Origin of the sequence: Pseudoxanthomonas winnipegensis (assembly GCF_004283755.1) — a bacterium.
In the GTDB taxonomy this organism is placed as follows: domain Bacteria; phylum Pseudomonadota; class Gammaproteobacteria; order Xanthomonadales; family Xanthomonadaceae; genus Pseudoxanthomonas_A; species Pseudoxanthomonas_A winnipegensis.
Genome location: NZ_SHMH01000001.1, coordinates 223,887 through 454,572 on the forward strand (window position 1 = coordinate 223,887; position 230,686 = coordinate 454,572).

General features: G+C 70.1%; 192 protein-coding genes, 2 tRNA genes and 1 riboswitch. Of the genes, 92 read left to right on the forward strand and 102 right to left on the reverse strand.

Features of this window, described 5'->3' with window-relative positions; all coding sequences use genetic code 11:
- Positions 1 to 418: 418 nt before the first annotated feature.
- The 19 genes from EAT51_RS01090 to aspS form a co-directional block, all read right to left on the reverse strand.
- Positions 419 to 494, reverse strand: a tRNA-Lys gene (locus EAT51_RS01090).
- Between the two features lie 70 nt (positions 495 to 564).
- Positions 565 to 1,230 (reverse strand): 7-cyano-7-deazaguanine synthase QueC, encoded by a 666-nt coding sequence (queC, locus tag EAT51_RS01095; protein ID WP_130515848.1) that lies wholly within the window; start codon positions 1,228 to 1,230, stop codon positions 565 to 567.
- 85 nt (positions 1,231 to 1,315) lie between these two features.
- The gene (gene queE, locus EAT51_RS01100) at positions 1,316 to 2,005 is read right to left on the reverse strand and encodes a 7-carboxy-7-deazaguanine synthase QueE (RefSeq protein ID WP_130515846.1); all 690 of its coding nucleotides are present in this window, start codon (positions 2,003 to 2,005) and stop codon (positions 1,316 to 1,318) included.
- 104 nt (positions 2,006 to 2,109) lie between these two features.
- Entirely contained in the window at positions 2,110 to 2,940 is an 831-nt protein-coding gene (gene ybgF, locus EAT51_RS01105; RefSeq protein WP_205953494.1) for a tol-pal system protein YbgF, read from the reverse strand.
- Positions 2,941 to 3,118: 178 nt separating this feature from the next.
- Positions 3,119 to 3,634 (reverse strand): peptidoglycan-associated lipoprotein Pal, encoded by a 516-nt coding sequence (gene pal, locus EAT51_RS01110; RefSeq protein ID WP_130561155.1) that lies wholly within the window; start codon positions 3,632 to 3,634, stop codon positions 3,119 to 3,121.
- Positions 3,635 to 3,723: 89 nt separating this feature from the next.
- A complete protein-coding gene (gene tolB, locus EAT51_RS01115) occupies positions 3,724 to 5,052 on the reverse strand; it encodes a Tol-Pal system beta propeller repeat protein TolB (RefSeq protein WP_130515839.1) in 1,329 nt (442 codons plus the stop codon).
- Positions 5,053 to 5,161: 109 nt separating this feature from the next.
- Positions 5,162 to 6,193: a cell envelope integrity protein TolA gene (gene tolA / locus EAT51_RS01120; RefSeq protein ID WP_130515837.1), complete on the reverse strand. Its 1,032-nt coding sequence runs from the start codon at positions 6,191 to 6,193 to the stop codon at positions 5,162 to 5,164.
- Positions 6,183 to 6,641: a protein TolR gene (tolR, locus tag EAT51_RS01125; RefSeq protein WP_130515836.1), complete on the reverse strand. Its 459-nt coding sequence runs from the start codon at positions 6,639 to 6,641 to the stop codon at positions 6,183 to 6,185. The genes tolA and tolR overlap by 11 nt, the downstream gene beginning before the upstream one ends.
- Before the next feature lie 11 nt (positions 6,642 to 6,652).
- Complete coding sequence (tolQ, locus tag EAT51_RS01130) at positions 6,653 to 7,426, reverse strand: protein TolQ (RefSeq protein ID WP_130515834.1); 774 nt, start codon at positions 7,424 to 7,426, stop codon at positions 6,653 to 6,655.
- Positions 7,427 to 7,478: 52 nt separating this feature from the next.
- Positions 7,479 to 7,928 (reverse strand): tol-pal system-associated acyl-CoA thioesterase, encoded by a 450-nt coding sequence (gene ybgC, locus EAT51_RS01135; protein ID WP_130515832.1) that lies wholly within the window; start codon positions 7,926 to 7,928, stop codon positions 7,479 to 7,481.
- Positions 7,929 to 7,980: 52 nt separating this feature from the next.
- A complete protein-coding gene (gene ruvB, locus EAT51_RS01140; protein WP_130561156.1) occupies positions 7,981 to 9,018 on the reverse strand; it encodes a Holliday junction branch migration DNA helicase RuvB in 1,038 nt (345 codons plus the stop codon).
- Positions 9,019 to 9,189: 171 nt separating this feature from the next.
- Positions 9,190 to 11,112 carry a potassium transporter Kup gene (locus EAT51_RS01145; RefSeq protein ID WP_130561157.1) on the reverse strand — a complete coding sequence of 641 codons (1,923 nt, stop codon included), beginning with the start codon at positions 11,110 to 11,112 and terminating at the stop codon, positions 9,190 to 9,192.
- A 45-nt stretch (positions 11,113 to 11,157) separates the two neighbouring features.
- Positions 11,158 to 11,748 carry a Holliday junction branch migration protein RuvA gene (gene ruvA, locus EAT51_RS01150; protein ID WP_130515826.1) on the reverse strand — a complete coding sequence of 197 codons (591 nt, stop codon included), beginning with the start codon at positions 11,746 to 11,748 and terminating at the stop codon, positions 11,158 to 11,160.
- Complete coding sequence (gene ruvC, locus EAT51_RS01155; protein ID WP_130561300.1) at positions 11,745 to 12,287, reverse strand: crossover junction endodeoxyribonuclease RuvC; 543 nt, start codon at positions 12,285 to 12,287, stop codon at positions 11,745 to 11,747. Before ruvC ends, ruvA begins: the two co-directional genes overlap by 4 nt.
- Before the next feature lie 145 nt (positions 12,288 to 12,432).
- Positions 12,433 to 13,170 carry a YebC/PmpR family DNA-binding transcriptional regulator gene (locus tag EAT51_RS01160; protein WP_130515824.1) on the reverse strand — a complete coding sequence of 246 codons (738 nt, stop codon included), beginning with the start codon at positions 13,168 to 13,170 and terminating at the stop codon, positions 12,433 to 12,435.
- A 76-nt stretch (positions 13,171 to 13,246) separates the two neighbouring features.
- On the reverse strand, positions 13,247 to 13,807 hold the full coding sequence (locus EAT51_RS01165) for an esterase/lipase family protein (protein WP_130516237.1): 561 nt from the start codon (positions 13,805 to 13,807) through the stop codon (positions 13,247 to 13,249).
- An 83-nt stretch (positions 13,808 to 13,890) separates the two neighbouring features.
- Positions 13,891 to 14,145, reverse strand: a complete 255-nt coding sequence (locus EAT51_RS01170) for a hypothetical protein (RefSeq protein WP_130515822.1) — start codon at positions 14,143 to 14,145, stop codon at positions 13,891 to 13,893.
- A gap of 86 nt (positions 14,146 to 14,231) precedes the next feature.
- A complete protein-coding gene (locus EAT51_RS01175) occupies positions 14,232 to 14,741 on the reverse strand; it encodes a GNAT family N-acetyltransferase (protein ID WP_130515820.1) in 510 nt (169 codons plus the stop codon).
- Positions 14,742 to 14,823: 82 nt separating this feature from the next.
- Positions 14,824 to 16,575, reverse strand: coding sequence for an aspartate--tRNA ligase (gene aspS, locus EAT51_RS01180; protein ID WP_130561158.1), 1,752 nt, complete (start codon positions 16,573 to 16,575; stop codon positions 14,824 to 14,826).
- Between the two features lie 165 nt (positions 16,576 to 16,740).
- On the opposite strand from aspS, the gene EAT51_RS01185 reads away from it, so the two are divergent.
- On the forward strand, positions 16,741 to 17,454 hold the full coding sequence (locus tag EAT51_RS01185; protein ID WP_130561159.1) for a DUF3011 domain-containing protein: 714 nt from the start codon (positions 16,741 to 16,743) through the stop codon (positions 17,452 to 17,454).
- 692 nt (positions 17,455 to 18,146) lie between these two features.
- On the opposite strand, the gene EAT51_RS01190 is transcribed toward EAT51_RS01185, so the two are convergent.
- Both EAT51_RS01190 and EAT51_RS01195 read right to left on the reverse strand, forming a co-directional pair.
- On the reverse strand, positions 18,147 to 18,443 hold the full coding sequence (locus EAT51_RS01190) for an FmdB family zinc ribbon protein (RefSeq protein WP_130523365.1): 297 nt from the start codon (positions 18,441 to 18,443) through the stop codon (positions 18,147 to 18,149).
- A 65-nt stretch (positions 18,444 to 18,508) separates the two neighbouring features.
- Positions 18,509 to 19,810: a cation:proton antiporter gene (locus EAT51_RS01195; RefSeq protein WP_130561160.1), complete on the reverse strand. Its 1,302-nt coding sequence runs from the start codon at positions 19,808 to 19,810 to the stop codon at positions 18,509 to 18,511.
- 224 nt (positions 19,811 to 20,034) lie between these two features.
- Between EAT51_RS01195 and EAT51_RS01200 the strand changes: the two genes are divergently transcribed.
- Both EAT51_RS01200 and ggpS read left to right on the forward strand, forming a co-directional pair.
- Complete coding sequence (locus EAT51_RS01200) at positions 20,035 to 21,276, forward strand: MFS transporter (RefSeq protein ID WP_130515810.1); 1,242 nt, start codon at positions 20,035 to 20,037, stop codon at positions 21,274 to 21,276.
- A 61-nt stretch (positions 21,277 to 21,337) separates the two neighbouring features.
- Positions 21,338 to 23,629, forward strand: a complete 2,292-nt coding sequence (ggpS, locus tag EAT51_RS01205) for a glucosylglycerol-phosphate synthase (protein ID WP_130561301.1) — start codon at positions 21,338 to 21,340, stop codon at positions 23,627 to 23,629.
- A gap of 207 nt (positions 23,630 to 23,836) precedes the next feature.
- Here the strand turns inward: ggpS and EAT51_RS01215 are convergent, their stop codons facing one another.
- Both EAT51_RS01215 and EAT51_RS01220 read right to left on the reverse strand, forming a co-directional pair.
- Positions 23,837 to 25,165, reverse strand: coding sequence for a DUF6056 family protein (locus EAT51_RS01215; protein ID WP_130515808.1), 1,329 nt, complete (start codon positions 25,163 to 25,165; stop codon positions 23,837 to 23,839).
- Positions 25,162 to 25,674, reverse strand: a complete 513-nt coding sequence (locus EAT51_RS01220) for a hypothetical protein (protein ID WP_130515806.1) — start codon at positions 25,672 to 25,674, stop codon at positions 25,162 to 25,164. Before EAT51_RS01220 ends, EAT51_RS01215 begins: the two co-directional genes overlap by 4 nt.
- Before the next feature lie 47 nt (positions 25,675 to 25,721).
- On the opposite strand from EAT51_RS01220, the gene EAT51_RS01225 reads away from it, so the two are divergent.
- Entirely contained in the window at positions 25,722 to 27,623 is a 1,902-nt protein-coding gene (locus tag EAT51_RS01225; RefSeq protein WP_130515804.1) for an ATP-binding cassette domain-containing protein, read from the forward strand.
- A gap of 210 nt (positions 27,624 to 27,833) precedes the next feature.
- Here the strand turns inward: EAT51_RS01225 and EAT51_RS01230 are convergent, their stop codons facing one another.
- The gene (locus EAT51_RS01230) at positions 27,834 to 28,862 is read right to left on the reverse strand and encodes an Lnb N-terminal periplasmic domain-containing protein (protein WP_130515803.1); all 1,029 of its coding nucleotides are present in this window, start codon (positions 28,860 to 28,862) and stop codon (positions 27,834 to 27,836) included.
- Positions 28,863 to 28,972: 110 nt separating this feature from the next.
- On the opposite strand from EAT51_RS01230, the gene EAT51_RS01235 reads away from it, so the two are divergent.
- Positions 28,973 to 29,800 carry an aldo/keto reductase gene (locus tag EAT51_RS01235; protein ID WP_130515801.1) on the forward strand — a complete coding sequence of 276 codons (828 nt, stop codon included), beginning with the start codon at positions 28,973 to 28,975 and terminating at the stop codon, positions 29,798 to 29,800.
- A 398-nt stretch (positions 29,801 to 30,198) separates the two neighbouring features.
- Here the strand turns inward: EAT51_RS01235 and ppc are convergent, their stop codons facing one another.
- Positions 30,199 to 32,928 (reverse strand): phosphoenolpyruvate carboxylase, encoded by a 2,730-nt coding sequence (gene ppc / locus EAT51_RS01240; RefSeq protein WP_425599561.1) that lies wholly within the window; start codon positions 32,926 to 32,928, stop codon positions 30,199 to 30,201.
- Between the two features lie 98 nt (positions 32,929 to 33,026).
- Positions 33,027 to 33,116, forward strand: a riboswitch (S-adenosyl-L-homocysteine riboswitch).
- Positions 33,117 to 33,154: 38 nt separating this feature from the next.
- Here ppc and ahcY point away from each other — a divergent pair.
- From ahcY to ybaK, 4 genes are all read left to right on the forward strand, one after another.
- Positions 33,155 to 34,597, forward strand: a complete 1,443-nt coding sequence (gene ahcY, locus EAT51_RS01245) for an adenosylhomocysteinase (protein WP_130561162.1) — start codon at positions 33,155 to 33,157, stop codon at positions 34,595 to 34,597.
- A 147-nt stretch (positions 34,598 to 34,744) separates the two neighbouring features.
- Positions 34,745 to 35,029, forward strand: a complete 285-nt coding sequence (locus tag EAT51_RS01250) for a type II toxin -antitoxin system TacA 1-like antitoxin (protein ID WP_130533591.1) — start codon at positions 34,745 to 34,747, stop codon at positions 35,027 to 35,029.
- 1 nt (position 35,030) lies between these two features.
- The gene (locus EAT51_RS01255) at positions 35,031 to 35,330 is read left to right on the forward strand and encodes a type II toxin-antitoxin system RelE/ParE family toxin (RefSeq protein ID WP_130561163.1); all 300 of its coding nucleotides are present in this window, start codon (positions 35,031 to 35,033) and stop codon (positions 35,328 to 35,330) included.
- A gap of 364 nt (positions 35,331 to 35,694) precedes the next feature.
- The gene (gene ybaK / locus EAT51_RS01260) at positions 35,695 to 36,168 is read left to right on the forward strand and encodes a Cys-tRNA(Pro) deacylase (RefSeq protein ID WP_130561164.1); all 474 of its coding nucleotides are present in this window, start codon (positions 35,695 to 35,697) and stop codon (positions 36,166 to 36,168) included.
- A 34-nt stretch (positions 36,169 to 36,202) separates the two neighbouring features.
- Here the strand turns inward: ybaK and EAT51_RS01265 are convergent, their stop codons facing one another.
- The 5 genes from EAT51_RS01265 to EAT51_RS01285 all read right to left on the reverse strand — a co-directional run bounded on the left by EAT51_RS01265 (position 36,203) and on the right by EAT51_RS01285 (position 41,597).
- Entirely contained in the window at positions 36,203 to 37,627 is a 1,425-nt protein-coding gene (locus EAT51_RS01265; protein WP_228257777.1) for an OprO/OprP family phosphate-selective porin, read from the reverse strand.
- Positions 37,628 to 37,743: 116 nt separating this feature from the next.
- Positions 37,744 to 38,520: an ABC transporter permease gene (locus EAT51_RS01270; RefSeq protein WP_130515792.1), complete on the reverse strand. Its 777-nt coding sequence runs from the start codon at positions 38,518 to 38,520 to the stop codon at positions 37,744 to 37,746.
- Positions 38,504 to 39,337, reverse strand: coding sequence for an ABC transporter ATP-binding protein (locus tag EAT51_RS01275; protein WP_130515790.1), 834 nt, complete (start codon positions 39,335 to 39,337; stop codon positions 38,504 to 38,506). The genes EAT51_RS01270 and EAT51_RS01275 overlap by 17 nt, the downstream gene beginning before the upstream one ends.
- A gap of 15 nt (positions 39,338 to 39,352) precedes the next feature.
- Positions 39,353 to 40,429: an ABC transporter substrate-binding protein gene (locus EAT51_RS01280; RefSeq protein WP_130561165.1), complete on the reverse strand. Its 1,077-nt coding sequence runs from the start codon at positions 40,427 to 40,429 to the stop codon at positions 39,353 to 39,355.
- A 61-nt stretch (positions 40,430 to 40,490) separates the two neighbouring features.
- The gene (locus EAT51_RS01285; protein WP_130561166.1) at positions 40,491 to 41,597 is read right to left on the reverse strand and encodes a 4-oxalomesaconate tautomerase; all 1,107 of its coding nucleotides are present in this window, start codon (positions 41,595 to 41,597) and stop codon (positions 40,491 to 40,493) included.
- A 108-nt stretch (positions 41,598 to 41,705) separates the two neighbouring features.
- On the opposite strand from EAT51_RS01285, the gene EAT51_RS01290 reads away from it, so the two are divergent.
- The gene (locus tag EAT51_RS01290) at positions 41,706 to 42,626 is read left to right on the forward strand and encodes a LysR family transcriptional regulator (RefSeq protein WP_130523353.1); all 921 of its coding nucleotides are present in this window, start codon (positions 41,706 to 41,708) and stop codon (positions 42,624 to 42,626) included.
- A gap of 362 nt (positions 42,627 to 42,988) precedes the next feature.
- On the opposite strand, the gene EAT51_RS01295 is transcribed toward EAT51_RS01290, so the two are convergent.
- On the reverse strand, positions 42,989 to 45,862 hold the full coding sequence (locus tag EAT51_RS01295; protein WP_130523352.1) for a TonB-dependent receptor: 2,874 nt from the start codon (positions 45,860 to 45,862) through the stop codon (positions 42,989 to 42,991).
- Between the two features lie 142 nt (positions 45,863 to 46,004).
- On the opposite strand from EAT51_RS01295, the gene agaR reads away from it, so the two are divergent.
- Positions 46,005 to 46,787, forward strand: coding sequence for a transcriptional repressor AgaR (gene agaR, locus EAT51_RS01300; RefSeq protein WP_130561167.1), 783 nt, complete (start codon positions 46,005 to 46,007; stop codon positions 46,785 to 46,787).
- 215 nt (positions 46,788 to 47,002) lie between these two features.
- Here agaR and EAT51_RS01305 read toward each other — a convergent pair whose 3' ends face one another.
- Entirely contained in the window at positions 47,003 to 48,145 is a 1,143-nt protein-coding gene (locus EAT51_RS01305) for an amidohydrolase family protein (RefSeq protein ID WP_130561168.1), read from the reverse strand.
- Positions 48,146 to 48,262: 117 nt separating this feature from the next.
- Between EAT51_RS01305 and EAT51_RS01310 the strand changes: the two genes are divergently transcribed.
- Genes EAT51_RS01310 through EAT51_RS01335 form a run of 6 tightly spaced genes read left to right on the forward strand, consistent with a single transcriptional unit; the run spans position 48,263 to position 56,561 of the window.
- A complete protein-coding gene (locus EAT51_RS01310; RefSeq protein ID WP_130561169.1) occupies positions 48,263 to 50,353 on the forward strand; it encodes a glycoside hydrolase family 36 protein in 2,091 nt (696 codons plus the stop codon).
- Positions 50,350 to 51,270, forward strand: a complete 921-nt coding sequence (locus EAT51_RS01315; RefSeq protein WP_130561170.1) for a DMT family transporter — start codon at positions 50,350 to 50,352, stop codon at positions 51,268 to 51,270. The genes EAT51_RS01310 and EAT51_RS01315 overlap by 4 nt, the downstream gene beginning before the upstream one ends.
- 16 nt (positions 51,271 to 51,286) lie before the next feature.
- A complete protein-coding gene (locus tag EAT51_RS01320; protein WP_130561171.1) occupies positions 51,287 to 52,576 on the forward strand; it encodes a D-tagatose-bisphosphate aldolase, class II, non-catalytic subunit in 1,290 nt (429 codons plus the stop codon).
- On the forward strand, positions 52,557 to 53,720 hold the full coding sequence (locus EAT51_RS01325) for an SIS domain-containing protein (protein WP_228257779.1): 1,164 nt from the start codon (positions 52,557 to 52,559) through the stop codon (positions 53,718 to 53,720). Before EAT51_RS01320 ends, EAT51_RS01325 begins: the two co-directional genes overlap by 20 nt.
- Positions 53,721 to 53,725: 5 nt before the next feature.
- The gene (locus EAT51_RS01330) at positions 53,726 to 54,673 is read left to right on the forward strand and encodes an N-acetylglucosamine kinase (RefSeq protein WP_130561173.1); all 948 of its coding nucleotides are present in this window, start codon (positions 53,726 to 53,728) and stop codon (positions 54,671 to 54,673) included.
- Positions 54,674 to 54,716: 43 nt separating this feature from the next.
- Positions 54,717 to 56,561 carry an NPCBM/NEW2 domain-containing protein gene (locus EAT51_RS01335; RefSeq protein ID WP_130561174.1) on the forward strand — a complete coding sequence of 615 codons (1,845 nt, stop codon included), beginning with the start codon at positions 54,717 to 54,719 and terminating at the stop codon, positions 56,559 to 56,561.
- Positions 56,562 to 56,633: 72 nt separating this feature from the next.
- Here EAT51_RS01335 and EAT51_RS01340 read toward each other — a convergent pair whose 3' ends face one another.
- Together EAT51_RS01340 and EAT51_RS01345 are read right to left on the reverse strand one after the other, a co-directional pair.
- Entirely contained in the window at positions 56,634 to 57,191 is a 558-nt protein-coding gene (locus EAT51_RS01340; RefSeq protein ID WP_130561175.1) for a DUF3228 family protein, read from the reverse strand.
- 6 nt (positions 57,192 to 57,197) lie between these two features.
- Entirely contained in the window at positions 57,198 to 58,121 is a 924-nt protein-coding gene (locus tag EAT51_RS01345) for a M14 family metallopeptidase (RefSeq protein ID WP_130561176.1), read from the reverse strand.
- A gap of 137 nt (positions 58,122 to 58,258) precedes the next feature.
- Between EAT51_RS01345 and metF the strand changes: the two genes are divergently transcribed.
- Complete coding sequence (gene metF / locus EAT51_RS01350) at positions 58,259 to 59,089, forward strand: methylenetetrahydrofolate reductase [NAD(P)H] (protein WP_130561177.1); 831 nt, start codon at positions 58,259 to 58,261, stop codon at positions 59,087 to 59,089.
- Between the two features lie 471 nt (positions 59,090 to 59,560).
- Positions 59,561 to 60,163, forward strand: a complete 603-nt coding sequence (locus tag EAT51_RS01355) for a DUF4124 domain-containing protein (protein WP_130515761.1) — start codon at positions 59,561 to 59,563, stop codon at positions 60,161 to 60,163.
- A 76-nt stretch (positions 60,164 to 60,239) separates the two neighbouring features.
- On the opposite strand, the gene EAT51_RS01360 is transcribed toward EAT51_RS01355, so the two are convergent.
- The 7 genes from EAT51_RS01360 to EAT51_RS01390 all read right to left on the reverse strand — a co-directional run bounded on the left by EAT51_RS01360 (position 60,240) and on the right by EAT51_RS01390 (position 74,861).
- Positions 60,240 to 61,607, reverse strand: coding sequence for a sensor histidine kinase (locus tag EAT51_RS01360; RefSeq protein WP_130515759.1), 1,368 nt, complete (start codon positions 61,605 to 61,607; stop codon positions 60,240 to 60,242).
- On the reverse strand, positions 61,570 to 62,247 hold the full coding sequence (locus EAT51_RS01365; RefSeq protein WP_130515758.1) for a response regulator transcription factor: 678 nt from the start codon (positions 62,245 to 62,247) through the stop codon (positions 61,570 to 61,572). Before EAT51_RS01365 ends, EAT51_RS01360 begins: the two co-directional genes overlap by 38 nt.
- A 186-nt stretch (positions 62,248 to 62,433) precedes the next feature.
- Positions 62,434 to 63,351, reverse strand: coding sequence for a 30S ribosomal protein S6--L-glutamate ligase (gene rimK, locus EAT51_RS01370; protein ID WP_130515755.1), 918 nt, complete (start codon positions 63,349 to 63,351; stop codon positions 62,434 to 62,436).
- A 79-nt stretch (positions 63,352 to 63,430) separates the two neighbouring features.
- Positions 63,431 to 64,720 carry a DUF11 domain-containing protein gene (locus EAT51_RS20725; RefSeq protein ID WP_130515752.1) on the reverse strand — a complete coding sequence of 430 codons (1,290 nt, stop codon included), beginning with the start codon at positions 64,718 to 64,720 and terminating at the stop codon, positions 63,431 to 63,433.
- A 312-nt stretch (positions 64,721 to 65,032) separates the two neighbouring features.
- On the reverse strand, positions 65,033 to 66,718 hold the full coding sequence (locus EAT51_RS01380) for a CshA/CshB family fibrillar adhesin-related protein (RefSeq protein WP_130515750.1): 1,686 nt from the start codon (positions 66,716 to 66,718) through the stop codon (positions 65,033 to 65,035).
- Positions 66,718 to 70,437 (reverse strand): RHS repeat domain-containing protein, encoded by a 3,720-nt coding sequence (locus tag EAT51_RS01385; protein WP_205953482.1) that lies wholly within the window; start codon positions 70,435 to 70,437, stop codon positions 66,718 to 66,720. The genes EAT51_RS01380 and EAT51_RS01385 overlap by 1 nt, the downstream gene beginning before the upstream one ends.
- 11 nt (positions 70,438 to 70,448) lie before the next feature.
- Entirely contained in the window at positions 70,449 to 74,861 is a 4,413-nt protein-coding gene (locus EAT51_RS01390; RefSeq protein ID WP_165422673.1) for an OmpA family protein, read from the reverse strand.
- A gap of 630 nt (positions 74,862 to 75,491) precedes the next feature.
- On the opposite strand from EAT51_RS01390, the gene EAT51_RS01395 reads away from it, so the two are divergent.
- Entirely contained in the window at positions 75,492 to 75,734 is a 243-nt protein-coding gene (locus tag EAT51_RS01395) for an ADP-ribosyltransferase family protein (RefSeq protein WP_130515745.1), read from the forward strand.
- Between the two features lie 27 nt (positions 75,735 to 75,761).
- On the opposite strand, the gene EAT51_RS01400 is transcribed toward EAT51_RS01395, so the two are convergent.
- From EAT51_RS01400 to EAT51_RS01410, 3 genes are all read right to left on the reverse strand, one after another.
- Positions 75,762 to 75,944, reverse strand: coding sequence for a hypothetical protein (locus EAT51_RS01400; protein ID WP_130561179.1), 183 nt, complete (start codon positions 75,942 to 75,944; stop codon positions 75,762 to 75,764).
- Between the two features lie 369 nt (positions 75,945 to 76,313).
- Positions 76,314 to 76,387, reverse strand: a tRNA-Gly gene (locus tag EAT51_RS01405).
- Between the two features lie 109 nt (positions 76,388 to 76,496).
- Complete coding sequence (locus EAT51_RS01410; RefSeq protein WP_205953492.1) at positions 76,497 to 78,293, reverse strand: autotransporter domain-containing protein; 1,797 nt, start codon at positions 78,291 to 78,293, stop codon at positions 76,497 to 76,499.
- Positions 78,294 to 78,697: 404 nt separating this feature from the next.
- On the opposite strand from EAT51_RS01410, the gene trmB reads away from it, so the two are divergent.
- The 3 genes from trmB to EAT51_RS01425 are packed head-to-tail and all read left to right on the forward strand — an operon-like array spanning position 78,698 to position 81,730.
- Entirely contained in the window at positions 78,698 to 79,432 is a 735-nt protein-coding gene (trmB, locus tag EAT51_RS01415; RefSeq protein ID WP_130515741.1) for a tRNA (guanosine(46)-N7)-methyltransferase TrmB, read from the forward strand.
- A gap of 36 nt (positions 79,433 to 79,468) precedes the next feature.
- Positions 79,469 to 81,331, forward strand: coding sequence for an SLC13 family permease (locus EAT51_RS01420; protein WP_130515739.1), 1,863 nt, complete (start codon positions 79,469 to 79,471; stop codon positions 81,329 to 81,331).
- An 18-nt stretch (positions 81,332 to 81,349) separates the two neighbouring features.
- Positions 81,350 to 81,730 (forward strand): ACT domain-containing protein, encoded by a 381-nt coding sequence (locus EAT51_RS01425; protein ID WP_130515737.1) that lies wholly within the window; start codon positions 81,350 to 81,352, stop codon positions 81,728 to 81,730.
- Here the strand turns inward: EAT51_RS01425 and EAT51_RS01430 are convergent.
- On the reverse strand, positions 81,727 to 82,050 hold the full coding sequence (locus EAT51_RS01430) for a Rieske (2Fe-2S) protein (RefSeq protein WP_130515735.1): 324 nt from the start codon (positions 82,048 to 82,050) through the stop codon (positions 81,727 to 81,729). The genes EAT51_RS01425 and EAT51_RS01430 overlap by 4 nt on opposite strands.
- 83 nt (positions 82,051 to 82,133) lie before the next feature.
- Here EAT51_RS01430 and EAT51_RS01435 point away from each other — a divergent pair, with 83 nt between their 5' ends.
- From EAT51_RS01435 to EAT51_RS01450, 4 genes are all read left to right on the forward strand, one after another.
- The gene (locus tag EAT51_RS01435; protein WP_130515732.1) at positions 82,134 to 82,409 is read left to right on the forward strand and encodes a hypothetical protein; all 276 of its coding nucleotides are present in this window, start codon (positions 82,134 to 82,136) and stop codon (positions 82,407 to 82,409) included.
- 58 nt (positions 82,410 to 82,467) lie between these two features.
- The gene (locus tag EAT51_RS01440; protein WP_130515730.1) at positions 82,468 to 83,175 is read left to right on the forward strand and encodes a fumarylacetoacetate hydrolase family protein; all 708 of its coding nucleotides are present in this window, start codon (positions 82,468 to 82,470) and stop codon (positions 83,173 to 83,175) included.
- A gap of 67 nt (positions 83,176 to 83,242) precedes the next feature.
- Positions 83,243 to 83,647: a large-conductance mechanosensitive channel protein MscL gene (gene mscL, locus EAT51_RS01445; RefSeq protein ID WP_130515728.1), complete on the forward strand. Its 405-nt coding sequence runs from the start codon at positions 83,243 to 83,245 to the stop codon at positions 83,645 to 83,647.
- 73 nt (positions 83,648 to 83,720) lie between these two features.
- On the forward strand, positions 83,721 to 85,130 hold the full coding sequence (locus tag EAT51_RS01450; protein WP_130515727.1) for a M28 family peptidase: 1,410 nt from the start codon (positions 83,721 to 83,723) through the stop codon (positions 85,128 to 85,130).
- A gap of 334 nt (positions 85,131 to 85,464) precedes the next feature.
- Here EAT51_RS01450 and EAT51_RS01455 read toward each other — a convergent pair whose 3' ends face one another.
- The 3 genes from EAT51_RS01455 to cysD form a co-directional block, all read right to left on the reverse strand.
- Complete coding sequence (locus tag EAT51_RS01455) at positions 85,465 to 86,319, reverse strand: TrmH family RNA methyltransferase (protein WP_130515725.1); 855 nt, start codon at positions 86,317 to 86,319, stop codon at positions 85,465 to 85,467.
- A gap of 358 nt (positions 86,320 to 86,677) precedes the next feature.
- Positions 86,678 to 88,663, reverse strand: a complete 1,986-nt coding sequence (gene cysN / locus EAT51_RS01460; protein ID WP_130515723.1) for a sulfate adenylyltransferase subunit CysN — start codon at positions 88,661 to 88,663, stop codon at positions 86,678 to 86,680.
- Entirely contained in the window at positions 88,663 to 89,574 is a 912-nt protein-coding gene (gene cysD / locus EAT51_RS01465) for a sulfate adenylyltransferase subunit CysD (protein ID WP_130515721.1), read from the reverse strand. Before cysD ends, cysN begins: the two co-directional genes overlap by 1 nt.
- Positions 89,575 to 89,765: 191 nt before the next feature.
- On the opposite strand from cysD, the gene EAT51_RS01470 reads away from it, so the two are divergent.
- The 5 genes from EAT51_RS01470 (at position 89,766) to EAT51_RS01490 (ending at position 97,685) form a co-directional block, all read left to right on the forward strand.
- On the forward strand, positions 89,766 to 91,628 hold the full coding sequence (locus EAT51_RS01470; RefSeq protein ID WP_130515719.1) for an assimilatory sulfite reductase (NADPH) flavoprotein subunit: 1,863 nt from the start codon (positions 89,766 to 89,768) through the stop codon (positions 91,626 to 91,628).
- A gap of 93 nt (positions 91,629 to 91,721) precedes the next feature.
- Entirely contained in the window at positions 91,722 to 93,434 is a 1,713-nt protein-coding gene (cysI, locus tag EAT51_RS01475) for an assimilatory sulfite reductase (NADPH) hemoprotein subunit (protein ID WP_130515717.1), read from the forward strand.
- Positions 93,431 to 94,168, forward strand: a complete 738-nt coding sequence (locus tag EAT51_RS01480; protein WP_130515715.1) for a phosphoadenylyl-sulfate reductase — start codon at positions 93,431 to 93,433, stop codon at positions 94,166 to 94,168. The genes cysI and EAT51_RS01480 overlap by 4 nt, the downstream gene beginning before the upstream one ends.
- 431 nt (positions 94,169 to 94,599) lie before the next feature.
- Positions 94,600 to 95,991 (forward strand): APC family permease, encoded by a 1,392-nt coding sequence (locus EAT51_RS01485; RefSeq protein ID WP_130561180.1) that lies wholly within the window; start codon positions 94,600 to 94,602, stop codon positions 95,989 to 95,991.
- A gap of 62 nt (positions 95,992 to 96,053) precedes the next feature.
- The gene (locus tag EAT51_RS01490) at positions 96,054 to 97,685 is read left to right on the forward strand and encodes an AMP-binding protein (protein WP_228257780.1); all 1,632 of its coding nucleotides are present in this window, start codon (positions 96,054 to 96,056) and stop codon (positions 97,683 to 97,685) included.
- A gap of 164 nt (positions 97,686 to 97,849) precedes the next feature.
- Here the strand turns inward: EAT51_RS01490 and EAT51_RS01495 are convergent, their stop codons facing one another.
- The 6 genes from EAT51_RS01495 to EAT51_RS01520 all read right to left on the reverse strand — a co-directional run bounded on the left by EAT51_RS01495 (position 97,850) and on the right by EAT51_RS01520 (position 105,045).
- A complete protein-coding gene (locus EAT51_RS01495) occupies positions 97,850 to 98,200 on the reverse strand; it encodes a hypothetical protein (protein WP_130515709.1) in 351 nt (116 codons plus the stop codon).
- Positions 98,201 to 98,253: 53 nt separating this feature from the next.
- Positions 98,254 to 98,730, reverse strand: a complete 477-nt coding sequence (locus tag EAT51_RS01500) for a copper chaperone PCu(A)C (protein WP_130561181.1) — start codon at positions 98,728 to 98,730, stop codon at positions 98,254 to 98,256.
- Positions 98,731 to 98,805: 75 nt separating this feature from the next.
- Complete coding sequence (locus EAT51_RS01505) at positions 98,806 to 100,278, reverse strand: PepSY-associated TM helix domain-containing protein (protein WP_130561182.1); 1,473 nt, start codon at positions 100,276 to 100,278, stop codon at positions 98,806 to 98,808.
- Positions 100,278 to 102,317 (reverse strand): TonB-dependent receptor, encoded by a 2,040-nt coding sequence (locus EAT51_RS01510; RefSeq protein WP_130561183.1) that lies wholly within the window; start codon positions 102,315 to 102,317, stop codon positions 100,278 to 100,280. The genes EAT51_RS01505 and EAT51_RS01510 overlap by 1 nt, the downstream gene beginning before the upstream one ends.
- Positions 102,318 to 102,398: 81 nt before the next feature.
- Entirely contained in the window at positions 102,399 to 104,507 is a 2,109-nt protein-coding gene (locus EAT51_RS01515) for a TonB-dependent copper receptor (protein WP_130561184.1), read from the reverse strand.
- A gap of 67 nt (positions 104,508 to 104,574) precedes the next feature.
- On the reverse strand, positions 104,575 to 105,045 hold the full coding sequence (locus tag EAT51_RS01520; protein WP_130561185.1) for a DUF2946 family protein: 471 nt from the start codon (positions 105,043 to 105,045) through the stop codon (positions 104,575 to 104,577).
- Positions 105,046 to 105,213: 168 nt separating this feature from the next.
- Here EAT51_RS01520 and EAT51_RS01525 point away from each other — a divergent pair, with 168 nt between their 5' ends.
- Positions 105,214 to 106,434 carry a GAF domain-containing sensor histidine kinase gene (locus tag EAT51_RS01525; protein WP_130561186.1) on the forward strand — a complete coding sequence of 407 codons (1,221 nt, stop codon included), beginning with the start codon at positions 105,214 to 105,216 and terminating at the stop codon, positions 106,432 to 106,434.
- Positions 106,435 to 106,498: 64 nt separating this feature from the next.
- Here EAT51_RS01525 and EAT51_RS01530 read toward each other — a convergent pair whose 3' ends face one another.
- On the reverse strand, positions 106,499 to 106,774 hold the full coding sequence (locus EAT51_RS01530; protein ID WP_130523275.1) for a DUF4242 domain-containing protein: 276 nt from the start codon (positions 106,772 to 106,774) through the stop codon (positions 106,499 to 106,501).
- Positions 106,775 to 106,967: 193 nt separating this feature from the next.
- Positions 106,968 to 107,951, reverse strand: a complete 984-nt coding sequence (locus tag EAT51_RS01535; protein ID WP_130523274.1) for a LysR family transcriptional regulator — start codon at positions 107,949 to 107,951, stop codon at positions 106,968 to 106,970.
- Between the two features lie 171 nt (positions 107,952 to 108,122).
- Here EAT51_RS01535 and cysG point away from each other — a divergent pair, with 171 nt between their 5' ends.
- The gene (gene cysG, locus EAT51_RS01540; protein WP_130515695.1) at positions 108,123 to 109,577 is read left to right on the forward strand and encodes a siroheme synthase CysG; all 1,455 of its coding nucleotides are present in this window, start codon (positions 108,123 to 108,125) and stop codon (positions 109,575 to 109,577) included.
- A gap of 33 nt (positions 109,578 to 109,610) precedes the next feature.
- The gene (gene cysK, locus EAT51_RS01545) at positions 109,611 to 110,570 is read left to right on the forward strand and encodes a cysteine synthase A (RefSeq protein ID WP_130515693.1); all 960 of its coding nucleotides are present in this window, start codon (positions 109,611 to 109,613) and stop codon (positions 110,568 to 110,570) included.
- A gap of 38 nt (positions 110,571 to 110,608) precedes the next feature.
- On the opposite strand, the gene EAT51_RS01550 is transcribed toward cysK, so the two are convergent.
- From EAT51_RS01550 to EAT51_RS01580, 7 genes are all read right to left on the reverse strand, one after another.
- On the reverse strand, positions 110,609 to 111,538 hold the full coding sequence (locus EAT51_RS01550) for a glycerophosphodiester phosphodiesterase family protein (RefSeq protein ID WP_130515691.1): 930 nt from the start codon (positions 111,536 to 111,538) through the stop codon (positions 110,609 to 110,611).
- A gap of 4 nt (positions 111,539 to 111,542) precedes the next feature.
- Positions 111,543 to 112,562, reverse strand: coding sequence for a purine-nucleoside phosphorylase (locus tag EAT51_RS01555; RefSeq protein ID WP_130515689.1), 1,020 nt, complete (start codon positions 112,560 to 112,562; stop codon positions 111,543 to 111,545).
- Positions 112,563 to 112,823: 261 nt separating this feature from the next.
- Complete coding sequence (locus EAT51_RS01560) at positions 112,824 to 115,190, reverse strand: TonB-dependent receptor (protein WP_130515687.1); 2,367 nt, start codon at positions 115,188 to 115,190, stop codon at positions 112,824 to 112,826.
- 116 nt (positions 115,191 to 115,306) lie between these two features.
- A complete protein-coding gene (locus EAT51_RS01565) occupies positions 115,307 to 116,446 on the reverse strand; it encodes a nucleoside hydrolase (RefSeq protein WP_130515685.1) in 1,140 nt (379 codons plus the stop codon).
- A complete protein-coding gene (locus EAT51_RS01570) occupies positions 116,443 to 117,963 on the reverse strand; it encodes an adenosine deaminase family protein (RefSeq protein ID WP_425478160.1) in 1,521 nt (506 codons plus the stop codon). Before EAT51_RS01570 ends, EAT51_RS01565 begins: the two co-directional genes overlap by 4 nt.
- A gap of 82 nt (positions 117,964 to 118,045) precedes the next feature.
- Positions 118,046 to 119,347 carry an NCS2 family permease gene (locus EAT51_RS01575; protein ID WP_130515683.1) on the reverse strand — a complete coding sequence of 434 codons (1,302 nt, stop codon included), beginning with the start codon at positions 119,345 to 119,347 and terminating at the stop codon, positions 118,046 to 118,048.
- Positions 119,348 to 119,870: 523 nt separating this feature from the next.
- The gene (locus EAT51_RS01580; protein WP_130515681.1) at positions 119,871 to 120,890 is read right to left on the reverse strand and encodes an MBL fold metallo-hydrolase; all 1,020 of its coding nucleotides are present in this window, start codon (positions 120,888 to 120,890) and stop codon (positions 119,871 to 119,873) included.
- A gap of 159 nt (positions 120,891 to 121,049) precedes the next feature.
- Here EAT51_RS01580 and EAT51_RS01585 point away from each other — a divergent pair, with 159 nt between their 5' ends.
- Both EAT51_RS01585 and coaE read left to right on the forward strand, forming a co-directional pair.
- Positions 121,050 to 121,493: a methyltransferase family protein gene (locus tag EAT51_RS01585; RefSeq protein WP_228257798.1), complete on the forward strand. Its 444-nt coding sequence runs from the start codon at positions 121,050 to 121,052 to the stop codon at positions 121,491 to 121,493.
- 147 nt (positions 121,494 to 121,640) lie between these two features.
- Positions 121,641 to 122,252 (forward strand): dephospho-CoA kinase, encoded by a 612-nt coding sequence (gene coaE, locus EAT51_RS01590; RefSeq protein ID WP_130515677.1) that lies wholly within the window; start codon positions 121,641 to 121,643, stop codon positions 122,250 to 122,252.
- A 16-nt stretch (positions 122,253 to 122,268) separates the two neighbouring features.
- Here coaE and EAT51_RS01595 read toward each other — a convergent pair whose 3' ends face one another.
- Entirely contained in the window at positions 122,269 to 123,228 is a 960-nt protein-coding gene (locus EAT51_RS01595; protein ID WP_228257781.1) for a Nudix family hydrolase, read from the reverse strand.
- 271 nt (positions 123,229 to 123,499) lie between these two features.
- Positions 123,500 to 124,483: a helix-turn-helix transcriptional regulator gene (locus EAT51_RS01600; protein WP_130515673.1), complete on the reverse strand. Its 984-nt coding sequence runs from the start codon at positions 124,481 to 124,483 to the stop codon at positions 123,500 to 123,502.
- 121 nt (positions 124,484 to 124,604) lie between these two features.
- Between EAT51_RS01600 and EAT51_RS01605 the strand changes: the two genes are divergently transcribed.
- Together EAT51_RS01605 and EAT51_RS01610 are read left to right on the forward strand one after the other, a co-directional pair.
- Complete coding sequence (locus tag EAT51_RS01605) at positions 124,605 to 125,219, forward strand: hypothetical protein (protein WP_130515671.1); 615 nt, start codon at positions 124,605 to 124,607, stop codon at positions 125,217 to 125,219.
- A 161-nt stretch (positions 125,220 to 125,380) separates the two neighbouring features.
- Complete coding sequence (locus tag EAT51_RS01610) at positions 125,381 to 126,133, forward strand: DUF481 domain-containing protein (protein WP_130561187.1); 753 nt, start codon at positions 125,381 to 125,383, stop codon at positions 126,131 to 126,133.
- Between the two features lie 365 nt (positions 126,134 to 126,498).
- On the opposite strand, the gene hemC is transcribed toward EAT51_RS01610, so the two are convergent.
- The 5 genes from hemC to EAT51_RS01635 all read right to left on the reverse strand — a co-directional run bounded on the left by hemC (position 126,499) and on the right by EAT51_RS01635 (position 130,313).
- On the reverse strand, positions 126,499 to 127,419 hold the full coding sequence (hemC, locus tag EAT51_RS01615; RefSeq protein ID WP_130515667.1) for a hydroxymethylbilane synthase: 921 nt from the start codon (positions 127,417 to 127,419) through the stop codon (positions 126,499 to 126,501).
- 187 nt (positions 127,420 to 127,606) lie between these two features.
- Positions 127,607 to 128,347: a LytR/AlgR family response regulator transcription factor gene (locus EAT51_RS01620; RefSeq protein WP_205953480.1), complete on the reverse strand. Its 741-nt coding sequence runs from the start codon at positions 128,345 to 128,347 to the stop codon at positions 127,607 to 127,609.
- A gap of 7 nt (positions 128,348 to 128,354) precedes the next feature.
- A complete protein-coding gene (locus EAT51_RS01625) occupies positions 128,355 to 129,407 on the reverse strand; it encodes a sensor histidine kinase (protein WP_205953479.1) in 1,053 nt (350 codons plus the stop codon).
- Between the two features lie 3 nt (positions 129,408 to 129,410).
- On the reverse strand, positions 129,411 to 130,079 hold the full coding sequence (locus tag EAT51_RS01630) for an alpha/beta hydrolase (protein ID WP_130515665.1): 669 nt from the start codon (positions 130,077 to 130,079) through the stop codon (positions 129,411 to 129,413).
- Positions 130,080 to 130,121: 42 nt separating this feature from the next.
- Positions 130,122 to 130,313, reverse strand: coding sequence for a rubredoxin (locus tag EAT51_RS01635; protein WP_130515663.1), 192 nt, complete (start codon positions 130,311 to 130,313; stop codon positions 130,122 to 130,124).
- A 64-nt stretch (positions 130,314 to 130,377) separates the two neighbouring features.
- On the opposite strand from EAT51_RS01635, the gene thiE reads away from it, so the two are divergent.
- Positions 130,378 to 131,001, forward strand: coding sequence for a thiamine phosphate synthase (gene thiE, locus EAT51_RS01640; protein WP_130515661.1), 624 nt, complete (start codon positions 130,378 to 130,380; stop codon positions 130,999 to 131,001).
- A 12-nt stretch (positions 131,002 to 131,013) separates the two neighbouring features.
- On the opposite strand, the gene EAT51_RS01645 is transcribed toward thiE, so the two are convergent.
- Complete coding sequence (locus EAT51_RS01645; RefSeq protein WP_130561303.1) at positions 131,014 to 132,270, reverse strand: dipeptidase; 1,257 nt, start codon at positions 132,268 to 132,270, stop codon at positions 131,014 to 131,016.
- 126 nt (positions 132,271 to 132,396) lie between these two features.
- The gene (locus EAT51_RS01650; protein WP_130515659.1) at positions 132,397 to 135,573 is read right to left on the reverse strand and encodes a TonB-dependent receptor; all 3,177 of its coding nucleotides are present in this window, start codon (positions 135,571 to 135,573) and stop codon (positions 132,397 to 132,399) included.
- A gap of 312 nt (positions 135,574 to 135,885) precedes the next feature.
- On the opposite strand from EAT51_RS01650, the gene hemL reads away from it, so the two are divergent.
- Both hemL and EAT51_RS01660 read left to right on the forward strand, forming a co-directional pair.
- Entirely contained in the window at positions 135,886 to 137,178 is a 1,293-nt protein-coding gene (hemL, locus tag EAT51_RS01655; RefSeq protein ID WP_130515657.1) for a glutamate-1-semialdehyde 2,1-aminomutase, read from the forward strand.
- 181 nt (positions 137,179 to 137,359) lie between these two features.
- Entirely contained in the window at positions 137,360 to 140,113 is a 2,754-nt protein-coding gene (locus tag EAT51_RS01660) for a winged helix-turn-helix domain-containing protein (protein WP_130516215.1), read from the forward strand.
- 48 nt (positions 140,114 to 140,161) lie between these two features.
- Here EAT51_RS01660 and EAT51_RS01665 read toward each other — a convergent pair whose 3' ends face one another.
- From EAT51_RS01665 to EAT51_RS01685, 5 genes are all read right to left on the reverse strand, one after another.
- Positions 140,162 to 141,385: a pyridoxal phosphate-dependent aminotransferase gene (locus EAT51_RS01665; protein WP_130515655.1), complete on the reverse strand. Its 1,224-nt coding sequence runs from the start codon at positions 141,383 to 141,385 to the stop codon at positions 140,162 to 140,164.
- A gap of 22 nt (positions 141,386 to 141,407) precedes the next feature.
- Complete coding sequence (locus tag EAT51_RS01670) at positions 141,408 to 141,902, reverse strand: RidA family protein (RefSeq protein WP_205953491.1); 495 nt, start codon at positions 141,900 to 141,902, stop codon at positions 141,408 to 141,410.
- 37 nt (positions 141,903 to 141,939) lie between these two features.
- Positions 141,940 to 142,407, reverse strand: coding sequence for a c-type cytochrome (locus tag EAT51_RS01675; protein ID WP_130515651.1), 468 nt, complete (start codon positions 142,405 to 142,407; stop codon positions 141,940 to 141,942).
- Entirely contained in the window at positions 142,404 to 143,990 is a 1,587-nt protein-coding gene (locus EAT51_RS01680) for a flavin monoamine oxidase family protein (protein WP_130516213.1), read from the reverse strand. Before EAT51_RS01680 ends, EAT51_RS01675 begins: the two co-directional genes overlap by 4 nt.
- A 135-nt stretch (positions 143,991 to 144,125) precedes the next feature.
- On the reverse strand, positions 144,126 to 146,906 hold the full coding sequence (locus tag EAT51_RS01685; protein WP_130515649.1) for a TonB-dependent receptor plug domain-containing protein: 2,781 nt from the start codon (positions 146,904 to 146,906) through the stop codon (positions 144,126 to 144,128).
- A 263-nt stretch (positions 146,907 to 147,169) separates the two neighbouring features.
- Between EAT51_RS01685 and EAT51_RS01690 the strand changes: the two genes are divergently transcribed.
- The gene (locus EAT51_RS01690; protein ID WP_130561188.1) at positions 147,170 to 147,829 is read left to right on the forward strand and encodes an HAD-IA family hydrolase; all 660 of its coding nucleotides are present in this window, start codon (positions 147,170 to 147,172) and stop codon (positions 147,827 to 147,829) included.
- Between the two features lie 726 nt (positions 147,830 to 148,555).
- Here the strand turns inward: EAT51_RS01690 and EAT51_RS01695 are convergent.
- Both EAT51_RS01695 and EAT51_RS01700 read right to left on the reverse strand, forming a co-directional pair.
- Complete coding sequence (locus tag EAT51_RS01695; protein ID WP_130515646.1) at positions 148,556 to 149,134, reverse strand: YceI family protein; 579 nt, start codon at positions 149,132 to 149,134, stop codon at positions 148,556 to 148,558.
- Between the two features lie 80 nt (positions 149,135 to 149,214).
- Complete coding sequence (locus EAT51_RS01700) at positions 149,215 to 149,805, reverse strand: malonic semialdehyde reductase (protein WP_130515644.1); 591 nt, start codon at positions 149,803 to 149,805, stop codon at positions 149,215 to 149,217.
- 171 nt (positions 149,806 to 149,976) lie between these two features.
- Here EAT51_RS01700 and EAT51_RS01705 point away from each other — a divergent pair, with 171 nt between their 5' ends.
- Positions 149,977 to 150,945 (forward strand): mitochondrial fission ELM1 family protein, encoded by a 969-nt coding sequence (locus EAT51_RS01705; protein ID WP_130515642.1) that lies wholly within the window; start codon positions 149,977 to 149,979, stop codon positions 150,943 to 150,945.
- 443 nt (positions 150,946 to 151,388) lie between these two features.
- Here EAT51_RS01705 and glnE read toward each other — a convergent pair whose 3' ends face one another.
- The 11 genes from glnE to EAT51_RS01760 all read right to left on the reverse strand — a co-directional run bounded on the left by glnE (position 151,389) and on the right by EAT51_RS01760 (position 165,564).
- Complete coding sequence (gene glnE, locus EAT51_RS01710; RefSeq protein WP_130561189.1) at positions 151,389 to 154,226, reverse strand: bifunctional [glutamate--ammonia ligase]-adenylyl-L-tyrosine phosphorylase/[glutamate--ammonia-ligase] adenylyltransferase; 2,838 nt, start codon at positions 154,224 to 154,226, stop codon at positions 151,389 to 151,391.
- Between the two features lie 210 nt (positions 154,227 to 154,436).
- Positions 154,437 to 155,165, reverse strand: a complete 729-nt coding sequence (gene lipB, locus EAT51_RS01715) for a lipoyl(octanoyl) transferase LipB (protein WP_130515638.1) — start codon at positions 155,163 to 155,165, stop codon at positions 154,437 to 154,439.
- Complete coding sequence (locus tag EAT51_RS01720; protein ID WP_130515636.1) at positions 155,153 to 155,431, reverse strand: DUF493 family protein; 279 nt, start codon at positions 155,429 to 155,431, stop codon at positions 155,153 to 155,155. The genes lipB and EAT51_RS01720 overlap by 13 nt, the downstream gene beginning before the upstream one ends.
- A 176-nt stretch (positions 155,432 to 155,607) precedes the next feature.
- Positions 155,608 to 156,807: a D-alanyl-D-alanine carboxypeptidase family protein gene (locus EAT51_RS01725; protein WP_130515634.1), complete on the reverse strand. Its 1,200-nt coding sequence runs from the start codon at positions 156,805 to 156,807 to the stop codon at positions 155,608 to 155,610.
- A 71-nt stretch (positions 156,808 to 156,878) separates the two neighbouring features.
- On the reverse strand, positions 156,879 to 158,300 hold the full coding sequence (locus tag EAT51_RS01730; protein ID WP_205965148.1) for a septal ring lytic transglycosylase RlpA family protein: 1,422 nt from the start codon (positions 158,298 to 158,300) through the stop codon (positions 156,879 to 156,881).
- Entirely contained in the window at positions 158,297 to 159,460 is a 1,164-nt protein-coding gene (gene mltB / locus EAT51_RS01735) for a lytic murein transglycosylase B (protein WP_130515630.1), read from the reverse strand. Before mltB ends, EAT51_RS01730 begins: the two co-directional genes overlap by 4 nt.
- Positions 159,461 to 159,590: 130 nt before the next feature.
- Positions 159,591 to 160,706, reverse strand: a complete 1,116-nt coding sequence (gene rodA, locus EAT51_RS01740) for a rod shape-determining protein RodA (protein ID WP_130515627.1) — start codon at positions 160,704 to 160,706, stop codon at positions 159,591 to 159,593.
- Positions 160,703 to 162,712: a penicillin-binding protein 2 gene (mrdA, locus tag EAT51_RS01745; RefSeq protein WP_165403054.1), complete on the reverse strand. Its 2,010-nt coding sequence runs from the start codon at positions 162,710 to 162,712 to the stop codon at positions 160,703 to 160,705. Before mrdA ends, rodA begins: the two co-directional genes overlap by 4 nt.
- Positions 162,713 to 162,728: 16 nt before the next feature.
- Entirely contained in the window at positions 162,729 to 163,208 is a 480-nt protein-coding gene (gene mreD, locus EAT51_RS01750) for a rod shape-determining protein MreD (RefSeq protein WP_130515623.1), read from the reverse strand.
- Complete coding sequence (mreC, locus tag EAT51_RS01755; protein WP_130515621.1) at positions 163,205 to 164,326, reverse strand: rod shape-determining protein MreC; 1,122 nt, start codon at positions 164,324 to 164,326, stop codon at positions 163,205 to 163,207. The genes mreD and mreC overlap by 4 nt, the downstream gene beginning before the upstream one ends.
- Positions 164,327 to 164,517: 191 nt before the next feature.
- Positions 164,518 to 165,564: a rod shape-determining protein gene (locus EAT51_RS01760; protein ID WP_130515619.1), complete on the reverse strand. Its 1,047-nt coding sequence runs from the start codon at positions 165,562 to 165,564 to the stop codon at positions 164,518 to 164,520.
- Positions 165,565 to 165,866: 302 nt separating this feature from the next.
- Here EAT51_RS01760 and EAT51_RS01765 point away from each other — a divergent pair, with 302 nt between their 5' ends.
- The 3 genes from EAT51_RS01765 to EAT51_RS01775 all read left to right on the forward strand — a co-directional run bounded on the left by EAT51_RS01765 (position 165,867) and on the right by EAT51_RS01775 (position 169,920).
- Positions 165,867 to 166,799 (forward strand): carbohydrate kinase family protein, encoded by a 933-nt coding sequence (locus EAT51_RS01765; RefSeq protein WP_130515616.1) that lies wholly within the window; start codon positions 165,867 to 165,869, stop codon positions 166,797 to 166,799.
- A gap of 594 nt (positions 166,800 to 167,393) precedes the next feature.
- Positions 167,394 to 168,917 (forward strand): lipopolysaccharide biosynthesis protein, encoded by a 1,524-nt coding sequence (locus EAT51_RS01770; RefSeq protein ID WP_130515614.1) that lies wholly within the window; start codon positions 167,394 to 167,396, stop codon positions 168,915 to 168,917.
- Between the two features lie 13 nt (positions 168,918 to 168,930).
- Positions 168,931 to 169,920 (forward strand): glycosyltransferase family 2 protein, encoded by a 990-nt coding sequence (locus EAT51_RS01775; protein ID WP_130515612.1) that lies wholly within the window; start codon positions 168,931 to 168,933, stop codon positions 169,918 to 169,920.
- Between the two features lie 634 nt (positions 169,921 to 170,554).
- On the opposite strand, the gene EAT51_RS01780 is transcribed toward EAT51_RS01775, so the two are convergent.
- From EAT51_RS01780 to flgA, 5 genes are all read right to left on the reverse strand, one after another.
- Positions 170,555 to 171,676 carry an OprO/OprP family phosphate-selective porin gene (locus tag EAT51_RS01780; protein WP_165403053.1) on the reverse strand — a complete coding sequence of 374 codons (1,122 nt, stop codon included), beginning with the start codon at positions 171,674 to 171,676 and terminating at the stop codon, positions 170,555 to 170,557.
- A gap of 496 nt (positions 171,677 to 172,172) precedes the next feature.
- Entirely contained in the window at positions 172,173 to 172,901 is a 729-nt protein-coding gene (locus tag EAT51_RS01785; RefSeq protein ID WP_130561191.1) for a hypothetical protein, read from the reverse strand.
- A gap of 196 nt (positions 172,902 to 173,097) precedes the next feature.
- Positions 173,098 to 173,445 (reverse strand): flagellar protein FlgN, encoded by a 348-nt coding sequence (locus EAT51_RS01790; RefSeq protein ID WP_130515608.1) that lies wholly within the window; start codon positions 173,443 to 173,445, stop codon positions 173,098 to 173,100.
- Between the two features lies 1 nt (position 173,446).
- Positions 173,447 to 173,758, reverse strand: a complete 312-nt coding sequence (gene flgM, locus EAT51_RS01795; RefSeq protein WP_130515606.1) for a flagellar biosynthesis anti-sigma factor FlgM — start codon at positions 173,756 to 173,758, stop codon at positions 173,447 to 173,449.
- A gap of 97 nt (positions 173,759 to 173,855) precedes the next feature.
- Positions 173,856 to 174,521 (reverse strand): flagellar basal body P-ring formation chaperone FlgA, encoded by a 666-nt coding sequence (gene flgA / locus EAT51_RS01800; protein ID WP_130561192.1) that lies wholly within the window; start codon positions 174,519 to 174,521, stop codon positions 173,856 to 173,858.
- A 544-nt stretch (positions 174,522 to 175,065) separates the two neighbouring features.
- On the opposite strand from flgA, the gene flgB reads away from it, so the two are divergent.
- From flgB to fliP, 31 genes are all read left to right on the forward strand, one after another.
- Complete coding sequence (flgB, locus tag EAT51_RS01805; protein ID WP_130561193.1) at positions 175,066 to 175,440, forward strand: flagellar basal body rod protein FlgB; 375 nt, start codon at positions 175,066 to 175,068, stop codon at positions 175,438 to 175,440.
- A 13-nt stretch (positions 175,441 to 175,453) separates the two neighbouring features.
- Complete coding sequence (gene flgC, locus EAT51_RS01810) at positions 175,454 to 175,861, forward strand: flagellar basal body rod protein FlgC (protein ID WP_130523233.1); 408 nt, start codon at positions 175,454 to 175,456, stop codon at positions 175,859 to 175,861.
- Between the two features lie 29 nt (positions 175,862 to 175,890).
- Positions 175,891 to 176,586 (forward strand): flagellar hook assembly protein FlgD, encoded by a 696-nt coding sequence (locus tag EAT51_RS01815; protein ID WP_130523232.1) that lies wholly within the window; start codon positions 175,891 to 175,893, stop codon positions 176,584 to 176,586.
- A gap of 36 nt (positions 176,587 to 176,622) precedes the next feature.
- On the forward strand, positions 176,623 to 177,843 hold the full coding sequence (gene flgE / locus EAT51_RS01820; protein WP_130561194.1) for a flagellar hook protein FlgE: 1,221 nt from the start codon (positions 176,623 to 176,625) through the stop codon (positions 177,841 to 177,843).
- A 350-nt stretch (positions 177,844 to 178,193) separates the two neighbouring features.
- Entirely contained in the window at positions 178,194 to 178,940 is a 747-nt protein-coding gene (locus tag EAT51_RS01825) for a flagellar basal body rod protein FlgF (RefSeq protein ID WP_130523230.1), read from the forward strand.
- 33 nt (positions 178,941 to 178,973) lie between these two features.
- Complete coding sequence (gene flgG, locus EAT51_RS01830) at positions 178,974 to 179,759, forward strand: flagellar basal-body rod protein FlgG (RefSeq protein WP_130515592.1); 786 nt, start codon at positions 178,974 to 178,976, stop codon at positions 179,757 to 179,759.
- 8 nt (positions 179,760 to 179,767) lie between these two features.
- Entirely contained in the window at positions 179,768 to 180,541 is a 774-nt protein-coding gene (locus EAT51_RS01835; RefSeq protein WP_130533510.1) for a flagellar basal body L-ring protein FlgH, read from the forward strand.
- An 11-nt stretch (positions 180,542 to 180,552) separates the two neighbouring features.
- A complete protein-coding gene (locus tag EAT51_RS01840) occupies positions 180,553 to 181,665 on the forward strand; it encodes a flagellar basal body P-ring protein FlgI (protein WP_130515588.1) in 1,113 nt (370 codons plus the stop codon).
- Positions 181,666 to 182,176: 511 nt separating this feature from the next.
- Positions 182,177 to 183,343 (forward strand): flagellar assembly peptidoglycan hydrolase FlgJ, encoded by a 1,167-nt coding sequence (flgJ, locus tag EAT51_RS01850; RefSeq protein WP_130561196.1) that lies wholly within the window; start codon positions 182,177 to 182,179, stop codon positions 183,341 to 183,343.
- 19 nt (positions 183,344 to 183,362) lie between these two features.
- Positions 183,363 to 185,255, forward strand: a complete 1,893-nt coding sequence (flgK, locus tag EAT51_RS01855) for a flagellar hook-associated protein FlgK (protein ID WP_130561197.1) — start codon at positions 183,363 to 183,365, stop codon at positions 185,253 to 185,255.
- A gap of 15 nt (positions 185,256 to 185,270) precedes the next feature.
- Positions 185,271 to 186,473, forward strand: coding sequence for a flagellar hook-associated protein FlgL (gene flgL, locus EAT51_RS01860; RefSeq protein ID WP_130561198.1), 1,203 nt, complete (start codon positions 185,271 to 185,273; stop codon positions 186,471 to 186,473).
- A gap of 464 nt (positions 186,474 to 186,937) precedes the next feature.
- The gene (locus tag EAT51_RS01865; RefSeq protein ID WP_130561199.1) at positions 186,938 to 188,092 is read left to right on the forward strand and encodes a flagellin N-terminal helical domain-containing protein; all 1,155 of its coding nucleotides are present in this window, start codon (positions 186,938 to 186,940) and stop codon (positions 188,090 to 188,092) included.
- A gap of 214 nt (positions 188,093 to 188,306) precedes the next feature.
- The gene (gene fliD, locus EAT51_RS01870) at positions 188,307 to 189,665 is read left to right on the forward strand and encodes a flagellar filament capping protein FliD (protein ID WP_130561200.1); all 1,359 of its coding nucleotides are present in this window, start codon (positions 188,307 to 188,309) and stop codon (positions 189,663 to 189,665) included.
- Between the two features lie 15 nt (positions 189,666 to 189,680).
- On the forward strand, positions 189,681 to 190,070 hold the full coding sequence (gene fliS / locus EAT51_RS01875) for a flagellar export chaperone FliS (RefSeq protein ID WP_130523223.1): 390 nt from the start codon (positions 189,681 to 189,683) through the stop codon (positions 190,068 to 190,070).
- Positions 190,070 to 190,387 (forward strand): hypothetical protein, encoded by a 318-nt coding sequence (locus EAT51_RS01880; protein WP_130515577.1) that lies wholly within the window; start codon positions 190,070 to 190,072, stop codon positions 190,385 to 190,387. Before fliS ends, EAT51_RS01880 begins: the two co-directional genes overlap by 1 nt.
- A 98-nt stretch (positions 190,388 to 190,485) precedes the next feature.
- Entirely contained in the window at positions 190,486 to 191,067 is a 582-nt protein-coding gene (locus tag EAT51_RS01885; protein WP_130561201.1) for a PilZ domain-containing protein, read from the forward strand.
- Positions 191,068 to 191,170: 103 nt separating this feature from the next.
- Positions 191,171 to 191,800, forward strand: coding sequence for a response regulator (locus EAT51_RS01890; protein ID WP_130516209.1), 630 nt, complete (start codon positions 191,171 to 191,173; stop codon positions 191,798 to 191,800).
- A gap of 363 nt (positions 191,801 to 192,163) precedes the next feature.
- Complete coding sequence (gene rpoN / locus EAT51_RS01895; protein ID WP_130523221.1) at positions 192,164 to 193,558, forward strand: RNA polymerase factor sigma-54; 1,395 nt, start codon at positions 192,164 to 192,166, stop codon at positions 193,556 to 193,558.
- A gap of 1 nt (position 193,559) precedes the next feature.
- On the forward strand, positions 193,560 to 195,080 hold the full coding sequence (locus EAT51_RS01900) for a sigma-54 dependent transcriptional regulator (RefSeq protein ID WP_130561202.1): 1,521 nt from the start codon (positions 193,560 to 193,562) through the stop codon (positions 195,078 to 195,080).
- Between the two features lie 58 nt (positions 195,081 to 195,138).
- The gene (fliE, locus tag EAT51_RS01905) at positions 195,139 to 195,507 is read left to right on the forward strand and encodes a flagellar hook-basal body complex protein FliE (RefSeq protein WP_130523219.1); all 369 of its coding nucleotides are present in this window, start codon (positions 195,139 to 195,141) and stop codon (positions 195,505 to 195,507) included.
- A gap of 118 nt (positions 195,508 to 195,625) precedes the next feature.
- Positions 195,626 to 197,341, forward strand: a complete 1,716-nt coding sequence (gene fliF, locus EAT51_RS01910; RefSeq protein WP_130561203.1) for a flagellar basal-body MS-ring/collar protein FliF — start codon at positions 195,626 to 195,628, stop codon at positions 197,339 to 197,341.
- 13 nt (positions 197,342 to 197,354) lie between these two features.
- The gene (gene fliG, locus EAT51_RS01915) at positions 197,355 to 198,338 is read left to right on the forward strand and encodes a flagellar motor switch protein FliG (protein ID WP_165422682.1); all 984 of its coding nucleotides are present in this window, start codon (positions 197,355 to 197,357) and stop codon (positions 198,336 to 198,338) included.
- Positions 198,338 to 198,949 carry a FliH/SctL family protein gene (locus EAT51_RS01920; RefSeq protein WP_379655776.1) on the forward strand — a complete coding sequence of 204 codons (612 nt, stop codon included), beginning with the start codon at positions 198,338 to 198,340 and terminating at the stop codon, positions 198,947 to 198,949. The genes fliG and EAT51_RS01920 overlap by 1 nt, the downstream gene beginning before the upstream one ends.
- Entirely contained in the window at positions 198,946 to 200,349 is a 1,404-nt protein-coding gene (gene fliI, locus EAT51_RS01925) for a flagellar protein export ATPase FliI (protein ID WP_130561205.1), read from the forward strand. Before EAT51_RS01920 ends, fliI begins: the two co-directional genes overlap by 4 nt.
- A gap of 41 nt (positions 200,350 to 200,390) precedes the next feature.
- Positions 200,391 to 200,849, forward strand: a complete 459-nt coding sequence (gene fliJ, locus EAT51_RS01930) for a flagellar export protein FliJ (RefSeq protein WP_130515559.1) — start codon at positions 200,391 to 200,393, stop codon at positions 200,847 to 200,849.
- Positions 200,846 to 202,432 carry a flagellar hook-length control protein FliK gene (locus EAT51_RS01940; protein WP_165422674.1) on the forward strand — a complete coding sequence of 529 codons (1,587 nt, stop codon included), beginning with the start codon at positions 200,846 to 200,848 and terminating at the stop codon, positions 202,430 to 202,432. The genes fliJ and EAT51_RS01940 overlap by 4 nt, the downstream gene beginning before the upstream one ends.
- A gap of 724 nt (positions 202,433 to 203,156) precedes the next feature.
- A complete protein-coding gene (locus tag EAT51_RS01945; RefSeq protein ID WP_130523213.1) occupies positions 203,157 to 203,669 on the forward strand; it encodes a flagellar basal body-associated FliL family protein in 513 nt (170 codons plus the stop codon).
- A complete protein-coding gene (fliM, locus tag EAT51_RS01950) occupies positions 203,666 to 204,676 on the forward strand; it encodes a flagellar motor switch protein FliM (RefSeq protein ID WP_425478161.1) in 1,011 nt (336 codons plus the stop codon). The genes EAT51_RS01945 and fliM overlap by 4 nt, the downstream gene beginning before the upstream one ends.
- On the forward strand, positions 204,673 to 205,002 hold the full coding sequence (gene fliN, locus EAT51_RS01955) for a flagellar motor switch protein FliN (RefSeq protein ID WP_130515551.1): 330 nt from the start codon (positions 204,673 to 204,675) through the stop codon (positions 205,000 to 205,002). Before fliM ends, fliN begins: the two co-directional genes overlap by 4 nt.
- Positions 205,003 to 205,262: 260 nt before the next feature.
- Entirely contained in the window at positions 205,263 to 205,658 is a 396-nt protein-coding gene (gene fliO, locus EAT51_RS20890; protein ID WP_130516207.1) for a flagellar biosynthetic protein FliO, read from the forward strand.
- Positions 205,655 to 206,488 (forward strand): flagellar type III secretion system pore protein FliP, encoded by an 834-nt coding sequence (fliP, locus tag EAT51_RS01965; RefSeq protein ID WP_130515549.1) that lies wholly within the window; start codon positions 205,655 to 205,657, stop codon positions 206,486 to 206,488. Before fliO ends, fliP begins: the two co-directional genes overlap by 4 nt.
- Before the next feature lie 337 nt (positions 206,489 to 206,825).
- On the opposite strand, the gene EAT51_RS01970 is transcribed toward fliP, so the two are convergent.
- Positions 206,826 to 207,167, reverse strand: a complete 342-nt coding sequence (locus tag EAT51_RS01970; protein WP_130515547.1) for an endonuclease domain-containing protein — start codon at positions 207,165 to 207,167, stop codon at positions 206,826 to 206,828.
- Positions 207,168 to 207,477: 310 nt separating this feature from the next.
- Here EAT51_RS01970 and EAT51_RS01975 point away from each other — a divergent pair, with 310 nt between their 5' ends.
- From EAT51_RS01975 to EAT51_RS02035, 13 genes are all read left to right on the forward strand, one after another.
- Positions 207,478 to 207,747, forward strand: coding sequence for a flagellar biosynthetic protein FliQ (locus EAT51_RS01975; protein ID WP_130515545.1), 270 nt, complete (start codon positions 207,478 to 207,480; stop codon positions 207,745 to 207,747).
- Positions 207,748 to 207,766: 19 nt separating this feature from the next.
- The gene (fliR, locus tag EAT51_RS01980; protein WP_130515543.1) at positions 207,767 to 208,555 is read left to right on the forward strand and encodes a flagellar biosynthetic protein FliR; all 789 of its coding nucleotides are present in this window, start codon (positions 207,767 to 207,769) and stop codon (positions 208,553 to 208,555) included.
- 16 nt (positions 208,556 to 208,571) lie between these two features.
- Complete coding sequence (gene flhB, locus EAT51_RS01985; RefSeq protein ID WP_130515541.1) at positions 208,572 to 209,744, forward strand: flagellar biosynthesis protein FlhB; 1,173 nt, start codon at positions 208,572 to 208,574, stop codon at positions 209,742 to 209,744.
- Positions 209,745 to 209,779: 35 nt separating this feature from the next.
- Positions 209,780 to 211,825 (forward strand): flagellar biosynthesis protein FlhA, encoded by a 2,046-nt coding sequence (gene flhA, locus EAT51_RS01990; RefSeq protein WP_130516205.1) that lies wholly within the window; start codon positions 209,780 to 209,782, stop codon positions 211,823 to 211,825.
- A 480-nt stretch (positions 211,826 to 212,305) separates the two neighbouring features.
- A complete protein-coding gene (gene flhF / locus EAT51_RS01995; RefSeq protein ID WP_130515539.1) occupies positions 212,306 to 213,922 on the forward strand; it encodes a flagellar biosynthesis GTPase FlhF in 1,617 nt (538 codons plus the stop codon).
- Positions 213,909 to 214,757, forward strand: coding sequence for a MinD/ParA family protein (locus EAT51_RS02000; protein WP_130515537.1), 849 nt, complete (start codon positions 213,909 to 213,911; stop codon positions 214,755 to 214,757). The genes flhF and EAT51_RS02000 overlap by 14 nt, the downstream gene beginning before the upstream one ends.
- A complete protein-coding gene (locus EAT51_RS02005) occupies positions 214,754 to 215,503 on the forward strand; it encodes an RNA polymerase sigma factor FliA (protein ID WP_130515535.1) in 750 nt (249 codons plus the stop codon). The genes EAT51_RS02000 and EAT51_RS02005 overlap by 4 nt, the downstream gene beginning before the upstream one ends.
- A 730-nt stretch (positions 215,504 to 216,233) precedes the next feature.
- The gene (locus tag EAT51_RS02010; protein ID WP_130515533.1) at positions 216,234 to 216,977 is read left to right on the forward strand and encodes a flagellar motor protein; all 744 of its coding nucleotides are present in this window, start codon (positions 216,234 to 216,236) and stop codon (positions 216,975 to 216,977) included.
- Between the two features lie 22 nt (positions 216,978 to 216,999).
- The gene (motD, locus tag EAT51_RS02015; RefSeq protein ID WP_130515531.1) at positions 217,000 to 217,968 is read left to right on the forward strand and encodes a flagellar motor protein MotD; all 969 of its coding nucleotides are present in this window, start codon (positions 217,000 to 217,002) and stop codon (positions 217,966 to 217,968) included.
- Entirely contained in the window at positions 217,968 to 218,747 is a 780-nt protein-coding gene (locus EAT51_RS02020; protein ID WP_130515529.1) for a ParA family protein, read from the forward strand. Before motD ends, EAT51_RS02020 begins: the two co-directional genes overlap by 1 nt.
- On the forward strand, positions 218,744 to 220,183 hold the full coding sequence (locus EAT51_RS02025; protein ID WP_165421882.1) for a putative bifunctional diguanylate cyclase/phosphodiesterase: 1,440 nt from the start codon (positions 218,744 to 218,746) through the stop codon (positions 220,181 to 220,183). Before EAT51_RS02020 ends, EAT51_RS02025 begins: the two co-directional genes overlap by 4 nt.
- Positions 220,184 to 220,342: 159 nt before the next feature.
- Positions 220,343 to 221,005, forward strand: coding sequence for a sensor histidine kinase (locus tag EAT51_RS02030; RefSeq protein WP_130515525.1), 663 nt, complete (start codon positions 220,343 to 220,345; stop codon positions 221,003 to 221,005).
- A gap of 105 nt (positions 221,006 to 221,110) precedes the next feature.
- The gene (locus EAT51_RS02035; protein WP_130515523.1) at positions 221,111 to 222,190 is read left to right on the forward strand and encodes an HDOD domain-containing protein; all 1,080 of its coding nucleotides are present in this window, start codon (positions 221,111 to 221,113) and stop codon (positions 222,188 to 222,190) included.
- A gap of 478 nt (positions 222,191 to 222,668) precedes the next feature.
- On the opposite strand, the gene EAT51_RS02040 is transcribed toward EAT51_RS02035, so the two are convergent.
- The 3 genes from EAT51_RS02040 to fucP form a co-directional block, all read right to left on the reverse strand.
- On the reverse strand, positions 222,669 to 224,705 hold the full coding sequence (locus EAT51_RS02040) for a M1 family metallopeptidase (protein WP_130515521.1): 2,037 nt from the start codon (positions 224,703 to 224,705) through the stop codon (positions 222,669 to 222,671).
- Between the two features lie 149 nt (positions 224,706 to 224,854).
- Positions 224,855 to 225,616: a bifunctional demethylmenaquinone methyltransferase/2-methoxy-6-polyprenyl-1,4-benzoquinol methylase UbiE gene (ubiE, locus tag EAT51_RS02045; RefSeq protein WP_130515519.1), complete on the reverse strand. Its 762-nt coding sequence runs from the start codon at positions 225,614 to 225,616 to the stop codon at positions 224,855 to 224,857.
- 239 nt (positions 225,617 to 225,855) lie between these two features.
- A complete protein-coding gene (gene fucP, locus EAT51_RS02050) occupies positions 225,856 to 227,163 on the reverse strand; it encodes an L-fucose:H+ symporter permease (RefSeq protein WP_165421908.1) in 1,308 nt (435 codons plus the stop codon).
- A 128-nt stretch (positions 227,164 to 227,291) separates the two neighbouring features.
- Between fucP and EAT51_RS02055 the strand changes: the two genes are divergently transcribed.
- Positions 227,292 to 227,747, forward strand: coding sequence for a nucleoside deaminase (locus EAT51_RS02055; RefSeq protein ID WP_130515515.1), 456 nt, complete (start codon positions 227,292 to 227,294; stop codon positions 227,745 to 227,747).
- 135 nt (positions 227,748 to 227,882) lie between these two features.
- Here the strand turns inward: EAT51_RS02055 and EAT51_RS02060 are convergent, their stop codons facing one another.
- The 3 genes from EAT51_RS02060 to hslV form a co-directional block, all read right to left on the reverse strand.
- Positions 227,883 to 228,308, reverse strand: coding sequence for a hypothetical protein (locus EAT51_RS02060; RefSeq protein WP_130515513.1), 426 nt, complete (start codon positions 228,306 to 228,308; stop codon positions 227,883 to 227,885).
- A 343-nt stretch (positions 228,309 to 228,651) separates the two neighbouring features.
- On the reverse strand, positions 228,652 to 230,019 hold the full coding sequence (gene hslU, locus EAT51_RS02065) for an ATP-dependent protease ATPase subunit HslU (RefSeq protein WP_205953477.1): 1,368 nt from the start codon (positions 230,017 to 230,019) through the stop codon (positions 228,652 to 228,654).
- 96 nt (positions 230,020 to 230,115) lie between these two features.
- Entirely contained in the window at positions 230,116 to 230,667 is a 552-nt protein-coding gene (gene hslV / locus EAT51_RS02070) for an ATP-dependent protease subunit HslV (RefSeq protein WP_130515511.1), read from the reverse strand.
- Between the last annotated feature and the right edge of the window lie 19 nt (positions 230,668 to 230,686).

Below are 230,686 nucleotides of genomic sequence, written 5' to 3' on the forward strand. Positions count from 1 at the left end.
ACGCATCCACCTCGCGGATAGAGGTGCGCGGACTCGCAGGACAGTGACTGGACCTCTCAAAGCGTCGGCACTCCCGAGGGACTGCAGATCTGCATAACCAAGTGAGACTGGCGCGCTGCTGTACAGCGCTGAGAAGTGGACAAGGCTCGGCGGAACCAATTGTTCAAGCCACCTGTTGTTCTGGCGGTACGCATCGCTGCGGCGCGGGTCATTATTCCTGCGGAGTCCGCAATCTGCGGCAGCGTTAATGCGCTCATTCTGAGCGCTCGTCTTTTTGCAACGCGGGCAGTCGCTTACTCGACCGGAAGACCGCCGACTCATGGAGGGCGGTCCGAGACTCACTGAGACCTAAACCATGTACTTTTTAAGGCCTTTCCGGCATTGCTGAAAACTTACCGGACACCCTGAAATCCTGCGATGGTGGGCCGTGAAGGATTCGAACCTTCGACCAAAAGATTAAAAGTCTTCTGCTCTACCGACTGAGCTAACGGCCCGGACACGCGGCCCGGCGTTGCGCCGGGGCCGGCCATTCTACCGGAAAGGGCTGGCGATGCGACCCGCGCCTCAGGCGTAGCGCGTGGGATCGGGCACGCCCGCGTCGGCGAAGCCCGCCGCGCGCAGGCGGCAGGCGTCGCAGCGCCCGCAGGCCGCGCCGCTGGCATCGGCGTTATAGCAGGACACGGTGGCGCCGAAGTCCACGCCCAGGCGCACGCCCTCGCGCACGATGTCGGCCTTGCTCATGAACTGCAGCGGCGCGTGCACGCGCAGGCCGGCGCCTTCCACGCCCGCCTTGGTCGCCAGGTTGGCCAGGGTCTGGAAGGCGGAGATGAATTCGGGCCGGCAGTCCGGATAACCGGAGTAGTCCACGGCGTTGACGCCGCAGAAGATGTCCGCCGCGCCGAGCACCTCGGCCCAGCCCAGCGCGATGGACAGCATGATGGTGTTGCGCGCCGGCACGTAGGTGACCGGGATGCCTTCGCCGCCGGCCTGCGGCACCTCGATGTCGTCGGTCAGCGCCGAGCCGCCGATGCTGCGCAGGTCGACGTGGACGGTCTTGTGCGCGGCGGCGCCGAGCTGCTGCGACACGCGCGCGGCGGCGTCGAGTTCGGACGTGTGGCGTTGGCCGTATTGCACGCTCAGCGCGTACGTGCGGAAACCGTGTTCGCGGGCGATGGCCAGGACGACGGCCGAATCCAGGCCCCCGGAGACGAGGACGACTGCATTGTTCATGTGGGGTGTTCTTCTTGCCGGCGAGACAGGCCGGGGAGCGCATAGCCTACCGCCCGGGCGCCGGGCAGGCACTTCCCGCGCGGGTTCAGCGGCCGGGTTCGTCGTTCCACAGCAGCTTGTGCAGCTGCATCTGGAAGCGCACCGGCAGGCGGTCCTCGACGATCCAGTCGGCCAGCGCGCGCGGACTCACCTGATCCTTGGACGGCGAGAACAGCACGGCGCAGCGCTGGTCCAGCGCGTGCTCGCGCACGACCTCGCGCGCCCATTCGTAGTCGGCGCGGCTGCACAGCACGAACTTGACCTGGTCGCGCGCGGTCAGCAGCGGCAGGTTGTCCCAGCGGTTGCGGTGCTCCTCGGCCGAGCCGGGGGTCTTGATGTCGACCACGCGCGAGACGCGCGGATCGACCTGCGAGACGTCCAGCGCGCCGGAAGTCTCCAGCGAGACGTCGTACCCGGCATCGCACAGCCGCGCCAGCAGCCCGATACAGCGCTTCTGCGCCAGCGGCTCGCCGCCGGTCACGCAGACATGGCGCACGCCCGCGCGCGCGACCTCGGCCAGGATGTCCTCGATCTCCCACCAGGTGCCGCCGTGGAAGGCGTAGGCGGTGTCGCAGTACTGGCAGCGCAGCGGGCAGCCGGTCAGGCGCACGAACACGGTCGGCCAGCCGGCGGCGTCGGCCTCGCCCTGCAGCGAGACGAAGATCTCGGTGATCTTCAGCCGGTCCTGCGGCGATTGTTCGATCTGGCTGGGGACGGCGGCGGCGGCGGCGTTCATTGCGGAGGCTCTCTCAAAACGGCGGCGCCACCGCAGACCTCGCGGTGGCGTTCGAGTGGTGCGTGTTGCGGTACTGCGAAAGGTCCTGGCGGACCTCGTTGGGCTCAGCGGATCTGCCCGACCTGGATCGAATGCAGGCGATCGTCGGCGGTGCGGGCCACGTCGCTGCCGGGGTACTGCTGGATCACCTGCTGCAGCGTGGTCTGGGCGTCGTTGACCTTGCCCAGTCCGTACTGCGCCAGCCCCAGCTTGAGCAGGGCGCCGGGCGCCTTGTCATGGGTGGGATAACGCGAGAGCAGCGCGCGGAACTGGTCGGCGGCCATCTGGTAGTTCTGGGTGACGTAATAACTCTCGCCCAGCCAGTACAGCGCGTTGGGCGCATAGACGCCGCTGGGATACAGCTGCAGGAAGCTGGTGAACAGATTGGCCGCGTCGGCGTAGTCGCCCTTCTTCAGCGCGTCGAAGGCCACACCGTAGGCGGTGCGCTCGTCGCCGGCCTGGGCCATCGCGCCGGCATCGCCGTGAACCGCGGGCGGGGCCTCTGCGGTCGCGGCGGGCGCACCGGCCGTCGGCGGCGCAGCCTTGGCGCCGGCCGCGGGCGCCACGGACACGGAAGGCTGAGCACCGGCAGCCGCGCCACCGCCACCGCCGCTCTCCAGGCGGCCGATGCGGCCGTCCAGGTCGAGGTACTGGTCGCGCGCGCGCTGCTTGAGCTGCTCGTTCTCGTTCTGCAGCTGCTCGACGGTGCCGCGCAGGCTGGCCAGGTCCTGGCGCAGCTGGGTGATCTGGTTGAGCAGGTCGGTATTGGCCTGCGTGTTGTTGGCACGCACTTCCAGCGCGGCGACGCGGTCGGCCAGGCTGGCCTTCTGCGCGAAGGCGGCGGGCGCGACGCCCAGCGACAGCAGCAGGGCCGGCAGGAGAAGACGGAATCGGATGGGACGCATGGCGCTCACGTAACGAGGGTTGCGGATCGGACGGCCGGAGCATTGAACCATGGCCATCCAACGAAAAGGGCCGGTGCCGACCGGGGCAGACAGGTTGTGTCCTGTTGCCCCGCCCCGGTCACCGGCCCCGTTGGGCCACCGCGAACGGTGGCCCGAGGTCTAACGTCGATTACTTCGCGGTGTACACGATCTCGACGCGACGGTTCTTGGCCCAGCACTCCTCGGTCGACTCGGTGCAGACCGGGCGCTCTTCGCCGTAGCTCACCACCGACAGCTGGCTGGCCGAACCACCGGCGGCCTGCAGGGCGGAGGAGACCGCGTCGCCGCGACGCTCGCCCAGGCCCATGTTGTACTCACGCGAACCGCGCTCGTCGGTGTTGCCTTCCAGGTTGATGCGGGCCGACGGACGATCGTTGAGGTACTTGGCGTGGCAGGCCATGATCGCCTGGAACTCCGGCTTGACGGCGTCCTGGTCCAGATCGAAGTACACCACGCGCTGGCGCAGGCACGCGTCGGTATCCAGATCGCTCGGGCCGTAGGCACCGGCGTTGGTGGTCGGCTGGGTCATGGCCGGCGGCGGCTCGACGGCCGGCGGCGGCGGCTGGGTCTTGGTGTTCTTCTTACAACCGGCCAGAACGGCCACGGACATCAGGGACAAAGCAACGACGCGGAGAGTGGTGTTCATTTGGGTTCCTTACGCGGATCCGGGGTGGTGGATGCAAAAACGCGGGTTAGTTTAACGCAATGTTAAACCGGCGGAATGACCCTTTCGCATTATTTTTGCGGGGTCTGGTTCCGATACGGCGACCATGCCGGCTCACGCACATCGCCCTGGGCCAGCACCAAGCGCTGGCGGACACGGCCATCGGCGGACACGGCGTACAGCACCCCCCGACCGCCCTCGCGTGCGGCATACAGAATCATCGAGGCGTTGGGGGCAAAGCTCGGCGACTCATCGAGCGAACCGGGCGAAAGCGTGGTCCAGCGCGGCGAACCGGTGCTGGAATCCATCATGGCGATGCGATAGGTGTTGCCCGAACCCTGGGCCACGGCGATCTTCTTGTCGTCGTAGGAGACGGTCGGGGTGGCGTTGTAGTTGCCCTCGAAGGTCACGCGCGTGGCGCCGCCGCCGCTGGCCGAGGCCTTGTAGATCTGCGGACGGCCGCCGCGGTCGGAGGTGAAGTAGATCGAGCTGCCGTCGGCGCTCCAGGTCGGTTCGGTGTCGATGCCGTACTGGTTGGTGATCTGGGTCAACGCCTTGCTACCCAGGTCCATCACGTAGATCTCCGGGTTGCCGCTGCGCGAAAGCGTCAGGGCCAGCTTGCGGCCGTCCGGCGAGAACGCCGGCGCGCCGTTGATGCCGCGGAAGCTGGCGACCAGCTCGCGCGCGCCGGTGGTGATGTCCTGGATGTAGATCGAGGAGTTGCCACGCTCGAAGCTCACATAGGCCAGCTTGCGGCCATCCGGGCTCCAGGCCGGCGACAGCAGCGGCTCGGCCGAGCGCACGATGGTCTGCGGGTTGAAGCCGTCCGAGTCGGCGACCATCAGCGCATAGCGCGCATTGGCGCCCAGGCCGGTCTGGGTGACGTAGGCGATGCGGGTCCAGAAGGCGCCGCGGATACCGGTGATCTTCTCGTAGATGGCGTCGGCCATCTGGTGGGCGACATCGCGCATGGCGTTGGCGCGGCCGGTCATGGCCAGGCCGAGCAGGCGCTCCTGCTTGGCCACGTCGAACAGTTCGTACTCGACGCGGTAGGCGCCGTTGCCGCCGTCCAGCACGCGACCGACAACAATGTAATCCTGCTTGAGCGCGCGCCAGGTCGGGTACTGGATCTCCGAGCCGCGGGTCGGCTTCTCGACGATGCTGGCCACCGGCAGGGTACGGAACGCGCCGGAGCGATCCAGGTCGGCGCTGACGACCTGCGAGACGTCGGTGGTCGGTGCGGCGCCCGAGCCCTGGTAGGGCATCGGCACGATGGTGATCGGCAGCGCGGAAGGGTTGCCACCGACGATGTTGATCTCAAGGCCCTGGCTCTGGGCGAAGGCCGCTGCAGGCAGGAACAGGGCCACGACAAGGGCGAAGTACCGCGTGAGTTTCTTCATGAAGGCTGGGCTTGTGCGAAAAGATCGGCTAGGGATAGCAGCCGACGGGTGAACATTTTCGCAATCATGAACGCCAAGGCGGTGTGAACCACCGCCCGGCGTGCCGCGCTCAGCGATCCTGCGCCTCGAAATTGAAGATCAGGCGGCGGTTGAACACCGGTTCGAAGCCGCGGTACGGCAGCGGCTGGGCCTTGAGCACGGCCGCCTCGATCGAACGCTGGCCGGCCGCGTCCATCGGACAGCCCGGCTGTACCTCGGCCGAGATCACCTCGCCGCCGGGCAGCTGGGTCACCAGCACCTTGCAGCGCGTGCCCACCGCCACCGAGTCCGGACGCGTCCACTGGTTCATGACCGCGCTCTGGATGGCCGCCTGGTACTTGGCCAGCAGGCCCGGATCGGTGCCGTTCTGCCCCGGCGAGGGGTTGGACGCGGCGGCCTGCGACGAGGACGCCTGCGTGGCCTGCTGCTGCGAGGCCTGACGGGCGCGCGCGTCGGCCAGCTGGCGCAGCTTCTGCTCGGCCAGCTGGGCCTGCTTGTCGGCCTGGGCGCGCTGGGCGCGGATGGCGGCCAGCTTCTTCTGCCGGTCGTCCTCTTCCTGCTGCGCGGCCAGGCGCTGGAGGCGCTCGGCTTCTTCCTGCTTCTTGCGCTCGGTCAGGTCGATCTGCTCCTGGCGGCGCTTGGCTTCCTGCTCCTTCTCGGCCTTCTCCTGGGCGATGGCCAGGCGGCTGGCCTCTTCCTGGTTGACCTGCTGCGGATCGGGCACGCGCTCCTGGGCCTGCTGCTGGCGCGGCACCGGCGAATCCTGCGGCTTGGGCTCCGGCACCGGCTGCGGCGGCGGCACGGTGTCCTCGTCGGCCACCGGCTGCGGCATGGGCGTGGGCGGGGTCGGCTTGGGCTCGACCTTGGCCGACTCGCGCACGGCCTGCTGCGCGGCGCGCATGTCGGCGGCCGACAGGTCCAGCGAGGCCTCGATCGCGGGCGAGCCGGCGGCGGCCTCGGCCTGGTCCTGGTTCCAGTGGAAATAGGAGGAGGCGATGATCAGGGCCAGCAGCAACACGTGCACGCCCACGGCCAGGGCGACCGCCGTGCCGGGGCGGTCGCGCGGGTCGCGGCGATCCAGATGCGTGGCCTCAGCGTGCATTGCCGCCCGTGCCGCCGGGTTGCGAGACCAGCCCCACCTTCTTGACGCCGGACTCGGACAGCAGCGCGGTGGCGGTGATCACCTTCTGGTAGTCCGCATCGCCGGGCGCGGCCAGCATCACGCTGATCTTGTCCTCGCCCTGCTCGGCCACCATCGCCTTCAGGCGCGCGGAGATCTCCTCGGGCGAATAGGCCTGCAGCTTGTCGTCCTTGGTGACCTTGAGGAAGTAGTTGCCGTCCTTGTCCACGGTCATGATGATCGGGTCGCTCTTGCTCTCCACCGACTTGGCGTGCGACTTGGGCAGCTCCACGTTGACCGCCAGGGTCAGCATCGGCGCGGTCACCATGAAGATGATCAGCAGCACCAGCATCACGTCGATGTAGGGCACGACGTTGATCTCGGATTTCAGCTTGCGCCGCTTGCGGCTGCGCGAAATGGCCGACTGCATGGACGCCTCCCTCAGGCTTCGCCGGTCTGGCGCTGCAGGATCGAGCTGAACTCGTCGGCGAAGGTTTCATAGCGCACCGAGATGCGCTCGACGCGGGTGGTGAAGCGGTTGTAGGCCCACACCGCCGGGATGGCCACGAACAGGCCGATGGCCGTGGCGAACAGCGCCTCGGAAATGCCCGGCGCGACCGCGGCGATGCCGGCCTGCTCGCCGCTGTTGAGCATGTCGTGCATGGTCACCATGATGCCGAACACGGTGCCGACCAGGCCCACGTAGGGCGCGGTCGAGCCGATGTTGGCCAGCAGCTCCAGGTTGCGCTCCAGCGCGTCGATCTCGCGCACATAGGCGGTGCGCATGGCGCGCTGGGCGCCCTCCAGCTGCACGCGCCCATCTGTGTGGCGCTTGTCGCGCAGGCGGGCGAACTCGCGGAAGCCCGACTCGAAGATCGCCTCCAGGCCGGTGACCACGCGGCCGCGATCGGTGGCCGCCGCATACAGCTTGCCCAGATCGGCGCCGGACCAGAACCGGCCTTCGAACTCGTCGGCATCGCGGTTGGCGCGCTTGAACACGCCGGCCTTGCGGAAAATGATGATCCAGCTCACCAGCGAGCCGGTCAGCAGCAGCAGCACGATCACCTTGACCGGCAGGCTGGCCTTGAGCAGCAGCTCGAAGTAGTTGATGGAGCTGTGGGCGGCCTGCGCGGTGGCCTGGGCAGCCGCGGCGGCAGCCTCCGGCGGCAGGGTCTCGGTCACGGCGTCCTGCAGCGCCAGGAGCAATCCAATCATCCGTTGTTTCCTCGGGGGTTCTACGCTTTAAAGAAGGGGGAGCGGCAAAGGGTCAGGCGGGGACTTCCAACAGCTTGAATTCCTGGTACAGCGTCTCGTCCAGCCCGACCGGGCGGAACGCGGACGCGGACACCGCGGCGATCTTCACCTGCGCGGCCAGCAGCCGGTCCTCCCCGCGCCAGATCGCCTGGTCGAACACGATGCTGGCGCGCCGCACCTGGCGCACCTGCACGGTCACGGTGAGCAGGTCGTCCAGGCGCGCGGGCCTGAGGAAGTCCAGCTGCATGCCGCGCACCACGAACACCAGATCGTGTTCGCGGCGCAGCTGTTCCTGCATCTGGCCGCGCGATCGCATCCATTCGCTGCGCGCGCGCTCGAGGAAGGCCACGTACTGCGCGTGGTAGACCACCCCGCCCGCGTCGGTATCTTCCCAGTAGACCCTTGTCGGAATACTGAACGGTTGCCCATCGGCGACGGCCTGGGCGGGCGATTCAACAGTCATCGGATGCTCCGGAGCGCTGCGGGGCGCGGGATTCGGCGGGCCTTACGGTGCATCAGAACAAGGCCTCGGAGTCCGGGAACGGCAGCCCGGCGTTACGCTTGGGCTGCAGCCCCAGGTGCGAATAGGCCTTGGCCGTGGCCATGCGCCCGCGTGCGGTGCGCACCAGGAAGCCCTGCTGGATCAGATAGGGCTCGATCACGTCTTCCAGCGTGCCGCGCTCCTCGGACAGGGCCGCGGCCAGCGACTCGACGCCGACCGGGCCGCCATCGAAGCTCTCCACGATGGTGTGCAGCAGGCGGCGATCGAGCTCGTCGAAGCCTTCCGGATCGACCTTGAGCATGGCCATGGCGGCATCGGCGGTGTCGCGGCTGATCTGGCCGCCGGCCTTGACCTGCGCGTAATCGCGCACGCGCCGCAGCAGGCGGTTGGCGATGCGCGGCGTCCCGCGCGAGCGGCGCGCGATCTCGGCCGCGCCCTCCGGCTCGCAGGGAATGCCCATGATCTGCGCCGAGCGGCGCACGATCCGGGTCAGCTCGGCGGTGTCGTAGAACTGCAGGCGCTGGACGATGCCGAAGCGGTCGCGCAGCGGCGCGGTCAGCAGGCCAGCGCGGGTGGTCGCGCCGATCAGGGTGAACGGCGGCAGGTCGATCTTGATCGAACGCGCGGCCGGGCCCTCGCCGATCATGATGTCCAGCTGGAAATCCTCCATCGCCGGATACAGCACTTCCTCCACCACCGGCGAGAGACGATGGATCTCGTCGATGAACAGCACATCGTGCGGCTGCAGGTTGGTCAGCAGCGCGGCCAGGTCGCCGGCCTTCTCGATCACCGGGCCGGAAGTCGTGCGCAGGCTGACGCCCAGCTCGTTGGCGATCACGTGGCTCAGTGTGGTCTTGCCCAAACCTGGCGGCCCGAAGATCAGCACATGGTCCAGCGCCTCGCCGCGACCCTTGGCGGCCTGGATGTAGATGTCCAGCTGCTCGCGCACCGGCTGCTGGCCCAGGTAGTCGGCCAGGCGCTTGGGCCGGATCGAGGCCTCCAGGGCATCGTCCTCACGGGTGGCGTCGGCGGCGATGATGCGGTCGCTCATGCGAGAGGCCGGAGACCAGGGGCCGGGGGCCAGGGAAGTGCAAACGACATGCGGGCACGGCTGGATGGAGTCACGGAATCACATTGTAGGCGCTAAAGCCGCACAACCCGCTTGCGCTTGGCCTGCGCATTTGGCGCTGGCCCCTGATCCCCGACCTCTGGCCCCTGCCCCTCAGATCTCCACCTGCGCCCCCAGCTCCACCAGGCGGTTGCCGGGGATGCGGAAGAAGTTGGTGGCCGGGGCGGCGTTGCGGTGCATGGCGGCGAACAGCTTGTCGCGCCAGACCGGCATGCCGCGGTGGGCGCTGGCCACGATGTTCTCGCGGCTGGCGAAGAAGGTGGTGTCCATCGGGTCGAAGTACGGCCCGCCCTGATCGCAGCTGCGCATCAGCGCCAGCGGCACGTCCGGGGTCTCCATGAAGCCGAACTTGACGATGACGCGGTAGAACTCGTCGCCGATCTCCTCGACCTTCATGCGCTTGTCGGCCGGCGCGTACGGCAGCGGCAGCGTATACACGGTCAGGAAGACGTTGCGCTCGTGCAGCACCTTGTTGTGCTTGAGGTTGTGCAGCAGCGCGTGCGGCACCATGCCGGTCTGCGCGGTCAGGAACACCGCCGTGCCCGGCACGCGCGCCGGCGGGGCCAGCATCAGCCCGGGCAGGAAGCTGTCCAGCGCGATGCCGTCCTTGCGGATCTCCGCGCCCAGCAGCTCGCGCCCGCGCCGCCAGGTGCGCAGCAGGGTGAACACCACCAGGCCCAGCGCCAGCGGGAACCACGCGCCGTCGAAGAACTTGGCGCCGTTGGCGATGACGAAGCCCACATCGACGATGAAGAACACCACGCACAGCGGCAGCACCCAGGTGCGCCACTTCGGCCACAGCGCGCGCGCCACCAGCGCCAGCAGCAGGGTGTCGATCATCATCGTGGCCGACACCGAGATGCCGTAGGCGGTGGCCAGCGCGGTGGAACTGCCGAAGGCCAGGACCACGGCCAGCACCGCCAGCATCATCATCCAGTTCACGCCCGGCACGTAGATCTGGCCGATGGTGTCGTGCGAGGTGTGCTTGACCGTCATGCGCGGGATGTAGCCCAGCTGCATGGCCTGGCGCGCCACCGAGAAGGCGCCGCTGATGACCGCCTGCGAGGCGATGATGGCCGCCATGGTGGCCAGCACGATCATCGGGTAGAGCGCCCAGTCCGGCACGGCCTCGTAGAACGGGTTGTTGACCGCGGCCGGGTCCTGCAGCACCAGCGCGCCCTGGCCCAGGTAGTTGAGCATCAGGCACGGCAGCACCAGGATGTACCAGGCGTAGCGGATCGGCTGGGCGCCGAAGTGGCCCATGTCCGCGTACAGCGCCTCGCCGCCGGTCACCGCCAGCACCACAGCGCCCAGGATCAGCACCGAGTGCCAGCCGTGGGTCATGAAGAAGTTCACCGCCCAGAACGGGCTGAAGGCCTTGAGCACCTCGGGCGCATCGACGATGTTGTAGATGCCGATCGCCGCCAGGGACAGGAACCACACCGTGGTGATCGGCCCGAAGATCTTGCCCACCTTCTCGGTGCCGAAGCGCTGGGCCATGAACACCAGGATCAGGATCACCACCGTGATCGGCACGATCCAGTGGTCCAACGCCGGCGCGGCTACCTCCAGGCCCTCGACCGCGCCCAGCACCGAGATGGCCGGGGTGATCACGCCGTCGCCGAAGAACAGCGAGGCGCCGAAGATGCCGAGGATGCCGACCACATAGGCCGAGCGCGAGCCCTTGGGCAGGGTGCGCTGGGCCAGGGTCATCAGCGCCATGATCCCGCCCTCGCCGTCGTTGTCGGCGCGCATGATGATGGTGACGTACTTGACCGTCACGGTGATCACCAGCGCCCAGAACACCAGCGACAGGATCCCCAGGATGGTGTCGTGGTTGCCGACCAGGCCGAAGTGCGGCGAGAAGGCTTCCTTGAGCGTGTACAGCGGGCTGGTGCCGATGTCGCCGAACACCACGCCGATGGCGCCCAGCACCAGGCCGGGCATGCCCTGGTTGCCGTGGCCGTGGTGGGCGGGCGCGTTGCTGGTCGAGGTCGTGGCGGAGGGCGAAGACATGCGGCGCTAGCCTACTGCTGAAAAAGTGAGGATGTCCTGCACGCTTCAGCGCAGGGCCGAACGCAGCGCCTTGCGGATGATCTGCGCCGCGTCGTCGCCGGCGGCGGCCGCGTCGCGGGCCATGCGCTGGGCCTCGGCCGGCTTGTAGCCGAGCTGCTGCAGGGCGATGACCGCCTCGGACTGCGGGTCGGCCGGCGCGCTCATCGGCGTGACCACATCGCCGCCGGTCAGCGCCGCGGCGCGGTCGCGCAGCTCCACCACCATGCGCTCGGCGGTCTTCTTGCCGATGCCGGGGATGCGGGTGAGCGCGGTGACGTCGCCGGCCTGCACCAGCCGGGCGAACTCGTCCACGCTGACGCCGGACAGGATGGCCAGGGCGATCTTGGCGCCGATACCGGTGACCTTCTGCACGTCGCGGAACAGCCGGCGCTCGCCCTCGCGCAGGAAGCCGTACAGCGAGACGCTGTCCTCCTTCTGCGCGTAATGGGTGAACAGGGTGACCTCGCGGCCGAGCTCGGGCAGGTCGTAGATGGTGCTCATCGGCGCCTCCAGCTCGTAGCCGACGCCGCCGCCGACCTCGATCAGGAGCCAGGGCGGGGACTTGGCGATGAGGATGCCGCGCAGGCGCCCGATCATTTCCGGCTCCAAGCCACGCGCGCATCCACGCCCATGCGGGCGGCGGTGGCGCGCACGTGGGCATGGGTGATGGCCACCGCCAGCGCATCGGCGGCGTCGGCCTGCAGCTTGCCTTTCAGGTTGAGCATGATCGCGACCATGTGCTGGATCTGTTCCTTCTCGGCGCTGCCCCGACCGACCAGCGCCAGCTTGATTTCCTTCGGCGCGTACTCGTGCACCGGCAGGTCGCGCAGGACCACGGCGCTGATCGCCGCGCCACGCGCCTGGCCCAGCTTGAGCGCCGAGTCGGCGCTCTTGCCGACAAACACCTGCTCGATCGCCACCTCGTGCGGGTGCCAGGCGTCCAACAGCTCGGCCAGCCCCAGCAGCAGGCGCTTGAGCCGCAGCGGGAACCCGCCCTCGCCCAGCAGCACCAGCGGCCCGTTGTACACGTGCACCGCGCGCCCGGCGGCATCCACATCGATGATGCCGATGCCGGTGCGCTGCGAGCCCGGGTCGATGCCGAGGATACGGACGCAACCCGGGCTCGGGCTGCGCAGCTGCGGCACCGCGGCCGAGGCCGCGTCCGTCACGCCCTGGGCCTGCCCTGCAGGCGTCCGGACGGACGGCGACGATGCGCCGTGGCGAGCTCCCCGTCCCGATCCCCGAGTCCCGCTGCCCGTGCGCGTCCCCGGCGGCACGGGCTCAGCTTCCCTCGCCCAGCGCCGCCTGATCGGCGTTGGAATAGACGTTCTGCACGTCGTCCAGGTCCTCGAGCATGGCCAGCAGCTTGGACACCTGCTGGGCAGTCTCGCCGTCCACCGCCACGTCGTTGTCGGCGCGGAAGGTGACCTCGGCATAGCCGGGGGTGAAGCCGGCGGCGGCGAGCGCCTGCCGGACTTCCTCGAACCCCTCCGGCGTGGTCAGCACATCGATCGCCCCGTCCTCCGGGTACACCACCACGTCTTCGGCGCCGGCCTCGATGGCCGCCTCGGTCAGCGCGTCCTCGTCCAGGCCGCCGTCGAAACTCAGCACGCCGAGCTTCTTGAACATGAAGGCCACCGAGCCCTCGGTGCCCATGTTGCCGCCGCACTTGGCGAAGGCATGACGCACGTCGGCCACGGTGCGCACGCGGTTGTCGGTCAGGCAGTCCACGATCACGGCCACGCCGCCGGGCGCGTAGCCCTCGTAGCGGATGGTCTCGTACTCGACGCCTTCCAGCTCGCCGGTGGCCTTCTTGATCGCGCGCTCCATGACGTCCTTGGTCATGTTGGCCGCCAGGCCCTTGTCCATGGCCGTGCGCAGGGCGGGATTGTTGGCCGGATCGCCGCCGCCGGGGCCGCGCGCGGCCACACTGATCTCGCGGATGATCTTGGTGAACACCTTGCCGCGCTTGGCGTCCATGGCGTTCTTGCGGGCTTCGATCGAAGGGCCTCGACCCATGACACACTTCCGTTGGCTGAACTTGAGACGAAGCGGCAATTTTACCCCATGCCGCGCGCCCTGCCGCTGGGGCCCCTCAGCGCCGGAACCGCCCGTGCCGCAGGAAGGCCACCACCTGACGCGCGGCCTGCGGCGAGAACGGCAGGCCGGTATGGCTGGCGTGCACGCAGCAGTGATCGACCAGGCCGGACAGGCGGGTCTCGGCCAGGGCCACGGTGCCGTCGGAGGTCTCGTCCACGCCCGCCAGCAGGCGGCCCACGCCCCGCGGCACATCGCCGGCGATCATGCCGACCTCGGTCGGGCCACTCCAGGGCGGACAGCCCCGGTCCAGCAGCAGCGCGCTGCGGCCGAGCACGCTGCCCCAGCCGCGCTGCGCGAGCACCTGCGCGGTCGCACTGCCGGACAGCGGCGAGCCCAGACAGACCAGGCGCGGCACGGGCAGGCCCGGATGCCGGCGCAAGGTCTCCAGCGCGATCAGCCCGCCGAGGCTATGCCCGACCAGATGGGTCGGGCGCGCCTGGCGCAGATGCGCGGCCAGGCGCGCGATGGCCACCTGCGGACCGCCGGTGACGCCGGGATAGCCGAAGGGCTCGGCGGCGAAGCCCGCCCGCCGCAGCCGCCAGGCCAGCGGCTGCATCCACAGCGGCGCGTTCCAGATGCCATGCAGCACCAGCACCGATGGCAACGGCGCCCGCAGCGCATCGCGGGCGTCGGGTCGGCTCAGTCGCAGGTCACCGCGGTGATCCGGTCCTGCGCGTCGACGTGGACGGTGACCCGGTCCATGCCGATGTCGGAGGAGGTCTCGCCGGCGCCGAGGGTGCGCAGGCGCTTGGCCCGGCTCTCGGCCTGGATGCGGTCCAGCACGCCCTGCTCGGCCACCCGGCCGATGGCCCAGCTGCCCGAGGCCGACGTGCAGCGCATCATCTTGTCTCCCCCGCAGCCGGCCAACAGCCCGCAGGCCAGGGACAGTGCCAACAGCGCGCGCCTTCCGTGCATTTCGGATTCCTCCTTGGACATGGGGCGCAGCATGACCCAAGCGCGGGCCGCGCTCAACCGCGCGCTCAGGCCGGGCGCCGCAGGATGAACTCGTCGTCCAGCACGTTGCCCACGGCGAACTGGTACTCGCCCACCTTGTGAAACCCGTGCCGGGCATAGAAGCGCTGCGCGCCGAAGTTCTGCGACCACACCCCGACCCACAGCGTGCGCGGCCCCTCGCGCAGCAGCCAGTCGAGGGTGGCCTGGAACAGGTGGGTGCCGACGCCGGCGTTCTGCTGCCCCTGCAGCAGATAGAGGCGCTTGAGCTCGCCATCGCCGGGCTGCACGCCCGGATGCGGCAGCCCGCAGGGACCGGCGGCCGAATGCCCGATCGCCTGGCCATCGCGCTCGGCCAGGAAGATCGCGTAGTCCGGATGCGCCAGCACGATCCGCATGCGCTCCAGCGCATAGGCCTCATCCAGGAAATCGCGCAGGTCGCCCGGCGGATACAGGTGGCCGAAGGTCTGCACGAAGGTGCGCTCGGCCAGCGCCGAGAGCGTGTGGGCGTCGTCGAGGGTGGCGCGGCGGATCAGCATCGGGCCAGAAGTGAGCGTTGAGGAGTGAGAAGTGAGTGAAAGCGGATCGCGCCGCCCGCCCTTGCTCACTCCTCAGCGCTGGTCACTCGCTCTTCGGCCGCACCTGCACGTGCACCTCGGCCAGCTGCGCATCCGGGATCGGCGAGGGCGCGTCGGTCATCAGGTCCTGGGCGCCAGTGGTCTTGGGGAACGGAATCACGTCGCGGATCGACTCGGTGCCGGCCATCAGCGCGGCGATACGGTCGATGCCGAAGGCGATGCCGCCGTGCGGCGGGGCGCCATAGTTGAGCGCGTCGAGCAGGAAGCCGAACTTGGCGCGCGCCTCCTCGGCGCCGATGCCGAGCAGTTCGAACACCGCGCTCTGCATCTCCGGGCGATGGATGCGGATCGAACCGCCGCCGATCTCGTTGCCGTTGAGCACCATGTCGTAGCCGCGCGAGACCGCGGTCCTGGCGTGGGCGCGCAGGTCCTCGATCGAATCCACCGCCGGCGCGGTGAAGGGATGGTGCAGGGCCACATAGCGCTGCGCCTCCTCGTCCCACTCGAACATCGGGAAGTCGGTGACCCACAGCGGGCGCCAACCGTCCTGGACCAGGCCGAAGTCCTTGCCGGCCTTCAGGCGCACGGCGCCCATGAAGTCCGAGACCTTGCCGTAGGCACCGGCGCCGAAGAACACCAGGTCGCCCTTGCCCGCGCCGACATGCGCGATGAGCGCGGCGAACTTGTCCTCGGCGAAGAACTTGGCGATCGGCGAGGTGATCTCGCCGCTCTCGCCGATCTTGATGTAGGCCAGGCCCTTGCTGCCGTACTTGGCCGCGTGCGCGGCGTACTCGTCGATCTGCTTGCGCGACAGCGTCGCGCCGCCCGGGATGCGCAGCGCGGCCACGCGGCCGTCGGCATCGTTGGCCGGGCCGGTGAACACGGCGAAGTCGCTGTCCTTGACCAGCTCGGCCACGTCGACCAGTTCCAGGTCGATGCGCAGGTCCGGCTTGTCCGAGCCGTAGCGGCGCATCGCCTCGGCCCAGGTCATGCGCGGGAACTGCGCATCCAGCTCCACGTCCACGACTTCCTTGAAGATCGCGCGGATCATCTCCTCGACGAAGTCCTGCACATCGCGCTCGCGCACGAAGGCGAACTCCATGTCCAGCTGGGTGAACTCCAGCTGGCGGTCGGCGCGCAGGGCCTCGTCGCGGAAGCAGCGCGCGATCTGGTAGTAGCGGTCGAAGCCGGCCACCATCAGGATCTGCTTGAACAGCTGCGGGCTCTGCGGAAGGGCGTAGAACTCGCCCGGGTGCATGCGCGCCGGCACCAGGAAGTCGCGCGCGCCCTCCGGCGTGGCCTTGGTCAGGATCGGCGTCTCGATGTCCTGGAAGCCGCGCGCGTCCAGATGACGGCGCAGGGCCTGCACCAGCCTGATGCGGGTGCGCTGCATGCGCTGCATCTCCGGACGGCGCAGATCGAGATACCGGTACTTCAGGCGGGTGTCCTCGCCGGGGTTCTCGTGCGCGTGGAACGGCAGCGGCGCGGCCTTGTTGAGCACGGTGATCTTCGAGGCGATCACCTCGACCTTACCGGTCTTGAGCTTGTCGTTGACCGCGTGGCGCGCGCGGACCACGCCCTCGACCTGCAGCACGTCCTCGTAGCCGAGCGAGGCGGCCACGGCGAACACCTCGGCGTTGTCCAGCTCGACGGTGACCTGAACGATGCCCTCGTGGTCGCGCAGGTCGATGAAGCACACCCCGCCCTGATTGCGGGCCACGTCGGTCCAGCCGGCCAGAGTGACGGTTTGGCCGATCAGGGTCTCATCGACCAGGCCGCAGAAGTGGGTACGCATGTGAGCAAACTCCGGGCAGGCCGCACGCCGCGGCCGGGAAAGCCGGCTATTTTGCGGCCCGCGCCGGGGCGCGGCAAATGCGGGCCCAGCGGCCCGCGCCGGCTGACGGGACGGCGGCGGGGCCGCGTGTATAGTCCGGCCCACTCGACCACCCGGAGCCGTGCCATGTTGCGACTGTTTGCGGTGCTGCTGTTTGCCTTGGGCGTGTATGCGGCCGCGCCGGCCCACGCCCAGGATTCAGTCACCTGCGAGAGCCAGAACAACCGCTACCGCGAATGCCGCGGCTTTGGCGGCCGCGTGCGGCTGGACCGCGCGCTGTCCGACTCGCCCTGTATCGAGGGCCGCACCTGGGGCACGCGCGGCGACGTGATCTGGGTCGACCGCGGCTGCCGGGGGCGCTTCGTGTCCGTGCGCGGCGGCGGCTGGGGCGACCGCCCCGGCGCGGGCCGGACGGTGCGCTGCGAAAGCACCGACAACCGCACCCGCGAGTGCGCCGCCGGCTTCCGCGGCCGCGCCGTGCTGGTGCGCCAGCTGTCCGACAGCCGCTGCGTGGAGGGCCGCAGCTGGGGCCAGCGCGGCGGCAACATCTGGGTCAGCCAGGGCTGCCGCGGCGAGTTCACCGAAGGCCGCGGCGGCGGCGGCTGGGGCGGCGGCCCGCCGGGCGACCCGGGCTGGGGCAACGCCAATCCCAATTACACCGTGACCTGCTCGAGCAGCGACAACCGTCGCACCAGCTGCGGCTGGGACCGCCGCAATGGCCGCCCGGTGATCGTCAAGCAGCTCTCCAGCAGCCCCTGCATCGAGGGCAGCACCTGGGCCTGGCGCGGCGACCAGATCTGGGTCGACGAAGGCTGCCGCGCCCGCTTCGGCGCCCGCTGATCGGTTTCACGGTCGATGGCTGCCACACGGACACGCGTGGCACGCATCGCAAGAGAGGCCGGGCTGACGCCCGGCCTCTCTTTTGTGTTCTTCGCCGTTCGCCGAATGCCTGGTCAGTAAGGCGGACTTCGCCAAGCAGGCTCGACCTGGCCGGCCGCGGCTCCTCGGCTTGGCCCGCCGCCCCTGGCGGATTTTCCGGTTAACCGCGCCTCATCGTTCGATCGGAGTCGACCTTGTGACCGTTTTCGCCAACGGCGGCTCCCACCTGTAGAGCGGAGCTTGCTCCGCTGGGACCTTCCCCACGAACCGAACGAAGAGCAGCGGAGTCCCCCAAGAGGGGTTGCCACAAGCTCCGCTCTACAAGGAGGGCGGCGTGAACGGAAGAGACAGTGGCGCACACGGCGATTGGGTTCGCGCCCGAGAGAGTCGAGGCTGCGCGGCAATCGATCAGGGCTTCTTTCGACTTTCGGCCCGAGGCCATCTGAGCAACGCGCGCGGCAGCGGGCCGGCGGGCGGCGGCCGCGCCCAGCGAGGCAGGACGCCGAGCGCCTGAATCAGGGCAGGATGCCCTGATTGAGGGATAAGCGGCCCCCGCCCGCCGGACCGCTGCCCTTCCGGAGCCAGAGCGCGCTGGCCGGGCTCCGGAAGATCGAGGGACGAACCTCTTGCAGCCCAGCGAAGCAGGCGATCGATCAATCGCCGCTGGATGGCGTAGCTGGCTTGGCCTCGCTGGCCGCCGGCTTGGACTCGCTGCTGCCGGAAGCGCTGCTGCCCGCCCCCTCGACCAAATTGCGCTTCTTGTCGCCATCCTTCTTGAAGTCGGTCTCGTACCAGCCACCACCGGCCAGGCGGAACGCCGGCGCCGTCACCTGGCGCCTGACGGTCTGCGCGCCGCATTGCGGGCAGGTGTCCGGGTCGGGGTCGGAGAGCTTCTGCAGCTTGTCGAAGCTGTGGCCACAGGTGGTGCACTGGTAGGCGTAGATCGGCATGGCGATGACAGGGGTTGGCGTTAGCGGATTGCGGGCGCCAACGGTGGGGGCTGGAGGGCGCCGAATCAAGCGGTCCGGTCGGTGCGTTCGGCATCCTCGGGCAGCGGACCCGAGTCCTGCGCCGGTGGCGCGGCCGCGCGCACCCGCTCCTGGTGGAACTCCGAGGCCCCCGGCGCCAGCAGCGTGGCCGCCGCCCCGCCGGCCGCCGGGGCGTAGCGCTCCGGCGCCGTCTCCACCGGATCCACGTCGAACGGCGTGCGGAACACCAGCGAAGGCAGCAGCGTGGTCAGCGTCGCATACAGCAGCAGCCCGCCGAACAGCGCATCGGGGATGGCGAAGCGCTCGCGCAGCACCCCGGCCAGCACCAGCGTGAAGATCAGCGTCGGCGCCAGCGCCGTGCCGATGCGCAGGCCGGTGCGGAAGGACTCGCCGAAGGTCAGCTTGCGCTGCAGCGCAAGCAGGCCCACCCGCAGCGGCAGCACCACCGCGGTCAGCGCCAGGCCCACGCCCAGCGCCCCCAGGCTCAAGGCGCCGGCCGGCACCTTGGTGCCCGAATAGAAGAAATAGAATGGCACGAAGAAGCTGGCGAACAGCCGCACCGCGTGCAGGTTGTCGTGCGAGGCCAGCGTCGGCATGCGCTGGCGCAGCAGGCGCGCCACCAGACCAGTGACGAAGGCGCCGACCAGATCGTGCACGCCGATCAGGTGGGTCACGTAGGCCGCGATCACGCCGACCATCACCAGCAGCGAGAACTCCGCGCCCGGCGAATGCGGCAGCACCCAGCGCCCCAGCGCGATGAACAGCAGCGGCAGGCCGACCAGCATGGCCAGCAGCGCCAGCGTCGAGCCCAGCATCTCCAGCGGCGGGCTGGCCGACTGCAGCACCACGAACAGCGCCGCCAGCGCCAGCAGCTCGCCGGCGATGGCCTTGTTGGTCACCCAGAACTGCTCCTTGGTGTCCAGCCCCAGCCGGCCCAGCGTGTCGATGATGAAGCCGGTGGAAGGCGTCAGCAGGGCCAGCGCCAGCAGCGCGGCCGCCTGCCAGGACAGCCCTGCATAGCGCCAGGCCAGCCACGCCACCACGGCCAGGCTGGCCGAGCGCGCCACCAGATGGATGACCAGCTGCTTCCAGCCCTTGCGCAGCGCCTTGGGATCCACCTCCAGGCCGGCGAACAGGAACAACGAGGAGATGCCCAGCGAGGCCATCAGCGCCACCACCCCGTCCTCGACCGGCTTGCCGATGATCAGCGCGGCGACCACGCCGAAGGCCAGGCAGGTCAGCGGCGCCGGCAGCTTGAACTGCTGCAGGAACCGCGGAATGACCAGCAGCCCGAAGATCAGCAGCAGGTAGATCAGTTCTTGGCTCACGACGGTCCTTTCATGCGGGGTGGGCGAGGATGCAAGGCATGCTGCAATGCAGCATGCCCATCCCGGAGGATGCGGCCAAGGGATGGCTTCGGGCCCCCCGGCGCGCGGCCGCAGGACGCCGCTGCGCTCGGGGGGGCGCGCACCTTACGCAACTTTCCCCAAATTAATCAATATGTTATGATGATGAAGGTGACAAACTCCCCTTCCCCCAGAAGGTCGCGTTGATGCTGCGGCTGTTCACCTTGCTGCTGGGCGTGGCCCTGCTGCTGACCGGCAGCGGCCTGCTCGGCACGCTGCTCGCGGTCCGCGGCGCGCAGGCCGGCTTCGACGATCGCACGCTGGGCCTGGTGATGTCGTGCTACTTCGCCGGGTATTTCTTCGGCACTTTCATCGGCCCGCCGCTGATCGGCCGCATCGGGCATATCCGCGCCTTCGCCTTCTTCGCCGCGCTGGCGGCCATCGCCGTGCTGCTGCACCCGATCTGGCTCGATCCCTGGGCCTGGGGCCTGCTGCGCCTGGTCACCGGCGTGGCGCTGGTCGGGCTGTACACCGTCATCGAGAGCTGGCTCAACGCCGAGCCCAATGCGAGCACCCGCGCGCGGGTGTTCTCGGTCTACATGATGGTCAACCTGTCGGCGCTGGCGCTGGGCCAGGTGCTGCTGGGCTGGGGCGGGATGGCGATGGCCACCCTGTTCTCGCTGACCGCCATCCTGCTGTGCGCCTCGGTGATGCCGGTGGCGGCCACGCGCCTGCAGCAGCCCGAGGTGCCGCCGATCCAGCGCTTCAGCCTGCGCCGGCTGTATGCGCTGGCGCCGGCGGCCACGGTCGGCGCGGCGCTGTCGGGCCTGGCGATGGGCGGCTTCTGGGGCCTGTCGCCGGTGTACGCCAGCCGCATCGGCCTGGACACGCGCGGCGTGGCGTTGTTCATGCTGGCGGCGATCGCCGGCGGCGCGCTGCTGCAGGTGCCGATCGGCCGGATCAGCGATGGCCGCGACCGCCGCCTGGCGCTGGCGCTGGCCGCGCTGGCCGCCGCGGGCGTGGCCCTGGCGATGCTGCTGCCGGCGGTCCAGGCCGACCGGCGGGCGCTGTTCGGGCTGTTCTTCCTGTTCGGCGGGCTGAGCTTCTCGCTGTATCCGTTCGCGGTGGCGCACATGCTCGACTACCTGCCGCGCGAGCACCTGCTGTCGGGCTGTTCGAGCCTGCTGCTGGTCAACGGCGTCGGCTCGGCCATCGGCCCGGCGCTGGCCGGCGGGGCGATGCAGCGTCTGGGCCCCTCCGCGCTGCCGATCTATTTCGCGGTGATGCTGATCGCGCTGGCGGCCTATCTGTTCGCCCGGCTGCGCTTCCACCGCGACCGCACCTTCGCCGCGCCCTTCCGCCCGATGCTGCGCACCACGCCCACCGCGCTGGAGCTGATGCCGGAAACCGAACCCCCATCGCAACCTCAAGAGGAACGTTTTGACTGATCTGACCCCGCCCATCCGCAATACCTCACCCCGCTCCACCCAGGCCCGGCCCGATCCGCGCCTGATCCTGGCGACCGACCTGGACGGCACCTTCCTGGCCGGCGACGCCGAGCAGCGCCACCGCCTGTACCGCCTGGTCGACCAGCACCCCGAGATCTGCCTGATCTTCATCACCGGGCGCGGCCTGGAAGCGGTGATGCCGCTGCTGACCGACCCCGCGATTCCCCGCCCCGACTATGTGGTGTGCGACGTCGGCGCCACCGTGGTCGATGGCCATACGCTGCAGCCGCTGCAGCCGCTGCAATCCAAGATCGACAGCCGCTGGCCCGGCGACTACACCGTGGCCGCCGCGATGCGCGCCTTCCCCGACCTGGTCCGCCAGGACGTGCCGCAGGAACGCCGCTGCTCCTACTACTGCGACCCGGGCACGCTGGCGCCGATCCGCGCCGACCTGGAGGAGGCCGCGCATGCGCTGGGCTGCTCGGTGCTGTATTCGGCCGACCGCTACCTGGACATCCTGCCGCCGGACACCGACAAGGGCCGTACGCTGAAGGCGCTGGCCCGGCAGCTCAAGCTGCCCAGCGAACGCGTGCTGGTCGCCGGCGACACGCTCAACGACCTGTCGATGTACCTGGCCGGCTTCCGCGGCGTGTGCGTTGGCGATTCGGAGACCGCGCTGATCGAGGCCACCGGCGCGCTGTCCGATGTGCTGCACGCCAAGGCGCCCGGCTGCGGCGGCATCCTGGAGGCCATCGCCCACTTCAAGCTGCTCGACAAGGACGACCCGTGGCTGCCGGTGGCGCGCACCGCGCCGACCGGCAAGGCGCAGCTGCTGATGGTCTACCACCGCCTGCCCTACGAGGAGGTCGTGGAGGACGGCGAGCTGGTGCGCCGCCAGCCCAGGTCGCCCAACGGCATCATTCCCTCGCTGCTGGGGTTCTTTCAGGGCGGACAGACCGGCTCCTGGGTGGCCTGGAGCATCGACGATCCCAAGCACGGGCCGTTCCAGACCCATACCTCGGTCGATGAGCGCTATCCCAACCTCACCGCCGCGCGCGTGCCGCTGAGCAAGACCGAGGTGGACATCTTCTACAAGCGCTTCAGCAAGGAAGCCTTCTGGCCGATGCTGCACGTGTTCTGGGAGCGCGCGCGCTTCCGCGAGGACGACTGGAAGGTGTTCCTCAAGGTCAACCGCAAGTTCGCCGAGGCCACCGCGGCCGAGGCGGCCGAAGGGGCGACGGTGTGGATCCACGACTACAACCTGTGGATGGTGCCGGCCTACCTGCGCGAGATGCGCCCGGACCTGAAGATCGCCTTCTTCCACCACACCTACTTCCCCTCGGCCGACGTGTTCAATGTGGTGCCGTGGCGGCGCGAGATCATCGGCAGCCTGCTGTCCTGCGATTACGTGGGCTTCCACATCCCGCGCCAGGTGGAGAACTTCGTCGACGTGGTGCGCGGGGTGGCACCGGTGGAACGCCTGCGCACCGAGAGCTGCGCGCCGCGCTTTCTCACCTACGGCTGCGCGGTGGGCCTGGACACGATGACCACGCGCCTGCGGGTTGCCGGGCGTGAGGTGGCGCTGGGGGCCCATCCGGTCGGCACCGACCTGCGCCGCATCAACCAGGTGCTGGCCAACCCGGAGGTGCGCAACAACATCTTCAAGCTGCGCCGCGAGATCGGCGCGCGCAAGCTGGTGCTCTCGGTCGAACGCCTGGACTACACCAAGGGCACGCTGGCCAAGCTGGAGGCGTTCGAGCGCCTGCTCGAATCGCATCCCCAGCTGCACAACAAGGTCACCCTGCTGATGATCTGCGTGCCGGCGGCCAAGGAGATGACGGTCTACCGCCAGCTGCAGAACGCCATCGAACAGGCGGTCGGCCGCATCAACGGCCGCTTCGCGCGGATGGACTGGACGCCGGTGCGCTTCTTCGCCCAGGCCTTCCCGTTCGAGGAGGTGGTGGCGCATTACGCCGCCGCGCAGGTGATGTGGATCACCCCGCTGCGCGACGGGCTGAACCTGGTAGCCAAGGAGTTCGTCGCCACCCAGGGCATCGAGGGCGGCAACGGCGTGCTGGTGTTGAGCGAGTTCGCCGGCGCGGCGGCCGAGCTGAAGGGCGCGGTGCTGACCAATCCGCACGACCAGGCCGACCTGACGGCAGCCCTGTCCCAGGCCCTGCGCATGCCCGAGGACGAGGCCGCCGGCCGCCTGCGCCAGCTCAACGACATCGTCGAGTACTACGACGTGGACCGCTGGGGCCGCGACTTCCTGGCGGCGGTGCGCGACTTCACCCCGGCCTCGGCCGAGGTGCACGCGCTGGCCGCCGCGCCGAAGCGGGCCGCCCACGCTTGACCGGCCACGGCCGGCGCCCTGCCCGGGCGCCGGCCGCTACCGCGCAGGCTGGCGCTGTCGGCGACTGGGCCCGGCCTGGGCGCCAAGGACTGGGGCACGATGATCGAGGGCCACGGCGGCGCGCTGACTGGCTGAATCCGGTGGTGTTCGCCGCGCCGGTGTTCTTCCCCGGGGTGCGCTACGCGTTCAACCCCGGCTGACGGGCCTTCAGACGAAGGCGGCCATCGTCACACGCCAACTGGCCAGCACCACGATCAGCGCCAGCAGGCCGCCGCGCACGCGCGGCCCGTAGTCCAGCCCGATGCGGTCGAGCTGACGCAGGCCGACCACCACCAGCGCCAGCAGGCACAGGAAGGCGATGCGCTGGCCGGACAGATAGGCCGTGGGCGAGAAGCCCATCATCCCCAGCGAGGCCAGGCCCAGCAGCAGCAGGCCCAGCATCCGTGCAACCTCGCGGCCATCGCGCCAGAAGCCGCAGGCCGCGGCGATCACCACGCAGCCCACGGTGAAGGCCGACCACGCGCTGAGCGCATACAGCCACGGGTTCCACACCGCATCGCCATCCAGGCGCAGTGGCAGCGACAGCTGCAGGGGATCGCCCGGCACGTGCGGCACGAACAGCAGCATCTGCAGCAGCGACACCGCCAGCACCACGCCCAGCAGCGCTTTAAGCCAGCGCGCCAGCGGCGCGCGCCACAGCAGCACCAGGGCCAGCGCGGTGACGGTGCCGAACAGATAGTTGCGGGGATCGGTCATCGCCCGCTCGATCAACCCTAAGCCAATGCGCAGCCTCTCCAGCACGTCCAGGTCGGCGAAGTTGGGAAAGCGCATGCCGGTCTCCTCGCGGAACCGCTCGACATTGCCCGGCGCACTGAGGGCGAAGGCCGCGTTGGCGAACAGCAGCGCCAGCTGCGCCCAGTCCCAGCCGCTGGCCCGGCGCTGCCGGGCGCGCCACAGGCACAGCCCGAGGGTCAGCGGCACCAGCACCAGCGCCAGCTGGTCGCAGTACGCCGCCAGCGCCGCGGCCACGCAGGCGGCCAGCCGCGCGGGCCAGCGATGGGGGGTTTCCTCGACCATCGGCACCAAGCTCCACACGCCCAGCGTCACCGGCCACAGATAGTTGAGCGAGCCGGTCAGCCACCAGCACGCCTCGTAGATGGCCTGCGGCGTCATCAGCATCACCAGCGCGAACACCACCCCCGTCGCGCCAGGCCACGACCAGCGCGTGCCCGGCCGCGCCAGCCGCGCCAGGCCCACGCACAGCAGCGCCATCACCACCGCGTTGCAGGCGCGCCACAGGCCGGGCGCATGGACGATGGTCACCAGCAGCGCCTCGATCGGCAGCCGCCCGGTCCAGGTGTGGTAGCGGTGGACCAGGTAGTCGCGCAGCGTGTAGGTGTCGAGCATGCTGGCGAAGTAGCTGTCGTCGGCCACCGGCGCCGAGCTGATGCCGAAGGCGTGGATCGAGGCGATCGAGGCCAGCATCCAGGCCAGGCCCAGCAACGGCCAGTGCCAGCGCAGGCGCGACGCACTCACGGCGACAGCCCCGCGCAGTCCAGCGGCAGCAGCGCAGGCGTGTCGCCGGCGCGCCAGTCGAGGAACAGCCGCGCGCCCTGCAGCGAGACACCGGCCACGGCCAGGTTCAGCGATGCGGCGAAGCCGGGCGCGTAATAGGTGCGCTTCTCGCCGGTGCGCGCCTTCAGCAGCGGCGCCAGCTGCGGCCGCGCCTGCCAGGCGGTGTCCAGCGCGCGCAGGCGGCCGTCGGCCAGGCGCAGCAGCACGCGGTTGCCGCCGATCGGCCAGCCCTGGCCCTTGCGGAGGGCCCAGCCCTGCACGCGCAGGCGCTCGCCGTCGACCTCGCAGCGCTCGGTCGTGTACAGGAACATCCCCGGCGCCGGCGCCGCGGCCGCCGCGTCGCTCGCCACCGGCGCGGCGTTGTCGCGCCAGAACAGCAGTGCGTAGAACGCGGCGAATCCCAGCGCGCAGGCCGCCACGCCGATTCCCGCCCAGCGCGACAGCGCGCGCCCTTCTCTCACCGCCGCCATGCCGTCGTGCCCGCTGCCCGTGCCAGATGCCCGGCTACAATGGTCGCATGTCCCTCCTGCAACTTTCCCGCGTCGACTACAGCGTCGGCGGCCCGCTGCTGCTCGAACAGGTCGAGCTGTCCATCGAATCCCACGAGCGCGTGTGCATCGTCGGCCGCAACGGCGCCGGCAAGTCCACGCTGATGAAGCTGATCGCCGGCGAGCTGCAGGCCGACGACGGCGAGGTGCGCCTGCAGTCGGGCACGGTGGTCGCGCGCATGGCCCAGGAAGTGCCGCCGGACACCGCCGGCAGCATCTTCGACGTGGTCGCCCAGGGCCTGGGCGCGCTGGGCCGAATGCTGGCCGACTACCACCACGCCGTGCACGAGGGCGACATGGACGCCATGGGCCGCGCTCAGGCGCAGATCGAGGCCCACAACGCCTGGGACCTGGACCGCCGCGTGCAGGCCACGCTGGACCGGCTGGAGCTGGACGGCGAATCGGACTTCGCCGGCCTGTCCGGCGGCATGAAGCGCCGCGTGCTGCTGGCCCAGGCGCTGGTGCGCCAGCCGGACATCCTGCTGCTGGACGAGCCGACCAACCACCTGGACATCGAGGCCATCGACTGGCTGGAAGGCTTCCTCAAGTCCTTCGAAGGCAGCCTGATCTTCATCACCCACGACCGCAGCTTCCTGCGCAACCTGGCCACGCGCATCGTCGAGATCGACCGCGGCCAGGTCACCAGTTGGCCCGGCGACTACGACAACTACCTGCGCCGCCGCGAGGAGCGCCTGCACGCGCAGGCGCAGGAGAACGCGCGCTTCGACAAGCTGCTGGCCCAGGAGGAAGTCTGGATCCGCCAGGGCATCAAGGCCCGCCGCACCCGCAACGAGGGCCGCGTGACCGCGCTCAAGGCCATGCGCCGCGAACGCGCCGCACGCCGCGACCTGCAGGGCAACGTGCGCATGGAGACCTCCAACGCGCAGGCCTCGGGCAAGAAGGTCATCAGCGCCGAACACATCACCCAGGCCTACGCCGGGCGCACGCTGCTGGACGATGTCGCGGTGACGATCATGCGCGGCGACCGCGTCGGCATCATCGGCCCCAACGGCTCGGGCAAGTCGACGCTGCTGAAGATCCTGCTGGGCGAACTGGCGCCGCAGCAGGGCACGGTCGAGCTGGGCACCAACCTGCAGATCGCCTACTTCGACCAGCATCGCAGCCAGCTGGACGAATCGCGCAACGCGCTGGAGAACGTCGCCCAGGGCACCGACTTCGTCGAGATCAACGGCAGCCGCAAGCACATCATAGGCTACCTGCAGGATTTCCTGTTCTCGCCCGAACGCGCCCGCGCGCCGATCACCCGCCTGTCCGGCGGCGAGCGCAACCGCCTGCTGCTGGCCAAGCTGTTCGCCCAGCCCTCCAACCTGCTGGTCATGGACGAACCGACCAACGACCTGGACGTGGAGACGCTGGAGCTGCTGGAAGAGCTGCTGGCCGAGTACAAGGGCACGCTGCTGCTGGTCAGCCACGACCGCGACTTCATCGACAACGTGGTCACCAGCACGCTGGTGCTGGAGGGCGAGGGCCGCGTCGGCGACTACGTCGGCGGCTACAACGACTGGCTGCGCCAGCGCCCGCGCGGCCGCGCCGGCTTCGACAGCCAGGCCCGGCAGACCGACCGCAGCGTGACCGAGCAGGTGGTCGCGGCCAACGCCGCCGCGGCAGCGGCCACGCCCGCCGCCGCGCCGAAGAAGAAGCTCAGCTTCAAGGAACAGCGCGAACTGGAGCAGCTGCCCGCCCGCATCGAGCAGCTGGAAGCCGACATCGAGGCGCGCACCGCGGCGATGTCCGGCCCGGCCTTCTTCCAGCAAGACAGCGCCACCATCGTCGCCGAGAACGAGGCCCTGGCCGGCCTGCAGGCCGAACTGGAACGCGCCTACGCCCGCTGGAGCGAGCTGGACGGCTGAAGCGGCTGAGCGGCTGAGGCGACAGGCGGCAGGCCTAGGCTGAGGCTTGCCAGCAAGCTCTCCCCACAAGCCGCCGCAAACCCCCTACCGTCGTTTCCGCGAAAGCGGGAACCCATGGACTTTCGCGTCGAAGCCTCAAGCCGCTGGCTTCCCGCGTTCGCGGAAACGACGAGTCCTGAGCTCTTCCGCATCGATCAGCGCGCGGCGCCCCTACGGCCCCACCTCTCCCGGCACCCCCACCCGAATCGCCCGCGAAAAATCCTCCCCCTCCCCCACCGCCCGCGCCTTGGCCGTGATATGCCCCCGCGCCCGCAGCGTCGCGAAGTCCATGCCCGGCATCAACCCGCCGTGGTCGGCCACGTAGCGGTCGAAATACCCCGACAGCAGCAGCCGCCAGTCCAGCGGCAGGCGGGCATCGATGCGTCTGGCCAGCTGGAAGATCACCGTGGTGCAGTTGCTCATCACCGTGTTGTAGAACGCCGGCCGCGCGCGCAGCGCGTCGGCCTTGTCTAGATAGGCCAAAAACAGCTGGCGCAGCGCGGCCGGCGGCAGGTTGAGCCGGTACAGCCACATGTCCTCGCCACGCACATTGGTGCGCACGCGCAGGATGTCGTCCTCCTCGGCGGCGACCAGCGTTTCCTCGTACTGGCGGAAGAAGCCGCCCAGCGCGGAGAACGCCTCGCCGCGCTCCTTGCGGATCTCCAGCGAGAACACCAGATGCCGGCCATCGGCGAAGCCGAAGGACACCAGCGTGTGGGCGATGGCCGGCCCCATCCAGTACGACAGCGCCAGATCGGCCGAACGCAGCTGGGACAGGTCGTAGCGGCGCGTCTCCCAGCGCACGTCGTAGTCGGTGTCGCTGCGCCAGCGGAAGTCGCGCACGTTCTCCAGCACCACTGTATCGCCCTGCACCTGCGCCTGCAGCAGGCGCGCGACATCGTCGGCCCACAGACGGTCCTGCCGCGGTGCCTGCAGCGACCAGCCGGCCAGAAACCCCAGCCAGACCAGCAGCGCAGCGCCCGCCCAGCGCGCGCCGCCGGCGCGATGACGCGCACGCAGCACCCTCCACCCCAGCCAGAGCCATGCCAGTGCCAGCACGCCGCGCAACACGTGCGGCCAGTGGTCCAGATAGATGCTGGCCAGCACCGCCCAGGCCAGCAGCGGCGGCAGCAGGCACCAGGTCAGCGCGCGGCGCCAACGGCCGGACGCCGGCGTGGGACCGTATGAGTCAGAGCGCATCAGCGCGAGTCCGTGAAGGCGTGCATCGTGGCCATCATCGTGCCGGCCTTGGCATGGAGGCAACGTCGTGCCGCCTACACTGCTTAGGTCTATCGCGACAGGAGGCTTCCATGCACACGATCCCCGCCCTTGAAATGCTCGACGGCCGCACGATTCCCCAGTTCGGCCTGGGCGTGTGGCAGACCCCGGCCGACGAGACCGCCAACGTGGTCGGTGAGGCCTTCCGGCTGGGCTATCGCCACATCGACACGGCGGCCATCTACAAGAACGAGGAAGGCGTCGGCCAGGCCATCGCCACCTCCGGCCTGCCGCGCGACGAGCTCTTCATCACCACCAAGCTGTGGAACGAGGACCAGGGCTACGACAGCGCGCTCAAGGCCCTGGACACCAGCCTGGGCAAGCTGCAACTGGACTATGTCGACCTGTACCTGATCCACTGGCCCTGCCCGGCCAAGGGCAAGTTCGTCGACAGCTGGAAGGCGCTGATCGCGGCGCGCGACGCGGGCAAGGTCAAGTCCATCGGCGTGTCCAACTTCCGCGTCGAGGACATCGAGCACATCGCCGCCGAGACCGGCGTGCTGCCGGTGGTCAACCAGATCGAGCTGCATCCGCTGCTGCAGCAGGCATCGCTGCGCGACTATGGCCAGACCCACGGCATCCTGACCGAGGCCTGGAGCCCGCTGGCCCAGGGCGGCGAGCTGCTCGAGAACGCGATCCTCAAGGACATCGCCGCGCGCCACGGCAAGACCGCCGCGCAGGTGATCCTGCGCTGGCACATCCAGCTGGGCAACATCGTGTTCCCCAAGTCGGCCAACCCGGCGCGGCTCAAGGAGAACATCGACGTGTTCGACTTCAAGCTCAGCCTGGACGACATGGCCGCCATCGCCAGCCTGGATGCCGGCAAGCGGCGCGGGCCGGATCCTGCCGAGCTGAATTGAGGCGAAGGGGCGGCGGGAGCCTTCCCGCCGATTCTCTAACAGCCTCATAACTTCATTCCCCCGAGTGACCAATAGCGCTGCGGAAGCCGCGATAGCGGCGACGGGCTCCGCCGGTAAGGCCCCATCGCCGCCACGGCGGCTCCCACCTGTAGAGCGGAGCTTGCTCCGCTGGGGCCTTCCCCGCGAACCGAACCAAGAGCAGCGGGGCTGCTCCGCTGGGACGTTTCCCGCTAACCGAAGGAAGAGCAGCGGAGCAAGCTCCGCTCTACAGGGAGGGCGCGACGTGATCGGAGGAGAAAGTTGCTCTCACCAAGCATGTCCGCGACCTGCGCGGGCGTCCATGGAGTCCCGCGTTCGCGGGAATGACGGCCCTATCGCGGCGAGTGGTGCCTTCGGCCTCAGCCGGTGTTCTGCAAGCCTTGCGAGACGCCGTTGACGCTGGCGACCAGGGCGCGCAGCAGGGCGTCGTCCGCGCGGTCGGCGGCGCGCCAGCGCTTGAGCAGGTCCACCTGCAGCAGGCTCATCGGATCGACGTAGGGGTTGCGCAGGCGGATGGACAGGTCCAGGCGCTGGTCGTGCTGGAGCAGGCTGTCGTTGCCGGATAGCCTGAGCACCCAGTGGCGGGTACGCTCGTGCTCGGCCTGGATGCGCGGGAAGAACTGCCCGTGCAGGTCGCCGGAGAGCTGGGAGAACAGCGCCGCGATATCCAGATCGCCCTTGGCCAGCACCATGGCGATGTCGTCCAGGAAGGTGCGCACGAACGGCCAGTCGCGGCCCATCTCGCGCACCGCCTCCTCGCCGAACTGCTCCACCGCCGCGGCCAGGCCGCTGCCCACGCCGTACCAGCCGGGGATGGTGGCGCGCGCCTGGCTCCAGGCGAACACCCACGGGATCGCGCGCAGATTGCTCAGCGCCGCGTCCTGGCCCAGCCGCCGCGAGGGACGCGAGCCCAGGGTCATGCGCTCGATCACATCGATCGGCGTGGCATTGCGGAAATAATCCATGAAGCCCTGGGCGCCGACGAAGTCGCGATAGGCCTCGGTGCTGGCGCGCGCGACGGTGTCCATGAGCGTGCGCCAGTGCGCCTCGCGCGGCTCGGGCGGGCGCGGGCGGATGCTCGACACCAGCACCGCGCCCAGCGACTGCTCAAGCGAGCGCAGCGCCAGCGCGCGGATGCCGTACTTGCGATGGATCACCTCGCCCTGTTCGGTCACGCGCAGGCGGCCGTCGACGCTGCCGCGTGGCGAGGCGTCGACCGCGCGCGTGGTCTTGCCGCCGCCGCGGCTGATCGAGCCGCCGCGGCCGTGGAAGAAGGTCAGCTTGATGCCGAGCTCGTGCGCGGCCTCGAGCAGTTCGACCTGGCCGCGCTGCAGACCCCAGCGCGAGGCCGCGGTGCCGCCGTCCTTGCCGCTGTCCGAATAGCCCAGCATCACCATCTGCGTGTCGCCGCGTGCGGCCAGATGCTGGCGGTAGACCGGGTCGGCGGCCAGGTCGCGCAGCACCTCCGGCCCGTGGCGCAGATCGTCCACCGTCTCGAACAGCGGCGCGATGTCCAGCGGCACCTGGCCGCCCTCGTCCACCAGCCCGCCGCGCCGGGCCAGGGCCAGCACGGTGAGCACGTCGGCGCGGCTGTGCGCCATGGAGATGATGTAGGCGCCCAGCGCGTCGGCGCCGTGCAGCCGGCGCGCTTCGCCCAGGGCGGCGAACACCGCGTCCAGGCGCGGATTGCCCTCGTCCTGGCTGGCCGGCAGCGTTTCGGTGCCGGCCGCGTACGGGCGCAGCAGCGTGGCGCGCGCGGCCGCGTCCAGCGTGTCCCAGTCGCCCTGGCCCAGCGCGGCGGCGACCGCGCGGCCGTGCACGCTGGATTCCTGTCGCACGTCCAGCCGCGCCAGGTGGAAGCCGAAGGTGCGCACGCGCCAGAGCAGGCGGCGCACCGCGAACCAGCCCGCATGCAGGCCCTTGTGCGCCTCCAGGCTGTCCAGGATCAGCTGGATGTCGGCCTCGAATTCCTCCGGCGAGGCGTACGCGCCCGGCGCGTCGTCCAGGGTCGCGCGCAGCCTGGCGCGCATCAGGTCGTTGAGCAGGCGGTACGGCATGTCGCCGTGGCGCGGGCGCGAGCGCGCGGCGGCCTGCGGCAGCTGCGCCTGGTACTGCGCCAGGCGCGCGCGCAGGGCCTCGCTCACCGGCACCAGCGTGGTCGACTGGCTCAGCAGGCTGGCCAGCTGCCACAGTTCCTTCAGATAGCGCTCCAGCACCACCGCGCGCTGGGCGCGCAGCGTGTCGGCGATGGTGGTGGCATCGACATTGGGGTTGCCGTCCATGTCCCCGCCCACCCAGGTGCCGAAGCGCAGCACGCGCGGCAGCGGCGGCGCGCTGCCGTAGACCTCGGTGAAGGCGTGCTCCAGCGATTCGTAGAACACCGGCACCACGCGGTACAGCACCTGGGTCAGATAGAAGCCCACGTGCTCGCGCTCGTCGGCCACCGTCGGCCGCACCGGCGATGAGTCGGCGGTCTGCCAGGCCGCGGTCAGCGCCATGCGGAAGCGCGCCGCATCGCTGGCCGCCTCGCCCGGCGTCTGCGCGCCGTCCAGCCCGGCCACCAGCGCGGCGACCATCAGCTGCTCCTTCTCCAGCAGCGCGCGGCGCACCGCCTCGGTCGGGTGGGCGGTGAACACCGGCTCCAGGTCCAGCCGCTCCAGCCAGGCGGTGGCCTCTTCCAGGCCGACGCCCTGCTCCTTGAGCCTGAGCAGGCTGGCGTGCAGCCCTTCCGGCTGCGGCGCATCGCCCTGGCGCTGGTAGTCGCGGCGGCGGCGGATGCGGTGCACGCGTTCGGCGATGTTGACCACCTGGAAGTAGGCGCTGAAGGCGCGGATCAGCGCCTCGGCGTCCTCGGCGGACATGCCGGCCAGGATCGCGGCCAGGCCCTGCGTGCCCTCGCCCTTCTGCCGGCGGGCGATGGCGCGGGTGCGGATGCGCTCGACCTGGGCGAGGAATTCGTCGGACACCTGCTCGGCCAGCATGTCGCCGACCAGCGCGCCGAGCCGGCGCACGTCGTCGCGCAGCGGCAGGTCCGGCGCGGCGAATTCCAAGATCGCAGACGATGCCGACAAAGTTGCAGGTGAATTCATCGCGGTCGCGCCAGATGCCGATCGTGGAGGGACGCCAAGCCTACTGCAAAGGCGGCCGTGTTCATCGCCGCCGCGGCGCACGGCGATATACTGCCGGCTTCGCCGAGGGGCGCTGCGACCCAAGCCGTGCCATGCACGCGCCACGGGCCAGGCTCGGCGATCCACCTGTGCAACGGCGCCCGGCAACCGCGAGCTTTCCACGCCCGCCCTTGACCGGAGCAACACCATGAATGCGCAACTGAAGACCTTCTCGACCGAAGGCGACTACAAGGTCGCCGACATCTCCCTGGCCGACTGGGGCCGCAAGGAACTGGACATCGCCGAGCACGAGATGCCGGGCCTGATGTCGATCCGCCGCAAATACCAGGCCACCGCGCCGCTCAAGGGCGTGCGCGTGACCGGTTCGCTGCACATGACCATCCAGACCGCGGTGCTGATCGAGACGCTCAAGGACATCGGCGCCGACGTGCGCTGGGCCTCGTGCAACATCTTCTCGACCCAGGACCACGCCGCCGCCGCGATCGCCGCGACCGGTACGCCGGTGTTCGCCTGGAAGGGCGAGACGCTGGAGGAATACTGGGACTGCACGCTGGACGCGCTGACCTTCACCCTGCCCGACGGCACCCTGACCGGCCCGGAGCTGGTGGTGGACGACGGCGGCGACGTGACCCTGCTGATCCACAAGGGCTACGAGCTGGAGAACGGCGGCAAGTGGGTCGACGAGCCGGCCTCCTCGCACGAGGAGCAGGTGATCAAGAACCTGCTCAAGCGCGTGGCCAGCGAGCGCCCGGGCTACTGGACGCGCGTGGTTGCCGACTGGAAGGGCGTGTCCGAGGAGACCACCACCGGCGTGCACCGCCTCTACCAGATCGCCGAGGCCGGCAAGCTGCTGGTGCCGGCGATCAACGTCAACGACTCGGTCACCAAGTCCAAGTTCGACAATCTCTACGGCTGCCGCGAGTCGCTGGCCGATGGCCTGAAGCGCGCGATGGACGTGATGCTGGCCGGCAAGGTCGCCGTGGTCTGCGGCTACGGCGATGTGGGCAAGGGCTCGGCGCATTCGCTGCGCGCCTACGGCGCCCGCGTGATCGTCACCGAGATCGACCCGATCTGCGCACTGCAGGCGGCGATGGAGGGCTTCGAGGTCAACACCGTCGAAGACACCCTGGGCCAGGCCGACATCTACGTCACCACCACCGGCAACAAGGACATCATCACCCTGGAACACATGAAGGCGATGAAGGACCAGGCCATCGTGTGCAACATCGGCCACTTCGACAACGAGATCCAGGTCGATGCGCTGTACGCCTCGGGCGCGGTGAAGACCAACATCAAGCCGCAGGTGGACAAGTTCACCTTCGCCAACGGCAACAGCATCTTCCTGCTGGCCGAAGGCCGCCTGGTCAACCTGGGCTGCGCCACCGGCCATCCGAGCTTCGTGATGTCCAACAGCTTCGCCAACCAGACCCTGGCCCAGATCGACCTGTGGGCCAACAAGGACGTGTACGAGAAGACCGTCTACCGCCTGCCCAAGCAGCTGGACGAGGAAGTCGCGCGCCTGCACCTGGACAAGATCGGCGTGAAGCTGACCAAGCTCACCGCGCAGCAGGCCGATTACCTCGACGTGCCGGTGGAAGGCCCGTACAAGCCGGACCACTACCGCTACTGATCGACACTGCGATCATCGCGTGATCACGAACGGGCGCCGCGAGGCGCCCGTTCGCATTTGGCGGCTGGGCAGCGTGATCGCCCGGCCTGGGTCGCCTGTAGCACGTCTGTGCTACATTGCTGCAAGGTCACCGCCGGAAGCCCTCTCATGAGCACCACGACCATCCGCCTGCCGGACGCACTCAAGGCCCGCATCGCGAAAGCGGCCGAAGCCGCGGGCACCACGTCGCACAACTTCATCCTGGAAGCCATCGCCGAGAAGACCGACCAGGCGGAACGGCGCGCGGACTTCCTGGCGGAGGCCGATCAGCGCTGGGCCGAGTTCCTGGAGACCGGCGAAACCATCCCTTGGGAAGAGGCGCGCGCGTACTTCAGGGCCCGGGTCGCAGGAAAGCCCGCGAAGCGGCCGGTGGCGCGCAAGCTGGAAGACTGAGGTGACGCGTATTCGCCTCGGCCCCGGCGTGATCGAGGATCTGGAGCGTATTGCCGCTTACTTGCGCGACCATGAGAGCGAGCACGCTGGAGACAGGGCCGAGGACATCGTCAGCGCGTTGGACGTGCTGACAGGCAATCCCCTGATCGGCCGCCCGGCCCATGGAGACAGCCGCGAACTGGTGATCGGCCGCGGTTCGCGTGGGTACTTGGCGTTGTATCGCTATGTGGACGTGACCGACACCGTGGTCGTGTTGGCGCTCCGCGCACAGCGGGAAGCAGGCTATGCCCGCGGCACATGAGGCAGAGGCCGACACGCGCGACGCGGGAGCGACGATAGAGGATTCGTTGGCGGCTCTAAGTTATGTGCCCCTGGCCGCATCCGCATCCACGCTCGACCCGTCACGGCCAAGTTCCGCGAACCAGCCAGAACGCTTATCGACCCGAAGTCGTCTGCGTGACGCGCGAGGGAGCGGTCCGGCGGGCGGTGGCGCGACGAGCAAGGCAGAAGGCCGAGCGCCTTAAGTCAGGGCAGGATGCCGTGATTGAGGGATAAGCGGCCACCGCCCGCCGGACCGCTGCCCTTCCGGAGCCGGGACGCTCGAGCGCGATCTCCAGCAGAGAGAAGAGTTCCCTTCAAAACAGCACCATCATCGACATTCCCCCATGACCCCCGCCATCGCCATGCTCAAGCGCGAGAAGATTCCCCACACCGTGCACAGCTACGCGCACGATCCCAAGGCCGATTCCTACGGTGGCGAGGCGGTGGAGAAGCTGGGCCTGGACCCCGCGCAGGTGTTCAAGACCCTGCTGGCGAGCAGCGAAACGCATGAACTGCTGGTGGCGATCGTGCCCGTGGCCGGGCAGCTCGACCTCAAGGCCCTGGCGGAGGCCGCCGGCTGCAAGCGCTGCGAGATGGCCGGCGTCGACGAGGCGCAGCGCGCCACCGGCTACCTGGTCGGCGGCATCAGCCCGCTGGCGCAGAAGAAGCGCCTGCGCAGCTTCCTCGACGCCAGCGCACGGGCCCTACCCCGCCTGCACGTCAGCGCGGGACGGCGCGGCCTGGAAGTCGAACTGACCCCCGCCGACCTGCTGCGCCTGACCGGCGGCCGCTACGCCCCGATCGGCAAGCCGCGCTGAGCGACCCGCGCCGCCGAAGCAAGCGCGCGCCGCCTCAGAACGCCACCTGGAAGCGCGTGTTGAACGTATAGCCCTCGTCCTGCCCGCGATAGGCACCGCTGCGGTTGTCGGTCTGCCAGAAGACCGCATCGAGCATGACGCGCGCATAGTCGTTGAGGTACCAGTTGGTGCCCACCGTCCAGGCATGCCCGGTGCCGCCCGTGGGCAGCTCGTCGTAGTCCACATCCTCGTAGCGCGCGCGCAGCTCCCAGGCCCCGCGCCCGCCCGACGTCACCGGATCCTGCACCTTGACCTTGCCCCAGGTGCCGCTCTTGGCCGTATAGGCCGGGCTGGCCCCGAACAGGAACACGCCGCCGGACACCGTCCAGGCCGAATGATCCACGTCATAGCGGCCCGCACTGCCCACCCCGCCGATGCGGCGCGTGCCCCACTCGCCGCTCACCCAGCCCGGCCCGAAGAAACCGGCCGCTTCCACGCCATAGGCCGTGCCACGCTCGGCACCGGCCAGCGCGCCCGGCGCGATCTTGACCAGATCGTTGAAGTGTCCCGAGATCGCCGAGCTGCGCAGCACACCGGTGGCCCCGGCCGGAATGTCCTCGTGGAAGGCCCACGCCCCCAGATGCACCGTGGCGGTCTCGCTCAGCAGCGGGTTCCAGTGCGCGCGCGCGGCCACGGTCAGGCTGTCGTTGTCCTCGCCGGCGTTGTTGAGGTCGTTGCCCGCCACCGACAGGCTGGCGTGCCAGCCCTGCCCGAACACCCGCTCGGTCAGCCCCACGCCGAACAGACCGCGCTGGGGCAGGATCAGCGTGCCGACCACGTTGCGATCGGCGAACGGCGTGTTGGTCGTGCTGCTGGAACCATCCAGGCCGCGGTCGTTGAGCCGGTTGCCGATGCTCAGCTCGGCCTGGGTGCCGAACAGGCGGTGATCGACGCTGGCATAGACCGATTTCCAGGCCACCTCGTTATCGGCGAAATCGCCTTCCACCACATAGCCCAGCCGCCCGTAGCTGCCCTCGGCGCCCAGGCGCACCGAGCGGATCTCGGTGCCGGAGATGTTGCGGTCGGCGAAGTCCGAGCCGCCCGTGCTGGAGGCGTCCACGAACAACCGACCGCGCGGCCGGAAGGTGAAGCTGCCGTCGGCATTGGAAAACTGCGGCGCGCCCTTGGACCAGCTGACCTTGGGCGCCTTGGCCTGGGCGGCCTCGACCTTGGCCACGCGCGCCTCCAGCGCCGGGTCCGCCGCGGCCGGCGCGGGCGTTGCCGCCGCGGTGCTCGCGCTGCTACTGCCTTCGACCGCCTTCAGGCGCGCCTCCAGCTGCTCGATCTTTAAGGCCTGCGCCTGCACCAGGCGGGTCAGTTCTGCCTGGCTCAGCGCCTGCGCGCCGGCCTGGCCGGTGGTCAGCAACAGGCCGATCGCCACCGTCAGCGCTGCCTTGGGCAGCACGTGGATTCGCATCATGGGGAAGCTCTCTCTCGGGCACGGCGACGCAGGCGCGTCGGCGGCCACACGGGGATGGTGCGGGGGATGAGTCCAGCGCGGTGCCGGCTAGAGCGCCGGCACCGTGACACGTGCGATCAGCTGGTCGCGCCCTGCTGGGCGTTGGGACGCCAGGTGATCACGCGGTTCTCGACGATGTCGAGCAAGGCATCGATGATCAGCACGAAGGCGGCCAGGATGATGATGCCGGCGAACACGCCGACCGCGTTGAAGTTGCCTTCGGCCTGCGCGATCAGATAGCCCAGGCCCGCCGAGGCGCCCAGATACTCGCCGATGATCGCGCCGACCACCGCAAAGCCCACCGAGGTGCGCAGCGAGGACAGGATCCAGCTGGCCGCCGCCGGGAAGTACACATGCCGCAACAGATCGCCGCGCCCCGCGCCGAGGATGCGCGCATTGGCCAGCACGGTGGGATTGACCTCGCGCACGCCCTGCATCGCGTTGAAGAAGGTGGTGAAGAACACGAGCGTCACCGCCAGCGCCACCTTCGACCACAGCCCCAGGCCCAGCCACAGCACGAAGATCGGCGCCAGCACCACCCGCGGAATCGCGTTGAAGCCCTTGATGAACGGATCCAGGATCCGCGCCGACCGCCGGCTCAGCCCCAGCCACACGCCACCGGCCACGCCCAGCGCAGTGCCGATCAGATAGCCCAGCGCGGTCTCGGTCAGGGTGATGTAGACGTGCTGGTAGAACGAGGTATCCGACAGCCAGGTCCACATCTGCCGCGCGATGCCCGACGGCGCCGGGAAGAAGAACGGATCGATCAGCCCGCTGGCCACGCCGGCTTCCCAGCCGCCGAACAGCACGACGATCAGGACGATCTGGATCAGTTTGTCAGTCTTGGCGTGCATAGCTCTTCTCCACTTCGCCGCGCAGGCAGGCCCAGATGTCGCGGTACAGGTCGGTGAATCGTTGATCCAGCTTGATCTCGGCCACGTTGCGCGGGCGCTCCAGGTCGACATCGAAGCTGCGCACCACGCGGCTGGCCGGCCCCGCCGAGAGCACCACCACGCGATCGCCCAGCGCGATGGCCTCTTCCAGGTCGTGGGTGATCAGCACGACCGAGCGGCGGTCTTCCTGCCACAGCCGCAGCAGCTCGTTCTGCATCAAGTGGCGGGTATGGATGTCGAGCGCGGAGAACGGCTCGTCCATCAGGATCACCTTGGGCTCGACGATCAGCGCCTGCGCCATCTGCACGCGCTTGCGCTGGCCACCGGAGAGCTGGTGCGGATACCGATGCTCGAAGCCGGACAGGCCCACCTTGGCCAGCCAGGCGCGCGCGCGTTCCTCGCGCTCCTTGGCCGCCATGCCGCGGAAGCGCAGGCCGAGCTCGACGTTCTGCAGCGCGGTCTTCCACGGCAGCAGCGCGTCCTGCTGGAACAGGTAGCCCACCGACTTCTGCACGCCCTTGACCGGCACGCCATCGATCGTGATGCCGCCGCTGGCCGGCGTCAGCAGGCCGGCCACCGCGTTGAGCACGGTGCTCTTGCCGCAACCGGTCGGCCCGACGATGGCGACGAACTCGCCGTTGCCCACCTGCAGGTCGACCTCGCGCACCGCGGTGAAGTCGCCGAAGGACATGGTCACCTTGTCGATGGCGACCATGGTCTCGGCGGGATGGAACTGGGGTGCGCCATTGAGGCTGCGCACACTGGCGTTGAGCGCCATCAGGGAATCCTCCGGTTATTGCCTGGCCGCGGCGGTGGCCGATGCGCCACCTCCGGCGGCCAGGGCACGATCGACGAACGCGTTGGTATAGGTCTTGGACAGGTCCACCTTGGCCTGGGCCACGCCGTCGTTGAACTCGCTCAGCACGGCCAGCGGCGTGGTCAGGTCCTCGGGCACGAAGCGCCCGTCGCGGGTGAAGATGGCGCGCGCATTCTCCACCGCCTTGGCGTAGGTGGCGCGGTCGCCGGAGACGTAGCTGTCCGGCAGCGCGGCCACGATCTGCTCGCCGCTGTGATCGGCGATGAAGGCCAGCGCACGCTGCTCGGCCCGCACGATCTTCTCCACCGCCTGCGGCCGCTGCTGCAGAAACGCCGACTGCGCGTACAGCACCGAGGTCGGATACAGCCCGCCGTAGACCTGGCGCGCGCCGGTGTCGCTGCGCGCATCGATCAGGATCTTGCCGACCTTGCGTTCGGCGATCAGCGTGGCGGCCGGATCGTAGTTGACCAGCAGGTCGACCTTGCCCTGTTCCAGCGCGGCCACCGCGGCGGCGCCGGAGCCCACGCCGATCAGCGACACGGCCGTCTCGGGAATCTTGTTGCGCGCCAGGTAGTGGCGGACGAAGAAGTCCGACGAGGAGCCCGGCGCGGTGATGCCGACCTTCATGCCCTGGATCGTCTGCGGCCTGGCCGGATCGAAGGTGCCGTCGTTGCGCCCGGCCAGCACCAGGCCCGAATTGCGCGAGAGCAGGATGAAGGCGGTGACGTCCTTGCGCTTGGCCTGCATCTGGATGGTGTGGTCGTAGAAGCCCACCGCCACATCGGTCGAACCGGCGACCAGCGCCTGCAGCACCTTCGAGCCGCCCTGGGCAAAGTTCTCGGTCTTGACCTGGAGGCCTTCGTCCTTGAAGTAGCCCTGGGCATCGGCCACGAAGAACGGCAGGTTGTTGAGATTGTAGGAGCCGACGCTGATGCGCACCGGCGCATCGTCGGCGCCCGGCGCGGCGCCGGAGGCGTGGCTGGCGTCCTTGCCGCAGGCGGACAGGACGAGGGCGGCGGCGACCAGGGTGGCCGCCATGAGTGGCTTGTACATCGATCCCTCCCAGGATGTATGCGATGCGAAACGTGGACCGGGTCGGACCCGGCGAATCAGGTCATGCCGCTGAGGTCCATTCGGCAGCGACGGAAGTGCGTGGCGAGGGGGCGAACACCCGGCCTTCGAACAGGCGCCGCGCGGTCCGCACGACGCTGGCGACGACCGCGTCGCTGCCCGCGGCGCGGCTGAGCCCGACGGCCAGGCTGCCACTGGGATGCTCAAGGGTAATCGTGGTCGGCAGCGGCAGATATCCCACCATGGTGTGGGCCAGCGTGCCTTCGGTGACCACTGCCGTGGCCAGCCCCACCGCACCGGTGATGGCCAGCGCGGTGTGGCACTGATGCGGCATGAAGTAGCGGACCTGCAGGTGGCCGCCGTGCTGCGGCGCAGCAAGCACCACCGGCTTGGGAATCACGCGGTCGGCGGCGTCGGCGATGCCCATGCGTCGCCCTGCCTCGACGCGGATGGACTCGATCCGCGCCAGCAGCGCGGCATCGGCGTTGAGGCGGGCCGGCGTCTCGTCGCCGCGCAGGCCCAGCGCCTCGGCGCGAATCAGCACCAGCGGCATGGCGCAGTCGACCAGACTCACCTCGACCTCGTCGATCCATTCGCTGGCGCGCCCGCTCGGCAGCAGCTTGCCGGTACGCGCGCCGGCGGCATCCAGGAAAGCCAGCGAGATCGGCGCGGCGGTGCCGGGCGCGCCGGCGATGCGGGTATCGCCCAGGTAGGCCACCTGGCCATTGGGCGTCTCCACCGTGGCCACGATCACCTTGCCGGTGTTGACGTTGTGGATGCGCACCTGGGTGCGCGGATGCCGCGCCGGCACCAGGCCGCGCTCGATCGCATACGGCCCCACCGCCGCCAGCATGTTGCCGCAGTTGGGCGCGGTATCGACCACGCGCTGGTCCACGCGCACCTGGGCGAACAGGTAATCGACATCGGCGTCGGCGCGGCTGGCGCGATCGATGATCGCGACCTTGCTGGTCAGCGCGTTGCCGCCGCCGATGCCGTCGATCTGCAGCGGATGGCCCGAGCCCATCACCTCCAGCAGCAGGCGGTCGCGCTCGGCCGCATCGGCAGGCAGGTCCGAGGCGAGGAAGAACGGCCCCTTGGAGGTGCCGCCGCGCATCAGAACACAGGGAACGCTGAGCAGGTCGTTGGACATGGGCGTGGTAGATTCATACCAGTTCCGGATTAATGATCCGGTGTGATGCGATCCTGGCATGGCCACGATTGATCTGTGAATTGCTATTTTTCGTTGGATTGATCCGATATGAGCATGAATTGCGAGATCCTGGACCTGCGTGCCTTCCTGCTGGTGGCCGAGTCGCGCAGCTTCCACCGCGCGGCCGAGACCCTGCACGTCTCACAGCCCGCGCTGAGCCGGCGCATCCAGAAACTCGAGCAGGCGATCGGCTCGCCGCTGCTCGAGCGCACCACGCGCAGCGTCTCCACCACGGCCGTAGGCGAGAACCTGCTGCCGCTGGTGCGGCGCATGCTGGAGGAGTTCGACGGCTCGCTGTTCGCCCAGCGCGGCGATCACGTCGGCCGCCAGATCACCATCGCCTGCCTGCCCACCGCGGCGTTCTACTTCCTGCCCAGCGTGATGGCGCGCTTCCATGCCGAGCATCCCAACGTGCGCTTCCGCATCCTGGACGTGCCGGCCACCGAGGGCCTGCAGGCGGTGGAGCGCGGCGAGGTCGAGTTCGGCATCAACTTCATGGGCGCCTCCGATCCCAATCTGAGCTTCGAGGTGCTGGTGGAGGATCCCTTCGTGCTCGCCTGCCGGCGCGATCACCCGCTGGCGAAGAAGCGCAAGATCGCCTGGAGCGACCTGGAGAAGCACCAGCTGATCACCGTGCACCGCACCAGCGGCAACCGCACCCTGCTCGACGGCGCGCTCGCACGCGAGAACCTGAAACTGCGCTGGTTCTACGAGGTCACCCACCTGTCGACCTCGCTGGGCATGGTCGAGGCCGGCATCGGCGTGTCGGTGCTGCCGCGCATGGCCACCCCGCAGGGCGACCACCCGACCCTGGTCACGCGCCCGATCGACAGCCCGGTGGTCTCGCGCACCATCGGCATCGTGCGCCGGAACAACGCGGCGCTCTCGCCGATGGCCGAGCGCTTCCTGCAGATGCTGCAGAAGCAGTGGAAGCCCGGCGCCCGCACGACCGAGCGCACGCGCGGCTAGCGCGGCACGCACGACGCAATTAGAGAGATGCCTCGCCGACGTGCGAGGCGCGAACCGATCGATGCAGTGAGCGGGTGCGAAAAGCCCGTTTCGCCGCCCAGCCTCGACCGGGCCGGGCGCTGCGCCTCGGTTCGTCAGCCCCAACTGGTGGACGCTTGGCTGGGACAGCGCGTCACGCCTCCGTGGGAGCAACTACTTCTTACGATCACGACGCGCCCCCCCCTTGTAGAGCGGAGCTTGCTCCGCTGCTCTCCATTCGGTTCGTGCGGAAAGCCCCAGCGGAGCGAGCTCCGCTCTACAGGGAGGAACCAATAGAAAAGGCCTCTCGCGAGGCCTTTTCCGTCAGCCAGAGCGCGCGACGATCAGAACCGCATCGTCAGGCCCAGGGTCAGGCTGCGGCCGTAGCGGTAGTAGCTGTTGAGCAGCAGCGGGTTGCCGTTGATGCTGGTGGTCTGCTCCTCGTCGAGCAGGTTGTTGCCTTCCAGCGATACGGTGAACATGTCGTTGATGTTGTAGGTGATGTGCGCGGTCATCCAGGTGATCGGATCGGCCTTCTCGTTGTAGCCGGCGCCCAGCACGTTGACCGCGCTGACGAAACCGTCGGTGTGGTCGGCGGTCACGCCCAGGTCCCACGGGCCCTTCTCGTACATCAGGCTGACCGAGTAGACCGACGGCGCGATGCCCTCCAGCGGACGCTTCTCGCCGTCGACCCAGCTCTCGGACCAGTTGCGCGTGTACTGCGCGCGGAAGCCCAAGCCGTTGTCCCAGAAGTGCTGCAGGCCCGCCTCGATGCCATGCACCTTGGCGTAATCGCCGTTGATCGGGCGCATGACGTTGAACAGCGTCGGGCCCGGCGAGACCACGTTGCCGTTGGCATCGGTGATGCCGCCCACGCCGATGTCCTGGCCGGTCTCCCAGCTGGTGGTGATCTGGTTGTCGATGCGCTTGTAGAACACCGCCAGGTTGGCGATGGAGTGCTCGGAGAAGTACCACTCCAGCGAGGCATCGCCCTGCTTGGCGCTGTAGGGCTTCAGGTCGACGTTGCCGCCGTAGACCTGGGTGAACTCGCCCCAGGACACGCTCTGCGTGGTGCTGGTCGGCGCCAGCTGCTCCACCGAAGGCCGCGCCATGGTCTTGGCCGCGCCCAGGCGCAGCTGCAGGTCGTCGCTGAAGTGCCAGACGAAGTTGGCGGCCGGCAACACGTAGGTATAGCTGCCCTTCTGGCTGATGCTGGTGGGATCGGCGTAGGTCGCGGTGTAGTTGAACGCCCCGTTCTCGGTGATGCTGGTGATCTTGGCGTCCCAGGCCTGCGAGGTGGTGTTGGTCGAGACCACGCGCACGCCCACGTTGCCGTCCCAGCGATCGCCGGACAGGTCGGCCTGCACATAGAACGACGCGGTCTTCTCGCTGACGCGGTAGCTCTCCAGCGGGTTCCACGCCGGCGCGGCATTGCTGTAGTCGTAGGCGCTGCCGTCTGCGCGCGTGCCCTTGTAAGCAGCCAGCGCGGCCTCGTAGGCCGGCACGTCGAAGGCGATGAAGCTGCGCGGGAAGCGCGACTTCACGCCGCTCATGAAGTTGGGCAGCGAGTACACCGAGAGCAGATCGCCGCCCAGCGCGCCGACGTTGATCGCGTTGTCGCCGGAATAGTAGTCGGCGCCGCCGGTGAGCGTGTTGGTGATCAGGTCGCGCGACTTGCGGCGATCGGTCAGGCTCACGCCGAACTTCAGATGGTCCACATGCCCGGCGCCGACGAACAGGTCGCCGCCGACCGTGCCGCCGGTGATGCGGTCCTCGATGTTGTCGCCGGCCAGTTCGTTGTAATGGGTGATGAAGTCGTTAGGGCCGAACTCGCCCTTGGCCAGCCCGCTGGCCCAGTCGCGACCGTCGGTCAGCGAGGTGGTGACATTGGGGATGCCGGAGGGATTGAGCGAGATGGTGGTGGTATTGGGCTGGTTGAGGCGCAGCACCACATAGCTGTCCTGGCCGCCGGAATGACGACGCGAGGTGGAGCGGTAGACATCGCCGGTCACGGTGAAGTCGTCGGTGACCTTCCACTGCGCGTTGGCGCCGTAGAGCGCGGTATCGACCACGCGGTACTCGGTCTTGTTGAGCAGCTCCGGGTTGAGGCGCAGCTCCGGATCGGGGTTGTCCAGGGTCAGGCCGGTGACGATACCGTTCTGCACGGTCACATTCGACCAGCGGCCCGGCGAGAACAGCGGGTAATAGGACTGCTGGTAGCCGACCTGCGGCGAGTCGAGCTTGGTCTTCAGCCCGTCGACGGTCAGCCTGAAGCTGTCGCTGGGCCGCCATTCGAACTTGCCGGAGAAGGCGGTGCGCTTCTTGTTCTCCAGGATCGAGCCGACGCGGAACTGGCCCGGCGCGATCAGGCCGTACTCGTCCGGATCCAGCTCGCCGTTGTTGTTGAGATCGATGTTGCCGCCCCAGGCGTTGCCGCCCCAGGAGGGATCGTTCGGATCGGGGTTGCGGGTCCAGCCGCCGTCGTTGCCGGCGGTGTCGGTGCGGTCCTTGCGGCGCGCCGAGACCACGCCCAGGATCACGCCCATGGTGTCGTCGGCGAAGGTGTTGCTGTAGACGCCGGAGAACTTGTGCCCGTTGAGGTCGGACATCTGGTTGCGGTCGCCCTCGATGCGCACCACGCCGTGCTGGCCCGGCTGGTCGAACGGGCTGGCCGAGCGCAGATTGACCAGGCCGCCGATCGCGCCCTCGGTGTTGGCGGCCTCGGCGCCCTTGATCACGTCGGCGCCGCTGATCACGTCGGCCGGCAGCACGTCGTAGGCGAAGTCGCGGCCTTCGCCGTCGGTGGCCAGGATGCGGCCGTTGAACGTGGTCAGGGTGTACTCCGGCCCCAGGCCGCGCACGCTGACCTTCTGGCCCTCGCCGCCGGCGGTGCGGCTGATCGACACGCCGGTGATGTGGCTGAGCGAATCGGCGACGTTGTTGTCCGGGAACTTGCCCAGCTCCAGCGCGGTGATCGAGTCCTGCACCGTGGACGCGTCGCGCTTGAGATCGTTGGAGCGGGTCAGCGCGGCGCGCACGCCCTTGACCTGGACGGTCTGCAGATCGGTGGCGTCCTGCGCATCGGCCGGCGCGGCCTCCTGCTGGACCTGCGGTCCAGGCGCCGGGGTGGTCTCCTGGGACCAGGCGGTAGCCGGCACCAACAGGGCGAGGGCGATTCCATGACACAGACGGCGGCGCTGCAGAGGGACGGCGTTCACGGCGATCTCCTGGAGAGGAAGGCTGGTGGGGGCCTGGCTGATGAAGCAACGAAACCGAGCCTAAATGATGTTTCGTTTTGTATCAATAGCGAAATTTAACGAAATGCCCGTATACTCTGGAGTGTTTGCCCCAGGAGTCTCCATGCCGCCCGTCACCCGCGACACCAGCCAGCGCCGCCTGCAGATCAGCGAGCTCGTGCGCCAGCACGGCAGCGTCCAGGTCACCGCACTGGCGAAGCGGTTCGGCGTGAGCATGCAGACCGTGCGCAAGGACCTGCGCTACCTGGAGGAACGCGGCGTCATGGCGCGCGCCTACGGCGGCGCGATCGACAGCAACGTGGTCGGCCACACCGCCACCGAACCGCCTTACGAAACGAAACGCACCGCCCACCTGGACGAAAAGCGCCGCATCGGCGCGCGCGCCGCCGCGCTGGTGCAGGCCGGCGACACCATCGCCATCGACTCGGGCACCACTGCGATCCAGCTGGCCGAGGCGCTGCCGGACATCGAGATCACCGTGGTCACCAACGACTTCGGCGTGCTGTCCTCGCTGGCGCCCAAGTCCAACATCAACATCGTGATGCTGGGCGGCGAGCTGCGCCGCAAGAACATGGCCTTCTACGGCGGCCTGACCGTCGAGGCGCTGGACGCCCTGCACGTGGACAAGCTGTTCCTGGGCGTCGACGGGCTCGACCTGGAACGCGGCATCACCACCCACTACGAGCCCGAGGCCATGCTCAACCGCAAAATGGTCGAGGCCGCGCGCATGGTGGTGGCGATCACCGACAGCTCCAAGTTCGGCAAGGTCTGCCTGCACCGGATCATCCCGGTGTCCGGGCTCAACGCGCTGATCACCGACACCGGCGCGCCGGACGACATCACCGGCGCCTGCCAGGCCCTCGGCGTCGAGGTCGTGCGCGCCTGACCACGGATCAGGGGGGAGCCACTGGCTCCTCGAAAGCCCACCTGTAGAGCGGAGCTCGCTCCGCTGCTCTGCGTTCGGTGCGTGGGAAAGCTTCAGGCGGACGGTTGTGGGGAAAGCCCCAGCGGAGCGAGCTCCGCTCTACAGGCGGGGCCATGGCGGCGATGAAGGTCTCACGGTGAACCCGCCACCCTAGCCAGCGCCACGCGGTCTTCGGACTACCTGGCGGCCACCTGCCGCTTCAAACCGAACTCACGCAGCGCATTGGCGTAGTAGATCCTGTCGATCACCGCGCGCGGCAGCGCCAGGCCCGGCACGTCGGCCTTGAGCATGTCGATGCGCTGGGTTTCGCCCGTCGCCAGGTACTTCCAGTCCGAGATCCACATCGCGTGCGCCTCGGCGCGGAAGGCGGCCGGGTCGGCATCGGGTGCCTGGGTCAGGTCGGTGCCGTACAACAACCGGTCCTGGTAGCGGACGAAGAAGTCGCGCACCTTGGCCGGGTCGCGCAGCGACTGGTACTGCACCTGGCTCATGCGCGCCGCCAGATCGACCGTGGCGTTGGGGTGGGTATCGAGGAACTTGGCCAGCACGTCCACGTCGTATTCCAGGCTGGCCATGTGCGCGCCCACGAAGCGCAGCCGCGGGTGCGCGGCGACGAAGCGGTCGCGCGCGGCCATCAGCGCCTCGTGCGAGGGCATCTCCGGATGCAGATACATGTAGTAGTCCGGATGGTGCGCGAAGTACTCGCGGTCGTTGTCGGTGGTCATCTGGTCCAGCGGCAGCCAGCAGTTGTACGGCTCGGCCTGGTGCGCGATCAGCGGCACGCCGAGCGACTGGACGTGATCGGCCACCGGCGACAGGCCCGGGTCGTCGAGCGTGATCAGCTCGCCCCTGGCGTTGCGCTCGACCATGCCGATGTTCTTCCACACCTTCACCGCGCGCGCGCCTTCGGCGACCGCCGCGTCCAGGCCCTGGTTGGTGCGCGCCAGCCAGCCCGGCGTGCCGAAGCCCTTCATCGTGAAGGACGCCGCCCAATGGAAGCGCTGCGGCGCTTCCCGGGCCAGCGCCAGGGCGAGGCGATGCTGCGCCTCGAGCGTGGGGAAGTCCGGGTAGTCGACGTTGATCGACAGCAGTTCGAAGTTGTCCGACCGCGCCAGCTGCAGGAACACCGGATCGGTCCCGTTGGCATGCACATGCGCATCGAACTTGCGCACCCTGGCGTAGTCGTCCATGGCGTAGGTCGCCGGCGGCGTCGCGTCGGCCTCGGCGAGGGCAGGCACCGCGGGCTGCGTCGAGGGCGAGCAGGCCGCCAACCCCAGCACCGCCACACCGATGAAGAGCCCCTGCTGCTTCCAACGCATCGCACGCCCTCTTCCGGTAACCAAACGAAACTTATTGGAACCATATCGCAACAAAACGCTTGCATCAACGCGCCCTGCGCACGCAGAATGCCCGGCATCGCCACCGGATCAGCCCACATGCCCCCGATTGGACGCCGCACCGCCCTGAAGTTCATTGCTGGCAGCGTGGCCGGCGGCATGACCTGGAGCACCCTGCCCTGGGCGCGCGCCGCGGCTGCCGCACCGGCCACCGGTTCGCAGGCGGGCGATGCGGTGCTGGGCATCGCCTTCGACCAGCGCATGCATACGCGGCTGTCGGCCTGGGGCAAGCCGTTGACCGATTGGCAGCCCAGCGAGGTCCTGCTGGTGGACGGCGATCAGATCGGCGATTTCAGCCTGAGCGGCCAGCAGGCCCACGACCTGGAAGATCCGCGTCATGGCCGTGGCCGGCAGGTGGTGTTCACCGGCCGCGCCGCGCAGGGCGTGGAGAAGCAGGTCGCCGTGAACTGGTTCGAGGCCCTGCCCGGCTTGGCCCTGCTGCAGGTGCGCTACCGCAACCTGGGCGATACGCCGCTGAGCGTGACCGGCTGGCGCAGCAGCGCCCATGCGCTGCGCGAGGCGCCGGGCGGCTTCTGGAGCTTCTCCGGGTCCACCCATACCGATCGCCGCGACTGGGTGCAGCCGCTGGGCGAGGACTTCGACCAGCGCAACAGCCTGGCGATGGATTCCTCCGACTACGGCGGCGGCACGCCGGTGGCCAACCTGTGGCGCCGCGATGTCGGCCTGGCGGTCGGCCATGTCGAACCGGTGCCGCGGCCGCTGGCCATGCCGGTGAAGCGCACCGCGACCGGAGCCTCGATCGCCATCGAGGGCCAGCAGCCGGTCACCCTGGCGCCCGGCGCCGAGCTGGTCACCGAACGCACCTTCCTGGCCGTGCATCGCGGCGACTTCTACGCACCGCTTCAGCAGTACCGCCAGTTCATGGCGGCCGAGGGCATCGAAGGCCCGCGTCCGCCGGACTCGGCCTTCGCGCCGATCTGGTGCGCCTGGGGCTACGAGCGCGACTTCACCGTCAAGCAGATCGTCGACACGCTGCCCAAGGCGCAGGCGCTGGGTTTCGAGTGGGCGGTGCTGGACGATGGCTGGCAGACCAACGAGGGCGACTGGAAGATCGACCTGAAGAAGTTCCCGCGCGGCGATGCGGACATGCGCGCCTTCACCGCGCAGGTGCGCCAGCACGGCATGCGTCCGCGCCTGTGGCTGGCGCCGCTGGCCGCCGATCCGGGCAGCGAGGTGCTGCACGATCACGTCGACATGCTGCTGCTGGACAAGACCGGCGCCTTCCAGACCGTGACCTGGTGGAATGCGCTGACCCAGTGCCCGGCCTATCAGCCGGTGATCGACTTCTACGTGGCGCTGGTGAAGAAGATCATCGGCGACTGGGGCTTCGAGGGCATCAAGCTGGACGGTCAGCACCTCAATGCGGTGGCGCCCTGCTACAACCCGGCGCACCGCCACGCCCGGCCGGAGGACTCGGTCGAAGGCCTGGCCAGGTTCTGGCAGGCGATCTACCACGCCGCGCACGAGGCCAATCCCGAGGCGGTGGTCGAACTGTGCCCGTGCGGGACCGCGTTCGCCTTCCACAACCTGCCGGCGACCGACCAGTACCCGGCCTCCGATCCGCTGTCCTCCTGGCAGGTGCGCAGCAAGGGCAAGTCGATCAAGGCGCTGATGGGCCATCGCAGCAGCTATGCCGGCGACCATGTGGAGCTGTCGGACCAGCGCGACGACTTCGCCTCCACCGTCGGCATCGGCGCGGTGATCTCGACCAAGTTCACCTGGCCCAGGGACACCGAGCATCCGGCCGAGCCGCTGCCGCCGGGCGGCTTCGTCCTGACGCCCGAGCGCGAGGCGCTGTGGCGCAAGTGGGTCGACCTGTACAAGGCGCACATGCTGCCCAAGGGCGAGTACCGGGGCACGCTCTACGATATCGGCTTCGACCGGCCCGAGACCCACGTCATCGCCAAGGACGGGGCGCAGTACTACACCTTCTACGCGCCGCGCTTCGATGGGCAGGTGGAACTGCGCGGGCTGGCCGCGGGGCGCTGGAAGGTGCGCGACCTGTTCAATGCACGCGACCTGGGCGTGGTCCAGGGGCCGACGGCGACGCTGCCGGCGTCGTTCGAGCGCTTTCTGTTCCTGCAGGCCACGCCGGAGGCCGCCGCATGAGCGCCACGCTTGCCGCGAGCGCGCCGCGTCGGCGCCCCTGGCTGGCCTATGCGCTGGTCACCGTCGTGCTGTGGGGCGTATGGGGCGCGCTGTCGCCGCTGTCGGCCGCGCACGGGTTCCCCGACACGCTGGTCTATGTGGTGTGGGCGCTGACCATGCTGCCGCCGGCGCTCTACATCCTGTGGCGCGGCGGCTGGCAGCTGGAGCGCTCGCCCAGGGCCGTGGTCTACGGCCTGACCATCGGCCTGCTCGGCGCGGGCGGGCAGATGCTGCTGTTCCATACGCTGACCATCGGGCCGGCGTACTTCGTGTTCCCGATCATCTCGCTCTCGCCGGTGGTGACCATCGCGCTGTCCTTCGTGCTGCTGCGCGAGCGCACCGGCTGGCAGGGCACGCTGGGCATCGTGCTGGCGCTGGTCGCGCTGCCGATGCTGGACCTGTCCTTCGGCCGCGGCGCGGGCGGAGGGCTGGGCTGGTTCGTGCAGTCGCTGCTGATCATGCTGGCCTGGGGCGTGCAGGCGTTCTTCATGAAGCTGGCCAACGACAGCGTGCGCGCCGACAGCATCTTCGCCTACATGACCCTCGGCGCGCTGCTGCTGGCCCCGGTCGCACTGTGGATGACCGACTTCGACCAGCCGATCAACACCGGCCTGACCGGCCCGTGGCTGGCCGCCGGCATCCAGGTGCTCAACGCCATCGGCGCGCTGACCCTGGTGTTCGCCTTCCGCTACGGCAAGGCGATGGTGGTCGCGCCCTTGAGCAATGCCGGCGCGCCCCTGGTCACCGCCGCGCTGGCGCTGCTGTTCGCCGGCGTGGTGCCCGGCCCGCTCAAGGCTGCCGGCCTGGTGCTGGCCCTGATCGCCTCGCTGCTGCTGGTGCTCGAACCCGAGCGCCCGGCCGACGCTCCTCTTTCCTGATCCGGATCATTCCCCCGTGCAAGTTCTGCTCGACCTCATCGCACGCCACACCTCGGGCCACGCCGTCGGCGTGACCTCGATCTGCTCGGCGCATCCTCTCGTCATCGAAGCCGCGCTGCATCACGCCCAGCGCACCGGACAGGATCTGGTGCTGTTCGAGGCCACCTGCAACCAGGTCAACCAGGACGGTGGCTATACCGGCATGACGCCGGCCGACTTCGTCGCCTTCGTGCACGGCATCGCCCGGCGCGTGGGCTTCGATGTCTCGCGCATCGCGCTGGGCGGCGATCACCTGGGGCCGAACCCGTGGACAACGCTGGAAGCGTCGGCCGCGATGGACAAGGCCGAGGTGATGGTCGCCGCCTACGTCGCGGCGGGCTTCCGCAAGGTCCACCTGGACTGCTCGATGGCCTGCGCGGGCGATCCCGAGCCGCTGCCGGAGGCGCAGATCGTGCAGCGCGCCGTGCGCCTGGCGCGTGCGGCCGAGGCCGCCTGGCAGCAGGCCGGCGGCGAGGCCCCGGTCTACGTGATCGGCACCGAGGTCCCGGTTCCCGGCGGCGCTACCGAAGCCATCGAGGGCCTGGCCGTGACCACGCCGGAAGCGGCGCTGGCCACCATCGAGGCCCATCGCGTCGCCTTCGTCGAGGCCGGACTGGAGGCCGCCTGGCAGCGCGTGGTCGCCTCGGTCGTGCAGCCCGGCGTGGAGTTCGACCACCACAGCGTCGTCGACTACGGGCCCGACAAGGCCGTGGCGCTGAGCCGGTCGATCACCACCGTGCCCAACATGGTCTTCGAGGCGCACTCCACCGACTACCAGACCCGCGATGCGCTGGCCGCGCTGGTGCGCGATCACTTCGCCATCCTCAAGGTGGGCCCGGGCCTGACCTTCGCCCTGCGTGAGGCGCTGTGGGCGCTGGATGCGATCGAGCGCGAGTGGATCGAGCCGGCCCGTCAGGCGCGCCTGCGCGAGGTCGTGCTGCAACGCCTGCACGCCGAGCCCGGCCACTGGCGCCGCTACTACCACGGCCAGGGCCACGCGCTGGACATCGACCTGCAGTACAGCCTGTCCGACCGCATCCGCTACTACTGGCCGGATGCGCGCATCGAACAGGCGCGCCTGCAGCTGTTCGACAACCTGCGGCGCGACCCGCCGCCGATCTCGCTGGTCAGCCAGTTCCTTCCCCACGCATTGCACGCCCTCCGCACCGGAACCGCGACGCTCGACCCGCAGTCCCTGGCCATGGCCCACGTCAGTGCCGTTCTCGATGAGTATCACCATGCATGCCATGACCAAGACCGTTCCTGAGCTCCTCGGCGTGCCCGAGGCCGAGCTGGAGGCCAGCCACGCCATCTGGACCGCGCGCGAGATCGCCCAGCAGCCGCGGCTGCTGCGCCGCACCCATGCGCTGATCGCCGACCTGCACGCGCAGCTGCAGGCCTTCGCCGGGCCGATCGCCAACGATCCGACCGCGCGCGTGATCCTCACCGGCGCGGGCACATCGGCCTATATCGGCCAGTGCCTGGCGCCGCTGCTGGACCGTGCGCTGGCCGCGCGGGTGGACGCGGTGCCGACCACCGATCTGGTGTGCGCGCCGCAGCTGTATCTGGACCCGGCGCAACCGCTGCTGCTGATCTCCTTCGGCCGCTCGGGCAACAGCCCGGAGAGCATCGCCGCGGTCGAGCTGACCGAGTCGCTGGTGCGCGACGTGCGCCATCTGGTGGTGACCTGCAACGCGCAGGGCAAGCTGGCCACCGCGCCGGTCAGGCAGGCGATGACCGTGACGCTGCCGGAAGAGACGCACGACACCAGCTTCGCGATGACCTCCTCCTTCAGCTGCATGATGTACGCCGCCCTGGCTGCGCTGCTGCCGGCCGGCGCGCTGGATGCGCGCATCGCGCCGATCGCGCAGGCGATCGAGGCGGTGATCCAGGACGCGCTGCCGCTGCTGCAGGCCCTGGCCAACGCCCGCCACGACCGCGTCGTGTATCTGGGCAGTGGGCTGTTCCAGGGCCTGGCGCGCGAGGCCACCCTCAAGCTGGGCGAGCTGACCAATGGCGCGGTGGCGACCTGCTACGACTCGCCGCTGGGCTTCCGCCATGGGCCCAAGACCTTCGTCACCGCCAAGACCCTGGTGGTGGTGTTCGTGTCGAACGATCCCTACACCCGCCGCTACGACCACGACCTGATCGACGAACTGCGCCGCGACGGCGTGGCCGCGCGCGTGATCGAGATCTCCGCCCGGCCGCGCAGCGACGATGCCGACACGCTGGCCGTGCCCGGCCTGGCCCAGGCCGCGGACGTGGACCTGCTGTGGCCCTACGTGGCCGCCGCGCAGATCTACGCCTTCGCGCATGCGCGCGTGCGCGGCGTCACGCCGGACAATCCCAACCCGGCCGGCATCGTCAACCGCGTCGTGCAGGGCGTGCAGCTGTACGCGCTGGAATCCTGAGCCCGATGCCTGGGCACGCGCTGTATCTGGGCGTCGATGGCGGCGGCACCAAGACGCGCTTCGCGCTGATCGATGCCGCCGGCACGCTGCTGGCACAGACCCAGCTGGGCACCGCCTACCACCCGCAGGTCGGGCTGGACGGCGTGCGCCGCATCCTGGAGGAAGGCATCGCCACCGTGCTGGCGCCGCTGCAGCGCGGCCGCGAGGACATCGCGCAGGCGTTCTTCGGCCTGCCGGCCTATGGCGAGGACCGCCGCGCCACGGCCGCGCTGGACCTCATCCCCGGCCAGGTGCTGGGGCACCAGCGCTACGCCTGCGACAACGACATGGTGTGCGGCTGGGCCGGCTCGCTGGCCTGCGCCGACGGCATCAACATCATCGCGGGCACCGGCTCGATGGGCTATGGGCGGCGTGGCGCGGCCGCGGCGCGCGCCGGCGGCTGGGGCGAGGCGTTCGGCGACGAAGGGTCGGCCCACTGGATCGCCACGCAGGGGCTCAACGCCTTCTCGCGCATGAGCGATGGCCGCCTGCCGCGCGGGCCCCTGCACGCGATCCTGCGCGCGCACTTCGACCTGGACGACGACCTGGACCTGTGCGCGCATGTCTATGGCGAGGGCGTCGGCACGCGCGGCGACATCGCCCGCCTGTCCGTGCAGGTGGCGCAGGCCGCCGACGCGGGCGATGCGGTGGCGATCGGGATCTTCCAGCAGGCCGGCGAGGAACTGGCGCGGATCGCGCAGGCGCTGCGCGCGCTGCTCGGCTTCGAACCGGGCGAGCCGGTGCCGCTGTCCTACTCCGGCGGCGCCTTCAGTGCCGGCGCGCTGCTGATGCAGCCGTTCCAGGCGGCGCTGGCCCGATCGAGCGCGGACTTCGTCCTGCGCACGCCGATCCACCCCCCGCACTACGGCGCCGCGCTCTACGCGCTGCAGCTGGCCGGCACGGGCCCGCGCTGACCGCCCCGCCGCAGTCCGCCGGCCCCGCAGAAGGAACGAAGCGATGAATCGATGGCTGCTGGCCTCCCTGCTCGCGCTGTGCGCCTTGCCCGCCGCGGCCGGCCAGCCCAGCGATGCGCTGCAGCCGAGCGCGCGCTTCAGCGTCTACGGGCACGGCGCGGCGGCCACGCCGCCGATGGGCTTCAACCCCTGGAACGCGTTCCGCACCGAGGTCGATCAGGCGCGGATCCTGTCGGTGGTCGACGCTCTGCAGCAGCGCGGCCTGCAGCAGGCCGGCTATCGCTACGTCAACCTCGACGATGGCTGGTGGCTGCGGCGCGACGCGCAAGGACGCATCGAGATCCGCACGAGCAGGTTCCCCATCGCCAGGCAGGCCGACGGCGGCACCGACTTCCGCGCCTGGACCGACCTGCTGCACGCGCGCGGCTTCAAGGCCGGGCTGTATACCGATGCCGGCCGCAACGCGTGCTCGCAGGCCTTCGACCGGCATAGCCCCAACCTGCCGGTCGGCAGCGTGGCGCAGCGCGAGATCGGGCTGCAGGGCTTCGAGGCCTCGGACCTGAAGACGATGTTCCAGGACTGGGGCTTCGACTATCTGAAGGTCGATGCCTGCGGGCTGGCGGACTTCGGCGCCGACAGCGAGCCGGTGCGGCAGAGCGGCCATCGCCCGCTGCGGCCGCTGATCGTGCGTGGCGACGCGCAGCGCACCGATGCCGACGCGGTGGAGACGCGCTACGCCCGCATCGGGCGGCTGCTGGCCGACCTCAATGCGGACGACGATTTCGTGCTGTCGATCTGCCCTTGGGGCGAGGCCGGCGTGCGCGACTGGGGCGGCGCGCACGGCAACCTGTGGCGCACGAGTCCGGATATCGAGCCCACCTGGGCCAGCATGCTGCACAACTTCGATTCGGCCTCGCGTCGCGAGCTCTACGCCGGCCCGGGGCGCTGGAACGACCCGGACATGCTGGCGATCGGGCTGGGCGAGTTCGACGCGCAGCATCTGGCGCAGGCGCGCACGCATTTCTCGCTGTGGGCGATGCTGTCGGCGCCGTTGCTGCTGGGCTTCGATCTGCGCAGCGCGCCGCAGCCGCTGATCGATCTGCTGTCCAATCCCGAGGTGATCGCGATCGACCAGGACCCGGCCGGGAACCAGGCGGTGCTGGTCTCCGATTCCGGCGGGCTGCAGCTGCTGGTCAAGCCGCTGGCGGCGCGCGGCGAGCGTGCGGTGCTGCTGTTCAATCGCGGCGAGGCGCCAGCCACGGCGCAGGTCACGCCGGCGCAGATGAAGCTGGCCGAGGCCGGCTTCAGCGCGCGCGACCTGTGGCAGCGCAAGGATCTGACGCAGACGCGCGGCAGCCTGCGGTTCGCGCTCGCCCCGCGCGAGGTCGTGCTGCTCAAGGTCAGCGGCACGCCGGTGCAGGCCGGCGGCGCCCTGCTCAGCGAGCTGACCGCGCGCGTCCATGTGGCCGCCGATGGCCTGCCGCTCTACAGCACGCGGTTCGACCAGCCGGCCGGCACGCCCCGCGCCGACCTCACCCCCGACGGCGCGACGCTGCGCGTGGCGGGCAAGGCCTCTCCATACGGCATCGGCGCCCACGCCGACTCGCGCCTGGAAGTCGCCACGCGCGGAGATTTCGTGCGCTTCCGCGCGCGGGTCGGACCGCAGGACGACGCGGCGCCGGTGCGAGACCGTGTCGTGTTCCGCGTCTACGGCGACGGCCGGCTGCTGCACGCCACCGCGCCGCTGGGCGCGCATCAGGCGGCCACGCTCGACCTGCCGATCGACGGCGTGCGCACGCTGGAGCTGGTGGCCGAGGCACAGGACACCTCCGCAGGCGCCCTGCCGCCGGTGATCGCCTGGGCCGACGCGCGGCTGCTCGAACGCTAGCGCGCGTCGCTGATCATGCCCAGGCGCTTCCCGCTTGGTCTGTGGCCTGGGAACGCATGGCCTTGAGGCGCCTCAAGGTCGCCAGTTCGCGTTGCGCTCCCAGAACGCCACCGCGCGCCGATACGCCTCGCGGTCCAGCGGCACGCCGGAGCCGCCCTCCTCCACGCCCAGCGCGTTGCGCAGCATGGTGATCGGAGCCATCGGGATCTCCTCCGGCTCGGCGGTGTACAGGCAGCCGACCACGCCCCAGTCCGCGTCGATGGCCTCGCCCTCCCTGGCCAGCTGCGCGCGGCTGTAGAGGATCGGCAGCAGGTACTCGGCGCGCGGGGCCTGCACGCCCTCGAACCAGCGCACCAGCACCGGCAGTTCGGCCGAGGTGCGCGCCTCGTAGGCCGAACGCAGCAGATGCCGGTTGTCGGCGGTGATCGGCACGGTCAGGCAGCGGGTCGAGGTCCAGTTGCGGTGCACGTGCAGCTTGCAGAACGGCGCGTAGCCGTCGAGCACGCGCAGCGGCGTATGGGCGTTGAGATAGGCCTCGAAGCCTTCCGCGGTGCAGTCCTGGATGGTGTTGCCGCGCGGCGTGCGCGGGAACAGCCGCGCACGCGCGAACGGGGTCAGCACGATCGACATCGCGCCTCAGCCCCGCTGCGCCAGCGCGTAGTCGATCGCCGCGCGGATCGCCGCCACCTGCGCGTCGTTGCACTGCTGCGGCGTGGCGCGCGGGCTGTCGGGATAGACCTCGGTGGTGGTGCGATAGGGCGCGTCGGTGATGCCGGCGCACAGGCCCAGGGCCTTGCAGTCGTATTCGATCACGCCCGGGGCGACCGCCGGCGAGCCGATCAGCGTACCGTCCGGGTCGGCCGGGGCGATGTGGGTCACCTTGGCCACCGCGGCGTTGACCGCCTGCTGGAAGGCTGGCGCCGGCGCGGCGCTGTCGGCGCACAGATAGAAGCCGTCGGGGATCGTGCCCGGCACATAGGGCTTGCCGTCGCGCGCGGCCAGCGCCGGGCGGAACTCGGTCTCGTCGCTGTCGGTGGTCTCGTGCAGGTCGATGTGCATCACGATGCCGGCGCGCAGCGGCGCGATCAGCGCCAGCAGGGCGGCCGATTCGGCGGCCGGGCTGTGCGCGCGGAAGTTGCGGTTGGGGTCGAGCGCGTCGGGGTTCCAGCGGTGGATGCGCTCGTAGCCCCACGGGCTCACGCACGGCACCACCAGCAGGTTGGCGCGGCCGGCGTAAGCGGCGGCGTGGTGTTCGAGGAACTGCAGCGCGCCCTGCACGCCGCTGGTCTCGTAGCCGTGCACGCCGCCGGTGACCAGCATGGTCGGCAGCGCCGGGTCCCAGGAGCGGCTGCGCACGGCGAACAGGTCGTACTGGTCCGCGTCGTAGTCCAGATGGCCATACGGCGCGACGTCGAAGCGCGCACGCAGCGCTTCGATCCGGGCCAGCACCTCGTCGGCATAGCCGCGTTTGCGGGTCTGGGCGGCGCGCCACTGCGCCTTCTCGGCCGCGCCCCAGGGGCGGCCCGGCGTGCCGATGGAAAGGGACGTGGACACGGTCATGCAGCGACACCCTGGCAGCGGAAGGAGGCGCGGGACTTTAGCACCCGCCCGCCGCCCGGCCGGCCGCACCGGACGCTCTCCATGCATCCATCGCGATGAAGCGATAAGATGCCGCACCCGCCGCCCAACGCCCCGCCATGACGCCGATCAGCCTCGAGTTCTACCCGCCCAAGACCGACGAGCAGCGGGCCCAGCTGAATCGCACCGCCGAGCGGCTGGCGCGTTACGCGCCGGAGTACGTCTCGTGCACCTTCGGCGCCGGCGGCTCGACCCTGAGCTACACCGCCGAAACGGTGCGCCACCTCAAGCAGCACCACGGCTTCGACGCCGCCCCGCACCTGTCCTGCGTGGGCGGCAGCCGCGAGGAGATCCGCGAGCTGCTCAAGCTCTACCGCGCCATCGGCTGCAAGCGCATCGTCGCGCTGCGCGGCGACCTGCCCTCGGGCATGGGCCATGCGGGCGACCTGCGCTATGCCTCCGAGCTGATCGCCTTCATCCGCGCCGAGCACGGCGATGCGTTCCAGCTGGAAGTCGGCGCCTATCCGGAAACCCATCCGCAGGCCAGCGACGCGCTGTCGGACCTGAAGCACTTCAAGGCCAAGGTCGACGCTGGCGCCGATGCGGCCATCACCCAGTACTTCTACAACGCCGATGCCTATTTCGGCTTCGTGGAAGCGGTGCGCAGGCTGGGCGTGGAGATCCCGATCATTCCCGGGATCATGCCGATCGCCAACTTCGCCCAGCTGCGGCGCTTCTCCGAACAGTGCGGCGCGGAGATCCCGCGCTGGATCGCCAAGCGCATGGCGGCCTACGGCGACGACGCGGCGGCGGTGAAGGACTTCGGCGCCGACGTGGTCGCCCAGCTGTGCCAGCGCCTGATCGACGGCGGCGCGCCGTCGCTGCACTTCTACACGCTCAATCTGGCCAAGCCCACGCAGACGGTGCTGCAGCGGCTGGGGATTCGCTAGGGACGCGCGGTTGGGCATCCCCTTGGAGCGCAGTGCTCCCGCGGAAACGGGGAGCTGGGGTCTTTGGCCCTCGTGGGGGGAGTCACAGGGTTCCCGCGTTCGCGGGAACGACGAGGTGAGGTCTCGCCGCTGCGTGCGGTGCGCGCCGTAAACCTGGCCGCTCGCCGGAACCCACGCGCTCGCCGGAAAGCGCCACCGGATGCGCGCGCCAACCCCAAAGCTCGTCATCCCCGCGAATGCGGGGATCCAGGGACGTTCGGACAGGCCGCGCAACGTCCATGGGCTCCCGCGTTCGCGGGAACGACGGCGGGTTTTGCAGCGGCTTCCGGTCTTTCGTTCTTCTCAGCCGTGGTAGCCCTCCGGCCACGGCGGCGATGGGCTGCACAGGTCAGGCCACATCGCCGGCATGCCGGCTCCCACCCTCGTCATGGACTTCAGCTTGGCTGGGGTAGGCTGCGCCCCTTCATGCGCATGCCCGTCACGCTCCTGCTGCTGCCCCTGGCCCTCGCGCTGACCGCGCTGGCGTGGTCGGCTTCGGCGCGGGCCCAGGCGATCCATCGCTGCACCGACGCCAGCGGCGTGAGCGTGTTCACCGATCGCCGCTGCGAGGACCTGGGCGCGGCCAGCCGCGTGCCGCGCCCGCTGCCGACCATCGCCGGCGAGGCCGGCGACGCGCCGGCGCGCACCCACCTGGGCTGCCCGCGCAAGCTGTCCGACCTGGTCCAGCGCATCGGCGCGGCCATCGCCGCCAAGGACGCCAACGACCTGGCCGCGCTGTACCAGTGGAACGGCATCTCCGACGCGTCGGCCAATCGCCTGCTCGACCGCATGGAGGGCATCGTGCGCCGGCCCCTGCTGGACGTCACCCCGGTGCTGCCGGCGCCCGACCCGGTGGTCGAGGCCGACGGCACCATCACCGATGCCAACACCGATGGCTTCTATCCGCAGGCCACCCCGCCGCAGCGCCGGCGCCCGGTCGGACTGCGCCTGCAGCAGACGCTGTCCAACGGCACGCCCACCTCCACGGTACTGGGCATCCGCCGCAGCTACGACTGCTTCTGGATCTCGCTCTGACCCACCATGCCCGCGGGTGCGGGCCTCCATGGTCGGAGGTGCCGCGAACGGCTCAGGAACGTCTTGGTCGCGGCCCTCAGGCCGGATGGAACCGCAGCGTGGCCACCACGCCGCGCTCGGCACCAGGCCGCACGCTGACCTGCCAGCCGTAGAGATCGCACAGCCGGCTGACGATGGACAGGCCGATGCCGCCGCCCTGGGAGTGCCCGGCGTGCGTGCCGCGATAGCCGCGGTCGAACAGCCGCGCGGCGTCCTCCTCGCTCAGGCCGGGGCCGGAGTCGATGACCTCGACCGCATCGCCCCGCACGCGCACCCGCACCGTGCCCTCCTGGGTGTACTTGACCGCATTGCCGACCAGGTTGCCCAGCGCCACCGACAGCGCCGCCTCGGGCGCATCGATGACCAGGTCCTGGTTGCCTTCCAGCATCAGCTCCAGCGGCTTGCCGCCGATCTGCGCACGGTGCGAGTCCAGCAGCTGCTCGGCGACCTTGGCCACATTGCTGGTGCCCTGCCCACGCTCGTTGCGCGAGAGCAGCAGCAGCGAGCCGATCAGGTCCGAGCACGCCTGCTCGGCGCGCTGGATGCGCAGCAGGCGCGCCTGGATCTTGGGCTCCAGGTCGGGCTTGCCCAGCAGCAGCTCGGTCGCGCCGCGGATCACCGCCAGCGGCGTGCGCAACTCGTGGCTGACGTCGGCGTTGAACTCGCGATCGCGCTGCACGACCTCGGTCAGGCGGTTGGAATAGTCGTCCAGCGCGCGCGCCAGTTCGCCTACCTCGTCTTCGGGGAACAGCGGCCCCAGCTGGGTGGGGTTGCTGCTGCCGCGGTAGGCGCGCAGGCGATTGGCCAGCTCGGACACCGGGCTCATCACCCGCGAGGCCGCCCACCAGCCGATCAGCAGCGAGACCAGCGTGAACAGCAGCACCGTGGCATACAGGGTGCGCTTGAACTGCACCTCGCCCAGCGCGACCTGGCCCATGTCGTAGGCGATGAAGAACCAGGCATTGGGCGTCTTGCGCACGCCGACCTTGTAGGCGAAGGGCTTGCCATCCGGATCGGTGCCCGACATGGGGTGGATGCCGTCGTCGAGTTTTTCCCACTCGGGGAAATCGCGCCGCAGGCTGTCCAGCTTGTCCGGGCGATAGACGAAGCCCTTCATCTGCTGGACCGGGATGTCCAGGTTGCGCCCGCCGCTGGCCACATAGCTGCGCCAGGACGCTTCCATGTTGCGGTTCATCACGTCCTCGACCAGCTGGTTCTCCACGCGCTGGCGGGCCAGGATCGAGGCATAGGCGAACAGCACCGTCAGGCACAGACCCAGCAGGGCGAAGGACCAGACGATGCGGGTGCGCAGCCGCCGGCGGAACTTACGCGCCCGCGTCGCGGCCGGCCGCGCGGACGCGTGGCCCTCAGGCTTCGGGAGCGGCGATGCGGTAACCGATGCCATGGCGGGTCTGGATGAGCGGGACTTCGAACGGCTTGTCGACCACCGCACGCAGACCATGGATGTGCACGCGCAGCGAGTCCGAGTCCGGCAGCTCCTCGCCCCACACGCGCGTCTCCAGCTCCTGGCGGGTGACCACCGCCGGCGAGGCCTCCATCAGCGCCTGCAGGATCTTCAGCGCGGTCGGGTTGAGCTGCAGCAGCTTGCCCTGGCGGCGCACTTCCAGCGTGTCCAGGTTGTATTCCAGGTCGCCCACGTCCAGCACGCGGGTCTGCACGCCCTTGCCGCGGCGCGAGAGCGCGTTGAGACGCACCTCCACTTCCTGCAGGGCGAAGGGCTTGATCAGGTAGTCGTCGGCGCCGGAGTCGAAGCCGGCCAGCTTGTTGTCCAGGCTGTCGCGGGCGGTGAGCATCAGCACCGGGGTCTGCTTGCGCGCTTCGTTGCGCAGCTTGCGGCAGACCTCCAGGCCATCCATGCCGGGCAGGTTGAGGTCGAGCACGATGGCGTCGAAGTCGTGGACCACGGCCAGGTGCAGGCCGGTGACGCCGTCGGCGGCGAAATCCACGGTGTGGCCGCGATCTTCGAGGTAATCCCCCAGATTGGCGGCGATATCGCTGTTGTCTTCGATGACGAGGATGCGCATGTCAGCAGGTCTCCTGCGGCCGGGCGGCCGGGACGGCGCCAGCACGGCGCATCGGGAATGGGAAAGTCATGGGGATCCTTGGGTTGTTCCTGTGCGGGCCAAGCCGCGGCGGGCCGGCCTGTTCAGCCTTCCGCGCGGGACGGGGCGATTCTGTCACACCGTCGGTGAGCCTCCCTGCATGGCCGTTCACGTTCGGCTGGCGGGGCGGCGTGCGAGGGGGGCTGGGCGTTGGACCGCGGCGGCGGCCACCAGTTCCACCACCGCCCCGGCGATGTCCACCCCGGAGACCTGCTCGATACCTTCCAGCCCCGGCGTGGAATTAACCTCCAGCACCAGCGGGCCGCGCGCCGAGCGGATCAGGTCCACGCCGGCCACGCCCAGGCCCAGCACCTGGGCCGCGCGCACGGCCACGGCCGCCTCTTCGTCGCTGGCGATCGCCGGAAACGCCTCGCCGCCACGATGCAGGTTGGAACGGAAGTCGCCCTCCGGCGCCTGCCGGCGCATCGCCGCCACCACCCGGTCGCCGACCACGAAGCAGCGCAGGTCCGCGCCCTTGGCCTCCTCGACGAACTCCTGCACCACGAAGCTGGCGTACAGCCCGCGCAGCGCCTCGATTACCGAACGCGAGGCCGAGGGCTTCTCGGTCAGCATCACCCCGGCGCCCTGCGCGCCCTCGTTGAGCTTGATCACGTGCGGCGGCGGGCCCAGCAGCGCCAGCAGGTCGGCGGTGTCGTCCGGGTTGTCGCCGAACACGGTGGCCGGCAGGTCGATGCCGTGGGCGGCCAGCAGCTGGTGCGCACGCAGCTTGTCGCGCGCGCGCAGGATCGCATCGGAGCTGTTGGGCGTGTGGCAGCCCATCAGCTCGAACTGGCGCAGCACCGCGGTGGCGTAGCGGGTGACCGAGGCGCCGATGCGCGGAATGACCGCGTCGAAACCGGACAGGGTGGCGCCCTTGTAGCGCAGGTCGAAGCGGCCGCGGTCGATGCGCATGTAGCAGCGCAGCGGATCGAGCACGCGCACGGTGTGGCCGCGCTGGCGTCCGGCCTCGACCAGGCGCTTGGTCGAATACAGCCGCGTGTTGCGGGAGAGGATCGCCAGTTTCATGCGGCTGCGGGCCGGGGTCGAAAACGGCGCACAGCATGACACGGCGCCGTGACCGCTCATGCGCGCGCCGCCGCGGCCCTCAGTCGACGGTGCAGTCGACCGAGAAGGTCAGCGCGCCGCCCACCGGCAAGGTCTGCAGCTGCAGGCCGGTGTTGGACTGCAGTGCGGCCAGCAGCGCGGCATCGCTGCCGGTCGGGCAGATCGCGCCGCCGCTGGCGTTGCCGCAGCGGGCCGCGGTGCAGGTCAGGCCCGCCGCGGCCGGATCGCGGAGTACCGCGCCATCGGCGGCGACCGGCCCCGCATTGCCGACCACGATCCGGTAGCTGGTCGCCTCGCCACGGGTCAGCGTGTCGCCGGCCTGATCGTTGGGACCGGACGACGGTGTATTGGTCTTGGTCACGCTCAGCTCGGCGCGCAGCGAATAGCACACCCGCACCGATCCGTTGCGCCCGCTGCCGCCGCCGTCGGCGCCGGCCACGCGTGTGGGCGAGGTCGCACTGGCCGCGACATAGGAACCGCCACCGCCCGGATAGGCCGACTCGGGCGCACCGCCGCCGCCGGAGTATCCACCGCCGCCGCCACTCTCACGATCGTCCGCGCCACCGCCGCCGCACACGCCCCAGCCGCCGGCCGCGCCGATGCGATCGCCGGCCATCGGTTCGCCCGTGCCACCGGCGCCCCCGGAAGCCCCGTTGATCGAACACTGGCCGCCGCCCCGCGCGCCCTGGTGCGCGCCCGCATAGGTCACGCCCTGGCCGGGACTGTTGAAGCCACCGCCACCGGCACCACCGTCGCCGGTCTGGCAGGTGGTGCTGCCATCGGCGGCGACTTCACCGAACTGGCCCCCTGCCCCGTTGACGCCACCCAGCCCGCCGGCCGCGCAGTCGCCGCCGGTCGGCGAACCGCCGTTACCGCCATCCAGGCCCGCGCGCCCGCCGCCGCCGTTGCCGGTGTTGTCGTCGCCACCGCCCGCGCCGGCGATCAGTGCCAGCGTGCCGTTGAGATACGCGCCCGAGGCGCCGCCGCCACCGGACTCCTGGTCGTTGGCGCCGGGCGGTGCCTGGCCCGCCAGCAGCGTGATCACATCGCCCGGCGCGACGGCGAACGTGCCTTCGACCCGCGCGCCGGCGCCGCCCTGATACGGGTTGGGCGTGCGCTCGCCGCCGTCGGCGCCGACGGCGATCAGACGCACCGAGGTCACCCGCGCCGGCACGGTGAACGTGGCGGGCGCATTGCCCGTGTAGGCATACAGGCGGGTCTGCTCGAGACCGGCCGGGCAGCTGGTGACTTCCTGGGCCTGGGCCGAGGCCAGGGCCGCAAGCAGCGCCAGGCCGAGCCCCACACGGACGAACACGAACGAAGACTTCATCGAACCTGGGGACCTTGCTCAATCACGGGAAATGCCCGATCGCGGTTGAAACCGCGAAGCTGAGGCCTTTGGTAGAAGCCCCCGCCTTGGGGAGCAACTTTCTCATCAAATCTTGCGGCCTGCCTGTAGAGCGGAGCTTGTGGCAATCCCCTCTTGGGGACTCCGCTGCTCTTCGTTCGGTTAGTGGGGGAGGGCCCCAGCGGAGCAAGCTCCGCTCTACAGGGGGGAGCCGCGATGGCGGCGATAGGGCTTTGCCGGGAAAGCCTCACCGCCGCCATGCCGCCCCCCCACGATGGGGAGTGCGGCAGGATCTTAGTCGACCGTGCAGGTGACGGTCAGCGTGACCGTGCCGGCGTTGGGCAGCGTGGGAATCGCAGCCCCGCCGGAGCTTTGCAGGGCACCCAACAGCGTGCTGCCGCTGGCCTGGGTCGGACAGGCCGCGCCGTTGGTGGTGCCGGTGCAGCTGGCGCTGGTGCAGGTCAGGCCGCTGCTGGCCGGATCGCGCACGATCGCGCCATTGGCGGCCTGCGGACCGTTGTTGGTGACCACGATGGTGTAGGTCTGGCTCGAGCCCTTGACCACCGTGTCGTTGGCCTGATCGCTGGCGCCCGCCGCGGGCGTGTTGGTCTTGGTGACCACCAGGTTGGCGCTGGCCTGGGCGATGGTGATCTGCGCGTCCTCGACCTCGCCGCTGGTCGCCGTGCCGGCGGGGCTGGCGACCTCGCTGGCGTTCTGCGCGTAACGCAGGCGGACCCAGGTCGTGCCGGCCTGGATGTCGTTGGGCACCGTCCAGCTCAGGCTGGCCGTGCCATTGGCACCCGAGCATGTGCCGGCGGCGCGCTCGTCGCTGTCGAAGGTGCCGTTGCCGTCGAAGTCGATCCAGCCGGCCACCGTGCCGGTGCCGCTGCAGGCGATGCTGCGCGTCAGCACGGTGCTCCCGCTGCCGGCATTGATCGCCGGCGAGGTGGGCCAGCCGTTCTCCTCATTGGCGCCGGCGATGCCGTAGGCGTTGTCGGACGACGACGTACCGGGCTCGCCATCCGGGCCGACCGTGCCCACGTGATCGGTGGTCAGCGGCGACAGGCCACCAGGGCTAAATAACCTGTCGTTGATGTTCGTGCCGCTGGCCGACACGCCGCTGTCGTCGCCGTGCACCCAGTCGTAGAACAGGTGCGCGGCGGTGCCATAGCTGCTGGGCGCATCGCCGTAGTCCGCGCGCGGCACGAGCAGGCCGATGGACATGGCGGTGATACCGCCGCCGCGCATGGCGAAGGACATGCTGGGCGTGGCGGTCGGCGTGGTGAAGGTCAGGTAGCTGAGCGCCACGGGACTGGTGCCGCCGCCCTGCCCGCCCGGACCGAACTCCATGGTCTGGCTGCCGCCGTTGGTGGTCTTGGTGGCGGTATAGGGATTGCCGTTGCCGGCGAACATCTCCAGGATGTTCCAGTTGCCCGCGGCCGTGCCGCGGATGTATTCGCTGGGGACGCCGTTGCCGTCCAAGGTGGATTCGAGCGACTCGGCATCGGCGATGACCAGGCCGGGAATCGGATACGACGCCCCGTTGCGGGTCGCCGAGCAGTCGATATCGAAGCTGGCCGTCGAGGTCATCGCCGTGGCCAGACCCGCCACCAGATTGTTGGCGCCGCCGGTGCCATCGATGTTGTACATGTCCTCCAGGCCATCGCCGCTGTAATCGCCGGAGCGATAGCTGCTCAGCGCGCCATTGAGGTTGGACAGGGTGCAGGTCACCTGGATCTGCTGGCCGTTGGCCACCTGCAGGGTGGCCGTGGTCTGCGCGCCGTTGGCCAGCGCCACGCCATCGGTGCCGTTGACACCGCCGCCCCAGGTCAGCCAGAGGATCTCGTTGCGGTACTTGCCCGTGCCGCCGGTGGCGTAGGCCGCGGCCTGCGCCTGCTGCATCGGCGCCAGCGCCGCGCCGGCGGCCAGCGCCAGCCCCAGGCCGCGCGCGGCCCAGCCATGGATGAAGTGCTTGCGCATCAGTAGCTCCCCACCAGGTTGATGAACCAGCCCTTGTGGTCGTAGTCGAAGTCGGTCAGGTCGTCGCTGAACTGGGTGAAGTTGTAGCCCAGCCCGATCCGCAGGTTCTTGCCGATGTCGCGGTCCACGCCGGCCAGCCAGCCCTGGCGGTTGCCGCCGTCCTCGACCTTGAGCAGGCGGTACTCGCCCATCGCATGCCATTGCTGGCCCAGGTCGTAGCGCACGGTGGTGCCGTAGAAGGTCGTGGTCGAATCGAACCACTGGCCCGTGCCGCGGCCGTAGCGCGCCTTGCCCACACGCTGGGCGACCTTGGCCGCGAACTCCCAGCGCTGGTCGGGCTTGTACACACCTTCCAGCGAGAGCACCTGGGTCTTCTGGTCGTAGTCGTGCCCGCCGATCTGCGCCAGCGTGGCCAGGTCGTACAGATAGGTGTAGCGGCCGAACACGGCCCAGCGCACCGAGTCCCAAGGACGCCAGGCGAAGCCCAGGTTGCCCTGGATGAACCTGGCGCCGGCGAGCGGATCGAGCTTGTCGTCGGTGTCGGAGTAGTTCAGGCGACCGGCGATGCGCCAGCTGTCGTTGAAGCGATGCGTCAGGCGATTGGTGGACACCCACTGCTCGCGCTCCTCCGCACCGGTGTCGCGCCGCCATTCCACCTTGGAGGCCCAATCCGTATCGGGCGAGGTGCGGCCCAGGCTGACGCTGATCGCGCGCCGCTCGACTTGCCCGCCGGCGCTGTTGACCAGATCGCCGCGCTGCAGGGTGAAGCCGCTGGTCCAGCCCTGCGCCGGGTAGAAATCCAGGCCGAAGGTATGCGCCAGGCCGGACTCGCCGGCGGTGTCGTCCTTGAGGAACTGGCTCTCGTTGAACACGTTGATCTGGTTGGACAGGCGCCAGCGCTGGCCCAGCGTCCAGCCGTCGCGCGCGCTGTTGTTGAACAGCGGGTCGTAGGCCTGGGTGTCGTCGTGGGTGGCGGTGTAGGCGCCGTACAGGCTGTGATCGGGCGTGAGGCGGTACTCGGCATTGACCGTGGCCGCATCGCCCCGATCGCCGCTGGTGACTTCCGCGCCGACCGAGGACAGGTTGCCGAACAGGTACTTGCCGCCGACGGTGTAGGCGTCGTTGTCGGCGTACTTGCCGTGGTCGTCGTCCAGGGTCAGCTGCGCCTGCCCATACAGGTCGAAGGTGTCGCCGAAGCGGTGCGTGTACTTCAACGCGCCCAGCAGGCCGGCGGCGTCGCCGACGGTGCGCTGCTCCTCGACGCGGCGGATCTCGGCGGCCAGCGTGTCGAAGTCGCCGATGCGCCACTCGCTGGTGACCTGGGCCTGGATCAGCGACTGCGCACCGCTCTGCGTCTTGCTGTAGCGCGCGTACACGCTCAGGTCCTGGGTGAACTGGCCGGTGACTTCCGCGCCGTACTCGGTGAGGTCCTCGCCGGTGTCGTAGCGGCTGATCGAATAGCCAGCGCCGACCTCGCGCCACCACGCGCCGGCCGCCCAGTCCTGCTGGGTCCAGCCGAGCTCCTTCAGATTGGCGCGCGCCTCCACGGCCTTGGCCTCGCCCTGGCGCGGGCCGGTGGCGTTGATCTGGGTGAAGGTGAAGCCGCCGTTGTCGGAAAAGAACACCGGCGTGGCGTAGGACTCGGTCTGGCTGTACTCGGCCTTCAGATAGGTGCCGCGACCGGCCTGCAGGGTGACATCGCCGCCCTTGAGCGTGTAGTCCTCGCCGCTGCGGTTCTCGTCGACATAGGTCGCACCGACGGCCACGTGGTCGCCCAGCCACTGCTTGCCGCGGAAGCCTGCGGTGAACTCGTCGTCGTCGAACCCGGTCGGGACGAATTCGTAGTCCACTAGCAGGCGCTGCGTATAGCCGTCCAGCGGCGTGTCGCGGGTGAGCGTGGTGACGTTGTCGCGCGTGATCTGCGCCAGCGGACGGGTCAGCAGGATGCGACCCTGGATCTGGTCGATCTCGTAGTCCACCCCACGCACCAGCGTCGCCCGGTCGACCACGCGGCCGGTGGTCGGGTCGCTGACTTCCAGCACCACCTGGTCGGAACCGGCCAGGATCTCGGTGTGCTTGAGGTAGTACAGGCTGCCGCCGGTGCCGAGGAACTCGCTATGCCCCGGCGCGCTCTGCGCCTGCGAGCCGAACGCGCGCACCTGGGTCTTGGCCTCGCCCCAGGGATTGATCGCGTGCGAGCGCCAGTCGATCGCCGCGCCGTACAGCGAGCGCACGTACTGGGCGTACTCGGTGTCGGTGAAGCCGGTGGCGTAGTTGCCCCACAGCGCCTGGTTCTTGTCCCAGTCCACGCGCACGTAGAACCGGCCCTGCGTGTCCACGTCGCGACGCACGGACGAGTCGTCGCCGTAGGTCGGGTAGTACAGGTCCGGGTCCAGGCTGCGGAACACGTCCGTGGCATAGGCCTGGGTGAAGTGGTCGAACAGGTGCTCCAGATCCTGCTCGGTGGTGTCCGCCTGCGCGGTCACCAGGTACTTGCCGTTGAACTTGGCCTTGCCGTAGAAGGCCAGGCGGCCGTCGCTGATGATGTCGTCGGCGTAGCGCGGATCGGTGGCCGACAGCGTCGCGGTCGAACCGGACACCTTGTTCTGCGCCACGGTCACATCGGCCAGGCCGACGCCGAAGAAATAGCGCCCGGTGACATCCACATCCAGCGTGCGGTGCGCGGCCGGCACGCCGGTGCCCGCGGCCGCGCCGCCCAGCCCGTCGGCGTCGTCCTGCAGCGCCACGTCGAAGCTGTGATGGCCCACCGGCACCAGGTACTCGGCGGCGAACTTGCGCTCCAGGTCGACCGGATAGGTCTCGCCGTTGATCGCCAGCTGGTAACCCTCGGGCAGGTTGCGGCCCTGGATGCGTACGCGCGAGCCGTACAGCGGGATGTTCTGCAGGCGCAGCCCGTTGCCGGCGAACACGTCCTCCACCAGGCGCTGGGTCTGGGCCTGGTCGTCGGTCAACGCCGTGCCGAGGCTGCGTTCGGTCGACGTGCGCAGCAGGTCGCTGCCGCGCTGGGCCTCGTCGGGCCGGACCAGCTGCAGCGTGCGCGGCGTGGTCTCGTCGAAGCGGCCCTGCGCGTCGTAGGCGCGCAGCACATAGGCCAGCGAATCGCCGGCGCGATAGTGGTAGTCGGCCGGCAGCTGCCCATCCCAGTCGACATGGCTGACGTTGCCCACCTGCATCGGCACGGTGGCCAGCGGCGCGACCAGGTCGGTGTCGGTGGCGCGATAGATCGCCAGCTCGTAGCGCGCGACGAAGGCCGAGTAGTTGCTGCGCACATAGAACTGCACCGGCTTGGTGATGCGCGCACCGTCGAAGGCAACCAGCCCCGGCGCCGACACCGACAGCTCGGCCGTGCCGATCTGGGGATCCTCGGTCGCCCAGATCACCCCGCCGTTGGCCAGGTTGATCGAGAACTTGCCCGTGGCCGTGGCCTGGCCCGGCTGCACCTGCAGGATGTCCACGCGGCGGTCCGCCGCAAGCGCGGCGGCGTCGGACGCCTGCGGCGCGGTGACCGGCTGCGTATCGCCGCGGGTGCGCACCTTGAACAACAGGCCTTCGCTCGCCTGGCAGCCCTCCGGGCCGCACTGCGGCTCGGGGGTCTCGGGCTGAGCGGGGGACGCCTCCTGCGCGGCCGCCAGCGGCGCGGTGCCGGCCAGCAGGCTGATCAGGGTGTAGTCCAGCAACTTCATCGTGATGGTCTTCATGCTCAGCCCCCTTACTGCCCGGCCACGCCGGCAGGAGCCGTCGGATCGTCACTGGATTGCACCGTCACCTTCGCGCGCACCTCGGGGCGCAGTCGTTGGGCCAGCGCCTGGTACACCGCCTTGGCGCGGCGCAGGCCGAGTTCGACGTTGCGCGCCGCGTCGCCGCGACGGTCGGCATGGCCGACCAGCGCCACCACGCCACCGCCGCGCTGTTCCAGATAGCGCGCCACGCCATCCAGCAGCGCATCGGCCTGCGGCTTGATCGTGGCCTTGCCGATGTCGAACAGGACCGAGCCCAGCAGCGGGCCGCGCCCGTCCAGGCCGGCGATCATCGTGTCCGGATCGGACGCCTCGCTGCGCAGGCTCATGCGCGTGGCCGCCGCGGTGGCGGCCGTCAGACGCGGCACCAGCGCGGCCTTGACCGCGTTGGCGCGGTCGAACGCCAGCGCGGCGCTTTCGCCGTCGGCGGCGATCACCACCTCACCGCCGTGATAGGCCTCGATGCGGCCGGCCATCTTCTCCACCACCGGCAGGTACTGCGGCTTGAGCTGGGCGCTGTCGGCCTCGAACAGCACCTGACCCAGCTCCAGTTCGACCGTGCGCGCACCGCCTTCGATCAGGCCCTGCGGCAGCTTGATGCCGAAGTCGAAGCGCACCGGCATGCCGGGCGTGATGCGACGGACCAGCGGATTGGCGGTGGTGAACTGCGCGCCGCTCGGCAGCGTGGTCGGATCGACCTTGAGGATGAAGTTGCGGCCGCGCGACCACTGCCCACCGTCGACGCCTTCCAGGTGATAACGGCCGAACTGGTCGGTCTCCATCACCAGGCCTTCGACCGAGGCGATGCGTACGCCGGGAATGCCGCGCTCGTCGATGCCGCTGTTGCGGATCACGTAGTCCACCACGTAGCCCTGCTCGCCCTGCGACAGGCGGCGCTCGACCGTCGGCGCGGCCGCGGTGAGGCCCTTGGCGGCCTGGCCGCTGGTGTCCACGCGCGTCCTGCCTGCCGCATCCATGCGCACGGTCACGCCCTGGTCGGTGGTCAGCACGAAGTCGTCGCTGAAGCGCGGCGCGCTGAGCACCTGGCGGATCACCACCTGATGCGCCTCGGCCGGATCGGCCTCGGACTGGCGTGCGCTGAGCTTGCCGACGGCGATGCCGTGCAGCAACGGCGCGCTCGCGTCGGCCTGCGGCTGCCAGCCCTGGCCGGCATCCATCAGCGTCGAGTTGGGCACGTAGGCCGACGGATCGAACCCGCCCTGCACGCGCAGGCCGGTGATGGCCGCGCTGTCCTGCCAGCCATCGCCGTCGCGGTCGTCGAACACCGTGCCCACCAGCAGACTCTCATCGACCAGCGGATCGGAGGAGATGGTCAGCGAGGCGGTGGCGACGTTGGACACCGGCGCACCGGCGGCGGTGACCGCCTGGGCCTGGTTGACCTGGGTGCCCTGGCGCACGCCGGCGCCCACCCGCATCAGGTAGACGAAGGTCGCGCTCTGCCCGGCGGCCACGTCCACGCCGGCGATGCGGATCGGCGACTGGCCGCTGACCGTGGCGCTGCGGTCGTCATCGCCGGCGACCAGCGAGCCGGCCACATAGGTGAAGCCCGGCGGCGGCGTATCGGTGATCGCGCCGCCGACGAAGTTGCCGTCGCCGACGTTGCGCACGGTCAGCGTGTAGCGCACCAGGTCGCCGACCACCGCGGTGTTGACGGCCACGGTCTTGGTCAGGCGGATGTCGTAGCTGGAAGCCACGATGACCGTGGCGATGGCGCTGCCGCAGTTGCTGGGGTTGGCGGCCTCGCAGATCGTGTACGGATAGGCGTAGGTCGCGGCCGGCGTGCCCGCCGCCACGGTGATCGTGCCATCGGCGCGCATGACCAGGCCAGGCTGCGGCGAGGTGCCCGGGGTCAGCACCACATTGGTCATGGTGGCGCCGCTGCCGCCGACGGTGTCGTTGCCGAGCACGCTGGGCAGAGTCGCGCCGGCGCTGCTGTCCACCGTCGGCGGATGGTCGTCCACCGGCACGATCGGGGTCACGGTCACCACCACGGTGGCCACCGCCGGATCGCAGTTGGTCGGATGGGCGCGTTCGCAGATGGTGTACGGATAGCCGTAGCTGCCGGCCGGCGTGCCGCGGCTGACGGTGATGGTGCCGTCGGCGTTCATCGCGAGGCCGGCATTGGGCGAGGTCCCCGGCGTGAGCGACACGGTCGAGGTGCTGACCGGCTGGCCGCCGAGGGTGTCGTTGCTCAGCACCGTGGTGGTCGTGCCGGCTTCGTTGATGGCCGGGAAGCGGTCGTCGTTGGCCACGATCGGCGGGGCCACGACCACGGTGGCGACGGCGCTGTCGCAGTTGTTCGCGTTGTTCTTGGCGCAGATGGTGTACGGATAGGCGTAGGTCGCGGCCGGCGTGCCGGGCGCTACGGTGATGGTGCCGTCGGCGTTCATCGTCAGCCCCGCCTGCGGCGAGGCGCCCGGCGTCAGCGTGACCGTGTTGAGCGACACCGGCTGGCCAGCCAGAGTGTCGTTGACCAAGACCGAGGGCGTGGTCCCGCCCGAGCCGCTGCCGATGGCCGGCATGGTGTCGTCGACCGCATCCACGGCCGCCTGGACGACGATGACCTTGGTGGCCGTGTCGCAGGTCGCCGGCGTGGTCGGCGGGTTGATGCACAGCGTGTAGGTCAGCGTGTAGCTGCCCGACGTGGTGCCCTGGGCCACGGTGACGCGGCCGGTGGCCGGGTCCAGCGTGATGCCGCCCGCGGCCGGCGTGCTCGACAGCGTCGAGCCGGTGATCGTGGCGTTGCCGCCGGTGCCCAGCACGGCCGGCGCGTTGTTGACGGTGTCGTTGCTGGTCACCGGCGTGGCGGTCGTGCCCCCGGCGCTGGTCAGCGTCTCGGCCGCATCGTCGACCGCGTCGATGCCGGCCTGGACCACGATCACCTTGACCGCCGTGTCGCAGGTCGCCGGATTGGTCGCCGGATTGGTGCACAGCGTGTAGGTCAGCGTATAGCGGCCCGGCGTGGTGCCCGGCGCCACGGTGACGCGGCCGGTGGCCGGATTCAGCGTGATGCCGCCCGCGGCCGGCGTGCTCGACAGCGTCGAGCCGGTGATCGTGGCATTGCCGCCCGTGCCCAGCACGGCGGGCACCGCGTTGACCGTATCGTTGCTGGTCACCGCCGTGGCGGTGGTGCCGCCGGCGCTGGTCAGCGTCTCGGTCGCATCGTCGACCGCGTCGATCGCGCTGCCCACGTTGACCGTGACCGTGGCGATGTCGCACACCGCCTGGTTCGGGCTGGCCAGGCACACCTGGTACTGGTAGGTGGTGGTGCCGCTGAAGCCGGCGTTCGGGGTGAAGGTGATGGCGCCGGTCGTCGCGTTGACGGTGGTGCTGCCGTTGGGCGAAGGCGTGGTGACCGTGACCGAGCCCGGGTTGATCGTGCCGCCCACGTGGGTGTCGTTGGTCAGCACGGCGGTGGTCACCGGCGTGGTGGCCGGCGTGCTGGCCGTGTCGTTGACCGCATCGATGCTCGGCGCCGCCACGGTCAGGGTCGCGGTGGCCGTATCGCAGTTGTTCGACTGGCCGGTCTGGCAGATCGTGTAGGGATAGCTGTAGCTGCCCGGCGTGGTGCCCGGCGCGACGGTGATGGTGCCGTCGGCGTTCATGGTGATGCTGCCGGCCGCGGGCGACGGCGCCGTGCCCGGCGCCAGCGCGACCGTCGCGGTGGTGGCCGCCGCGCCGTTGAAGGTGTCGTTGCCCAGCACCGAGCCGGTGCTGGTGCCGCTGACCACGGTGCCGAACGGGTCGTTGACCGCATCGATCGGCGGATCGATGGCGGTCGCGTCGGACGGGGTGCAGCGCGACTGGGTCGCACCGGACGCCGGGCAGGTCGCATCGCCGCCGCCGCTGACGCGCGCGGTGTTGGTCACGCTGCCCGTGGTGCCGCTCGTGACCGCGACCGTCAGCGTGATCGGGTTGCCGGACGCGCCGTTGGCGATGGCGTCCGTGCTGGTGCAGGTCACGGTCGGGGCGGTGCTGCTGCAGGCCCAGCCGGCGCCGGTGGCCGAGACATAGGTCAGGCCGCTCGGCAGCGTGTCGACCACGCTGATCGCGCCACTGGTGGGCGCGGTACCGGTGTTGCTGGGGGTCAAGGTGTAGACCCCGTTCTGGCCCTGGCGGAAGTTGCCGCTGTGGCGCTTGGCCAGGCTGAGCTGGGGCGCCACCACCGTGTCCGAGTCGGTGGCCGAGACCTCGCAGCTGCCGCCGGCGGTGCAGGTCACCCCGGACGGGTTGGTGACGGTGACCGTATTGGTGACCGAGCTCTGAGCGGCGGCGGGAAGCGCGGCGGCCAGGCCGATCAGCAGCGCGAACGAGGAGAGCGCGCGCAAGACCTTCTGCGCGCCACGGATTGACGTCACTGCCACGGAACTGCCCCCTGTTTCAAAGACACAAGGCAGCGCCGGTCCACCCACGGCCAACGCAGCCTTGCGAGCCTCCCCAATCACGGCCAAGGACCGCGATGTACGACGCGCGCCGCAAAAACTGCTAGGCAAGTCGCATTGAAATGATAACTAGCGCACGCTTTTCTGACCACCCCTGAAATAAACGTGACTTGAGTCACGAATTTCACATGCGTGACTCAAAGCGTTCAGCTAAGACGTAAACACTTTGTAAAACAAGCGACTAGCTCCTCCTCCGTGCAAAATGAACAGGGGAGCTGATCAGCCGGCTCGATGCGGGGAGGCGACGACTGGCGGGCACCGACAGACAAACGGCAGCGGCGAGCGGCGTTTGCCGGCGACCGGGTGCGCCGCTTGGTTTCGGATCAGAACAGGAACAACAGGCGGCCGGAGACGACCCCGGCCTGATGCAGGCAGGGAGCGTCTCCTGCTCTGATCAGTGCGCCAGGGCTGTCAGCGGCCTATTCCCTGGACAGGCCGCTCATGCCGCTGACGCGCGTAACACGCCGCGCCTGGCGGCGATTGCGCCAGCACGGGGTTGCGAGCCGGCATGGCAGGTCCGAGGATTGGCTTCGCCCTCGCTCGTCCCGCCCCATGCCCCCCAAGCCTCCGACGCCGTTGCTGTCCCGCAAGCCCGCAGCCGAACAGGCGGATCAGGCATTGATCCAGGCCGCGATCGCCGAGGCACATCGGCGCATCAAACGCATGCTGTCCGCGCACTTCCACGATTTCACGGACAAGCAGCAGCGTCAGGTTCGGGCCTTGCTGAGCGCAAAGCAGCCCAAGGCTGCTACGCCGGTCGTCAAGGCAAGACCGAGGCGCAAAGCGCCGCTCTAGTTCCGTCCGCCGGGCGCAACTCCGAGGCTATTGATGCGCAGTTCTGTGCGGGGCGTGCGCCTGCGACTGGACCGGGGCAGACATGGCATCGGCGGCGGCCGTGCTGAATGCCATCGGCGTCAGGGCGCCTTCGGTCACCGAGACCTGGGCCCGCCCCAGCACCGCGCCCTGCTTCTCGGCGGCAAACAGCTGGGTGCCTTCGGGGCACATAGGCAGATCGAACTTGATCCGCCAAGGCGGGAGAGGCAATCAGAAGTAATAAAAGCCACTTTCTTTTGGGGCTGTCGCTCCGACCCTTATTGGCGTGCTATCTCTTCCGCAAACCCTTCTGAGTTTCACCTGACAGACACTCAGCATCGCCAGCTTACAGACAGAGAGAAGAGCAATGAGGTAGCGCATACCCATCACCCGTTGAAAGGAGAGGGACGGGGGAGCGTGCGTAGAGGCCCGAGCGGCGCGGCAGCATGAACGGTTTGGGGACCCACATCCTGATCTCCTCCGCGCGGAGGAGATCGTTCAAGGAACGCCTGTCGCCATTCCCCTGCAATCTCAACCATCTACGGACTTCGAGAAGCAGGATGGAGCGGGTGAAGGGAATCGAACCCTCGTCAGTAGCTTGGGAAGCTACAGCTCTACCATTGAGCTACACCCGCGTCGGGTGGGCAGTCTATGCGCTGGCCGGCGGCCGGCGCAACGCCGTCGGGCGATGCACCGCCCGGCGCGGGGCCGGGCGGTGCGGTCCGGCGGGCCGGACCGGATGGATCAGAAGCTGCCGCCCAGGCTGACGAACACACCCGAGTCGTTGGCGCTGCTCTGGCCGATGGTGCTGCGCGCGCCGAAGTCGGCGTTCAGGCCGGCGACGTGGCCGCGGGCGCCGACCACGACCACGCCGTAGTCCTGGTCGAAGTCCACGCCCGGCACCGCGTAGCGCATCGCGCCTGGGATGGACTTCAGCGAGGCCCAGGCCTGGGCCGGGCTGTCCTCGAACTCGCGGTTGTAGGTGGCCTGCACGTACGGCGTCCAGGTCGGCGAGATGTCGAAGCTGGCGCGCCAGCCGGCGCTGCCGATCAGCGAATCGAACTTCTGGTTGGGAAAGGACAGCGCCGTGGAGGACAGGTTGTTCTCGTCGTAGCCGTCGACCTTGATCGTCTGCGAGACCAGGCCCAGCACCGGGCCGGTATGCCAGGGGCCGCCCTGATTGAAGTCGAAGCCGGCGTTGATCGCCGCGGTGAAGTTGCTGCCGTCCGGCGAGCCTTCCTGCTTGCGCGTGGCCGTGCCCAGCTGGATCTGGCGGGTCACATCGAAGCTCAGCCAGGTGTAGCTCAGCTGCGCATTGACCCAGGCGCCGCGCCCGGCCCACTGCGCGAACACGCCGGCGGTGGTGTCTTCCTGGTCGAACTTGCCGCTGGAGTGGCCGAAGTCCTGCTTGCCCTTGCCGTAGCCGGCGAAGGCGCCCAGGGTCCAGCCGTTCTGCGCCCAATCGACGCCGAACAGCCCGGCCGGCGTGGTGCCGTCGTACAGGTCGCCGTCCTGCTGGCGCTGGCGGTCGGCACGCAGGTCGCCCCACCAGCTCCAGCCCTGCGCCTGGCCGGTGGTGTCGGCGTGCATGGACACGCGCTCGGCGCGCGAATAGCCCACCACCGAGGCCGAATGCGGCAGCACGGCGATCTGGCGCGGGCCTTCCAGCACCGACAGCGCGTACTGACCCAGCAGCTGGTGCGCGGCGGTGCTCGGATGCACGCCGTCGGCGAACACGTAGTCGGTGTTGGCGGTCGGGGTGACGTAGTTGAGCGGGCTGCAGGTCACCGAGGACATCGCGCCGCAGGCCGTGCCGGTGGCATTGGTGAAGCCATACGCGGCCGGGTTGCTGGTGACCTCGTCGATCAGGGTGAAGGTGTCCAGCGGGATCACGCGCAGGCCCGAGGCGGCCAGGCCGTTGAACAGCGCGGTGTTGTAGCCCGTGGCCAGCTGGGTGCCGGCGGCCGAGGTCGCCGCGCCGCCTGCGAGGAACTGCGGGGTCTTGCCCAGGTCCGGGATGGTCGGCACCAGCACGTACTGCGCGCCGGCCGCCTGCAGCCGGCCGATCACGCCCACCTGCGCGGTCACCGCCGAGCCGATGATGGTCTGGGCCTGCGCCGGCGCCTGGGCGGCGGCGAACAGGTCGTTGGCGCCGCCCCACACGGTGTACAGCGCCTTGGCGTCGGCGACGCCGCCGGTCTTGGTCAGGTAGCTGTTCACCTGCGACACGATCGACGGGGACGGGCCCAGCGCGGTGTTGACCGTCGCGTTCACGCGCGCGCCGCCCACCGCGTAGTTGGTGCCGCCCTGGTTGTCGCTGGTCGCGTTGGTGCCGTAGAAGTCGGCCACGTACTCGCCCCACACCAGACCCGGGTTGGTAGTGAAGCGACCGACGATGGCCGCCGACGGGCCGGCGACCTGGATCAGGGCCGGGCGAAAGTGACCCGAGTCGGTCAGGCTGTCGCCGAAGAACACGGTCTGCGAATAGGCCGGCTGCTCGGCCTGCGCCGGCACGGTGAACGCGGCCAGGGCGACGACCACCGCTGCGGACAGGGTGGACAGGGAACGGGGTGCGGACATGCGATCCTCCAACGGATCAGAAGAAGAACAAGGATGCGGTGGCCGCCATACGGCGGCGCACTGGCGGCAATGGTTCATCTTGCGCTGCGGCAACTCACGCTGCACTGCGGCATGGCGCCCGCCATCGCCAGGCAGGCAAGGGACACGCGGCGACAAGGGGCGCCACAGGCCCGATGCTCGACTCGAGCGAAGCCTTGGCCCGGCGGACAGATCTGGCTGCAACCGCCTCCCGGCGACGACCACGCGATCCTGGCGGCGAGTTGGGCGATAATTCGTCTCATGTCGTCCCTGCCCCCGCCCTTCACGCCGGTCGTCTGCACGATCACCGGTCACCGTCGCCACGCCGCCCCAGGACCGATCGGCCGATGACCGATCCGTTCTCCAGCCCCGGCGCCAAGGCCCCGGCCAAGCCGTTCACCGTCACCGAAGGCCGTCGCGAGATCCGCAGCTTCGTGCTGCGCCAGGGGCGCTTCACCGAGGCCCAGCAGCGCGCGTTCGACGTGCAGTGGCCGCGCTTCGGCCTGGATTACACCGGCCAGCTGCGCGACTTCGATGCGGTGTTCGGCCGCGCCGCGCCACGGGTGGTGGAGATCGGCACCGGCAACGGCGATGCGCTGCGCTTCGCGGCAAAGCAGGACCCTTCGCGCGACTACCTCGGCATCGAGGTGCACGCCCCGGGCGTGGGCCGGCTGCTCAACGCGCTGGAAGCCGACGGCAGCGACCATGTGCGCGTCTACCACCACGATGCGGTGGAAGTGCTGCGCAACGAGGTGGCCGACGGCAGCCTGGACGAGGTGCGCATCTATTTCCCGGACCCCTGGCACAAGAAGCGCCACAACAAGCGCCGGCTGGTCCAGCCCGAGTTCGCCGCGCTGCTGGTGCGCAAGCTGGCCCCGACCGGCCGCCTGCACTGCGCCACCGACTGGGAGGCCTATGCCGAGCACATGTGGGACGTGCTCGACGCCACGCCGGGCCTGCGCAACCGCGCCGGCGCGCGCGGCAGCGTGCCGCGCCCGGACTGGCGCCCGCAGACCCATTTCGAGACCCGCGGGCAGAAGCTCGGCCACGGCGTCTGGGACCTGCTCTATGACCGCTGCTGACGAACCGCCCTCGCCCACCGGGGCATCCGCCGCGTAATGGACACCGGCCTGACGCTGACCAACGACATGCGCCTGGTGCTGGGGCTGGTCGGCTTCGTCATGGTGATGTTCCTGTTCGAGCGCATCCGCGCCGACGTGGTCGCGCTGGTCGTGCTGGTGGTGCTGGGCCTGACCGGGCTGGTCGCGCCGGAGGAGATCTTCGGCGGCTTCTCCGGCAACGCGGTGATGAGCATCATCGCCACCACCATCCTGGGCGCGGGCCTGGAGCGCACCGGCGCGCTGAACCGGCTGGCGTCCTGGCTGCTGCGGCGCGGACATGGGGTGGAACAGCGGCTGCTGCTGCTGACCACGGCCATCGCCGGGCTCAACTCCTCATTCATGCAGAACCCCTCGGTGATGGCGCTGTACCTGCCGGTGGCCGCTCGCCTGTCCTCGCGCACCACGCTCAACCTGCAGCGCCTGCTGCTGCCGATCGCCTCGGCCATCGTCATGGGCGGCGCGCTGACCATGGTCGGCAATTCGCCGCTGATCCTGCTCAACGACCTGATGATCTCGGCCAACAACAACCTGCCCTCGGGCATGGCCACGCTGGAGCCGCTGCGCATGTTCGCGCCGCTGCCGATCGGCGTGGCGCTGGTGCTGGCCTCGCTGGCGTACTTCCGCTTCTACGGCGATGCCAAGCTGCAGCGCGAGACCACCACGTCCACGAGCTCGACGCCGGCCCGCACCGAAAGCTACTTCGCCAGCACGTACGGCATCGAGGGCGAGGTGTTCGAGCTGACCGTCAGCGCCGACAGCCCGCTGGTCGGCATGACCCTGGGCGAGGCCGAGACGCTGCACGGCGCGCCGCTGATGCTGGCCCTGCAGACCGGCAACGACACGCGCCTGGCGCCGCCGGCGGACATGCGCATCTGGGTCGGCAGCGTGCTGGGCGTGATGGGCAGGCGCGCCGAGGTGGCCGACTTCGCGCAGAACCAGTTCCTGCGCATGTCCTCGCGCCTGCGCCACTTCGGCGACCTGTTCAATCCCAGCCGCGCCGGCATCTCCGAGGCGGTGATCCCGCCGACCTCGCGCTTCATCGGCAAGACCGCCGCCGAACTGGCGCTGCGCAAGCAGGCCGGCATCAGCCTGCTGGCGATCAACCGCGACAAGAAGGTGCTGCGCGAGGACGTCCGCAAGGTGCCGCTGCGCGCCGGCGACATGCTGGTGTTCCACAGCATCTGGCAGGATCTGGCCGCCGCGGCCAAGGGCGGCGACTTCGTGGTGGTCACCGACTACCCCAAGGGCGAGCAGCGTCCGCACAAGTTCAAGATCGCCATGGCGATCTTCGCCCTGACCATCATCATCGCGCTGACCTCGCACATCCCGGTGGCGCTGATCCTGATGACCGGCGTGGCCGGCATGCTGCTGACCGGCGTGCTGCGCATGGACGAGGCCTACGCGGCGATCAACTGGAAGACCGTGTTCCTGATGGCCGGGCTGATCCCGCTGGGCTGGGCGATGGATTCCAGCGGCGCGGCCGCCTGGGTCGCCGGCCACACCATCGAGCGCCTGCCCGACGGGCTGCCGGTGTGGGTGCTGGAGATCGCCATCGCCCTGCTGACCACGGCCTTCTCGCTGGTGATCAGCCATGTCGGCGCGACCATCGTGATGGTGCCCATCGCGATCAGCCTGGCGCTGGCCGCCGGCGGCAATCCGACCTCGTTCGCGCTGATCACCGCGCTGTCGGCGTCCAACAACCTGATGACCGCCTCCAACCCGGTGATCTCCATGGTCACCGGCCCGGCCAACTACACCGCGCGCCAGATGTGGCGCGTGGGCGGGCCGATGTCGCTGATCTATACCTGCGTGGTAGTGGCGATGGTCAACCTGATGTCGTGGTGGGCGACCCGTGCCTGAGTGCGAGGCGCGCGCGGCATGGCGCTGACGCTGCGCCTGCTGGGGCTGACCTCCGCGGTGTGCCGCCTGCCGCCCGGCGGGCCCCTGCCGGACTGGTGCGCGCCGGCCGCGCAGACGCACATCAGCTGGACCGACGAGGAGCTGTCGATCGTCTGCGACGAGGGGCGCGTGCCGGAAGACTTGCAGTGCGAGCGCGGCTGGCGCACGCTGATGCTGCACGGCCCGTTCGCCTTCGAACTCACCGGCATCCTGGCCCAGGTGCTGCAGCCGCTGGCGCAGGCCGGGGTCGGCATCTTCGCCGTCTCGACCTTCGACACCGATTACGTGCTGGTCAAGCAGTCGCAGCTGGAGGCGGCCATCGCGGCCCTGCGCGCGGCCGGGCACACCGTGCTGGACTAGCCCAGCACCACCTGCCCGTCGCGCACGTGTACCGGCACCTGGCTGAGCGCCTCGCCGCGGCACGGCCCGGACAGACATTGACCGCCTTGTAATTCGAACGTGGCCCCGTGCGCGGCGCACACCAGATGGCCCTGCTTGGTCAGCAGGAACTTGCCCGGGGCCCAGTCCAGGCGCCGGCCCGCGTGCGGGCAGACATTGCGCCAGGCGCGCACCTGCGCCCCCTGGCGGACCAGGAGCAGCGATTCGGCGCCGTCGTCCAGCGTGGCTTCCACCTCGGTGGGCTGGCCGTCAGCGAGACTGTCGAAAGGGATCGGATCCATGCAGGGCTTAACGAAGGTTTCACACGTCCGGCGGGCGGCTCGCCATACTGGCATCCGTTCGCCACACATTCTGTCACGAGCCCATGATCCGCACCTTCTCCTTCGACTCTCAGCGCCTGCGCAACGCGTTTGCGCCGCGCAAGCCCCGGCATCCGCTGCTGCGCGTGGTCGTCGGCCTGCTGGGGCTGGCGGTGCTGGCGGTGCTGGTGTTCTTCGGTTTGTTCGTCGGCGCGGCCATGCTCGCTGCCGGCATGGCCTATCGCCTGCTGCGCCCCCGGGCGCGCGCCAACGCGCAGCAGCGCGTGGTGGAAGGCGAATACCAGGTCGTACGCAAGCAGGCCCTGCCCCTCTCGCACTGAAGGCGCGTCAAGCGCCTTACACTCGCGTTCCTCTTTAGCGTGATCGAGGAACGCCCAGATGTCCGATGTGATTCCCGCGCCCGAGCAGGCGCGCGTGCCGGTACGCGGCGGCGGCACCTTCCCGGTGCACCGCATCTACTGCGTCGGCCGCAACTTCGCCGACCATGCGCGCGAGATGGGCGCCACCGCGCCGGCCTCGAAGGCCGAACGCGGCCAGCCGGTCTTCTTCTCCAAGCCGGCCGATGCCATCGTCACCGGCGATCGCACCATCCCCTACCCGCCCGGCACGGCCGACCTGCACCATGAGGTCGAGCTGGTCGTCGCGCTGGGCCAGGACGCGCCGGCCGGCGTGCTCGAAGGCGAGGCCGGCAACGCGCTGATCTACGGCTATGCCGTGGGCCTGGATCTGACCCGCCGCGATCTGCAGGCCGCGGCCAAGAAGGCCGGCCTGCCCTGGGACACCGGCAAGGCCTTCGATCATTCCGCGCCGATCAGCCAGATCGTGCCCGCTGCGCAGGTCGGGGCGCTGCAGGACGCCGTGATCGCGCTGACCATCAACGATCAGGTGCGCCAGCGCGGCACGCTGCACGACATGATCTGGAACGTGCCGGAGATCCTGCACGAGCTGTCCAAGCTCTATGCGCTCAAGGCGGGCGACCTGGTTTTCATGGGCACCCCCTCCGGCGTCGGCGCGCTGCAGCGTGGGGACACGTTCGTGGCCACGCTGGAGGGCGTGGGCGAACTGCGCGGCGCGATCGGCGTTTGACTTCGCGCGCACGTGGGGTCCGGTAACGTTGCCGGACCTTCCCCCGAGCCTTCAGGAGAGACGAGAGATGGGCATGCTCAGCGAATTCAAGACCTTCGCCATGCGCGGCAACGTGGTGGATCTGGCGGTCGGTGTGGTGATCGGTGCGGCCTTCGGCAAGATCGTCACCTCGCTGGTGGACAAGATCATCATGCCGCCCATCGGCCTGCTGATCGGCGGCATCGATTTCTCCAGGCTCGCCTGGGTGCTCAAGCCGGCCACCATCGGCGCCGATGGCAAGGAGATCCCCGCGGTGGTGATCGGCTACGGCGATTTCCTCAATACGCTGGTGCAGTTCATCATCGTGGCGTTCGCGATCTTCCTGGTGGTCAAGGCGATCAACCGTCTGGCGCCGAAGAAGGAGGCCGGGCCGGCCGCCACGCCGGAAGACGTGCTGCTGCTGCGCGAGATCCGCGACTCGCTCAAGAAGTAAGCCTCGGGCGGCGGCGAGCAAGGCAAGCGGCGGCTGTTAAGCTCGCCGCTTCCCCACTCGCGAGCCTGCCTGCATGCGTCGTTCGATCCTGTCCTGCGCCCTGTTGCTGTGCGCCTCGTTTCCGCTGCAGGCCGCCGGCCCGACCACGATCCCCGATGCGGCACTCAAGCGCGCCGACGCGCTGCGCCAGCAGGCGCTGGCCGACGACACAGGCTGGAAGGTCGTCGAATCGCTGACCACCGAGGTCGGCCCGCGTCTTGCGGGCAGCGAGGCCGATGCGCGTGCGGTGGCCTGGGCGCAGGCCAAGTTCAAGCAGCTCGGCTTCGACAAGGTGTGGACCGAGCCGGTGACCTTCCCCAAATGGGAGCGCCGCGGTGAGCATGCCCAGGTGCTGGGCGCCAACGCGCAGCCGCTGGCGGTGACCGCGCTGGGCGGCAGCGCCGGCGGCACGGTGGAAGGCGAGATCGTGCGCTTCGCCGACCTGGACGCGCTGCAGGCCGCGCCGGCCGGATCGTTGAAAGGCAAGATCGCCTTCGTCGATTTCCAGATGCACAAGAAGCAGGACGGTGGCGATTACCGCTATGGCGGCGGGATCCGCGGGCGGGGCCCATCCGAGGCGATCAAGAAGGGCGCGATCGGCTTTCTGATGCGCTCGGCCGGCACCACGCCGCATCGTGTGGTCAACACCGGCATCACCCGCTACGAGGAAGGGCTGACACCGATCCCGGCGGCGGCGGTGTCGATTCCCGACGCCGACCAGTTGGCGCGCCTGGTCGCGCGCGGCCCGGTCAAAGTCCGCCTGGCGCTGGACTGCGGCTGGGACGGCCAGGCCACCAGCTACAACGTGATCGGCCAGATCACCGGGCGCAGCAAGCCCGGCGAGATCGTGCTGACCGGCGGGCATCTGGATTCGTGGGACCTGGGCACGGGCGCCATCGACGACGCGGCCGGCATCGGCATTTCCATGGCGGCCGCCAGACTCGCCGGCCAGCTGCGCCCGGCGCGCACGCTCCGCGTGGTCGCCTTCGCCAACGAGGAGCAGGGCCTGTACGGCGGCCGCGCCTACGCGCAGGCGCACGCCAAGGAGATCGCCCAGCACGTCATCGCCGCCGAAAGCGACTTCGGCGCCGGGCATATCTATGGCTTCAGCGGCAATGCCGACGCCCACGCCAAGGGCGCGATCGAGACGATCGCCGCCGCGCTCAAGCCGCTGGACGTGGCCTACCTGCCCGGCCAGGGCGATCCGGAGTCGGACATCGGCCCCATGGCCCAGCTCGGCATGCGCTGGGCCTGGCTGGGCCACGACGGCACCGACTACTTCGACCTGCACCACAACGCGGACGACACACTGGACAAGATCGACCCGAAGGTCCTGGCGCAGAACGTCGCGGCCTATGCGGTGTTCCTGTACCTGGCGGCGGAAGCGAAGGGCGATTTCGGCAGCGCGCCGGTGCCGGCGGGGGCGAACAAGGAGACGCACTGAGCAGCGCGTCGGCTGTTCGCCGTCGCGTTCAACTACGCAGACCCAAAGCCGCCGATAGTCCCCTTACCGTTGTTCCCACGCACGCGGGAACCCAGGGACTTTCGCTTTTCGCGACAAGCAGCGCTCGTCCCCGCGAACGCGAGGACGAGCGATAGATCCTGTGGGAGCCGCCATGGCGGCGATGAAGCCTTCCCGGCAAGGCCACTCGCCGCCATGGCGGCTCCCACCAGGCATCACCTCGGCGGGCTTGCTGACCCGCCTCGTCAAGCGCGCCGAAGTCGATCCACACCAAGCAAGACTGACGGCATGCGTCCTATGGCCGCCCGCCCGCGTCTCAACCGCCTCGCGCGCGCCCGCTCGCCCATTGCGCCAGCAGCACCGCGGTGGCGGCGGCGACGTTGAGGCTCTCCACGCGGCCGGTGCCGGGGATGGACAGGGCCAGGTCGCAGACCTTGGCCAGGCCGCGGTCCATGCCCTCGCCTTCGGCGCCCATTACATAGACCAGCCGCTGCGGCAGCCGCGCGGCGAACAGGTCGTCACCGCCGTGCACCAGCGTGGCGGCCAGGCCGAAGCCGGCGGCGCGCAGCGGGGCGAACGCGTCCGCGGGGGCGCCGGCCTGCACCAGGGTCACCGCTTCGGCGCCGCCTTCGGCCACGCGCGCGGCGGCGCCGGACAGCGCCAGCGGCGAATCCTGCGGGAGCAGCACGCCGGCCACGCCGAAGTGCGCGGCCGACCGCAGGATCGCGCCGAAGTTGTGCGGATTACCCACCCCGTCCAGCCACAGCGCCAGCGCCGGGCCAGCCGGCAGCGCCTCGAGCCAGGCGTCAAGCGACAGCGGCGCGCGGCGAAGCACATCGGCCACGACGCCTTCGTGGTGGCTGCTGGCGGCGAGCCGGTCCAGGTCGCCCTCCTCCACCACGCGATAGCCCACGCGGTTGGCCACGCACCAGGCCAGGATCGGCTTGAGCGCCGGCACGCGCGTCTGGGTGAGGTAGAGCTTGCGCAGCGCCTCGGGCCGCGCGTCGAACAGCGCGCGCACCGCGTTGAGGCCGTACAGGCGCACTTCCTCGCCGCGGCGGACGGGGCGTGCGGGCGCCTGCGGCCCCTCGGGCGACGCGCGTTCGCCGTCGGGCGCCTTGCGGGCGACCGGCGGACGGCGCGGTGGGAACTTCTGCCAGGGGCCGGTCATGCGTGCACCAGCGGGAAAGCGGAGAGGAAAGACTTCATGGGACGTCCGCCGGCGCGCGGCGGTGAGGGCAACTGGATGCGTACCTTACCCGAAGCGTCGGCAGAGGCCGCTTCGCACAGCGGAGCGGCGGCCGATGGGAGGGGCGTTCGATGCGCGTGCACGGGTCGGCGTGGCACCACCTGTAGAGCGGAGCTTGCTCCGCTGGGGCCTTCCCTAGGAGACAAACGAAGATCAGCAGAGCTTGCTCCGCTTGGCCTTCCCCACGAACCGAACGGAGAGCAGCGGAGCAAGCTCCGCTCTACAGGGAGGCCGCGACTTGATATGGGGCAGTGGCTCCCACGCCCACGGGGCAGTCCAGTCAGGCGAGGCCGAGGTGGGCCAGGACGCGCTCGGCCATCTGGTCGGTGGATTCCTCGGCGGCGTGCAGGTGCAGTTCCGGTGCCTCGGGGGCCTCGTAGGGCGAGTCGATGCCGGTGAAGTTGGGGATCTTGCCGGCGCGCGCCTTGGCGTACAGGCCCTTGACGTCGCGCGCCTCGGCCACGGCCAGCGGCACATCGACGAAGACCTCGACGAACTCGCCCGGCGCGAAGCGTTCGCGCGCCATGCGCCGCTCGGCGCGGAACGGCGAGATGAAGCTCACCAGCACGATCAGCCCGGCGTCGGCCATCAGCCGCGCGACCTCGGCCACGCGCCGGATGTTCTCCACGCGGTCCTCGTCGGTGAAGCCCAGGTCGCGATTCAGGCCATGGCGCACGTTGTCGCCGTCGAGCAGGAAGGTGTGGTGGCCCGAGGCGTGCAGCCGCTTCTCCACGCGGTTGGCGATGGTGGACTTGCCGGCGCCGGACAGGCCGGTGAACCACAGCACGCGCGGGGTCTGGCCCTTGATGCGGGCGCGTGCGGCCTTGTCCACGTCCAGATGCTGCCAGTGCACGTTGCCGGCACGACGCAGGGCGAAGTCCAGCGTGCCCGCGCCGACGGTGGCATTGGTCTGGCGATCGATCAGGATGAAGCCGCCCAGCGCGCGGTTGCGCGCATAGGGCTCGAAGGCGATCGGCGCGTCCAGCGACAGGTTGCACACGCCCACTTCGTTGAGTTCCAGACGCTTGGCGGCCAGCGCCTCCTGGGTGTTCACGTCGATGCGGTGCTTGATCTCGCTGACACTGGCGGGCACGGTGCGCGCGCCGATCTGCAGCCAGTAGGGGCGGCCCGGCAGCAGCGGCGCATCGTCCATCCACAGCAGGTGCGCGGCGAACTGGTCGGACACCTCCGGCGGGTCGCCGGCGGCGGCGATCACATCGCCGCGGCTGATGTCGATCTCGTCGGCCAGGGTCAGGGTCACCGCCTGGCCGGCGCGGGCGAACGCCACATCGCCGTTGGCATCCAGCACCCTGGCCACGGTCGAACGGCGCGCCGAGGGCAGCACCACCACCGCATCGCCCGGGCGCACCTCACCGGCCGCGACGGTGCCGGCGAAGCCGCGGAAGTTCGCGTTCGGGCGGTTGACGTACTGCACCGGCAGGCGCAGGCCGAGCGTCTCCGTCGCGTCGTCCAGCGTCAGCGTGTCCAGGTGTTCGAGCAGGCTGGGACCGGCGTACCACGGCGTGCGCGAGGAACGGCTGGACAGGTTGTCGCCCTCCAGCGCCGAAAGCGGAATCGCCTGCACCTGCGCGATGCCGAGCTGCTCGGCCAGCGCGCGGTAGTCGCGCACGATGGCGTCGAACACGGCCTGGTCGAAGTCGACCAGATCCATCTTGTTCACCGCCAGCACCACGTGCCGCAGGCCCAGCAGCGAGACGATGTAGCTGTGCCGGCGCGTCTGGGTCTGCAGGCCCTTGCGCGCATCGACCAGCACCACGGCCACGTCGGCGGTGGAGGCGCCGGTGGCCATGTTGCGCGTGTACTGCGCGTGGCCCGGGCAGTCGGCCACGATGTACTTGCGCCGCTCGGTGTCGAAGTAGCGGTAGGCCACGTCGATGGTGATGCCCTGCTCGCGCTCGGCGGCCAGGCCGTCGAGCAGCAGGGCGTAGTCGATGCGCGCGCCCTGCGTGCCGTGGCGGCGGCTGTCGCTTTCCAGCGCGGCCAGTTGGTCGTCGAACAGCCGCTTGCTGTCGTGCAGCAGCCGCCCGATCAGCGTGCTCTTGCCATCGTCCACGCTGCCGCAGGTGATGAAGCGCAGCAGCGGCTTGGATTCGTGCTGCCGCAGGTAGGCTTTGACGGCTTCACCGTCGGGATTGGGGATTGGGGATTCGGGATTGGCGACAGCGGCGCCTCCCGCTGCCGCATCCGCCAGCAGGCCGCGCTTTTGCGAATCCCCAATCCCCAATCCCGAATCCCTGCCTTCCATCAGAAATACCCCTCCAGCTTCTTCTGCTCCATCGACGCGCCCGGATCCTGGTCGATCACGCGGCCCTGGCGCTCGGAGCTGGTGGCCACCAGCATCTCGGCGATGATCTTCTCCAGGGTGTCGGCCTGCGACTCGATCGCGCCGGTCAGCGGGTAGCAGCCCAGCGTGCGGAAGCGCACCGACTTCAGCTGCGGCACCTCGCCCTCACGCAGCGGCAGGCGTTCGTCGTCGACCATGATCAGTGCGCCGTCGCGTTCGACCACCGGGCGCCTGGCGGCGAAGTACAGCGGCACCACCGGAATGCGCTCCCGGTAGATGTAGAGCCAGATGTCCAGCTCGGTCCAGTTGCTCAAGGGAAAGGCGCGCACGCTCTCGCCTGGATGGATGCGGGCGTTGTAGAGGTTCCACAGCTCGGGGCGCTGGTGCTTGGGATCCCAGCGGTGCTTGTCGTTGCGGAAGGAGAACACGCGCTCCTTGGCCCGCGATTTCTCCTCGTCGCGGCGCGCGCCGCCGATGGCCGCGTCGAACTTGTATTGATCCAGCGCCTGCTTCAGGCCCTGGGTCTTCATGATGTCGGTGTGGACCGTGGCGCCGTGGCTGAAGGGACCGACGTTCTGCGCCACGCCGTCGGGGTTGATGTGCACGCGCAGCTCGACGCCGGTCTCGGCGGCGCGACGGTCGCGGAAGGCGATCATCTCGCGGAACTTCCAGCGCGTGTCCACGTGCAGCAGCGGGATCGGCGGCACCGCCGGGGCGAAGGCCTTGAGCAGCAGGTGCAGCAGCACCGAGGAATCCTTGCCGACCGAATACAGCATCACCGGGTTGCGGAACGCGGCGGCCACCTCGCGCAGGATGTGGATGCTCTCGGCCTCCAGGCGGTCGAGATGGGACAGGGTCGGCACAGCGCTCATCGGCTCGGGTGGAGAGGAACGGGGCCCGGACGCAGCGGGGACCGGGCTCGGACGGTGGGCCGGCAGTATTGGCACCGCTTATTCCCGGACGAAATAAGCAGGGAGCATAAGCCCATAACCCTGCATCCTTTCAGCCCTGTGACAGCGGCGCCTAGCATCGACGCTCCCACACGCCGCTCTACGGAATCGCGATGTCCGCTGTACCCCCCGCGCTGGCTGCCGGCCCCTTGCCCGACGACCGCAAGGCGCTGCTGGCACGGGTGGTCGATGGCCTGGACAGCGCCTCGCTGTGGTGGCTGTCCGGCTTCACCGCCGGCCTGGCCCAGGCCGCGCACCCGGCGCCGCACCTGGCCCTGCTGCAGGGCACAGCCGCCGGCGCGGCGGCGCCCGCCACGGGCAGCGGCGAGCGGGCCACCGTGCTGTACGGCAGCCAGACCGGCAATGCCAAGCGCGCGGCCGAGGCCCTGGCCGCCACGCTGGAGGGCGCCGGCCTGGCCGTGCGTCTGGTGCGCACCGACGCCTATGCCACGCGCGAACTGGCCGCCGAGCGCTTGCTCTACCTGGTGATCAGCACCCAGGGCGAGGGCGACCCGCCGGACGATGCGATCGGGTTCAGCGAATTCCTGCTCGGCCGTCGCGCGCCCAAGCTGCCGGAGCTGAAGTTCGCCGTGCTCGGCCTGGGCGACTCGAGCTATGCCGACTTCTGCGGCATCTCCCGGCGCCTGGACGCGCGCCTGGCCGAGCTGGGCGCTACCCGCCTGCTGCCGGCCGGCGAGGCCGACTTGGACATCGACACCGTCGCCCAGCCCTGGCGCGAGCAGGCCCTGGAGCAGGCCCGCAAGGTCCTCAAGACCGCCCCGGCCGCACCCAGCGCCAAGGTCACCCCGCTGCGCCCGGCGCCGGCGACGCAGGCGGTCTCGCACAGCGCGCCGTTCCAGGCCGAGGTCCTGGCCAACCAGCCCATCGCCGGCCGCGACTTCAAGGGCCCGGCCTTCGGCCGCCACGGTGCGCCGGACAAGCAAGTGCGCCACATCGAGCTGTCGCTGGAAGGCAGCGGCCTGAGCTACGAGCCCGGCGATGCGCTGGGCATCGTGCACCGCAATCCCGACGCGCTGGTCGAGCCCCTGCTGGCGGCGCTCAAGCTGGACGGCGACGCTGCCCACCATGTCGATGGCACCCAGCGCAGCGTGCGCGAGTGGCTGGCGGGGCATCGTGAGCTGAGCAAGCTCTCGCGCCCGTTCCTGGCCGCGCATGCGCGCCTGGCCGGCGCGCGCGAGCTGGAAGACCTGCTCGCCCCCGGCAACGCCGACCTCTCCGCCCTGCTCTCCAGCCACCAGGTGATCGACGTGCTGCGCCGCTGGCCGGTGGACTGGAACGTGGGCGAGCTGCTGGCCGCGCTGCGGCCGCTGGCGCCGCGCCTGTATTCCATCGCCTCCAGCCGCAAGCGCGTGGGCGAGGAGGTCCACCTGACCGTGGACGTGCTGGGCTACCACGCGCACGGCCACGCGCACAGCGGCTCGGCCAGCGGCTTCCTGGCCGGGCTGGCCGAGGGCGACCGCGCGCCGGTCTACATCGAAGCCAACGACCGCTTCCGCGTGCCGGCCGACGGTGCGCGCGACATCCTCATGGTCGGCCCCGCCACCGGCGTGGCGCCGTTCCGCGCCTTCGTCCAGGAGCGGGCCGAGACCGGTGCGAGCGGGCGCAACTGGCTGTTCTTCGGCGCGCAGCACTTCAACAGCGGTTTCCTCTACCAGAGCGAATGGCAGGACGCGCTCAAGCGCGGTGAGCTGGACCGGCTGGACCTGGCGTTCTCGCGCGACCAGGCCGACAAGCTGTACGTGCAGCACCGGCTGCGCGAGCGCGGCCGCGAGGTCTTCGACTGGCTGCAGTCCGGCGCGCACTTCTACGTGTGCGGTTCGATCGCCATGGGCAAGGACGTGCACGCCGCCCTGACCGACATCGTCGCCGAACACGGCGCCCTGGACGCCGATGCCGCGCACGACTACCTCACCACGCTGCAGACGGAGGGGCGGTATGCGCGCGATGTCTATTGAGACGGGGATTGGGGATTCGGGATTGGGGATGCGATGTCCGCAGCCCGCACGTCTTCGCCCTTGCCAATCCCCAATCCCGGATCCCGAATCCCCATGCATTCAGTAGAAGACATCAAGGCCGAGAGCCGCCGCCTGCGCGGCAGCCTGCTCGAGAGCCTGGCCGACCCGGTCACCGGTGCGCTGCGCGAGGACGACCAGACGCTGATCAAGTACCACGGCAGCTACCAGCAGGACGACCGCGACCTGCGCGACGAGCGCCGGCGGCAGAAGCTCGAGCCGGCCTACCAGTTCATGATCCGCACGCGCACGCCCGGCGGCGTGGTCACGCCCGCGCAGTGGCTGCAGCTGGACGCCATCGCCACCCGCTACGGCAACCACTCGCTGCGCGTGACCACGCGCCAGGCCTTCCAGTTCCATGGCGTCATCAAGCGCGAGCTGAAGGCCACGATGCAGGCCATCAACGCCGCGCTGATCGACACGCTGGCCGCCTGCGGCGACGTCAACCGCAACGTGCAGGTCGCGGCCAACCCGCTGCTGTCCGAGGCGCACGCCACGCTCTACGCCGATGCCGCGGCGACCTCCGAGCATTTGCTGCCCAACACCCGCGCCTATTACGAGATCTGGCTGGATGAGGAGAAGGTGGCCGGCGCCGGCGAGGAAGAAGAGCCTATCTACGGCGACAAGTATCTGCCGCGCAAGTTCAAGATCGGGTTCGCGCTGCCGCCGATCAACGATGTGGACGTGTTCGCCAACGATCTGGGCTTCATCGGTGTGACCGATGAAGCCGGCCGGATCGTCGGCTACAACGTCAGCCTGGGCGGCGGCATGGGCGCGACCCATGGTGATGCGCAGACCTGGCCGCGCGTGGCCGATGTGGCCGGCTACATCCCGCGCGAGCGGCTGCTGGAGGTGGCCACCGCCGTGGTCACCACCCAGCGTGACTACGGCAACCGCGCGGTGCGCAAGCGCGCGCGCTTCAAGTACACCATCGACGACCATGGCCTGGACTTCATCAAGGCGCAGATCGAGCAGCGCGCCGGGATCGTCTTCGCGCCGGCGCGGCCGTTCGCGTTCGAGCACAACGGCGACCGCTACGGCTGGACGCAGGGCAGCGACGGCCGCTGGCATCTGACCCTGTCGCTGGGCGCCGGGCGCATCGCCGATGTCGGCACCGCCACCCAGCTCACCGGGCTGCGCGAGATCGCGCTGCGGCTGCAGGAAGCGGGTGTCGGCGAGTTCCGCATGACCTCCAACCAGAACCTGGTCATCTCCAACCTCGACGATGCGCTGAAGGCCACCGTCGATGCGCTGGTGTCGGCCCATGGCCTGGATGCCGGCAACGCGCTGCCGACCGCGCTGGCGCGCAAGGCCATGGCCTGCGTCGCCCTGCCCACCTGCGGCCTGGCCATGGCCGAGGCCGAGCGCTATCTGCCCGACTTCACCGGCAAGCTGCAGCCGTTGCTCGAGAAGCACGGCCTGGCGCAGGCGCCGATCGTGCTGCGCATCTCCGGCTGCCCCAACGGCTGCTCGCGGCCGTACCTGGCCGAGATCGCCCTGGTCGGCAAGGCGCCCGGCCGCTACAACCTGATGCTGGGCGGCGACCACCGCGGCCAGCGGCTCAACACGCTGTACCGCGAGAACATCACCGAGGAGGAGATCCTCGGTGCGCTCGACCCCTTGTTCGGCCGCTATGCCGCCGAACGCGACGACGCCGAAGGCTTCGGCGACTTCCTGCACCGCGCCGGCGAGATCGACCTGCCGCCCTATCCCACCCATCGTGCCATTCCCGTGGAGCTGCACGCATGACCGCCCTGCCCGCCAACGACGATCCGCATCTGGACGCCCGTCCTTCCACCATCGACCTGGACGCGGCCAACGCCGCGCTCGAGGCGATGGACGCGCCGGCGCGCGTGGCCTGGGCGCTGGCGCATGGCCCGGCGCAGGCGGCCCTGTCCTCCAGCTTCGGCGCGCAGTCGGCCGTGGCCCTGCACCTGCTGACCCAGCAGCAGCCGGACATCCCGGTGATCCTGGTTGACACCGGCTATCTGTTCCCAGAGACGTATCGCTTCGCCGATGCGCTGATCGAGCGGCTCAAGCTCAACATCCAGATCTTCCGTCCACTGGTCAGCCGTGCCTGGATGGAGGCGCGCCACGGCCGCCTGTGGGAACAGGGCGTGGTCGGCATCGAGCAATACAACAACCTGCGCAAGGTCGAGCCGATGCGCCGGGCGCTGGACGAGCTGGACGTGGGCACCTGGTTCACCGGCCTACGCCGCCAGCAGTCGACCAGCCGCGCCGCCACGCCGATCGTGCAGCTGCGCGGTGAGCGTTGGAAGGTCAGCCCGATCGCCGACTGGACCGACCGCGACGTGTGGCAGTACATGAAGCAGCACGACCTGCCCTATCACCCGCTGTGGGAAGAGGGCTACGTGTCCATCGGCGACTTCCACACCACCCGCCGCTGTGAGCCGGGCATGCGCGAGGAAGACACCCGCTTCTTCGGACTCAAGCGCGAGTGCGGGATCCACGAGGACATCTGAGCGCTGTGCGCTTCTTCCCCCTCCCTTTGGCCGCAAGCCAAGGGGGAGTTCGAAGTCGCGGCTAGCGACTGAGGGGCGGGGTCGTTCTTCGCGGGAAGGTCAAAAGCAAAAGCACCCCCTCCCAACCTCCCCCTTCGCTGCGCGAAAGGAGAGGGGAGGAGCGCGCGGGGCGCAACCGTCTCCTCAAATCTCAGCGGCCTGCCTGTAGAGCGGAGCTTGTGGCAATCCCCTCTTGGGGACTCCGCTGCTCTTCGTTCGGTTCTTGGGGAAGGCCCCAGCGGAGCAAGCTCCGCTCTACAGGTGGAGGCCGCATCCTGCGGGCGCTGCTTTGCCACTGGCCTTGGACCGGGGCGATGCGCTAGAACTGTCGCACCGGCCCCGGAGGGAGGCTGGCCCCGCCACGCGCCCGCGCCCAACGCCTCCCGCCCGCCATGACCGACGCTGCCTCCGATTCCCCCGACCAGGAACTGGCCCGCCTGGGCTACCGGCCCGAGCTGCGCCGCAGGCTCGGCCTGGGCGATCTGCTGGTCTACGGCCTGGTCTGCATGGTGCCGACCGCGCCGTTCGCCATCTTCGGCGGGGTGTTCGACGTCAGCCATGGCATGGTGCCGCTGGTGTACCTGGTGGGCTTCGGCGCGATGCTGTTCACCGCGCTGAGCTACCAGCAGATGGCGCAGGCCTTCCCAGTCGCTGGCTCGGTCTACGCCTATGTGGGCCGCGGCCTGCACGAGAGCGTCGGCTTCCTGGCCGGCTGGGCGATCCTGCTCGACTATCTGCTCATCCCCACCCTGCTCTACGTGATCGGCGCCAACGCCATGGCCACCGTGTGGCCGGGCATCCCGCAGCATGCCTGGATCGTGTTCTTCGTCGTGCTCAACACGGCGGTGAACCTGCGCGGCGTGGAGACCACCGCGCGCGCCAACCTTGTGTTCCTGGGCGTGCAGCTGGTGGTGCTGGCGGTGTTCGCCGTGCTGGCGGCGCTGGCGATCCAGCGTGGCGCCTACGGGGCGCACTGGAGCCTGCGCCCGCTGTACGACCCGGCGGCCTTCTCGCTGCCGATGCTGTTCGGCGCGCTGTCGATGGCGGTGCTGTGCTTCCTCGGCTTCGATGCGATCTCCACGCTGACCGAGGAGAGCCGCGGCGGCGCACGCGCGGTTGGCCGCGCGACCGTGGTGTCGCTGGCCCTGGTGGCGGCGCTGTTCGTGCTGCAGACCTGGCTGGCGGCGCTGCTGCTGCCCGAGCTGCGCCACTTTCCCGACGAGGCGGCCTCCAACAACGCCTTCTTCGAAGTCGGCCGGCGCGTGGCCGGGCCGTGGATGCAGATCGTGATCGCACTGACCGTGGCGGTCGGCGCGGCACTGGCCAACGCGCTGGTCTCGCAGGCGGCGACCTCGCGGCTGCTGTTCGCGATGGCGCGCGACGGCCAGCTGCCGCGCTTCCTGCGCAAGGTGCATGCAGGCAGCGGCGTGCCGCGCCGGGCGATCCTGCTGGTGGCAGGCCTGAGCCTGGTGCTGGGGCTGCTGTTCCTGGGCAAGATCGCGCTGCTGGCCACCGTGTGCAACTTCGGTGCGCTAACGGCCTTCGCGCTCCTGCACGTGGCGGTGGCCTGGCATTTCCGCCGCTCCGGGCGCTGGCTGATGCATGGGGTGGTGCCGCTGGTCGGCGGGCTGATCCTGCTGTACGTGCTCTACAACGCCGATCGCCTGGCGCAGATCGGCGGCCTGGCCTGGCTGGCGGCCGGCGCGGTGGTGGTGCTGGTGCTGCGCCGGCGCGGGCGTTCGCTGCAACTGGCCCTGGACCAGGCCTCGCCGCCGGGGCCTTGAAGCGCTGCGCCGCACCGTCGTGACCGGGACCGACGCGCTAGAGTGAGTCCCCAACGCATCACATGACGTACCGCATGGACCGCCCGATCCGCGATTACTTCGAACACGTCCGCACGCTCGACTTCGTGCCGGCGCCCGGGCCGCGCAACGCCTGGCAGACCTGCATCGGCGCGCACCTGGGCGCGCAGCGCGAGGCGCTGTGCTGGATCGACACCCAGCGCGTGGTGCGGCGCTACACCTTCGAACAGCTCGATACCTGGTCGGCCCAGTTCGCCCAGTTGCTGCGCGCACGCGGAATCGGGCCGGGCGCGGTGGTGGCCGGGCTGCTGCCGCGGCGGCTGGAGCTGCTGATCGTGGTGCTGGGCACCTGGCGCGCCGGCGCGGTGTACCAGCCGCTGTTCACCGCCTTCGGCCCCAAGGCGCTGGAGCACCGGCTGGCGGCCAGCGGCGCGGCGCTGGTGGTGTGCTCGGCCGAGCAGCGCCCCAAGCTGGACGAGGTCGCCGCCGCGCCGCCGATCCTGACCCTGGGCAGCGGCGATGGCGAGGACTTCTGGGCCGCGCTGGAAGGCCAGCCTCAGGCCTTCGATCCCGTGCCGCGGCGGCGCGAGGACCCGTGCATGATCATGTTCACCTCCGGCACCACCGGGGCGGCCAAAGCGCTGCGCGTGCCGCTGCACGCGCTCGATGCCATCGCCACCTACATGCGCGACGCGGTGGACCTGCGGCCTGATGACGTGCTGTGGAACATCGCCGACCCGGGCTGGGCCTACGGGCTGTACTACGGCATCGCCGGGCCGCTGGCGCTCGGCCATGCGGTGACCTTCCACGAAGGCCCGTTCACCGTGGACAGCTGCTACAGCACCATCGCCGAGCTGGGCGTGACCAATCTGATGGGGGCGCCCACCGCCTACCGCATGCTGATGGCCGCCGGCGACGCCGCGGCCGCGCCGATCAAGGGCCAGCTGCGCGTGGTCAGCAGCGCCGGCGAGCCGCTCAACCCCGAGGTGATCCGCTGGTTCGACCAGGCGCTGGGCACGGTCATCCACGACCATTACGGCCAGACCGAGACCGGCATGACCCTGTGCAACCACCACGCGCTGGCCCATCCGGTGCAGCCGGGCAGCGCCGGCTTTCCCCTGCCGGGATATCGGCTGGACGTGCTGAGCGACGACGGCCAGCCGCAGCCGGTCGGCGTGCCGGGGATGCTGGCCGTGCATGTCGACGATTCGCCCGCGCTGTTCTTCCGCGGCTACGAGAACACGGAAACGCAGCCGTTCAAGGACGGCTGGTACCTCACCGGCGATACGGTCGAGCGCAACGCCGATGGCTCCATCGCCTTCGTCGGCCGCAGCGACGATGTGATCACCTCCAGCGGCTACCGCATCGGTCCGTTCGACGTGGAGAGCTGCCTGCTCGAACATCCCGACGTGGTCGAGGCCGCCGCGGTCGGCAAGCCGGATCCGGAGCGGTTCGAACGGGTCAAGGCCTATGTGGTGCTGCGCCCCGGCGTGGCCGGCGACGAGGCGCTGGCAGCCGCGCTGGCCCAGCACGTCAAGACCCGGCTGTCGGCCCACGCCTACCCGCGCGAGATCGCCTTCGTCGACGAGCTGCCCAAGACCCCCAGCGGCAAGATCCAGCGCTTCCTGCTGCGCAACCAGGCCCGCGCCGAAGCCGAAACGGCACCAGCGGCCTAAGCCGCCCTCAAACGCCCGACGCCCCCTCTACCGTCGTTCCCGCGCACGCGGGAACCCATGGACGTCAACGCGCACAACCAAATGCAGACGTGGCCCTACACCCCCGCGACAACACAGCGCCCCATCCGTCCGCAAATCTCGCAACAACCCCGAATCCCGAATCCCTAATCCCCCACCACCGGCACCGGCGTCAACAGCACCTTCTCGCCGCAGGCCAGGCACTTACGATAGTGCTGACCATGCTTGTGGCGCGGCCGCGAGAGCAGCCCGCCGCAGGGGCAGCGCCCCTGCTCCATCCCGCGCAGCCACAGGTACAGGCGCCAGCTGGCCAGCGACGCCCACGCCAGCCCGAGGGCGACACCGGTCAGGGCCAGCAGCGAGCCGAGCCGTCGCGCCGCGGCGGCGCCGATCAGCGCCTCCTGGTGTTCGACCACGAACGACAGCACCCAGCCGGCGGCCACCAGCACCGGCGCCGGTGCGTACAGCCGCGCCACCATCCGCGAAAACCGCCTCATCCCAGCCCCCTGTCCGTGCGCCGCCGGCGGCGCTGCCGCCGCAATCTATCCGCTCACATGTGCATGCCGTGCATGATGTCGTCCGCAGGCCCCGCCGCGTCGATCGGGCGCACCTGCAACCTGACCGTCTGCGCGGGCCCGTGGGCGAAGCGCAGGACCAGCTCGATCGTCTGGCCGGCGACCAGCGGCTGCCTCGGCCCGATCAGCATCAGGTGCGCGCCCGAGGGCGCCAGCGCCACCGTCGCACCGGCCGGCAGGTCCAGCCCGTCGAGGCGGCGCATGCGCATCACGCCGCCGTCCATGCGGCTCTCGTGGAGCTCCACCCGCGTCGCCGCCGGCGAGCTCACCGACACCAGCCGGTCGGCCTGCGCCCCGCTGTTGACCAGGGTCAGATAGCCCGCCGCGCTGGGCGCCTGCGGCGGGGTGGCGCGCGTCCAGGCCGCGCGCACCTGGATGCCTGAGCCCGGCGTGGCCGCCTGCGCCAGCGCGGACAGCAGCAGCATCGCCGCGGTGATGATGGTCTTGCCCATAAGCCTTGCCCTCTCCTTCAAGGTTGAACGACGTCTTGCCCGTTGCCAACGCGCCGGCCGCCGCCGGCTGTTATCTCATGCGCGCCGCGCCCGTTGGCGAGGCTGCACCCATCCCAGGTCCACCGCGAGCATCACCAGCCACGAGGCGCCCACCAGCGGGAACAGCACCCCGCCCACCGCCAGCATGCCCGCCACGACCTTCAGCGTCCGCGGTTGCGCCGGCAGCGGCGGCACGCCCAGCCCGCCGCGCGGACGCCGCTTCCACCACATCACCGCGGCACTGATGCACAGCACCAGCGTGCAGGCGCAGGCCAGCACCAGCAGCACCCGGTTGGTGCTGCCGAACTCGTCGCCCATGTGCACGTTGATGCCCAACTCCAGCGCCTTGGCCGCCGGGCCGTAGTCGGCATAGCGCATGTCGAGCAGGGTTCGCCCGCTGTATTGGTCCAGGTGGATCACGCGCTGCTGGTCCAGCACGCCGTTGTAGAGCGAGGCGGTATAGACCCCGCGCGCGCCCTGCGGCATCGACACGCTGTAGCCGGCGCCGATGCCACGCGCGTCGAAGGCCGCCACGGCGCGATCCAGCCCGATCGCGCCTGGCTGCGCCGCACTCGCATGGCCCGCCCCATGCCCGGCGTGCTCCATGCCGGGCATGTCGGCCATGGCCGCGTGCGCGGCCGACTGCGGCAGGCGCGCCTGCTGCAGCGACCAGGCCTGGTCGGCGCTGTCGGCCACGCGCGCCTGCGACATCGGCAGCTGCACGCGCAGGCCGGCGGGATAGCCGAAGTTGTGGCCGTTGACCAACTTGTTGACCTGCGCCCCCCACAGCCACGACCAGGGCATGCCGGACATGGCCAGAAACAGCACCGCCGCGCCCGCGCCGATGCCGACCACCGCATGCAGATCGCGCCAGAACAGGCGCTGAGACGGCCTGCCGCGCACCGTGACCACGCCGCCCAGCGTGCGCCCCCGCTCAGGCGTGGGCGCGCGCTTGCTGGGGATGCGCACGGTGCCGCGCGGCCACCACAGGTAGACGCCGGTCAGCACCAGCACGATGGCCCAGCCCGCGGCCAGCTCCACCAGCGCACGCGCCCCGTCGCCGAGCAGGTCCAGGCTGTGCAGGCGGCGCAGCGTCCAGCCGAAGGTGCCGCGATCGGCCAGGCTGCCCAGCACGCGCGCGTGCACCGGATCCACATACACCACCCGGCGCGCGCCGTCCGGGGCCACGATGCCGACCTCCGCCGAGGCATCAGCGGCCGCCGGCGTGGTGTAGCGGAACACCTGCCCCGGCTGCGCGGCCAGGGCCGCCTGCACGATGCGCTGCGGCGTGGCCGGGCGCTCGCCGGGCGCGGCGGGCGCCACCACCAGCAGTTGGTGATGCACCAGCCGATCCAGCGAACGGTGATAGACGAAGCCGGCCCCGGTCACGGCCAGCCAGGCCAGCAGCGGCAGCACCAGCAGCCCGGCATAGAAGTGCCATCGCCAGATCGCGCGATACAGCGCGCCGGCATGCGTCGCGGGTGCCTGCGCGGCGGCGGTGCTGGCCATCAGAAGCTCCAGTTCCAGCTGGCGTACAGCCCGCGCCCGTCGCCGGGCGAGAACCCGTACAGGCCGCTGTCGTACCAGGCGTAGACGTAGAAGCGATCGGTGAGGTTCTTCAGCTGCAGCGAGACCTCGTTGCGCGCATCCAGCGTCCAGCTGGCGCCGAGGTTGGCCAGGACGTAGCCGCCATAGCGACCGAGCGTGTTGGTGCGCTCGAGGTGATAGTCGCCCTGGCCGTTGCCCCAGGCGCTGAGCCTGAACCGGTCGCTGACCTGCCAATCGACGCCGGCCGAGGCCAGCCAGTGCGGCACGTTCTCGATGTCGCGCCCCTCGGTCTGCAGCGCGCCGGGCGCGGCGCGCGCCACCGTCGCGCGTTGCCGCGAATAGGCCAGCCACGCGTTCCAGCGCGCGTCCGGCTGCAGATTGACCTGCGCATCCCAGCCGCGGCGGAAGGTGCGCCCGACATTGACCACGTCGCTGCCGGTCCCGGTCGCGCCCAGCACCGTGGCGACCTCGCCGTCGGCGCGCTGCTCCCAATAGGCCACCCGGCCGCTCAGCCACGTGGCCGGCACGAACTTCAGGCCCGCCTCCCAGCCGGTGTTGATGGACGGCCCCAGGTCGTGGACCGTGGTGCGATAGGCGCCATCGCCGGCGCCGATCTGGAAGCTGCGCCCCCAGTTGGCATAGGCGGTCCAGGCCGCGCCCAGCGCGTAGGAGGCGCTGAGCTTGGGCTGGCGGATCGTGCCGTAGCCATAGGCGTCGTAGCGTCGCCCGGTGAGGCGGTCGTCCAGGTGTCCGTCGACCCGGTCGATGCGATAGGCCGGCACCAGCTGCAGGCCCTCCAGCGGCTGCAGCACGGCCTGTACGTAGGCGCCGTGGGTCTGCAGCGTGCAGTCCCAGTCGCGCGTGCGCGCCAGGCGCTGGCGCGCGGCGGTGCGCCAGCGCCGCGCGGTGTTGTCCTGCCACTGCACGTCCACGCCGGTCTCCACGGCCAGCACGCGGCTCGGCGTCCAGGTGGCGGTGGCGATGGCGCCGCGCTGGGTCTCGTCGTTGTCGCGCTCCTGCTGGCTGCCGGCCTGCGAGAAGCGCACGTAGCGCGCATTGGTGTAGCGGTTGACGTAGGCCTTGCCGCTCCAGGTCCAGTCGCTGCCGATCAGGCCATCCAGATGCAGCGCGGTCTGCACGGTCTGCCGCTCGCCGGCGTCGGCCGCCGCATAGGCCACCGCATCGCGCGGCGCGGCGCGCGCCTGCGGATAGGTGGGGAAGTAGCCGGGCTCCTGCGCCTGGTTGTGGTAGTAGCGCGTGCTCAGCAGCGCGCTCCAGTCGCCCTCGGGCGCGTTGAAGCCCCACTTGCCGGCGAAGTTGCGCTTGATCGCCTCGGCATGGTCGCGATACCCCTCCGAGTCGCGCCAGCCCAGGAAGTAGTTCTGCGTCCACGGCCCGGTCTCGAAGCCCTTGGACAGCTGCACCTCGCGCGTGCCGAAGCTGCCGGCGGTGACGCTCAGATGCCCTTCGTCGCCGCCTACGCGCGTGACCATGTTCACTTCGCCGGCGATGGCGTTGAGCCCGTAGCGCGCATCGTTGGTGCCGCGCACGACTTCGATGGCGGCGATGTCGCCGGACATCACCGAGTCCAGGTAAGGCATGGCGCCGGCGTTGTCGTTGCTGGGAATGCCGTCGATCAGCAGCTTGACCGCGTTGATACGCCCTTCGCCGTTGAACCCGCGGAAGGAGAACCGGCCCGCCTCGGTGCCCATGCGGAACGGCGTCAGCTGCATGCCCGGCACCTTGGCGAACAGCTCCCAGCTGTTGTCCACGTGCTGGTCCTGGACCTGATCGGCGCCGATCACATCGACCGAACTCAGTACCTTGCGCGCGGGCAAGGCGCCGCGCTTGGCGCCCTGGGCGTGGACCTTGCCCAGGGTCAGCACGGCATCGCGCTCATCGGCGCCGGAGGTCTGTGCGACGGAAACCGGCACGTACAATGCACAGGCCGTCAGCGCCCAGCCGACGGTCCTGATCAGAGGTGGAGAACAACACGTCATCTTCGATCCCTTTCGATTCATGCGGTGCGGGCGCGATGCCCGGCACCGGTGACGCGCGCCGCGCGGGCGGCCGCGCGTTGCTCAGTACTTGAAGCTCAGCCGCACCCAGGCGGTGCGACCGGGCTCGTGGATGCGCACCGGATCGGCGGGGAAGCCGAAGTCCGCGCTGCCGGACAGGTTCAGGTGCTCGGCGTAGTCGCGGTCGAACACGTTGTCCACGCCGGCGGTGAGCTGCCAGGCATCGCTGAGCCGGTAGCCGGCGTTGAGCGCGAAGGTGGCGAAGCCCGCGCTCGGCCCCAGGTCGCGGCCGACGACACTGCCCTGGCCCACGCTGACCCGGTCCTGGCGGGCGACCGCGCGCAGCAGCGCGCCGGCCGACCAGCGACGGCCTTCCCAGGATGCGGTCACGCGCGCTTCCAGTGGCGGCATCTGCGGTAGCGCGCGGCCGTCGCTGCGGTTCGCGCCCCAGGCCCAGGCCAGGCTGCCGCCGAGCTTCCAGCCGTCGGCCGGGCGCAGTTCGAGGCCGGCCTCGGCGCCATGGATATCGGCGTCGACGTTGCCCACCTGCGAGCTGGGACCCATCATCCCGCCCGCGCTGTAGGTGAACAGCAGATAGTCGTCGATGCGGCCCACATAGGCCGAGACCCAGGCATCCACGCGCGCGCTCCTGTACTGCGCGCCGATGTCCAGTTGGGTGGTCTTCTCGGGGCGCAGCGCGGCGAAGGCGTTGACGGCGCCCACCGGCCCGCGGTCGGCGGAGAACAGTTCCCAGTAGTCGGGCATGCGCTCGACATGGCCCAGCCCGGCATACCAGGTCAGCGGCAGATCGCCCGCATCGGCCTCGAAGCGGGCGAAGCCCGAGGTCAGCGTCTGCCGACGGATCTGGCCGAAGGTCGGGTTGGGCATCGCGGCGCCCATGCCCATCCCGGACCCCATGCCGTCGTCCATCGCCATGCCGCTGGCCTGCGCGCGCAGATCCTTGACCGACGCCCGGTCCAGGCGCGCGCCGACGATCACCCGCTGCGTCTTGGCCAGATGCAGGGTCAGTTCGGAGAACACGCCCTGGTTGCCCAGATTGGCATCGCGCTGCCAGGGCTCATACGGCATGCGGTCCATCGCATTGCGGCTGCGGTGGCGGCTGGCCTGCCAGTCCACGCCGGCCGTCAGTCCTGCATGGTCCCAGGCCCATTCCGAGGCGATCCGACCGCCGCTGGTGCGGCGGTCGACGTTGGCCGCCATCGGCATCGGCATGGCCGAGTCGGGGTTGGGCGTGCGCAGGCTGTAGTTGTCCATGATGTGGTCGGCATCGTTGGCGTAGACGCTGGCCTTGATCGACTCCCAGGCGCCGGGCAGGCCGGTCTGCTCGAAGCGTGCGCCAACGCTGGTGCGGCGGAACTGGCGCCCGTCCATGCCGCGCCCGGCATACCGCGCCAGGCCATCGCCGACGCCGGCGTTGACCTCCAGCACCGTGTCGGGATCGGGCGTCCAGCCGATGGCCGCGTCGGTGTTCCACTTGCGCCACTTCGAGGGCACCACGTCGCCGGCGCCGTCCTTGTAGTCGTCCGACTCCGAACGGCTGGCGGTCACCCGCGCATAGCCGTGCGCGTCGCCGCCGGTCACGGCCAGGTTCTGGTCGTTGCGGCTGCGCGAGCCGCCCAGCGCGCTGCCCTGCGCCTGCAGCGTGGGCCGTTCGAAATGCGGCGTGTCGCGCTCGAAGCGCACCGTGCCGGCCGAGGCGCCCGGCCCCCACAGCACGGTCTGCGGGCCCTTGACGATGGTCAGGCGGTCGTAGGTCTCCGGCGAGACATAGCTCAGCGGGTTGTCCATGCGCGCCGGGCATGCACCCGGCATGGCGCCGTCGTTGGTCAGCACGTTCAGGCGCGAACCGAACATCCCGCGCAGCACCGGGTCGCCATTGGTGCCGCCGTTGCGGATGGCGGTGAAGCCGGGAATGGTCTTGAGGTAATCGGCGCCATCGCTGGCCGGCACCGGCTGGCGCGGCAGCCGCGGATCGGTGGTCCAGGTCAGCGGCGTGGACGGCCGCACGGCGGTGACCACCAGCGGCGCGAAGGTGTGCGCGTCGTCGACCGGATCGACATCGGCGGCGGACACGCAAGGGGACGACAGGACGCACGCGAGCGCGCACGCCAGGCGCGACGGCACGGCCGTCGCGGGGCAGAAAACGGACATCGGGACACTCCAGCACAGCACACGGGTCGACGCCCGCGCAGGCGAGCGCCCGCGCGGATCGGTGGGATCAGGCGACCAGGGTGTGCGGAGGTCCGCGTGCGGCGTGGGCCGGCCAGGGCAGCGCCTGGCGCGGCGTGGCCCGGTGTTCGGGCAACAGCGAGGGCGCCGCCTGCAGCAGCGGCAGCAAGAGCAGGATCAGGACGAAGGGCAGCAGCCGCGCGGCCAGCAGGCAGTAGTCGCAGGCCATGCCCTCGTGGTGATCGGCGGGCATGCCGTCGGGCGCGCCGTGGCCCATGCCAGCCATGTCCATCGCCAGGTTTGGCGCGTGGTCGCCGTGGCCCGCGGCCTGCGACGCGGCGCCGGCCAGATCGACCAGGCGCATGCCGCCGCTGGTGCACAGCGCGGTCAGCGTGCGCAGCGGCTCGGCCGGGCCGTGCCACTGCAGCCAGCGGCTGACCACCGGCGCCACGACCATCAGCAGCGCGCCCAGCAGGGCGAGCCGATGCATCAGTCCCAGGAAGCGGCGGTGGCGCAGCATGGCGCGCAGTCTAGAGCCTCCGGCCCGCAAGTGCGAAGCCGGCGGCGACGCGCCAACGCGGCCGTGTAAGAACCTTCACGGCCCAGGCCGAGGCGCGCCCTACTCTGTCCGCCCCTCGTTGCGGCGGTCCGCCGCGGCGCAGCGCCTCCGCCAGGAAGCCCCTTTCGCATGTCAGCCGTCAGCCCGCCCCCGCGCGCCACGCCGCCCCTGGAGTGCGCCGCGTCCACCGCGCCGCGCGCCGTCAACGAGACGCTGCGGCTGGAGACGCTGCACGCCTACGCGATCCTCGATACACCGCGCGAGGCCGCCTTCGACGACATCACGAACCTGGCTGCGCTGATCTGCAATGCGCCGATGGCGCTGATCAGCCTGGTCGATGCCGACCGCCAGTGGTTCAAGAGCGAAGTCGGCATGGGCGCGCAGCAGACCCCGCTGCACTCGTCCATCTGCGCCCACGCGATCCTGGAGGACGAGGTGCTGGTGGTCGAGGACACGCTGGCCGAGCCGCGCTTCGCCTGCAACCCGCTGGTCAGCGGCGAGCCGTACCTGCGCTTCTACGCCGGCGCGGTGCTGCGCAGCCCCGACGGCCTGCCGCTGGGCTCGCTGTGCGTACTCGACACCTTGCCGCGCAGCATCAGCCCGCAACAGCTCGACGCCCTGCAGGCCCTGGCGCGCCAGACCATGGCCCTGATGGAATTGCGCCGCACCCTGGCCATGGCGCAGGAAGCCAACCATTACCGCGCGCGGCTGATGGCCATCGCCGGCCACGACCTCAAGACGCCGCTGCGCAGCGCCGGCTATGCGCTGGAGAAGCTGCGCCGCACCCTGCCCAGCGACGCCCCCACCCTGCCGGCGCTGGACGACGCGCGCGTCTCGCTGGGGCAGATCAGCCGCGGGTTCGACCAGTTGGCCAGCCTGGCGATCGCCGGCGGCGACGAGGTGCGCCCCGACCTGATCGAACTGCCCCTGCAGGACGTGCTCGACGACATCCTGGCCACCTGGCGTCGTCCGGCGCAGCAGCGCGGTCTGCGCCTGCGCAATGTCCCCACCACCCTGCGCGTGCGCAGCCATCGCACGCTGCTGTCCACGCTGCTGGGCAACCTGCTCGGCAACGCGGTCAAGTACACCGAGAACGGCTCGGTGCTGATCGGCTGCCGCCGCCACGGCGACCAGGTGGCGATCGAGGTGCTCGACACCGGCGTGGGCATGGACGCGCAGGACGCGCGCGAGATCTTCAGCGCCTTCCGCCAGGCCAATCCGCACGGGGAAGGCCTGGGCCTGGGCCTGTGGATCGTCAGTCGCACCGCGCAGACGCTGGGCTATCCGGTGGAAGTGCACACGCGCAAGGGGCGTGGGAGTCGCTTTCGGGTGGTGGTGCCGCTGGCCTGAGCCGGCCTGGCGGACAGCAACGCGCCGGATCAGCGGCGCGTTGGGGTCGATCCCTGAAGGGGCATCAGGCTTCGGCGGTGGTCGGATCGATCACCGTGCGCACCTGGGCGACCGAATTGGCCGGGAATCCTCCCTTGGCCGCGTGCTCCCGCACGCTGGCCTCGTCCGGCGCGATATAGACGCAATAGATCTTGTCGTCGGTGACATAGCTGTGCAGCCACTGGATCTGCGGCCCCATCCCGTGCAGCACGCTGCAGGATTGCTGGGAAATTCCGTTGAGCTCGGCGGGCGTCAGCTTCCCCGCGCCGGGGATGTCACGTTCGATCACGTACTTGGGCACGATGGCCTCCTCGAAAGACGTTGCATGGACGCGGGGGAGGCGGATCGTAGCGCGCACGGTTTTACAGGGCGTAACGCGGTGCAACAGCAAGGGGACTTTCGCCTGGATTCCCGCAGGCGCGGGAATGACGACTTCAAGATCCGTCTGGTCGCTCGCGCCCTGCGTTCATCCTGGCGCTCGCTGACACGGACCCTCAACTCGTGATGGTCTGGGTCAACGCTTCCCACGTCGGCGGCACCGGCCAGTCCGGTTCGCGGTTCCCGTCCATCACCTGCCGCAGGTCGCGCTTGTCGATCTGCGGCGCCAGCACGTGCACCAGATCCAGCGCGTAGTCGCGCAGCACCCGCTCGCGCGGCAGCACCGCCCAGGCGATGCACTCGCTGATCTCCGCCGGCGCCGGCCAGGCGCGCAGGTCGGCGTCGCCGGCATTGACCGCCATCTCGGCCAGCAGGCCCACGCCCATGCCGGTGCGCACGTAGGTCTTGATCAGGTCCGCATCCAGTGCGGTGAGCGCGATGTTGGGCTCCAGGCCGGCATGCACGAAGGCGCGCTGCAGGGAGGAGCCGGGCCGGGTCGAGGACTCGTAGCTGATCAGCGGCTGGCCCGCCAGGGCGGTCAGGTCGGGCGCCGCGCCCTTGCGGTCCAGCGCGTGCCCGCGCGGCACCACCACCAGGCGGCGCCAGCGGTACAGCGGCACGGCCAGGCCGGCCGCGGGCGTGTCGCCGGAGGTGCTGATCACCGCCATGTCGGCATCGCCCTGGCCCAACAGGTCCAGCGCGTCGGCCTCGGCGGCCTGCTGCAGATGCACGCTGACCTGCGGATAGGCGCGCTTGATCTGCGCCACCGCGTGCGGCAGCACGAAGCGCGACTGGGTGTGGGTGGTGGCCAGCACCAGCTGGCCCTGGCTCTCGCGGCGCTGGTTGGCCGCGTAGGTGCGGATGTTGTTGGCCTCGGACAGCACGGCGCGGGCGCGCTGGATGACTTCCACCCCGGCCGGGGTCACCGATTCAAGACTGCGGCCCTTGCGCACGAACAGCAGGAAGCCCAGCTCGTCTTCCAGCTGTTTGAGCTGCTTGGACAGGCCGGGCTGGGTGGCGTGCACGCGCGCGGCCGCCAGGGTGATGTTGAAGTCGGCGTCGGCGATGGCGACCAGATAGCGGAGCTGGGTCAGGGTCATCTGCGGAAGGATCGCTGGCGAGGTGCGGCGCGGCCGCTTATGGGGAAAACGAATGTACGTGTTCCGGCCACCACTGCTTATAACGTAGGGTTATCTGAACGCAGCGGCAAGTCATTTCCGACCGTCATAAGCCGGGCGTAGCGTCGTGGCCCTCTCGACCCGGACCCACCCGTGAGCGCTGCCCTGTTTCCCCTGTTCGCCGACCTGCGTGGCCGTGCCGTCCGCGTGGTCGGAGGTGGCGCGGTGGCCGAGCGCAAGGTCGAGGCCCTGCTCCACGCCGGCGCCCTCCCCCACGTGGGCGCACCGACCCTGACCCCGCGCCTGGCGCAGTGGGCCGAGCAGGGCCGCATCGCCTGGCAGCCGGGCAGCTTCACGCCCGACTGGCTGGACGGGGTGTGGCTGGTGATCGCCGCCACCGACGAGGGCGAGGTCAATCGCGCGGTGGCCGATGCGGCCGCCGCGCGACGCCTGCTGGCCAACGTGGTCGACGACGCCGAGCTGTCCAGCTTCCAGGTGCCGGCCCTGGTCGAGCGCGGCGCTCTGCAGATCGCCATCTCCAGCGGCGGCCATGCGCCGATGGTGGCGCGCCACATCCGCCGGCAGCTGGAGACGCTGCTGGACGAGTCCTGGGGGTCGCTGGTCGCCCTGCTCGGCCGGCAGCGCGCCCGCATCCGCGCGCGCTTCCCCGAGATGGGCGCGCGCCGCCGCTTCTTCGAACAACTGCTCGCCGGCGCCGTCCCGCGCCTGCTGCGCCAGCGCCAGGACGCGGCCGCCGAGACCGAGCTGCAGCGCGCGCTGTCCAGCACCGCCCAGGCCCACGCCGGCACCGTCACGCTCGTCGGCGCCGGCCCGGGCGATGCCGGCCTGCTCACGCTCAACGCGCTGCGCGCGATGAACGAGGCCGACGTGATCCTGCACGACCGCCTGGTCAGCGCCGAGGTGCTGGCCATGGCCCGACGCGACGCCACCCGTATCGAGGTCGGCAAGTCGGCCCAAGGCCACAGCACGCGCCAGGACGACATCCACGCGCTGATGCTCGAACACGCCCGCGCCGGCCGGCGCGTGGTGCGGCTCAAGGGCGGCGATCCGTTCGTGTTCGGCCGCGGCGGCGAGGAGCTGGAATTCCTCAAGGCCCACGGCATCGCCTTCGAAGTGGTGCCCGGCATCACCGCCGCGCTGGCCTGCGCGGCGTATTCGGGCATCCCGCTGACCCATCGCGACCACGCGCAAGGCCTGCGCCTGGTGACCGCGCACTGCCGCGACTCCCTGGACACGCTGGACTGGCAGGCGCTGGCGCAGGAACGCCAGACCCTGGCCGTCTACATGGGCGTGGCCGGGCTGGAGACCTTCCGCGAGCGCCTCATCGCCCACGGCCGCGCCGCCGCTACGCCCTTCGCGCTGGTCGAGAACGGCTCGCGCCGCACCCAGCGCGTGGTCACCGGCACCCTGGCCGACCTGACCGAGACCGCGCGCCACCACCAGGTGCGCTCGCCGGCCCTGCTGATCCTGGGCGAGGTCGCCGCGCTGGCGCACACGCTGCACTGGCACGGCGATGCGCCCCTGGCCGCGCCGGCATCACAACATCCCGACAACATCGACGCGCCCACGCTGTCGCGCGCCGCCTGATCCCACCCTTCTAATCGGAAGAGACGTCTTCGCATGGCCATCTACGACAACATCCTGGACACCATCGGCCGCACCCCGGTGGTCAAGCTCCATCGCCTCGCGCCGGCGCACACCACGGTGTATGCCAAGGTCGAGTCGTTCAATCCCGGCGGCTCGGTCAAGGACCGCCTGGCGCTGGCGATCATCCTCGACGCCGAGGCCCGCGGCCTGCTCAAGCCGGGCGATACGGTGGTCGAGGCCACCTCGGGCAATACCGGCGTGGCGCTGGCGATGGTGTGCGCGGCGCGCGGCTACAAGTTCGTGGCCACGATGGTGGAGACCTTCTCCATCGAGCGCCGCAAGCTGATGCGCGCCTACGGCGCCAAGGTCATCCTCACCCCGGCCGCCGAGCGCGGCAGCGGCATGGTGCGCAAGGCCAAGGAGCTGGCCGAACAGCACGGCTGGTTCCTGGCCAGCCAGTTCGCCAACCCGGCCAATCCGGCCTATCACCGCAACACCACCGGGCCTGAGATCCTGCGCGACTTCGCCGGTCAGCGCCTGGACTTCTTCGTCACCGGCTGGGGCACAGGCGGCACGCTGACCGGCGTGGGCGAAGTGCTTAAAGTCGCGCGCCCGGAGACCAGGATCATCGCCACCGAGCCGGCCGGCGCGGCGCTGCTGAAGGGCGATGAGTGGAAGCCGCACAAGATCCAGGGCTGGACCCCGGACTTCGTGCCCGAGGTGCTCAACCGCGAGGTCTACGACGAGCTCTATACCGTCACCGACGAGCGCGCGATCGAGACCTCGCGCCGGCTGGCGGCCGAGGAAGGCATCTTCGTCGGCATCTCCGCCGGCGCCACCCTGGCCACCGCGCTGGAAGTGGCCGAGAAGGCCGTGCCGGGCTCGGTGATCCTGGCGATGCTGCCCGATACGGGCGAGCGCTACTTCTCCACGCCGCTGTTCGCCGACATCAACGAAGGCAGCGACGACGACTGGCTGGCCGGGCTGCCCTAAGCCCCGCGCGCAGCGTCAGGAAGTCAGCAACGGGCCGCTCAATGCGGCCCATTGTCCGTTGTCGCCGTGGTCGGCACGTAGGCCTTGAGCGTCTGCGCCGCGCACTTGGGGTGGTTGGTCACCAGCACATCGGTGTAGTGCGCATCGATGTAGTCCAGATAGGCCTTGCAGCCCTGCTTGGCGACCTTGGCGTTCAGCGCCGCGCTGTCCTCGCCCTCGCCGTCGATCACGTCGGTCACCAGCACCGCCCCGGCGGTCTTGGCATAGCCGAAGACCTTGTTCTTGGAGTCCTGCGGCACGTACATCGCCAGCGGCCGGCCGGCGGCGATGCGCTTGTAGTAGTTGGCGTCGGACTGGGTCTTGATCAGCACCGAGACCATGGCGCCATCGGCACTGGCCAGCGCCTCGGCCGCCGCGCCGCGCTCGAAGGTCAGCAGGATCACGCGGTCCTGCAGCTTGCGCTCGCGCAGCAGCGGCGCCAGCGTCGCCGCCTTGATGCCCTTCAGGTCGATCATCAGGATCACGTCGGGCACGCCGGCGGCCCAGTCCAGGACCTTGGTCAGGCGCGGCAGGGCCTCGTCGGTCGGCTTGCCGTGGCCGTCCTTGAGCTTGACCGCGTCCAGCGCCTGGCTGGTCTGCGCCTTGATCGGGCCGGTGCCGGTGGTGGTGCGGTCGAGGGTGGCGTCGTGCAGCAGGTAGAGCACGCCGTCCTGGCTGGCGGCCAGGTCCATTTCCACGCCGATCTGGTGGCTGGCTACCTGCTGCATCTGCACCAGGCTGTTCTCGGCGCCGTCGGGGGTGGCGCGGCCGCGGTGGGCCACGATCAGCGGCCGCTGGGACAGTCGCATCTGCGGCAGCTCGGCGCCCTGGCGGCGACTCTGCGCCAGCGCGGGCGCGGCCATCAGCAGGGCCAGGGCCGCCAGCGACAGCGCGCGCAGTGGACGGGAGGAAGCGAGGTTGGCAGGCATGGGGTCATTCCTTCGGCACGCCGTGCGACCACGCCTCCCAGTGCGCCAGGATGGCCTCGGTCAACGCATGCCCGACTCGGTAGGCGTTGTGGGTGGATGGCAGGAAGCCACCGGACTTGGCCGACAGCGAGGCGCCCACGTCCTGTCCTGGCGCCTCGCGATCGAAGTTGGAGGCCGTGCGCAGCAGGGCGACGCGGGCGAACTGCAGCCTGCCCGCCTCGGCTCCCCGCTGGAGCGCGGTCAGGGTGGCATTGTCCTCCATCTGCGTGATGCAGTAGTGGCCGCGCCCGTCGGTGGTCAGCTGCACGTAAGCCTCCATCGCCGTGGCGATCAGACTGCCGTGCCAGTAGGTGTCGCTGGTCAGGCTGTCGCAGATGCTCACCGCCGGCGCGGCGCGCGCGGCCGGCTGCGGATACTGCAGGCGATAGGCCGCGGCCGCGTCGCTGTCCTCCAGGGGCACGCCCGCGCTCAGGGCGTAGGCCTTCTGCAGCAGGGCCTCGTCGAGCTGGAACACCTCGGTCCCCGTGCGGTGCTCGACCTTCTGCCCCGGCGCGGTGGCGCCGAGCATCAGCAGGTTGGACGACCAGCCGGCCGGCTGCTGGCGCGGATCGACCGCGCGCATAAGGCCGCCATCGATGGCGTAGCGTGCCCAGTGTGCCGAGCCCAGCGTGCCCTGCTCCGGCGCGACGCCGCCGATGCCGGCGATCAGGAAGTAGGTGCGGCGCAGGTCGAAGCGCGGCGAGGCCACCAGCGCGGCGACCGAACTGGCCGCATTGGCCAGGCCCATGTCGGTGGTCATCAGGCACAGCCCGGCGCGCGTGCAGTCCACGGTCGGGTACTTGGGCGACAGGCCCGGCACGGGCACCTGCGTGTCGAAGCGCTCGGCCTCGCGCCAGGGCGCGGCCTCCGGCGCGAACATGGTGATCACCAGCACCTTGGGTGCCAGCGGCCTCTGCGCGAGCGCCGGCATGGCGCACAGGCCGAGCAACGCCGGTAGCAGGAGCTTGATCAGAGGACGGAACATAGGACCTCCGGTGTGGAATAGAAGAAGGAGACGCAGGGACCGGACAAGCGGCGCCGATCGTCGGGAAGCGCGGACGCAACGAGGTCACGATCTCCGCGCATCACGCGCTGGGAGCGGACCATCGAGCGCGTGGAAAGATCTCGCATCGCCTCTGCCGCACTGCGGGCAGGGCGACAGACGCAGGGTCCGCGGGGACGAAGCCCCGCGGACGATGAAACGCGCAGCGCGGACCGTGGCCCGCGGCTGCGCGGCACCCCGGCGTTACAGGTCGAACGAACCGCCCACCGTCACCATGAAGGTGCGGTCCTGCAGCAGCTGGTAGGTATCGGTACCGACCGAGCGATAGGTCGTCACGCTGGAGGCCCAGGTGAAGGCCTTGCGGTTGGCCACGTTCCACAGGTTGACCTTGATGTAGGGCTTCTTCAGCCAGCCCGCATCGGCGAAGTTCCAGCCGCCATTGAGGTTGATCGTGGTGTAGCCGCCGGCATGGGCGCGGTTCTCCCAGTCGGCGTAGATGCCGCCCAGGACATTGGCGTTGGCGCTGGCCCAGAACGGACCCTGGTCGTAGTTCACCGCGACGTAGCCCACGTTCTTGGGCGCGTTGATCATGGTCTTGCCGTCGGTGTCGTAGGTGACGCCGGCCACGGTCAGATCGCTCTTCATCTCCGACTTGTTGTAGGCGTAGGAGGCGTAGGTGGACCAGTTGTCGTTGAACTTGTAGCTGACCTCGCCGTTGATGCCGGTCACATCGACCTTGTCCAGCGTGGTGTAGACCGAGGCCTTGCTGACCGGGTCGGTGCCGCTGACCTGCTTGTCCTTGAACTTGCTGCTGTAGATGTCGACCATCGCGCTGATCTGATCGCCGTAGAAGCGCCAGCCCAGGTCGGCGGTCCAGGAGGACTCGGGCTTGGGCTTGATCGTGCCGCTGGGCTGGGCCAGCGCCGCCGCCGCGGCCTTGCTGTAGAAGTAGTTCAGCGCCGCGGTGTTGATCGGGGCGCGGTAGGCCTGGCCGATGCCGAAGTAGAACTGGTTGCGCTCGTCGAGCTGGAACTTGACGCCGCCGGTCGGGGTGAACTTGTTGTACTTGGCCTCACCCTCGCCGGTCACCTCGCCCAGGCTGGTGCCGCGCGTCGCGATACCCGAATCCGGCAGGTTGGTGTACCAGCCCTTGCGGTTGACCCAGGTGTAGGCGCCGCCCAGCGTCACGGTCCACTGGTCGTTGGGCGTCCAGGTGTTGGTCGCGAACAGACGCTTGGTGTCGGTGATGGAGTAGGAGCGGTAGGCCTGCAGGGCGCTGCCGTTGGGATAGGTCAGCATGTCCTCGTTGTCCTGGCCCCACAGGTTGGACGGATCGCCGTCGATGCTGGTGGGCATCAGGTTGCGGCTCTGCTGGTTGCGGGGACGCTCGTAGAGCGCGCCGAATTCCAGGCTGTCGTTGAGGCCGAAGTCCTTCTTGAACTTGACGTGGATGCCGGGACGGTAGGTATCGGAGGTGTACATCTGATAGATCGGCACGTTCGCATCGCGCGTGTCGCCATCCTTGTTGGCGTCGATGCCGCCATAGGCCGACTCGTTCTGGGTGGTGCCGCTGCCGCCACCGCCGTAGCCGTAGACCATGTACGGCAACACGGACAGGTGCAGCGAGTCGGTCAGGGTGAACTCGCCGTCCAGGCTGGCGATCCAGCTGCGGAACGGGTTGGTCTGCATCCAGGCATAGGCGCTGGGCACGGCCGGGTTGTAGTTGCCGTCGTAGCCGAAGTGGTAGTTCTGGTGGGCCTGGGCCTTGGTGACGTTGCGGTAGTTGTTTTTGAACTCGCGGTTGTACTGCAGCGAGCCGGTGATCGAGTTGTCCTCGTCAATGGTCCACACCGACTTGGCGTCGACCTTGGTCACCAGCGACTTGCCGGTGCCGCGCCACAGGCTGGTCTCATTGTTGGAGTAGGAGATCCACGAACGCAGCGGGCCGGTATCGCCGGTGTTGTAGCGCAGGAAGGTGCGGTGGTAGCCGTTGCTGCCCGCGCTCTGGCTGAAGTCCAGGCCCGCCTCGGCCGTCGGATCGACGGTGACCCAGGCGATGTTGCCGCCGGCCGCGCCGATCACCGGCGAGGTCACGCTGGGATAGCCCTGCTCGACGGTGATGTCGCCCATGTTCTCGGTGTCGCCGTACTCGGTGGCGTACATCTTGTAGTTGCCCGAGTCGTTGATCGGCACGCCGTTGACGGTCACGCCCACCTCATCGGGCGGGTAGCCACGCACGGAGAACTGGCCGTCGTTGAGGCCGGTCACGTCGTTGGTGGCCGAGGTCGCGCCGGGGATGCTGGACAGCATCTGGGTGAAGTTGGCGCCGGGCGCGGCCTTGAGGATGGCTTCGCGGCCGATGGTGGACACGGCCTTGGGCGCGTCCTGGACCTGCATGTTGCCGCCGCCCAGCGACAGCGAGGTGCCGGTGACCTTGACCGCGTCGAGCTGGCGCGCGCGCTGGGTGGCGTTGGAGTTGGTGGTGTTGGAGGTGGTGGTGACGCTGCTGCGCTGCCCGGCGTCGGTGCCGGTGGCGTCCTGGGCGAAGGCGGCGCCGGCGGTCGCGTACAACGCGGCCGTGACGGCAAGGGAAAGGAGCGCTTTGTTCATGTGGGGATTGCCTGTGTGGGTAAGGGTTCTAGCCAAGACACCGCCGCGTCGGCGCGCGCGGGCGCCGATCAGCGTCCGGGCCGCGTCCTTGGCCCTGCCGCTTTCAACTCCGGGATTCAGGGCACCGCCGCGCCGACCGCGCGCGGCTGGGGCCGGGTCAGCAGGCGCGCCATCAGCGCCTCGAAACGCGGCACATCGACGCTGCGCACCACGGTCTGACGCCGCTCGCCCAGGCCCGGCGCGTACGGCGGGCTCCAGGACAGGATGTCGCCGTAGCCGGCGCCGCGGTCGAGGTTGGTATCGACCATCAGCTCGTCGGACTGGGTGATCAGCGAGGGATCCAGCCACACCGCCACGGCCAGCTCGTCCCACAGCGGGAAGCCGGTCTGGCGCGAGGCCAGCGCGCGGGCGATCGGCGTGTCGGCCGCGCGCATGCGCGCCAGCAGCGCCGGGGTGACCTCGGTGGCGGTGGACGGATCGACCGGCACCATCACGATCTTCTTCCACGGCGCGCGCATGACGATGCTGGCGGCCTCGGGGTCGAAACGGATGTTGAACTCGCGCCGCGGCGTGTTGACGAACTCGCGCGCGAACTGCCGCGCCGCCTCGCTGTCGCGCGTCTGCCTGGGCTCCAGGCTGCCGCCCATGTAGACCAGTTCCTTGGCCAGGCTGGCGAACTGCGGATCCAGGCGCTGGGCCAGCGCCAGGTTGGTCAGCGGGCCGGTGGCGATGATGGTCACTTGGCCCGGATACGCGCGGACCATGCGCAGCAGGAACAGCGCCGCCGGCTCGTCGCTGGCCTTGACCACGCTGGGATTGCCCAGCTTCAGATCGCGCACCACCTCCGGGCCGTGGTAATCGGGATCGGCCTGGAAGTTGTCCTCGACCCAGTGCCTCATCCACACGCCCTTCCACACCAGCTTGCCGTACAGCGCTTCCCAGCGCTCGGTCTGCGCTTCGGTGTTGACCAGCGGATCGATCGCGCCCTGCACCACCGGCACCTCGGGATGGCCGGCGATCTCCAGCATGCGCCGCGCATGCGCGGTGGCCTGGGTCGCCCAGGCGTTGCCGCTGACGGTGGTCAGGCCCAGCACGTGCACATCGGGCGCCTGCAGCGCCATCACCTGGGCCGGCGCGAAGCCGTCCAGGTCGTCGTCCAGGATCACCAGCTGCTTCTGCCCCGCCCACGCCGAGGCGCTCGCGGCCAGCGACAGCAGCAGCGCGCCATGCGCCAGGGCCCGTGCGAGGCGGCTCATCGGCGCGCCTCGGCCAGTTGCTGCATTTCGAAGGCGACAAAATCGCGCTCCAGCTGCCACTGCAGGCGCGCCTTCTCGCTGCCTTCGATCAGCGCCTTGCAGCGCGCATCGGCGCTGCCGGAAACCAGCGAGGCGGCGCAGGCGGCCACGGGCGTGCGGCCGTCCGCGTCCCACAGGCTCTGGCCCGGCGCGAAGGAATAGGTCAGCCCGTTGCGCGCGACCTGCTTGAGCGTGGCGTAGTCCAGGCCCTGCTCGGTCACCGCGCGCTGGTACTCGTGGGTCATGTCGCTGCGCGAGACGCCCTCGTCATCGGTGGACAGCACCACCGGCACGCCGGCGGCCAGGTACATCGGCAGCGGATGGTCGCTGCCCTTGACCCCGAGAATCACGTCGTTGCTGGTCAGGTTGATCTCCACCGCCACGTGCTGGGCCTTCATCTGTCGCAGCAGTCCGGCGGCATCGTCCTCGTAGCCGATGTCCACGCCGTGACCGATGCGCCGGGCGCCGATGGCCACCGCATCGCGGATGTGGAAGCGCAGGTCCGCCGGCGGCACCAGGCCCAGGCTGAGTTCGCCCGCGTGCAGGGTCAGCGGCACCTGCGGGTAGCGCGCGGACAGCAGCTTGAACATCGCCATGTGCAGGTGGTAGTCGCGCAGCGCAACCGGGTTGTCCTCCGGCGCGACGATGTTGACCCCGGCGTAGCGCTGCGGATCGGCCTGCACCACCGCATAGCCCATCAGCATCTGCCCGAACACCACCGGCGCCGGCAGCGTGCGCAGTGCGTACGGCACATAGCGATAGCGCACGCCGCAGCCGATGCTGGCATCGGCCTGGCCGCAGCGCAGCAGCTGGGCCACGCGCGCATCGAGCGCGGCGGTATTGGCCTTGGCCGCCTCGACCAAGGCCGGCAGCTGGGCCTGCAGCGGCGCCAGGTTGGCGGCCAGGTCGGTGGCGTTCCAGTCCAGCGCGCCGGCGCGCTTGCCGAGCTCGGCCGACTGGGCGGGGTTGGCGATCAGCTCGACGTAGCTGACGCGGTCGCGCGCGGCCTGCTCCAGCGTCGCGGCGATCGCGTCGGGGCGACGCGCCTGCGAACTGCCGAAACGGGCGAAGGTGCTGAAGAACTGGTCGTGCCCCGAGGCGGCCGCATTGCCCTGCACGAAGTTGCGCATCGACAGCGCGTCGACCGTGGCGGAGAAGAACGCCGAATCGCGCGCGGCCAGGCCGCGCGCAGGCACCGTGCCCTCGCCGCACGGCGGCGGCAGCAACTGGTGAGTGTCGCGGGCGATGCAGCCCTGGTCCTCGTCGGCCCAGCGCAGGAAATCCTCGGCGTAATTGCTGCCACCCACATGGTTGTGCAGGTCCGCGCCCTTGGGCATGGCCTGCAGGAAGGCGCGCAGCTGCGGGCCGTTGCCCGCCACGCGCTGCATCAGCGCGGCCACCTTCGCCTCGCGCGCGCCGGCCGCGCCGCCGCCATCGGCCGCCCAGGCCTGGCCGGCCAGCGCCACACAGGCGATCACGCCCCAGATTGTTCTACTTCCCACCACGTGCACGACTCCCCTTGCCAAAACGTCTTGCGAAACCCTCACCGCCCGCGTCGCGCTACAGCGCGTAACGCAGCACGAACAGCGCCGCCACCACCCAGGTCGCCACGTGCACGCCGCGCCAGCGGCCGGTGCCGAGCTTGAGCAGCGCATAGCTGACGAAGCCCAGCGCCAGGCCGTTGGCGATGGAATAGGTGAACGGCATGCCCAGCGCCGCCAGGCTGGCCGGCATGGCCTCGGTGACATCGCTCCAGTCCAGATGGACCAGCTCGCGCAGCATCAGCCCGGCCACGTAGATCAGCGCCGGCGCGGTCGCATAGGCCGGCACCATCGCGGCCAGCGGCGAGAACAGCAGCGCCAGCAGGAACAGCGCGGCCACCGTCAGCGCGGTCAGGCCGGTGCGGCCGCCGGCCTGCACGCCGGCCGCGCTTTCCACGTAGGCGGTGGTGCTGGAGGTGCCCAGCAGCGAGCCGGCCAGGATCGCGGTGCTGTCGGCCACCAGCGCGCGATCGAAGCGCTGGCGCTGGTCCGGGCGATCCAGCAGCCCGGCGCGCTGGGCCACGCCGGCCAGCGTGCCGGTGGCGTCGAACATCTCCACCAGCAGGAACACCAGCAGCACATGCAGCAGCGCGGCCACGCCGCCGTGCTGGGTCAGCGCGCCGGCGATATCGAGTTTGAGGAAGGTCGGCGCCAGGCTCGGCGGCCAGGCCAGCAGCCCGGCGTAGTGCACCTTGCCCAGCGCCAGGCCGGCGGCGGTCACCGCCAGGATGCCGATCAGGATCGCCCCGCGCACTCGCAGCGCGTCCAGGATGCCGATCAGCACCAGCCCGGCCAGAGCCAGCAGCGGCTCGGCCTTGTGCAGATCGCCCAGGGTCACCAGCGTGGCCGGGCTGTCCACCACCAGGCCCGCGCCCTGCAGGCCGATGAAGGCCAAAAACAGGCCGATGCCCGCGGCGATGCCGCTGCGCAGCGACAGCGGGATGCCGTCGACTAGCCAGCGCCGCGCGCCGGTCAGGGTCAGCAGCACGAACAGGCAGCCGGACAGGAACACCAGCCCCAGCGCCTGTGGCCAGGGATAGCCCATCGTGCCGACCACGGTGAAGGCGAAGAAGGCGTTGAGCCCCATGCCCGGCGCCAGGCCGATTGGCCAGTTGGCCAGCAGCCCCATCAGCGCCGACCCCAGCGCCGCGGCCAGACAGGTGGCGACGAACACCGCGCCCTTGTCCATGCCGGCCGCGCCCAGGATGTCCGGGTTGACGAAGACGATGTAGGCCATCGTCAGGAAGGTCGTCGCCCCTGCCAGCAGCTCGGTGCGCACCGAGCTGCCGTTGCCGGCCAGATCGAAGCCGCGGCCCCTCACCGGCGGGCGCTCCGTGCGGGCGCGGGCGACGAGGCAATGGCGGCGGGCTGCAATCGGGGCATGAGCGGTCCGGTGGCGAAGGGGTGCGGCTTGGGCGGCATCGCGGCGCGGGCGCTGCACGGCGCGGATCACGGCACGGGCGGATTCCCGCGCCGGACCCGGCGCGCGGACGGCCAGGCGATGCTGCAGAGCAACACGATCTTTTCACACGGAACTTACGGATTTGCAAGCCGTCGAAAGTCACGGTGTGTGACCGATAGGCGACATTTCCGCCTTATTTCGAGCGGCGCGCGGGGTCGCCTTGCCGCGAGGGGCGGAGGTCGGCCCTCTCGCCCCTCCAGCGAAAGTCCCTGGATTCCCGCGTTCGCGGGAATGACGGTAGAACGTTTTTTGCGCCTTCCCCTTCTGCTTCCACGCCGCAGGATCGGCCCCCTCCCTTTCGCGCAGCGATGGGGAGGGCTGGGGAGGGGTCGCTTTTGGGGCTCGCCCCCGTATCGCTCGGCGGCCGCTCCCCCTGCCCCCCTCAAGGCAGCCGCAGCACCTGCCCCTGGACCGGCAGCACGAACGCGACCCCCTGGCGGTTGCCCGCCTCCAGCTCGATCTTCACCAGCGCGCGCGGATCGCGCCCCTGCACCAGGCTCGGCTTGATGTGGCCCACCAGCACCGGCAGGCCCTTCAGCGGCGCGGTGCCGCCGGTCGCGGCGGCCAGCGCGTCCAGCTCGCGCAGCAGCCAGGCGGGGGTGAGATGGCCGAACAGCTGCGCATCGGGCACATCGTCCGGGAACGAGGCCTCGATCAGCAGCCCCTTGAGCGCGTGCCGGCGCACCAGCGGCGCCAGCACCTGCCAGATGTCCGCCAGCCGATGCTGGCCGCCGGACAGCGCGTCGGGCCCGGTATCGCCGAAGTAGGCGAAGTACGCATCGCCGCTGCGCACCAGCAGCATCGTCGAGGTCAGCCGGTCGTGCCACAGCGGATAGGCGCAGGCCGACAGCGAGGTCCCGGGCACGTCGAACCACTGCCCCGGCACGACTTCGGTCAGCACATAGCGGCCCAGCGCCGGCGCCGGCCCGCGGTCGGCGAAGTTGGGCCAGGCCTGCCAGTTGAAGTAGTCGGCGCTGAGCGTCTCCAGCGTCGGCGCCAGCCCGTAGATCGGCTTGCGGCCGGCATCGTCGGTGGCCGCGATCAGCAACCCGCCGACATGGTCCAGATGCGCATGGCTGATGAAGGTGCCGGCGATCAGGTTGCGCAGCACCTGCCCCTGCGGGGTGAGCCCGTCGGCCGGCCGCACATCGGCGAACGCGCCCTGCCGCAGCGCCTGCGCGATGCCCGGCAGCACGGTGCCGGCATCCAGCGCCAGATAGCGCGTGTCGGCCTGGGCGCGGATCAGGTAGGACGACAGGTTGCCCTCGTCCAGCCCGCCCTCGACCCCAAGCGCCACCAGCTCGAATCCCGCGTCCTTCGGCGCGGCCAGCGCGAGGCTGGCCGGCAGTACCAGCGCCAGCAGGCCAATGCGGAAGAGCGTACGAAGACGGGCGATGGACATCGGCGAACCCTGGCAGGTGGGGCGGCCAGTCTACGGGCGCTTTCCCGCAGGCCGCGGGCTAAGATGTCGCCCCGGACCCAAGGACGATCACGCGGCGTGCTGGAAGAACACACCCTGGAAGGCGCTGCGCGCCTGTCGAACACCCCGCTGCTGGTCCGCCTGACCGCGCCGGTGCATTTCCTGCTCGCCTTCGGCCTCGCCGCGCTGGCCCAGCGCATGCTGGCCCTGCCGCTGCCGCAGGGCGGCGCGCTGCTGGCGATGCAATGGGCCGGCTCGCTGCTGGCCCTGGCCGCGCTGGGCCTGGCGCTGTGGTGCTTCGCGCTGTTCGCCACGCGCCGCACCACCATCCTGCCCTCCAGCCAGCCCTCGTCCCTGGTGGAGCGCGGCCCGTACCGCCTGACCCGCAACCCGATGTACGTCAGCCTGCTGGCCAGCTACATCGGCCTGGCCGGTTATCTGGTCGTGCCCTGGGCGCTGGTCCTGCTGCCGCTGCCGTGGCTGGCGCTGCGGCAGGTGGTGATCCCGTTCGAGGAAGCCCGCCTGCGCGCCGAGTTCGGCCCCGCCTACGCGCGCTACTGCGCCCGCGTACGCCGCTGGCTGTAGAGCGGAGCTTGCTCCGCTGGGGCCTTGCTCACGAACCGGACGAAGCGCAGCGGAGCAAGCTCGGCTGGAGCCTTTCCCACGAACCGAGCGAAGCGCAGCGGAGCAAGCTCCGCTCTACCGTGGCAGGGACGCGTGGATAATGCGGTCATGAGCCAGACCTGCATCGGCCTCACCGGCGGCATTGCCTCGGGCAAGAGCGCGCTGGAGCGCGCCTTCCTGGCGCGCGGCATCGTCGTGGCCGACGCCGACCGCATCGCGCGCGAGGTGGTCGAGCCCGGCACACCGGCGCTGGCCGCCATCGTGGCGCACTTCGGCGCGGACGTGCTCGATGCGCAGGCCGGGCTGGACCGCGCGGCGATGCGCCGGCGCGTGTTCGAGGACGAAAACGCGCGCCAGGCGCTGGAGGCCATCGTCCATCCGGCCGTGCGCGCGGCGCTGGAGGCGCAGTGCCGCGCCGCCGCCAGCCCGTATGCGGTGGCGATGATCCCGCTGCTGGCCGAAGGCGGCGGGCGCGAGCGCTATCCGTGGCTGCAGCGCATCTGCGTGGTCACCGCGCCGCTGGAAGTGCGCATGGCGCGGCTGCTGGCGCGCGATGGCATCGACCAGGCGCTGGCCCAGCGCATGATCCAGGCGCAGGCCAGCGACGCCCAGCGCCTGGCCATCGCCGACGACATCGTGCGCAACGACGGCAGCCTGGAAGAGATCGACCAGGCCGTGGCCGAGCTGGACGCGCGTTACCGCCTGCTCGCCGGCGCCTGAGCGCCGCACAAGGACCTCAGCCCGAAGGCCACAGCCCGCGGAGCGCGGCGATACCCTGCGCGCCATGCTGGCGCGCCTGGGCCATGTCATCCACCCCCAGCCCACCGGTGGCGTAGATCGGCAGCGACACGATCTCGCGCAGGGCGGCGAAGGCGTCCCAGCCCAGCGCGGGCTGGGTGTCGGTGCCGCGCACCGGGCCCAGGGTGACGAAGTCGCAGCCCAGCGCCTCGGCGCGGCGCAGGTGCTCGGCCGACCGGCACGAGGCGGCCAGGCCCACGCCGGCCGCGACCGGGCGCGCCTCGATGCGCATCAGCTGCTCGGTGCGCAGGTGCAGGCCTACGCCCAGATCGCGCGCCAGCTTGGCCGCGCCCTCCAGCAGCACCTCGGCGCCGGCATCGCGGCACAGCGCCACCGCGGTGGCGGCCAGCGGCGGCCAGCCCGCGTCGCCCTCCAGGCTGCGCGCGCGCAGCCGCACGCGGCGCACGCCGCCGGCCAGCGCGGCCTCCAGGCCCGCCAGCCAGGCCGCGGAGTCCGCGCCCGGTTCGGGCGTGATCAGGTACCGGTCGGGCTGCTGCAGCACCGCCACCACGGGCTTGTCGGCCGCCGGCATCGGATAGCGCTGCAGCTTGTCCTGCGCCACCCAGGCCAGCGCCTGGCCCTCCATGCCGCGCGGCACGCCCTTCCAGGTGGTCACCCGGCGCACGTCCAGCAGCAGGCGCTTGTCCGGATACAGGTGCGGCACCCGCATGATCGGCGCGCCGACCTGCACGGTGATGCCCAGCTCCTCCTGCAGCTCGCGCACCAGCGTCTCCTCGGTGGATTCGCCCGGCTCGCGCTTGCCGCCGGGGAACTCCCACAGCCCGGCCAGATCGCGGCCGTCGCCGCGCCGGGCCAGCAGCAGGCGGCCGCGCGCATCGGTGATGGCGGCGGCCACGACATGGATGAAGCGCAGCGGTGCGGGCTCGGTGGTGGACACGGGCAGTGCGGGATCGTCAGAGGGGAAGGTGCGCACTCGGACCCGGCAGCCGCCAACCGCGCGGCCACCGCACCGATCATGCGGGAACGCCACCATGGTACCGGACGAGCGCCCGTGGGAGCCGCCATGGAGGCGATGGGGTTCTCCCGGTAAAGCCCTCGCCGCCGTTGCCCAAGGGCCACAAAGGCGGCCCCACCTGTAGAGCGGAGCTTGCTCCGCTCTACAGGGAGTCCGCGACTGGATTGGAGGAGACAGCTGTTCCCACAACCGCTCAGTGCTTGTCAGGCACGCGCTCGTAGTTGGACAGGGCCAGTTCGAGCAGGGCCTTGGCCTGCTCGCGCAGCACCGGCGGGGCGACGATCTCCGCGTCCGAGCCGTAGTGCAGCACGTCCATCAGCAGCTCGCGCGAGGCGCTGTAGGGCACCTTCAACTCGTAGCGGCCATCGGGCAGGAAGCGCCCCTCCTGGCGCGCATGCCACTGCTCGTCCGCGACCCAGCGCGCCGCCTTGGGGCTGAACACGATCGTCGCCCAGCCCTTGGGCTCGCCGGAGAAGATGCCGTAGCTGGAGGCCAGGTGCTGGCTAAGTTCGTCCTTGCCCATCTCCATCGCGGCCTCGTCCAGCGCGCGGGCGTTGCTGATACGGTCCACCGCGAAACTGCGCAGCGCCTCGCGGCCGTGGTCCCAGGCGTCCAGGTACCAGTTGTCGCGGTAGTGGGTGATGCGCTGGGGCGAGACCACGCGGCGGGTGCGCTCGTCGGTGGAGCGGGCGCGGTATTCGAAGCTCAGCTGGCGCCGCTCCAGCACGGTGCTGGCCACGCAGCGGAACGCGGCCTCGTCCAGGCGCCGGCCGCGATGCGGGATCACCCGCACGCGTTCGACCGGCCAGCGCTGGGCGCCGGCGTGGTCGGCCAGCAGGCCCTCCAGGCGCTTCTGCAGCGGCGCCAGCGCGCCGGCCAGCACGCCGCCGCCGGTGCGCAGCAGCAGCTGCTGCGAGGCGACCAGCGCGTAGAGCTCGTCCGAGCTGAGCCACAGGCCCGGCAGCTCGAAGCGGTCGCTCTGCCCGGCCGCATAGCGGAAGCCGGCCTCGCCGTCGCCCTCCACCGGCGCCATCAGCGCATCGCGCAGATAGGCCAGGTCGCGGTAGACGGTGGCGCGCGAGCACCCCAGCTCGTCCTGCAGGCGCTTGACGGTGACCGGGTAGCGCGCGCCCTTGAGGATGCGATGCAGCGCGGTGATGCGTTCGATCTTGTCCATGCGCCCGATTATGGCCGAGCATGGCATCAAGAAGACGCAGGTGCGCTTCAGCCGCCCGCGCGCAGTCTTGCGCCCGCGGGACGGGTTCCCGCCCTGCCCGCCGCCGGAGTCCGTTCGCCCCATGCACCGCCCCGCCGTCCCCGCCCTGGCCTGCCTGCTGCTGGCCGCCTGCAGCCCCTCCTCGCCACCGGCCAGCCCCCCGCCCGCCACGGCGGCCGGCACGCCGCTCGAACGGGTCACCGCGTCGATGCAGGCCTTCCAGGACGCGCGCAGCTTCCATGCCGAGATGCACCTGCAGGGCGCGCGCGAGACCCGCGACACGCTGGACTTCGTCGCCCCCGACCGCTACCGCCTGCAGATGCCCATCGGCACCCAGGTGATCGTCGGCAACGTGCTCTATCTGCAGTCGCAGGGCCGCACCGAGAAGCTGCAGCTGCCGGAAGGCATGGTGGCGCAGTGGCGCGATCCGATGCGCGTGCACGAGAGCCGCGGCCAGCTGCGCGTGCGCGAGGCCGGCATCAGCCAGATCGACGGCGTGCAGGCGCGGCAGTACGAGGTGACCAATGGCCCGGCGCAGGCGCCGGTGCAGTTCACCTACTGGATCGGACCGGAGGGCCTGCCGCTGCAGCTGCGCCACAGCGGCCTGTCCCAGCAGCAGCCCTATACCATGACCGTGCGCTACAGCCGCTTCAACGACCCGACCATCGTCATCGACACGCCCGTCTCCACGCCCTGAGGGCGTCGCCATATCGAACTCGCCTAGCGTCTGGAGACGACGACGGCAAGCGGGCGCATTACGTTGACATTCAACGTTGCGAAAAGACACTTTCGCGCCGAAGGCCGGGGATCACCGGCCTTTTTGCTATCCCCGCGTCCCCCACCCCACGGAGATTCCTCATGTTCCGACGCCTTCCCTGCGCCCTGTTGCTCGCCGTGGCAGCGCCGCTGCCCGCCCTGGCCGGTAATCTGGTCGACACGCCCAGCCTGGCCAAGATCGACAACAACACCGGCTGGACCGGCAACGGCGAACTGGGCCTGGCCATCTCGAAGGGCAACACCGACAACGAGACCTTCGTCGGCAAGGCCAACCTCGCCTACAGCGACGACACCTGGAAGCACGCCTTCGGCGTGGCCGGCCAGTACGCCAAGGACGAAGGCGAGGAGACCGCGCGCCGCTACGAACTGTTCGGCACCAGCGGCCGCCGCCTGAGCGAGCGCAGCTATATCTGGGGCTCGGTGCGCAACGAGCGCGACCACTACACCAGCTACGAGTACCAGTGGACCACCGCCGTCGGTTACGGCTACGAGGCGATCAAGAACGACACCCAGCACCTGACCTTCGAGATCGGTCCGGGTTACCGCTGGTCCAAGGACCAGGGCGTGCAGGTGCACCACAACGAGACCATCGGCCGCGGCATGATCGACTACGGCTACAAGCTGACCTCGACCACCTCGCTGGTGGACACCCTGCTGGTCGAGTCGGGCAGCGACAACACCTTCATCAAGAACCTGTTCGGCCTGCAGGTGGCCATGTCCGAACGCCTGGCGCTCAAGGCCGGGCTGGAGACGCGCCACAACACCGAGGTCGATCCGGACACCAAGAAGACCGACAACCTGACCACGGTCAACATCGTCTACAACTTCAAGTAAGCCGCGCGCCTGCGCGATCAAAGCCCTCGCCGTGGCGACACGGCGGGGGCTTTTTGCGTTGAAGCCCGAGTGCATCGAAGACGCGGGACACCCCTCCCGTCATTCCCGCGAACGCGGGACCGACACTTAGACGTTTGCTCGCGGACTAGCACTGCCAACTCAAAGCCCGCCATCCCGGCGAACGCGGGGATCGATGGACTCCCATGCAGGTCCCGCAACGTCCTTGGGTTCCCGCTTTCGCGGGAACGACGATGTCTGCTGGGCGTGCTGAAGGGACGACGCAGTCCGTCGTTCTCGAACAATGATGCTGCCGGTCGTCGACGCCGCGCAGGGTTCGACCTGCCACCGGCAAGCGATCTGGTGCCTCAGACTTCCAGCTCGGCCAGCAGCGCATCGGCGCCGTTGGCCAGCAGCGCCTGGGCGACCTGATGGCCCAGGTTCTCGGGCGTCAGATCGGGCGAGGAAGCCTCCGCGTGCACCAGCGTGCCGGCCTGCGCCGAGCCCACCAGGCCACGCAGGCGCATGCCGCTGGCGGTTTCCTCGGCGAACGCGCCGACCGGCACGTGGCAGCTGCCGTGCAGGGCGCGGTTCATGGCGCGCTCGGCTTCCACGCAGCGGCGCGTGGGCAGGTGGTCCAGGGCGGCGAACAGCGCCAGCACCTGCGGCGCATCGCTGCGGCATTCCACCGCGATGGCGCCCTGCGCCGGTGCCGGCAGCCACTGCGGTGCGGCCAGGCGCGTGGCGATGCGCGCATCGAAACCCAACCGCTGCAGGCCGGCGCAGGCCAGGATGATGGCGTCGTAGCTGCCGGCGTCCAGCCGGGCCAGGCGGGTGTTGACGTTGCCGCGCAGGTCGACCAGCTCCAGATCCGGCCGCAGCGCGCGCAGCTGCGCCTGACGCCGCAGCGAGGAGGTGCCCACACGCGCGCCATGCGGCAGCGCATCCAGCCGCCGATAGGCATTGGAGACGAAGGCATCGGCCGGATCGGCGCGCTCCAGGATGGCCGGCAGCACGAACGGTCCCTCCAGCTCCATCGGCACGTCCTTGAGCGAATGCACCGCGCAGTCGGCGCGGCCATCGAGCATGGCCAGCTCCAGTTCCTTGAGGAATAGGCCCTTGCCGCCGATCGCCGCCAGCGAGCGGTCCAGCACCTCGTCGCCGCGCGTGCTCATCGGCACCAGCTCGACCTCCAGGCCCGGATGGGCCAGGCGCAGCTGGTGGGCGACATACTCGCTCTGCCATAGGGCGAGCGCGCTCTTGCGGGTGGCGATGCGCAGCGATCTCATGCGGGCATTATCGCCGCAAGTGGGGATTGGGGATTGGGGATTGGGGATTGGGGATTGGGGATTGGGGATTGGGGATTGGGGATTGGGGATTGGGGAGCTTAGGGTGACTTTCGTACCGTCATTTCCGCGACCCTTGGAATGACGAGCACAAGCGGATTACTTTTCCCTGCCCCGCCGATCCCAGCCCCTAGAGTGTCTTGACCGTCTCGCGCAGGGCGGGCACGCAGCGGCGGCTGACTTCCAGCGGCGCGGGCGCATGGCGCAGCACGGCCTGCACCTTGCCGTCGTCGACCCGGCGCAGTTCCATCAGCTCGTGGCGGGCGACCAGGCAGTTGCGGTGGATGCGCACGAAACGGCTGGCGAACTCCTCCTCCAGCGACTTGAGCGACTCCTCGATCAGGTCCTCGCCGCGCGCGTGGTGCACCACCACGTACTTCTCCTCGGCCTGCAGGTAGTGGATGTCGTCCAGCGGGATCAGCCGCAGGCTGCCGCGCAGGCGCGCGCACAGGTGCGTGCGCGCCTGGCGCTGGGCCGCGCTGGGCGCCGGCGCGGTGCTGCGGCCGGCGGCGAAGGTTCGCGCGCGTTCCAGCGCCGAGGCCAGGCGTTCGGCGCGCACCGGCTTCATCAGATAATCGATCGCCGCGGCCTCGAACGCCGACAGCGCATGCGCGTCGTAGGCGGTGCAGAACACCACGGCCGGCCGCGGATCGAACGCTGCCAGATGACGCGCCGCTTCCAGCCCATCGACCCCGGGCATGGAGATGTCCAGCAGCACCAGATCGGGGCGCAGTTCGGCCACCGCCTGCAGCGCGGCCAGCCCATCGCCGACCTCGGCCACCACTTCGGTGCCGGGCTGCTCGGCCAACAGCGTGCGCAGGCGCTCGCGGGCCAGCGGTTCGTCGTCTGCGATCACCACCGTCAGGGGCATGCGCACCTCAGGCCAGGGGAAGGGCGAGTTCGCAGGCATAGTAGCCTTGCGCCCAGAAGCCCGTCACCCGCGCCCCGGCGCCGAAGCGATACGCCAGCCGGTGGGCGATATTCCACTGGGCGTGGCCGGCGCCGCGCCCCACCGCCGGTACCGGCACGCTGCCCGGCTCGGGCGCCGGGTTGCGCACGACGATGCGCAGCGTCTTGTGCTCCACCGCCAGGGCGATGTCGATGGTGCCGCCCTGCGGCAGGCGCGAGATGCCGTGCAGCACCGCGTTCTCCACCATCGGCTGCAGCACCAGGCGAGGCAGCACCAGGTCCCAGGGCAGCGGCTCGGCACGCTCCCAGCGCACCGTCAGGCGCTCGCCGAGGCGCAGCGATTCGATCGACAGATACTGCTCGGCCAGCTCCACTTCCTGGGCCAGGGTGGAGTTGTCCTCGCCCGCGCCCAAGGCCGCGCGGAACAGGTCGGACAGATCCAGCACCGCGCGCTCGGCCACCTGCGGCGCGCTGTGCAGCAGGCCGGCGATGAGATTCATGCTGTTGAAGAGGAAGTGCGGGCGGATCCGCGCCTGCAGCGCGTCGGCCTCGGCACGCGCGCTGGCCTGCACCTGCGCCGCCCAGCGATCGCTGACATAGAAGTAGCGCAGCGCCAGCGCGCCGATCAGCATCACCATCGCCGCGCTGCTCAGGCTGAAGCGCCAGAAGCCCACCGCCGGCGCGCCCTCGGGCAGGCCGATGGTGGAATACAGCACGAACAACGCGCTGGCCGACAGCAGTCCCACCGCGCCGGCCAGCGCCAGCGCCGCCACGGCGCCCAGGCGCGGCGGCAGGCGGCTCAGCTGCGGGCGCAGCAGGCACAGCAGGGCGGTCGCCGCGATCGCCTGCCACAGCGCGAAGGCGCTGATCGAGGCGAAGTGCTCCACGCTCCACTTGCCCGTGCGATCCGGCGCCAGCGCCAGCACCACGACCACCAGCTCGGCCAAGCCCAGGATGATCGTCAGCCGCGGCAGCGTGCACAGTTCGGGCAACCAGCCCTGCGCGGCGGGCGTGGTGGTCATGTGTCAGGCGAAGCGCCGCGACATCCAGTCGCCGAGGTCGCGCACTTCCTCGGCACTGACCGAATGCGCCATCGGATAGTCGTGCCAGTCCACCTGGAAGCCGGCGGCCTTCAGCGCCTGCGCGCTGCGCTGGCCGAAGGCCGGCAGCACCACCGGGTCGGAGGTGCCATGGCCCATGAAGATCGGCTGGGCCTTGGCGGCCTCGCTGGCGAAGTCGGCCAGCTGGTCCGCGCCGGGCAGATAGGTGGACAGCGCGATCAGGCCCGCCAGCGGCACGCGGCGGCGCACGCCGGCGGCCAGGGTGATCGCCCCGCCCTGCGAGAACCCGGCCAGCAGCACGTTGGACGGCGCGATGCCACGTTCGCCCTCGCGCGCCAGCAGCGCCTCGACCTGGCCGATGGACTGTTCCACGCCGGCGGCATCGGCCCGCGTGGCGAAATCCACGCCGGCGATGTCGTACCAGGCGCGCATGCGGAGGCCGTTGTTGATCGTGACCGGCCGCACCGGCGCATGCGGGAACACGAAGCGCAGCGCCGGCCAGCCCGGACGCACCAGCTCGGGCACGATCGGCGCGAAATCGTTGCCGTCGGCGCCCAGGCCATGCAGCCACAGCACGCTCCAGGTCGGCTGGGGGCCGGTCTGCAGTTCGACGGCGTCGAGGAGTTCGGTCATGGGGATTCTCGTGTCAGGGGCGACGACGCGGGCGCCGGAGGCTCAGTCCAGCTCGACCATTTCGAAGTCGTCCTTGGTCACCCCGCAGTCGGGGCAGGTCCAGGTGTCCGGCACGTCCTCCCAGCGCGTGCCCGGCGCGATGCCTTCCTCGGGCAGGCCGTCGGCTTCGCGGTAGATGAATCCACAGACCACGCACATCCAGTTGCGGTAGGTGGTGGCATCGGGCTCGGGCATCGGATAATCGCAGGTCCTAGGGGTGCCCCATTGTCACACAGGCCCCCTGCACACCGGAGTCGCCATGCCTGCTTCCCTGCCCCGTGGCCTGTACCTGCTCACGCCCGATCTCAACGATGACGCGCAGCTGCTGGCGCGCGTGCGACCGCTGCTGGACAGCGGCGCGGTCACCTGGCTGCAGTACCGCAACAAGTCGGTGGGCGATGCCCAGCGCGCGCGCCAGGCCGCCGCCCTGCTGCCGCTGTGTCAGGCCGCAGGCGTGCCGCTGATCATCAACGACGATGCCGCGCTGGCGCTCGAGCTCGGCGCGGCCGGCCTGCATCGCGAGGACGCCACCACGCCGCTGGCCGAGCTGCGCGCCACCCTCGGCCCCGACGCGCTGCTTGGCGCCTCGTGCTACGACCAACCGGCGCTGGCCTACGAGGCCGTGGAAGAAGGCGCCAGCTACGTCAGCTTCGGCGCCTTCTTCGCCAGCCGCAGCAAGCCCGGCCCGCACCGGGCGACCACCGCGGTGTTCGACGCCACCGCCGGCCTGGGCGTGCCGCGCGTGGCGATCGGCGGGCTGACGCCCGCCAACGCCGGGCCGATCATCGCCGCCGGCGCCGACCTGGTGGCGGCGATCGGCGGCGTGTTCGATGCGCCCGATCCGGTGGCCACCGCCCGCGCGCTGCGGGCCTTGTTCGACTAGGGGCCGGCTCGCTTAATCCAGCGCGGCCTTGACCGCGGCCGGGTCGGCCAGCGACTGCACCGTCTCGATCAGGCGCACGGTATTGCCGCCGAGGATGGCGCGGACCTGGTCGTCCTTGTAGCCGGCGTCCAGCAGCGCCTGCACCACCTTGGGCAGGGCGGTGATGTCCTCGTAGCCGGCCACGCCACCGCCGCCATCCCAGTCCGCGCCCAGGCCGACGTGCTGCCAGCCGGCCACCTCGATGATGTGCAGCAGGTGGCGCGTGTAATCGTCGAAGTTGGCCTTCTTGATGTTGTACTTGGCGTCCAGCGCGGCGATCTGCGCCATCGCCTGCTTGCGCGCGTCCGCATCGAGCCCGCGCCGACCGCCGAAGGACTGGTAGATCTTGCCGAGCTCGGCGCGATATTCCGGCGTGGCGCCGGTGTCGATGAGGTAGCCGCCCAGCGAATTCACCTGGATCACGCCGCCATGCGCGGCCAGCACCTTCAGGCGCTTGTCGTCCAGGTTGCGCGGATGCGGGTAGACGTCCCACGCGCCGCTGTGGGACAGGATGATCGGCGCCTTGGACAGGGCGATCATCTGGTCGAACACCTCCGGCGAGGCGTGCGAGTGGTCCAGGATGATGCCGAGCTTGTTGGCCTCGACGATCATCTGCCGGCCCTTGTCGGTCAGGCCCTCGCGCGCGGTCACCGCGCCCGGCGCGGTGCCGGCCGAGTCGGCGAAGTCGTTGTGGCTGCCGTGCACCAGCGAGAGCATGCGCAGGCCGGCCTTGTAGTAGTAGCTCAGCAGCGTGGGATCGTGCGAGAGCGGATAGGCGTTCTCCATGCTGATGTAGACCGACTTCTTGCCCTCGGCCTTGATCCGCGCCGCGTCGCCGGCCACGGTGGCCAGCGCGAACTTGTCGGGGTTGGCCGCGACCATCTCGCGGATCTCGCCCAGCCGCTTGAGGCCGAAATCGCGCGCCTTGAGCTTGCTCATCTCATCCAGCGGACCCTGGCCGGTGTAGACCACCCAGAAGCCGCCGTCCAGCCCGCCTTCGACCATGCGCGGATAGTCGATCTGGCTGCCGTCGCCCTGGAAGGAATGCCGGTCGGTGATCTTCCAGCCCGGCTGGCCGAACAGCGCCGGCGTGTCCAGATGCGTATCCAGATTGATCGCGCTGGCCTGCAGCGCGCGCGCCTTCTCCGACACCACCACATCCTTGGCCAGCGCCTGGCCGGACAGACCCGTGCACGCCAGCAGCGCGGCGACCAGCAACTTCTTCTTCATGACACCCATGACCCACTCCTCATTGTGCTTTCGAACAAGACGACGCCGCGGACGTGCCGCGGCGCCGTGATCCACTCGATGTCCCCATGCGTCCGCCCCGAAGACCGGGGCGGACGCGACAGCGGCTTACCAATCGTAGCTGGCGGTCAGACGGGCGTAGCGCGGAGTCTGGTAGACCACGTTCTGGCCGTACAGCGGGTTGACCGAACCATCGGGCAGCTGCGAGAACGGATAGACCGTGATCGCCTTCTGCGCGTTGAGCAGGTTGAACACGTTCAGGCTCACGGCCAGCTTGCCGTCGGCGAACACCGGCTTCCAGGTCAGGCCCAGGTCGAACTGGTTGACCCACGGCAGGCGCCCGTGCGAGCCGGGAGGCGAAGGCTCGCCCTTGCCGGTCGCGGGGTTGTAGCAGTAGTGGTAGGGACCACCGGTGACCGAGCTGCCGCCGTAACCGGCCGGGTCGGTGCCGGTATAGGCCGTGCCGTAATAGTTGCCCAGGCAGTGCTTCGGCGCGCCGGAGATCATGCTCAGGTTACCCGAGACGCCCCACTCCTCGGTCATCTGGTAATAGCCGTACATCTTGATCTGGTGACGGTGATCGTTGGACTGATCGCCGTTGACGTGCTCCATCAGCGCCGCGTGATCCCAGCTCTGCGTCGTGGACACCGAAGCCTGGCCCTGATAGCTGCCCAGCGCGCCGCCGGAGCGGAACAGATCCGAACGCAGCTGACCCTCGGTGGTGCCATAGCTGTGGGACCAGACGTAGTTCATCTTGGTGTACCACTTGCCGTCGAACGGACGCTCCAGGTTGAACTCCAGCGCACCGTAGTCGCGCTTGAGCTCGGGGAAGCCGGCCGCCTGACGCGTCACCGTCACCTGGCGCAGGTTGCCGCTGGTGTCGTAGACGTTCCAGACATTGGTCTTGCCCGGGTTGATCAGCTCGGCACCGGCGGTGCGGGTCCAGTCGACCGCGACGCCCTGGGCGGCGGCGGACTGCACCAGGCCGCGGTTGTCGGTGTCGAAGTTCTGGTCGTCGATGGCGTCGTTGAGGCGGCGGTAGATGGCGCGCACGCCATAGGTCCAGCCGATGCTCAGATCCTGGCTGAAGCCCAGGATGGCCTCGTCCTGGTTCTCGCCCTTGATGTCCTTGACCACCGCGGCACTCGGGTCCGAGGCGCGACCGAAGCGCGAGTTGGCCGACACGGCCGGACCCAGCGACTTGGAAATGATCGGCGTGCCGTCGGGGTTGATGCCGCTGTAGGTGAAGTACTCGTTCTTGGACACATTGGCGGTGAACAGGCCCACGGCCGACAGCGGCAGACCCAGGTAATAGCGGCCGACGTTACCGAAGACCTTCAGGCTCGAATCGCCGTGCACGTCCCAGCTGAAGCCCACGCGCGGCGACCAGGCGTCGACGCTGATGTAGGGCACGTGGCTGATCGGCACGTAGTTGGTGAACTCGTCCTTGCGCAGGCCCAGGCTCAGCAGCACGTTGTCAGTGACCTGCCACTTGTCTTCCAGGTAGTAGGCCTTCTGGTCGGCGTCGTAGGAGTTCAGGCCGGTGGTGGTGTCCTTGGTCACGTAGTAACCCGACGCGCCATAGGTCGGATCGACCAGGCCCGGGCTCGGCGCACCCTTGCCACCCGCCTCGTTGGCGGACTGGCTGATCAGGCCGCCGGTCTGCAGGCCATAGGGATCGTTGGTCCGGCCGTAGGTCCAGGCATAGCCGGGGCCGGAGGCGTAGGTACCGATGTTGGTGGCCTGCAGCTTCTGGTTGTCGACGCCGGCGGTGATCGCGTGATCGCCGATGCGCCATTCCACGCTCAGGCGCAGGTTGCGCTTCTCGTACTCACGGTCCGGCGCGGTGATCGAGGTCTGCTTCTGCGCGCCGACGATCGGGGTGCCGCCGTTGTAGGCCGGATTCTGCAGCGCGACGCTGTTGATCACCGGACCCTTGCCCGGATCGTAGTTGTAGTAGCTGATCTCGTCGGGCGTGTTCATCTGACCGTACAGCGCGCTGACGGTGACGTTGTCGCCGAAATAGCCCGTGTACTTGGCCAGGTACAGGCGCGGACCGGCCTCGTTGGTGTTTTCCTTGTTGTAGAACGCGCCCTTGGTGCGGGTGATGTAGTTGTAGCGATAGATGTCGCCGTTGGTCTTGTACTTGTCGCTGGCGCCGGTCAGTTCCAGCAGGTGGTTGTCGGTGATGTACCAGTTCACCTTGCCGTACAGGCGGTTCTGCTGGTACTCGTACTCGGTCAGGCCGCCGACATTGCCGTTGTCGGCGTCGCGGTTGCTGAGGATGCGGGTGCCGTGCGAGTTGACGCGCTCGCCGGCGAGGAAGAAGAACAGCTTGTCCTGGATGATCGGGCCGCCGACGTAGGCGCTGTAGGTCTCCGAGGTCGCCTTGGTCTCGCTCAGCGGCTGGTACAGGCCGTTGGCCGCACGCGCATAGCGGTAGGCGGTGTTGTTGACCGTGGAGCTCTGGCTGTCAGGACGCCAGTAGATGTCCTTCTGGCTGGCCTTGAAGGCCTCGGGCTCGAACACCGCCGAGGCGCCGAACTTCCATTCGTTGGTGCCACTCTTGCCGATCTGGCTGATCACGCCGCCGTTGGAGCGGCCGTACTGGGCGCCGTAGCCACCGACGATGACTTCCTGCTGGTCGATCGCGCCGTACGGCAGCGTCAGGCCGCCCAGATTGTTGGCGGTCGAGGTGGTGTTGAAGCCGTTGAGGTAGTACGCGTTCTCCGACGCGGCCGAACCGCCGAAGCTCGGCAGCGAGCCGCCCAGCGGGCCGTTGTCGAAGCCGCCGCTGTTGACCACCACGCCCGGCGCCAGCAGCGCGATGGCCTCGGCGTTGCGGCCCAGCGGCAGCTGCTGCAGCTGCTCGGCGGTGACCACCGTGCGCGTGTCGACGCTGGACACGTCGATCGGCGACAGGCTCATCGCCGAGACCTTGACCGAGCCCAGTGTGGTGGCCGCACCGCCGCCACCGGCCGACAGGCCGACTTCGGTGCCCGCGCCGACCAGGATGCTGACGTTCTCGCGCGTGTCGACCGTCTGGCCGGCGTGCTTGAGGGTGACGGTGTAGCTGCCCAGCGGCAGGCTGCCCAGCGCGTAGCGGCCGCCTTCGACCGGCACTTCGCGCGAGAAGCCGCTGCCGCTCTGGACCAGAACCGTGTCGCCGGTCTCTGCGCCCTGGACGGTACCGAAGATGCGGCCGGTGGTGGACTGGGCATAGGTGCTGCCTGCAGCCAGCGTCAATGCGAGCGCCAGGGCGCTGCGGCGGAGGATGCGCTTCATATGTTGGTGTTTTCCCCGAGTGGAACTGTGGTCGATACACAGCGCCACCCCCATGTGGCGCTGCGTCTTACACAGTGGGAGCTGCATGCCGCAGATGGCGAATGATGCTTCGCCATGACCTTATGCAGGCCACTGTGTGTCGGCCGATGCTATGCGCCGACACGACCTGGCGCCCCATCAGCGGCGGGTAGGGCCCACCCGCCCGGGTAGTTCAGGTCGGGTTGGCCCCGGCAGGGCGCTGCCACGACAATAGGGCGCTGCGTTGCATCGCTTTCAGATGAAACGACCCCCGCCCTGCCAGGACTTGCCTCGATGAACCACGACCGCTCCCACGCCCTCTTCGCCCGCGCCCGGCAGCTGATCCCCGGGGGCGTGAACTCGCCGGTGCGGGCGTTCAAGTCGGTCGGCGGCGAGCCGTTCTTCGTCCAGCGCGCCGACGGCGCCTACCTGTACGACGTCGACGGCAACCGCTACATCGATTACGTCGGCTCGTGGGGTCCGATGATCGTCGGCCACAACCATCCGCACGTGCGCGAGGCGGTGGCCCGGGCGATCGCCGACGGCCTGTCCTTCGGCGCGCCCTGCCCGGCCGAGGTGACCATGGCCGAGACGATCACCCGCCTGGTGCCGGCCTGCGAGATGGTGCGCATGGTCAATTCCGGGACCGAGGCCACCCTGTCGGCGATCCGCCTGGCACGCGGCGCCACCGGGCGCAGCCGCATCGTCAAGTTCGAGGGCAACTACCACGGCCACGGCGACTCGTTCCTGGTCAAGGCCGGAAGCGGCATGCTGACCCTGGGCGTACCGACCTCGCCGGGCGTGCCGGCCGCGCTGAGCGAGCTCACCAGCACGCTGAGCTACAACGACTTCGACGAGGCCAGCGCGCTGTTCGATGCCTGCGGGGGGGAGATCGCTGCGGTGATCATCGAGCCGGTGGTGGGCAACGCCAACTGCATCCCGCCGCGCCCGGGCTATCTGCAGCACCTGCGCGCGCTGTGCACCCGCCACGGCGCGCTGCTGATCTTCGACGAGGTGATGACCGGCTTCCGCGTCGCCCTGGGCGGCGCGCAGGCGCTGTACGGCATCACCCCGGACCTGACCACCTTCGGCAAGATCATCGGCGGCGGCATGCCGGTGGGCGCCTACGGCGGCCGCGCCGACCTGATGCAGCAGATCGCGCCGGCCGGGCCGATCTACCAGGCCGGCACGCTCTCCGGCAATCCGGTGGCCATGGCCGCCGGCCTGGCGATGCTGGAGCTGATCCAGGCGCCCGGCTTCCACGAGCGGCTGAGCGCCGCCACCGCGCGCCTGTGCGAAGGCCTGCGCGCGGCCGCGCACGAGGCCGGCGTGGCGGTGACCACCAACCAGGTCGGGGCGATGTTCGGCCTGTTCTTCACCGATGCCCAGGTGGACACCTATGCCCAGGCCACGGCCTGCGACATCGGCGCGTTCAACCGCTTCTTCCAGGCGATGCTCGAGCGCGGGGTATTCCTGGCGCCCTCGGCCTACGAGGCCGGCTTCGTCTCCAGCGCGCATGACGATTCTGTCATCCAGGCCACACTGGAGGCGGCGCGCGGCGCCTTCAGGGCGATCTCCGCACACTGAACCGGCGCAGCCGACGCCCGGCGCTTGGCAAGCGCCTCACGAAACTTTAATGTCTGGAACAGGATGTCCAGTGGATGGGCATGGGCGGGGGCCCACGCGCAGCCGGGTCTGAACCGCCGGGCTGCCACACCACGCGGGATGGCCTTGGACGAGGCCGCCGCTGCGGAGACTCGTCGTGCCCATCGCCAAACCCGTTGCTCTGGTCGGACGCCGTCCACCCGCTGCCCGTGAGCCCGGCTCCACCGGGGACTGGGTGCTGCCGGACAAGCTCGAGCCGCCTCGCCTGCATCTGGACGCCGTGCGCCGTGACCGTCTGCTGACGCACCTGGACGCCGGTATCGGCGTGCCGCTGACCCTGCTGCTGGCGCCGCCGGGGTTCGGCAAGACCACGCTGCTGGCGCAGTGGCATGCGCATCTGCTCGAGCGCGGCACCGTCGATGCGGCCTGGCTGTCCCTGGACGAGGACGATGCCGAGCCCGGCCGCCTGCTGGCCTATTTGGGTCTGGCGCTGGGCGTCACCGCTGGCGAGGCCGGCGCCACGCCGCTGGGCGGGCTGCACTGGCGCGAACTGGACCTGGCCGCGCTGCGCACCGCGCTGCTGCGCGCCATCCGCTGCACGCAGCGCCCGCTGGTGCTGGTGCTGGACGATTACGACCGCGCCGCCTGCCCGCGCAACGACGAACTGATCACCCTGCTGGTCGAACACGGCGGCCCGCATCTGCATGTGCTGCTGGCGACCCGGCGCGCGCCCGCGCTGCCGCTGGCGCGGCTGTCGGTGCGCGGCGCCCTGCAGCGGATCGATGCCGCGCAGCTGGCCATGAACGGCGGCGAGACCCGCGCCCTGCTCGGCACGCAGGCCAGCGACGAGGATGCCAAGCGTCTGCGCGGCAAGACCGAAGGCTGGCCGGTGGCCGTGCGCCTGGCTGCCGCCTGGCTCGCCTGCGGCCAGACCCGCGGCGATGACATCGCGCGTTTCAGCGGCCGCTCGGCCGGACTGGCGGCCTATCTGGCCGAACAGGTGGTCAGCGATCTGGACGAGGAGCTGCGGGACTTCCTGCTGGAGACCTCGGGCCTGGCGCGCTTCAACGCGCCCCTGGCCGATGCGGTGCGCCAGCGCCAGGACAGCGGCCGGCTGCTGGACCGGCTGGGCCACTTCCACGGCCTGCTGGTCCCGCTGGACGACGACCACGCGTGGTTCCGTTATCACCCGCTGTTCGCCGAGTTCCTGCATCTGCAGCTGGAGCGGCGATCGCCGGCGCTGGGCCAGACCTTGCACCGCCGCGCCGCGCTGTGGTGCGCCGCGCACGGGCAGCTGGCCGAAGCGGTGCGCCATGCGCTGGGCGCCCACGATGTAGCCCTGGCCGCCGACTGCATCGCGCGCGCCGGCACTTGGCAGCTGCTGCTCTCCCAGGGCATCGCCGCCACGCGCGCACTGCTGCGCCAGTTCGATCCGCGCACGGTGCGCGATACGCCGGCGCTCAATCTCACCCAGGCCTATCTGCACCTGCGCGTGGGCGAATTCGGCCATGCCCAGACCCTGCTCGAGCGGTTCCGTAGCTTCCCCGACGAGGTGCGTGCGCCGCTGGAGCGCGACTACACCGTGGTCGTGGCGCTGCTGCGCGACCTGATGGATCAGATCTGCTCGCAGCCGCGCGGCGTGGCGCAGCTGGCCGCGCAGGCGCAGGCGCTGGACCAGGAAGACCACCTTGGCCGCGGCACCCTGCTGTGCATCTGCGCGACCACCGCGCTGGGACGCGGCCAGTTCGCCCAGGCCGAGCAGTTGGCGCGCGAGGGCGCGCTGGCCTTCGAACAGGACCGCACCCAGATCGCGGTGGGCTACGCGCTGACGCACTTGGGCCAGAGCTACTTCTACCGCGGCGCGCTGGATCAGGCCGAAGCCGTGTACGCGCGCGCCATGCAGCTGGCGCAATCGCACCAGGGCAGCGATGCGGTGCTGGTGGCGGCCTGCCGCTGCCTGATCGCCCAGCTGCTGCTCGAACGCGGGCGCCACGACGAGGCCGCCGACCAGCTTGACGGCGCGCTCGAGGTGCTGGAAGCGGGCGACGGCTGGGTCGATGTCTACGTCGCCGGTTTCGGCACCGCACTGGCACTGGCGCGCCAGCGCGACCGCAGCGGCCGTACCGCCTGCGCGCTGCTCGATCGCCTCGATGCACTGGCGGCGCGTCGTCACCTGACGCGTCTGGCCGACCTCTCCGCCGCCTGGCGGGTGGACGTGCAGCTGGACCTGCCCGCCGACCACGCACTGGATGCCGCCCTGGCCCGCAGCGGCGGCGAAATGGCCCTGCAGCACGCGCTGGCCAATGCCCACACCTGGCGCCAGTCGCAGGCGCTGGGCCTGGCGCTGGCGCGCTGGCATGCCGAAGCCGGCCGCAGCGGCCGCGCCCTGGCGCTGCTGCAGGCGCTGGAGAACGATGCCCGCGAACGCGACGACGCCCACCACCTGGACCGCGTGCGCGTGCGCATGGCCTTGGTGCGCCAGCAGCGCGGCGAACTGCAGCAGGCCCTGCCGGCACTGTCGGCCGCGCTGGACCGCATCGCCGCCACGCGTGCCTGGCAGGTCGCACTGGAACCGGGTCTGCCGGTCAAGGCGCTGCTACGCGTGGCGCGGCAGCACGATCCCGACGCCGTGGCCGGCACCACCCGCGCCCTGACCATCCAGACCCTGCTGGACAAGCTGTCCTGCGAGGATGCGCTGGCGGTGCAACTCTTCAGCGAGCGCGAACTGGAAGTCCTGCAGGAGCTGGCCAGCGGCCTGTCCAACAAGCAGATCGCCCGACGCCTGTCGCTGTCGGAGAACACGGTCAAGTTCCACCTGAAGAATCTCTACCGCAAGCTGGAAGCCGGTACACGCGAAGCCGCGCTGGGCAACGCCCTGCAGCGCGGGCTGATCGGCGCGGCCAGCAGCCCGGAGTAACGCAAAGGGCCGGCGCATTGCGCGCCGGCCCTTGCTTCAACGCAGAGATCAGACCAGGGTCAGGCTGCCGTCGCGGCGTTCGTCGCTGAGCATCGCGGTCTTGACGTCCAGCGGACCCATCTGCCCGGCCATGACCTTGGCGAAGGCGTCCTTGAAGCGCGCCATTTCCACCGGCGTGCCCACGGTGATGCGCGACCAGGTCGGCCACACCGCCCAGGCGCGACCGACGAAGACGCCGTAGGTCGCCATGGCCTTCATGAACTCCGGCGCCGGGCGCTTGACGTCGACCATGAAGCAGTTGCTTTCCGACGTCGTGCAGGGATAGCCCTGCGCGGTCAGCCAGGTAGTGACCTCATCGCGCAACACGGTGTTGGCGTTGCGCCGCTGCGGGACCAGCTGCGGATCGCGCAGGCTGGCCAGGCCGGCCGCGGCGGCGGTCACCGGCAGCGAGTTGAAGCCGTAGTAGGTCAGCTTGGCCAACAGGTCCGGGCGGGCGGCCGCATAGCCCAGGCGGATGCCGGCCATGCCGTAGAGCTTGGAGAAGGTGCGCAGCACCACCACGTCTTCGCCCTTGGCCACCAGGTCCACGCCGCTGACCGCGTTGGGCGAGAGATGGATGTAGGCCTCGTCCAGCACCAGGATGCTGCCCTTGGGCTTGTTGGCCAGGGCGTACTCGATGTCCTTGCGCGTGGTCAGCGAGCCGGTGGGATTGTTGGGATTGCAGATGTAGAGCATGCCGGCGCTGGCGTCGGCGGCGCACATGGCCTGCACGTCGTGGCTGTAGTCCTTGCGCAGCGGCAGCTTGTGCACCGGCGCCTTGATCGCGTCGGCCACCCGCCAGGCCTGCTCGAAGGTGGGGTCGGCGGTGACCAGCGCCGCGCTCGGCGAGGTGAAGGCCATCACCGTGTACTGCAGCGGCGGGGTCGAGCCGGCGTAGGGCACGATGTTTTCCGGCTTGAGGCCGAGCTGGCTGGCCAGTTCGCCGACCAGCTCGGTCTGCAGATCGCCCAGGTAGCGACCGCCCTGCGGGGCGATGCCGTCGATGGCCTTCAGGGCCGCCGGGCTGGGGCCGTAGGGGTTCTCGTTGGCGTTGATGTAGACCGGCGCCAGGCCCGCGGCGGCCGAGGCCGCCGGGTCGACCTTCAGGCGCTTGCGCGACTGGTTCTGGGCCAGGGCCAGGCCGGACAGGGACAGCAGGGGTGCGCCGACGCCCGCACCGGCGGCCAGGGCGGAACCACGCAGGAAACCACGACGGGAGAGCGGCTGCTTCATGGGAACGATTCCTCGATCGGGATCAGGGACGGACGGCGACGACTTCGATTTCGATGCGCATGCCCGGATTGCCCAGGGCGGCGATCTGAAAGGCCGAGCGCGCCGGCAGGTTCATCTGCTTGGCCTCCTTGCCGAAGAACTGGGTATAGCCCTCCATGAAGCCCTTGAAATCCATCTTGCCGCCGTTCTCAGGGCCGCCGACCAGGAAGGCCTGCATCTTGACCACGTCCTTCATGCCCAGCCCCATGCCTTCGAGCTGCTGCTTGATCTGGGTGAGCACGCTGATGGTCTGGGTCTTGGTGTCGCCGAAGGCCTCCATCGAGTCCTTGGGCGCGGCCGGGTCGGCCACGGCCGGCACCTTGCCGCTGAGGTAGATGGTGGTCTTGCCGGCCGGGATCTCCACGGCCGAGGCGATCGGGAAGTCGCTGCCGGGGATGGCGTAGCGCTTGACGTCGGCGGCGTGGGCCGACAGCGCCAGCGGCGCGGCCAGCAGGAACAGGGACAGGCGGCGGGACAGGGTCATGGTGGCTCCTGGGATCTTCATGGAAAGGATGTCAGTCGTCTTGCTCGGGCGTGGCGGTGCTCGCCAGCGAGGCGCGCAGCGCCTTGACGTCGGCCTCGCTCACCGCATCGTCGTACTGGTTGCCGAAATGGGTGCGCACGTAAGTGGTGACCTGCGCGATCTGCCCGTCGCTGAGCATAGGACCGAAGCCCGGCATGGCGCCATGGCCGTTCAACACCATCATTTCCACGTACGGCGCCGCGCCCAGCTTGGGGTTGCCCGCCAGCGCGGGGTATTCGCCCGCGCCGCGCGCGCCCTGCCCGGCCGGCATATGGCAGCCGGCGCAGATGGTGGCGTACACCTGGGCGCCGTCGGCGTGCGAGAAATCGCGCGTCTGCAGCAGGCCGGTGGCGTCCGAGGTCTGCGCCTGCGCGCCCGGTGCCCACAGCGCCGGCAGCGCCAGCGCGGAAGCGGCCAGCGTCAGCGCGCCGCCGAAGCGGTACCACGTGCGGCGGCTCATGCCCGGCCTCCGGTCGCCATGACCTTGGCGTGCAGGCGGCCGATGACATCGTGCGCGGACAGCACCGCGCCCTCCTGCCAGGCCGGGATGTAGGAGATGTGTTCGCCGGCCATGGCGATGCGGCCGTCGATCTGCGTGGCCGCGGCGTAGTGCTTGGCGCGCAGGGCTTCGTCCCACTGGCCGAAACAGCCGTGGTTGCTGGGCACGCGATGCCAGGCCACCGACACACCGTTGTCGAACTCGGCCGGGTACTGCGGATGGATCTGGCTACCGAAGGCCACCGCGCGGCGCACGCGCTCGGCCGGGCTGTGCGAGGTGAAGTCGTAGGCATCCAGGCCCCAGATGTAGGCGCCCAGCAGCACGCCCTTGCCCGCGGCGTGGAAGCCGGTGCTGGGATAGCTGATGTTGGTGATCGGCAGGTTGGTGTAGCTGATGCCGCCGTAAATGTTGTCGTCCTCTTCCCAGAAGCGGCGCTTGAACTGCAGGCCCACCTTGACCGAGGAGGCGTAGGGCAGATTGGTGATCGCCTCGGTCATGGCCGGGCCGACCTTGACCGGGATGCGGCTGAGCACCGAGAAGGGAATGGTGCAGATGCACCAGTCTGCCTTGGCGACCTGCTTGTTGCCCGGCGCGCCGGTGTCCTCGTAGGTCACGCTGACGCCGTGGTCGTCCTGGTCGATGTCCACGACCTTGGCGTTGTACTGGATCACGCCCGGGCCCAGCTCGCGGGCGAAGGCCTTTCCGACCATGTCCATGCCGCCGACCGGCTGGAACATGGCGGTCTGCATCTCGATGTTCTTGCCGGCCGCCAGCTGATTCCACAGGTGCGAGCCAAGCACGTCCTGCAGCGACATCGGCTTGGAGAACTCCGGCTTGCCCGACACGCCGCCGCCGGGGTACTTGGCGAAGCCGCGGCGCATGCTGCTGATGTCGCTGGTGGTGTAGGCGAAGTTCTTGTCCAGCGCGCCCCAGCTGCGCAGCGATTCGAGCAGCAGCTCCTGGTCCTCCTTGGTGACCAGCTTGTCCAGCGCGCCCTGGCGGGTGATCTTGGCCAGCAGCTCGGAGACATTGCCCTGGTAGTCCGCATCGATCTCGCGGAAGCGCTGCGGCTTGCCTCCGAAGGCGTTGGTGTTGTGCAGGTAGGCGTTGTAGTTGACCTGGACGAAGGACTCCAGCGCCACGCCGAACTGCTTGCAGTAGGCCAGCATCGCGCGGTGGTGGTGCGGGATGCGCCACGGACCGGGATTGATGTACAGGCCGGGATCGAAGCCGCAGTGCTGCGTTTCGCCGCCCAGCTCGGTATAGGTGTCGCCGCCGCGCAGGGTCCAGTTGCGACCGCCGGGACGGGCGTTGTACTCGAGGATCTTGACCTTGTAGCCGGCCTTGCGCAGCTCGTAGGCTGCGCTCATGCCGGCCAGGCCCGCGCCCAGGATCAGCACGGTGGCGCCCTTGGGATTGCCCTGCAGCTTGACCGGGCCTGCGTAGCCCGAATCGGCGGCGAACCCCAGGCTGGTCATCGCCTGGTACATCATCGTGCCGCCGGCGGCCAGGCCGATGCGGCCCAGAAGCTGGCGACGGGTCATGCCGTTACGAACACTGTCTTGCATGTCTGACTCGTCTGCGTGGCCGCCGAAGCGGCCTGTTTCGGGAGAACGCGGAAACGCACCCGCGCAAGGCACCGCCGATGCGCGCACCAAGCGCGCACCGGCGGGTTTGGATCAGAAGCGGTAGGTGAGCTTGGCGTAGTAGCGCGCGCCGAAGTAACCGATCGGGCTGCCGCTGAAGCCGGCGTAGTTGCTGCTGGCGATGTACTCGTTGTTGCCGTTCTGGTAGTTGGCCACGTCGTAGTTCCACACCGCCGACGGGATCTTGTCGGGGTACTTGTTGAACACGTTATCGCCGCCCACGCTCAGGGTCCAGCTGTCGGTGGGTTTGAAGCTCAGGTCGAAGCCGGTGGTGGCCATCGTGCCGAGCTTGAGCTTGTAGTACTCGCCGCTGCCCAGGGTGATCACGTCCAGCTGGTCGGCCAGGCTCTCATAGCCGGCCAGGCTGTTGACCTGGGTCTGCGGGCCATAGATCGACTCGCGCAGGGTGAGGGTGAACTTCTGCCAGTTGAAGGTCGCCGCCAGGTTGACGCGGAACTTCGGGCTGGCGTGCTCGATGTCGTAGATGTTGGCTTCGGTGAACAGCGGGATGGTCTCGAAGCCCGGCACGCGGCCGGCCCGGGTCACCTCGGTCTTGTTGTAGTTGGCCGCCAGCAGCCAGTCGATCGAGCCCCAGGACATGTCGCTGGTGTAGTTGGTCACCCAGTCCACGCCGGTGGTCTTGGTGTCCAGCACGTTGCTGAGGAAGCTCAGGTTGATGTTGGCGCGCGCGGTCTGGTCGAAGCTGCCGCCCGGCGCGGACGGGTCGTTGGCGTTGCTGATGAAGCCGCCGGCGACCAGGGCGTTGCCCAGGATCTGGTTGTAGTTGTCGTCCGGAACGCCGTCGCCGTCGGTGTCGGCCGGATCGGGCAGGTCGGCGTTCCAGCGGCCCGTGGTGCGGCCGGTGCGGGTGGCCGCCGACTGCGCCTGCGAATAGGCGAAGGAGCCCATGTAGGTGCGGTCGGAGATCTTGATCTGGTAGGCGTCCAGGGTCGAGGTCAGGTTGGGCAGCGGCGAGAACACCAGGCCCAGCGAGAAGTTCGTGCTGGTCTCCGGCTTCAGGCCGTTGCCGACCGAGGCGCCGGCCAGCGTGGCGGTCGCGCCGGTCGGGCTGACCTGGATGGCGGTGTAGTAGTTCTCACCCATGTTCGGCGCGCGGAAGCCGGTGCTGGCCGTACCGCGGATGGCGAAGGTGTCGGAGAAGTCGTAGCGGGTGGTGAACTTGCCGATCGCCTTGCTGCCGAAGTCGCTGTACTTCTCGTAGCGGCCGGCGATGTCCACCAGCCAGGCATCGACCGGGTACAGGATCACGTCGGCGAACACCGCCTCGCTATGGCGCGAGTAGTCGCCGGCCGAGAGCGGGTTGTAGCCCGGGAAGGACGAGGCGCCGGCGCCGTAGTAGGAGGCCGGCTCGCCGGCTTCGATGCCGTAGCCGTCGCGGCGGTAGTTCAGGCCGGCGTTCAGGGTCAGCGGGCCGCCGCTCAGGCCGATGTCGAAGTCCTTGGTGACGCTGGCGTTGGTATCCCACTGGGTGCTGTAGAAGGTGCCGTCGTAGAAGTTCTCCGGCGAGCTGCCGGTGGCCTGCCACAGCGAGAAGTTCATCGAGTTGACGGTGTAGACGTCCATCTCGTTGCGGCCGTACTCGGTCGAGATGTCCCACATCCAGCCGTCGGCGAAATCGCCCTTCAGGCCTGCGGTGATGTCGTAGTCCTTCTCCTCCGAGCGCTCGGACGGATTGAAGCCGTAGGCGTACTTGTGCTTGACCTCACCGGTGGTCGGATCGGTGTAACCACCGTCCTGCGAGGGACGGCGATAGTTCTCCTCGGACTGGGCGGTCTTCTTGCCGTAGCTGCCGAAGGCGTAGAACTCCAGGCCGTCGCCGAAGTCGTAGCCGGCGTTGAACATGGCGATCTTGCGGTGAATCTCGGGCGGGTTCAGCCAGGCGTTGAGGCCGGGGAAGCGCTTGTTGAGCAGCGCGCCCTGGTCGTTGGCCAGGCGGCTGAGCAGGTCCGAGCGACCGTTGGCGGTGGCGTAGGCGCGGCACGCGTCCTGGTTGAGCAGGCAGTTGGCGTAGCTGGGGTTGGAGAAGCGGTAGACCGACTCGCGGTTCTCGGCCTCGACGCTGATGCTGACGAAGCCGTTGTCGCCGCCCAGGCCGATGTTGCCGCCCCACGAATCGGTGCCGCCACCGCCATCGGAGTAGCCGGCATAGCCGGCGTTGAACTCGCCGCCGGAGGAGTTCTTCTTCAGGATGATGTTGATCACGCCGGCGATGGCGTCCGAGCCGTACAGCGCCGCGGCGCCGTCGGTCAGCACTTCGACATGGTCGATCGCGGACTGCGGGATGAAGGACAGGTCGGTGGCCATCTCGCCGCTGCCGGCCACGCCGAAGTTGGAGGTGACGTGGCGGCGCTTGCCGTTGACCAGCACCAGGGTGTGGTTGGCGGTCAGGCCGCGCATGGAGGCGGTCAGGGTCTGGCTGGCCATGTCACCGCCGACCTGGGAGGCGTTGTACGAGGGCACCTGGTTGGCGATGGCGTTCATCAGGTCCGGCGCGGCGGTCTTGGACAGCGCTTCGGCGCTGACCAACTGGATCGGCGCCGGGCTGTCGGTCACGGCCATGTTGGCCTTGCGCGTACCGGTGGAGATGACGCTGACGGCGTCCAGGGTCTTGGCCTGGGGCTCGGCCGGCGTCTCGTCGGCGGCGGGCGCCGCGGGCAGGTCGGCGGCGCTGGCCGCCTGGACCGCCAGGCCGAGCAGCATGGCCGAGGACAGGCCACGCAGGCTTGCACGGGAGGGGGCGAGGGAAGCCGCGACGGCGACGGCGAGGGAATGGCGGGTGAAGCGACTGCGCATGACCTGTACTCCTTGCAAGGCGGAATAGGTAAAGCGAGGTGGGGGGTGGGGCGCAGGGCGGCGCAACGGCCCCCTTGACCGTGCGGCGTGCGGGAAGGCGACGCCCTGCGTTGACACGAAGCTAACCTCAGCTGTCACCCCGGCCATCTCCCGTGACGGGTGAGTGGCGCCTTGGTGGGTAGGCTGGGACAGGAATTGGGACAACCTCGGCCCACCCGCCCGGAGGCGGCTATGCTCGGCAGCTCGCTCCGATCGGCCTGTTCATGTTGTCCACTCCCCAACCCCGCTCCCGGCCACGCCCGTTCCGCCAGCCCAGGCTGGTGCTGTTCGATCTGGACGACGTGCTGGCGCGCTACGACCGCCGCCTGCGCCTGTGCGAGCTGGCGCGCCGCAGCGGCACCACGCCGGGCGCGGTGCAGGCGGCGCTGTTCGACTCGGGGCTGGAACACGAGTCGGACGTCGGTCTGTGGCGGCCGGTGGACTATGCCGACGAGCTCTCGCGCCGCCTGGGAGCGCGGCTGACGCTGGAGGACTGCATCGCCGCGCGTGCGCTGGCCACGCCGGCCGATCCGGCGATGGTGGCGCTGGCCGGGGCGGTGTCGCGGCAGGCGGCGGTAGCGATCTTCACCAACAACGGGCCGTTCCTGACGCTGCACCTGGGGCGCATCTGTCCGCCGCTGTTCCCGTTGTTCGCCGACCGGGTCGTGGGCGCGGGCGATGTCGGCATCGCCAAGCCTTCGCCGGAGGCCTACCTGCGTGCGCTCGCGCTGCTGGACGCGGCGCCGGCCGAGACGCTGTTCATCGACGACCGCGACGAGAACGTCAACGGCGCCCGCGCAGCGGGACTGGACGCGTTGGGCTTCTCGAGCGCCGCCACCCTGCGGCGTGCGCTGGCGCTCTACGGTCTGGAAACCGGCGCCTGAAAGAGCTCCTCCGAAGCGGTTCGCTCCCTGTGGGAGCAACTGTCTCCTCAAATCTCGCAGCGGCCTGCCTGTAGAGCGGGCTTGCTCCGCTGCTCTCGTTCGGTTCGTGGGGAAGGCCCCAGCGGAGCAAGCTCCGCTCTACATGTGGGAGCCGCCATGGCGGCGATGGTGGCTTTCCCGGCGAAACCTTTCGCCATTGATCAAACGACCACGGGGCCGGGGCTCACGCTGGGGTGTTGCTCACTTCGGAAGGGCAGCGGTTCGGCGAGCGGTGCCGCGCTTGAAGTCAGAAGGCTTTGGCTTGAGCCCCCTCCCTTGCGCGAAGCGCAGGGGAGCTCGAAGTCGCGGCTAGCGACTGAGGGGGAGGGGTCGGGGCTTTCCCGAGTAAGCCACAGAAGCAAAAGCAACAGCACCCCACCCCAGCCCTCCCCTTCGCCTGCGGCGAAAGGGAGGGGGCAGAGCGCTGCTTGATGCCTTCGAGTTGGAAGAAGTCCTGATCTTTACGCTCGCAGAGCGCGGAGAGCGGGCCAGAGATGGCCCGCAGCGGCGAGTCCGCCAAGAATGGCGGATCGAGACGAGGCGTCGCCCCCGGCCGGGTCGAGGCTGGTCGGCGAAGTGGGATCAGCGACCTCGCACCGCGCGAAGCACCCCAAAAGAAAAAGCCGCCGGGACATCCCCAGCGGCTTCCGTGCTTGCGCAAGACGCGGCCGAGTCGGCCGTGCGGGCTTACTTGGCCTTGGCCGCGTCGGCCTCGGTGGTGATGTGCAGCTTGACCTCGTCGCTGACCATCGGCGCGTAGGCGCCGACGCCGAAGTCCGAACGCTTGACCGTGGCGGTGGCGTCGAAGCCGATCGACTGCACCTTCTTCATCGCGTGCTCGCCGGCCTTGTTCAGGGTCACGTCCAGCACGACGGGCTTGGTGATGCCCTTGATGGTCAGGTCGCCGGTCACCTTCAGCTTGTCCTTGCCGGTCGACTGGACCTTGGTGGACTTGAAGGTGGCGGTGGGGAACTTGGCGGCGTCGAAGAAATCCGAGCCGGCCAGGTGCTCGTTCAACTTGGGCACGAAGCTCTCCAGGCCCGACAGCGGCAGGGTCACCTGGACGCTGGAGGCGGCCACGTTGGCCGGGTCGTAGGTCAGCGTGCCGTCGACGTTGCCGAAGTGGGCGCTGGGGTTGGAGAAGCCGAAGTGGTTCCAGGTGGCGATCACATCGGTGTGGCCCGGGTCGAGCTTGTAGGTGGTCGGGGCGGCGAAGGCCGGGGCGACCAGGGCCGACAGGGCGGCGGCGAGCAGGAACTTGCGCATGCGAGGAACTCCTTGGAGGTGTGGCGCTAAGGGAACAGCGGTGGCGTTGGAGCCGGGTGAATCGCAAACCGGCCGCGGCATCAGACGATGCGCGCGGCCTCGTCGAAGGACAGCCGGGGCAGGCGCGGATGCAGCGCGGACGCATCGCCGTAGCCCAGGTTGACCAGGAAGCTGGCGCGCAGCGAGGTGCCGGCGAAGAAGGCCTCGTCGGCCTTGGCCGCGTCGAAGCCGGACATCGGGCCCGCATCCAGGCCCAGTGCGCGGGCGGCCAGGATCAGATAGGCGCCCTGCAGCACGGCGCTGAGCAGGGCCGGCTCGCGGCGGGCCTCCTGCGGGCCGTCGAACCAGGCCTTGGCATCGGTATGCGGGTAGAGCTTGGGCAGGTGCTCGTGGAAATCCAGGTCGTAGGCCACGATCACCGTCACCGGCGCGGCCATGGTCTTGTCCACGTTGCCCGGGGCGAGCGAGGGCTTGAGCCTGGCCTTGGCCTCGGGCGAGCGGACGAAGACGAAGCGCGCCGGGGTGCTGTTGGCGCCGGTCGGGCCCCACTTCAGCAGGTCGTAGAGCGCGTGCAGCGTCTGATCGGTGACCGGCTCGTCGGTGAAGGCGCTGTAGGTGCGCGCGCTGCGGAACAGCTGATCCAGCGCGGCGGCATCGAGGGACTGCGACATCGGAACCACTCCGTCAGGGCAAGGGGGTATGTGCGCCGAACCAGCGCGACGACCGGGCGCAGTGTAGGGTGCGACCACCCCGGCGACACCAAGGGGACCCGCAACGGATTGTTTTGGGTTGCAACACCAATCCCCTCCTGACAGCTTTGTCGGTTTCGTCGAACGTTGCCCATGACGCCCGCGCGCACCTGGACTCTCACCAATGGCCATGCCGGCAACGTGCGCCAGGCCGAGGCGCTGGCGCGGGCCCTGCACCTGACTGCGCAGGCCTGGACGCTGCAGCCGCGCGCGCCGTGGAAGACGCTCGCGCCGCGCCGGCTGCCGGGCGCGGACCAGGCGTTCGGGCCGGGCTTCGCGCAGGCGCTGGCGGCGCCACCGCGGCTGGCGATCGGCTGCGGGCGCCAGGCGGCGCTGGCCACGCGGCTGCTGCGGGCGCGCGGCGCGCAGGCCGTGCAGATCCTGGATCCGCGCCTCGCGCCGCGGCACTGGGACTTGGTGATCGCGCCGGAGCACGACGGCCTGCGCGCGGCCAATGTGCTGACCCTGCTGGGCAGCCTGCATCCGGTCGATGACGCCTGGCTGGCGCAGGCGCGCGCGGACTTCCCTGCCCTGGGCGCCCTGCCCGGCCCGCGGACCGCGCTGCTGGTCGGCGGGCCCAGCGCGCACGCGCGGCTGGAAGCGGAGGACCTCGCCACGATCACCGCCGCGCTCGATGCCGCGCTGCGCGCGCACGGCGGCACGGTGATGGCCACTGTGTCGCGGCGCACGCCGCCAGCGCTGGTGGAGGCGCTGCGCCGCCACTACGGCGGCACGCCGCACCTGGTGTGGACCGGCGCGCAGGACGGGCCCAACCCCTACCCTGGCCTGCTCGCCCTTGCCGACCGTATCGTCTGCACCGCCGACTCGGTCAACATGCTGTCCGAGGCCTGTGCCACGTCGGCGCCGGTGTTCGTGCATGCGCCGCAGCGCGTGCGCGGGCGGCCGGCGCAGTTCATCGCCGCCCTGCAGGCGCGCGGGCGCATCGCCGCGCTGGACGCGGGGCTTGCGCCGTTCGCCGTCACCCCGCTGCGCGAGACCGCGCGGATCGCGGCGCTGGTGCGCGAGCGGTTGGGGGGGTGGGATGAGGCTGGCGCTCAGTAACGCGAGCAACTGCTTCCTCAAATCTCGCGGCGGCCTGCCCGTAGCGCGGAGCTTGTGGCGATTCCCTTGGGGGGACTCTGCTGCGCTTCGTTCGGTGCGTGGGGAAGGCCCCAGCGGAGCGAGCTCCGCTCTACAGGTGGGAGCCGCCACGGCGACGATAGGGCTCTACCGGTAAAGCCCCATCGCCGCCATGGCGGCTCCCACGGGAGAAGCGAACATTTACTGCGTCGCTCAGCAGCCGCTGCGTTCTGCGGCGGCGACTGGGCCGCTTCGCTCAGGCCAGGTCTGGCAAGTTGAGGCGCGCGCACTCGACCGGACCGTCGTTCCCGCGGATGCGGGAACCCAGGGACTTTCGCGCGGAACGGCACAGGCACTGGACAGCCGGACATGCGTCCGCCGAACAGCCCTTCCCGCATGCGCGGGATGACCGAATCTTTGGGCTTTCAGACGTCCTTGCCCGGCGCGAACGCCAAGCCATGGGCCCCACAGGCCGCCGTCACCGCCTGCCGCGCGTGCTCCAGCGCCGGCGTCGGCGCGGTCACGCGCGGGCGGCGGTCCAGCGTGCACGACAGCCCGGCGGCGAGCAGGGTCGCGTGCGCCTCCAGCAGCGCGGCGCGCTCGCCGGCCTCGAGCAGCCCGGCATCGGCCAGCGCGGCGATCAGGTCGCGGGTGTTGCGGGGGGCCAGCACGGCCGGGTGCGCGACGGCATGTTCGAGCACGCGCGCCTGCAGCAGGAATTCCAGATCCACCAGGCCGCCGGCACCCTGCTTCAGGTCGAAGCGCCCCGGCGCACTGCGATCCAGCTCGGCGCGCATGCGGCCGCGCATGTGCACCACGTCCTGATGCAGCGCCTCCGCCTCGCGCGCCCGGCCCAGCGTCTCGGCGCGGATGCGTTCGAAGGCCTCGAGCAGCGCGGCATCGCCGACCACCGGGCGCGCGCGCACCAGCGCCTGATGTTCCCATGTCCAGGCGCGCTGGCGCTGGTAGTCCTCATAGCTGATGCGCGAGGTCACCAGCAGGCCCTTGGCGCCGTCCGGGCGCAGGCGCACGTCCACCGCGTAGAGGCGGCCGGCGCCGGTCATGGTTTCCAGCAGCGCGACGACCTTCTGCGCAACGCGCGCGTAGTAGCGCCCCGGCTCCAGCGCGCGGGCGCCGCCCGCGTGCGCGGAAACAGGCGCGGAGACCGCATCGCCCGGCGCGTCGTACAGGAACACCAGGTCCAGGTCCGAGCCGAAGCCCATCTCCAGCCCGCCCAGGCTGCCATAGCCGATCAGCCCGAACTGGCCACCGGCGACCCGGCCGTGCGCCGCCTCGACCGCGGCCCGCGCCATCGCCAGCACCTGCACGCACACCGCATCGGCCAACCAGGCTAGCTGCCGCGCCGAATCCTGCGGCGGCTGGCGTGCGTCCAGCGCCGCCAGCGCGATGCGGAAGCTGAAGGCCAGGCGCGTCTCGTTGAGCCGGCGCAGCGCCTGTTCGGGGTCGGCGTGCTGGCCCGCAGCCGCGCAGGCGGCCTGCATCGCGGCGCGATCTGGCAAGGGACCGGCGGCGCGCGCGTCGAGCAGTTCGTCCAGCAGCAGCGGGTACTGGGCCACGCGCTCGGCCAGCCAGGCGCTGCGCGCGACCACATCGACCAGGCGCGCCAGCGCGCTGGGCACCTCGTCCAGCAGCGCCAGATAGCTGGTGCGGCGCAGGATCGACTGCAGCAGCGCCAGGCAGCGCTGCAGGGCTGCATCGGGCAGGTCGGAGGCCGCCGCGGCCTGCAGCATGGCCGGCAGCACGCGCTCCAGCCGGGTGCGCGCGCTGTCGGACAGATGCGCCACGCCCGGCGAGGCGAGGAAATCCTGCAGCCGCGACGCCGACTGCGCGGCATCGGCGAAGCCGGCATCCTCCAGCGCCTGGCTCGCATTGGCGCCATCGAGCATGCGCTGGAACGGCGCCAGCGCCGCGCCGTCCTCGGCGTCCTCCGGCGCGGCCATCAGCGGCGCGAAGGCCGCGCTCACCACCGCGCGTTGCGCCGCCAGCGCGGCGCGCAGCGCGTCGCCGTTCGCATGGCCCAGCCCGCGCGCGATGCGCAGCGCGTCCTGCGCGTTGTCCGGCAGCACGTGGGTCTGCGCGTCGCGCAGCATCTGCAGGCGGTTCTCCAGCACGCGCAGGAAGCGGTAGGCCTCGCGCAGGGCGGCGCCGGTCTCCGGCGCGAGCAGGCGCGCCTGCACCAGCGCCTGCAGCGCCGCGCGCAGGCCGCGCTGGCGCAGGCGCGCATCGCGGCCGCCGTGCACCAGCTGCAGGGCCTGGGCCAGGAACTCGATCTCGCGGATGCCGCCCGGCCCGCGTTTGATGTCGTCGGCCAGCTCGCGACGCGCGACCTCGGCGGTGATCATCGCCTTCATCGCGCGCAGGCCATCGAGCGCGGTGAAGTCCAGGTAGCGCCGGTACACGAACGGCTGCAGGGTATGCAGCCAGGCCTCGCCGGCGGCGATGTCGCCGGCCACCGCGCGCGCCTTGAGCCAGGCGTAGCGCTCCCAGTCGCGGCCTTCGGTCTGGAAGTAGCGGTCCATCGCCGCGAACGACAGCGCCACCCGCCCGGCGCTGCCGTACGGCCGCAGGCGCAGGTCGACGCGGTGGCTGAAGCCCTCGGCGGTGGTCTCGTCCAGCAGCCGGGCCAGCCGCTGCCCCAGGCGGGAGAAGTACTCCTCGGCCGCCAGCGTCCGCGGCTTCCCCGCCTGCGCGGAGGCAGGCTCGGACTCGCCGCCGCCGGCGAAGGCGTAGACCAGGTCGATGTCGGAGGAGAAGTTCAGCTCGCCACCGCCGAGCTTGCCCAGGCCGAAGACCACCAGCCGCACCGGCTGGCCCTGGGCATCGCGCACCACGCCGTGGCGCTGGGCGAATTCCTCCTCCAGCGCGTCCAGCGCGGTATGCAGGCAGGCCTCGGCCAGGGCCGTGCTGCCGGCCAGGATCTCGTCGACATCGGCGCCCTCGACCACGTCGCGCCAGATCAGCCGGGTGGATTCGGCGGCGCGGAAGCGGCGCAGCAGCGCCGGCCACTGCGCGGCCGGTGCCTGCCGCAGGTCCGGCGGCGCGAAGGCGGTGGCCGCATCGTCGAGCAGTTCCTCCAGCAGCGCCGGCTGCCGGCACAGCGTGTCGATGGCGAAGTCGCTGACCAGCGCCAGCGCTTGGACCGCGGACCGCGTCTGCGGCTGTTCCAGCGTGGCCTCGAGCTCGGGTGCCGCGGCGATCAGGCGGCGCAGGGACGCGGCGACATGGGCTTGCACATCGATCATGGGCGGCAAGTGTGCATCAGCCTGCGTTGCGCATGGCGCGCTATGCCCCGTGGGAGCAACGGTCTCTCAGATCGAGTCGCCGCCTCCTTGTAGAGCGGAGCTTGCTCCGCTGGGGCCTTCCCGACAATCCGGACGAAACGCAGCGGAGTCCCCCGAAAAGGGATTGCCACAAGCTCCGCTCTACAGGTGGGAGCCGCAGGGCGGGTCGCGCTAGGCGGCGTGCGGCGCGGGCACGCTAGGCGGCAAGCCGTCCGCACGCGTCAGCGCCAGGCCGAACTGCGCGGCGATCTTCTCCAGCAGCACCGCCTTCACCGCCTCCATCGAGGACGGGCCGCCCAGGTCGGACAGGGCCACGGTCTGCAGGCCCTCGTAGCCGCAGGGATTGATGCGGTGGAACGGCTCCAGGTCCATGGCGATGTTGAAGCTCAGGCCGTGGAAGGTGCAGCCGCGGCGCACGCGGATGCCCAGCGCGCCGATCTTGGCGCCGGCCACGTACACGCCGGGCGCGCCGTCCTTGCGCTCGGCATGGATGTTCCATTCGGCGCAGGTGTCGATGATCGCCTGCTCGATGCGGCACACGTAGTCGCGCACGCCGATCTTCAGCCGCTTCAGGTCCAGCAGCGGGTAGAGCACGATCTGGCCCGGCCCGTGGTAGGTCACCTGGCCGCCGCGGTCCACGTGCAGCACCGGGATGTCGCCCGGCGCCAGCACGTGCTCGGGCTTGCCGGCCTGGCCCAGGGTGAACACCGGTTCGTGCTCGACCAGCCACAGCGCGTCGGGCGTGGTCTCGTCGCGGGCGTCGGTGAAGGCCTGCATCGCGCGCCAGACCGGTTCGTAGGGCTGGCGCCCCAGTTCGTACACGCTGGCCGGCAGCGGCGCGCGCGCGGCGATGGCCGCATCGCCCTGCGGCGAGGGGCAGGCCGCGGCTAGAGCGTCCACTTCACTTCCGGGTGGCCGCGCAGGGCCCGGTGGGCCGCGTCGTACTGCTCGCGCGAGTCGGCGCGGAAGGCGATGCGCACCGAGACGTACTTGCCGTTGGCCGAGTGCTTCCAGCTCACGCGCTCTTCGAGCACGTCCACGCCGGCGCCGGCCAGCAGGCGCGGCAGTTCGCGCTCCAGTTCGATGCCGGCCCGGCCCATGGCGCTGAGCTCGAAGGTGCCGGGAAACTGGAAGCCGTGTTCGGGATTGTCCGAGGTGATGTCCATCGGCGGATTATCGGGTCGGACCCGCGCAAACCCAAGTCCACCGCGGCCCAGACGCGAGGAAGCCGGCTTGCGCCGGCTTCCTGGTTCCAACATGCGGTCTCATCGTCGTGCCCGCGAACGCGGGACTCGCAGACAAAGGCGCCCCGCTCACGCGTTTGCGGGCGCCCCGGGTCTGGTCAGACCGATTCCCACCACATCCAGAACGCATCCCACAGCCGGCGGAAGAAGCCGCCCTCCTCGACCGCATTGACCGCCACCAGCGGCGCCTGGGCGATGACCTTGCCATCCAGGCTCACCTTGACCGTGCCGATCTGCTGACCCTGCTTGATCGGCGCCACCAGCTGCTTGGGCACGTCCATCGACGGCTTGAGCTGCTCATAGCGGCCGCGCGGCACGGTCACCAGCAGCGGCGCGGCGACGCCCAGCTGCACCTGGCGCTGGTCGCCCTTCCACACCTTCTGCGTGGCCAGCACCTTGCCCGGCTCGTACAGGCGGTGGGTCTCGTAGAAGCGGAAGCCCCAGTTGAGCAGGGCCAGCGAGTCCTCGGCGCGCTGCTTCTCCGACACATCGCCCATGATCACGGTGATCAGGCGCTGATCGCCGCGCTTGGCCGAATTCATGATGCAGTAGCCGGCCTGCGAGGTATGCCCGGTCTTGATGCCGTCCACGCTCGGGTCGCGCCACAGCAGCAGGTTGCGGTTGGGCTGGGTGATGCCGTTGACCGTCAGTTCCTTGATGCTGTTGTAGGCGTAGGTGTCCGGGTAGTCGCGGATCAGCGCGCGGCCCAGCAGGGCCATGTCGTAGGCGCTGGAGTAGTGGCCGTCGGCGGCCAGGCCGTGGACGTCGACGAAGTGGCTGTCCTTCATGCCGATGCGCTGGGCGTAGGCGTTCATCAGCTCGACGAAGGCCTCGGCGCTGCCGGCGGTGTGCTCGGCCAGGGCGATGGCCGCGTCGTTGCCCGACTGCACCACCATGCCCTTTTCCATGTCCTCCAGACGCGCGGTCTGGTTGACCGGGAAGCCGCTGTAGCTGCCGTCGGTGCCGGCGCCGCCCTCGCGCCAGGCGCGCTCGCTCATCATGACCTGGTCGTCGCGGGTGATCTTGCCGGCCTTCAGCTCGGCGGCGAGCACATAGGAGGTCATCACCTTGGTCATGCTGGCCGGGGCCAGATGCTCATGGATGTTGTTGCCCGCCAGCACCTGGCCGCTGGCCGCGTCCATCACGATCCAGGCCTTGGCCACGGCCGGCGCCGGCGCATCGGGGATCTTGATGTCCGGCGGCGGCGCGGTGACGGCGTCGGAGGGCGGCGGCGTCTGGGCGATGGCCGCGCCGAAGGCGACGGTCGCCAGGGTGGCGAAGGCGAAACGGAACTTCATGGAGGACTTACCTTTGCAAAAGCGAAGACGAAGGAGAGACGCCGGCCGCGATCCGCGCGGCGGCGTGCGGATCACTCGCGCACGACCTGCGGCCGCGCGAAGCCCAGCCCGGCGATGCGCGCGGCCAGAACGTCGGCCCCGTCATTGTCCGCTGCGCCGACCCGCACGCGCCACAGGGTCCGACCGCCGGCGATGACATCGCTCAGCGTCGCGGTGGGGATGCCGGCCGCCACCAGCCGGGCCAGGGCGCGCTCGGCATTGTCGCGGCTGGCGAAACTGGCGACCTGCAGCAGCACGGCCATGGCCGACTGGCCATAGATGGCGTTGCCGGTGCTGGCGGCCAAGGCGACCGGCCGGGCCGGCGCTGGCGACGGGCGTGCGGCAGGCGCCGACTCGGCCGCGCCCTTGCCGGGGGCGACGGGCGTCGCCACGGCGACCACGGTCGCCGGTGCGGGTGCCGGGGCACCCGGCTTGCCGGTGGCCACGTGCACGCCCTGGCTCTTCATCCAGGCCTCGAAGCGGTCGGCGCTGGCCGGCTTCTTGGTATTGGGAATGGTGTAGTAGCGCAGCGAGGGATCGCTCGGCGCCGCCTTGGTGTCCACCGTGGCCGCGCCGGCGGCGGCCACGGCGGCGGCAGGCACCGGCTGTGTCGCGACCGCCGCGGTCCGCGACGCGGCCGGCAGGCCGCCGACCAGCTGATCCATGGCCGAGGGCCTGACCGCGGCCGGCTTGCCGGTGGCGATGGTGGTGGGCACGCCGGTCGCCACGGTGGTGGCCACCGGCCTGCGCACGGTGTTGCGGCTGGCCAGCAGCGCCGGCAGCTTGGGATCGTCCGGATGCAGCGCCTTGACCTCGACCCGGCCCGTGCCGCGCCCGGTGATGCCCAGCTTGACCGCCGCGGCGTAGCTCAGATCGATCACGCGACCATCGTGGAACGGCCCGCGGTCGTTGATGCGCACGATCACGTTCTTGCCGTTGTCCAGGTTGGTCACCAGGGCGAAGCTGGGCAGCGGCAGCGTCTTGTGCGCGGCGGTGAACTGGTACATGTCGTAGACCTCGTGGTTGGAGGTCTTGCGGCCATGGAACTTCTGCCCGTAGTACGAGGCCAGGCCGGTCTCTTCGTAATCGGCGGCGGTGTCGAGCACCGTGTAGTTCTTGCCCAGCACGCTGTAAGGCGACTTGTTGCCGTAGTCCGACAGCGGCTCGGCGGCGATGGTCGGCTCGGCGATGCAGTCCACATCGGGGACTTCGGTGGGCGTGCTGTCCGACACGCCGGGCTTGTACAGCCCACCGGCGGTGTAGTCGCCGCGCGTGGACGGATCCTCGACCGCCGGGGCGTAACGCCCCAGGCAGCCGGCGGCGACCGCGGCCGGGGCCTTCTCGCCCTTGGGGACGATGATGGTGGCCTCGCCCGGCTTGGCGCCCTTGCTGCGCGGCGCGCTGCTGCACGCCGCCAGGGTCGCCACCAGCGCCAGGAGCAGCCAGGTTTTCATGCCGGCGGCAGCGGGCGGCCGGCGATCGCTTCGGAAAGTTGCCATACGGCCATCGCGTACATTTTGGAGTTGTTGTATCGGGTAATGGCGTAGTAGTTGCGGAAGCCCAGCCAGTACTGCGGGCCGCTGCTGGTGGACAGGGTCACCGGCGTGGCGGTCTCGCCGGCCGGCACCGGCGCCAGCGGGGTGTAGCCGCGCGTGGCCAGCTCGCCCAGCGTCCAGGTCGGGGTCCAGTCGTCGGGGTTGAACTCCACCGCACCCGGCGCCAGCCTGGCCTGCACGGCCACCGGGCCGCCGCGTTCCCAGCCGTAGGCGCCCCCCTTCTTGACGAAGTAGTTGGCCACCGAGGCGAAGACATCGTCCAGGTCGGTCAGCAGGTCGATGCGGCCATCGCCGTCGCCGTCCACGCCGAAGTCGCGATAGCTGGAAGGCATGAACTGCCCCAGCCCCATCGCCCCGGCGTAGCTGCCGGTGAGCGTGGACAGGTCCAGCCGCTGCTCCTTGGCCAGGGCGAACAGCTGCGCCAGTTCATCGCGGAAGAACAGCTCGCGGCGCGCCTCGTACTGGGCGCGGTCGGGATTGCCGCTGCGCGGATAGCGGAAGGCCAGCGTGTAGAGCGCATCGATCACCGGCGTCTTGCCGGTGTAGCCGCCGTAGCTGGTCTCCACGCCGAGGATGGCCACGATGATCTCGGCCGGCACACCGGTGCGCTGCTCGACGCGGCTGAGCTGGGCGCGATGCTCGGCCAGGAAGGCCTGCCCGGCGCTGATGCGCGAGGCGGTGATGAAGCGCGGCCGGTATTCGTTCCAGCCGATGGTGCGCTCGGCCGGCTTGGACATCAGCTTGATCGTGTCCTCGCGCCAGTTGGCGCGGGCCAGCGTGGCCTCGATGAAGGCCGGATCCAGGCCGAAGCGCGCGGCGGTGTCGCGGATGAAATTGGCCCGCGCCACCTCGAAGGGCACCGGGGTCAGGTCCACCGGCGCCGCGTCGGCGCGGCGCTCGACCGAGGTCTCCGCGGGCGCAGGACCGGTCGGCACCGGCGCGGCCGGCGTGGGACGCGGCTGCGGGGCGGTCTGTTTCGGCGGGGTCGAAGGCCTTGGCTGGGTCGCACAGGCGACCAGGCCGAGCGTGAACAGGCAGGCAAGTGCGCGTCGGATCATCGGCGCCGAGATTAGCACGCGATAACGGGAAATGAACCCTGTCGCGTCAGTCACTTGCCCGATTTTGTTCATGTGTCGTCGCGGGATTGCGACGGACATCCAGGGCCCGTGATCGGTGCCCAGGGAGGCGCTAGCGATTCACCGGCCGGTGCGAGCGCACCGCCATCACCAGGCCCAGTCCGGCCAGCAGCGACACCGCCGAGGTGCCGCCGTAGCTCATCAGCGGCATCGGCACGCCCACTACCGGCAGCAGGCCGGAGATCATGCCGCCGTTGACCAGCACGTAGACGAAGAACGCCAGCCCCAGCGAGCCGGCCAGCACGCGCGAATAGGTGTCGCGCGCCTGCATGGCGATCCACAGGCAGCGCCCGACGATCACCAGATACAGCGTCAGCAGCGTGGCCACGCCGATCCAGCCGAACTCCTCGCTCAGCACCGAGAAGGCGAAGTCGGTGGTCTGCTCGGGGATGAAGTTCAGATGCGACTGGCTGCCCAGGCCCCAGCCCTTGCCGGTCAGGCCGCCCGAGCCGATGGCGATCTTGGACTGGATGATGTTCCAGCCCGCGCCCAGCGCATCGCTCTCGGGGTTGAGGAACATCATGATGCGGTCCTTCTGGTAGGGCCGCAGCAGGAAGAACCAGGCCAGCGGCGCGGCGCTGGCCACGCCGGCCACGCCGATGCCGACCCACCACCACGGCAGCCCGGCCAGCAGCAGTGCGAACGCGCCGGAGGCGGCGATCAGCACGCCGGTGCCGAAGTCCGGCTGCAGCATGATCAGCCCGGTGGGAATGCCGATGATCGCCGCGGCGATCAGCACGGGGGTGAAGCGCGGCGGCAACGGCACGCGGTACAGGTACCAGGCCACCATCATCGGCATGGTGATCTTGAGCAGCTCGGCCGGCTGCAGGTAGAACACCTTCAGGTCCAGCCACTGGCGCCCGTACTTGCCGGTGCCCAGCACGAACACCGCCAGCAGCGGCAGCATGGACAGCGCGTAGATCAGCGGCGTCCAGGCGCGCAGGCGCGGCATCTGCACGCGCGAGAGCGCCCACATCGCGCCGGCGCCGATGACGAAGCGCATGCCCTGGGCGATCACCAGATGGGTGCCGCCGGTGGCGCCGCCGGCGCTCTTCATCACCGCCAGGCCGAAGCACATCACGCCGGCCAGGGCCAGGCACAGCACCCAGTCCAGGCTGCGCGCAAAGCGCCAGACCAGATCGCCCAGGTAGCGCAGCAGGCCGGTCATGGCGCGGCCTGCGGTTCGCGCGGCGCCTCGGCCGGCACCGGCGCGGCGGTCGGGGCCGGCGGCGGGGTCGGTCCGGGCGCGCCCGGGATCTCGGACGGGGCCGGCGGCGCGGCGCCGGTGTCGGTGCCGTCCTCGGGCACGACGATGTCCGGCGCGTCCGGCGTGTCGCCCGGCATCTTGCCCAGTAGCCAGGCGTCGAAGATCTTGCGCGCGATCGGCGCGGCGGTGCTGGCGCCGTAGCCGCCGCCCTCCACCGCGATGGCCAGGGCGATGGTCGGCGCCTGGGCCGGGGCGAAGCCCTCGAACAGCGAGCGGTGACGCAGGTGCATGGGCAGGCTGCGCGGATCGACCGCGGCCAGGCCCTTGCGGCTGACCACCTGCGCGGTGCCGGTCTTGCCGGCCATCTGGTACGGCGCGCCGACGGCGATGGCGTAGCCGCTGCCGCCCGGGCGCATGGTGTCCATCATGCCCTCGCGCACCCACTGCAGATTGTCCGGGCGATCGCTGATCGGCTTGGTCGGACCGGGCGCGATCGGCTGCCAGGGCTGGTCGAAGCCGTTGCGCGTGTCCATCACCAGGCGCGGGGTGCGCAGCTGGCCGTCGGCCACGCCGGAGATGGCGCGCACCAGCTGCAGCGGGGTGACCTTCCAGTCGCCCTGGCCGATGGCGATGTTGACCGTATCGCCGGGATACCAGGCCTCCTTGCGGCTCTTCATCTTGTAGGCCGGCGACGGCACGATGCCGCCGATCTCCCCGGCCAGGTCGATGCCGGTGGGCGCGCCGAAGCCGTACTTGGTCATGTACGCGTCGACCTGGGTGATGCCCATGTCCACGGCGAGCTTGTAGTAGTAGGTGTTGACCGACTGCGCGATGGACTTGCGCAGGTCGGTCCAGCCATGGCCGCCGCGGTGCGAGTCGCCCCAGCCGCGGCTGACGCCGGGCAGGTAGAACATGCCGGTGGACAGGATCTTGTCCTGCGGCCGGCGCGTGCCGCTGTCCAGCCCGGCCAGGCCCATCAGCGGCTTGATGGTCGAGCCCGGCGCCACGCCGCCCAGCACCAGCCGGTTGAACTGCGGGCGCGAGGGGTTCTCGTTGAGCGCCTTGAAGTCGCGGGTGGAGATGCCGTTGACGAACAGGTTGGTGTCGTAGCTGGGCAGGCTGACCATGCCCAGGATCTGCCCGGTGCGTGGGTCCATCGCCACGGCCGCGCCCTCGTATTGGCCGAAGGCCTCGGTCATGGCCTGCTGCAGCTTGATGTCGATGGACAGCTTCAGGTCGGTGCCGGCCTGGGCCGGCACGCGCCCGACCACACCCAGGGCGCGGCCTTCCACGTTGGTCTCGACCTTCTCGTAGCCGACCTTGCCGCGCAGCTGCTGCTCGTAATAGCGCTCCAGGCCGGTCTTGCCGACATGGGTCAGCGCAGAATTGCCTTCACCGAGCTGCGCCAGGTCGGCCTCGTCCACGCGCCCGACGTAGCCGATGACGTGCGCCAGCAGCGGTCCGTAGGGGTAATGACGCGTCAGGTAAGGCACCACCTCCACGCCCGGGAAGCGCCAGCGGTCCACCGCCAGCGCGGCGATTTCCTCTTCGCTCAGCTTGGGCTTGATGGTGATGCCGCGAAACCCGCGGCTGACCTTGCGCACGGCCAGGAAGTGCTTGACCTCCTCCGGATCCAGCGCCACCACCTTGCCCAGCGCATCCAGCCACTCGTCCGGATCGCCGGCCTGGTCGGGCACCACGTCCAGGCGGAAGGCCGGGATGTTCTCGGCCAGCAATACGCCGTTGCGGTCGTAGATGCTGCCGCGCGCCGGCACCACCGGGCGCAGCTTGATGCGGTTGGCCTCCGAGCGGGTGGCGTACTCGGCGTGATCGAGCACCTGCAGCTTGAAGTACCAGGCGCCCAGCCCGGCCAGGCAGACGAACACGCCCAGGAAGCCCAGCGCCGCGCGCCGGCGGAACTGGTCGGCCTCGGCATGGGCATTCTTGAGCGGGCGGCGACGCGACATGGTCAGGGCTGCCCGCTCAGGAACGCCGGCCCAGGCGCAGCGCGTCGAGCAGCACGAACACCGGCGGCCACAGCGCCATGCCGATCAGCGGCGCCCACCAGTAGGCCCAGGGCAGCAGCGGCTCGCCGATGGCCAGATGGATCGCGCTGGCGACGATGCGGTCGTTGAGCAGCAGCCCGCCCAGCGCCAGCGCCTGCTGGGAGAGCGGGAAGAAGCGCAGCCGCGCGCGGAAGCGCTGCAGGATGAAGGCCATCACTACCAGCCGCAGCGCCTGTTCGCCGAGTAAACCACCGAAGCTGATGTCGGCGATCAGCCCGACCACGAACACGAAGCCCAGCCCGACCCGCTCGGGTTCCTCGATCACCCAGTAGGCCAGCACCAGCGCCAGCCAGTACGGCCGCAGCGGCTGCAGCAGCGGCGGCAGCGGCAGCAGGGCCAGCAGCAGCGCCACCAGCACGCTCACCGGCAGCACCCAGCCCTTGCGCTGGCGGCTCATGGGCGGGGCTCCTGCGCAGAGGCGGGGGCCGGGCTCGGGGAGCGTGAACCGGCAGCCGGGGCAGAAGCGGAGGCGCCGGGAGTTGGAGTTGCGGGCTGGGCGCCAGGTGCCGGGCGAGGCGCGGAAGCGGCAGATGCCGAGGGCTGCGAAGTTGTCGCGCCTGCCACGCCACCGCCGTCGTTCCTGCCGCTGGCCTTGCTGTTGCCCTTCCCTGGCTCCTGGCCCCCGGCCTCCGGTCCCTCGCCTGGCATCCCGACATTGGGAACCGCCGGCACCGCCGCGGCGGCCTTGAGCAGCAGCACATTGCGCCCGCGGTCCAGGTGCGCGGCCGGACGCAGCTCGCCGACCAGGAAGGTGCGGCTGTCGTCGGCGTGCAGGTCGGCCACGGTGCCGACCGGGAAGCCGGGCGGGAAGCGCCCGCCCAGGCCGGAGGTCACCACCACGTCGCCGTCCTTGATGTCGGCGTTGAGCGGCACGTTGACCAGCTGCAGCTGGTCGCTGCGGCCGTTGCCGGAGGCCAGCAGGCGCACGCCGCTGCGCTGGACCATCACCGGCACGGCGTGGTCCGGGTCGGTCAGCAGCAGCACGGTGGAATAGGTCGGCATCACCTGCACGATCTGGCCGAGCAGGCCGCCGGCGTCGATCACCGGCTGGCCCACGTGCACGCCGTCGCGGCTGCCGGCGTCGATCACCAGGCGCTGCCGGGTCGGATCCAGGTCGATGTTGAGCACCGCGGCCAGCTGCACGTCCAGGCCACGGTTGCCGGCCGCGCCCAGCAGGGCGCGCAGCTGGGCGTTGTCGGCCACCGCGGCGCTCAGCCGGGTCAGGCGCGCGTTGGAGATCAGCAGCTCGTCGCGCAGGCGACGGTTTTCCTCGGTCAGCTGGCCCAGCGTGGCCGCGTCATCTTGGAGGCGCGCCCCCAGCTTGCCGGGCAGCCCGGCGACCCACCACAGCGGTTGCGCGGCCAGGCCCAGCTGCTGCCTGGCCTGGGCCAGCCAGCCGCCGCGGTGATCCAGGATCACCAGCGCCACGCCCAGCGCCAGGTACGCCAGCAGCCGCAGGGAGCTGGCGATCTCGCCCGGACGGGGGGCTACGGGAGGGCCGGCGTAGGAAGGCACGAATAACTAGGCGCGAGGAAGGAAAAGAACCGGGCGGGAACCGGGACCGGGGACCGGGGACCGGGGGAACAGCAAGACGGAGACACGCGCGGGGCAGCAGAACGGCACTCCGCCACAAGCCGAACCGTCCTGGAAAGATGCCCTGCTTGACCCGGGTCCCGGGTCCCCGGTCCCCGGTCCCGGCTTCACGCTCATTCCGGCGCGAAGAACTCGTTGCCGTGCATGTCCACCAGCTCCAGCGCGCGGCCGCCGCCGCGGGCCACGCAGGTCAGCGGATCGTCGGCGACCTGCACGTGCAGGCCGGTTTCCTCGGAGATCAGCTTGTCCAGGTCGCGCAGCAGGGCGCCGCCGCCGGTCAGCACGATGCCGCGCTCGGCCACGTCGGCGCAAAGCTCCGGCGGGGTCTGCTCCAGGGCCAGCTTGACCGCGCTGACGATGCCCGACAGCGGCTCGTGCAGGGCCTCGAGAACCTCGTTGGAGTTGATCCGGATCATCTTGGGCACGCCTTCGGCCAGGTTGCGGCCGGAGATCTCCATCTCCTCCACCACCGGCGGCGGGTAGGCGCAGCCCAGCTCGACCTTGATTCGCTCGGCGGTGGCCTCGCCGATCAGCATGCCGTGGTTGCGGCGCACGTAGTTGGTGATCGACTCGTCGAACTTGTCGCCGCCGATGCGCACCGACTGCGAGTAGACGATGCCGTTGAGCGAGATCACCGCCACCTCGGTGGTGCCGCCGCCGATGTCGATGACCATCGAGCCGCGCGCCTCGGTCACCGGCAGGCCGGCGCCGATCGCCGCGGCCATCGGCTCCTCGATCAGGTAGACGTCGCGGGCGCCGGCCTCCTCGGCCGATTCCTTGATCGCGCGGCGCTCGACCTGGGTGCTGCCGGCCGGCACGCACACCAGCACGCGCGGCGAGGGGCGCAGCACGCGCGACTTGTGCACCTTCTTGATGAAGTACTTGAGCATCGCCTCGGTGTAGGTGAAGTCGGCGATGACGCCGTCCTTCATCGGGCGGATGGTGGTGATGTGGCCGGGGGTGCGGCCCAGCATCTGCTTGGCCTCCGAGCCGACCGCGGCGACCGAGCGGGTGCCGCCGATGGCGCGGTCCTGGCGCACGGCGACCACCGAGGGTTCGTTGAGCACGATGCCCTGGCCGCGCACGTAGATCAGGGTGTTGGCCGTGCCCAGGTCGATGGACAGGTCGTTGGAGAACATGCCGCGCAGCTTTTTGAACATCGGGGGACCAGATCCTTCGAAAGAAGTGCGAATGCCCTGCGCCGCTGGCGAAAAAATGGGCAAAAAAGGGGTCGGCTAGCCTAGCAATCCCCCCTGCGCCATACAAGGAAAATCGCTGGCTGAACAAGGCCCTCGGCCACCTTCGGCGGGTCGGCCGCTGCACGCGCGTCTGGCCCTGCCCGGCCCCAGACGATACCCTTGTCGCCGTTTGCCGCCCCGGTCGGGTCGGTTCCTCTTATCCCGAGCCTGCCGCGTGCGACCCGCGCCGGCCGGCCGCGCCAACGCCAGCCAGACACGAGCCAATGTCCGCACTGATCTGTGGTTCCCTCGCCTACGACACCATCATGGTGTTTCCGGACCAGTTCAAGAACCACATCCTGCCCGACAAGGTGCACATCCTGAATGTGTCCTTCCTGGTCCCGCGCATGCGCCGCGAGTTCGGCGGCTGCGCCGGCAACATCGCCTACAACCTGCATCTGCTGGGCGGCAAGCCGCTGCCGATGGGCACGGTGGGCCAGGACTTCGGGCCGTACCGGGAGCATTTCGAGTCGCTCGGCATCGATCTGTCCTGTGTGAAGGTGATCGATGAGCTGTTCACGCCCCAGGCGTTCATCACCACCGATCACGACAACAACCAGATCACCGCCTTCCATCCGGGGGCGATGATGCGGTCCTACGAGAACCACGCGAAGGACGTGCCGGGGGTGACCATCGGGCTGGTCGGGCCGGACGGGCGCGAGGGCATGCTGCAGAACTCGCAGGAGTTCGCCGAAGGCGGGATCCGCTTCATCTTCGATCCGGGCCAGGCGATGCCGCTGTTCAACGGCGAGGAGCTGCGCACCTTCATCGATCAGGCCAACTACGTGGTCGTCAACGATTACGAGTCCAATCTGCTGCAGGAGCGCACCGGCTGGAACGAGCAGGACATCGTCTCCCGGGTAGAGGCGTACATCACCACGCAGGGCCCCAAGGGGGCGCTGGTGCATACGCCGGGCAAGACCTACGACATTCCGCCGGCGCACGAGCGCCGGGTGGTGGACCCGACCGGCTGCGGCGATGCGTTCCGCGCGGGGCTGATCTTCGGCATCGAGCGTGGCTGCGATTGGCTGACCATCGGCCGCATGGGCAATCTGATGGGCGCGCTCAAGGTCGAACACCCGGGCACGCAGAACCAGCGTTTCGACTTCGACGAGTTCAACGATCAGTTCAAGCAGCAGTTCGGCTACGCGCTGTAGGGGCTGCGCTGGTCGCGGCCTGGGTGTGAAGGGGCGGCCTTTGGGCCGCCCTTTGTTTTGGGCGTTCTCTCGGTTTGGGGATCGTGGCCGTTGAGCACGCTGGCTTCGGCGGGGCAGCGGTCCGGCGGGCGGGGGCCGCTTTTCCCTCAATCAGGGCATCCTGCCCTGATTCGGGCGCTCGGCGTCCTGCCTCGCTCGGCGCGGCCCCCGCCCGCCGGCCCGCTGCCGCGCGCGTCAGGTCACAAGGCTTTGGTTTGCGCCGTCGTTCGAGACCCTCGCCCATGCGCAGAGCGCGATCGGTGACGGGAGGGCTTCGACTTGAGGCCCCCTCCCTTGCGCGTAGCGCAGGGGAGGGATGGGGAGGGGTCGGGGCTTTACCGGGCAAGCCACCGAAGCGAAGAGCAAAAGCACCCCTCCCCGGCCCTCCCCTTCGCCTGCGGCGAAAGGGAGGGGGCAGAGCGCGTACACGGACCTCACGCTGCCTCGGCCGAGAGCCGCTTTTTGTCAGGACGTTACAGATTCGTGCGACGGCGTCCTAAAAAGATCGGTCCGCGCGTTATGTTCTCTCGCAGCTTTCGGCCACACCTGGATTCCATGACCCGCTCCCCCTCCGTGCGCATGAATGCGCTGGCCAACTATCTGGGGCAGGGTGTCTCGACGCTGGTCGGCATCGTGTTCGTGCCGTTCTATCTGAAGTACCTGGGGGCCGAGGCCTATGGCCTGGTCGGGTTCTTCGTGGTGCTGCAGCTGTGGCTGGGGCTGCTGGACGTGGGGCTGTCGCCGATGCTCAACCGCGAGGTGGCGCGTGCGCGCGCCACGGCGGAGGGCTTCACGGACTTCCGCCGGATCCTGCGCAGCGTCGAGCTGATCTTCGCCGGCATCGCGCTGGTGACCGGGCTGGCGATGAGTGCGGCCAGTCCGCTGATCGGCGCGCACTGGTTCAAGGTGCAGACGCTGGACCCGGGCCAGGTCAGTCTGTGCGTGGCGCTGATGGGCTGGATGATCGGCCTGCGCTTCTTCGCCTCGATCTACCGCACCGCGCTCAACGGCATGGAGGCGCAGGTCTCGCTCAACGCCATCAACATCGTGCTGGCGCTGGTCAAGGCGCTGGGGTCGCTGGCGGTGCTGAAGTTCGTCAGCCCCACGCCGCTGGCGTTCTTCCTGTTCCAGCTGGTGGTGGCCGTGGTCGAGCCGGTGGTGCTGGCCTGGCGCAGCTACCAGGTGTTCCCGGCCACGGCCATGCGCATCGGCCTGCGCTTCGCCCGGGCGCCGCTGGTGGCCGCCCTGCCCTTCGGCCTGAGCGTGGCCTACACCTCGGTGCTGTGGATGCTGCTGTCGCAGCTGGACCGGCTGCTGCTGTCCGGCCTGCTGCCGTTGACCGACTACGGCTATTTCTCGCTGGTCACCGCGCTGTGTGGGGCGGTGATCCTGGCGGCCTCGCCGATCAGCAGTGCGCTGATCCCGCGCCTGACCTATCTGCACTCGCGTGGGGAGATCGGGCCGCTGGTGCGCCTGTACCGCAGCGCGACCCAGCTCACCGCGGTGGTGATGATTCCGCTGACCGGCATGGTGGCGGTGTTCGGCGAGGAGCTCATGTACGCCTGGACCGGCAACCTGGCCGCGGCGCAGTGGGCCGCGCCGATCCTGTTCTGGTACATGGTCGGCATCGCGTTCCTCACCTTCACCTCCTACCAGTACTACCTGCAGTACGCCTTCGGCGATCTGCGCCTGAACCTTCGGGTGAGCACGGTACAGGCCGTGCTGGGGGCGCCGCTGATCGCCTGGTCGGCCTACCGCTACGGGGCGATGGGCACGGCGCTGTCCACCTGTGCCGTGCAGGTGGTGACCTTTGTGGCCTACCCACCGGTGGTGCAGCGGCGGCTGGTGCCGGGCCTCTATGGCGCCTGGATGCGCCAGGATCTGCTGCCGATCGCCGCCTGTGCGCTGGTGACGCTGGCCGTGCTGTACGGGCTCGGGCGGCACTGGGTCATGGGCCTGGGTCGGCTGGAGATCTTCCTGGCGCTGAGCGCGATGGGCCTGTGCGTGATGGCCGCCGCGGCGCTGGGCAGTTCGGTCCTGCGCGCGCATCTGGTTCGCAAACCCCTCCCCCACGCATAGGCAGCCCTCCCCCATGGCCCCTCTGGTTTCGATCGTCATTCCCGCCTACCGCGCGGCCGAGTTCATCGGCCGTGCGGTGGCCTCGGTGCAGCAGCAGACGCTGCAGGATTTCGAGATTCTCATCGTCGACGACGCCTCGGGCGACGACACGCTGGCCACGGCTCAGGCGTTGGCCGCGCAGGACGCGCGCATCCGGGTCTTCACGCAGGCGCGCAACGGGGGCGTGGCGGTGGCGCGCAACACGGGCATCGATCAGGCGCGCGGGCGCTATCTCGCGTTCCTGGATGCCGACGATGCGCTGCTGCCGGAGCGGCTGGAGCGGCTGGTCGCGCTGGCCGATGCGCAGGCGCTGGACGTGGTCGGCGACAACCAGTGGCTGCGCGATGTGCATCTGGACCGCAACGTCGGGGTGATGGCGTTCAATCCGGGGGACGCGCCGATGCGGCTGGATGCGGCGACGTTTCTGCGCAACTCCGACAACGTGCCCAAGGTGCGCGAGATCCTGTCGGGGCGGATCGCCGCCTATTTCCCGGTGATCAAGCCGATCGTGCGCCGCGAGTTCCTGCAGGCGCATGCGCTGCGCTACGACCCGGCCTGCAAGATCGGGGAGGACTTCGATCTGCACATCCGCTGCCTGCTGGAAGGCGCCAGCGTGGTCATCGTGCCGGAGGCGTACTACGTGTACACCCTGCCGTACAGCGAGGTGTCCAGGACGCGCTCGCCGCATTCGCGCACGGTGATGAATCTGCAGCCGGTGCTGCGCAACGTGGACCATCTGCTGCACGCCTATCGCGATCGTCTGTCGCCCGAGCTGCGGCGGGCGCTGGCGCGCTGCAAGCAGGGGGCGCAGGGGCTGCAGCAGTTCGAACAGATCAAGGCCGATCTCTACGGGGGCCGCGCCGCGGCGGTGCTGGACCTGGCCACCACGCCGCGGCTGTGGGGCTACGCGGCGCGCTCGACCTCGATCAAGCTGCGCAACCTGTCGTCGCGGTTGGCTTCTTGAGCGGCAGCGCGAGGGCGAGGTAGCCACGCTGCTCGCTTTCGGCGGACCAAGTGGCGTCGGCGCTTTGACTTCGGAAGGGCAGTGGTCCGGCGGGCGGGGGCCGCTTTTCCCTCAATCAGGGCATCCTGCCCTGATTCGGGCGCTCGGCGTCCTGCCTCGCTAGGCGCGGCCCCCACCCGCCGGCCCGCTGCGGCACGCGTCAAGTCACAAGGCTTCGGTTTGGGGGCGTTCGAGGCCCTTTCCTTGCGCACGCCGCGATCAGTAACAGGAAATCATCGACTTGAGGCCCCCTCCCTTGCGCGCAGCGCAGGGGAGGGATGGGGAGGGGTCGAGGCTTTCCCGGTCAAGCCACAGAAGCGAAGAGCAAAAGCACCCCACCCCGGCCCTCCCCTTCGCCTGCGGCGAAAGGGAGGGGGCAAGGCGCTTGCCCAACGCCTTTGGGTCTAAAGCAGTCCTGATCTTTCCGACCGCGGCGCCTCGACCCGGCCGGGCGCGGCTCCTCGGCCAAGTGGGCTCTCCGCCCACGTGCGCATGTCATCCGGTACACGTCCCGCGCACGCTAATGAAAAACCACAAAAAAAAGCGGGCCCGAAGGCCCGCTCTCTTCCACGTCGAAGGACGCGGCGCGGCGTGCTTAGAACATCACCTGCGCGCGCACTTCGAAGGCGTTGGGGTCGACTTCCACGCCGGCGCGGCGGCTGTAGGCCTTGATGTAGTTGGCCTGCACCTTGAAGTGCTTGGAGTAGTAGTAGTTGGCGCCCACGGTCCAGTCGTGCTGGTAGCCGCCGCGGATGCCGGCGTCGTTGAGGTCCAGGTCGCTGTAGCGCAGCAGCAGTTCCACGGCGCCGGCGGGGTTCTTGGGCACGACGTTGCCGAGCGTGCCGTTGTAGGGGCGCGACTCGCCGGTGACGATCCAGCTGCCGTAGACGGTGTTGCCCTGGGCGTGGAAGTCGCTGTAGCCATCGCGCGCGACCTGTTCCTCCAGGTGCTCGGCCAGCACGGTGAACGGGCCGGCGATGCGGATGAACTCCAGGCCGCCGCGTTCGATATGGGTGGTGCCCGGCAGGGCACCGCTGTCGATCAGGCGCGTGTCGGTCAGGCCAGCCTCGATCTTGGTGCGCACGCGGGTGGAGGTGGCGTCCGGGTTCTCGACCGAATAGCCCACGCCCAGGTGGATGACATCGCCCTCGGCCTTGTGCGGCGTCCAGGCGAAGTGACCCGCCATGGTCGTGCCGGAGTTGGTGCCTTCCATCGTCGCGCCGGACAGCGCCTGCAGCTGCACGTTCCAGGTCTTGCGGGTCAGCGACCACTCCACGCCGGTGCGCCGGCCTTCGTAGATGGCCTGGGTGGCCAGCGGCGCTTCCAGGAAGGAGATGGTGCGCGAGGCGCCGACCGAGTCCAGGCCGATCGGGGTCTTGAAGTAGCCCACGCGGATGGCGCCGTAGTCCTTGCCGAACCAGGCCTTGGTCTGGAAGCGCGCGGCCACGTCCAGCCACAGATGCGACTGGTAGTCGTACTGGGCGCCGATCTCGAACACGCCATCGAGCTTGTAGAACGCGCCGAACTCCTTGCGCCGCATGTCGTCGGCGTTCTCGAAGCGCGCGTCGTCGCCGCTGAAGTGGTTCTGGTCGTAGGCGAAGTTGCCGGTGATGCCCAGCTGCCCGCCGTTGTCGAATTTGTAGCTGGTCGGCCAGTCCGCCGCGCTCGCAGCGCCCGCGGCGCACAGAAGACCTGCGGTGAGCAGTGTCCGCTTCATGTTCTCTCCCAATGTGCTTGTGCATGCCCAGGCGCGGCGTTTGGCCGCGTGGCATGCGGGTGTGACGGCTTTGTCAGCCAGATGACGTGTGCAGGACTTTAGTCGCCCGCGCCGGCCGGGCTGTATAGCCCAATCGTCGAAAGTGCGGGTCGCGGGCAGGCCGTGGGCCCGCGACATCGGGCCGCGATGCGCCTGAACGGGGACGCGGCGTGGTGGGGACGGAGCGAGGTGGCGAGGGCATCGCCAGGCACGCGGATCAAGGGCGGCTCCCGGGCAGATCGAGGCCGGCCAGTGCATCACGCCGCGCGCGGCGCGGTGATAAGCATCGACCATGAACAGATGCCGCAGGCGCATCAGCGCCCTTCGCACTCACCGCCTTCAACCCCAACGCCAGCGAAGACCCACCTACCGTCATTCCCGCGAACGCGGGAATGACGGATGGACGGATGGCTTGCTTCTGACGCCAGCCAGCAGATCCCCGCCAACGACCAATCGCCTACTTCCCGCCCCACCCCGGCATCTGCGCCGTATCCAGGCCACCGGTCTCGAACTCGGCCGTGCGCGTGCCACCGGCCTTGACCGGGAACTCGATCTTCAGTGTCTTGGCCTGCGCGGCCAGCTTCCACAGGCCCTTGTAGTCCTCGATGAACATGGCAATGGCCTCATCGGTGTCCGGGCGCCAGGCGTCCATCGCCTTGGGCTTGCCGTCGTCGACGCTGACCTTGACCTTGCAGCCCTTCAGGCACGGGAAGTCGCCGGCCTTGAGCACCAGATAGGCGCTGCGCTTCCACTCGGGGTGGTCGCGGAACACCAGCTGCACGTCCTGCTTGCGGCCGCTGCCGTCGGTGTCCAGCGGCTCGGCGCTCATGATCGAGGCCGAGACCTGGGCGCCCTTGCCGATCATCACCTGGTTGTAGTTCCACAGGTTGGCCAGTCGGCGCTGTTCGCGCGCGGCGTCGGCCTTGGACTTGGCCTCGTCGTACTGCGCCTGGATCTTCTGCGCGGCCGGGCTGTCGGGATACTGCTGCAGCAGCGCGCTGCCGTGGGCGCGGGCCAGGTCCCAGTTCTGCGCGGTATAGGCCTGATCGAACTGCGCGGCCAGCGCGTCGGCGGCCTTGGCCTGCGCGGCGGCCTGCTGGGCGGCCTGTTCGCGGCGCTGGGCCTCCTGGTCGGTGCAGCCTGCCAGGGCCAGGGCACACAGGGCGACGGACAGCACGGCTTTCATCACGGGCGACTCCTCAACGGCGGGCGGGTTCGGGCCCGCCGGCGCGCTTGGGAGTTGCTTGCACCGGTTCAGTCAGTCGGTGACCAGCGAAGCCAGGCGGCGCGTGGCGAGGCACACGGCGCACAGCGTACAGGGCGTGGCTGCGCCTGCCGAGCGCGGTCGGGCCCGCCCGTGGGCAGGCATCGCCGCAGGCCGCTCAGACGACGGCGAGGCTGCGCCCGTGGGCGCGCGTGCCGGCCAGGCCGGCGGCGTTGTAGGTGCCGGTGGATTCGACGCGGCCGAGGTGGCGCAGCGCCCAGTCCACTTCGCGGCGGCGGCGCGCCAGCAGCACGCCGTTGGCCTGGTTGAGCCGACGCAGATCGTCCAGGCGTTCGGCGGCGGCGGCCGGCGGCGGGTTGGCCTCGGCCTGGCGCAGCGCGCGCACCTTGGCCTCGGTGGAGGCCAGCAGGGCCATCACATCGTTGTCCAGCAGCGCGCGGCGTTCTTCCTGCAGCGCCTGCTCCAGCGCGCCCAGCGGGCCGTGGTCGAGCGTGGCGGTCGTCATGTCAGCCTCCCAGCTCGCGGTCCAGGTCGAGCATGCGCGAGGCGATGGCCTGCGGGTCGATCGTGTAGCGGCCGTGGGCGATGGCGTCCTTGAGCGCGGCGACGCGCCCCATGTCGATGCCGGCCGGCGCCGATCCCAGTTCACGTCCCATGGCCTTGAGTCCTTCTGCGTCGCCGGTCAGGCTGAGGCGGTCGGTCTCGGCCGTGGCGGAAATGGGTTCGTTGCGCGCGCCACCGACCCGCGTGGCCGCCAGCGAGGCGGCGACGGTGGCGGCGTGTGCGGCCGGCGGCAGTCCGTCGATCTTGTAGCTCATGGGGCACTCCTGAAGTGCTTCAGTCGAACCCGGTAACGGCGTCCCAGGCAGGAACTTGAGACCTGGGTGACATATTTTGTCACGTGCCTGTTCAGCTTCACTGGACGACGTCCACTTCGCCGGGGACCAGCGATACGCGGCCGCGTACCACCTTGTTGGAGGCGCTGTTCTGCACGGCCACGCGCTGGCCGGCCTGGGCGTTGCCCAGGGCCACGCCGGGCATGCGGATCTCCGCCCCGGCCACGCGCGAGACCAGCACGACCGGGTCGCCGCGGTGCAGCGGCTGGCCCTGCTGCAGGTCGCCGGCGGTGACGATGTCGCCGGCCGACAGGGCGCGGGCGGCGATGGCGCCGGTCAGCTGCTCGGGGCTGGCGAAGGTCGCGCCTTCGGTGGTGCCCAGGTCGCGGCGCTGGACGACCAGGTTGGCGTTGGCCACCGGTTCGCCCGGGCGCACCGGGCCACCGGCCACGACCACGTCGGCCTCGCGGCGCACGGTCACCGGGACGAAGATCTTCCAGCCCGGGGCATCGTCGCAGCGCACCTGGGCCATGCGCGTGCCCTGGGCCACGGCCTGCAGGGGCTGGGTGCAGGCCACCAGCCGCAGGGCGTTGTCCAGACGCGCCTCGCCCTGCGCCTGCGGGCCGCCGACCGCCTGCAGCGCCGCGGCGCGCACGGCGTCGAGCGACTGCAGTTCGGCGGCACGGCCATTGCCGGGCGCCAGCGCGGCCAGGGACAGGACGACGGAAGCGAGGCATCGGTTCATGGCGGGCGTGGGTGCAAGTCCTGTGCCGGTGGGGGCGAGGCCATGCGCTTTCAGTCATCTGGGATCGCCCCCTCCCTTTCGCGAAGCGAAGGGGAGGGATGGGGAGGGGTGCCTTTGCTTTTGCTTTTTTCGTGATGGGCGAGAAGGAGCAACGGCAACAGCAACAGCAACAAAATCAAAAGCCAACCCCTCCCCAGCCCTCCCCTGCTTCGCAAGGGAGGGGGCCAAGCAGCATTGCGGGGGAGGGAGACCAAGCGTTGCATCGCGAGACGCGCGCGAGGGGATGAGAGGCGCGAACTGCGCAGTGCGTCGCAGGTGCCGGATTTTTGGCAAGGCGGTGGCGAGCGTGTCGCCTGGCACGCGCTCGCCGCTGTGCGCCCGTACCGAACACGCCGCCGCACCAAAACCCAGTTAGTGCTCGCGCGCGTAGGCGCATGACCACCCGCGCATCAAAGCCGTCGGCATCCCGACACGCGTGCCTGCGCGCCGGGCGTGGCACGCCGCTTGCCTTGCCCTGGACGTACATCCGTCCCCGGAGCGTCCCATGTCCGACTTCCTTGGTATCCACGGCACTGCGCTGGCCATCCGCGAGCAGCGGCTGCAGCTGCTGGCCTCGAACATCGCCAACGCCGACACCCCCGGCTACCAGGCGCAGGACCTGGACTTCAACGCGGCCCTGGGCGCGGCCCTGCAGGCCCCGGCCGGCGCCAACGCGCTGGAGGGCGGCAACGCCATCGGCCAGGCCGGCGCGGCGGCGCATTTCTACCGCCCGTCCAGCCAGCCCAGCCTGGACGGCAACACCGTGGACGGCGATCGCGAGAACGCCGCCTACGCCCAGGCCACGCTGGAGTACCGAGCCTCGCTGTCGTTCATCGAATCCAAGGTGCGGTCGATACTGACCGCCATCACCGGCCAGTAAGCGAGGTCCCGCCATGAGCAACCTGCCCATCTTCGACGTCGCCGGTTCGGCGATGAACGCCCAGTCGGTGCGACTGAGCACGGTGGCCTCCAACCTGGCCAACGCCGACTCGGTCTCCGGCGATCCCAACAGCGTGTTCCGCGCCAAGCAGCCGGTGTTCACCACCGAACAGGTCGGCAACAACCCGGCGCTGGTCGGCGTGCGCACGGCCGCCGTGCAGGACTCCAACGCCGCGCCGATCAAGCGCTACGAGCCGGGCAACCCGCTGGCCGACGGCAATGGCTACGTCTACGCGCCGGACATCGATCCGGTGGCGCAGATGGTCGACCTGATCTCGGCCACGCGCAGCTACCAGGCCAACGTGGAGGTCTTCAACAGCGCCAAGGACACGGCCACCGCCACCTTGAACATGGGCCGCTAAGCGGCTCTTCCCAGGACAACACCCACACCATGGTCACCACCACCGCCAGCACCGACAAGCTCACCGCCCTGGGCCTGAGTAGCACCGCCAAGTCCACCAGCGACAAGAACGCCTCGACCGGCGCGCTGGGCCAGGCCGACTTCCTCAAGCTGATGACCGAGCAGCTGAAGAACCAGGATCCGCTCAAGCCGCTGGACAGCCAGCAGTTCCTGGGCCAGCTGGCGCAGTTCTCCACGGTGCAGGGCATCGAGGGCATGCAGACGGCGATGGGCTCGATGGCCAGCGTCATGGAGTCCGACCAGACCCTGCGCGCGGCCTCGCTGGTCGGCCACGACGCGATGGTCACGGCCTCCTCGGTCGCCCACACCGCCGGCACCACGCTGGACGGCGAGATCACCGCCGCCACCGCCGGCCCGGTCACCCTGCAGGTCACCGACGCCAACGGCAACGTAGTGCGCACCCTGCAGGTGGAGGCGGCGGCGTCCGGCGCCACCGCGTTCCACTGGGACGGCCTGACCGACAGCGGCACGGCCGCCGGCACCGGCACCTACACCCTCAAGGCGGTGACCGGCTCGGTGGCCGCCGCCGACATGAAATCCGCCACCGCCCTGGACATCGGGGTGATGGCGCATGTGGACAGCGTCTCGATCGAGTCCACCGGACTGACCCTGAACCTGGCGGGCGTGGGCGGCTTCCCGCTGTCCTCGATCCGCCGCGTCAGCTGATCCCTCTCACCGTCACGCCTCCACGGAGAACCTTCCATGAGCTTCCGCATTTCCTTAAGCGGCATGAACGCCGCCTCGTCCGACCTGAACGTCGTTTCCAACAACATCGCCAACAGCAACACCACCGGCTTCAAGAGCAGCCGCGCCGAGTTCGGCGACGTGTTCGCGGCCTCGGTCTATGGCGTGTCCAGCAACGCCACCGGCGCCGGCGCGCGCCTGCAGCGGGTGGCCCAGCAGTTCACCCAGGGCAACATCGACTTCACCGGCAACTCGCTGGACATAGCGGTCTCCGGCCAGGGCTTCTTCACCCTGTCCGACAACGGCACCACGGTCTATTCGCGCGCCGGCAACTTCAGCACCGACGCCAGCGGTTACGTGGTCAACCCGTCCGGCCAGCGCCTGCAGGTGTTCGCGCCCAACGACGACGGCACCACCTTCAACACCGGCAAGCTCAGCGACCTGCAGCTGGCCACCGGCGATGCGCCGCCCAAGGTCACCACCAAGGTCCAGGCCAGCGTGACCCTGCCCGGCAACGCCACCGCGCCGACCAACAGCCCGTTCAACGCCGCCGACCCGACCACCTACAGCCAGACCACCTCGCTGACGGTGTACGACTCGCTGGGCGCGGCGCACACCCAGTCGCTGTACTTCAGCAAGACCGCCAATGCCAACGAATGGACGGTGCAGACCCAGATCGACGGGGTCAGCGTGGGCGGCGCGCAGACGCTGACCTACGATTCCAGCGGTGCGCTGGTCAGCCCGGCCAACGGCCAGCTCGCCCTGCCCGCCTACACCCCGCCCGGCGGCGCCGGCGCGATGGCGCTGAACCTGGACCTGAGCAAGTCGGCGCAGTACGGGCAGAAGTTCGCCGTGTCGGCGCTGAACCAGGACGGCTACGGCACCGGCAGCCTGTCGGGCATCTCGGTGTCGTCCGAGGGCGTGGTCCAGGCCAGCTACTCCAACGGCGTGACCAAGGCGATCGGCCAGGTCGCCCTGAGCAGCTTCGCCAGCCCGCAGGGCCTGCAGCAGAAGGGCGACAACGCCTTCGCCGAGACCTTCGCCTCGGGCCAGGCGGTGCGCGGCGCGGCCGGCACCTCGGACTTCGGCCTGGTCCAGGGGGGCGCGCTGGAGGCCTCCAACGTCGACCAGACCGCCGAGCTGGTCAACATGATCAGCGCCCAGCGCAACTTCCAGGCCAACGCGCAGATGATCCAGACCCAGGACCAGATCACCCAGACGATCATCAACCTGCGGTAATCGCTCTTGCCCCCTCCCTTGCGAAGCAGGGGAGCTCGAAGTCGCGGTTAGCGACTGAGGAGGGGTTGGCTTTTGTTGTTGCTGTTGCGTTGGATGTCGCTGTTGCTGTCGCACAGAAGCAAGAGCACCCCTCCCCAACCCTCCCCTTCGCTGCGCGAAAGGGAGGGGGCCAAAAGCCAAAGCGAAAGCGCCGGCCCTGTGCCGGCGCTTTCGCTTTGACGGCCGCATGCCGCGTCGGAATGACGTCTTCCTGCGCGCCTCTTGCGTTCTTGCGGATCGCGCGTCTCGCTCACTCCTCACTCCTCTCCACTCACTCCTCGCCCCCGGCACACCACTTGCATGCTCCGGGCATGGACAGAGCCCTCTACATCGCCATGACCGGCGCCAGCGCGACGCTCAAGTCGCAGGCGACCGTGTCCCACAACCTGGCCAATGCGCAGACCGTCGGCTTCCAGGCCACGCTCGATGCGACCCAGGCGATGCCGGTGACCGGCAACGGGCTGGCCTCGCGCGTGGCCACCGCCCAGCGCCTGGTCGGCGTCTCCGATGCCAGCGGTTCGCTCAGCACCACCGGCAACGGCATGGACGTGGCGCTGCAGCCAGGCCACTGGTTCGCCGTGCAGGACAAGGCCGGCGGCACCGCCTACACCCGCGCCGGCGACCTGAAGATCACCCAGAACGGCCTGCTCACCACCTCCTCCGGCCTGCAGCTGCTCGATGCCGGCGGCGCGCCGATGGTGATCCCGCCCAACGACGGCATGGACATCGGCGCCGACGGCACGATCTCGGTCATTCCGCAGGGCTCGCCTGCCTCATCGATGACCCAGATCGGCCGCCTGCAGGTGGTGCGCACCAGCACCCTGGACCTGGCCCGCGGCGAGGATGGACTGATGCGCCAGGCGCCGGGTGCGCCCGCACCGACGCCGGCCGCCGGCGCGGTGCTCTCCACCGGCGTGCTGGAGAACAGCAATGTCGATGCCACCGGTTCGCTGGTGTCGATGATCGAGCTGGCGCGCCAGTTCGAGATGCAGGTACGCGTCTTGCACAGCGGAGACGAGACCGCGCAGAGCGCCAATTCCCTGCTGCGTTCGAGCTGACCCCCTGCCCCTTTCCCGTAACGGAGAACCGCCATGACCCAGGCGCTTTGGATCGCCAAGACCGGCCTCGACGCGCAGCAGACGCGCATGGCGGTCATCTCCAACAATCTCGCCAACATCAACACGACCGGCTTCAAGCGCGACCGTGCCAATTTCGAGGACCTGCTGTATCAGACCCAGCGCCAGCCCGGCGGTGCGACCTCCGAGCAGACGATGCTGCCCTCGGGCATGTCCACCGGCACCGGCGTGCGCGTGGCCACCACGGCCAAGTCCTTCACCCAGGGCAACCTGAGCCAGACCGGCAACGCGCTGGACGTGGCGATCAACGGCCGCGGCTTCTTCGAGGTGCTGCTGCCCGATGGCTCGTCGGCCTATACCCGCGACGGCGCCTTCCAGGTCAACGCCGAGAACGAGGTGGTGACCAACGAGGGCTATCCGGTGCAGCCGGGCCTGCAGATCCCCGAAGGCGCGCAGAGCATCACCATCGGCAGCGACGGCACCGTCAGCGTGCAGCTGGCCGGCCAGGCCGCGGCCACGCAGGTGGGCCAGCTGACCGTCACCGACTTCGTCAACCCGGCCGGCCTGCAGTCCAAGGGCGGCAATCTGTACACCGAGACCGGCGCCTCCGGTCCGGCCCAGACCGGCACGCCGGGCGAGAACGGCGCCGGCCTGCTGATCCAGGGCTCGCTGGAAGGCTCCAACGTCAACAGCGTCGAAGAGCTGGTGTCGATGATCGAGACCCAGCGCGCCTACGAAACCAATGCCAAGGCCATCAGCACCGTCGATTCGATGCTGGGCTTCCTCAACCAGAACCTGTGACCGCCGCCATGCGTGTGCTCCTGTCTTTCGCCCTGCTCTGCGCCCTCGGCGCGCTCACCGGCTGCGCCACGGTGGTCGGCGACGTGCGTCCCTTCTCCGACCAGCTGGCACCGCAGCAGGCGCTGGACAAGAACACGCTGCTGGGCCGCTCGCCGGGCCAGTACACCCAGCTGCCCTCGCCGCAGCCGGGCTATGCGCAGCCGGCGCCGGGCGATGGCGGGGGCTCGATCTTCGCCACCGCCGCCGACGGCAGCGGCAACCGCGGCATTCGCCTGTTCCAGGACAACAAGGCGCGCGAGGTCGGCGACCTGCTGACCATCGTGCTGGTGGAGAGCACCAGCGCCAAGTCCAACGCCAAGACCGGCATCAGCAAGAACGACAGCATCGCCATGGGCGCGCCGACCGTGCTCGGCCAGAGCGTGACCTACAACGGCAAGAACATCCTGCAGGCCGAGGTGGACGCCAAGCGCGGCTTCAACGGCGCCGGCGACACCCAGCAGAGCAACTCGCTGGATGGCGACATCACCGTGACCGTGGTTCAGCGCCTGGGCAACGGCAACCTGCGCGTGGCCGGCGAGAAGCAGGTCCGCCTGAACCAGGGCGATGAGCTGGTGCAGGTGCAGGGCATCGTGCGCGTGGCCGACATCGGCCCGGACAACCGCATCACCTCCGACCGCGTGGGCGATGCCCGCATCGTGTACGGCGGCCGTGGCGCCGTGGCGCGTTCCAACGCCATGGGCTGGCTGAGCCGCTTCTTCAATTCCGCTGCCGCGCCCTACTGAGTAACGCCGCCATGCGTGCTTCGAATTCCCGTCTTGTCACCGCCGTGCTGGCCCTGGCCGCGCTCATCGCCGCTCCCGCCCAGGCCGAACGCATCAAGGACCTGGCCCAGGTGGCCGGGGTGCGCGGCAACCAGCTGGTCGGCTATGGCCTGGTCGTGGGCCTGGACGGCAGCGGCGATCGCACCAGCCAGACGCCCTTCACGGTGCAGAGCCTGAAGACCATGCTCGACCAGCTGGGCGTGACCCTGCCGCCGGGCACCAATCCGCAGCTGAAGAACGTCGCCGCGGTGGCCATCCAGGCCGAACTGCCGCCGTTCGCCAAGCCGGGCCAGACCATCGATGTGACCGTGTCCTCGATCGGCAACGCCGGCTCGCTGCGCGGCGGCGCGCTGCTGATGGCGCCACTGCGCGGTGCCGACGGCCAGATCTACGCCATGGCCCAGGGCACGCTGGTGGTCAGCGGCTTCGGCGCCTCGGGCAAGGACGGCTCCAAGATCTCGGTCAACGCGCCCAACGGCGGCTCGATTCCCAACGGCGCCACAATCGAACGCCCCGCGCCCGGCGGCGGCGCCGACAACGGCCTGGTCACGCTGAACCTGCACGAGGCCGACTTCACCACCGCCTCGCGCATCGTCGATGCGGTCAACCGCACCTTCGGCAACGGCCGCGCGCAGGCGGTGGATCCGGTCACCATCCAGATCGCCGCCCCGCCCGGCAACCGCATCGGCTTCATGGCCCAGCTCGAGTCGCTGGACGTCAGCCCCGGCGCGGCCGCGGCCAAGGTGGTGGTCAACGCACGCACCGGCACGGTGGTCATGGGCGGCAACATCGCCGTGCTGCCGGCGGCGGTCTCGCATGGCTCGCTGACCGTGTCGATCAGTGAAAACACGCTGGTCAGCCAGCCCGAACCCTTCTCGCGCGGCGGCCAGACCGCGGTGGTCCCGCAGTCCACCATCAGCGCCACCGCCGAGGGCGGCAAGATGTTCATGTTCCAGGGCGGCACCTCGCTGGAGTCCATCGTCCGAGCGGTCAACGCCGTCGGCGCCGCACCGGGCGACCTGGTGGCGATCCTCGAAGCGCTGAAGCGCGCCGGGGCGCTGCGGGCGGAGCTGGAGATTATTTAAGGGGTGAGGGGTTAGGAGTGGGGTTGGCGCTTTTCGTTCGCGCCTGAGGGTGAGTTCGCCTGAAGCGACGCTTCTGCCCCCTCCCTTTCGCGCAGCGAAGGGGAGGGCTGGGGAGGGGTCGCTTTTCGCTTGATGCAACGGCGAAGGCAAAAGCGACAACAACAGCAAAAGCAAAAGCCAACCCCTCCCCAGCCCTCCCCTGCTTCGCAAGGGAGGGGGCAGACCCCGAGGTCGGAGATGCTGTTGCCCGACTCCCGACTCCCGACTCCCGACTCCCGACTCCCGACTCCCGAATCCCGATTCCCGATTCCCGATTCCCGATTCCCGATTCCCGATTCCCGATTCCCGATTCCCGATTCCCGATTCCCGAATCCCGAATCCCGAATCCCGAATCCCGATTCCCGATTCCCGATTCCCAGCTCCACACCCCGCCGACCTTTTGACACCCCCCGGCACAGCTCTTGCCTAGGAAGGAACGACACCGCTTTCCCGGCCCGCCCGACCTACCGCCATGACCCTGCAGCTGCCCGGCACCACTGCACTGCCCCTGACGAAGTCGCATACCGCTTCGCCCGAGCAGATCAAGAAGGCCTCGAAGGAACTGGAGACCCAGTTCGCCTCGATGCTGGTCAAGTCCATGCGCGGCACCACCGGCGGCGATCCGCTGGCCGGCGGCGATACCACCTACCGCGACATGTACGACCAGCAGCTGGCCAAGGAGCTGACCAAGGGCCGCGGCCTGGGCCTGCAGGCGGTGATCGAGAAACAGCTGAGCCGCGACAACGGCGGCAGCGCGGCCGGCCAGGCGCTGGACACGACGCTGCCGGCGGCCCGCGGCGCGCAGGGCGCGCCGATGCGACTGGACACTTCAGCGCGCGCCAGCGCCTTCCCGCTGTCCGGCGTGCTGCCGCTGCGCGCGCCCAATGCGTCCTCCGGCGCGACGCCCGTGGCCGGCGTCGGCGGCCTGTCGCTGGCGGCCTCGCATGCCGGGGTGTCGCTGCAGGCGCTGCCGGCCACGGCAACGCCGCTGCCGCCGCCGATCGACGAGGACTGCCAGCTGGACTGCAGCAGTCCGGAGGCCTTCGTCCAATCCATCTGGCCGCACGCGCAGAAGGCCGCGCAGGCCCTGGGCGTCCCGGCCAAGGCGCTGGTCGCCCAGGCCGCGCTGGAGACCGGCTGGGGCCGGCGCCTGGCCGGCAAAGGCGGCGTGACCTCGAACAACCTGTTCGGCATCAAGGCCGGCGCCAGCTGGGACGGCGACAGCGTCAACGTCGCCACCACCGAATACAGCAACGGCGTGCGCCGCTCCGAGCGCGCCAACTTCCGCGCCTACGGCTCGGCCGCCGAGAGCTTCGCCGACTACACGCGCCTGCTCGGCAACGAGCGCTACGCCGGGGCGCGCGGCACCGGCCAGGACACGCACCGCTTCGCCACCGCGCTGCAGCGCGCCGGCTATGCCACCGACCCGCACTACGCCTCCAAGCTGACCGCGATCGCCAACGGCGCCACGATCAACCGCGCGCTGGCCAGCCTGCCCGGCGGCGGCGAACTGGGCCGCTACGGCAACGACGCGCAGCTGGCTTCGGCCCAGCCGGCTACCTCCGCCTCCGGCGCCGGCGTGGACACCTCGGTGTTCGCCGCGCTCGGCGACCGCTATCGCGCCGTGGCGCGCTATTGACCTCTGACAGGACCGCGCCATGACCAGTCTGCTTTCCACCGGTAGCTCGGCCCTGTTGGCGTTCCAGCGCGCGCTGGGCACCGTCAGCAACAACGTGGCCAACGCCACCACCGAGGGCTACAGCCGTCAGCGCGTGAGCCTGGCCGCGCGCGTGGGCAACAACATCGCCGCCGGCGTGGGCAACAGCGGCCAGGGCGTGGACGTGGCCGCGCTGCAGCGCCTGGCCGACGGGCTGGTGTTCGCCCGCCAGGTGGACAGCAGCGGCGAGGTCGGGCGCCTGACCAGCCTGTCGTCGATGGCCGGGCGGGTCGATACGCTGCTGTCCGATTCGAGCACGGGCCTGTCCACGCCGATGTCGGCCTTCTTCGATGCCGCGCGCGGGGTGTCCAGCGACCCGACCAGCACCAGCGCGCGCGAGGCCTTGCTGGCCGCGGCCCGGTCGCTGGCCGGCCGCTTCAATTCCCTCGATGGCCAGCTGTCCACCATCGACGATGAGACCAACCAGAACCTCTCCGACAAGGTCGGCCAGGCCAACCAGCTGGCCAAGGAGATCGCCGACCTCAACAAGACCATCGCCTCCTCCGGCGCCAACGCCTCGGCCGAACTGCTGGACGCGCGGGATCTGCGTGTGACCAAGCTGGCCGGGCTGATCGGGGCGACGACGGTCCAGCAGACCGACGGTTCGCTGAGCGTGTTCACCACCGGCGGCCAGCCGCTGGTGATCGGCGCCAAGGCCAGCACGCTGACCGCGCTGCAGGACCCGGACCAGCCCGGGCGGCTGCAGGTGGGCCTGGATGCGGGCAACGGCACGCCGGTGCGCCTGCCCGATGCCTCGATCTCGGGCGAGCTTGGCGGCCTGCTGCAGTTCCGCACCAACGTGCTCGACCCGGCGCGCAACGAACTCGGCCGCCTGGCCACCGGCGTGGCGCTGGCCTTCAACCAGGCCCAGGCCAACGGCGTGGACTACAACGGCCAGATCGGCGCCGACCTGTTCAAGCTGGCCGCACCGGCGGTGGCGTCCAACGCGGCCAACACCGGCTCGGCGAGCTTCGCCGCCACGGTCGGCGACGTCTCCCAGCTCACCGGCAGCGACATCGTGCTGCGCTACAGCGGCAGCGGCTGGACCGCCCAGCGCGCCGACACCGGCGCGACGGTGCCGATGAGCGGCGACGGCTCGGCCGGCAACCCGTTCGTCGTGCAGGGCGTGTCGCTGGTGCTGTCAGGCTCGGCCGCGGCCGGCGACAAGTTCACCGTGCGCCCGACCACCGGCGCGGCCGGCAGCCTGACGGTGACGATGAGCGACCCGACCGGCATCGCCGCGGCCGGCGCCATCAGCGCCAGCGCCGCCACCAGCAACCTGGGCAAGGCCTCGGTGGCGAGCACGGCGGTGACCAGCGCCAGCGCCTTCGCCTCCTTCAGCGGCGCGCACATCGAATTCATCGACGACACCACCTACACCATCAACGGTGGCAGTCCGCAGACCTATAGCGGGGGTGCCATCAGCGACCCGGCCGGCGGCTGGTCGATCACCCTCAAGGGTACGCCCACGGCGGGCGACAGCTTCAGCCTGGCGCCGACGCCCGCACGCTCGTCCAGTAATGCCAATGCCCAGGCGTTCTCGACCCTGGATACCAAGCAACTGCTCAGCGGGGGCACCCAGTCGCTGACGATGGCCATGAGCCAGCTCACCGCCAAGGCCGGCACCGAGGCCAGCCACGCGCAGATGAGCCTGGAGGCGCAGCAGACCATCGATGCGCAGGTCAGCGCCGAGCGCGAGTCGGTCAGCGGCGTCAACCTCGATGAGGAAGCGGCCGACATGATGAAGTTCCAGCAGGCCTACCAGGCCGCCGCGCAGGTGCTCAAGACCGCCGACACCCTGTTCCAGACCCTTCTGTCCGCCGTGGCGCGCTGAACCCGGAGCCTGTTCATGACCCTTCGTCTTTCCACCAACGGCATGCACCAGCAGAGTCTGGCCGCGATGCTGGCCCAGCAGTCCAAGGTCTCGCGCACGCAGCTAGAGCTGACCACGCAGAAGAAGCTGATCACCGCGGCCGACGACCCGGCCGGCATGGCCCAGGCCGAGCGCCTGGACCACGCGCTGTCCACGCTGGACCAGCAGGACAAGGACGCGGCGCTGGTCGAGCACCGGCTGCGCTCGCAGGAGCAGGCCCTGAGCGATGTCGGCACGCAGCTGGACCGCGCGCGCGAGCTGACCATCCAGGCCAACACCGCCACCGTCTCGGACAGCGACCGCGCCTCGATCGCCGACGAGCTGCGCCAGATCCGCGCGGCCATCCTGGCCATCGCCAACCGCGACGACGGCACCGGCAAGCAGTTGTTCGCCGGATCGCGCGATGGCGTGATCCCCTTCGCGCAGAACGCCAGCGGCCAGGTCACCTATGTCGGCGACGACGGCCAGAACCAGGTCGAGGTGGCGCCCAACCTCAAGGTGGCCGACACCGATCCGGGCAGCGACCTGTTCCTGCGCGTGCGCACCGGCGATGGCATCAGCGTGGCCAGCGTGGGCGCCGGCAACACCGGCACCGGCGTGCTGGGCAACAGCTCGGTGATCGACAGCGGCGCCTGGAACGGGCAGTCGGTCACCGTGAAGTTCACCGCCGCCGACAGCTACCAGATCCTGGACGGCAGCGGCGCGGTCGTCTCCACCGGCACCTACACCGCCGGCAGCGCGATCAGCGGCGGCGGCATCCAGATGACCCTCAGCGGCGCGCCCGCGGCCGGCGACACCTTCACCGTGGGCAAGGCGCCCAACCGCGACATCTTCAGCACGCTGGACAGCCTGGCCACCGCGCTGGAGACCCCGGCCATGACCGATGCGCAGAAGGCCGCGCGCAGCAACGCGCTCAATGGCGCGCTGAGCGACATCGCCAGCGCGCAGGACCACTTCCTGCTGTCGCGCTCGCAGACCGGCTCGCGCCTGGCCGCGCTGGACGATGCCACCGACGCGCGCAGCGCCTACGGCGTCAGCCTGCAGAGCACCCTGTCCAACCTGCGCGACGTCGACCCGGCCGAGGCGGCCAGCCGGCTCTCGCTGCAGCAGGTCGCGCTGGAAGCCGCGCAGAAGACGATGCTCGCGGTGCAAAGCAAGTCACTGTTCGATTTGATGTAGGTCACAGAACGCGACAGGCGTTCGGCTGCTCGGTGGGAGCCGCCAGGGCGGCGATGGGGCTGTCCAGGGAAAGCCTCGTCGCCGCCATGGCGGCTCCCACCAAGCCAGTGCCGTTCTGTGTTTTCGCACAAGAAGCTTCGAGGTCAAGAGCGCGGGAAACAGCGCAAAACAAGGGATTTTTGATCCGGACTCAAGTCCGCGCTCGGGTCGCCGTTACAGGAGGCAAGCGCGTTGGTGTCGCGGCATGACCCACATGACACGTCCGGTTCGCGCTACTGCTTGTGCACGTGTTTGGCATGTCGCGCTGGGAAGAAAGCTCGGATTTCTTTCGACCCAGGGCTAAAGGCGGCGCCGAGCGCGCCGATAACCCCATCAGCAGCGGAGAGGGCCAATCCCGGCCACACCCTGCGGAACCGGCCCCAACCCTCTCAGTCGCCGCCGGACCCTCAACTAGGAGACTTCTCATGTCGTCTGTCATCAATACCAACGTGAGCTCGCTGAACGCTCAGCGCAACCTGACCGCGTCCAGCAGCGACCTGGCCACCGCCATGCAGCGCCTGTCCTCGGGCCTGCGCATCAACAGCGCCAAGGACGACGCGGCTGGCCTCGCCATCAGCCAGCGTATGACCGCCCAGATCCGTGGCCTGGACCAGGCTGCCCGCAACGCCAACGACGGCATCTCGCTGGCGCAGACCGCCGAAGGCGCGCTGAGCGCCATCGGCGACAACCTGCAGCGCATCCGCGAACTGGCCGTGCAGTCGGCCAACGCCACCAACAACTCGACCGACCGCGCCGCGCTGGATCTGGAAGCCCAGGCGCTGAAGGACGAAATCGACCGCGTCGCCACCAGCACCAAGTTCAACGGCGTGAACCTGCTGGACGGCTCGTTCACCGCGCAGGCCTTCCAGGTCGGCGCCAACGTCGGCGACACGATCTCCATCGCCAGCATCGCCAACGCCACCAAGGCCTCGCTGGGCGGCGCCTGGACCTCGACCACCTACACCGCCGACAGCGCCGCGCTGACCTACACCGACGCCACCGCCGCGACCTCGGTGACCATCAACGGCGTGGCCGTGTCCATCGCCGCCGCGTCCGGTCGCACCGCCGCGCAGGCCGCCACCGCGTTCGAGTCGGCGTTCAACACCGCCAAGGCCTCCAGCACCGCGCTGGCCAACGTGTCCTTCGACGATACGAGCGGCAAGTTCACGGTCACCGGCCAGGGCTCGACGGCCACCTTCAGCGCGCTCACCAACGCCGGCGGCGTCAGCGGCACCACGACCGCGGCCGCGACCTCGGTCAGCCACACCGGCCTGACCGACCTCAAGCTGACCACCGCGGCCGATGCCAACGATGCGATCAACCTGATGGATGCGGCCCTGGCCTCGGTCAATACCGCCCGCGCCAACATGGGTGCCATCCAGAACCGCTTCAGCTCGGTGGTGTCCAACCTGTCGACCACCTCGGAGAACCTGTCGGCGGCCCGCAGCCGCATCCAGGACACCGACTACGCAGCCGAGTCGGCCAAGCTGACCCGCAACCAGATCCTGCAGCAGGCCGGTACGGCGATGCTGGCCCAGGCCAACCAGTCGGCCCAGTCGGTGCTGAAGCTGATCTCGTAATCCCAAGCGTCACCAGGACGCGACCTTCCGGTCGCGTCCTGTTCCAAGCCCTCGCGCCGCGCCGGCTTGGAACAGGACGAGCTGCGTCTTCCCACGGCGACCCCACGGTCGCCAGCACGATCGCCCACCCGTTCTTCCCGCCCCGCGAGGACCGCGCCATGCGCAACGCCGACACGCTGCCCACCGCGCCGAGCGCCCTCGCCGGAGGCCGCGCATGACCACCATCGGCAGCACCAGCAGTTCCTCGGGCATCGACCCGGCGACGATGGCCGCGCAGCTGGTCGCCGCCGAACGGGCGCCGACCGACACCCGCTACGCGGCGACGCAGACCAAGATCACCGCCCAGGTCTCGGCCGTGGCCACGCTGCGCTCGGCGTTCTCCAACCTGGATTCCTCGCTCACCGTCCTGCAGGGCGGCAGCACCGCCAACGCGCGCGCCGTCAGCCTGTCAGCCAACACCGGCTTCAGCGCCACGGCGGCCGCGGGCGCGGCGCGCGGCAGCTACAACGTCGAAGTGCTGTCGCTGGCCGCGGCGCAGAAGCTCGCCTCCAGCGGCTTCAGCGGCGACGGCACCGCGGTGGTCGGCACCGGCAACCTCAGCATCAGCTACGGCGGCAAGACGCTGTCGGTGGACATCACCACGGCCAACGGCACGCTGTCGGGCATCCGCGATGCAATCAACACCGCCGCGGGCGGCTCGGGAATCTCGGCGAGCATCGTCACCGGCGACGATGGCGCGCATCTGGTGCTGACCTCGCTCGACGGCGGCACGGCCAACCAGATCTCGGTCAGCGCCAGCGGCGGCGACGGCGGCCTGGCCGCGTTCTCCTACGACGGCAGCGCCGGCAGCGGCATGACCCAGCTGGTGGCCGCCAGCGACGCCCAGGTCAAGGTCGACGGAGTGCTGCGCACCAGCTCGAGCAACACCATCACCGACCTGGTCCAGGGCGTGACCCTGAATCTCAAGGCGGCCGCGCCGGGCACGGTCATCTCCATGGACGTGGCCACCGACACCTCGGCGCAGCTGAGCGCGGTCAAGGACTTCGTCGACAAGTTCAACGCCGCGCTGTACGCCATCGCCAGCACCACCAACTACAACGCCAGTACCAAGGTCGCCGCCGCGCTCAACGGCGATGCGATGGTGCGCGGGGTGACCAGCCAGCTGCGCAACACGCTCAGCGCCAACGTGGTCGACCTCAAGTCGCTGGGCATCAGCATCGGTACCGACGGCACGCTGACCCTGGACCAGACCCAGTTCAACGCGGGGCTGTCCAAGGACCCCGCCGCGCTGAGCCGCGTGTTCGGCAGCGGCAGCGACACCATGGCCGGCAAGATGGCCACGACCATGGGCGCGATGATCGACAGCGGCGGCCTGCTCAGCACGCGCAGCGACAGCCTCACCGCACAGACCAAGAAGCTCGATGCGCAGAAGGAGGCCCTGGACACGCGCATGGCCGCGGCCGAGGCCCGCTACAAGGCGCAGTTCACCGCACTGGACACGATGATGACCAAGCTGCAGAGCACCAGCGACTTCTTGACCCAGCAGCTCAACAAGAGCAGCAGCGAAGACTAATCGACGAGCCTTGCCATGAATGCCCGCAGCCTAGCCAATCAGTACAAGCAGACCGGCGCCAGCAGCGCGACGCTGGACGCCAGCCCGCACCAGCTGATCGCGATCATGCTGTCCACCGCGCGCGAGCGCATCCGCCTGGCGATCGCCTCGCTCGAACGCGGCGACGTCACCCGCAAGGCGCATGCGATCACCGACACCTGCGCCATCATCGGCGGGCTCAACGGCTCGTTGAACATGGACGCCGGCGGCGAGATCGCCGCGGGCCTGGCCGCGCTGTACGACTACTGCCAGCGCCGCCTGCTGGCCGCCAACCTCAACAACGACCTGGCCCCGCTGCAGGAAGTGGACGGCCTGCTGGGCGAGATCGAGGCCGCCTGGCGCCAGATCGCGCCGCAGGGCGCGTGATGGAGATCGCGCAGCCGCCCCCGTCGGCCCTGGCGCAGGTGCCCGCGCTGCCGATCGAGCAGATCCGCCACGCCATCCACCTGGAGACCTGGGAGGCAGCGGACGAACTGCTCAGCCGCTACCAGCACCAGTTGGTCCTGGCGCTGTCGCGGATCGACCTGAAGACCGCCGACCGCGGCCCGTGGCTGGCCCTGCTGGCCGACTACCAGCTGCTGATGGACGAACTGCGCGCCGGCCGCGACGCCGCCAGCGCCGAACTGGCCCGCCTCGGCGCCGGCCGTCGCGGCGCCAATGCCTGGATGCGTGCGCTGAAGTAGCGCCCCGCGCCGGCGCAGCTGACGCGCCGCCGCTGTCCTATCCGCATCCTGCACGCGACTTGCGGCATCCTGCCGCCTTCGTCCCCCGAGTCCGCGCGATGACCGACCCCGTGCCCGCGACGCCCGAACAGGCGCACGCGCTGCTGTTCGACGAGATCCTGACGCTGGAGGAGACGCGCGCGGCGGCCTTCGTGCCGCAGGCGCTGGCGCCCTCGGCCGTGGATGGACTGCTCGGCCGGGCCGAGTCGCTGCTGCGCGCGCTGGCGGTGATCGACGATGGCATCGGCCGGGGCGACGATCCGGACCAGCCGCCCGACCCGGCGCTGCTGCGCCTGGAGGCCAAGCTGGATTTGCTGACCCTGCTGGTGGCCGACCTGGCCGGCGGACAGGCCGCGCAGGACGCACAGCGCGCGCTGCGCTGGTCGGCGCGCGGCGTCGAACTGGTGCTGGACCAGGCCGCGCAGCCCGGCACGCAGGGCGTCTTCCGCGTGCGCGCCTCGGACTGGCTGCCTTCCCCGCTGGTACTGCCCGCGCAGGTGGTGGCCGCCGCGCCAGACGCGGCCGGCACGCGCGCCTGGCTGGCCTTCGCGCCGAGCTCGCCCGCGCTCGAGGCGGCGCTGGAACGGCACGTGTTCCGCATCCATCGACGTGACATCGCGCAACGTCGGCGTGTGACCTAGGCACGATTGCGACGTGATGCAAGCCCTTTTCAGCCGCGACGTGGTTCGTTAAGGTGCAACGCGCAGGGGGCTACACGGAAACAAAACGAAGGAGCGGCGCGTGCTGTCCGTCCTGATATGCGATGACCACGCGCTGGTGCGAGCCGGCGTGCGACGCCTGCTGGAAGCCATGGAAGGCGTCGAGATCGTGGGCGAAGCCGCCAGCGCCGACGAGGTAGTGATCCGCACCAAGCAGCTGCTGCCCCATGTCGTGGTGCTCGACCTCTCGCTCAAGGGCCGCACCGGCTTCGACGCGCTGGCCGAACTGCGCCGGCTGCATCCCGACGTGGCCATCGTGGTGCTGTCCATGCACGAGGATGTGCTGCACGTGCGCGAGGCGCTCACGCGCGGCGCGTTGGGCTATGTGGTCAAGGATTCCTCGCCGGCGGAACTGGAGATCGCGCTGCGCGCCGCGGCAGCCGGCCGGACCTTCCTCAGTCCGCAGGTGTCCGCGCCGCAGCTGCGCGGCTATCGCGCCCCGCGCGAGCCGGGCGATGTGGAGAGCCTGCCGCGCCGGCAGCGCGAGATCCTCGACGCGCTCGGCGCCGGGCGGACGACCAAGCAGATCGCCGCCGACCTCAGCATCAGCGTCAAGACCGTGGAGACCCATCGCGCGCGGATGATGGAGGCGCTGGGCTGCCGCAACGCCAGCGAGCTGCTGCGCGTGGCGATGCGCCACCACGACCGTCCCTGATTGCGCGTCGGAAGGCCGTCGCCGCCCCGTGGCACGGCGCGTGCTGACACGCTCTGCAGCCCGCGCATCGGCGACCACTTTTCGACGCCTTGCCCGGGTGCGTTGCCGCAAGGTGTCGGCACATGGCGCAAGGTCCGCCAAAAACCCGGCTTGTGATCCGTGTCGCACGTGACGCATTGGGTCAACTTTCTACGTTCAGCTGGCTTTCACGTCAGATTTACGACGCAAAGTGGGGGATGCCCCTACAAGACGACAGGATTACCCTGAGTCCCTACAGGGTTTGCCCCGATTCGGAAGTCGGCGCGTCAATTCCACGATAGCTCCACACACCGGCACTGGGCCGGATGCCACGGAGAGATCAACGTGAAAGGCACCCTGACCGCCAAGATGGCGCAAGGCGTCAACCTGACGCCACAACTGCTCCAGTCCATCCGCCTGCTGCAGCTCACCAGTCAACAGCTGGAGCTGGAGCTGGCCCAGACCCTGGAGCGCAACCCGCTGCTGGAAACCGACGAGCCCGAGGCCGAGGCGCAGACGCTCGAAGCCGATGACGCGGCCCAGCTGGAAGCGGCCGCGTGGGACGAACTGCCCGAGCCTGCGTTCATGGCCGGCCTGTCCGGCAACGCCGGCGGCACCCTGGACGAAGACGCCACCGCGCGCATCGCCGCCGGCGAGTCGTCGGACATGCGCGTGCGCCTGCTGACCCTGCTGGCGGTGAGCTGGAACGCCGCCGACCTGGCCATGGCCGCCTGGTGGCTGGACCGCTGCGACGACCGCGGCTATCTGGAGCAGCCGCTGGACGCGCTGCTGGCCGAAGGCGGGCAGCGCTTCGACCTGGATGCGCTGCAGCTGGTGCGCCAGCGCCTGCTGCACGGCGAATGGGCCGGCATGGCCGCCACCGATCCGGCCGAGTGCCTGCGCGCGCAGCTGCGCACGCTGGCCGACAGCCCGGCCCGCACCCTGGCCGCGCGCATCCTGGCCGATCACCTGGACCTGCTGGCCGCGCACGACGATGCCGCGCTGGCCGCCGCCACCCAGGCCAGCCTGGACCAGGTGCGCGCCGCCGTGGCGCTGGTGCTGTCGCTGCGCGCCCATCCGGTCGAGGCCCCGGCCGCGACCGAGGACAGCCACATCCTGCCTGACGTGGTGGCCTGGTTCGCCGGCGGCGCCTGGCGTGTGGCGCTGGGTCGCTACACCACCCCGCGCGTGCGCATCAGCGCCCACTGCGAGCGCGCCCTGGCCGGCAACGGCGGCGAGAACGCCGTGCTGCGTGGCCTGCTGGACGAGGCGCGCTGGCTGGTGCGTGGCCTGAACATGCGCAACGACACCTTGCTGCGCACCGCCCAGCTGCTGGTCGAGCGCCAGCGCGGATTCCTGGAGCAGGGCGAGGAAGCCATCCTGCCGCTGACCCTGCGCGAGGTGGCCGACGCCATCGGCGTGCACGAGTCCACCGTCTCGCGCATCGTCGCCGGCAAGTACATGCAGACCCCGCGCGGCACGATCGAACTCAAGCGCCTGTTCGCCGTGCGCCTGGAAGGCGCCGACGTCTCCGGCAGCGCCGTGCGCGCCATGGTCAAGCGCCTGATCGAGGAAGAGCCCCGCACCGCGCCGCTGGCCGACGACGTCATCGCCAGCCTGCTGGCCCGCCAGGGCGTGCGCATCGCGCGCCGCACCGTGGCCAAGTACCGCGACCAGCTGGCCATCGGCCCGGCCAAGGCCCGCCAGCTGTCCCGTCCTTCCATTTCGGTTGCCGCCTGACATGAACACCGCCCGCATTCTCGTCATCGACCAGGACATGGACCGCGCCGAGCGCGTGGCCACGCTGCTGGAATTCATGGACTACACCCCGCGCATCGTCGCCGAGGTCGCCGACCTGGACCTGGGCCGTGCGCGTCCCAACGACTGGATGGCGGTGATCGTCGGCGACGTCGAGGCGTCCGCGCTGGTCACCTTCACCAGCTGGCTGTCGACCCAGCCGCTGCACCCGCCGGTGCTGGAGCTGCCCGGCCACGCGCCGGACGCGGCCTGGCGCGCGCCGCTGCATCGGCAGACGGTGTGGCCGCTGGACTTCCCGGTGCGCCGCACCCAGCTGCAGGACGCGCTGTCCAAGGCTGCGGTCAAGCACGCCGAGGCCGAGGCCCGCGTCGGCCGCGCCCAGTCCGGCCCGACCGGCCGCAGCGCGGCGGCGATCGAACTCAACCGCATGATCGACCAGGTCGCACCGCACGACACGACCGTGCTGATCCTGGGCGAGTCGGGCACCGGCAAGGAAGTGGCCGCGCGCGCCCTGCACGATCGCTCCTCGCGCCGCGACAAGCCGTTCGTGGCGGTCAACTGCGGCGCGATCCCGGCCGACCTGCTGGAGAGCGAGCTGTTCGGTCACGAGAAGGGCTCCTTCACCGGCGCGCTGACCCAGCGCAAGGGCCGCTTCGAGATGGCCGAGGGCGGCACGCTGCTGCTGGACGAGATCGGCGACATGTCCCTGCCGATGCAGGTCAAGCTGCTGCGCGTGCTGCAGGAGCGCTGCTTCGAGCGCGTCGGCGGCACGGCCACCATCAAGTGCGACGTGCGCGTGATCGCCGCCACCCACCGCGACCTGGAAGCGCGCATCGGCACCGGCCAGTTCCGCGAGGACCTGTTCTACCGCCTCAACGTGTTCCCCATCGAGATGCCGGCGCTGCGCGAGCGCATCGAGGACCTGCCCGAGCTGGTCGATGCCATCACCCGCCAGCTGCGCGACAACGGCCGCGGCCATGTGGCCCTGTCCGACGAGGCCATCGCCACGCTCGCCCGGCATCGCTGGCCCGGCAACGTGCGCGAGCTGTCCAACCTGATCGAGCGCCTGTCGGTGCTGCATCCGGCCGGCACCGTGCGCGCGGCCGACCTGCCGGCGCGCTATCGCAGCGCCGCGCCGGGCGAAGGCCTGGAAGACGCGCCGGCGCTGCAGCAGATCGCCCAGCCGCAGAGCGCGGTGGCGGCGCTGGTCAACGCCACGCCGGTGGCCAAGGCCGCCGCTCCCGCTCCCGCTGCCGCGGCGGCGATGCCGGTGCCTGCCGCGCCGGCCGGCGAGGCCGTGCTGCCGGCCGCGGGCATCGACCTGCGCCACCACATGGCCAGCATCGAGCTGGACCTGATCCGCGCCGCGCTGGCGCAGACCGGTGGCGTGGTCGCCCATGCCGCACCGCTGCTCGGCCTGCGCCGCACCACCCTGGTGGAGAAGCTGCGCAAGTACGGCATCGACCGCGAAGCCGAAGGTGTCGCGGTGGCGGCGGGTTTCTGACTTGAGGCATGGCACGCGTCTTGCCTGAACCAGTCAAGAACCCAACGGCAACACGGCCATGACCGACGCCATCTCCTCGATCCTGTCCCAGATCCGCGCGCACGAGCTGCGCACGCGCGAAGGCGTCGGCAACGCCATCGACGTGAACGGCCTGGGCAACGTCGGCGGCGTGGCGGGAAGCAACGCGGTCAACCCGGCCGGCCCCGGCGGCTTCGGCCAGCTGCTGTCCCAGGCCATCGACAACGTCAGCGCGACCCAGGCCAACGCCAGCGCCATGCAGACCGCCTTCGAACTGGGCGATCCGCGCGCCGACCTGGCCCGCACGATGGTGGCCATGCAGCAGTCGCAGGTCGCCTTCCGCGCCACGGTCGAAGTCCGCAACCGGCTGGTGCAGGCCTACCAGGACGTGATGAACATGCCGGTGTAGCGCCTGCGCACCCGGCGCTCGTTTCGTGCAAGACCGCATTCGCTTTCCCCGCCCGACCCGCGATCCGCGCCTCCTGATCCTCTGACCTTCGACTCCTGACCTGCGGCCCCAGACACCCATGAGCGCCACCGCCCTTCCCAAAGCCGCCAATGCGCTGCGCGACCTCGGTCGCTTCCAGGACATTCCGGTGGTCCGCCAGCTGGCGGTGTTCATCCTGGCCGCGGCGGCCATCGCGCTGGGGCTGTGGCTGTTCTTCTGGACGCAGAAGCCGGACTACGTGGCCGTGCAGGCCGGGCTGGACGCCAAGTCCACCGCGCAGGCCTCCGAGGCGCTGCGCGGCGCGCAGATCCCGTTCAAGCTCGACGCGGCCACCGGCGCGCTGACCGTGCCGGCCGACCAGGCCGGCGCGGCGCGCATGACCATGGCCAGCGCCGGCATCACCAGCAGCGGTCCGGCCGGATTCGAGTCGCTGCAGGGCGACCAGGGCTTCGGCACCAGCCAGTTCGTCGAGAACGCGCGCTACCAGCACGCCATGGAGATCGAGCTGGCCCGCACCATCGCCCAGCTGCGCCCGGTGCGCGAGGCGCGCGTGCACCTGGCCATGCCCAAGCCCTCGGCCTTCACCCGCCAGAACGAGCCGGCCAGCGCCTCGGTGGTGCTGCAGCTGGGCGCCGGGCAGACCCTGGAGCAGAACCAGATCGACGCGATCGAGCGCCTGGTCGCCTCGTCGGTCCCCGACCTGTCGCCCGAGCACGTGACCGTGGTCGACCAGTTCGGCCGCCTGCTCTCGCAGGACGATCCGGACAGCGCCGAGGCGGTCAACGCCAAGCAGTTCGAACAGCAGCGTCGCCAGGAAGCCCTGTACGTCCAGCGCATCGAGGAGCTGCTGGCGCCGATGACCGGCCCGGGCCGGGTCAGCGCCAAGGTCAGCGTGGACATGGACTTCGCCCAGACCGAGCAGGCCAGCGAGACCTATGGCCCGCAGCCGGCGATCGTGCGCAGCGAGCAGCTGAGCGAGTCTGGCAACCTGTCGGCCTCCAACGCCAATGCCCAGGGCGTGCCGGGGAGCGCCAGCAACACGCCCAACGCCAGCAACACGGCCGCGCCCGCCAACGGCGCCAACCCGGCCAACGGCGCCGCGCCGCAGCAGGCCAATGCCAACGCCGGCAACAACCAGGGCACGCGCAGCACGGTGCGCAACTACGAGATCGACCGCACCCTGACCCACACCCGCCAGGCGACCCCGCGCATCCGCCGCGTCACCGCCGCGGTGCTGGTGGACAACGTGCCGGCCGGCAGCGCCAGCGCCGGCAAGCCGGCCGCCACCCGCGCGCTCAACGACGGCGAACTCAAGCGCATCGAGACGCTGGTGCAGCAGGCCATCGGCTATGACCAGCAGCGCGGCGACGTGGTCTCGGTGGTCAACGCCCCGTTCGCGCCGGCCGCGGTGGAGACGCCACAGGACGCGCTGCCGCTGTGGCAGGACCCGCGTGCGCTCAACATCGCGCGCATGGTGCTGGGCGGGCTGGCGGTGCTGGGGCTGATCTTCTTCGTGCTGCGCCCGGCCTTCCGCGCGATGCTGTCCCCGCGTGTGGCCGTCGGCAACGCGCTGGTGCCCGCCGGCGTTGGCGGCCAGGTCATGCCCACGGTCACCGCCGAGATGGTCGACGACGACGAGGTGCCGGTGAAGCTCTCGCCGGCCTATTCGCCCAAGCCGGTGCTGCCGCCGGGGCCGGGCTTCGAGCAGAAGCTGCAGACCGCACGCGAGGTCGCCAGCACCGATCCCAAACGCGTGGCCCAGGTCGTGCGCGAGATGGTGAACTCCGATGGCTGATCGGGATGCGCCGCTGACCGGCACCCAGCGCGCGGCGGTGGTGCTGCTGTCGCTGGGCGAGGCCCAGGCCGCCGAGGTGCTCAAGCACATGGAGGCCAAGGAAGTGCAGAAGCTCGGCGTGGCCATGGCCAGCGTCGGCGACATCCCGCATTCGCTGGTGCAGCAGGTGATCGCCCGGTTCGTCGACACCCTGGAGCAGCCGGCCAAGATCGGCGACGGCGCCGACGAGTACGTGCGCGCGGTGCTGATGCAGGCCCTGGGCGAGGAGCGCGCCAGCGGCCTGATCGACCGCATCCTGTCCGGGCGCAACACGCCGGGCCTGGAAGCGCTGAAGTGGATGGAGCCCAAGGCCATCGCCCAGCTGGTGCGCAACGAGCACCCGCAGATCATCGCCATCGTCATGGCGCATCTGGAAGGCGACCAGGCCGCCGAGGTGCTCAAGCACATCCCGGCCGAGCTGCACGGCGATCTGCTGGTGCGCATCGCCACGCTGGACGGCATCCCGCCGCACGCGCTGGCCGAACTCAACGATGTCATGGCGCGCCAGTTCAGCGGCAGCCAGGGCAAGCCCTCGGCCATCGGCGGGGCCAAGGTGGCCGCCAACATCCTCAACTTCGTCGAGGCCGGCCAGGACGAGTCCCTGCTCAAGGCCATCGCCGCGGTCGACGACGGGCTGGGCACCGAGATCCGCGACCTGATGTTCGTGTTCGACAACCTGGCCAATCTGGACGACCGCACCATGCAGGCGATCCTGCGCGAGGTCTCCACCGACAAGCTGGCCCTGGCCATGCGCGGCGCCGATACGCGCGTGCGCGAGAAGATCACCAAGAACATGTCCCAGCGCGCCGCCGAGATCCTGCTCGACGACATGGAAGCGCGCGGCCCGGTGCGCCTGGCCGAAGTGGAGGCCGCGCAGAAGGACATCCTGGACCAGGTGCGCAAGATGGCCGAGGCCGGTGACATCTCCATCAGCACCCGCAGCGAGGCGCTGGTGTGATCGACGCCTTCGCCCCGGCCGCCGACGCGGTGCGCTGGACCGCCCCGGGCCTGGGCCCGCGCCGCGACGCGCCCGAGCTGCCCAAGCCGCCGACCGCCGCGCAGATCGACCAGATCCGAAGCGACGCCCAGGCCGAAGGCCACGCTGCCGGCTATGCGGCGGGACTGGCCGCGGGCCAGGCCGAGATCCAGCGCCGCATCGAACAGATCCAGGCCGTGCTGGACGGCTTCACCCGGCCGCTGGCGCGCCTGGATGGCGAGGTGGCCGACGCGCTGGCCGACCTGGCCACGCGCATCGCCGGCGTGCTGGTCGGCCGCGCCTATGCCGCCGATCCCAGCCTGCTGGCCGACCTGGTGCGCGAGGCGATCGACGCGGTCGGCAGCGGCAGCCGCGAACTGGAACTGCGCCTGCACCCGGACGACTTCGGCGTGCTGGCCCCGCATCTGGCGGGCCTGAGCGGCGTGCGCCTGACCGCCGACGCCGGCCTGGGGCGCGGCGAGCTGCGCCTCAACAGCGAGGGCGTGCGCATCGACGGCACGCTTCATGCACGGCTGCAGTCGGTGCTGGAGGCCACCCTGGCTTCCGGCGAAGGACATGCGCCCGCGCCATGAACGCCCTGCCCCACGACGCCGTGACCGATGGCCTGCAAGGCGCCCGCAATCTGCGCCTGGCGCAGCGGCTGCGCCAGGCCGATCCGGCCAACGAATCGATGGGCCTGGTGCGCGAGGGCGTGCTGCGCCGCGCGGTGGGCCTGACCCTGGAAGCCTCCGGCTGCAGCGCGCCGATGGGCTCGCGCTGCCGCGTGGCCACCTCCGGCGGGCGCTGGGTCGATGCCGAGGTGGTCGGCTTCTCCGGCGAGCGCACCTTCCTGATGCCGACCGGCGACCTGCAGGGCCTGCTGCCCAATGCGCGCGTCATCGCCACCCGCACCAAGGGCGAGGTCGCGGTGGGCGAAGGGCTGCTGGGCCGGGTGATCGACAACGACGGCGCGCCGCTGGACGGCAAGGGCCCGATCCGCGCCGAAGGCTATGTCGCCCTGGCCGGCGTGCCGATCAATCCGCTCTCGCGCCAGCCCATCGTCGAATCGCTCGATGTCGGCGTGCGCGCGATCAACGCCATGCTGCCCATCGGCCGCGGCCAGCGCGTGGGCCTGTTCGCGGGCTCGGGCGTGGGCAAGTCGACGCTGCTGGGCATGATGACCCGCTACACCTCGGCCGACGTCATCGTCGTGGGCCTGATCGGCGAACGCGGCCGCGAAGTGCGCGATTTCGTCGAGGCCACCCTCGGCGAGGAAGGCCTGCGCCGCGCGGTCGTGGTCGCCGCGCCGGCCGACCGGCCGCCGCTGGCGCGCCTGCACGGCGCGCTGCGTGCCACCGCGATCGCCGAGTGGTATCGCGACCAGGGCCTGCACGTGCTGCTGCTGATGGATTCGCTGACCCGCTTCGCCCAGGCCCAGCGCGAGATCGGCCTGTCGGTGGGCGAGCCGCCGACCACGCGCGGCTATCCGCCCAGCGTGTTCGCCAAGCTGCCGGCGCTGGTCGAGCGCGCCGGCATGGGCGCCGACGGGCGCGGCTCGATCACCGCCTTCTACACCGTGCTGACCGAGGGCGACGACCAGCAGGAGCCGATCGCCGATGCCTCGCGCGCGATCCTGGACGGCCACATCGTGCTGACCCGCCGCATCGCCGACGCCGGCCAGTACCCGGCCATCGACATCGAGCAGTCGGTCAGCCGCGTGATGCAGGACATCACCGACGCGCAGTGGCGCGAGCACATCCGCAAGCTCAAGCGCCTGATGGCCGCCTACTCGGCGCAGCGCGACCTGATCGCCATCGGCGCCTACCAGCGCGGCAGCGATCCCAACGTCGACGAGGCGATGGCGCGCTGGCCGGCGATCCAGAACTTCCTCGGCCAGGACGTGCGCGAAGCCTCCGACGTGCAGGCCAGCCGCCAGTCGCTGCATCGCCTGCTGGACGACACGCCCGGCCAGCCTTTCCCGCTCAAGCAGTAACCGCTGCTCCCCCCTCGCAATCCACGTAAGAGAACGCCCCCATGCGCTCACAACGCCTCGAACCGCTGATCAAGGTGACCCAGCAGCGCCAGGACGACGCCGCCCGCGCGGTGGCCGAGCGCGAGCGCGTCGTGCACGAACAGCAGGAGCGTCTGGACGCGCTGCGCCGCTACGCCGAGGAGTACGCCGCCTCGCCGGCCAACGCCACCATGTCGCCGGCGCTGCTGGTCAACCGCGTCGCCTTCCGCGAACGGCTCAATGCCGCGGTCGTGCAGCAGGCCGGCATCGTCAGCCAGAGCCAGCAGGTCACCGACGTCGAACGCGCGCGCCTGCTGCTGGCCAGCCGCGAGACCCTGGTGCTGGAGAAGCTCGCCGACAGCTACCGCGCCCAGGAGGCGCAGGTGCAGCAGTCCAAGGCCCAGCGCGAGCTGGACGAGATCGGCAACCGCGGCGTCGCCGCGCGGGCCGCCGCGCTGCAGGCCGAAGGAGAAGGCGCGTGATCGCCGGCGGCGCAGCGTTCTTGAGCGGCGCGGGCCTGGCCTCGCCGGGCGCGTCGGCCTCACCGGCCGCTTCGGCGGCGACGGCCGGCGACGGCCGCAGCTATGCCGATTTCGCCGCAAGCGCGGCCACCGCGGCGACCGGAAGCGCCACGCCGGCGGCCGGTGCCAGCGCTGCGGCGCCGAGTGCTCCCGCCAATGCCACACCCTCGCAGCCCGCCAATGCCAGCGCTGCCGCGCCGGCGACCGGGAGCACCACGCCGGCCGCCGGCGGGAACGACACCATGCAGCCCAACCCCGCCAATGCCACGCTTCCGCTGCCTGCCGCCAATGCCGGCGCCGCCGGGCTCGCGGCCGCCGCGCACCAGATCCGCCGCGGCACGGACGCAGAGGCGCCCATCCCGGATGCCACGCAGTCGATGCAGGCCGCGCTGACGCCCCAGATCGCAGACACCATCCCGGCGCCACTGGCCACATCCACCACCGCCAGCAAGGACGACACCCAGGCCGCGCTGGCGTCGTCGAGCGATCCTCAACAGCTGCTGGCCTTGCTGGCCGGCAGCCTGGCCATCACCGCGCCGGTGACGCCGGCGGCCAACGCCTCCACGCTGCCGGCGGCGGACGCCAGCGTCACCGGCGCGGCCAGGGCCGTGAACCCGGCGCTACTCGCCGGCAATGCCGTCGGCGCCAACGCTGCGTCCACCGCGGCTGCAACCGCGCCTGCGCCCGCGCCCACCGGCGACGCCCAGCCGTCGCTCGCCACCGGCGTCGCGTTCACCGCGCCGGCCCAGCCACTCACCGACGCGGCGACGCTGCCGACGGCGGATGGCAGTGCCACGAGCGCCACCAAGGGCGCGACCGCCGCGCTGATCGCCGGCAACGCCGCCGGCGCCCTGCAGCAGTCGCCAGGCTTGGTCTCGACCGGTGCGCTGGCCGCCCTGCTCGATCCCAAGGCCGCCACCACTGCCGCGCCGGCCGACGCGCTGAAGCTGGCGGTCGGCGCCGCGCTGGAGCGCGAGGGCGCCAACGGCTTCGCGCTGCCGGACAGCAAGGACGACAGGTCCGACGCGCTGAGCTTCGGCGGACTGGTCCAGGGCACGCCGAGCCTGGATCGCCCGCTCACCGCCAATGCCGTGACCGCCACGCCGATGAGCATGCCGGCGCAGCTGGACGAGGGCTTCGACGACAGCTTCGGCACGCGCATCGCGTGGATGGCCGAGCAGAAGCTGGGCCACGCCGAGATCCGCCTCAACCCGGAACACGCCGGCCCGATCGACGTGCGCATCCAGCTGGACGGCACCCAGGTCAACGCCGCCTTCCACAGCGCCAACGCCGATGTGCGCCAGGCCCTGGAAGCCAGCCTCCCGCGCCTGCGCGACCTGCTCGGCCAGCAGGGCCTGCAGCTGGGCAACGCCGATATCGGCCAGCGCCAGCAGTCCGGCCAGCAGCAGGATCAGGGCGCCGCACCGCGCTCGCAGGGGCAGTCCTTCGGCAGCGATGCGTTCGGCAATGGGCGCGCGACCGCGCAGGCCTCGGTCGCTCCTGTGGTTGTGCGCAGCCGTGGACTACTCGACGAGTACGCCTGATCGCTGCGCGCTCTCATCACCATGACGCCGGCAGAGGACAGCCGCGGCTCCCGTTGAGACGCGAAGCCAGCGCCTTGATCCTTCGCGTGTAAAGCCACTGGGTTCCCGCCTTCGCGGGAACGACGGTAGGGAGGTTTTGCTACGGGTGACGATAAGGGGGGCTTGCTGCTAGGTGCGGCACAGGGCTTGAAGCCATCTGCTCGCCGAAGGCCAATCCGACTCCGCGCGGTGAACTCAAAGCCCGTCATCCCCGCGAACGCGGGGATCCAGGGACGTCCGTGCAGCTCGAGCAACGTCCATGGGTTCCCGCTTTCGCGGGAACGACGGTAGGGAGGTTTTGCTACGGGTGACGATAGGGGGGGCTTGCTGCTAGGTGCGGCGCGGGCCTTGAAGCCATTTGCTCGCCGAAAGCCAATCCCACTCCGCGCGATGAACTCAAAGCCCGTCATCCCCGCGAACGCGGGGATCCAGGGACGTCCGCGCAGGCCGAGCAACGTCCATGGGTTCCCGCCTTCGCGGGAACGACGGTAGGAGTTTCGTAGGGGCGCCAAGGCGCCTCGGCGCCGGCGGATCGTTGGGCGCGAGCCCATGGCCGCGACGGAATTCCGCCGCCAACAAGGCGCATCGGACGTTCCCCGCAGGCTCACCCAGGCATCGGACGCACGGCACGCCGCTTGCATCACGCGGGGCAGTCTCCCCTTTCGTCGATACCGGAGTGGTTCCCGTGGCTTCCAAACCCGCAGCAGCGGCCGATGCGCCCAAGAAGAAGAGCAAGCTGCCCCTGATCCTCGGCGCCGTGGTGCTGCTCGGCGGCGGCATGGCGGGCGGCTGGTTCATCCAGCAGCGCGCCGGCGGCGGCCACGCCGCAGCGGAAGGCGCGCCGGCGGGCGAACACGGCGCGAGCGCCAAGGCCAAGGCCGGCGCGACCTACTTCGCGCTGGACCCGGCCTTCGTGGTCAATCTGGCCGATACCGACGCCACGCGCTATCTGCAGGCCGACGTGCAGGTGATGACGCGCGACCCGGAAACGCTCAAGGCGCTGCAGGACCAGGCGCCGGCGATCCGCAACCGCCTGCTGCTGCTGTTCGGCCAGCAGACCGCCGCCGGCCTGGCCCAGCGCAGCGGCAAGGAGCGCCTGCAGGAGGCCGCCCTGGTCGAGGTCAAGAAGGTCCTGGCCGGCGAAGGCGGTCCCAACAAGCCCGAAGCGGTCCTGTTCACCAGCCTGGTCGTGCAGTGATGAGCAACGAACTGCTGTCCCAGGACGAGATTGACGCGCTGCTGCACGGCGTGGACAGCGGCGCGGTCGGCACCGGCCAGGCCGCCGCGCCCGGCGAGGTGCGCCTGTACGACTTCAAGCAGGCCGGCCGCGCGATCCGCAACCGCCTGCCCGGGCTGGACGCGCTCAACGAGCGCTTCGTGCGCAACTTCAGGACCGGGCTGTTCAACCTGCTGCGCCGCGCGCCGGAGCTCACCTACCGCGGCACCGACGTGCTGCGCTTCGACGAGTACGCCAATGCGCTGCCGATGCCGGCCAGCGTCACCCGCGTGCACATGGCCCCGCTCAAGGGCACCGCGCTGGTGGTGTACGAGCCGCGCCTGGTCTTCAGCACGGTGGAGAACTTCTTCGGCGGCGCCGGGCGCCTGCCCGCGCGCATCGACAACCGCGAGTTCACCCCGACCGAGCAGCGCGTGATCCAGCTGATGCTCAAGCAGACCCTGGCCGACCTGGCCGAGGCCTGGACGCCGCTGGCGCCGGTGGCGCTGTCGGTGCTGCCGCCCGACCCCAACCTGGCCACCGCCGACCTGATGGACGGCCGCGACTACATCGCGGTCAGCCGCTTCTCGGTGGCGCTGGAAGGCGGCGGCGGCGATCTGCACCTGGCCATGCCCTACAAGATGCTCGAGCCGGTGCGCGAACAGCTGGAGGTCTCGAGCAAGCGGCCCAAGGCCGAGGCCGACGCCGGCTGGTCGCGCGCACTGCGCGCCGGCCTGCAGGACGCCGACCTGGAGCTGAGCCTGTCCATCGCCCACCGCCAGATCAGCCTGCGCGATCTCTCGCGCCTGCGCGTGGGCGACATCATCCCCATCGAGCTGGCACGCCCCGTGCATCTGGAAGTCGAGCGCACGCCGATGTTCGCCGGCGAGTTCGGCGTCCACAACGGCTTCAACGCCTTCAAGGTCACGCAGGTGCAGTTCCCGCGGATGCCTTCCTCCAACGATTCCCCCGAGTCCGACCTCCTATGAGCACCGATCCCGCCGCGCCCGCCGCCTTCGATTCCCTCACCGCCGAACCCGGCGCCGTGGCGGGCGATCTGAACCTGGACGTCATCCTGGACGTGCCGGTGCAGCTGTCGCTGGAAGTCGGCCGCACCCGCATCCCGATCCGCAACCTGCTGCAGCTCACCGCCGGTTCGGTGGTCGAGCTCGAACGCGCCGCCGGCGAGCCGATGGACGTCTACGTCAACGGCACGCTCATCGCCCAGGGCGAGGTGGTGGTGGTCAACGACCGTTTCGGCGTGCGCCTGACCGACGTGGTCAGCCCGGCCGAACGCATCAAGAGGCTCAAGTGAGCACGGCGGCGTCCGCATCGGCGTCGCGGGTGGCGCCGGACGCGGTCGTCGCCCCCGCCGACACGCTGCCGGCCACGGCCGCCGCCAGTCCGCAGAGCGACGGCCACGCGCCGACGAGCACGGCACCGGCCGCGGCCACCGGCGTCCCGGCCTCCACCGCGCCGGCGGCGACCGATCAGGCGTCCGCCGCCGCGCTGCCGACCAATGTCGAGGCCGAGGCCGCAGCCGCGTCCACGGCGCAGCCGGCCAAACAGTTCACCGTGCCGGGCCGCCCGGCCGCGCAGGCCACCACGACCCAGCTCGGCGCGCCGGTCGGCGCCCCGGCCAGCGGGACCGGCGCCGGCAGCATCGGCGGCGCGGTGCTCGCCCTGGTGCTGGTGGTCGGCCTGATCCTGCTGCTGGGCTGGCTGGCCAAGCGCATGCCCGGCATCGGCGGCGCCAGCAATCCGGCGCTGAAGGTGGTCGGTTCGCTGTCGCTGAGCCCGCGCGAGCGCGTGGTGGTCGTGGCCGTCGGCGACACCCAGCTGGTGCTGGGCACCGGCGCCGGCGGCACGCGCGTGCTGCACCAGCTCGACACCCCGCTGTCGCTTCCCCAACACAAAGCGCCGCCTGCCTTCGCCCAGGTGCTGGCGCAGCACTTCGGTAAGAAATCATGAGCCTGTCGCGTTCGCGCCTGATGCCGCTGCTGGCGGTGCTGCTGCTCGGCCTTGGCCTGGCCCTGGCCGGCAGCGCCCTGGCCCAGCAGGCCGCCCCGGCGCAGGCTGCCGCCGCGCCGCAGAACAACCTGCCCGGCGTCACCGACCTGGCCGGCCAGCCGCTGCCGCAGGTCAACGTCGGCCAGGTCGGCGGCGAGAAGGTCAGCATGCCGCTGCAGGTGCTGCTGCTGATGACCAGCATCACGCTGCTTCCGGCGGCGCTGCTGGGCATGACCGCCTTCACCCGCGTGATCATCGTGCTGGGCCTGCTGCGCCAGGCGCTGGGCACCGGTCAGACCCCGTCCAATCAGGTGCTGCTGGCGCTGGCGCTGTTTCTGACCTTCATGATCATGACGCCGGTGTTCGACGCGTCCTGGACCCACGGCATCGCGCCGTACCTGGACAAGACGATGGACTTCAAGTCGGCCTGGAGCGCGGCGATCGAACCATTCCGCGGCTTCATGCTGGCCCAGGTGCGGCAGAACGACCTGATGACCTTCGCCAACCTCTCGCACACCGGGCCGTATGCCAACCCGCAGGACGTGCCGTTCGGCGTGCTGGCCGCGTCGTTCCTGACCAGCGAGCTGAAGACCGCGTTCGAGATCGCCTTCCTGATCTACATCCCGTTCGTGATCATCGACCTGGTGGTGGCCAGCGTCTTGATGTCGATGGGCATGATGATGCTCTCGCCGATGCTGATCTCCGCCCCGTTCAAGATCCTGCTGTTCGTGCTGGTCGACGGCTGGGTGCTGGTGGTGGGGTCGCTGGCGTCGAGCTTCAATCCGTTTTGATGGGGTTGGTTGGCTAGCGAGCTGCGATCCATCTGGTTGTTTGGGGCCGCAGGTCTCCAGCTTGCCTTCGTTCTGGAGTTTGAGCTCCGGCTCTTCTGACAGGTCCCCGCGAAGAGCCACCCCTCCCCAGCCCTCCCCTTGGCCTGCGGCCAAAGGGAGGGGGCAAAAGCAGGGCCAAGCACTATCTCCGCGACAGCAATATCAAGCGACTCTGTTGCCGTCCCGATGACCCGCCCCCTCCCTTTCGCGAAGCGAAGGGGAGGGCTGGGGAGGGGTTACGCCGTTGCCGTTGCCGTTGCCGTTGCCGTTGCCGTTGCTGTTGCTGTTGCCACCCGCATCAGCCACCCAACCCCAGCGCGCGCAGGATGTCCTCCAGCACCGCGTCGGTCCGCTGCAGCACGTCGTGATTCCAGTAGCGCAGCACGCGATAGCCCGCCGCATTGAGCGCCCGCGTCCTCGCCGCATCGGCCTGCAGCTGTTGGGCGTGCTGCCCGCCGTCGAGTTCGATGATCAGCCCCATCGCTGGTGCCGCGAAATCGGCGATATAGCCGGCGATCGGCATCTGGCGCCTGAACTTCACTCCGGCCAGTCGCCCGCCGCGCAGGCGTTGCCAGAGTCGGTGTTCGGCGTCGGTCGGCGCGTTGCGCAGCTGGCGTGCGCGGTGGCGCAGGGCATCCATGCCTGAGCTCCTTGGGTGGTCGCTACAGATGAATGCGACGTAGGAAATGCGAAAAAGCGGAAAAGCTCACCCCTCCCCAGCCCTCCCCTTCGCTTCGCGAAAGGGAGGGGGCGGGTCATACGGGCGGCATGAGAATCGCTTGACCTTGCTTTTGCCCCTCCCTTTGGCCGCAGGCCAAGGGAGCTCGAAGTCGCGGCTAGCGACTGAGGGGAGGGGTGAGCTCTTGCTCCTGGGCTCCAGGCACGCGCCTTGCAGACTTGCCGGCATTCGCCGGAAACCCGGCGCCCGACGCGCTTCGCCCGATACGGCCATGACCCCCGAAACCGCCCTCACCGAAATCTCCCGTGGCCTGGAAATCGCCCTGGTCCTGGGCGCGCCGCCGCTGCTGATGGTGCTGGTGGTCGGCGTGGTGGTGGGCATCGTGCAGGCGGCCACGCAGATCAACGAGGCCACCATCGCCTTCGTGGTCAAGGCGCTGGCGCTGGTGGCTACGCTGGCGATCGCCGGCAACTTCCTGCTGGGGCGTCTGACCGCCTTCACCATCGACCTGTTCCACCGCATCCCGCAGCTGATCGGCTGAAGCCTCAAGGCGCGCGACGATGGATGCCGTCACCCTGACCACGTCCACCGGCGTGGACCTGTTCGGCCTGCTGGCCACGGTGCTGTGGCATGGGCTGCGCATCGGCGCGGCGTTCCAGGTGCTGCCGGTGATCGGCGGGCGCACCCTGCCGGCGCGGGTGCGCCTGATCCTGGTGGTGGCGCTGTCGGCCACGCTGTCCACAGTGCTGCCCGCCGCGCCGCCGCTGGCGATCGATTCGGCCACGGTGCTGGGCGTGCTGCGCGAGTTCACCGTGGGCCTCGCCATCGGCCTGGTGCTGCGCCTGGCCTTCGAGGCCGGGCAGCTGGCCGGCGAACTGGTGTCCCAGGGCATGGGCCTGTCGTTCGCGACCATGGCCGACCCGCTGTCCGGCGCGTCCTCGCCGGTGCTCTCGCAGTGGTTCTTCCTGGTGTTCTCGCTGCTGTTCTTCAGCTTCGACGGGCACCTGGCGCTGATCGATCTGCTGGCCGGCAGCTATGCCAGCCTGCCCATCGGCGCGGCCCTGCCCGATCCGCATGCGGTGCTGTCGGCGGTGCCGGACTTCTTCGGCGCCGCGCTGCGCGCCGGGGTGCTGCTGGCGCTGCCGGTGATCATGGCGCTGCTGGCGGTGAACATCGCCTTCGGCGTGCTCTCGCGCGCCGCCCAGCAGCTCAACCCCATGCAGATCGGCCTGCCGGTCTCGCTGCTGGTCGGCCTGGTGCTGCTGATGCTGCTGGCACGCCAGCTGCAGGCCCCGGTGCAGGCGCTGTTCGATCAGGCCTTCGCCGCCGCCCGCGCGATCACGGGCTGACCAGGAGCGCAGGACGATGAGCGAAGACCAGGAAGACCGCACCGAATTACCCACCGAAAAACGCCTGCGCGAGGCCCGCGAGAAGGGCAACGTGCCGCGCTCGCGCGAGCTGGCCAACGTGGCGGTGCTGGGCTGTGCGGTCATCGCGCTCAAAGCCAGCGCCGGCCACATCGGCGCGGTCAGCCGCGACTGGATGCGCGGCGCGCTGCAGCTGGACCGGGCCATGCTCGACGCGCCCGAGCGCCTGCTGCCGCACGCCGCCGCGCTGGCCGTGGCGCTGTTCAAGCCGATGCTGCCGCTGCTGGCCGCCGCGCTGGCCGCCTGCCTGATCGCACCGGCGATCATGGGCAGCCTGCGTTTCACCAGCCAGGCGCTCAAGCCGGATTTCAGCCGGCTCAATCCGATGACCGGCCTCGGCCGCATGTGGGGCAAGGAAAGCCTGGCCGAACTGCTGCGCTCGCTGCTGCGCGTGGGCCTGATCGGCGGCATCGGCACCTGGATGGTCTACCGCGCCTTCAAGGCGCTGCTGGGCATGCCGCAGGCCTCGCTGGAGCAGTCGGTGGCCGGCGGCGTGCAGATGGCCATGTCCACCCTGCTGGCGATGATCGGCGCGCTGGGCGCGCTGGCCCTGCTGGACGTGCCCTGGCAGCACTACCAGCACCGCGCGCGGCTGAAGATGACCAAGCAGGAGATCAAGGACGAGTTCAAGGAGGCCGAGGGCAACCAGGAGGTCAAGGCGCGCGTGCGCCAGGTCGCCATGCAGATGTCCAAGCGCCGGATGATGGAGGCGGTGCCCACCGCCGATGTGATCCTGATGAACCCCACCCACTACGCGGTGGCGCTCAAATACGAGGCCGACGCCGGCATGCGCGCGCCGGTGGTGGTGGCCAAGGGCGTGGACGAGACCGCCCTGGCCATCCGCGAACTGGCCCAGGCCCACCGCATCGCCGTGGTCGAGGCGCCGCCGCTGGCACGCGCCTTGTACAGACAGGCCCAGGTCGATCAGGAAATCCCGGTGAAGCTCTACGCCGCCGTTGCCCAAGTGCTGTCTTACGTCTACCAGCTGCGCGCCTGGGCGCCGGGCCGCGGCCCGATGCCGGCGCTGGCGCCGCTCGACGCCGGCCCCGAGGGCGCGGTGGATTACGACCCCCACGCCGCCGACGCCATCGCCAAGGAACCGTCACCGTGAGTGCGCAGCAAGGTCGGTTCTCCGTCGATGGGCTGATGGGCGCGGTGCGCTCGGGCGCGGCCGCGCCGCTGGTGGTGGTGGCCATGCTGGCCATGGTCATCGTGCCGCTGGCGCCGTTCGTGCTGGACGGGCTGTTCACCATCAACATCGCCCTGTCGCTGGTGGTGCTGCTGGCGGTGGTCTACGTGCGCCGCCCGCTGGAGTTCTCGATCTTCCCCAGCGTGCTGCTGCTGGTCACCCTGCTGCGCCTGGCGCTGAACGTCGCCTCCACCCGCGTGGTGCTGCTGCACGGCCACAAGGGCCCGGGCGCGGCCGGCCATGTGATCGAGTCCTTCGGCCAGTTCGTGATCGGCGGCAGCTTCGCGGTGGGCATCGTGGTGTTCGCGATCCTGACCATCGTCAACTTCGTGGTGGTGACCAAGGGCGCCGGGCGCATCTCCGAGGTGTCGGCGCGCTTCATCCTCGACGCCCTGCCCGGCAAGCAGATGGCCATCGACGCCGACCTCAACGCCGGCCTGCTAACCCGCGAGGAGGCCAAGGCCCGCCGCCAGGAAGTGCGCGAGGAGGCCGACTTCTACGGCTCGATGGACGGCGCCAGCAAGTTCGTGCGCGGCGACGCCATCGCCGGCATCCTGATCCTGGCGATCAACATCGTCGGCGGCCTGCTGATCGGCGTGCTCCAGCACGACATGTCCTTCGCCGACGCGCTGCGCACCTACACGCTGCTGGCCATCGGCGACGGCCTGGTCGCCCAGCTGCCGGCGCTGCTGATCGCCACCGCCGTGGCGATGCTGGTGACCCGCTCCACCGGCGAGCAGGACATGGGCGAGACGGTGTCCAAGCAGGTCTTCGGTCATCAGCGTGCGCTGACCATCGCCGCGCTGCTGCTGGGCCTGATCGGCATCATCCCGGGCATGCCCAACGTGCCGTTCCTGATCCTGGCGGCGGTGCTGGGCTATGCGGCCTGGCAGCTGCACAAGCGCCGCCTGGCCGCCCCGCAGGAAGACGCCGCGGCCGCGGCGGCCGCCGCCAGCACGCCGGCCGGCAATGCCGAGCTGAGCTGGGACGAGATCCGCCCGGTCGAGCCGCTGGCCCTGGAAGTGGGCTACAAGCTGATCGCGCTGGTGGACAAGAATCAGGGCGGCGAACTGCTGGCGCGCCTGAAGGGCGTGCGCCGCAAGCTGACCCAGGACCTGGGCTTCCTGATTCCCGCCGTGCACGTGCGCGACAACCTGGAGCTGGCCCCGGGCCAGTACCGCGTGCTGGTCCACGGCGTGCCGCTGGCCACCGGCGACATCCATCCCGACCGCGAGCTGGCGCTGGACCCGGGCCGCGTGTTCGGCGCGCTGGACGGCATCCCCGGCAAGGACCCGGCCTTCGGCCTGGATTCGACCTGGATCCTGCCCGCCCAGCGCGCGCATGCCGAGTCGCTGGGCTATACCGTGGTCGACGCGGCCACCGTGGTGGCCACCCACCTGTCGCACCTGATCCGCGAGCGCGCCGCCGAACTGCTGGGCCTGGAAGAGGTGCAGCAGCTGCTGGCCACGCTGGGCCGCGGCGGCAACGCCAAGCTGGTCGAGGACCTCACGCCCAAGCTGCTGCCGCTGTCGGTGGTGGCCAAGGTGCTGCAGTCCCTGCTGGCCGACAAGGTGCCGCTGCGCCAGATCCGCCAGATCGTCGAGACCCTGCTCGAGCACGCCGTCCACACCCAGGACCCGGCGCAACTGACCGCCGCGGTGCGCGTGGCGCTGGGCCGCTTCATCGTGCAGGAACTCAACGGCATGGCCGACGAGCTGCCGGTGTTCACCCTGGCCCCGCAGCTGGAGCGGGTGATGCAGGACTCGGTCAGCGGCCAGGGCGGCGCCCTGGAGCCCGGCCTGGCCGAGCGCATCCACCAGAACCTCAGCCAATGCGTGACCCAGCAGGAAAGCAAGGGCGAACCGGCCGTGCTGCTGGTGCCCGGCAACGTGCGCGCCGCCATCGCCCGCCTGGTCCGCCACAGCGTGCCTTCGCTGTCGGTGCTGGCCTATTCGGAAGTGCCGGAGGACAAGCGGTTGCGGCTGGTGGGGGCGGTGGGGTGAAGTAGCCGGGATTCGGGATTCGGGATTCGGGATTCGGGATTCGGGATTCGGGATTCGGGATTCGGGCGAAGCTAAGAGCCTTGTCAGAAGTGGGCAAGAAGAACTGGTGATCGAGGCGAGATCCAGGAACCAAGCGACGTTCGCGCTAGCCGCATGACCCGCCCCCGCTCTTGCGCGCAGCGCAAGGGAGCTCGAAGTCGCGGTAGCGACCGAGGGGGAGAGGTCAGCTGTTGCTATTGCTGCTTCGCTCTCCTCCGGCCACGCGCGAAGAGCACCCCTCCCCAACCCTCCCCTGCGCTGCGCGCAAGGGAGGGGGCAGGTCACTTGGGCTCACGCTTCCTGCGATCCCGAATCCCCAATCCCCAATCCCCAATCCCCAATCCCCAATCCCCAATCCCGGCTTCTCCCGCGGCACAACTCCTGCATGAGTCCAACCAAGCGTGATGCCGGAGGGCCGGCAGCGCAGGAGACCACCGCCCGATGAACATCAAGAGTTTCGTTGCCAGCGACATGCGCACCGCGCTGCGGATGATCCGCGACGCGCAGGGGCCGGACGCGGTGATCCTGTCCAGCCGGCCGGTGGCCGGCGGCATCGAAGTGGTCTCGGCCACCGAGTACGACCAGGCCGCGCTGGCCCGCGCCATGCGCGCGGCGGGCGCCGACCCGGCCGATGCCAGCCCGGCCGCGCTGTCGGCGCTGGCCCAGCAGCAGCTGCCCGCCGGGATCCCGGCATCCGTCGGAATCCCGGCGCAGCCGGTCGCCGCCGCCCAGCCGCTCGCCGCGCCGCCGCCGCCGAGCGCGCAGCCCGATCCGGCCGCCGCCTTCGCCGCGGTCATGGACAAGGCCCGCCCCGCAACGCACGGCGCCGACTCGCTGCTGGCACGGGCCCGCGCGCGCCTGCTCGGCCAGCCCGCCGAACCGGCGCCGGCCGCCGAGCGCGCCCCGGTCCAGGTCCAGGTCCACGTCGCCGCACCCGAAGCCGCCGCCCAGGTCGACGTGCAGGATTTCGCCGCCGCCCTGCGCGCGCGCCTTGCCGAAAGCGAGGCCCAGGCCACCGTCACCCTGGACATGACCCGCCCCGCGCAGCCGATCACCGCAGCGCCGGCGGCCGAGGCCGCCGCCCCGATCATCGAGGCCCCGACCGAACCCGCCCGCCCCGCCCTGGCGCTGGTGCCCGGCATCGAGACCGACCCGGCCATCGTCGCCATGCGCGAGGAGATGGCCCGCATGCGCGCACTGATGGAGGCGCAGATGGAGCAGCTCTCGCTCGAACGCCTGCGCGGCTCGCCAGCGCGCGCGGCCGCCTTCGACGCCCTGACCGGCTACGGCTGCGAGCAGGCCCTGGCCCAGGCCGTGGCCCTGCGCGTGGACCCGTCCCTGCCGCTGGCCGAGGTCAGCGCGGCGATGCTGGCCGAACTGGCCGACAGCCTCAGCATCTGCGCCAGCGAGACCATCGACGAGGGCGGCGTGATCGCCCTGGTCGGCCCCACCGGCGCCGGCAAGACCACCACCGCGGCCAAGCTGGCCGCGCGCTTCGCCGCCCGCCACCGCGCCCGCGACGTGGCCCTGATCACCACCGACTGCGAGCGCCCCGGCGCGCACGAACAGCTGCAGGCCTACGGCCGCAAGCTCGGCATCACTGTGTGCGAGGCGCGCGGCATCGGCGGCCTGCAGCTGGCGCTGGAGCAGCTGGCCGACTATCCGCTGGTGCTGGTGGACACCACCGGCTACGCGCCGACCGACCGCGCGCTGTTCAACCAGATCCTGTGGCTGCGCGCGACCACCAAGGTGCGCAGCCTGCTGGTGCTGCCGGCCAACGGCCACGCCCAGGACATGGGCGAGGTCATCCGCCGCTACCGCCCGGCCGCGCCGGAAGGGCTGATCCTGACCAAGCTGGACGAGACCGGCTACCTGGGCAGCGCCCTGTCGGTGGCCGCGCGCACCGCCATGCCCATCGCCTACACCACCAACGGCCAGCGCATCGACAGCGACATCGACGCCGCCGACGCCCTGGCCATCGCCCAGGCGATGGAAAGCGCGCGCCGCAGCAGCGATGTGGCCACCCACGGCATCGAGACCCGCCATGCAGTCGCCTGATCCCCGCGCCCCGCGCATCCCCCGCGTCATCGCCGTGGCCAGCGGCAAGGGCGGCGTGGGCAAGACCACGACCTCGATCAACCTGGCCGCGGCCATGGTCAACGCCGGCCAGCGCACGCTGCTGCTGGATACCGACCTGGGCCTGGCCAACGCCGATGTGATGCTGGGCCTGTCCCCGCGCTTCACCCTGGCCGATGTGTTCGCCGTCAAGTGCACGCTGGCCGACACGCTGCTGGAAGGCCCGGGTGGCCTGCTGGTGGTACCGGCCGCCTCGGGCAAGCAGCACATGGCCCAGCTGTCGCCGGCCGAACACACCGGCCTGATCCACGCGTTCTCCGAGCTGGACGTGCCGCTGGACGTGATGGTGATCGACAACGCCGCCGGCATCGCCGATGGCGTGCTGACCTTCTGCCAGGCCGCGCACGACGTGGTGGTGGTGGTCTGCGACGAACCGGCCTCGATGACCGATGCCTACGCGCTGATCAAGGTCCTGGGCCGCGACCGCGGCGTGCGCCGGGTGCACGTGCTGGCCAACCAGGTCGGCGATGCGACCGAGGGCCCGGCGCTGTTCGCCAAGCTCGAACGCGTGGTCGGCCGCTTCCTGGACATCACCCTGAACTACCTCGGCGCGGTGCCGCGCGACGAATGGCTGCGCCGCGCGGTGCAGCGCCAGGAGGCCGTCGTGGACGCCTTTCCCTCGGCGCCCTCGGCCATCGCCTTCCGCGACATGGCCCGCCGCGCGCGCCAGTGGCAGCAGCCCACCGCGCCGCGCGGCCATGTCGAATTCTTCCTCGAACGCCTGGTCGGCCAGCCCGCCCAAGGGAGCCCGGCATGAACCTCATGGCCGCTGCCCAGTACCGCGCCCACCAGCAGGGCTCGCCCGCCGAGATCGTCGAGCGGCACGGCGAACTGGTGCGCCGCATCGCCCACCACCTGGCCGCGCGCCTGCCGGCCAGCGTGGAGATCGACGACCTGATCCAGGCCGGCATGCTGGGCCTGATCGACGCGGCCCGGAACTTCCAGAACGACCAGGGCGCCACCTTCGAGACCTACGCCTCCATCCGCATCCGCGGGGCGATGATCGACGAGATGCGCCGCGGCGACTGGACCCCGCGCTCGGTGCACCGCAACTACCGCGAGATGGTCTCGGCCGTGCGCCAGGTCGAACAGGCCACCGGCCGCGCCGCGACCGCCGCGCAGGTGGCGGCGGTCATGCAGATCCCGCTGGACGAGTACCACCACCTGGTCGAGGACGCCGCCCGCGGCCAGCTCACCAGCCTGGACGCGCACATCGCCGAACACGACGGCGAGGCGCGCCTGGCCGGCGCCGACAGCGCCACCCCGGCGCGCGCCTTCGAGCAGACCGCCTTCCGCGACGCCCTGGCCGAGGCCATCGCCGGCCTGCCCGAGCGCGAGGCGATGGTGCTCTCGCTGTACTACGAGCAGGAGCTCAACCTGCGCGAGATCGGCGCGGTGCTGTCGGTCAGCGAATCGCGCGTCTGCCAGATCCACGGCCAGGCCGTGATCCGCCTGCGCGCCCGCCTCGGCGAATGGAAGCGCGAGCCGGCGGAGATCGACTGAGGGTGGCTGTTTGGCAGACAGCTGAAAGCCGAAGAGCTAGAAGCTGCAAAGCTAGAAGCTGCAAAGCTCGAAGCTGAAAAGCTGAAAAGCACCCCCTCCCAACCTCCCCCTTCGCTGCGCGAAAGGGGAGGGGCCGATCGCCTGGTGGGACCCGCCACGGCGGCTCCCACTTGTAGAGCGGAGCTTGCTCCGCTGGGGCTTTCCCCACGAACCGAACCAAGAGCAGCGGAGCGAGCTCCGCTCTACAGACGGGCGGCCGCTAGATTTGAGAGACAGTTGCTCCCACGACAGCAAGGCACTCCCAGCAAAGCCCGAAGCCGGCTTCTGCCGTTCGCGGGAGCGATAGCCTCAGCCATTTGAAAGGCCGCGCGCGGTCTGCCCGCTCCCTTTGGCCGAAGGCCAAGGGGAGCTCGAAGTCGCGGCTAGCGACTGAGGAGGAGGGGTGCTCTTCGCGGGGAGCCTGAAGATCACAGCCTCCCAACTCCCCTCGCTGCGCAAAGGGACGACACGGATTCCAGCCACATCGAGAAACCGCGCACTGCATCACGCCGCGACAGTGATCCATCTCGGAGCCGCGCCATGAGCCTGGCGCGTATCTTGCAACACAGGGTCAGCCGCAACGCATCCCAGGTGCATGAGGCGCGCGCATCGCGCGCGCCTCATCCCGCCTGTCGCGTCGCGCGCGAAAAACCTCTCTTCAGGAATCCGGCGCGCGGCCGTCATACAGATCATGGACAAGCTCAGCCTCGTTGGTGCCATTCTCGCGCTGGTCGCGCTGCTGCTCGGCAGCGTGCTCAAGGGCGCCGGCATCGAAAGCCTGTGGTCGCCGGCCGCGTTCGTGATCGTGGTCATCGGCACCTTCGCCTCGATCATGCTGCAGACCCATATGTCCACCTTCCTGCTGGCCTTCAAGCTGGTCAAATGGGTGTTCATGCCGCCCGCGCAGGACCGAGCCGGCGTGCTGGCCAAGATCGTCGAGTGGTCCAACACCGCGCGCAAGCAGGGCCTGCTCGGCCTGGAGGCGCAGGTCAAGGAACAGGACGACGCCTTCATCAAGAAGGGCCTGCAGATGGTGGTCGACGGCATCGAGCCGGAGTCGATCCGCAACGTGCTGGAGACCGACATGCACCACCAGCAGACCCGCGACACCGCCGCGGCCAAGGTGTTCGAGGGCATGGGCATCTACGCGCCCACGCTGGGGATCATCGGCGCGGTGCTGGGCCTGATCGCGGTGATGAAGAACCTGGCCGACCCGTCCAAGCTGGGCCACGGCATCGGCGCGGCATTCACCGCCACCATCTACGGCATCGGCATGGCCAACCTGATGTTCCTGCCGGTGGCGGCCAAGCTCAAGGCGCTGATCGCCGAACAGAACGAGTCCCGTGAGATGATCCTCGAGGGCCTGATCGCCATCGCGCAGGGCGAAAACCCGCGCAACATCGAATCCCGACTGTCGGTCTACGTGGCGCACTAGAACACAAGGACGACCTCTCCCCATGGCGCGCAAGCACCAGCACGAAGACCACGTCAACCATGAGGCCTGGGCGATCCCCATGGGCGACCTCATGACGTTGCTGCTGGCCTTCTTCGTGGTGATGTACGCGATCTCCTCGGTCAACGAGGGCAAGTTCCGCGCGGTGTCCGATGCGCTCAACGCCGAGTTCGGCGGCCCGCCGCGCTCGGTCTCGCCGGTGCAGCTGGGCAAGCACCAGCTGCTGGGCTCCTCCTTCGACCGTCCCTCGCTGGCGACCTCGGCCGCGCGCATCGGCCCGGCCCCGGCCAGCCAGCTGATGCAGGCCAAGATGCGTCAGGCGCTGGACGCGCCGCGCTACGGCCAGTCCACCGTCGGCATGACGCCCACCGCGTTCGACGCCACCGCCAGCCAGGGCCCGGGCATCGGCGGCGGCCAGCTGGGCGCGGTCGGCGAGAACATCCAGGCCGTGCTTTCCGACCTGGTGGCCAAGCACCAGGTCACCGTGCGCCGCGGCGAGAACTATCTGGAAGTGGAGATCCAGAGCGACATCCTGTTCCCCAGCGGCGTGGCCACGCCCAGTCCGGTGGCCGCCTCGACCGTGCAGCGCGTGGCCGAGGTGCTGCGCGACGTGCCCAACGCGGTGCGCGTGGAGGGCTATACCGACGATCAGCCCATCGCCACGGCGCAGTTCGCCTCCAACTGGGAGCTATCGGCCGCGCGCGCGGCCAGCGTGGTCCACGTGCTGACCCAGACCGGCGTGTCGCCGGCGCGGCTGGCGGTGGTGGGCTACGGGCAGTTCCAGCCGGTCGCCGACAACGCCACCGCGCAGGGCCGCAACGCCAACCGCCGCGTGGTGCTGGTGATCCTGGCCACGCCCAACGGCGGCCGCCCGCGCGGCCCGGACTCGGTCAGCCCCGACACGCTCCAGCCCCAGCCGTCCACGCCGGTGGCCGTCACCCCGCTGCCCGCCAACGTGGAGGCCGCCGGTTGATGAAGACCTGGGCGATCGCCAACCAGAAAGGCGGCGTGGGCAAGACCACGACCACGCTGTGCCTGGCGCGCTGCCTGGCGCAGGCCGGCCGCCAGGTGCTGATCGTGGACATGGATCCGCATGCCTCGATGACGCGGGCGTTCAACGTGCCGCGCCATCCGGTGCCAAGCGGCACGCACGAGCTGTTCGCCCACGGCGCGCCCGGCGCGGATACGCTGGCGCGCACCACGCCCATCGAGGGCCTGCGCCTGCTCGCCGCGCAGCCAGCGTTGGCCACGCTGGAACGCCGCAGCGCCAGCCAGCCCGGCCTGGGCATGGCACTGCAGCGCGCCCTGTCCGGCGTGGCCGACCTCTACGATGAGGTGCTGCTGGACTGCCCGCCCACGCTGGGCCTGCTGATGGTCAACGCCCTGGCCGCCGCCGACGCGCTGATCGTGCCCACCCAGACCGATCCGTTGGCCCTGCACGGCCTGACCGACATGCTGCATACCGCCGAGATGGTCGAGACCTCGCGTCGCCGGCCGCTGCCGCGCTTCGTGCTGCCCACGCTGTACGACAGCCGCACCACCCTGGGCACGCAGAGCCTGGAGCTGCTGCACGACCTGCACACCGGCCGCGTGTGGCCGCAGGCCATCCCGATGGATGCGCGCCTGCGCGATGCGCGCGCGCTGGCCTCGGCCGCGCCCATGACCGGCCCGGGCGCCGACGCCTACCGCCAGGCGCTGGCCTGGCTGCAGGCCCAGCCGCCGCTGTCCGCCACACGGAGCCAGGCCGCGTGAACCGCTCGCCCTCCGACGATCCGATCGCCGGCTACGTCGATGCCCTGCTCGACGATCCCGCGCGCGAGCGCGCGCGCACCGAAGAGGATCCGGTCACCGGCCTGCCCACGCGCAACGGCCTGCTGGTCGCGCTGGACGAACGCCGCAACCAAGGCATTCCCACGGCGGTGGCGGTGCTCGGCCTGGACAACTTCCGCTCGATCATCGTGACCCTGGGCCACGCCACCGCCGACACGGTGCTGCAGGTGGTGGCCGCGCGCCTGTTCGCGCGGCTGCCCGACGATGTCTTCCTGGCGCGGCTGGAGGGCGATGAGTTCGCGCTGTGCTTCCCCAGCGCGCGGCAGAAGCCGATGGAGGCCATGCTCAACGCGCTGCTGCTGGACCTGGCCCAGCCGTGCGAGGTCGATCTGCATCGCGTGCACCTGGATGCCTGCATCGGCGTGGCGATGGATGGCGAGGCCGAGCCGGCGCTGCCGTCCGTGCCGGCCGACGAGGTCGCCGCGGTCGACGATTCGCCCGAGCTGCCCGATGCGCTGGAACTGGTCACCCGCGCGCAGTTGGCCATGCACCACGCCAAGCGCAGCCGCGGGCGCTCGCTGCGGCGCTTCGAACCGAGCATGCGCACCGAGGCCATCGACCGGCGACGGCTGGACCTGGAGCTGCGCCGCGCCCACCGCGACGGCGAGTTCGAACTGCATTACCAGCCGCAGATCGAGCTCAAGTCCGGCCGCGTGTCCGGCGCAGAGGCCTTGCTGCGCTGGCGCCACCCCGAGCGCGGGGTGCTGCTGCCGGCGGAGTTCATCGAGGCCCTGGCGGTCAGCGGCATCGCCACCACGGTGGGCTGGTGGGTGCTGGAACAGGCCTGCAAGGACGCGGTGAACTGGCCCCTGATGGACGGCCGCCCGCTGGCGGTGAGCGTGAACCTGTTCCCGGTGCAGTTCGCCCACGAGGATCTGCTCAAGGAAGTCGACAACGCCCTGGCCAGCAGCGGCCTGGCGCCGGCGCGGCTGGAGCTGGAACTGACCGAGATCATCGCGCTGCGGGAAGACGGCAATGCCGCCTCCACGCTGCAGCAGCTGCGCCGGCGCGGGCTGCGCGTGGCCTACGACGACTTCGGCACCGGCTATGCCTCGCTGTCCACGCTGCATCACCTGGCCGTGGACCGGGTCAAGATCGATCGCGGCTTCGTGCGCGATGTGATGCAGGACCGCGGCGATGCGGCGATCGTGCGCTCGATCCTGCTGATCGCGCGCAACTTCGACCTGCAGGTCACCGCCGAAGGCGTGGAGACCGACACCCAGGCCGACTTCCTGCGCGCACTGGGCTGCAACGAGGTGCAGGGCTATCTGTACTCGCCGGCGCTGCCGCGGGTGGACTTCGACGTCTGGCTGGACCGCTACCAGCGCAGCCGCGCCCTCCCGCACGATCGGTCATGAGCTGCAGCCGCGCGGGCTCCGACGCCGGCGCGGCTGATCCACTTCGAGATCAAGCGCGCGACGTGCCAGCGTGCGGCTATACCGCGCGGCTCGATTCGAGGCGTCCCTGCCGACCTCATCCTCACGTCGAAGCCCGTCGCACGCTTTAGGCTGGCGCCCATGCCCGACCCTGCCCATGACGCGGCCCACGACCCCGCCTTCCGCGACGCCCTGATCGCCGCCCAGGACGCCGAGCGCGCGCGCATCGCCCGCGAACTGCACGACGAGCTCGGCCAGCTGCTCACCTCGCTGCGCCTGAGCCTGGCCGAACTCTCCGCCACCCTGACCGTGCCGCAGCAGCAGGATCTGGCCTGCGATCTCGACGCGCTCTCGGCCCAGGCCCTGCAGGCCGTGCGCGGCATGACCCACGCCCTGCAGCCGCCGCTGCTGCAGCAGGCCGGCCTGGTCGCCGCGCTGGAGGCGCTGTGCCAGCGCCACGACGCCTCGGGCGCGGTGCGCTGCACCCTGCAGGCCCCGGCCGAACTGCCACGCCTGCCCGACGCACTGGAGCTGGCCGTGTACCGCATCGCCCAGGAGGCGCTGACCAACGCCCTGCGCCACGCCCGCGCCACGCAGATCCAGGTCAGCCTGCTGGTCCGCGCCAGCACGCTGCAGCTGACCGTGCGCGACGACGGCACCGGCTACGACGTGGGCAGCCCGGCGGGCTTCGGCCGGCGCGGCATGCATGCCCGCGCCGGACAGCACGCCGGCCAGCTGCACGAGAGCTCGGACGATGAGGGCACCTGCGTGCGCGCGACCTTCCCGCTGGGCGGGGCAGACTGAGCGAACCGGCCGGCGTCCCCGACCAAAGGCACGCCAACGCCGCGATTGCGATAAATAGCGTTGCTATCATGCGGGCATCGCATCGCAACACCTCCTGAGGGCTCCGTGCACATCGTCGTGGCTGGTGAAACCAGCGAACAGGCAGCGCAACTCCAGATCCACCTGGCCGCGCGTGGCCGCGACTGGGGGGTGAGCTGGCTGCAGCTGGGCGATGGTCCCACCCCGCATCTGGACGCGCTGGCGCCCGACGCGCTGGTGTGCTTCTCCGGCACCGGCTGGAACCGCTGCAACCTGATGATGCACGAGCTGCGCGAGCGCTTCCCGCTAGCCGCGCGCGTGGTGCTGGTGCCCGATCCGCAGGGCGAGGAGATGATGCAGGCGCTGGACGTGGCCCACCGCGTGCTGCCCGAGCCGTTCGATCCAGTCGCCCTGATCGATGCCATCGACGACATCGTCGAACTGCGCTCGCTGCTGGACGATGCGCGGCTCAAGCAGGCCATCGAGCAGGCCGGCCCGCTGCCGGCCGCGCCCAAGCAATACCTCACCCTGAGCCGCCTGCTGCGCAACGACAGCACCCAGGCCGCCGATCTGGTGGACGTGGTCACGCAGGACCCGGCGCTGGCCGCGCGCGTGCTGCGCCTGAGCAACTCGGCCTACTACTCCGGCGGGCGCGAGATCAGCGACCTGCGCATGGCGGTGGTGCGCCTGGGCCAGGACGCGCTGCGCCGGCTGGTGCTGGCCAGCGAGGTGTTCTCCTCCGGCCCCGGCGTGGACGAAGTGCGCGAGCGCGCGCTGCGCATCTCGCGCCTGGCCGACCAGCTGCTGCCCGAGGCCGGCACCGGCGTGGCCGCCACCGCCGGCCTGCTGTCCCAGGTCGGCAGGTTGCTGCCGCCGCTGGAACTGCACGAGCCGGACGGCCCGACTCTCCTGCCGCACAGCGTCGCCGGCGCCTATCTGCTCGGCCTGTGGGGCCTGCCCGCGCCGATGATCGAAGCGGTCGCCTGGCACCAGCAGCCGGCGCGCGCCGGCTCGCTGTTCTGGGTCGCCGGCGCCGTACACGTGGCGGCCGCGCTGATCGACGGCAGCGAAGTCGACACCGACTACCTGCGCCGCGTGCGCAAGCTGCACGAACTGCCGCGCTGGCGCGCCCTGGCCGACGCCGACCAGGCCCTCGCCCAAGCCTGAAAGCCCCCTCAGTCGCTAGCCGACTTCGCGCTCCCCCTTGGCCTTGCGGCCAAAGGAAGGGAGCAGAAGCACCGCACCCAAGAGACAAGGTGCAGTTAACGCCCCTCCCCTTTCGCGCAGCGAAGGGGGAGGTCGGGAGGGGGGCTTTTGCCTTTGACGTCACCGCGAGAAGCACCCCTCCCCAGCCCTCCCCTTGGCCTTCGGCCAAAGGGAGGGGGCAGAAGCGCCCGCCACTCAACAGACAAGAAGCAGCTCACGCCCCTCCCCTTTCGCGAAGCGAAGGGGGAGGCTGGGAGGGGGTGCTTTTGCCTTTGCCGTCATCGCGAAAAGCACCCCTCCCCCTCAGTCGCTAGCCGCGACTTCGAGCTCCCCTTGGCCTTCGGCCAAAGGGAGGGGGCGGAGCGCGTCGTCTGAAGGATGGCTGGAAGGCCGCCGCGCCCGCGGCTAGCGCGGGGCGAGGCGGCAACGCGAACCGCGCTTACTGCGCCGGCGGCTTGGTCGCGGCAGGCGTGCTCGCGGCCGGCGTCGAAGCCGCCGGTTCGGCCTCCGGAGCCGGAGTCGAGACAGGCGCAGAGGCAGCCGGCGCCGCCGCCTGACCCGCCTTGTCCAGCATCGCCTCCACCGAGCCGGTGGTGATCGGGTGATAGCCCGGCTTGGCCTTGGCGAACACCTCGCGGGCGAACTGCAGCCCCTCGGGCGTCTTCACCAGTTCGGCGTAGATCGGCATGATCAGCTTGCGCCGGCCGACGCGGCCGATGAACTCGCCCGCCGCCGGCCACACGTCGTGATCGCCGCTGCGGATGGCCAGCGGATACCAGCGCATGGCGATCTCGCCGTTCGGCGTGCCGGTGAAGTGGTAGGCCGCATCGAGCTGCTTGAGCTTGTCCACCGGCAGGGTCTGGCCCAGGCCTTCGATGAAGTGCACCCACTGCTGGGTCACCCAGTCCTCGGTGACCTGCTTGTTGGGCAGCGTGCCGCTGCCCAGCCAGGCGATGCGGGCGGTGTCCACCAGTGCGAACCCGCGCGACTGCGCGCGCGTGGCGAAGGCGGGAATGCCCGGCTGGTCCAGCCACGCATCCAGCTCGGCCTGGGTGACCGCATTGGGATTCTTCGGCAGCAGGTGCTGCTTCATGTAGGCGACGAACTGGTCGGTGGTCGCGCTCTGGAAGGCGTGGTCGTTGAACCAGCCGCGCAGGAACGGATCGAACACCGCGCGCCCGAAGCGCTGCTCCAGGAACTGCAGGAACCAGGCGCCCTTGACGTAGGCGACCTGGCTCAGCGCCTCGTCCGGATCGGTCTCGCCCAGCGGCGGCAGCGCCAGCGCCTGCTGCGCCGGGGTCATGTCCTTGAGCTCGTTGAGCAGATCGGTCTGGTCGATCTGGCGCTCCATCTCGGCCATTTCCTGGCCATACACCGCCTCGGTGATGCGGCCCTGCACGTAGGTGGTGAAGCCCTCGTTGAGCCAGATGTCCTTCCACGAGGCGTTGGTCACCAGGTTGCCCGACCAGCTGTGCGCCAGCTCATGGGCCACCAGCGAGACCAGCGACTTGTCGCCGACGATCACCGTGGGCGTGGCGAAGGTCAGCGTCGGGTTCTCCATGCCGCCGAACGGGAACGAGGGCGGCAGCACCAGGATGTCGTAGCGGCCCCAGCGGTACGGGCCGTACAGATCCTCGGTGGTGGTAATCATCTTCTCGGTGTCGGCGAACTCGGCCGCGGCCTTGTCGGCCATGGCCGGCTCGGCCCAGATGCCGGCGCGGTCGGAGAGCTTGCGGAACACCAGGTCGCCGGCGGCGATGGCCAGCAGGTAGGACGGGATCGGCTTGTTCTGCACGAAGAAGTAATCGCCGTCGCGCACTGCGGCCGGGTCGTTGCCGGCGCTCATCAGCACCATCACGTCGGGACGGCTGGTCACGTGCGCGGTATAGGTAAAACGCACGCCCGGGGTGTCCTGCAGCGGCACCCAGCTGCGCGCATGGATCGCCTGGGACTGGCTGAACATGAAGGGCAGCTGCTTGCCCTCGGTCATCGACGGCGCCAGCCACTGCAGACCCGAAGCGTCGGGCGAGGTGTGGTAGGTCACGCGCACCACCGGATTGCGCTGCGGCGCCTGGATCGTCAGTTTGCTGCCGAAGGTCTTGTCCGCGTCGGCCAGTGCGTACTGCAGCGGCGCGAAGGTCTTGCCGTCGGCGCCGGCGCCCTCGACCTTCTCGATGGTCAGCGCGCGCGTGTCGAGGACCAACTCGGTGGCCTTGGGATCCTTCCAGTCCAGCCGATAGGTGGCGGTGCCGCCGATCTGCTTGGTGTCGAAGTCCAGCTTGACGTCCAGCGCCAGGTCCTTGATCACGACCTTCTCGGGCTGGGCGTAGGAACTCTCGTCGTGGCGACGGTCGGGCTTGGACACGGCGGCGGCCTTGGGCGTGGCGGTGGGTGCGGTTTCGGACGTGGCCGATTCCTTCGAGCAGGCCGACAGCAGCAGGGCCGCGCAGGACAGGGTGAACAACACAGAGCGCATCGGGGGAATCAGCCGGTCTGGGACGGGAACTTGCATTCTAGCCCCTGCGTCCCGGGCCGATCCCACAACGCACAACGCCCGGCCTGGGCCGGGCGTTGCGTCGCGTGCCTGCGGGTGCGCCTGCGACCTCTAGGCGCCCGCCGGGCCTCTTAGACCTTGTAGCCGTCGTGGATGGCGACGATGCCGGCCGACAGGTTGGTGTAGCGGGTGCGGGCGAAGCCGGCCTCGGTCATCATCGCCTTGAGCTGGTCCTGCGGCGGATGCTTGCGGATCGACTCGGCCAGGTACTGGTAGCTGTCGGCGTCGCCGGCGAACAGCTTGCCCAGCTTGGGCAGCACCTTGAACGAGTGGAAGTCGTAGATCGGCCGGAACCACTCGGGCTTGACCTCTGAGAACTCCAGCACGCGCGCCTGGCCGCCGACCTTGAGCACGCGATGCATCTCGCGCAGCGCCGCGTCCTTGTCGGTCACGTTGCGCAGGCCGAAGGCGATGGTCACCAGGTTGAAGCTGTTGTCCGGGAACGGCAGCGCCTCGGCGTTGAGCTGCACGTACTCCAGCCCCGACACCAGCCCGCGGTTGGTCAGCCGGTCGCGGCCGACGGTGAGCATGCCGGCATTGATGTCGCCCAGCACGATGCTGCCGGCCTTGCCGACACGATCCTTGAGCAGCGCGGCGATGTCGCCGGTGCCCCCGGCCAGGTCCAGCACGCGATCGCCGGGCTTCACCTGCGCGGTGGCGGCGAAGTAGCGCTTCCAGATCCGATGAATGCCCAGACTCATCAGGTCGTTCATCAGGTCGTACTTGCCGGCCACCGAGGTGAAGACCTCGCCGACCAGCTTCTGCTTGTCGCGCGCGGCGACATCACGGAAGCCGAAGTGGGTGGTGCCGGAGGTATAGGGGGATTCGCTCATGCCCGCGATTATCGCACCGACCGGCGCGCGATGGCGTCGAGGCCCCGCGCGCCGCCCCAAAAGCAAAAGGCTCACCGAAGTGCGCCCTTGCATGCCCTAAGCAAACTTGCCTGCGGCCCCCTCCCTTTCGCGCAGCGAAGGGGAGCTCGAAGTCGCGGCTAGCGACCTAGGGGAGGGGTGCTCTTCGCGATGAACCAACAAACCGCGCGCCCTCCCCCACGCAAGGACTCAATCCGCCCTCAGCGCTGCACCCCAGCCACCGGCACCGGCTCGCGCACCTTCGAGCCGCTGATGCCGTAGTAGGCGATGTACAGATAGCACACCAGCGGCAGCACGAAGGCGTGGTGCAGACCGATATGGTCGGCCAGGAAGCCCATCAGCAGCGGCAGCACCGCGCCGCCGACGATGGCCATGATCAGCAGCGAGGAGGCGCGGTTGGTCAGCGGCCCCAGCTTGGCCATGCCCAGCGTGAAGATGGTCGGGAACATGATCGAATTGAACAGGCCGATGGCCACCACCGCATAGACCGCGGTCATGCCCGTCGTGGCCAGGGTGACCAGCAGCAGCACAGTGGCCACTCCGGCGAACACCGCCAGCAGCTTGCCCGCGTCGATGCGCACCAGCAGCGCCGAGCCGACGAAGCGGCCGACCATCGCGCCGGTCCAGTAGGCCGAGACATAGTTGGTCGCCGCCTTCTCGGTCATCGCGCCGATGTCGGGCATGGCCAGGAAGTTGACCAGATAGCTGCCGATGGACACCTCGGCACCGACATAGAAGAACAGGCCCAGCACGCCCAGCAGCACGTGGCGGTGGCGCAGCGGCTCGAAGATGCCGTAGTGGCGCCCGTCGCCCTGCTCGCTCTCTTCCGACAGCTTGGGCAGGCGGAAGGCGAAGATGAACACCGCCAGCGCGAACAGCGCGATCGCCAGGCCCAGGTAGGGCATCTGCACCGAGCTGGCCTCGGCGGTGCGATAGGCCAGCGCATCGGCCTGCGACATCGCGGCCACCTGCTCGGGCGTCTTCGGATCGGCCGCCAGGATCAGCAGGCCGCCGAACAGCGGCGCGATCGCGGTACCCAGCGAGTTGAAGGCCTGCGACAGGTTCAGGCGGCTGGAGGCGGTCTTTTCCAGCCCCAGCAGCGCGACATAAGGATTGGCCGCCACCTGCAGCACGGTGATGCCGGTGGCCAGCACGAACAGCGCGAACAGGAACAGCGGATAGCTGTGCGCCCCGGCCGCCGGCCAGAACAGCAGCGCACCGACGCCGGCCACCGCCAGCCCGCAGACGATGCCGCCCTTGTAGCCCAGCGCGGCGACCACGCGACCGGCCGGCAGCGACATCAGGAAGTACGCGCCGAAGAAGGTGAACTGCACCAGCGCGGCCTGGGTGAAGTTCAGCGTGAACACCGACTTCAGATGCGGCACCAGGATGTCGTTGAGGCAGGTCAGGAAGCCCCACATGAAGAAGATGATCGTCACCACCGCCATGGCCAGCTTGGGCGTGGAGCGCGCCACCGAGGTCGAGGTGGGCGTGGGGGTGGCATGCATCATGGACAATCCTGGATTGGGGTGGTCGGCGACGGCGCAGAGTATTCCATGTCGCCCGTCCAGCTCCTGTTGCGATGCAATATCCTTTGGTCTAACGGCGATGTCCTCGCCCCTGCTGGAGCCCCTGCATGATCGCCACCCCCGACTACGCCGCCCTGCTGCGCACGGCCATCGACGAAGCCCGCGCCGGCCTGGCCGAGGGCGGCATCCCCATCGGCGCGGCGCTCTACCACGGCGACGGCCGCCTGCTCGGCTGCGGCCACAACCGCCGCGTGCAGGAAGGCGACCCCTCCGTGCACGGCGAGACCGACGCCTTCCGCAAGGCCGGCCGCCAGCGCAGCTACCGCGACACGATCATGGTCACCACCCTGGCGCCGTGCTGGTACTGCTCGGGACTGGTGCGCCAGTTCGGCATCGGCACCGTGGTGGTGGGCGAATCGCGCACCTTCCAGGGCGGCATCGACTGGCTGCGCGAATCGGGCGTACAGGTCATCGACCTGGACGATCAGGAATGCGTCGACCTGCTCGGCGGCTTCATCGCCGCCCACCCCGAGGTGTGGAACGAGGACATCGGCGAGGACTGAAGCGGCTCACCGTCGTTCCTCATCGTTTCCACCAACGCGGCTCAACAACAACCCCCACCTCGTCGTTCCCGCGAACGCGGGAACCCAGCGACGTTGCTCGCCCAACACCACGCCCGCGCCGGCGCCGCGCTGCAATCAGCGCGGCTCGATATGGAACGCGCCGAAGGCCACGCCCAGATCCCAGCCCTTGCCCGTGCCGGCCAGCGACAGCGATACCTCGCCCTTGGTCATCACCTGGGCCTTGCTGGATTTCTCCACGCCGGCATGCGCCTCGGCGGTGGCATAGCTGCCCAGCAGCTCATCGATGCCGCGCACCTCGGTGAACTCGCCGCGCCCGTGGATGCTGGACTTGCCCACGGTCAGCCCGCCGCCCTTGGCGCTGACCTTTACCGCCATGCGCTGGCCGTTGTCGCAGGTGATTTCACCGGTGCCCTGGGAGGTCTTGTAGAACACCGACCATCCCGACATCTGGAAGGTCAGGTGGCAGGTGGTACGCGCCTGCGCAGGCGCGGCAAGCGCGGCCAGCGCGAGCGCCGACACGAGCACGAGAGGACGCAGCATGACGCACCTCGATGACGGGAAAGACCGGCGCAGCGTATGCCGCGCATCCAGAACGGACCGACAACGCGCTGTGACCACGCTGGGAGCCGTTGTCTGTTCCGACCACGTCGCGGCTTTCCTGTAGAGCGGAGCTTGCTCCGCTGCATTTCGGCCGGATCGTGGGGGCGGCCCCAGCGGAGCAAGCTCCGCTCTACCTAGGGGAGCGGCTGATGGCGGCGAGGGGCTTGACCGGGAAAACCCCCTCGCCGCCATGGCGGCTCCCATCAGGCATGGCATGCGTCGCCGGCGCCATACGACGAAGGCGCCCGCAGGCGCCTTTGTCATCTCGACCGCCGGCCATCCGTCAGAGGATGTAACGGCTCAGGTCCGGATCCTGCACCAGCTCGCCCAGGTACTTGTCGACGTAGGCGCGATCGACCGTGACCGCCTCGCCGTCGCGGTCCGGCGCCTCGTAGCTGAGCGTGTCCAGCAGCCGCTCGAGCACGGTGTGCAGGCGGCGCGCGCCGATGTTCTCCTGGCGCTCGTTGACCTGGAAGGCGATCTCGGCCAGGCGCTCCACCGCGTCGGGCTCGAAGGCCAAGGTCACGCCCTCGGTCTGCATCAGCTGCACGTACTGTCGGGTCAGGGCGGCCTTGGGCTCGGTGAGGATGCGCACGAAGTCCTCCTTGCTCAGCGCGCCCAGCTCCACGCGGATCGGGAAGCGGCCCTGCAGCTCGGGGATCAGATCGCTGGGCTTGGCCAGGTGGAACGCGCCGGAGGCGATGAACAGGATGTGGTCGGTCTTGACCGTGCCGTACTTGGTCGACACGTTGGAGCCTTCCACCAGCGGCAGCAGGTCGCGCTGCACACCCTCGCGGCTGACATCGCCGCCGCCGACGTTCTCGCCGCGCTTGGCGACCTTGTCGATCTCGTCGATGAAGACGATGCCGTGCTGCTCGCAGGCCTCGATCGCCGCCGCGCGCACGTCGTCCTCGTTGACCAGCTTGGCGGCCTCTTCCTCGATCAGCTGCGGGCGCGCGGCCTTGATGGTCACGGTGCGCTTGTGGGTCTTGGCCGCGCCCAGGCTGGAGAACATCTGCTTGAGCTGCTGACCCATTTCCTCCATGCCCGGCGGGGTCATGATGTCCACGCCGCCGACGCTGGCGGCCAGCTCCAGCTCGATCTCCTTGTCGTCCAGTTCGCCCTTGCGCAGCATCCTGCGGAACTTGGCGCGGGTGTCGCTGTCTTGCGCGGACGGCTCGCTGGACACCACCGCCGGATCGAAGCCGATGCCGCCGCTGCGCTTGGGCAGCAGCGCGTCGAGGAGGCGATCCTCGGCGCGCTCCTCGGCCTGGGTGCGCACCCGGGTCTTGGCCTGCTCGCGGTACAGCTTGACCGCGGTGTCGGCCAGGTCGCGGATGATCTGCTCGACGTCCTTGCCCACATAGCCGACCTCGGTGAAGCGCGTGGCCTCGACCTTGACGAACGGCGCGTTTGCCAGCGTCGCCAGGCGCCGCGCGATCTCGGTCTTGCCCACGCCGGTCGGACCGATCATCAGGATGTTCTTGGGCATGACCTCGTTGCGCAGCTCTGGCTCGAGCTGCGCGCGGCGCCAGCGGTTGCGCAGCGCGATGGCCACCGCGCGCTTGGCCGCGTGCTGGCCGACGATGTGCCGGTCCAGCTCCTGCACGATCTCGCGCGGGGTCATGGTGGAGTTATTCGCTTCGTTCATTGTGGGAATCGGGAATGGGAAATGGGGAATGGTCAAAAGCGGAGCCATCGGGATACGGGAAACAGCCTTTGCGATTCCCGATTCCCGATTCCCCATTCACAGCTCTTCGACCACCACGTTGCGGTTGGTATAGATGCAGATGTCGCCGGCGATGTTGAGCGCCTCGACCGCGATGGCCTTGGCCTCCAGTTCGGTATGCGCCAGCAGCGCGCGCGCGGCGGACAGGGCATAGGAGCCGCCGGAGCCGATGGCGATGATGCCGTCCTCCGGCTCGATCACATCGCCGGTGCCGCTGATGATCAGCGAGGTGTCCTTGTCGGCCACCGCCAGCAGGGCCTCGAGCTTTCCGTAGCGGCGCTCGGTGCGCCAGTCGCGCGCCATCTCGACCGCGGCGCGCTGCAGCTGGCCATGCTTTTCCAGCTTGGCCTCGAACAGCTCGAACAGGGTGAAGGCATCGGCTGCGGCGCCGGCGAAGCCGGCCAGCACGTGGCCGTCGCGGCCCAGCCGCCGCACCTTGCGCGCATTGCCCTTCATCACCGTGTGGCCGAGCGTGACCTGACCGTCGCCGGCGATGGCGACGTGGCCGTTGCGGCGCACCGACAGGATGGTGGTGGCGTGGAAGACGTTGGGGTTCTGACTGGGGTCCATGGCAGGCTCCGGAATGCTC

Coding starts and splice junctions, on each gene's coding strand:
- queC (WP_130515848.1), bottom strand. CDS start 1,230: ATGAACAATGCAGTCGTCCTCGTCTCCGGGGGCCTGGATTCGGCCGTC.
- queE (WP_130515846.1), bottom strand. CDS start 2,005: ATGAACGCCGCCGCCGCCGCCGTCCCCAGCCAGATCGAACAATCGCCG.
- pal (WP_130561155.1), bottom strand. CDS start 3,634: ATGAACACCACTCTCCGCGTCGTTGCTTTGTCCCTGATGTCCGTGGCC.
- tolB (WP_130515839.1), bottom strand. CDS start 5,052: ATGAAGAAACTCACGCGGTACTTCGCCCTTGTCGTGGCCCTGTTCCTG.
- tolA (WP_130515837.1), bottom strand. CDS start 6,193: ATGCACGCTGAGGCCACGCATCTGGATCGCCGCGACCCGCGCGACCGC.
- tolR (WP_130515836.1), bottom strand. CDS start 6,641: ATGCAGTCGGCCATTTCGCGCAGCCGCAAGCGGCGCAAGCTGAAATCC.
- tolQ (WP_130515834.1), bottom strand. CDS start 7,426: ATGATTGGATTGCTCCTGGCGCTGCAGGACGCCGTGACCGAGACCCTG.
- ybgC (WP_130515832.1), bottom strand. CDS start 7,928: ATGACTGTTGAATCGCCCGCCCAGGCCGTCGCCGATGGGCAACCGTTC.
- ruvB (WP_130561156.1), bottom strand. CDS start 9,018: ATGAGCGACCGCATCATCGCCGCCGACGCCACCCGTGAGGACGATGCC.
- EAT51_RS01145 (WP_130561157.1), bottom strand. CDS start 11,112: ATGTCTTCGCCCTCCGCCACGACCTCGACCAGCAACGCGCCCGCCCAC.
- ruvA (WP_130515826.1), bottom strand. CDS start 11,748: ATGATCGGGCGCCTGCGCGGCATCCTCATCGCCAAGTCCCCGCCCTGG.
- EAT51_RS01160 (WP_130515824.1), bottom strand. CDS start 13,170: ATGGGTCGAGGCCCTTCGATCGAAGCCCGCAAGAACGCCATGGACGCC.
- EAT51_RS01165 (WP_130516237.1), bottom strand. CDS start 13,807: ATGCAGCCGCTGGCCTGGCGGCTGCGGCGGGCGGGCTTCGCCGCCGAG.
- EAT51_RS01175 (WP_130515820.1), bottom strand. CDS start 14,741: ATGCTGATCCGCCGCGCCACCCTCGACGACGCCCACACGCTCTCGGCG.
- aspS (WP_130561158.1), bottom strand. CDS start 16,575: ATGCGTACCCACTTCTGCGGCCTGGTCGATGAGACCCTGATCGGCCAA.
- EAT51_RS01185 (WP_130561159.1), top strand. CDS start 16,741: ATGTTGCGACTGTTTGCGGTGCTGCTGTTTGCCTTGGGCGTGTATGCG.
- EAT51_RS01190 (WP_130523365.1), bottom strand. CDS start 18,443: ATGCCGATCTACGCCTACCAGTGCACCACCTGTGGCCACAGCTTCGAC.
- EAT51_RS01200 (WP_130515810.1), top strand. CDS start 20,035: ATGCTGCGGCTGTTCACCTTGCTGCTGGGCGTGGCCCTGCTGCTGACC.
- EAT51_RS01220 (WP_130515806.1), bottom strand. CDS start 25,674: ATGGCGGCGGTGAGAGAAGGGCGCGCGCTGTCGCGCTGGGCGGGAATC.
- EAT51_RS01225 (WP_130515804.1), top strand. CDS start 25,722: ATGTCCCTCCTGCAACTTTCCCGCGTCGACTACAGCGTCGGCGGCCCG.
- EAT51_RS01230 (WP_130515803.1), bottom strand. CDS start 28,862: ATGCGCTCTGACTCATACGGTCCCACGCCGGCGTCCGGCCGTTGGCGC.
- EAT51_RS01235 (WP_130515801.1), top strand. CDS start 28,973: ATGCACACGATCCCCGCCCTTGAAATGCTCGACGGCCGCACGATTCCC.
- ppc (WP_425599561.1), bottom strand. CDS start 32,928: ATGAATTCACCTGCAACTTTGTCGGCATCGTCTGCGATCTTGGAATTC.
- ahcY (WP_130561162.1), top strand. CDS start 33,155: ATGAATGCGCAACTGAAGACCTTCTCGACCGAAGGCGACTACAAGGTC.
- EAT51_RS01250 (WP_130533591.1), top strand. CDS start 34,745: ATGAGCACCACGACCATCCGCCTGCCGGACGCACTCAAGGCCCGCATC.
- ybaK (WP_130561164.1), top strand. CDS start 35,695: ATGACCCCCGCCATCGCCATGCTCAAGCGCGAGAAGATTCCCCACACC.
- EAT51_RS01265 (WP_228257777.1), bottom strand. CDS start 37,627: ATGATGCGAATCCACGTGCTGCCCAAGGCAGCGCTGACGGTGGCGATC.
- EAT51_RS01270 (WP_130515792.1), bottom strand. CDS start 38,520: ATGCACGCCAAGACTGACAAACTGATCCAGATCGTCCTGATCGTCGTG.
- EAT51_RS01275 (WP_130515790.1), bottom strand. CDS start 39,337: ATGGCGCTCAACGCCAGTGTGCGCAGCCTCAATGGCGCACCCCAGTTC.
- EAT51_RS01280 (WP_130561165.1), bottom strand. CDS start 40,429: ATGTACAAGCCACTCATGGCGGCCACCCTGGTCGCCGCCGCCCTCGTC.
- EAT51_RS01285 (WP_130561166.1), bottom strand. CDS start 41,597: ATGTCCAACGACCTGCTCAGCGTTCCCTGTGTTCTGATGCGCGGCGGC.
- EAT51_RS01290 (WP_130523353.1), top strand. CDS start 41,706: ATGAGCATGAATTGCGAGATCCTGGACCTGCGTGCCTTCCTGCTGGTG.
- agaR (WP_130561167.1), top strand. CDS start 46,005: ATGCCGCCCGTCACCCGCGACACCAGCCAGCGCCGCCTGCAGATCAGC.
- EAT51_RS01305 (WP_130561168.1), bottom strand. CDS start 48,145: ATGCGTTGGAAGCAGCAGGGGCTCTTCATCGGTGTGGCGGTGCTGGGG.
- EAT51_RS01310 (WP_130561169.1), top strand. CDS start 48,263: ATGCCCCCGATTGGACGCCGCACCGCCCTGAAGTTCATTGCTGGCAGC.
- EAT51_RS01315 (WP_130561170.1), top strand. CDS start 50,350: ATGAGCGCCACGCTTGCCGCGAGCGCGCCGCGTCGGCGCCCCTGGCTG.
- EAT51_RS01325 (WP_228257779.1), top strand. CDS start 52,557: ATGACCAAGACCGTTCCTGAGCTCCTCGGCGTGCCCGAGGCCGAGCTG.
- EAT51_RS01330 (WP_130561173.1), top strand. CDS start 53,726: ATGCCTGGGCACGCGCTGTATCTGGGCGTCGATGGCGGCGGCACCAAG.
- EAT51_RS01335 (WP_130561174.1), top strand. CDS start 54,717: ATGAATCGATGGCTGCTGGCCTCCCTGCTCGCGCTGTGCGCCTTGCCC.
- EAT51_RS01340 (WP_130561175.1), bottom strand. CDS start 57,191: ATGTCGATCGTGCTGACCCCGTTCGCGCGTGCGCGGCTGTTCCCGCGC.
- EAT51_RS01345 (WP_130561176.1), bottom strand. CDS start 58,121: ATGACCGTGTCCACGTCCCTTTCCATCGGCACGCCGGGCCGCCCCTGG.
- metF (WP_130561177.1), top strand. CDS start 58,259: ATGACGCCGATCAGCCTCGAGTTCTACCCGCCCAAGACCGACGAGCAG.
- EAT51_RS01355 (WP_130515761.1), top strand. CDS start 59,561: ATGCCCGTCACGCTCCTGCTGCTGCCCCTGGCCCTCGCGCTGACCGCG.
- EAT51_RS01360 (WP_130515759.1), bottom strand. CDS start 61,607: ATGGCATCGGTTACCGCATCGCCGCTCCCGAAGCCTGAGGGCCACGCG.
- EAT51_RS01365 (WP_130515758.1), bottom strand. CDS start 62,247: ATGCGCATCCTCGTCATCGAAGACAACAGCGATATCGCCGCCAATCTG.
- rimK (WP_130515755.1), bottom strand. CDS start 63,351: ATGAAACTGGCGATCCTCTCCCGCAACACGCGGCTGTATTCGACCAAG.
- EAT51_RS20725 (WP_130515752.1), bottom strand. CDS start 64,720: ATGAAGTCTTCGTTCGTGTTCGTCCGTGTGGGGCTCGGCCTGGCGCTG.
- EAT51_RS01380 (WP_130515750.1), bottom strand. CDS start 66,718: ATGCGCAAGCACTTCATCCATGGCTGGGCCGCGCGCGGCCTGGGGCTG.
- EAT51_RS01385 (WP_205953482.1), bottom strand. CDS start 70,437: ATGAAGACCATCACGATGAAGTTGCTGGACTACACCCTGATCAGCCTG.
- EAT51_RS01395 (WP_130515745.1), top strand. CDS start 75,492: ATGCCCCCCAAGCCTCCGACGCCGTTGCTGTCCCGCAAGCCCGCAGCC.
- EAT51_RS01400 (WP_130561179.1), bottom strand. CDS start 75,944: ATGTGCCCCGAAGGCACCCAGCTGTTTGCCGCCGAGAAGCAGGGCGCG.
- trmB (WP_130515741.1), top strand. CDS start 78,698: ATGACCGATCCGTTCTCCAGCCCCGGCGCCAAGGCCCCGGCCAAGCCG.
- EAT51_RS01420 (WP_130515739.1), top strand. CDS start 79,469: ATGGACACCGGCCTGACGCTGACCAACGACATGCGCCTGGTGCTGGGG.
- EAT51_RS01425 (WP_130515737.1), top strand. CDS start 81,350: ATGGCGCTGACGCTGCGCCTGCTGGGGCTGACCTCCGCGGTGTGCCGC.
- EAT51_RS01430 (WP_130515735.1), bottom strand. CDS start 82,050: ATGGATCCGATCCCTTTCGACAGTCTCGCTGACGGCCAGCCCACCGAG.
- EAT51_RS01435 (WP_130515732.1), top strand. CDS start 82,134: ATGATCCGCACCTTCTCCTTCGACTCTCAGCGCCTGCGCAACGCGTTT.
- EAT51_RS01440 (WP_130515730.1), top strand. CDS start 82,468: ATGTCCGATGTGATTCCCGCGCCCGAGCAGGCGCGCGTGCCGGTACGC.
- mscL (WP_130515728.1), top strand. CDS start 83,243: ATGGGCATGCTCAGCGAATTCAAGACCTTCGCCATGCGCGGCAACGTG.
- EAT51_RS01450 (WP_130515727.1), top strand. CDS start 83,721: ATGCGTCGTTCGATCCTGTCCTGCGCCCTGTTGCTGTGCGCCTCGTTT.
- EAT51_RS01455 (WP_130515725.1), bottom strand. CDS start 86,319: ATGACCGGCCCCTGGCAGAAGTTCCCACCGCGCCGTCCGCCGGTCGCC.
- cysN (WP_130515723.1), bottom strand. CDS start 88,663: ATGGAAGGCAGGGATTCGGGATTGGGGATTGGGGATTCGCAAAAGCGC.
- cysD (WP_130515721.1), bottom strand. CDS start 89,574: ATGAGCGCTGTGCCGACCCTGTCCCATCTCGACCGCCTGGAGGCCGAG.
- EAT51_RS01470 (WP_130515719.1), top strand. CDS start 89,766: ATGTCCGCTGTACCCCCCGCGCTGGCTGCCGGCCCCTTGCCCGACGAC.
- cysI (WP_130515717.1), top strand. CDS start 91,722: ATGCATTCAGTAGAAGACATCAAGGCCGAGAGCCGCCGCCTGCGCGGC.
- EAT51_RS01480 (WP_130515715.1), top strand. CDS start 93,431: ATGACCGCCCTGCCCGCCAACGACGATCCGCATCTGGACGCCCGTCCT.
- EAT51_RS01485 (WP_130561180.1), top strand. CDS start 94,600: ATGACCGACGCTGCCTCCGATTCCCCCGACCAGGAACTGGCCCGCCTG.
- EAT51_RS01490 (WP_228257780.1), top strand. CDS start 96,054: ATGACGTACCGCATGGACCGCCCGATCCGCGATTACTTCGAACACGTC.
- EAT51_RS01495 (WP_130515709.1), bottom strand. CDS start 98,200: ATGAGGCGGTTTTCGCGGATGGTGGCGCGGCTGTACGCACCGGCGCCG.
- EAT51_RS01500 (WP_130561181.1), bottom strand. CDS start 98,730: ATGGGCAAGACCATCATCACCGCGGCGATGCTGCTGCTGTCCGCGCTG.
- EAT51_RS01505 (WP_130561182.1), bottom strand. CDS start 100,278: ATGGCCAGCACCGCCGCCGCGCAGGCACCCGCGACGCATGCCGGCGCG.
- EAT51_RS01510 (WP_130561183.1), bottom strand. CDS start 102,317: ATGACGTGTTGTTCTCCACCTCTGATCAGGACCGTCGGCTGGGCGCTG.
- EAT51_RS01515 (WP_130561184.1), bottom strand. CDS start 104,507: ATGTCCGTTTTCTGCCCCGCGACGGCCGTGCCGTCGCGCCTGGCGTGC.
- EAT51_RS01520 (WP_130561185.1), bottom strand. CDS start 105,045: ATGCTGCGCCACCGCCGCTTCCTGGGACTGATGCATCGGCTCGCCCTG.
- EAT51_RS01525 (WP_130561186.1), top strand. CDS start 105,214: ATGTCAGCCGTCAGCCCGCCCCCGCGCGCCACGCCGCCCCTGGAGTGC.
- EAT51_RS01535 (WP_130523274.1), bottom strand. CDS start 107,951: ATGACCCTGACCCAGCTCCGCTATCTGGTCGCCATCGCCGACGCCGAC.
- cysK (WP_130515693.1), top strand. CDS start 109,611: ATGGCCATCTACGACAACATCCTGGACACCATCGGCCGCACCCCGGTG.
- EAT51_RS01550 (WP_130515691.1), bottom strand. CDS start 111,538: ATGCCTGCCAACCTCGCTTCCTCCCGTCCACTGCGCGCGCTGTCGCTG.
- EAT51_RS01555 (WP_130515689.1), bottom strand. CDS start 112,562: ATGTTCCGTCCTCTGATCAAGCTCCTGCTACCGGCGTTGCTCGGCCTG.
- EAT51_RS01560 (WP_130515687.1), bottom strand. CDS start 115,190: ATGAACAAAGCGCTCCTTTCCCTTGCCGTCACGGCCGCGTTGTACGCG.
- EAT51_RS01565 (WP_130515685.1), bottom strand. CDS start 116,446: ATGAGCCGCCTCGCACGGGCCCTGGCGCATGGCGCGCTGCTGCTGTCG.
- EAT51_RS01580 (WP_130515681.1), bottom strand. CDS start 120,890: ATGTCCATCGCCCGTCTTCGTACGCTCTTCCGCATTGGCCTGCTGGCG.
- coaE (WP_130515677.1), top strand. CDS start 121,641: ATGAGCCAGACCTGCATCGGCCTCACCGGCGGCATTGCCTCGGGCAAG.
- EAT51_RS01600 (WP_130515673.1), bottom strand. CDS start 124,483: ATGGACAAGATCGAACGCATCACCGCGCTGCATCGCATCCTCAAGGGC.
- EAT51_RS01605 (WP_130515671.1), top strand. CDS start 124,605: ATGCACCGCCCCGCCGTCCCCGCCCTGGCCTGCCTGCTGCTGGCCGCC.
- EAT51_RS01610 (WP_130561187.1), top strand. CDS start 125,381: ATGTTCCGACGCCTTCCCTGCGCCCTGTTGCTCGCCGTGGCAGCGCCG.
- hemC (WP_130515667.1), bottom strand. CDS start 127,419: ATGAGATCGCTGCGCATCGCCACCCGCAAGAGCGCGCTCGCCCTATGG.
- EAT51_RS01620 (WP_205953480.1), bottom strand. CDS start 128,347: ATGCCCCTGACGGTGGTGATCGCAGACGACGAACCGCTGGCCCGCGAG.
- EAT51_RS01625 (WP_205953479.1), bottom strand. CDS start 129,407: ATGACCACCACGCCCGCCGCGCAGGGCTGGTTGCCCGAACTGTGCACG.
- EAT51_RS01630 (WP_130515665.1), bottom strand. CDS start 130,079: ATGACCGAACTCCTCGACGCCGTCGAACTGCAGACCGGCCCCCAGCCG.
- EAT51_RS01635 (WP_130515663.1), bottom strand. CDS start 130,313: ATGCCCGAGCCCGATGCCACCACCTACCGCAACTGGATGTGCGTGGTC.
- thiE (WP_130515661.1), top strand. CDS start 130,378: ATGCCTGCTTCCCTGCCCCGTGGCCTGTACCTGCTCACGCCCGATCTC.
- EAT51_RS01645 (WP_130561303.1), bottom strand. CDS start 132,270: ATGAAGAAGAAGTTGCTGGTCGCCGCGCTGCTGGCGTGCACGGGTCTG.
- EAT51_RS01650 (WP_130515659.1), bottom strand. CDS start 135,573: ATGAAGCGCATCCTCCGCCGCAGCGCCCTGGCGCTCGCATTGACGCTG.
- hemL (WP_130515657.1), top strand. CDS start 135,886: ATGAACCACGACCGCTCCCACGCCCTCTTCGCCCGCGCCCGGCAGCTG.
- EAT51_RS01665 (WP_130515655.1), bottom strand. CDS start 141,385: ATGAAGCAGCCGCTCTCCCGTCGTGGTTTCCTGCGTGGTTCCGCCCTG.
- EAT51_RS01675 (WP_130515651.1), bottom strand. CDS start 142,407: ATGAGCCGCCGCACGTGGTACCGCTTCGGCGGCGCGCTGACGCTGGCC.
- EAT51_RS01680 (WP_130516213.1), bottom strand. CDS start 143,990: ATGACCCGTCGCCAGCTTCTGGGCCGCATCGGCCTGGCCGCCGGCGGC.
- EAT51_RS01685 (WP_130515649.1), bottom strand. CDS start 146,906: ATGCGCAGTCGCTTCACCCGCCATTCCCTCGCCGTCGCCGTCGCGGCT.
- EAT51_RS01690 (WP_130561188.1), top strand. CDS start 147,170: ATGTTGTCCACTCCCCAACCCCGCTCCCGGCCACGCCCGTTCCGCCAG.
- EAT51_RS01695 (WP_130515646.1), bottom strand. CDS start 149,134: ATGCGCAAGTTCCTGCTCGCCGCCGCCCTGTCGGCCCTGGTCGCCCCG.
- EAT51_RS01700 (WP_130515644.1), bottom strand. CDS start 149,805: ATGTCGCAGTCCCTCGATGCCGCCGCGCTGGATCAGCTGTTCCGCAGC.
- EAT51_RS01705 (WP_130515642.1), top strand. CDS start 149,977: ATGACGCCCGCGCGCACCTGGACTCTCACCAATGGCCATGCCGGCAAC.
- glnE (WP_130561189.1), bottom strand. CDS start 154,226: ATGATCGATGTGCAAGCCCATGTCGCCGCGTCCCTGCGCCGCCTGATC.
- EAT51_RS01720 (WP_130515636.1), bottom strand. CDS start 155,431: ATGGACATCACCTCGGACAATCCCGAACACGGCTTCCAGTTTCCCGGC.
- EAT51_RS01725 (WP_130515634.1), bottom strand. CDS start 156,807: ATGAAGTTCCGTTTCGCCTTCGCCACCCTGGCGACCGTCGCCTTCGGC.
- EAT51_RS01730 (WP_205965148.1), bottom strand. CDS start 158,300: ATGAAAACCTGGCTGCTCCTGGCGCTGGTGGCGACCCTGGCGGCGTGC.
- mltB (WP_130515630.1), bottom strand. CDS start 159,460: ATGATCCGACGCGCACTTGCCTGCCTGTTCACGCTCGGCCTGGTCGCC.
- rodA (WP_130515627.1), bottom strand. CDS start 160,706: ATGACCGGCCTGCTGCGCTACCTGGGCGATCTGGTCTGGCGCTTTGCG.
- mrdA (WP_165403054.1), bottom strand. CDS start 162,712: ATGTCGCGTCGCCGCCCGCTCAAGAATGCCCATGCCGAGGCCGACCAG.
- mreD (WP_130515623.1), bottom strand. CDS start 163,208: ATGAGCCGCCAGCGCAAGGGCTGGGTGCTGCCGGTGAGCGTGCTGGTG.
- EAT51_RS01760 (WP_130515619.1), bottom strand. CDS start 165,564: ATGTTCAAAAAGCTGCGCGGCATGTTCTCCAACGACCTGTCCATCGAC.
- EAT51_RS01765 (WP_130515616.1), top strand. CDS start 165,867: ATGTCCGCACTGATCTGTGGTTCCCTCGCCTACGACACCATCATGGTG.
- EAT51_RS01770 (WP_130515614.1), top strand. CDS start 167,394: ATGACCCGCTCCCCCTCCGTGCGCATGAATGCGCTGGCCAACTATCTG.
- EAT51_RS01775 (WP_130515612.1), top strand. CDS start 168,931: ATGGCCCCTCTGGTTTCGATCGTCATTCCCGCCTACCGCGCGGCCGAG.
- EAT51_RS01780 (WP_165403053.1), bottom strand. CDS start 171,676: ATGAAGCGGACACTGCTCACCGCAGGTCTTCTGTGCGCCGCGGGCGCT.
- EAT51_RS01785 (WP_130561191.1), bottom strand. CDS start 172,901: ATGAAAGCCGTGCTGTCCGTCGCCCTGTGTGCCCTGGCCCTGGCAGGC.
- EAT51_RS01790 (WP_130515608.1), bottom strand. CDS start 173,445: ATGACGACCGCCACGCTCGACCACGGCCCGCTGGGCGCGCTGGAGCAG.
- flgM (WP_130515606.1), bottom strand. CDS start 173,758: ATGAGCTACAAGATCGACGGACTGCCGCCGGCCGCACACGCCGCCACC.
- flgA (WP_130561192.1), bottom strand. CDS start 174,521: ATGAACCGATGCCTCGCTTCCGTCGTCCTGTCCCTGGCCGCGCTGGCG.
- flgB (WP_130561193.1), top strand. CDS start 175,066: ATGTCCGACTTCCTTGGTATCCACGGCACTGCGCTGGCCATCCGCGAG.
- flgC (WP_130523233.1), top strand. CDS start 175,454: ATGAGCAACCTGCCCATCTTCGACGTCGCCGGTTCGGCGATGAACGCC.
- EAT51_RS01815 (WP_130523232.1), top strand. CDS start 175,891: ATGGTCACCACCACCGCCAGCACCGACAAGCTCACCGCCCTGGGCCTG.
- flgE (WP_130561194.1), top strand. CDS start 176,623: ATGAGCTTCCGCATTTCCTTAAGCGGCATGAACGCCGCCTCGTCCGAC.
- EAT51_RS01825 (WP_130523230.1), top strand. CDS start 178,194: ATGGACAGAGCCCTCTACATCGCCATGACCGGCGCCAGCGCGACGCTC.
- flgG (WP_130515592.1), top strand. CDS start 178,974: ATGACCCAGGCGCTTTGGATCGCCAAGACCGGCCTCGACGCGCAGCAG.
- EAT51_RS01835 (WP_130533510.1), top strand. CDS start 179,768: ATGCGTGTGCTCCTGTCTTTCGCCCTGCTCTGCGCCCTCGGCGCGCTC.
- EAT51_RS01840 (WP_130515588.1), top strand. CDS start 180,553: ATGCGTGCTTCGAATTCCCGTCTTGTCACCGCCGTGCTGGCCCTGGCC.
- flgJ (WP_130561196.1), top strand. CDS start 182,177: ATGACCCTGCAGCTGCCCGGCACCACTGCACTGCCCCTGACGAAGTCG.
- flgK (WP_130561197.1), top strand. CDS start 183,363: ATGACCAGTCTGCTTTCCACCGGTAGCTCGGCCCTGTTGGCGTTCCAG.
- flgL (WP_130561198.1), top strand. CDS start 185,271: ATGACCCTTCGTCTTTCCACCAACGGCATGCACCAGCAGAGTCTGGCC.
- EAT51_RS01865 (WP_130561199.1), top strand. CDS start 186,938: ATGTCGTCTGTCATCAATACCAACGTGAGCTCGCTGAACGCTCAGCGC.
- fliD (WP_130561200.1), top strand. CDS start 188,307: ATGACCACCATCGGCAGCACCAGCAGTTCCTCGGGCATCGACCCGGCG.
- fliS (WP_130523223.1), top strand. CDS start 189,681: ATGAATGCCCGCAGCCTAGCCAATCAGTACAAGCAGACCGGCGCCAGC.
- EAT51_RS01880 (WP_130515577.1), top strand. CDS start 190,070: ATGGAGATCGCGCAGCCGCCCCCGTCGGCCCTGGCGCAGGTGCCCGCG.
- EAT51_RS01885 (WP_130561201.1), top strand. CDS start 190,486: ATGACCGACCCCGTGCCCGCGACGCCCGAACAGGCGCACGCGCTGCTG.
- EAT51_RS01900 (WP_130561202.1), top strand. CDS start 193,560: ATGAACACCGCCCGCATTCTCGTCATCGACCAGGACATGGACCGCGCC.
- fliE (WP_130523219.1), top strand. CDS start 195,139: ATGACCGACGCCATCTCCTCGATCCTGTCCCAGATCCGCGCGCACGAG.
- fliF (WP_130561203.1), top strand. CDS start 195,626: ATGAGCGCCACCGCCCTTCCCAAAGCCGCCAATGCGCTGCGCGACCTC.
- fliI (WP_130561205.1), top strand. CDS start 198,946: ATGAACGCCCTGCCCCACGACGCCGTGACCGATGGCCTGCAAGGCGCC.
- fliJ (WP_130515559.1), top strand. CDS start 200,391: ATGCGCTCACAACGCCTCGAACCGCTGATCAAGGTGACCCAGCAGCGC.
- fliN (WP_130515551.1), top strand. CDS start 204,673: ATGAGCACCGATCCCGCCGCGCCCGCCGCCTTCGATTCCCTCACCGCC.
- fliP (WP_130515549.1), top strand. CDS start 205,655: ATGAGCCTGTCGCGTTCGCGCCTGATGCCGCTGCTGGCGGTGCTGCTG.
- EAT51_RS01970 (WP_130515547.1), bottom strand. CDS start 207,167: ATGGATGCCCTGCGCCACCGCGCACGCCAGCTGCGCAACGCGCCGACC.
- EAT51_RS01975 (WP_130515545.1), top strand. CDS start 207,478: ATGACCCCCGAAACCGCCCTCACCGAAATCTCCCGTGGCCTGGAAATC.
- fliR (WP_130515543.1), top strand. CDS start 207,767: ATGGATGCCGTCACCCTGACCACGTCCACCGGCGTGGACCTGTTCGGC.
- flhB (WP_130515541.1), top strand. CDS start 208,572: ATGAGCGAAGACCAGGAAGACCGCACCGAATTACCCACCGAAAAACGC.
- flhA (WP_130516205.1), top strand. CDS start 209,780: ATGGGCGCGGTGCGCTCGGGCGCGGCCGCGCCGCTGGTGGTGGTGGCC.
- flhF (WP_130515539.1), top strand. CDS start 212,306: ATGAACATCAAGAGTTTCGTTGCCAGCGACATGCGCACCGCGCTGCGG.
- EAT51_RS02000 (WP_130515537.1), top strand. CDS start 213,909: ATGCAGTCGCCTGATCCCCGCGCCCCGCGCATCCCCCGCGTCATCGCC.
- EAT51_RS02005 (WP_130515535.1), top strand. CDS start 214,754: ATGAACCTCATGGCCGCTGCCCAGTACCGCGCCCACCAGCAGGGCTCG.
- EAT51_RS02010 (WP_130515533.1), top strand. CDS start 216,234: ATGGACAAGCTCAGCCTCGTTGGTGCCATTCTCGCGCTGGTCGCGCTG.
- motD (WP_130515531.1), top strand. CDS start 217,000: ATGGCGCGCAAGCACCAGCACGAAGACCACGTCAACCATGAGGCCTGG.
- EAT51_RS02020 (WP_130515529.1), top strand. CDS start 217,968: ATGAAGACCTGGGCGATCGCCAACCAGAAAGGCGGCGTGGGCAAGACC.
- EAT51_RS02030 (WP_130515525.1), top strand. CDS start 220,343: ATGCCCGACCCTGCCCATGACGCGGCCCACGACCCCGCCTTCCGCGAC.
- EAT51_RS02040 (WP_130515521.1), bottom strand. CDS start 224,705: ATGCGCTCTGTGTTGTTCACCCTGTCCTGCGCGGCCCTGCTGCTGTCG.
- ubiE (WP_130515519.1), bottom strand. CDS start 225,616: ATGAGCGAATCCCCCTATACCTCCGGCACCACCCACTTCGGCTTCCGT.
- fucP (WP_165421908.1), bottom strand. CDS start 227,163: ATGCATGCCACCCCCACGCCCACCTCGACCTCGGTGGCGCGCTCCACG.
- EAT51_RS02055 (WP_130515515.1), top strand. CDS start 227,292: ATGATCGCCACCCCCGACTACGCCGCCCTGCTGCGCACGGCCATCGAC.
- EAT51_RS02060 (WP_130515513.1), bottom strand. CDS start 228,308: ATGCTGCGTCCTCTCGTGCTCGTGTCGGCGCTCGCGCTGGCCGCGCTT.
- hslU (WP_205953477.1), bottom strand. CDS start 230,019: ATGAACGAAGCGAATAACTCCACCATGACCCCGCGCGAGATCGTGCAG.
- hslV (WP_130515511.1), bottom strand. CDS start 230,667: ATGGACCCCAGTCAGAACCCCAACGTCTTCCACGCCACCACCATCCTG.